The sequence below is a fragment of the Prosthecobacter algae genome (genome assembly GCF_039542385.1).
In the GTDB taxonomy this organism is placed as follows: Bacteria; Verrucomicrobiota; Verrucomicrobiia; order Verrucomicrobiales; family Verrucomicrobiaceae; genus Prosthecobacter; species Prosthecobacter algae.
The window spans coordinates 1-198,259 of record NZ_BAABIA010000011.1; the positions used below are offsets into that span (position 1 = coordinate 1).

Sequence of the window (198,259 nt, forward strand, 5' to 3'; positions counted from 1 at the left end):
TTGGAGTTCCGGCCAGAGCGGCCCGTTTGCAGAGATCGAGGAGGCGTTTTCCATAGAGGACACGGCCGATGCCGAGTTTTTTGGTGGTTCGTGTGATCGAGTAATCCACCTCGCGCACGCCCATGAGTTGAAGCACCTGCATCCAGTCGCGCAGGTCATGGAACATGAAGACGAGGTAGTCGTGGTGCTCGAACGCCTGACACTCCATGCGGGGGATGATTTCCATCTCCTCGGCGGGGTCTTCGGCGTCGAACAATTTGCGGATCTCGTCTTCGGCAAAGCCGGTGAGTTCGAGATCAAAGGATGGATCGCTTTCCTGAATGGATTTGAGCAACCGCTTCAGATCTCCTTCATCGAGTTCCGCCAGTTCTGCGAGGCGGTTGTCGGCGAGCAAATCGGCGAGTTCCTCGGCTTCGCTGGCATAGTCCTGCTCATCCACTGGCACGGATTCACAGCCGATCAGTAGTGCGGCCTCCAGCCGGCCATGTCCGCGCACGATCATGCCGCTGCGTTTGGAGAGGGTGATCGAGTTCCGCCAGCCTTGCTCTTGAATGATGGAGGCCAGCAAGGCGATCTGATGCGCACTGTGCCGGTTCGGATTGGCCGGATTGGGCTTCAGCGTGTTGGGATCAATCAGCCGCGTGTGGGCGCAGTAAATGGGAATACTCACGCACCGCGAGAAGTGTCAACGGCGTTGACGTCAGATGCGGGCTATGCGTGACTTGCGTATGGCTGCCATGAAACTTCCCAAAGGGGTGACTCCCCGCAAATTTGCCCGCGCGCTTCAGGCGTGGCGAGAGAAGAAGGCGTTCAGCCAGCGCGATGCGGCGGAGTTTCTGGGCATCAGCAAGCGCACGCTGGAAAACTGGGAACAGGAGCGCGCCACACCGCGTGGCTATGCCGTGGTGGCACTGATGAAGCTGCTGGAGATGAAGTGACGTTGACTCCGCAGCCAGCGGAGTCATGGAATCATCGCTGCCGCCCGATCTCGCTCGCAAGCTCCTCAACAAGGATCTCGCCAATCTCGTTCAACGTGTTCACAAAGGCGGAAAGCTGACTCGTGCGGAGCGGGCCATGCTCCAAAATGTGGCCAGCAACACTGTGGGCGGTGACAAGGTGGGACCGGCCTTCGCGAGGAACTTCGTGGATCTCGCCGACATTCTCGGTGTCACACGCCAGTCGATCACGACATGGAAAAAGCGGAAGGATGCGCCAACCCCAGCCGCCAATGGTCTGCACGATGTGGCCGCATGGCGCGAGTTCATGAAGCAGCATGATCTCAAGGGAGGCACTCCAACAACGGATCTCGAAACCGCCCTGCGCGCACGCAAACTGCTGGCCGAGGTGGAGGAACGCGAACTCAAGGTGGCGGTGCGCAAGGGTCTCTATGTTGCCATAGATGAGGTGAGGCAGGAATGGACGCGGATTGCTGGACGGGTCACGAGCCTGTTGCGCAACAAGTTTGAAAATGAACTGCCACCCATCCTTTCCGGGCTCGATGCCACCGGCATTCAGGAGGAGAATCGCAAGGCCATCGACGAAGTGCTGACGCTCCTCAACCAAGGCCATGGGTGATACGCTGCGCGAGATCGGCTGCCAGATTTGGCGGCCTCCTGACCGCCGACCCCCATGGGCTTGGGCCGAGGAGCATGTCCACTCGATCCCCTATTCCCCGGTGCCGGGCAGGTTTCGTGCGGACAACTCACCGTGGTTGAAGGAACCGCTGGAAGCACTGGTTGATCCCAAGGCACGCATCGTCTCGATCATCGCCGCGATTCAATCGAGCAAGACCACGATTGGTGAGATCGGCCTCTGCTACATCATCGCCAATTTGCCCGGCCCTGCGCTGTGGCTCGACCAGACGGACGATGATGCCAAGGACCAGGCCGAAAGCAGGCTTGGACGCATCTTCGATGAATGTCCCAGCGTGCAGGCGCTCTACCCGCGTGACCGACACAAACTCAAGACGAGCACCAAGCATTTCTCGAACGGCATGACGCTGTGGGTGCTCGGTGCCCACAACAAGACCAACCTGCAACGCCGCTCCATCCGCTGGCTGATCGGTGATGAGACATGGCGCTGGCCCGTGGGACACATGGCGGAGGCGGAAGCCCGTGTCACCGCCTTCGGCTGGCTGGGCAAGTGCCTCTTCATGTCCCAGGGCGGGGAAGAGAACGATGACACTCACCGCAAGTTTGAAACCACGGACATGCGCGAGTGGACTTTTGAGTGCCCTCACTGCGGACTGCGGCAGCCCTTCAAGTGGGACAACGTCGAGTGGAGCAAGGACGCACGCGATGATGATGGCGAATGGAACTTCGCCCGCGTTCGTGAAACGGCCTCGCTTAACTGCGAAGGCTGCAACCACGCCTTTGAGGACAGCGACCGCACACGACGTCTGCTCAACACCTCGGGGCGCTATGTGGCCACCAACTTGAACGCCTCGACTGAGAACGTGGGGTTCCATTGGAACGCGCTGTGCGCCATGAGCTGGGGCCGTCTCGCTGAGCTCTATCTGCGGGCGAAGGCTGTGGCAAAACGAGGTGATCTGGAACCACTGCGTCAGTTCTACCAGAAGCGCCTTGCTTTGCCATGGCGCGACTACCTGGAGGATTTTAAATTGGAGATCACTCCAAGCGGCTACCGTCTGGGTGAAACCTGGGACGATGAGGCGGCAGTGAACAGGCAGGGCAAGTTCCTCACGCCCCCCTTCGATCCGTCACTGGCTGCGGCACCGCTTCGATTCATGACGGTGGACTGCCAGATGGATCACTTCTTCGTGATCGTGCGCGGCTGGTCGTTGGAGGGTTCTTCGCGTTTGGTGTGGCGTGAACGCGTGCCCACCTGGGACGAAGTACTGAGCTTGCAGGAACGCTTCACCATTCACTCCAACCTGGTGTTTGTCGATGCCGGCCACGCCACCTATGACGTGTATCGCGAATGCGCCAAGCACGGCTGGGTGGCTCTCATGGGCGACCGCCGTGCCACCTATGTTCACCGCACCAAGGAAGGCCGCAGTGTGCATCGGTTCTACTCGCCGCGTCGCAAGGTGGTGCTAGGACGCGGCCAGACTTGCTCGGTGTTCTACTGGTCGAACCTCAACATCAAAGACATGCTCGCGCGACTGCGCCGCAATCAGGACCCGGAGCGTGGTGCCACCTGGGAAATCGCCGAGGATGCCGGCGACGACTACCTCACGCAGATGGAGAGCGAGCAGCGCGTGCGCAAAGGCGGCAAGTGGTTGTGGGAACGCATCGGCAAGCGCCCCAATCATTACTGGGATTGTGAAGCCATGCAGGTGGCCGCAGCGGTGATGCTCAAGCTCGTCGGTCAGGAGTCGGTGAAGGCGGATGCCGAGATCAACGAGGACAACGAAGCCACCGCAGATTGACACGGCTCCAGGGGGCATGAACCCCACTCAAACTCTTCAGGGCAAGCTCACTTACGCGGGCATCGTCATTTCTGCGGTCGGTGCTCTTGGCCGTCTCTTCGGTCTGCATCTCCCCACGGACGAAGCTCAGGGCATGGTGGCCATTGCCGCCGCCAACTGGGACACCATTGCCGAGTTCGGCGGTCTCGCCACCGCCGCCTATGGTCGTCTGCGCATCAACTGGAGGAAGAAATGACCTCCGACGCTCTTGCAACGGCGGTGATGCGACAGGCGAGCCGGTTCATTGGCCTGCGCGAAGTAAAACCCAACGCCGAGTGGGACAACCCCAGCACGACTGGACCTGATCGCGCCCTGGTCGATGAACTGCGCTCGCTCATGCGCTCCGCTCCATGGGAACCTGGCTGGGCCTATTGCGCCGCGTTCTGTGAAGGTATGGTGCTTGCCGCGCTGCGTTCGCTTTCTGCCACACCGGAGCAGATCAAACGCTGGCAGGCAACGATGACGCCCCACTGCGTCACCAGCGCAGCCAACTTCCGCAAGCTGGGTCTGCTGTCACCAACTGCGGCTCCTGGTGCCATCTGGCTCGCTCGTCATGGCAGCACTAACAACGGTCATGCCGGCATCGTCACTGCTGTGCGTGGTCTGAGCATGTCCACCATTGAGGGCAACACATCACTCGATCCAAGCACCGATGCCAAAGAACGCGAAGGCGACTGGATCACCGCACGCATTCGTCCGCTGAAGGGGAGCGGCAGCCTTGTCACCCTTGGGTTCATCACACCAGTCTCCATCCTCAAGCTCATCAACCCATGACCCAGCCACGTTATGATTCCACCATCAGCCTCGGGCATGTCGTTCAGATCCTCTCTCTGGTCATCGCCGGTGCAACGGCCTGGGGTGTTCACACCAGCACGCTTCGCCACCTGGAACTGTTGCGCAACGAGGACCGGCAGCGACTTGAATCCCACGACGTGAAGATCCAACTCCTGGAACGCAGCACGGATGTGGTGAAGACGGACGTGAACTACATCCGGCTAACCGTGGATGAGATCAAACGTGACCTGAAGCAGCCCACGACTCGTTGACAGCTCACGCCCGAGCATGGCGCAAGGTTTGTTCACCGTCGGCTTCACCGTCGCAGAAGTTCTAAGCATCCAGGCGAAGGCCAAGCAGATGCTTTTGGAGGGCAAGACCCTCATGAGTTGGGGCGACAGCGGTTCAAACGCTTCAAAGCAGTTCCCGATGACCGTGAAGGAGACGCTCGATGAATGCGTCCATGCGCTGCGCGTTCTGGCTCCAAACACCTATGAACGTCGCCGCCGGATCACCACTTCCCACATACGCCGTATCGCCCCATGAATCCACTTCTCCAATGGGTGAACGACTGGTTCAAGCCCAAGGCCATCAGCTCGATCTACGAATCCGCCAATCCATCGCCGCGCCGAGGTCAGGTGCCTGGTGCCTCACCGCGTGATGCGAAGCAGGACCTCACGCCTCATGTTCATCGTGAGTTGGTGAAGCGTTCGCGTTACCTCGCCAAGAACTCCGGTTTCGTGCGTGAGATGGTCAGCAACATGGCGATCTATTCCACAGGGGATGGCATTCGCCCGCAGGCACAGTCAGATGACCCGGAATGGAATCGCAAAGCCGAAGCCTATTTCCGAGCATGGTCGGCAAGGTGTGAAATCACCGGCAGGTTCAGCTTCGAGGAAGTGCAATCGCTGGTCTGTCGCGGCATGGATGTGGACGGTGAATACTTCATTCACCTCACCCGCAGCCGACTTGGACTGGCCGCGCTCCAGTTGATCGAGTCCCACCGCATCGGTGATGGCAACACGTCCGCAAAAAGCTACCACGGCATCACCCTGGATGCCTGGGGAGCGCCCGTTTCATATCGCGTGATCGAAGACAAAGGCGGTCGAGAACTGCCTGCGCAAAGCGTGCTGCATGTGTTTGAGCCGGAGAATGCCACGAGCGTTCGCAACGCCCCGACGATCCAGCATTCCATCAATCACATCATCGACGAGATGGAGCTGATCGCTTTGGAAAAGCACGCCGTGAAGGACAACTGCGACGTCACCCGTGTGCTGAAGACGGAAACAGGTGATCTGAAGGATGATTCAGATTTTGCCATCGAAGGTGATCAGGCCGCCGCCAGCGAAGCCAGCAGCCCATCGTCACTTCAGCAGATCACTGGCGGAAAGCTCGTCGCCCTCAAGCCCAACGAATCACTCGATTCCTTCGAGCCGAAACGGCCCAGTCCAACGTTCACCGGGTTCCTGGAGCATCTGCGCCGTGACTCCGCGCTTGGCGTGCTGCCGTATGAATTTGCGGCGGACTCATCCAAGGTTGGCGGGGCGGGTGTTCGATTGGTGGTGGCCAAAGCAGATCGACGGTTCTCCTACCGTCAGATGATCCTCATTCAACGACTGATCAAACCGGTGTGGTTCTATGTGATCGGCGATGCGATTGCTCGTGGCGAACTGCCCGCCGTCCAGGGCTGGTGGAAGATTAGCTGCGTGTGTCCACGCAAGCTCAGTGTCGATGCAGGTCGTGAAGCCCAGCAGAATCGCTCCGACGTGGAGATGGGACTCAAAACCATCAGCGACCATTACGAGGAACTGGGCGCGGACTTCGGTGAGGAACTGGAACGGCGTGCGCGGGACGCGAAGATGATCCTCGAAACCGCCGCCAAATACAGTGTGCCTCTCGACATGCTCTGGAAGCCAAGCGGCGGCTCTGCCGTGCCTGCACCGCCGCCTGCTGCCGTTGACACTCCAAGCGGGGCGTGACCGCGCTCGATTCGCTTTTCTCCCGCCAGCCCTGGCTCATCACCTCCGAGGCCATGCACAGCATGGCAGCTCAAGCCGTGGCGTTCTTCGATGCGCGTCTGACGCTCCCTGAGCCGTCATCGAACCCGCTGCTATCCGTGGAAGAGGGTGTTGGCATCATCCGCATCCACGGCCCGCTCATGCGCGACCCGGATTTGATTTCGTCGCTGCTCTTCGGTGCGACCGACATGAACCAGGTGGCGGAGGCGATTCAAGAAGCGGTCGCTCAAGATGCAGTAAAATCCATCCTGCTGGACATCGACTCACCGGGCGGAACGGTCAATGGAACGCCCGAGCTGGCCCAGGCTGTGGCGGATGCCGCCAAGCTCAAATCCATCCACGCCTTCAGTGCAGGCCAGATGTGCAGCGCGGCCTACTGGATCGCGTCCCAGTGCGATGCTGTCTATGCCACACCCAGCGCTCGCGTAGGCTCCATTGGCGTGATGCTGCCGTTCATCGACAGCGCCGAAAAGTTCCGTAGCCAGGGATTAAAAGTAGAAGTGTTCGCCGCAGGCAAGTTCAAGGGCATGGGCACGCCGGGTGTGTCGCTGAGCGAAGAGCAGCGTGCGTTGATCCAGTCCGACATTGAAGAAGTCGCCGCTGACTTCAAAAGCGCCGTGCTCGCGCGTGGTCGCAAGATCCCGGACGAGGCGATGGAAGGGCAGAGTTTTAGCGCCCGCAAGGCTCAGCGCTTCAACCTGGCCGGCACGGTCAAGAGTCGCGACGAGGTGATCGCCCGTCTGCGCTCCATCGCCGCCCGAGTTGACACGCCTTCCCGGACATCCACCTCGATGAAAACCGCCGAAGAACAACTCACTGATGCGCTTGCTCGCATTCAAACCTTGGAAGCCGATGCCAAAGCTCGCGAGAGCTTGATGTCCGACGCCTCCGCCCAAGTCGAAACTTTTAAAGCCAGCCTCACCGCCAAGGAGCAGTCTCATCAGACGGCCTTGCAGCAGGTCTGCACGGAGCGTGACACACTCAAAGGCCAGCTCATCGCTGTTCAGGGTGATGTCGAGCGTCACAGCAAGCGTGCGGGCGAACTCGAAACGCAGGTGCGTGACCTCAACGCCCGCGAGCAGGATCTCGACAAGCGTGCTGCCGCCAAAGCCGCGCAGATCGCCGCTGAAATGGGCACGCAGGTGCCCGCCAAGATCACACCCGCCGGGGACAAAGCGCCCGCCACCGCCGCCGAGGTCTGGAACCGCCAGTTCGCCAAAGCCTGATCCATCCCAATCACACACCCTCAACTCCTAGACCTCCATGTCTGTCCCAACTCTTCTCGACATCGCCAAGCTGGACGCCGGTATCGGCTACCCGCTCATTGAGGAAGCCGTGAAAATGGCTCCCGAACTCACCGTCGTGCCCGCCGATACCATGACCGGCACCACGATGGAACTGACCGTCCGCACCGGCCTGCCTTCCGTGCGCTTCCGCAACGCCAACGAGGGCGTGCCTCGCAGCAAGTCCAGCTACGAAACACGCACCTTCCAAACGCACATCCTCGATCACCAGATCGCTGTGGATGCGCAGATCGTGGATGGTGCCCGTGATCCAGGTCGCCTGCTCGAAAACCATGCCTCGGGCGTGATCGAAGCGGCGATGCAATACATCGGCTCGCAGTTTTATTATGGCACCGGCAACGACAGCAAAGGCTTCCCCGGTCTGCTTGCGCAGATCAAAGCCGATGCCGCGCATCTGGTGGATGCCGGTGGTGCGGCTTCCAAATCCTCGGTCTGGTTCCTGCGCCTAGGCCGTGAGTGTGTCGAGTTCCTGTTCGGCAACGCACAGTCCATCCGCCTCCAAGACACCTGGGATCTGGAAACGGTCTATGATGCCGAAGGCAATCCCTACAAGGCCTACACCAACTGGATGACAGGTCGTATCGGGATGCGCCTGGCCAACCGCAACTGCGCGGTGCGCATCAAGAACGTGGAAGAGTCCGGCAACGGCAAAAAGAGCCTCAACGACGCGCTGCTCTATTCGGCCTACGAGAAGTTCACCGACTTCGGCTTCGAGCCGACGCACATCCTCATGAACGGGCGCTCCCGCGAACAGTTGCGCAACAGCCGCACGGCCACCACCGCCAACGGCACGCCCGCGCCACTGCCCACCGAATGGGAAGGCATCCCGATCATCCGCACGGCCTCCATCGCCAACGACGAGACGTGATTCGCTTAACTGAACCTCATTCACCAAATCATCATGCACTCACTCAAAGATGCTGAACTCATCCACACGGTGGCCCTGCCTGCCGCTGCTGCCACAGCAACCACTGATCCGTTCAACCTGATCCAGAAACCTCCCCATGAGTGCCACTTCGAGGTGGAACTCGCGCTTCCAGCCCTGCCTTCACTGGCGGACACGAAGAAGGCCACGGTAACACTGGAGGACTCGGAAGACGGCATCACGTTCGCCACCATCGCTGCCCTGGCCTCCATGGAAGTCACAGGCGCGGGCGGAGTCGGTTCTGCCGCTGCCATTCGCAAAGTGCGCCTGCCATCCGATGTGCGGCAATACATTCGGGCCAAGGTCGTGGTGGAAGCTGCTGGTGGTAACAACACCGACAAATCACTCACCATGGCGCTGGTGTTTTAGTAAAAATTCTCGGGGCGTGGGCCTCGGGTTCGGGTGCAGCCCTCTTCGCCTCGTGCGGAGAGGGCTGTTTCGTTTTGACGTGACACGCGTGGCATGTCCATCCACGACGAAATCGCCGCTGACTTTTCTGAAATCCTCCAGGACTTCGGCAAGGTCATTTTCTACCAGGGGCAGCCCACGTTGGCCCTGGTCTCCGAACCCATGCTTTCCGGTGAGCTCATGCTGGGCGGTGAAGTCGATGAAGTGCGCTTCAATGCCAAGGTGCTGCGCACTTCCATCCCTGACATTCCGCACAGCGGTCAGATCGTGCGTTGGAACGACAAGGACTACCGCATCAAAGCTGTGATGAACCGTCCTCCTCACGCCATCGTCACCCTGGAGCTTGGCCCCGTTGACCCCTGACATGCGCGTCACTGGCAAAGTCACGGGTCTTGATCCGTTGAAAAAGCAGATCGCTCTTTTCCCCAAAGAAGTGCAGCGCCCCATGGACAAACTGCTCATCCAGGAAGTACGCACGCTTGCCGTGGAGAGTGCGCGGATCACGCTGCCGTTTGGTCTGACGGACAAACCCTTCAAGAAACTCGCGGCTCGCATCAAAGCGGACATCAACCGTATCTTTAAACGTGCTGACAACCTCGGCACAGCCTTCAAACAACTCGAAGCCGCTGATCCCGCGCTTGCTCGTGAATACTGGCGTGCCGACAAGAACGGCGAACCGGAAAAGGCTCGGCGCATCCTGCGCAAACTGTGCGCCAAGGCGGGCATTCCCATCGGAGCCATCCGCCCGGACCTGCACAAGAACGCACGCACCGCCCGCTATGGCCGCGTGCCTGACAGTGCCAAAACTCTGGCGGTGATTTCCAAGGGTGAGGCTCTTGATCGCTACATCACCAAAGTGCAGAGGCAGATCGGGGCGGTGAAAGCGGGCTGGATCGCGGCGGCCAAATCACTCGGTGGCACCGTGCGCGGCATTCCCAGATGGGCGAACACCGGAGCCCACAAAACTTCGCAGGGCACGGCAGTGGTGAAACGCGGCGACAAAGGAGCCAACATCGAGCTCCAGAACCAGGTGAGCTATGCGCCTGAAGCCTGCAACGATGCCCAGCTTCGCCAGGCGGAACGCCGGGCTCGAACAAGGCTTCAGAATGCCATGGCCGAAAAACTCAAGGCCATGGCTGCCCGTGCGTTTCGACAGGGCAAGTAGAGCGTGAATGATCAACCCTCGCTCGAATACCGTCTCGCCAAACTGCTCGCCGATTACCTCACGCATGTCAGGCAGCAGAACGGACTGCCAGCCACTCTGAACATTGGCATTGGCTTGGAAATGGCGGCACGGCAGAGGCCCTGCGTCGTTTGCCACATCGACACGTTGGAGTTTCCGCACACCAAGTTGATCGAGGCGAATGGCATTCTGGTCCTCCACACTCATGCCGATGAAACCCCGGTGCTGACGGAGGCGATCTGGGTGGCTTCACTGCGATCTGCACTGACCAACCGTGGAGCTTTGTTCGCATGGCTTGCTACGCTACCTGAAGTTGATCGCACGGGTTGGGACATCCGCCGCCTGAGGATTACTCGCAGTGAGAGTGAGTTGAATCGTGAGGATCGAACTCGCAATCACACCACGCGGTTCTCGATCAGCGCGCAGTCCGCTGAATTGACACCCGCCGCCTGAGCACAGCCATGCCAGTGCAAGCCATCATCGAACACGGAACACGTCCTGCCTACGATCTCACCGACGAGACCGGTGTGCTGGTCACCAAGCTCTCCATCAAGCCGACACGCGAGTATGTGGAGCGCAAGAACAGCCAGCGCATGGTGTCCTACGTCCGTGCCGAGAACCCGCGCATCACCTTTGAGTTCTCCGGCATCATCGTGGGCAACAGTGCCACAGGCTTTGCCGATCAGCACCCAGGCACCGCCATCACGGCGCTCGCCAATTTCCAAAGCTCCGTCCACGGGTTCTCGCCCACCGAAGGCAAGATCATCTACAAGGACCCGACACGCGAACTGAGCGACACGGATGAACCCCAGGTCAGCTTCACCGCTGAAATGTTCCCAGGCATCGCGCCATGATCGAAGGCTGGTGGCCCACTCACAGCCTGAGCCTGGCATCCTGTCTGGGAGCCCTGGGGTTTCCGATCCGCACGGATGTGGTGCTTGATGAGCGCAGCAGTGAAGAAGTGACCACCTTTTATGTCGGCCTTCAGTCGCTCTGGAACTCCCTGACCACGGATGGCCTGAACAACGACTGGCATTCAGGCAGCCTGGAACAGGCAGATCCGCTGCATCCATTTCTGTGCGGTCTGCGCGCCTGTCACAATGCCAACATGATCGCATCTTCGTTGCGCAACGAAGATCGAATCCGGCTCACGTTGGTCGGTGATGGTCACGCCACGATCTACACGGACGGCGATGAACTGCCGAGCCTGCGTGAGGCAGATGAACTGATCGAAACCACCGATGCCGGTTTGGTGGCAGCACTGGGTGTGATTGGCATTCCCATGATTGAGCATGAGAACGGACTGTTCCGACTGCCGCGCTTCGGGCATTCGGTGAAGGCTCCGAGCGGTGAATGGATGCGGCATGATGCTCAAGCCCTCATCGAGCAGCTTCGTGAGGGTCGCCTGGAACAGACCCAGCACCCGCTGGTCAGCTCCTACAACGCCCGATCTGTGCATGATCAGATCCGCCGGCATCTCCACGCCACGGGCCGTCGCGTGCTGCTTCGCAAGCCTCGCTCACTGCGCTCCGCTTTTGTTTCCGAGCAGGCGAGCGATGACATGCTTGACCGGGTGCAACGCCATTTCCGAATCGCATGAAAACTCATCCACCCAAACTCCGGCTTGATCCCGAGCCGACGAAGAAACCTGCACGCAAGGTTCACCGCGACGCTGTGCCTGAAGCTGTTCTCAACGCAGCTCAAACGGAGCGAGAAAACGCCTTTGATGCCGAGCACACATGGCATGTTTGGAACGAGCAGAAGCACGACTTCCAACCCGTGATGCTTCATGGCTACAGTTCAGGACGCGAGGCATTGTTCTATAAGCTGCGTGCAGCCGATGGGGCGCTGCCGCTATCCAAGACCTTGGAGCAGCTCACCACGTTCCTGGCGGATGCGATCAAGATCCTTTGGCTGTGCAGCCACGAACCACAGGAATGGCGCATGGTGCGCGGTGATCTTTCTCTGTTCTTGGAAACCATCGAAGCCTGGGGTGACTTGAACGTGCCACGGTCGAAGCATGTGGCGGCAGTGAATCTCGCCCTTCAAATCTTCAATGAGGCCGGCATCAACAAGGCCGTGCCCGAACCCTCTGAGCGAGGCGGCTTGGGAAACTAGCCCTGCCCGTGTCGGAGGCGCAATACGTGGCAGTGATTGCGCGCGGCACGGGCTGGACCGAAGATTACATTCGCTGGCAACTGCCGCTCTCCCGAGGACGTGCTTACGTCCATGCGCTCCGGCTGATGGAAGGAGAGTCGATGCTCTGGCCTGACCGGAGGTTGTCGGAAACTGGACGATGGTGGTCGCGAGTGCGGGGGAGGTTTCATTGACATCCTGTGCTGCCTGCGATGGCAGCACCAAAAGTCGAACTTGGCTGGGATAACACGGACCTGCAGGCCGGGGCTACGAAGGCCCAGGGCATTCTGTCAGGCTTTGCCAGTCGTGCCCGCAGCACTCTGGGCAAGGCGATGAGTGCCGATGTGGTGGGAGGCTTCGGACAGCTTGCTACGGCCGTTGGCTCCCTCGCAGGACTCAAGTCGGTCATCGACGACTTGGACCGGCTCAGTGATCTCTCCGTCCAGCTCGACACCAGCGTCGAAAGTCTCCAGCGCCTGGGTGTCATGGCCAAGCTCTCCGGCAGCGATGTGGAAACACTCGTGGGCGGTGTCTCCAAACTCACCCGTTCACTGGCTGATGCGGAGGGAAGCGAAAAGACCGCCGAATCGCTCAAACAGCTTGGCGTGAGCGCCGCCCAACTTCGTTCCATGTCGCTGGAGGAGCAGATCATGGCGCTTTCCGAGGCGTTCATCAGCGCACGCGGCCGTGGCGAAGGGTTCGCGGAGGTATTTGATCTCATGGGCCGTAATGGTGCGGAGCTCATCCCGCTGCTCATGCAGGGGCGTGAGGAATTGCAGGCACTCGCTGACACTCCGGTGCTCAGCGAAGAGCAGGTGCAACGCCTGGCCGACTTTAACGATCAGCTTGATAGCGGCATTCTGAAGCTGAAGGCCTGGACGGCTGATTCGCTCACAGGACTTGCCGACATCGCTGCGGTGTCCGGTGTCGCCCTTTTCGGCGGGTTGGATGGCAGCTTCGTCGAGCGCATTGAGCAGGCGGCGACTGCCTTGGCCGAATCTAAGCTCGAAGCAGAAGCTGCGGCGGCGGCCCAGGAGAAGCAACGCGAGGCTGCGCGGGAAGCGGCTGAATGGGCCAGGAAGATTGCGGACGCTCAGAGAGAGGCGGCTGCAAGCATCGAGAAAGGGCAGAGGGAACTCGAAGCCCAGGAAAAGCGCATGCAGGGCATTCGTGAGCAGATCAAGCAGGCCAAGTCGGCGAACCTGGAAAAGCAGCTCAGCCCCGACGAAAACCTTGAGCTCGCCAAAGGCAACCTGACGGACATTGACGCCAAGATCAAAGCCGCCCGTGACAAGGCCTACATGGATGGCAAGGGCGGCCAGGACACCGAGGAGATTCTGCAACTGGAGTTGCAACGTGAGAAGCTGGTAGGCGAGATCCTGACGCTCGAGCAGCAGATCAGTGGCGAAAAGGACCGTCAGCAGCAGGCCGAGGCTGAAAAGACGGAACAGCAGAACCAGGCTCGTTCCGGTCTCGCCAGCGATCTTCAAATTTTGGAGTTGCGCGCCAGGGGACGAAACAAGGAGGCGGATGCTTTGGAGCGTCAGGCACGCATTCAGCAGGAAGCTCGGCGCATCGCGGAAGAGACCGGACTATCCCAGCAGGAAGCTCTGCGCATTGCGCAAACCAAGAGTGCCCTGGAGGAACGCGCCGCCAACCGGCAAGGGCAGGAAGGCGGACGTCGGCGTATCCACGGCTATTCCTATGAAGTCCAGGGAACAGCTGAGGACGCCCGTCTGCGCGCCCAGCAGCGTGTTGAGGATGCACGGTCACGAGTGCAGCAGACCTACGACCGCTTCATGCCGGGTTTGAAAGGCGGCTCTCAGGACAACCCACTGGCTCAGCGCGCGGCCCAAAACGCTGCCGCCGACAAGGCGCCCGCTGAGAACGGCACCACCCAGCAGGCCGCGCAGATGGTCGCTCAAATCCTGCCGCAAATTTTGGAGGCGCTGAAATGACCGCAGCTCCTTACATCGAACACGGCCAACGCATCCTGGAGATTGAGCCCGAGGATTTGGTGGTCCGTCCCTATGGCCTTGATAGCACCGTGCAGGTCTGGCAAACCGATCGGGAAGACACATTTCATCATGGCGGCGCACCGCCACGGCGAACGAACATGCGGATCAAAGAGGTGCAGACAAAGCCGGACGGTCCGGTCTTCATCCATCGTCTCCAGTGTGAAGGCCTCGCCCGTGGGGCTGACAAGATGGAAGCCAATCGCATCCGTCTGCCGGAGGAGGGTTGGGATGAGGGGCCGATAGATTTGCTCACCGTCAAACCCGATCAGTTCTCGCAGGGTGACCTGGCTCCGGGCTTTTCGGCCATGTGGATCGTCGGCATCGAGAAGGAGGATTTGAACGGCCATGTCTGGCGGCTCTCACTGGATTGCAAAGGCATCCTGGCCCCCAAGGCGCGCAAACGTCGCATCACGGTCAACAACCAGCCGGTTAATTCGTCGACCACGCTCAGCATCACCGGCACGACATTCACCAACGAGCAGGGCACATTCACGGGTTGGGCAGATCAACGCTACACCAATCTCGACAGCAGTCGTGTGGTGGTCGTGGACACGTTTCTTTCCACCGATCCTCCACCCACGGACAAGCTTCCTGGTCATCTAACGCCCCAAAATGCACCGCTGGTGAAGGACATCTTTGCCCAGCCTTGGTATTCGAGCGCGGGCTTTACCTTTAACTGGCCCTGGGGCTGGTCGCTCAAAGGCATCCAGTCCGAGCAACTGCTCGATAAGCCGCTCTGGCTCACCTCCATCACCACCGAATACGTGCCGCGTGCGGTCGTGCGCTAAGCCTGCCATGAACAACCGCCCAAAACCAAAGCCCTATGAATGGAAGCGCAACAAAGGTGTGCTGCCGGCATGGTTGCTTCGCGATTATGCCACCTGGCTCTTTCCTCAGCTCGGTCTCAAATGGGAGGCGAAGGGCGTCACTGACTTCTCCAAGTCGAACAAACGAACATCCTCTTCAGTAAAACCCTATCAGTTCCCGCGATCAACGGGCGTGATGAGGATGCGCGAGCTGCGCCACATGGCGGCCTATGTGCTGGGCGCTTTCGGGTCGGCGGCTGACAAGAATCCCTACCAGTGGCCGCGCATCACGGGTCTGGCCTTCGTGCCCGACCTCATGAGCCTGGCCGAGTATTTTCAAAGCCTGCTGGACCAACAGCGCAAAGCCGACACATGAAACTCATCTTCGATACCGACATCTCCCAGCTCATCGTCGCTGAGGGATTTGCCTCACCCGTGGCGTTGCTTGAAGCCAAGCGTGGCACGGGGGCGAAAATCCAGCTCACACTCCTGCGTGATGGCCAGGCATGGACGGCTCCGGCTCTTTCTCAGTTCAGGTTCATCGTGAAACCCTGGGGCAAGTATGAGGTCGATCAAACCTGCGCCCTGGCTGAATCCTGGACGCTGGACAGCTCCCGCAAGGTCTATGAGGGGCGGATCAACTACGCCACCGACAAGCTCAACGAACTGCTCAAAGTCGCCGATCCCGCCGGTGAAAACACGGACACGGGCCGCATGAGTCTAATGGCCGAATTCGCCTGGCGTGAAACGGACAGCGTGCCCTGGGGAGATCGCTCCCACACGGTGGAGTTTGTGCTGCACAACAACGTCTGGCGCGGCACGGAAACCATCCCTGGAGCGCCAGCCTCGCAGGAGGGTCCAACGCTTCCTCTGCTCACTCCGGCTACGGTGGCAATCACCAGCCCTGTCATCAACAGTCACGCAACGGCCAACACGCTTCTTGATGTCACAGGGTTGAAGTTTCCGGTGCAGAGCGGCAAGCGCTATTCGTTCAAGTTTCTCATCCCGTACAACGCCGCTGCCACGACGACTGGTAGCCGATGGAGCATCAATGGCCCGGCGCTCAGCCAGCTTCATTACAACTCACGCTACACGCTCACGGCCACTACAGAAACCGTGAACTACCTGAGTGCCTACAACCTGCCAGCCGCAGCCAACCTCAGCAGTCTGACTTCGGGCAACTTGGCGGTGATTGAGGGCACGCTCACTGCTGCGGCTAATGGCGAGGTGATCGCACGCTTCGCTTCCGAAATCGCTAACAGCGCCATCACGGCTCTCGCTGGCGCTCATGTGACCTACATGGTGCTGCCGAGCGTGTGATTGACATGGCGCGTCTGGCATGGATCAGCAGCATCTCTGCATCAATGCAGGCACCGGAGAGGTCACGGCCTCGAACGTGAGTTCGTCCCTGCCGTCGCTCAGCGGTATTCTGGGCACGCTGTTCGTTCTCCGCGTCACGTTCGAGCAGGACAACGTGCCCGTGGCTCTTCCCGCCAACACGACAGGGAAGCTGACTGTAAAACTGCCCGGAGCTGAGAGCGGTTCACCCGTGTTGCTCGACACTTCGTGGACGGTGGCTGGCTCAGATGCGCAGACGAGCTACACCTTCAGCTTGCTGGCAGATTCCGAGCCTTTGCGCACCGCTCTCGCCAATAGCGCTGCCATTGCCCTGACCGCGCAGATCGAGTGGCAGATCACCGGCGAGCTTCCTCATCCGCGCAAGTCGCTGGCTTTCCCGATCACGCTGCGCAATTCGCCCTCACGCCCTGGTGATACCGCCCCTGATCCAGCCGCCGATGCCGCTTGGGCCTGGATTAAGGCGCGGCTGGTGGCTGGATCGAACGTCACGTTCACCCTCAACGAGGAAACCAAGACGATCACCATCAACAGTGCCGGTGGTGCCAGCAATCCCACGGTGACCTGGTCGAACGTGACCGGCAAACCGACGTCGTTTCCGAGCTCCTGGAGCGAGGTGACTGGCAAACCCAGCACGTTTCCGCCCAGCGGACACAATCATGCCTGGTCCCAGATCACCAGTGGCAGTCCCAGTGACAATGCCGCCCTCGTAGCCTTTGTTCAGAGCAATGGAGCCTCGGGACAAATGTTCGATCTGCTCATCCCTTTGCAGCTCACCAGCCAGACGAGCTACAACTCGCTGATCTCGGTGCCAGATCTGATTCTGCCCCGTGATGCGGTGATCACCCACATGGGCCTCGCACTCCGGGACGCCATTCCACGAATGGCCGACTCTTTCTTCCAGTTGAACGTGGTCCTGTTTTGCAGCGACGCGCCTGGCTATGCCTCCATCGGCGGCCTGTATGCCCAGTCGTTCTGGTTTTATGAGTATTTCCCAAACGGCGACAGCCGTGGCCTCGGCATTCCTCTTCTCGTCAACGGGTCGGTCGCGATGCCGGCGGGATCGAAGGTGAATGTCAGCCTCGATACCGGATACGCGGATGCCTACTTCACCGTGCCGACCTTCAACGGTCTGTGGCTGCGAGTGCGCGGGCGCTACACGAACTGACTTATGAAACTCGCCATCATCACCTGTCACTACAACTGGTTCGGCTTTGAGCGGCCTCGGCAAAACCTGCGCCGTTTTCTGGAATCCACCAAGGGCATGCCCGTTTACGGAGTGGAGGCTCAACTGCCAGAGCATCCTATGCAAACAACAGGAATGCCTGGATGGCAGCAGATCATCGCCAACAATGATCAGGTGATGATGCAGAAGGAATGTCTGCTAAACATCGCGGCAGCCATGGTGCCAGGCCATTATGAGGCGCTGGCCTGGGTGGACGCGGACATCCTCTTCAGCAACGAGCATTGGTTCGATCAAACCGCCCGTGCCCTGGACTTTTTCCCCGTCGTCCAGCCGTTCTTCAAGGCTCAATGGCTCGCGCCCGATGACAGCGTGAGCATGGAACGACCAGGCATCGGCAAGGAGCCTGATCTGCTTCATCGCTGTGTCGCGCATCCCGGCTTCGCCATGGCGGCAAGGCGTGCTTTGTGGACTCAACGACGCGGAGGTCTTTACGAGCACTTGGTGGTGGGCAATGGCGATGTGGGTTTCGCCTCCGCTGTCCTTGGCTATGACCAGCCCGGCCACATCGTCATGAACCCGGCTTTGCGCGCCCACTATGATGCCTGGGCCACGCCGGTGAAGGCGTGGATCAAAGGCCGCGCCATGGGGTGTGTTCCTGGCACGGCCAGTCACCTCTGGCACGGTGAACTGAAGGACCGGCGCTATCTGGAGCGCAACGATGTCTTGATCAAGACGCTCGATCCTTCAGTCCACCTGGCGCATGCAGACAACGGCCTGCTGAGCTGGACACCCGCAGCACCCTTCGGCCTTCGCTACGCGATCCGCTCCCACTTCGCCAATCGCCGAGAAGACGGCTAACCACCCATGATGACGATCACCTCCAATTCAGTTTCAATGACGGGCGATACGGCCCGCCAATTCGCCCGCCTCTTACTCGCCATGCGCCAGATGGGCAGGGGCTTGATCATGCAGCCGGGCGGCAGCTATGTCTCGGCGGATGGATCTCCACTGCCGAGCGAGGAGCAGATCAGCGCCGCGCTGGCTGCCGCAGAACAGTCCCGCCTTCGCGCCCGCCTGCCAGGGATCACCGCCCGTCAGCTACGTCTCTGGCTTCATGGCGCGGGACTGCTGGAACAGATCCCGGCCTTGATCGCAGCCCTGCCCGAACCGCAACGCACCACCGCACAGATCGAGTGGGAGTTTTCGAGCGACTATCAGAGGGATCATCCACTCGTGACCCAGCTCGGAGCCGCACTCGGCATGACGAGCGCCGACATGGATCTGGCGTGGAAGCAGGCGGCAGGGCTTTGATCTTCGTTGCGCAACGAACTCGCGGGCGACTACGGCTCGCGAGCTTCCACCCCGAATCGCGCATTCAGGGCGGCACGCACGGCATCCACATCAAAGAGATGCATTCGTGGGCTGGTGGCGAGATAGGGGATGATCCGCTGCGCCACCCAGTTGTCGATGGTTCGCGAACTGACTCCCAGGAGGACAGCCAGGGGCTTCTTTTTCAGCAGGGGAGATGGAGGATTGGGTGTTGGGTTCATACAGAGATTCGCATGTCAAGGTGGGGAGGTGCAGGTTCATGGCATGATGCCGAACCAAAGGTCTGCGGACTCCTTGGTCACCAGTTCCCGGTAATGCTTGAAGATGATTGCCGGCGAATTGCCCGCCTCCAGCGCCACCTGGGCCGCGCTCTGCACCACGGCGATCCGGTAGCTGATGTAGGAGTGACGTAGGGCGTTGTGCGGCCATGGAATGCCCAGGCTCTTGGCGAGACGCCTTGCCTTCAAAAAGACGCCATCGTCAGGAACCACGGGGCCATTCCGCTCGATCTTCGCCAGCCAACCGGCCAGATTGTCGGTGATGGGCACAATGCGGCGCGAGGCTGTCTTGGCCTGTCCGGCACGCAACTCGATGATTTTTCGCCCGAGATCCACGGCGCTCCAGTTCAGCCGGGCAATCTCGGCACCACGCAGTCCCGCGAATCCACCGATGGCCAGAACGGGAATCAAATCCTCCGTCGCTGCCCTCATGAGCTTCTCCATCTGCTCGGGCGTGAAGATGCCGACATCCGTGTCCGCCTGCTTGCCGCGCTTGAGGGCTTCCGCCACGGTGGCTTCACCCTTGGGCAGGTAGCCGCGCCGCTTGGCAAAGGAGAAAAGCTCCTTCACGCGTTTGAGCCAGTTGTTGCGAGTGACCATGGAATGCGCCCCTCGACGCAGCCAGCCGTCAATCATGGCCCCGGTCACCTTGGTGATCTCGCCAGGGAACGATTTGGCGAACTGGCGAAGGTTCCCGTCCAGCAGCTTGAGGTAGTGCTCATTCACACCATCCTGCTTTTTGAGCTGGAGGAGTTCGTCAACCACCCGTGGCACGGTGATACCAGCCTCATAACTGCGCGACCTCGTCACGAAATCCTCCACGGCCATCAGCAGCGGCACCTCTCCCAGCTTGCGCCGGCACTGGAGGTATTCCTCGACGACTGAAACCAAGGGCAGTCCCAGCGGCTTGAGCATGTGCTGGACAGCCCGAAGAGCCTCCCGGTCCTGAGGCCGCAGATCATTATCGCTGCTCACGCCGCGTTGGATATTGAGTGCGGCCTTGCGCGCTTCTTCCTTGGCAGCATCCAGTGAGCCGAAGGTAAGCCGCCGCCGCTGCTGGTTGAGGTAGAAGGCGACAGTGAACCGTGGCATCCCACGGCAGATGCCCCGGTAGATGGGCACGGCAGCCGAGCCCTGTTTGACCACTGCCACAGGTTTGCCCTTGCCCCGAGGGGGGAGGGCTTGGGTTGTCATGCTTTTGTCATGCATGACCATGGGTGGGGTGTCAAAAGGCAGCCCCATGATGCCGTCCAAAGCCCGTGGAATATGGGCTCCAGAGTGATTGATTGCCCTGCTTTGAGTGCTCTTTTTGTAAGCCCGTTGGGATTCGGAGGGGAAATTCGGGCGAAGGCGTTCGTGCTCTGGGGGATGGCGGTTGTGGGGTGGGGGGATGAGGTTATCGGGGGAGGTTTGTTCTAACCCTTCGCTAGGGTGCGAAATCCCGTTGAGATTCGGAGGGGGGGCATTGGGACGGAGGCGTCTGCGCTCCGGGGATGGAGGTTGCGGAGGGGTGGGGGATGGGTTTATCAGGGGAGACTTATGCTTCCTGTGCGCAAAGCTGTCATTCCTGCTGCCGGTTACGGCACTCGTTTCCTGCCCATTTCCAAGGCCATTCCCAAGGAGATGCTGCCGCTGGTGGACAAGCCGGTGATCCAGTATGTGGTGGAGGAGGCGGTGGCCTCGGGCATCACGGATATTTTGATGGTGATCAGCCGGAGCAAGCGGGCGATCGAGGAGCATTTTCATCCGGCGTTTGACCTGGAGGCGGAGCTGGAGGCCAAGGGGCGGGGGGAGGAGCTGGAGGCGCTGCGAAAGCTGCAGTCCATGGCGCGGATCCATTTCATCTGGCAGCCGAAGATGGGCGGGCTGGGGGATGCGATCCTGTATGCGCGGGACCATGTGGGGGAGGAGCCGTTCGCGGTGCTGCTGGGGGATACGGTGGTGACGACGAAGGATGAGTCGTGCCCGGTGACGCGCCAACTGGCGGATGTGGTGGAGCGGCACGGGGGATCTGCCGTGGCGCTGCAGGAGGTGCCGGTGGAGAAGGTGAGCCGGTATGGCATCCTGGGGGGCGAGGAGATCTCGCCGGGGCTGATCCGGGCGCGGCAGTTTGTGGAGAAACCGAAGCCGGAGGAGGCCCCGAGCCGGCTGGCGGTGAGTGCGCGGTATGTGCTGTCGCCCCGAATTTTTGACCACCTGGAAAGGACGCCGAAGGGGAAGGGGGGGGAGCTGCAACTGACGGATGCGATGGCCTCGCTGATGCAGGAGGAGGCGCTGTATGGGCTGCGCTATGAGGGGCAGCGGCACGACATCGGCAACAAGCTGGATTTCATCAAGGCGAACCTGCACTTTGGCCTGCAACGGGCGGACATCGGGGAGGCGCTGCGGGAGTATGTGCGGGGGCTGGTCTAACGGGAAGTGTGGTGTGGGGTGGGCTTTTTTTACAGGATTGACAAGATGGGTGGAGAGGGATGCTGCGCATCCGGTGGGGTTAGATGCGGACAGGAGTGTCCACGCTCCTCTCGAGGTGCTGTGGGTGTACGTTAGGGCGGACGGGATTCGGGGGGGGCTTTTTTTACAGGATTAACAGGATGGCAGGATTAACAAGATGTGTGGAAAGGATGGGGCCACGTGAGGGGTGTAGGTCCTAAGTCTGGGGCGAACGGTGGTGGGTGGGATTTTCGAAATCGGGGGGGCGGGTGAGGGCTGCTACCATCCCTGCCGGGATGGTTCCCTGAACTGGTGGGAGCGGGGCTTACGACCCGGGGTGCGCTGCGCTTACCCCTGGCTACCTGCGTGGATGCCTCCGGCATCCTGGGGGAGCAGGATGGTAGGATTGAAGGGGGCGGTCTGGTGAGGCGAGCGGTTCGGGCGTCGCGCTGCGACGCCTTGTGGAGTGAGGCGGATTAGGCGAGGGGACCCGGCCTTGAAAGGCCGGGCTAAGATACGGTTGCCGCTCTGCGGCAGGGGAGCTGGTGCCAGTCTGGAGAAAGGGTCCAGTCAAACCCGAGGTCGGGGTTTGGGCGAGCTGAAGCTCTGGAGTACTTTGGCTTTGCCGCTCTGCGGCAGGTATGAGCAGGTGCCAGTCTGGAGAATGGATCAGTCGAACCCGAGGTCGGGATTTGGGCGAGCTGAAGCTCTGGACTACTTTGGCATTGCCTGCTTTGCGGGCCTGCCGTGGGACCTGGATTTTGTGAGAAAGCCGTTTTGGACTTGGCTTATGCCCCGGAGTGGGGGGCCTCAGACGACGGTGCCGCGGCTTTTGCCTTTGTTGCCTTTGGGCTTTGAGGGGGCGCCGGGGATGCCTTCTTCCTGGAGGATGGTGTCCTGGGGCAGGGGGGCGGCCTCGGCATCGGTCTTGGGTTCGGCGTCGGTGTAGGGGGTCTGCTTTTGGTAGAGCTTGAGGCGGGTCTGGAATTCGGTTTCCAGGTTTTTGCGTTCTTCCTCGGAGAGTTCTTTGTCGGCTGGGAGGAGGGCGAGGGCTTTTTTCTGCCAGAGGACGGCCTCGAGATATTCGCCATTGCGGGCGAGGCAGGCGGCTTTGGTATCAATCATCTCGTAGCGCTGTTCTTCGCCGGCCTCGTCCATGATGCGGAGGGCGCGGGAGGAGAGCTGGACGGCCTGTTCGCCATTGTGGAGGCTTTCATCGGGGCAGGTGGCCATGAACCAGGCGAGGTTGTTGGCGGCCCAGGGATCATCGCTGCGGGCGGCACGCTGATACCAGGCCCCAGCGCGACGGAAGTCCACGGGAACTCCGGTGCCGGAGTAGTAGAGATTGGCCAGGCGGCTCATGGCCGGGACGAAGTCCTGCTGGGCGGCGCGGAGGTAAAAGAGGGCGGCCTTGGAGGGGCTTTTGGCGGTGCCAACGCCGCGCTCATACTTGGCTGCGAGGGCGGTCTGGGCCTGGGGGTAGTTTTGTTCGGCGGCTTTTTCCAGCCATTCGGTGGCTTTTTCTGGGTCGAGCTTGACGCCGCGACCGAGGTCATAGGCCATGGCGACGGCATGCTGCCCGGCGGCAAAGCCGTTTTCAGCGGACTTGCGGTACCATTCGTAGGCCTTGGCATCGTTTTTCTTCACTCCGACGCCGTCTTCGTAAATGGAGCCCATGACGAACTGGGCGCGCAGGTGCTTTTGGTTGGCGGCCTTTTCCATCCACTGGACGCCTTCGGTCTCGTTCTTTTGCACGCCTTCGCCGGTGAGGAGACGGAGGCCGAGCTCGAACTGGGAGTCGGCATCGCCGTCGTTGGCCCAGGCACGGAGCTCTTTGTCATTGATCATTTCAGGCACCTGCTGCTGGGCGGTGACGGTCATGAAGGCGAGGCAGGAGCAGGCCAGAATACGGATGAAAAGTTTCATGCTGGAAAACACTACGTTTTGAGAATCGTGGCTACAACAGACAAACTTACGGTTTCGTTGCTCGATTGAGGCATGATTTGGGCCTGTTCTCAAAAAAGAGTGGGACAGAATTTGTCCCGTGGGCCGTGAGGCCCCGGCTCAGCAGCGCCGCCGCCGGAAGCCGAGGACACCGAAGGCGAGCAGGAGGAGGACGGCGCGTGAGGGCTCTGGCACGACGACGATGACGCCGTGGGTGAGGAAGAGGCTGGTATCCCACTGGAGGCCAGAGGTGAGGGGGAAGAGCAGGAGGTCCTGGCCGGTTTCGGTGCCGTTTTGATAACGTGCGCCGACATTGAAGCTGTTGTTGGTGAGGCCGACGAGGGTGCTCCAGTCGAGGAAGTTGAAGACATCGCCAAACTGGCCGGTGTAACCATTGAAGGAGGTGATGGTGATGCCGCCGGTGGCATTGAGCGTGAGGCCGCCGGAGATGCTGAGGAGGTCGTGATTGCTGCCTGAGCCGGTGAGGTAAGAGGTGAAATCGGTGGGGATGCTGTTGACCCAGGCTGCCTGATCGCCGCCGTAGAGGGGGAGGGAGGTGGCGGCATTGCGATTGGTGCTGCCGGCCTGAAGCACGGCGCGGTCCACGCGGCTGGCGCTGGCGGCGAGGAGGAGATTTCCGGTGATGTTCAGCACGCCGGTCTGGTCGCCCACGGTGCCTGCACTGGCGGCGCTGTTCAGCAGGCTGGAGCCGCCGGGTTTGAGAACGCCGTGGCTGCTGCCGGGCCCGACATTGCTGCCAATGGTGAAGCTGCCGCCGGTGGCGATGAGGCTACCGGTGCCGGAGATGACTGCATCGGTGGTGTAGGAGGAGGCGGTGCGTGCGCTGACATCCAGGCTGGCACCGGTGCCGAGGTGGAACCAGGCGGCGTCATCCATGCTGCCGTTGTTGACCAAGGCGAGGCTGCCTTCGGCGATGTGGACGTTGCCGGTATTGGTATTGGTGCCTTCCAGGGCGAGGCTGCCTGCGCCGGATTTGGTGAAGGAGCCGGTGCCGGCCAATTCGGCATCGGCTTTGAAAGTCGCGGTTCGACCCGCATCTACGGTGTAGCTGCGCAGGGCGGGATTGGTGGCGGTGCCGCTGCCATTGAGGGTGATGGTGACGTTTTGGTTGGTCTGGTTTGCCCCGGCGAGGTTTTGAAGGGTGCCGCCCTGCCAGTTCCAGGTGGCGGTGCCTTTGCCCTGGCTGAGATCCATGAATCGGAAGATGGCGCTGGCGGACTGGGTGATGGTGCCCCAGGTGCTGGAGTTCATGTTGTCGGTACCGCTGGAGTAGTTGGTATCGGCCATGCGGATGGTGGTGGCCTCGACGAGGCCAGTGCCATAGGTGAGGGAGCCGCGCGCCCAGCCGGTGGTAAGATTGGCCCCACCGATGCGGCCGAGGATGAGGAGATTGATTTTCAGATCCACGCCTGCAGCTCCTGTGAGGTCCAGAGAGGAGAGATTGTTGGTACCGGTGCCGACGGCGTCGTTGTCGCCGATGAAAAGATTGGCCCCGGTGCCGCCGCCCTGCTGGCCGCGAAGGGTGACGGAGCCGCCGCTGCCGATGGTGACGGTGCCGGAGGAACGGGCACCGCCGATGATGAAGGTATCCGTATTGAGGGTGGTGGTGCCGGTGCCGAGGCTGATGGTGGAGGGGGTGGCGGAATTGACCACGGAGGCCGGGCTGTTGCCGAGGATGATCTTGCCTGCGGTGACGTTGTTGAGGGTGTTAGAAAGCTGCAGGGTGCCGCGAGTGAGCATGGAGTTTGGCGTGGGGATCTGGCCGTAGAAGGTGCCCAGCTCCAAGCTGCTTACATTGATGTTCACGGCGCTGGCATTGCGCAGGTCCACCGTGCCGGTGGTAATGCTGGTGGCGACGCCGGCTGTGGTATCGCGGTAGCCGATGAGGATGAAGTCATCGCCTTCGCCGCTGCCGATGTTTACGCTGCCGCCATTGACGGTGAGGGTGCCGGTGACGCCGGTGGTATTGGCCCCGGGATTGCCATAGGCACCGCCGATGACGAGCTGCTGCACATTGAGCCCACTCTGAACGATGGAGCTGACGGTGGTGCCCACGCCGGTTCCTGCGAGGTAAAGGGCCTCCATCGTATTGGGGGCGATGGTTTGGAAATTCAGTGCGCCTTCCTTTACGAGGGTGGTGCCGGTGTAGGTGGGGGCGCTGGAAAGGGTGAGGGTGCCTGTGCCGACTTTCGTCAAACCACCTGCGCCACCGTTGCCGATGGCCCCAGCGAGGGTCACGTTATTGCTGCCGACATCCAGGACACTGCCTGCGGTGAGGACATTTCCCCCAACGCTGGTGATGCCTGCGCTGCCGGGCGTGAGATAGACGGAGGCACCGAGCATTTCCACCACACGACCGCCTGCGGTGATGTCGGTTGTATTGCCAGCGGCCCAGCGCAAGGTGCCGCCTGCCATCCGCAGGCTGCCGCTGCCGAGGGTGCCCACGGTTTGGCCAAAGACCAGCACGCCGTCATTGATGGTGGTGGTGCCGGTGTAGCTGTTGCTGCCGCCGAGTACCAAGGTGCCTGTGCCAGACTTGGTCAGGCTGGTGGCACCGGCATTGTCAGCGATCCCCGCATTAAGCGTCAGCGTGGCTCCAGCGGCTGCGGCATGGGAGGAGGTGACAAAGACGACTAACTCATCCGCCGTGCCTGCACTGGTGCCCGCCTGGATCTGGGTGAAGCCGTCGAGCGTCGCGTCATTGTCTGTGCTGCCTGCGCTGAAAAGCAGAGCTCCGCTGGTGAGCAGGAGATTGCCGGTGCCGGTGAGGGCCAGGGGGGTGGTGCCGCTGCTGTTGACGAGGCGGAGCGCGTTCAGCGTCTTGCCAGTGAGGCCGGTGGCGCTGGTGCCCAGGCTGACATTGGCATCGGCACCGGAGGCTGCGAAGTCTGTGGCGTACTCAGTATCCGCCAGTGGCCGCAGGCCGAGGCCCGTGGCGTAAGTGAGGAAAGAATTGCCGACACCGGTGCTGCTGTTATCTCCTAGGCCATAAGGCAAGATTTTGAGATTGGTGACGCTGGAGGTCTGAACGGCGGAGGTGGTGGTGCCGACGAGTGCGCCTGTGATGGCGGTGGTATTGGTGAAGAGCAGGCGAGTGGCCACGGCGCTGGCGCTGGCGGTACCGGCCAGATTGACACCCCTAACCAAAAGTGTGGATCCGTTGCTGCGGGAGAAGGACGGGTTGCCCGCGCCAAAGGTGAGCGTGGCGAGCGCGGCGTTGTTGGTGCCAGAGGGGACCACGGTGTTCTCCAGCGTGATCGTGTTGGCACCGCCCGCGAGGCTGAGCGTGCCTGCGGTTTCACCGCGTGTGCCATTGATGGCGCTGGAGACCTGCAGGCCATTGCCGCCGGTGCCTTCCAGGATCACTGACGCGCTGTTGTTCAGCTTGTTCGTGGAGGCAGACTGATTTTGCAGTGAAACGAAGCTGCCGCCGCGCAGGCGAAGCTGGCTCAGCGAGATGAAGCCGTCACCACCGCCCGTGACTGAAACCGTGCCGCCCTGCACTGTCAGGGCACCGGTGAAGGAATGCGGATTTGTAGCGAGGGTGAGGGTGCGGTCTCCGCGCTTCAAGATGTCTCCGCTACCCGTGAAGACCCCGTAAAAGGTCGAGTCCGAAGTCTGGTTCAGGGTGATCTGGCCATTGGTGCCGAGCCGTACTTCGCCAGGGCCCACGGTCAGGAAGGTGTTGTCGGCATTGCCGCCACCGGAAAGGTTGCCCACGCCCTCTTTGCCACCATTGAGGTCCAACAATGCGCCGCTGGAGGTCATGTTGCCGCCCGTGGCGAGGACGGTGTTGCGGTAGTCGCTGATGGCGTTGCCACCAGAGACTTTCACATTGCCCTGAACGTAGAGATTGCCGGAGTAGCTGTTGCTGCCTGAAAGTTCGATGACACCGCTGCCGGCCAGCGTGACATGCTGGGTGGAGGAAAGATAGGTGTTATTACCGCCCAGGTTGGCCGAGACATTCAGGGGGCTGCCGGAATGGTTGGTGAGGATGAGTTCGTTGGTGGCGTTGTGGATGCTGTTTTGCGTCAAGATCTGACCGCCGCCGATCTCGGTGCTGGCCGTCACATTTTCACTCACCATGAGTGCGCCGGAGGTGAGGGTGAGAGCCTGGGCGTGATTGTCGATCATGAGGGCTCCGCCTGCGGTGGAATCGAGGATGAGCGAGGCGATGGAGGGCGTGACCAGTGTGCCGGTGGAGGCACCGTTCAGGATGATGTTGTCCGTCGCAGTCCACAGGCTCTTGTCGTTTTGAATCGTTCCGGCCAGGGCGACGATCTCGTTTGAACCGTTGCGGGTGGCCCAGCGCGAACCGTTGTAGGTGGCCCAGCCGCCGAGGAACCCTGAGGCGTTGTTGGTAGCTCCGCCGCCGACCACCAGCCGGGCTTTTGCCGGATCATTGCTGCGGATGTCCACCGCACCTGTGATGACACTGCGGGTGAGGCCTCCTGTGAGAGTGAAGGTGAGGTCCTGGCCGCCATTGCTGATCAGGGAGAGCACGCTGCTGCCATTGGTGATGGCGAGCGCGCTGGTGGTCTCGGCGGTGGCCGCGCCGCTGTTTCCACGCAGTTCCAGAAGGCCCCCGCGCAGGGTGGTCGCGGCACTGTTGCTCAGCTTGTTGTCGCCATTGTTTAGGCTGTAATCGAGGATGAGTTTACCGCGATCAATGAAGGTGCTGCCGGTATAGGTATTAGCTCCCTGCATGACCATGGTTCCAATGGACTGCTTGGTGAGCGAGCGTGCCGTGGCGTCGCCATTCACAATGCCCACGGTGACCAGGAGATCCACTTCGGAAGCCGTTTCGTTGACGATGAAGGAACGGTTCGCATTGAGGGAAAGCGTGACGTCAAAGGTCCCGCCGGTGGAGGTGATCACACCTCCGTCGCTGGTGGCGTGGACGTATAGGGTGGAGACGCGGTAGTTCACCGCCTCCGTCTGATTGTCGAGTGTCAGCGTGCCGAAGCCATTGGAGCCTGCCGCACCGTTGGCCTGGCCGAAAATGATCTGGCTATTGGCCGTGTTCGTTTCCTTGATGATGGCCTCACCATTAAGAATGCGCAGGGTGCCGGTGAAGCTGTTTGCGCCGGAGAGGATCAATGAGCCGGGGCCATCCTTGTGAATGCTGCCGGCACCGGAAATCACGCCAGAAATTTCAGGGCTGAGGCCAGCGGCTGTGGTGAAGGTGAGAGCGTTGGTGGTGCTGATGGCACCGAAGGAAACGCTGCCCGTGTTGCTGATGTTCAGCGTGCGATTGGCCGTGGAGGTGATCGGTCCGGTGACGGCAAAACCTCCGGTGCCGGTGATGTTCAGCGTCTGGCTGGCGGTGGCCCCCAGAGTGACATTGCCTGCGATGGTGAAGACTGCGCTGCCAAGATTGCTCCAGGTCTGGTTGCTATTGATGGTGAGACCGGAATTAACTATATGAGCGCCCGCTCCTGCCTCCACGCTCAGTCCGCCAGTGCCGAGGGTCAGCACATGATCATTGAGGGTGCCCAGCGTGATGGCGGTGCCCGAGTTGCCATTGAAGATAAGCCCTTGCAGAGAAGTCGCCGCCCCCAATGTGGCGATCTGGTTGGGCACAGGCGCATTCGCATTGAAGATCGCGACATCCGCAGCACCAGGGATGGCCGTGGCTGCGGTGCTGTGGCCGAGGTTGGTCCACCAGTTTCCCAAGGTCTGAAAGGATGTGTCCACATCGCCGCCCCAGTATAAATTGATCCCGAAACCGGGAAGGGGCAGTCCGATAAGAATCAGAAAAGTAGCAAAAAAGCGACGCAGCATCATGGGGGGGCAGGACGATGAAAATACGGAATTTGTGCCCTAGACTACATTTTTTCCGCATTCAACCCTAGTATCAGTTTTCCTGGAGATGCCTATCTTACAGAGGGCGACTTCAGATTTTGCCGCCTGATGAAGAAACGGGTTCGGACAACAGGCCGAAGATGCTCAAGGAGCCCCGGTTCATGGCTGAGGGATTTCCGAGGAAACCTCTCAGGTCAATCCTTCAGGATTGAGGCTTTGGGTTGAAAACAACCTCTATCCCTCCAAGATTTCGGGATTCAATTGGCAGCGAGTGTGCTGTGATTTTGAGATGGTACCCCTTCAACTTTCGGGCAGAACACCGCTTTTTTTAATTTATTGGGTCGAAGTTGAATAAAAATCTTGTCTTTTTAGCTGTCAGGGTTGATAATTCAGCGTTGTTGAATTCTTGAGTTTGAGAATTTAGTATTCAGCAAGCCCTATAATTTATGGATTCTATGGAATTAGCTTGCGCTTACCATCCGTCCTGGTTACCTTTTAGACAGATATTCAAAATTTCCTCAGCTAGCGAAGACAACAGCTCCCCATTTTATGTCCAACACACTCCAACCTGAAATCAAGGACCACGCTAAACTGGCCGACTTCATTTTGTTCAGTCAGCGTGAGTTTTTGCTCAATCTGTCCAAGGAGCTGAACCGTGACAATATCTCGTTCGCGCAGTTCTTCCTGCTTAGCTATCTGGCTACCTCCAAGGAGCTGACCATGACGGATATTGCCCGCAAAATGGGTCACTCCACCGCAGCGGCCACGGGCCTGGTGGATCGCCTTGAGAAGCTGGGTTATATGGAGCGCACTCATGCTGTGGATGATCGCCGCAAGGTGATGGTCCGCGTGACTTCCAAAGGACTCGACCTTGTCAGCCGTCTTCGTGATGAGCTTCAGCATCAGATTGCCGATGCGATGACTGAGACCTCCGCCACAGATGCTGCTTCCTTCATGACTTCGTATCGCACGATGGATACGAGCATTGCGAGCAAGTAAGAATGCCGAGAATGTTTGTTTGTTTTTAGGCGCATGGAGCGAGTTGCTTCATGCGCCTTTTGCTTTCTTGTGACATTGACCGCCATGGACGCCCCGCTTTGGATGACCTTTCCCCTCCTCGACAGCCTGCCCGGCTTTCGCCATCGTTTCACGCTGCGGCATCCGGAGATTCCGGTGGATGCGGATCGTGCGGTTGTGGTGGAGCGCCTGTGGGGCTGGCACCGTGAGCAGGCTGCCGAGCTGGGTTTTGATGCGCAGGCCCTGTGCATTGCAGAGCAGGTGCATGGGGCCGAGGTGGCCGTCATTGATGCTGCGCCATCAACCCCTATCCCGGGTGCCGACGGCATCATCACCGCCACGCCCGGGCTGGTCATCGGCATCTATGTGGCCGATTGTGGGGCGCTCTATCTGGCGGATCCTGTCACGGGAGCCTGCGGCATCGTTCACTCAGGGAAAAAGGGTTCTGAACTAGGGATCGCCGCCGTGGCCATTCGACTGATGCAGGAAAAATACGGCAGCGATCCAAGCGACATTCGTGCCCAACTAGGACCCTGCATCCGCCCTCCTGCCTACGAAGTGGATTTTGCGGCGCAGATTCGTGCCAGTTGTATGGAGGCAGGGGTGCTGCCGGAGCACTACGCCGACTGCGGAGTCTGCACTTCGTCCGACTTGCGCCGCTTCTATTCCTATCGGATGGAAAAAGGCCGTACAGGGCGCTTGCTGGCGCTCCTGGGCCGCCTACCCGCCGCCTCCTGAACCTTTTCCAAAACGACTTAACGTGGAGCTTTCCTCACCTGCAAAAATCAATCTCTGGCTGCGTATTCTGGGCCGCAGACCTGATGGTTTTCATGAAGTCGAGACGCGTCTTTGCAAAATTGGCATCGCCGACACGGTGAGTCTTGAGCTTCTCGGCACGGGTAATTCAGTGGCCCTCACCTGCAATGTGCCGGGAATTCCACTGGATGAATCGAATCTCGCTATCAAGGCTTTGCGTGCTTTTGAGCAACGTGCGGGTAAGACGCATTCCTGGCGTATCCATCTGGAAAAACGCATACCGTCTGGAGCTGGGCTGGGCGGCGGTAGCAGCAATGCGGCGGCCATTCTCCGCGCTGCGAATGAACTGGCTGGCCAGCCTCTGGAGTTGGGCACCTTGCTGGAAATCGCCGGGAGTATTGGCGCGGATGTGCCCTGCTTTCTTTTGGACACACCCGCAGCGGATGGAACCGGACGGGGGGAGCAGGTGACCCCAGCCGAGTTTCCCTGGAAGCTGCCCCTGGTGCTCATCAAGCCAGCCTTTCCGATCCCGACGCCCTGGGCCTACAAGCAGTGGAAGGACTCCCAAGAGTTGCCGGGTGTGCTTTATGCGCCCCAAATCTGCCCCTGGGGTGAGATGGTGAACGGCCTGGAACGGCCCGTTTTTGAAAAATACCGTCTCTTGGCCGCCTTGAAAACTTGGTTGCTGGAGCAAAAGGGCGTTCAAGCAGCCCTGATGTCGGGTTCAGGCTCCACGATGTTTGCCATCACGCGAACGGGGGCTGAATCGGCTGCCTTGGCGGAAGCCGCCCAGCAATGGTGCGGTGAAACGGCCTGGGTGAGGGCTACGGAGACTTTGGTTTAAAAAATTGAGGCCGGGCGGCTCCCGATTCCGCCCGGCCTCTTTGTTTGCATCAACCTCAACACTGACCTGTGTTTCCACAGGGGTGATGACAACAACCAATCACTCTCAAGACCAGCTAGGGGGACTCTCTCCCGCCATCACTGTTGATAAGTTAGATTCCCCTCCTGGAGAGTTGTTGAATCATTTTTGAAATTTTTTTCGGGCTGTTTGTTTTTTCTTTTCACCCTCATTTTCAGACTGCCGGGCAGGGGATTCCTTCCCGGAATCCGGGTTGAATCCAGGGCAGGGGACTGCCAGGGTTCTGCCCAGTCGTTTGCAGTTGCCGTGATGCCTTCCCCCATGTCTTACCCCGCCGCCCTCAACGACATCATTGAGCTGTTCGAATTTTTGCCTGAGGCGGAGCGGCGGGAAAACCTCATCAACTATGCGGAGATGGCTGTGGCCTGTGCCCGCCAAGAGGGCGTGCCGTATGACGTGGAAGATGTGCGCAAGGACGTGGAATGCACGGATACGGTGGGCGTTTACGTGCGCGTGGATGATCAGGACCGAGTCCACTTTGCCATTGAGCTGGGGCCGAAGGTGCAGACCCTCACCAAGGCTATGACGGCCATTCTTTGCCGTGGCCTCAACGGCAGCACGGTGGAGGAGGTGATGACCGTGCCGCCGGATTTTGTGCCGCGCATCATCGGCGCGGATCTGGTACGTCTGCGCAGCCAGACCGTCTACTATGTACTGGGTCGGATGAAGGCGGCGGTGAAGACGTTGATGGATTGCCGTCGCGCAGCCACTTCTTAAGCGGGTTTTTAAAAGCTTTGTCCGAAAAGTGGCGGGCAAAGGGGCTTCTTGGGGGCAGCGTTCCGAGGATGTCCTATCTTTCAGCGTAAAGTCGTGGTCAATCCCTGCTGCAATCAGCAAAATAGGCCACATCCCTCTTGCCAATTTTGGCTAGGCTCCATAGTCTCGCGCGCCATGCAAGAAAATAAACCACCGGTGGACTGGGACAGACTCGAAGCGAAGCCCGAATTCCGTGCTCTTCTCAGCCGCAAAGCCAGCTTCATCATCAAAGCGACCATCTTCTTCATGGCCTATTATTTGGCCCTGCCGATCCTGGTGGGTTATGCGCCGGACCTGATGAAAAAGAAAGTCTTTGGGGAGGTGAATATTGCCTACCTGTTTGCTCTCTCGCAGTTCTTTATGGCCTGGACCATGGCCTTTGTTTATGTGCGAGTCGCCTCCCGCTGGGACCGCGAGGCCGCTGCCGTCATTGCCGATGTGAAGTGATTTTTCCCGCCGACTCCCCCTTGTCTGCTGCGGACTTCCGCAGCGCCTCCCAAGCCCTTCTTTCCAGACTTCATCTGCATGTTCATCTCCCTTCTATCTGCGGCGGCCGCCGCTGCAGCCTCCCCGGCAGCTTCCAAGAGTGCTATCCCGCTCATCATGTTCACCGGCTTCGTGGCGCTCACGTTGCTGATCACTTTCTGGGCCGCGAAGCGCAACACTGGGGCTAGTGCTTATTTTGCCGCTGGCCGTAACATCACTGGCTGGCAAAATGGTCTCGCCGTCGCTGGCGACTACATGAGCGCGGCCTCCTTCCTGGGGATTTCTGGGATGATCTGTTTCTCCGGTTACGATGGGTTCATGTACTCGGTAGGCTTCCTGGTCGCTTACATCACGGTGCTGCTCATCGTGGCAGAGCCTCTGAGAAACGCGGGCAAGTACACGATGGCGGATCTCCTGGCGTATCGCCTTTCGCCACGGCCTGTGCGCGCGATGGCCTCCCTCAGCACGCTGACCGTTTCGACCTTTTACATGATCGCCCAGATGGTGGGTGCCGGCGTGATCATTGAGCGGCTCATCGGGCTTTCCTTTGCCCCGGCCGTCATCGGCGTGGGGGTGCTGATGCTGGTGTACGTGGTCTTTGGCGGCATGCTGGCCACCACCTGGGTGCAGATCATCAAGGCGCTGCTGCTGATGGCGGGTGCCATGCTGCTGAGCTACCTCGTTCTTCAATATCATCACTTCAGTCTCTCGGGCTTTTTTGATGCCGTCTCCAAAGCGGACTACGCAGGCACTGCTGAGCCGAAGAACCTCCTGGAGCCCGGCCTCAAGTATGGCGTCGCGGTCGCTGGAAAATGGGGTCCGTTGGACTTGGTCTCCCTGGGCCTGGGTCTTGTTTTGGGCACAGCCGGTCTGCCGCACATTCTGGTGCGCTTTTACACTGTGCCAGATGCCAAGACGGCGCGCTCCAGTGTTGTCTGGGCCATGGCCATTATCGGTGTGTTTTATATCATGACGACCTTCTTCGGCTTTGGTGCTGCTACCATCCTGAAGAAAAGCCTGATCCTGACCGACACTGGTGCCCCCAACCCCAACATGGTCGCCCCCATCCTGGCGCAGGTGCTGGGTGGTGAACTCTTCTTTGCCTTCATCAGTGCCGTCGCCTTTGCCACCATCCTGGCCGTGGTCGCTGGTCTGACCATGAGTGCCTCGGCCTCCTTTGCGCATGACTTTTACTCGAATGTTCTCCACCATGGCAAAGAAAACCGCCCGGGAGCCGAGGTGAAAGTGGCCCGCATCACCGCCTTTGTGGTGGGCGCGGTCAGCATCGGTATCGCCATTTACCTGGGCCCTGCGGTGAATGCCGCTTTCCTGGTCGGGCTGGCCTTTGCCGTCGCTGCCAGTGCGAATCTGCCAGTCATCATCTTCAGCGTGTTCTGGAAGCGGTTTAACACGACAGGTGCTGTGGCCGGGCTTGCCACCGGGCTGGTCTCTGCCATCGCCCTCATCTTGCTCAGCCCGAACGGTGTGTTTGGCAAAGCTGCTCCGTTCCCTCTGGAAAACCCAGGCATCGTCAGCATCCCCCTCGGCTTCCTGGCGGCCTACCTGGGCACCATCCTCACCCCGCGTGATCTGGTGGCCGAGGCCAAGTTCTCTGAGCTCACTGTGCGTGCTCACACCGGCCTGGGTGCTGAGAAAGCGACCCACCATTGATCCCTGTAACCTGAGTCGCCGCCCATTCGGGCGGCTTTCTCCCCGAGGCCATCACGTTTTGCGTGATGGCCTCTTTTTTATCAGATGTCAAAGCTGCTTAATCCAGGCGTGGGGCAGCGCAAACCGGGGAGCTGTGTCCTGGCTTGATTGTGTGACGTTTAACCAATGATGGTATCAAATGCCGTTCAGTTTCAGCAGGTCTGTGAGCAAACCGCGGCTGCGATAAAACTCGGCTTCGGCGAGGCCAGTTTCTACCAGTCCGGCGCGGATGGCCTCTGCATCTTTTTCGCCCAGGACGTGGGACTTGATGAGGGCCGTTTTGCGCGCCTGGAGATCAAGGAAGTTCGCATCCACTTCGGGGGTGGCGGGATACTTGCCTGCGGCCTGGCCTTCTTTGAGCACCTGTTTGAAAGGGGTGCCGAGCTTCTGGGCCTCGGCCTTGGCGGCATTGATGCCCGCGTACCAATCGGCACAGACCAGACGATAATAATCGCGCATGGCCTGCTTGTTGTAATGGATGATGAGGCTGCGGCCTTCCACGGGCACGGTGCTGGTGGCGCGGAAGCTGTCGGCATCGATGGTGTCCACAAACAGCAGATCCTCCTGATCCACTGCGAACTCCCATTTCAGGTCCCAGAGCTGGAGGCCGATCTCGTCCAGGAGATCGCGCACGGCCCAGGCGCCCAGGAGGGCCATCTTGATGGTATCGGTGAAATGCTGGGCGCTGAGGCCGGACATCAGCAGGGCTTCCTGCTTGCTCACGGCGCGATCTTCCGGCTCGTACTTGCTGGTCAGGTCATAGATGGGGCGGTCCAGCATCTGCCAGGCCTGCATGGGGCCGGTGAGGCCGAGCTCCTGCTCAAAGGCGCGTCGTTCTTTGTCGCTCAGGGCCTCGTATTTGCGCAGGATGGAGCTGCCGCTCGTGACGCCAAAGCGCACGATGTATTCCAGTGGGACGACGTAGGTGCTGCTCTGGTGAAACTGCGCGTAGTCGAAGACAAAATTGCCCATCACATTGCGCTGTGGCGGCTTCATGACGGGGAAGCGGCGGACGACATTGTAGCAGCTGGGGGTGGCGGGCATGCCGCTGGTGGCGACCTCGCCGGTTTCGCCATCCAGCATGCCCACGTGATGGGTGTGCGCGCCGGTTTCCAGCATGGTCTGCAGGGGGCCGTCCATGAGCTGATCGCGCCAAGTGGTGCCCAGGTTATCGGTCTTCAGCAGGGCGGCCTGCACCCGGGCCCAGGTCCCGGGCTGGGTGAGCCGGGTGTACATGGCGTGGCGGAAGATGGCGCGGTTGAGGTCATTGCCCGCGATGCTGAAGATGCTGCCGACATCAAAAACCGAGCCCGCCGGGGTCGTTTCGCAGACGATGTAGGCCGGGTGATCCGGCACCGCATAGAGGTGCTGCACGGAGCCGAGGTAAACAGGCTCTCCGAGCTGGGACAGATCAAGACGGGCAGGGGCGGGGGCAGGGTAGGACATGGTCAGGGAACCCCTAGTTTTCATTGCGACCGGACCAGATTGCAAGAGGGGGGTTGCATCGGTTTTGCCGCGTGAAGGTTTCCATTTTTCTGCCCGGCGGTGAGAAAAAGGGGATGTTAAGATTTACCTTTAGCTGCGAGAGAGGTCTTGACCGAAGGGGGTAGGTAAGTTGAAGTGAGACTGTTCATGCGTGCCCTAGCCCCCCTCTTTGTTCTGTTTGGCACTTTTGCGGCCTGCCTGTGCGCAGCGCCGGGTGATTTGGATCCTGGGTACAGGCCCTCGGTGTATGCCAGTTCCTCAATACGTGGCATCTACAGCATCAGCCTCAACGAGGATGGAAATGCGACCGTGGGGGGGGCTCTGTTTGGGCACGAGGTTGGCGATAGTTATGAAATCATTAGAGAAGTTTCTCCAGAAGGAAATCGGTCTCCATCATTTGATGCGGTATCTCTGAATATCGCGGGGAGTTCCATCATCCGGCAATGGGATGATAAAGTCTTGGTGGGAGGTCCAAACTTTTTCGTTCCCATAAATAATTATCGGGGTGTTCAGCGGCTGAACCGTGATGGTAGCTTGGATGAGAGTTTTGCGGCTCACGTCTCAAATGGGACAGTTAATGCCATGGTCATCCAGCCGGACGGCAAGATCATCATCGGAGGCTCTTTTCTGACGGTGAACGGCGTCGCCAAAACGAAGCTGGCCCGACTGAATGCTGATGGGAGTCTTGATGAAGGCTTCAACCCTTCAGTCACGGGCAATGTGAACACGATGGCCATTGTGGCGGATCAAAAGATCATTCTGGGAGGTAACTTCAGCGCCATCAATGGCAGCTTTCGTAACTCCATGGCTCGACTGAATGCGGATGGATCCCTGGATGAAGCGTTTCAGACTTCTATTCAAAGGAGCATCGGCACACTACCAGGATATGTTTACAGTGTGGTTGTCCATGCAAATGGTGAGCTGACGGTGGGGGGAGAATTTAGCCACGTCAACGGATCAACGAGTTCAAACTTGGTGCGCTTACGCGAAGACGGCACGGTGTTGAAAAGGTTGTCAACATCCTCACATATTCGAACCATAGTTCTCCAAGCTGATGGGAAGCTTCTGGTCGGAGGGGCAGGTCCAACTGTGTATACTACTGAGCTTGCCTCGTATCCCTCATTGATGCGTTTGATGGCGGATGGTTCTACGGATGCTACATTCCTACCCCCTAACTTAAAAACCGGGGGGAATAAAAACTTCCGGCTTAACGCTTTGGCACTGCAAAAAGATGGGAAGTTGTTATTTGGGCTCGCCCTAAATACCTTCCAACTATTACCAGCGGCCCCTCTGCTGCTGCATCGACTCGAAAATGATGCTGCCACTGAGAGTCTCACGATGACTGGAGGCAACCGTATCGAGTGGTTGCGTGGAGGTACGGCACCCGAGGTATCGGAGGTTCGCTTCGAAATCAGTGAAAACGGTTCTGACTGGCAGTTTTTGGGGGATGGCACCCGCATTGGAAATGGCTGGGAACTCCGTGAACTCAGTTTGCCTGCCAGTGGATTCTTGAGAGCCCGTGGGCGGACATGTGGAGGCAGTTTCAATGGTTCTTATGGACTGGTTGGCAAGACGATTCCAATTGGCAGCGGCACTGCCCAGATCGTTCTGGAATCTCCGGATGAGGAGGTGCATGCTGGAGATGCTGGTGTTTATGAATTCGGCAGCAACTATGGAGTCAGGATCTTTAAAATTCGCAATTCAGGAACTGCTGTCCTGCGAATTGAGAGTATCTCCTTTGAGAATGCAGTAAGCTGTCTCATCAGTGCTAACAGCGAAGGAATGGACCGCAGTCTGGAGCCCGGCGCAGAGACTTCCTTCGCCGTTTTTATGGATCCTCGGATTAGTTATTCTTCCCCAAATCCGGCGGCGGCGATGAAAATTACCAGCAATGCAGGAGATAATCCTGAGATCCAATTATCGCTATCTGGAGAGTTTGCTCACAGTCCAACTGCAAATATTGATTCTATAAGTTTATACTATAATCAGAACAATGGAGATTATGTAAATCTTCCTTTTACAAGGTATTTTTTTCCCGAGCGAACAGGCTATGCGCTTTTGATTCCATCGTATCTGCGCTCAGCCGATTTACGGGTTTTCTTTAATGATTACATAGACGGTGTTTATCTGGGGATGCGCGCATTAAAGATAAACGGAACAAGTTCAAATTTAGAGGGCATTGTTCGTTTAAACTTCGCCCTGGTTCCAGAGCCCATTGTCATCGAGTCACTGTCGCCGGATGGGCAGAATTGGAAGACTTACACCATTCGTGTTTATCGTAGCCCGCCGAAGCCGGGAGAGTTTGACCCGACCTTTGCTCCTCAGGAGTATTTAGGTAACAGTGCAGATGCCATCTTACCCGACGGGAAAATACTTTTGAGTGGAAGGCGACGGAATTTGGATGGCTCGCTCGATAGTACTTTTCTGAATTTTGAGGAGTCCACCAGACGCAATGGAGTTCATGTGCAATCTGATTTAGGAATATTGTTCGAAGATCAAAACAGCATCAAAAGGTTGGGGCCTAATGGGCAAAGCCAATGGTATTCCTCTTATCTTCACAGTCCCGATACGTTCGTGAAAGTTCGGGATGGTTCTATTCTGACGGGCAGCCGCTCCTTTGTCTCATCCAAACGATCTCTGACTAGGCTTTCATCCCTGGGAGAATTGGATGAAACTTATGAGTCACCTGTTTGGGGGGATATCTTTGCCATGCTGGAACTGCCGGACGGGCGCACACTTGTCAGTGGGGATTTGTCTTCACGATTGGGTTCTACTCAAATGGCTGTAGGGCGGTTGCTCGCCGATGGAAGTTTGGATGCGACGTATCCGGTGGTTTCTAGCAATGGCGATATCGAGGCGATGATCCTGCAGCCGGATGGCAAGATTTTGCTGTATGGCACATTCACTCAGATCTTGGAGCAGTCGAGGAATGGTTGCGCCCGTCTAAACGCAGACGGAACTCTGGATACCAGCTTTGTTCCTGCTCTCGGATCGTCGGCGCGCATCGAAGCAGCCGTGTTGCAGGCGGATGGCAAAATCCTCCTGGCTGGACCTTTCGGAAATATCAATTCATCCACGCTGACTCTGATCCGGCTAAACTCGGATGGCAGCTTTGATCGCAGCTTGGAGGCCTATTCCTCTTCGTGGCATGCATCCAATCTCCTGATGCAGAAAAATGGATCCATTGTGCTTTCTGGCTCCTTTGAAAAGTTGAACCAGGTTCCTGTAAACAGGGTTGCCCGTCTTCATAACGGTCCGGCCACTGAAAGCCTGACGGTGCCTGATGCGACCCGGGTACTCTGGGAGCGAGGCGGGACGGCACCGGAGGCGCTGGATGTGTACTTTGAATGCAGCACAGATGAAGGTGAGACTTGGACCTGGCTGGGGCAGGGAAGTTACATCACCAGTGGATGGGAACTGACCGGGCTGAACCTGCCTGCTGCTGGGAAAGTGCGTGCCCGCGCGGTGCTGCAAAGCGGCCACAAAAGCCGCAGCCGAGGCCTGGTGGAAACTGTCGCCGCATTTGCCTTCACCCCAGCGGCGCTGGTGGTGGAGGATGGTGCGGGCCAACCCTGGGTCTCTGGTGCCTCAGCGGATTTTGGCCAAGCGGGGTTGGGTGGAGTGCAGCGGCAAAATCTTGTCCTGAAGAACACCGGCGAAACCCGGCTGGAGGACATCCGTGTGGAGATTGACGGGGTGAATGCAGCGGATTTCCGCCTTCTAGAGCCTGCTATCGCGACCTTGCCGAAGGCTGGTGAGCAGTCATTGCAACTCCTCTTCATTCCGTCCCAACTGGGAACTCGTACTGCTGTGGCCAGAATTTACAGTTCTGACCTGACGGAACCTATGCAGATCCAGCTCACAGGTGTGGGTATCAAGCCTTTGGTTCCTACCGTGAAAACGCTGCCCGCCACAGAAGTGCATCCTGCCTCGGTCCGGCTCAATGGAACCGTGAATATCCGTGGTTTGGTGAGGGAGGTTTTCTTTGAGTACGGCACTACCCCGAGCCTGGGCAATCTGCGGATGCTTTCAGCCGGAACAGAGGAAGGGTTTGAAGACCAGACGGTGCAGCAGACTCTGAGCGGGCTGTTGCCGAAAACGCGATATTACTTCCGCATTCGTGCCGCCAGCGCAGAGGGGGGAGCGGTGGGAGCTACCCTGAGCTTTGTGACGGGCAATAGCGCACCCGTGGCCCGCGATGATCAGTGGATCTTTGTCCGCACGCCGGGTTCGCTTTCTCTGAATGTCCTGGCCAATGATGAAGATCCTGATGGCGATGCCCTGTCTCTGGCCTCGTTCACGCCACCACTGCCGGAAGGTAGCGGTTCCTTAGTCAAGGTAGGCAATGCCCTGGTCTATACGCCTTCGGAGAGTGGCTACCAGAGTTCCTTTACGTACCGAGTGAAGGACGCAGCCGGGGCATTGTCGGAACCTGCTACCGTGCGTATCACCCTGAATGTTGCCAATTTATCGGCATCCAACTCGGGATTGATCTCCGCCGCAGGCCAGACCTATTCCCTGAACCTCAGGACCTATGCATTATGGAAGGTGCTGAATCCGCTGCCGTGGGTGCGGGTGGATGTGATGGAAGGTTTTGGGGACCGCCGCCTGCAGATCACTGTGCTGCCGAATACGACGGTGAAACCGCGCTCTGGAACGATCAGCATTGGCTATGCCACCCATGCGATCACCCAGGATGGTGTCTTGTTGCCAGTACTTGAGCAACCTGGGCTGCCGCTGCCTCCGGCCTATGTGGGGGCGGCGTTTGAGCTGCCCATTTCCACCCAGAATCTTCCGGTGATTTATACAGTCAAGAACCTGCCTCCTGGCCTAACCATAAGCGGTGCTACGGGAGTGATCTCCGGCGTGCCTACGCGTGCGGGGAACTACGCCATCAGCATCAAGGCCCGGAACGTCGCGGGAGCAGCGGTGGATACGGTGTTGCTGGACCTGGATGTCAACGAACTGCCTCGGGAGTTCCAGGGCAGGCATGAAGGCGTCATTTCAATCAACGAGAGCCAACCTCGAAGTCTGGGCGGTCGCTATGAGCTGACCGTGACTGCGACGGGAGCCTTTACGGGCAAGGTCACTCTGGGCAGTAAAACGGAGGCCATGAAAGGCAGTCTGGCAGTGGACCCAGCCGTGCCCACAAAGGCGATCGGCACCACCACCTTGACCAGTGGGAAGAACGCGCCACTGCGTCAGTTCAAGGTAGAATTGCACTCCGACGGTGACGGCAGCCATGAGGCCGAGTTGCTGACGGGTGGTGTGAAAACGGATGACGGTCACGGATGGTGGATTCCCTGGAACGGGAAGGATCGCCTGGCCACTGCGTATGCAGAAACGTACAGCTTTGTGACCTCGCCCGTGGAGTCGGAAGGTTCCGCGCCGGAAGGTCATGGTTATGGCTCCTTCAGCGTGGTGGAAAAAACGGGCGCGGTGAAGATCTCTGGCCGTCTGGCCGATGGCACCCCTTACATCTCCAGCGCTTTCGTGAGTGGCAGGGGAGACATCGTTGTCTATCAGTCGCTCTATTCTCAAGGCGGGGCGCTGGTGGGTGGTCTTGCTGTGGAGAGCCATGAGAATCGGGCGCTCAATGGTGTCCTTGGGGCATTGGACTGGGTGAAGCATCCGGTGGACATTAAAGTGAAGGATCTGGCCTATCGCGGTGGCTTTGGCGTTCTGGAACTGGGACCTCGTGGGGGCGTGTTGCCTAAGCTGGCTCCTGGAGGTCGCATCCTGGACCTGCCAGAAAGCGAGTCCCCACAGGCAGAGCTGAAGTTCAGTGGTGGTGGGGGGCCCGCGCCCTTTGATGCTGAGGTCATCGTGACCAACCCTTCCGCCAAAGGCCTAACGAACAAAGCGACCGTCAGCACGACTCCGGAGGCGGTGACCCTGCCTGTGCTGGATGTGAAAAAGGGCACTTTTAGCGGCAGCTTCACGCTGGCGGGCAGCGCCCCTTCGCTGAACCGTAAAACGGCTTTTTCGGGCCAGATTGTTCAGATTGAGGGAGTGGTGAAGGGGTATGGCTTTTTCATGCTGCCGGAGCTTCCTGCCGAGGGCGGAAGCCTGAAGACCTCGTCTCGACATTCGGGGGCTGTTTTGTTTCAGGCTGCGCCGTCGCCTTGACACGGGGCGGGGCCGCGCTTTGTGAAGGGGAATGTCCCTCATTGCCAATCTCTACCCGATTCTGAAACCCTGGCTGTTCCGCATGGATGCGGAGCGCGCGCATGAGTGGACGACGCGGATGATGCGCATCTCCCACAGCCTGGGGCTGCTGACGGTGGGGCAGGAGAATGTGCCAGTCACGCCAGTGGAGTGCCTGGGGCTGCGCTTTCCCAATGTTCTGGGGCTGGCGGCCGGGATGGACAAGTCCGCCTCGGCCGTGGAGGCCTGGGCGGCGGTCGGGTTTGGTTTTGTGGAGGTGGGCACGCTGACGCCGCGCCCGCAGCCGGGCAACCCGAAGCCGCGCCTTTTCCGCCTACCGGAGCATGAGGCGCTGATCAACCGCATGGGCTTCAACAACCCTGGCATCCACTCCGCCGTGAAACGCCTGAAAAACCGCCGCACCTCAGCGGTGGTCGGCGTGAACATCGGCAAGAATTTTGACACGCCGAATGAAGGGGCGGTGAACGACTACCTGCTGGGGCTGAAGGCGGCCTACCCGGTGGCCGACTACATCGCGGTCAACATCTCCAGCCCGAACACCAAGGGGCTGCGCGATCTGCAGGCCGAAGACTCGATCCGCGCCCTGCTGGGAGCCCTGAAGAATGAGCAGGCCCGCCTGGCTGCGGAGCATGGAAAAACGAAACCGGTGCTGGTGAAGATCGCCCCGGATCTGGAGGAAGCCCAGATTGAGGCGCTGGCCCGCGTGTTCAATGAACTGGCAGTGGATGGCGTCATCGCCACGAATACGACGATCAACCGCGCTGCCGTGGCGGGCCACGCTTTAGAAAACGAGGCTGGGGGCCTCAGTGGGGCTCCCGTGACCCAGCGCTCCACGGAAGTGATCCGCGCCTTCCGCAGCCTGCTTAATCCAGGCACGCCCATCATCGGGGTGGGTGGCATTCTCAGCGGCCAGCAGGCAGCGGACAAGCTGCAGGCCGGGGCCCAACTGGTGCAGGTTTACAGCGGTCTGGTTTATCGTGGTCCTGGTCTGGTGCAGGATGTGTTGCAAAAGGTGGGGCAGGGGCTGAAGTAACCCTCTAGGAAAGCCCTCCCAGGCACCGCCATGCTGCCTAAAATCTACGATACCCAACCTGCCATCCTCGATCTGGAGGCGGGGGAGTATTTCTGGTGTTCCTGCGGGCTGAGTGGGCACCAGCCCATGTGCGATGGCGAGCATACGGGCACCGGGTTGCGCTCGAAAAAATTCATTCTGACCGAACGCAGCATCGTGCGCCTGTGCAATTGCAAGCAGACCCGCACACCGCCCTTTTGCGATGGCAGCCACGCTGCCCTGAACGGCTAATTTTAGCCCTCCTCACAGTCCGCCCCGCTGCCGGACGGCTTCATAGAGGGTGATGGCTACCGCCGTGGCAAGATTCAGGCTGCGCGTGCCCAGCATGGGGATGCGCAAAACGTTGTCCAGGCTGGTCTGCATCAGCGTTTCTGGCACGCCGCGTGTCTCGGGGCCGAAAACGAGGTAAAGGTCTTCGCTGTGGGTAAAGTCGGCTTCCCAGTGCAGCTTTGTGCCCTGGACCTCCACGTAGAAAAACTCGGCCTCGGTCGAGGTTGCGGCCTGCATTTCCTCCCAGGAATCCCAGACCTGCACATCGACCTCCGCCCAGTAGTCCAGCCCGCTGCGTTTCAGGTACTTGTCTTCCAGGCTGAATCCCAGCGGCTTGATGAGGTGCAGCCGTGCGCCGGTGGCCAGGCACAGGCGGCCCGCAGCCCCGGTGTTGTGGGGGATTTCAGGTTGATAAAGGACGATGTGCAGCATGGACGGGAGCCGGGCACCGGAAGCCAGCCTCCATCGAAAAGCAAGGAGCGACCTTTGTCCGCCTGCTTTTCACATGCCTTCATTGGCCTAACAGAGAGTGTGTTATTGATCTGGGGTGCCACCTATCTGCGGGTGACTAAAAAAGCACGCTTGGCGGCCTCCATGCGCAGGGTTTCCACCCGGTGGATCTGGCTGGTGGCGGTGAGCTGGAGGGAGGGGAGTTCCAGTCCTGTGTCCAGGCATTCCAGGGAGCGCCACAGTCGCAGCTTGCCCTCGATGCCCAAAATTAGCACCTCCAGGGCTTCCAAAAGTCCCAACTCATCATCGCCGGAATTCACTTTGGCCTGAAGCGCCTTTTCTGCCATCCAGGCCCCGGCCTTTTTGAGGGTGCCTTCAGACTGGCCCAGGCGGTCTAACAAATTTTTTAGTTGCTGCTGGTCGGTCTCTACTTCGGCCTTCAGCGTCTGGATTTGTTCAGCTTCCGGGCGGGCACCATAGGTGGTGATGAGGTGATCGAGAAGCTGCAAGGCGGCGACGGAGCCCGCCAGATGGTCTCTGAGGTAAAGAGTCAGGTTTTCAAGATTCACACGCAGGCATCGTTTTTGCGGCCATCGGTGCGCTTGTGAGGTAGCCCTAGGGAGCCTTTTGGACGGTCATTATCACAATAACACAGCCCTTGGACAGGAATGGGAGACTTTTCTGTCTTGGCAAAGGGGCGGTTAGCCGACAAACTCACCTTTCTGTCCGCGTTTGTCTTTCCGCAACCCCTCATCCTGCCCCGATCCTATGCCCCGCAAACTCAGCCACATCGCCCCAGACTGGTGGGACTACACCACGCTCGACCATGACCTGATCAACGACGCGGCCCGCCTCACGGAGCGTGATCTGCGCCAGCTCTCCCGCCCTGGGTTCAAGGTAGTCATGTATGATACCCTGGAGGATTTTTATCTGGCCCAGGCCCTGGAGTATATTCATGCCTGGAAGCAGGCCTCGGCGGACAATCCGGCGGGCATTTGCGGCCCCATCGGTCCTACGGAGCAGCTTCCCCTGGTGGCGCGCCTCGTCAATGACCTGGGCATTTCCATCAAGGACGGCCACTTCTGGGGCATGGACGAGTGGTATGACCCGGAAACCAAAAAGGAGGTCTCCATGGAGCATCCGCTGTCCTTTGAAAAGGCGGACCGGGAGCTGTGCTTTGACCGTATCCAGAAAAAGCTGGTCATGCCCGATGCGCACATGCATTTCCCGAAGGCGGATGTGACCGACTATGTGAAAAGCTGGCACTCCGGTGTGCGCTGCATCGTCATGCAGGGCGGCCAGGGCGACATCAAGCACTGGGCCTTCAACGACCCGCTGAAGCGTACGGGCAAGTGGAAGAACGAGCCGCCACCGCCCGCTGAATACCGCAAGCTGGGCACCCGCATTGTGGATCTCCATCCGGTGACCCTGTCCCAAAACGCCCGCACCTCAGGTGGTGGCAATATCACCATGGTGCCGCAGATGGCTATCACGGTGGGGCCGAAGGAAACCTGGATGGCGGAGAAGGTGAGCATCTGGCAGGCCGGCATGCATGACAATCCGCTGGGGCAACGCCTCACTGCGCTGATGATCTCCAAGCGGCTGGCTGACTCCTCCGTGCCGATGTCACTGCTGGCCGATCACCAGAATGTGCAGTTCAACTATTTCCGCGGCGGCCTCGGCAGTTGCGCGGTCGAGATGCACTGAGTTTGAATCATTTACGGGGCTGGTGCTGGAGGCCGATGGCCTATCGCACCAGCCCTTTTTTGCACCATCAAAGCTTGGCTAACGCTGAGGTTTCGGCAGGGCAGGGGCTTCATTGATGATCTCGATCGCGCGTTCCAGCGCGGCGTCTTCTGATTCTTGCTGAACGGTGTAAAACTGGTGAGCAGAGCAAGCTGCACTTGCCGAGGTGGTTCACTGAGTCACTTCAACAGGAGTGATGACCGTTCGCTTGTCATCCTTGAGATACTTGTCGAACAAGGCGTTGGTCTGCGTCGGGTTATATTCAGCCAGCTTCGTTCGCTTCAAGTGATCGCCCTCGATCGTGTAGGCGTAGATGCGGGCGATGGGATCACCAGCGCGGGGGCTATCAATCTGTTGCGTGACGAGCGCGTGTTGCCCCAACTCATTAATCTGACCAACAAAGCATGCTTTGACGTCGATTTGAGGCACCGCACCGGGACCAAATGCGTCCTCACCTTGATTCTGCACACCAGTTGATTCTGTGAACGTGTTGGCAGCTACGCCAGCAAGAAAAACTTCCCACGCGGGGAGCTGTCCTGCGGCAACATCTTCGTGGTAGTATTCCTTGCGCGTCAGGAAGGTTTCATTTTTACCATCGCCATTGATGTCCGCTTGCCATTTCAGCAAGACGGAAGGCACTGGATACTGAGTGGTTGTTCGATAGAACGCCACCGGGTCAACGATCTGCGCAGAGACGCAATGCGTCGATGCAAACAACAGTGCAGCTAGGGCGAAGGCTTTCATACTATTCGATTTGAGAGTTAACACATTGAGCGTAGTCGTTGATGTTTTGGAGAAAGCGCCTGGCTGGAGTGCTGGTTCTTCGCCCAATGTTCCAGCAGCTTCTGTGAAAGCTGGAGGCGGTGGGTTCCCATGTGTGCGGAGCATCCCTGAGGTTGGTAACGGGCGGAGTCGCGAGCTTTGCGAAGCGCTGGAGTTGGCTCGCCGCACGTTGCAGGCCGATCACTTCCGGTTCTTCACCAGCAACCACAGCAGACCAGTTACCGCCACGATCAAAACGATGATGATGCTCCACGGCGTTGATGAGGTCGGCTCCTCGCTCGGTGTTGTTTCGGGCTTTGCTTCGGGTGCCATCGGCGTTGGCGGTTGCACCACTGGCGGCTTCGGTGCTGGCGTGGTTTCTGTTGTCTGTGGTTCCGCAGTGCCTGGTGTGGTCTTGGGGGATGGATTCAAAGCAGCCAATAGGCTACTCCTATACTTTTCGGACGCCACTATCTGCCTCGAATCCGGCATGCTTGAGAGTGACGGCTCTATTGCGACGGCTACATCTTCCGCAAGCATGAGTATCGCTGATCTTGTTTCACTGTCCCTCGGATCGTCCTCCTTCCACACAGATGATCGTGACAGAACATACTGAACCATTTCCATTCTTAGCGAGGGGTTACCGCTATCACGCATGCGGCCCTGAACTTCAGCCCACCACTTTGCCTTCTCACTTCGCAGAGCATCTAATGCATTAGCATCAAGATGATTCGATGAGACACTTTGTGCGCCCAGCGAGGAGAACGCTCCCAAGATGAGCGTAGCGATGTAAATGCGCATTGGTTTTTTCATCATACAAAACTACTTTGGAGACACGTTTGTTCCTGTGAGGGTAACATTCTGCAAATCAGCGTCCATGGTGAACTGCAGCTTGATATTGAAGTCTAGGAAGTCACTGGCGCGAAACCACTTCCGACCAACATTAAGGCGCACGAACTCCTTAAACTCGGCATAATCAGTCATACCCTCGCCTGCCTTCAGCCCCTTAATGGTCATGAACAGTTTTGGAGCATCGTGTGACAAGACCTCGCCTTGCTTGGTTTGATATGTTCCTGCTGATGTTGGGTTGTAAGGATCATTGATCTCGTCAATCACACCGGTGTCATCGTTGCCGGTGATAGAATCGGTTGGGAAGTTCACTGCAACATCAGCCTGATTGGCCTTTGGCTGGTTGGCGTAAAGTGCTCCGGCTCCATCTGGGAATAGACCCTTCGCGATACCTCCATTGTTGGTAATCGTTTCTTTAAATTGTCGTGACACGTCCCAGTGACGATTTGCGCCGCCGTCAAGAGTCGCTTGGCCGTTGTTCAAGATCGGGTGATTACCAGTGAGGCCGGATGGCTGAACTGTTCCCATCAAATCGGGAACCTCCGCTGTTTTGTCGAACATCGATTTTGGTTCAATTGCGAAAACCATTAGCCATGGTCTGTCCGGCTCTACAGTGACGGCAACGGAAGCATCACCAGCAATATTCGTCCGGCTCGTATTTCCCAAAATGACCGGCTGAGTGGGCTTACGCTCAAATCTACCGGCACCTCCCCACACGACCCATACATTCATCTGCGCAGCGACAGCCCCTCCTTGTTTCGCTTTGATCTTCACCTCGGTTGGGCCGGTGCCTGTAGCATCTCGCTTCACTCGCCGCTTTAGCGGCTCTGGAGGGTCGGTGGGCAACCCGCCATCCCACTGAACGATCTGATTGGCATTACCATCAGTGATCTGCTCTGCGGTGACTCCGACAGCCTTAAGAACTACATAATCCTGATTCAGCTCGGTGGACTTCTTCGGCGTGACGAAATGCTCAACGGTGCTCCCTGCTTTGGCCGATTTCACCACGTCTCCCACGACTCCGGCCATGTTGGCATCAGGCTCTATGTCAACCGGGAGGAGATAAACACTCCGCTTGAAAAAGCCATGAACCGTCAATGGGGGCGGGGGTGGCTCGATGCACAGGGTTTTGCCATCGGCAGCCACTGAGAGTCCATATTGATTCAGTGCTGAATCAACCGTCACGGAGGCTTTCGTTTCTCCTGCTGGCAGAGTGAACTCCACCTTGCCCACGACTTGCAGGGAGTTGGTGACCTCCGTCTCCGTGAAGACCAGATAAGTTCGCGTCTCCGCCGCTCCCACGGCTTTCTGCGCCTCCAAACGCACCCGCCGATAGTTGGAACGGAAGTCGTAGCCCAACCACTCAAAATCCGCCTTCACCGCCACAAAGTGAGGGATGAGTCCCACCCAGCGGACGTCCCCACCGGGAGATTGGGCTGGGTTGTATGAAGTCCAGGGGGTGACCGATGCTCCGGCATAGTCCAGGGCCTTGATGGTGGTCTCGGTCCATAGGGCAGCCTCATTCGCCTTGGGAATGGGCTGGTTATGCGGGGTGTAGGGAAAGTCCCGCTCCTGCTCAGGCCCCGCCAAGCTCCTCACAAAACCTTCATAATTGCCCGGCGTATCGCCTTCGCCTTCACCCTCTGCGGCCCAGCTTTTAAAAATGAACGTGGCCGGGGGCGTGGAGCCTGCGCTCTGGGGTGAGCTGCCCGCCGTCTGCTCCGCCGCATTGCTGAAGCCGTCGCCATCCGCATCGCCGCTGCCGCCGTGGATGCCGGCACTGCTCAGGGGATTCAGCAGGTTCGCCAGTTCCCAGTCGTCGCGCAGGCCGTCCCAATCTGTGTCCGAGTAGCGGGGATGGGTTCCTGCTGCCAGTTCCTGCGCATTGGTCAGCAGGTCGAGGTCAAAGTTGTCGGCATCATCGGTTAGGTTGTCGCCGTCCTGGTCGGCATTGAGGGCGTTCAGCCCCTTGGCCACCTCCCAGCCATCCGGCAGGCTGTCGCTATCGGTATCCGCCAGTAAAGGGTTCGTGTTGGCTGCTTGCTCTCCCAGGTTCGTCAGGTTGTCATTGTCAAAGTCATCGGCCCCGTCGCTGAGGCTGTCGGCATCTTCATCCGCGTCGTTTTTATCCAGGCCCTTCAGGGTTTCCCAGGTGTCGAAAAGACCGTCGCCGTCGGTATCCAGCACATCGTTGTAGCGCGGGTCACGGACATGGACGCCCAAGAGTTCGTCACGGTTTCCGTAGCCATCCCCATCCCAGTCATCGTCATAGTCATGAATGGAAAGCGGGCCGTTATCGCGCACCATCCCGGCAGGCAGCGGCAGCCCAGTCACCGCCTCATAGTCATTCAGCACCGCCCGCGTCTGGGGCAACTGTGTCACCGAATCGGTCACCTGGATTGTCACTGATTGCGAAACCATGCTCAAGGCTGCGTTGGGGTCCGTTCGCGCCTGGTATTCTTCTAGGTTGAAGAGGAAGTCCCCATCCGGGTCATCATAGGCATCCAGCGTATTCACAGGGTTCAGCCCATGGGCGATCTCCCACACATTGCTCATGCCATCGCCGTCCCAGTCCAGGATGAATCCCAGCGCACTGCTGCCCAGCGCCGTCTGAATGGCGACCGCCAAATCCTCCTCCGTGAAAAATTCAATGTAAGGGTAGGCATAGGAATAGTACATCAGCTCATCATGGTCGCTGACGCCGTCAGAGTCGGTATCCACCAGCAGCGGATCGCCAAAGATAGAGTCCAGCCCGTCCTCCAGTCCGTCACCATCCGTGTCCGGATCGTTCGGGTCCGTTTGCAAAAGCACCTCCTCCGCCGCATTCAGGCCATCGCGGTCATAGTCCGTCGGCTCCCAGTGGTTCGGCCTGGCCCAGCTCTCATAGTCATAGGTTTCACCCTCGCCGTTAGGCCAGTCCACATAGGCCCGGTTGTAGTGATAGCGGGTTAAGTTGCCAAAGATGATTTCATCCCGGTCCGAAAGCCCCTCACCATCAAAGTCGGTCAGGTGGGCCGTGATCCACCAAATGTCACCCCCATTCAAAGGCGAATAGCCACCTGGGGGCGTGTTTTGGAGCGGCTCAATGTCCAGCATCCCATTCTTGTCCACATCCCACAGCCGGGGGATCAGCACCACCCACTCCTCATAGTCTGTTAGGCCATCCATGTCACTGTCTGCCAAGAGTGGATTGGTCCCGGTGATGAGGAGCTCATCACTGTCCGTGATGAAGTCTCCGTCCGTGTCCGCCAGACTGGGGTTCGTCCCCAGGGTCAGCTCTTCCGCATCGCTCAGCCGATCGGCATCGGCACTGGCCGCTGCCGCCGGATACAGCCCCAGGGACTGCGCTTGGCCGCTCGCAGGCAGCATCCACACCAGGATCCCGGTCATCAAGACCGCCTGAAGCCATTTAGAGAAAAGACAGGTTTGTCGCACGCCTATCCTTTAGCCATCCTGCATCATCCTGACCAATCTACGATAGTGAACTTTCTGCCACCTGCTGATGTGGGTTTTAATCCGCTAACAAAAAGTGTGGCGGTTTTTGAGGCGAGGCGCTGTCCAGCTTACAGCCCCTGGAGGGCCGTCGAGACATTGTCCACGCTGAGCAGTTCTGGCAGGATCATGGGTTCCTCTTTCCCTGGCGTGTAGAGGACGTTCACCGGCACGGCGGCTTTGCCGAGATCCGACAGAGCTTTGGTGATGCGAGGGTCTTCGTTGGTCCAGTCGGCCTTCAGCAGCACCACCTTTTTGTCGGCGATGAGCTTCTGCAAGGCGGCGTCTTTGTACACCCGTTTGTTCACCTGGCAGGTGAAGCACCACTTGGCAGTGTAATCGATGTACACTGCTTTGTTGGCGGCGCGCAGTTCGGCCACTTTTTCGGGTGACCATGCTTCCCAGGTCAGGCCGCCTTCAACATGGCTGCCTCCGCTTACGGCCCCTTTTTCCACCTGGGGCCAGCCAAAGGCTAGGCCACCTCCGACGCAAAGCAGGGTCAGCAATACAGCGATGATGCGGGTGCGCTGAGGCTTATGCGGCAGGGACCAGCGGCCATAGATCCAGCAGCCCAGGGCCACGATGACGAGGCCAAAGAGGGTGAAGAGCATCGGTTGGCCCTCGACCATGCCGGTGAGCACCCAGGCCAGGAAGGCCACGGTGCCAAAGAGCAGGAAGGACATGCCTTGCTTGAAGCTTTCCATCCACGCACCAGGGCGGGGCAGGGAAGACACCAGCTTGGGGAACAGCGACAGGATGAGGAACGGACTGGCCAGACCGAGGCCGATCATGGTGAACATGAGCAGGGCCTGGACTGCTGGCAGGGTGACTGCATAGCCCAGCGCAGGCCCAAGGAAGGGGGCCGAGCAGGGAGTGGCGACGATGGTGGCCAGCAGGCCGGAAAAAAAGGAGCCGCTCACGCCTTGCTTGGCCTGGAGATCTGCGCCTACGCCCACGGCTGAAGCACCGATTTCGAACAGGCCGGCCATGTTCAGGCCAAAGATCAGGAAGAAGGCGCACAGCCCATAGACGAAGCCGGGGGACTGCAACTGGAAGCCCCAGGCCTTGCCCAGCGAAATCACCAGCCCGCCGAGAGCCCAAAAGCAGATGAGCACACCGAAGGTGTAGGCCAGGCCGTGCATGAGGACCTGCCGTTTGTCCTCACCCGCCTGCTGCACCACGCTCATGATCTTGATGCCCAGTACAGGAAACACGCAGGGCATGACATTCAGAATCAGCCCGCCGACAAAGGCGAAGAGCAGGTAACCGGCAAAGCTGCGCTCCGGAGCCTTGGCCACGGTGGCGGGAGTTTTTGCCTCCGCAATGCCCGAAGCAGGCGCAGACGTCATTTGGCCAAACACTTCCGCCATCGCCGGATCAGCCTCCGCCTTGTCGGCCAGTGCCACGGTTAGCTTGGCTTCGGGTTTGGCCGGCATGCAGTTCTGCGGATCGCAGACCAGGGCATCCACTTTGACGGAGATCTCGCCCACGTTGCCAGACTTGCCGTTAGGCGTGATCTTGGCGGGGAGGTAAACGGTGCCATCGTAACCCTGGCTGGTCTTGCCATCGGTGGAAGGCACCTCATGGGTATCCGGCCAGGGCAGCTCCTCCACAGTCCAGCCTTCGGGCAAGGTCCATTTCAAGGTGGTGGGCTTGCCGATGACATCAGCGGGCAGCACCTTGCCATAAGTATGCCAGTGAGGCTGATGCTCCAGCTTCACGGCGATGCGAAAGGATTCTCCGGGAGCTGCGGCCTTGACTTCCGAGACGAGGCTGGCTGTCACCTTGGCCGTGGCCGCATTAGGCGTCAGGTTGAACTGAGCAGAAGCAGGCCGCTGTGACGTGGCCAGCAGCAGGCAGAAGAACAAAAGACGCGAAACGGTTTGTAGCATAGTGATGATACGAGAAATAGGAGTGCAAACTATTCCTGTCTCTTTGCATTTTGTGATTTGAGTCTCATTCACGCGCCTTCAGCACTCCGACCATGTCGAGCTTGTGCACCATGCGGCCGACGACCCAGAAGCAGGCTCCGGCGGCGGTGAGCACGACCAGCACCGCGATGCTGTAAGTCTTGTAGCTGATGATGAGCGGCATGCGGATGGTCTCCGTGCTGATGGCGGCCATGATGAAGGTGGCCAGCCCACGCCCAAAAAGAAGCCCCACCGGCAGGGCGACGAGCACGAGGATGGTCAATTCCCCCAGCAAGACGCTGCCGACCTCGCGCTGGGTAAAGCCCACGACCCTGAGCGTGGCGAGGTCGCGGCCACGTTCGGACAGGGCAATGCGGGCACTGTTATAGACCACACCAAAGGCCACGATGACGGCCAGGGTGAGGTAAAGCTTGCGGATGATGCCGATGCTTTCCCCGGTGGTGGTGCGGAAGGCGGCGAGCTGCTCCTTCTTCACCAGCGTCACGGCAATGCGGGGTGTTTCTTTGACCTGAGTCATGAAGTCCGTCCAGCCTTCCTGATCCACCGTCAGATAGGCACCACTGACGGAATCGCCTTCCTGCATGAGTCGGTGCAAGGCCAGTTTGTCCATGTAGGCCGCCACGCCAGCGAAGTCTTCACGCAGGCCGGTGATGGGCACATTCAGCACGGGGCGGCGGCCTTCCAAGACAGAGACTTGAATTTCATCGCCAAGCTTGGCCCCGAGAATTTCCGCCAGCTTGACGGACATGACGATGCCCTCATCTGGCAGTTCGATGGGATGGCCTTTGGCATCCAGCACACGGTTCAAATCTGCCCCTTTGGGCATACCGGTGATGGAGAGCTTGCGCGTGTGGTGGCCATAGGTCAAACGCGCCTGCACCACGCGGATGGGTTCCGCCCGGATCACGCCGGGCAGGTGCTCGAGATCATGCAGGGCGCTGGCGCTGCCTGGCTCGATGAGAAAGGCCACCACATCCTGCCGCTGCACATCGTTCCATTGATAGGTCAGGAGGTAGTCGATGCTGTCCTCCATGCTGCCAGGCAGCACCATCAGGCCAGTGGCCAGGGAGAGACCCAGCACGGTGAAAGCGGATTGCCAAGGGCGGCGCTCGATATTGCGCAGGGCCATGCGGAAGGCGGGCCCAGTGCCCCGTGTGAGGCCGATCCGCTCCATCAGGCTCGGTTTAAAATCAGCAGGCGGCTCAGGTCGCATCGCCTCGGCCGGGGGCAGCTTCACCGCCATCCAGACCACGCTGAGTACGCCCAGAAAGGAGGCCCCCGCGCTGACGGCCAAGGCCACACCCAGAGCACCGTAATCGAGCATGAACTTGAGGGATGGGAAGCGGAAGAACAGCTCATACATGCTGAGCAAACCATTGCCCATGAAGCGGCCTGCCACACCGCCGATGATGGAGCCGATGACGACGATGACCATGGCAAAGCCCAGGTAGTGCCGCCCCACCTGCCAGGAAGAATAACCCAGGGCCTTGAGCTGGGCGATCTGCTCCCGCTGCAGCCGCACCAGCCGCGCCAGCACGGCATTCACCATGAAGGCTGCCACACTCAGGAAGACGACTGGATAAGCGAAAGACAGCGCATTGAGCACGCGCAGTTCATCATCCAGGCGTGCGGCGCTGCCGTGGTCCTTTCGAGTATAGGCACCGATGGCCCCGTAGCTCATCAAAAGGCGGTCCATCTCGGCGATCACGGGGCCTGGTTCGGCCCCAGGGGCGATGTCCACGACAAAGTCATTGAAGGCACCATCCATGTTATAGGCCACGGCGACGGCGCGATAGTTCATCCAAAAGACGCCAAATCGTTTGTTATCCGGCAGGGTCTCCCCGGCGCGGGCTTCAAAGACAAACTCCGGCGACAGGCCGATCCCCGTCACGGTGATGCGGTCCCGGCGGCCATTGATGATGGCATGCACACCATCGCCGAGGTCCAGCTTATTGGCCAGGGCGAAGGCCTCGCTGACCACGGCCTCGCCGCGTGCATCCGCCCGTGGGATGCGCCCCCGGCGCAGGAAAATTTGGTTTAAAAGTGGGTCCCGGTCCTCCGGCAGGGAGACGATGTGGGCGGTGCAGGGCTCCAGCACGCCAGGAAGGTCCAGCACCGCATCCAGCACCACGCGGGTTTCGATGGCGGCCACACCGGGGATCTCGGCCATGCGGTCCTTCATGGAAAGGGGGGCACGTTTCAGCGAGCCAAACACATCCGCCATTCGGTAGCGCTGGTAGTACGCATCGCGCGTGCCTTCCAGCGTCAGGATGAGGCTGCGCGTCATGATCATCATCGCCAGACCGCAGGCCATCACCAGGGAGACGGCGATGATCTGCCCCTTCATGCGGTTGACATCGCGGAAGAGCTTGAGATCGAGAGGCGTGAGCATCGGGGGGATGAAACGGGATTGACCGAAAGCGAAGGTAGTTCGAAATCCCTCCTGTTCATCCTGCATTTCGTGTGAATGCTATCGAAAGCGCCTGTTATTCTTTTCCATGACCTCTCCTGATTCCTCTGCCCCCCTTGGTGTGTTCGATTCTGGCGTCGGTGGGCTGACGGTTGTGCGCGCCCTGCGGGAGCTTTTGCCGAATGAGTCCATCATTTACCTCGGCGACACCGCGCGGGTGCCGTATGGCTCGAAATCGCCCGATACCATCCGCCGCTTTTCCGTGGAGGATACCCAGTTCCTCGTCAGCCACGGTGTGAAGGCCGTCGTCGTCGCCTGCAATACCGCCACGGCCCACGCACTGCCAGTTTTGCAGGCCACCTTTCGTGTGCCCGTCATCGGTGTGCTGGAGCCTGGCGTGGAGGCCACACTGGCGGATGATTCCTGCGAGCGCGTGGGCATCATCGGCACGGCAGGCACCATTCGCAGCAGTGCTTACCAGTATGCCCTGGCCATGCGGAAACCGGACCTCCTGATCCATGCTATCGCCACGCCGTTGCTTGTGCCTTTTGTCGAAGAGGGCTGGACGGACCACCCGGCGTTGAAATCGGTGCTCAAGGAATACCTCAAGCCCCTGCTGGACAAGGGCATGGATACCCTGGTGCTCGGCTGTACGCACTACCCGCTGCTGATTCCCGTGCTGAAGCGAATGCTGGGAAATAAGGTGCGGCTGGTGGACAGCGCCAGCACCTGTGCGGCCCACACGCAGCGCATGCTGGAGGAGAAGGGGCTGCTGCGCACGGCCAAGGGCAAGCCGACCCTGGAGATCTACCTGACCGACCTCGCTGAACAGGCTGAGGCATTGGCCAAAAGGTTCCTCGGCACCGAATTCGGCAAGGTGAAAAAAGCGACGTTGTGAGCGGCCTCTCAAGCCGTTCTGCAAGCGCCGCTTATGGCCAATGAAACCCCGCGCATGGAGTCGCGGGGTTTTATCGGCGTCACTTCACGACTTCACCCACCAGGAGGATGGCACCGACATAAACGGAGGTGCCATTGAAGCGTTCCGGCTTGTCCATGACGTTTTTGTTTTTGGCCAGGATGGCCACCTTGTCCGGTTGGTCAGGGTGGATCTCGATCTTCACGGTGTGAACCTTGTCTTCCAGATTGCTGCCGATCATCAACGTGGAGAGACGGTGATATGTGCAGTAGGCATCAAAGCGCGGCACGATCTTACTGGGCTGATCATCTAGGGTGACAATCACCTGGCCGCAATCCGGGCCGACGAGGTCATAGAGCGCACAGCGGGTGCCTTTGAACTTGAAGGTGATGGTTTCGCCCGGCTTGCTGCCTTTGTGCAGGGTGGTCATGCGGTTGGCCCAGCGTTTGCCGAAGTCGTCTGTTTTTGGGTCCAGGAGGCTGAAGCCGGTAGAGAGCTGGGCATCTGTGATGGGGGCCAGTTGGGCCTGCTCGTAATGGGTGGCGATGAAGGCAGCCTTCAGCGCATGAGAAGCCGGAGCTTTGGAGGCTGCTTGGATGGGTGCTAGCGAGCGGACAATGGCGGCCAGATACATCTCGTGGCCGGTCTCTACGTGAGGATGCACGCTGTCTGGAGCGAAGACGAACTTGTCGCCCAATGCCTTCTTTTCTTCATCGGTCTTCGGCAGTTTGGCGCGCCATTCGATCTTGCCTTCCTTGGCCAGTTTCGCGACTTCCAGGCCCATGTGAATGGTGGGGATGCCATAGTGGTCGGCGATGGATTCCATGGCGCTGGCGGAACGTTGGAACTTGCCCTCTTTCAGGGGGCCGACGAGCGCCTCCGTCACGGTGTAAACAAAGCAGATATCGCAGTCTGGCAGCGTCTTCCAGGTCTGGCGCACGATACCCTCCATGCACTGGTGGATCTGCTCCGGTGCGGCCCCGCCATCATTGACGGCGAACTCCACGAAAAGCAGGTCCGGCTTGTGGTCCAGAACGTCCTGCTTCAGGCGGAAGACCCCGAGGTCGGATCCTGTGCCGCCGATGGCCGCATTGATCTCGCTGATCTTGGCCTGCGGATAGGTCTTCTGAAAGTGCGCGAGGGTCTTGGGTCGCCAACCCTGCTGGGCGGTGATGCTGCCGCCGAGGTAGCCGATGCGCACCTCGGCCCCTGGCTGGCTCACCTTGGCCAAAAAGTTGGGCAGGCCGTCGCGAGGCCGACATTCCTGGGCTGAAACGAGCGGGAAGTCCTTGTCGGCAGCGGGAAGGGGGGCAGCCGTGATCAATGTGAGAAGGGCGAGCGGTAGAAGACGCATAAAGGAGCCTCCACCCTGGAAGCGGGCTACATCGCTGGCAAGTGGATGCACGGCTTTTCCCGGGTTCATTTTTCCCTTTCATGGCCACGGCTTCGACCGTAAACCTGTATGCCCCCGCCGTGCTCACCTCCGACTTCGATTACCATCTCCCGCCTGAACTCATCGCCAGCGAGCCGCTGGCCGATCGCGCAGCCTCGCGCATGCTGGTGGTGAACCGGGAAGCAGGCACGCTGGAGCATCGCTCCTTTGCAGATTTGCCTCAGTATGTGAGGCCGGGTGACCTCTGGGTGATGAACAACACCCGGGTGGTCCCGGCGCGCTATTTTTCCAATGATGGCAGCCGCGAAGTGCTGCGGCTGGAACCGCTCACGGCCACCCGCTGGCGCTGCATGGTGAAGCCGGGAAAGAAGTTCCGCCTAGGCCATACGGTGCAGATCGGTGATGCGACGGGCACGGTGGAAGACATCCTGGAAAATGGCGAGCGCATCCTACAGTGGGATCGCGAGGTGGATGAAGCCACGCACGGTCATCTGGCCCTGCCGCACTACATGGGGCGTGATGACCAGCCTGAGGACCGCGAACGCTACCAGACCGTGTTTGCGCAGGCCGCTGGGGCTATCGCCGCACCGACGGCAGGCCTGCATTTCACGCCTGAGATTTTAGCAAAGCTTCCCCATGCTTTTGTGACTCTGCATGTGGGTGTGGGCACCTTTCAACCTGTGAAGGCGGACAAGCTGGAAGAGCATGTGATGCACAGCGAGAATTACGTAGTCAGTGCAGAGACTGCTGCCGCTGTGCAGGCCGCGAAGCGCGTGGTGGCCGTAGGAACGACGGCCATGCGCACGCTGGAGACGGTGGCACGCGACCATGACGGCCAGGTGGTGGCCCAGAGCGGCAGCACGGACATCTTTATTTATCCTGGCTACCCATTCCGTGCCGTCGGGGCCATGCTGACGAACTTTCACCTGCCGAAGTCCACGCTGATCATGCTTGTGAGTGCCTTCGCAGGAAAGGAACTCATCCTCCGCGCCTATGAGGAAGCCATCCGCGAGCGCTATCGTTTCTTCAGCTATGGCGACTGCATGCTGATTCTCTAAAAGCCCACCAGGCACAAAAAAAGCCCCAAAGTGATTGGGGCTTTTCAAGTGTTCTGCCCTGGAGGGGTTAGATCATCCCCAGCTTCATTTTCCCCTCCACGGAGATCATGCCCTGGTTCCAGGCGGGTTCCCAGACGAGTTCCACAGCGGCATCGTCCATGTCTTCGATGGTCATGATGCGGCTCTGGGCATCGGCAGCGATGGTGGGGCCCATGCCACAGCCGGGGGCTGTGAGGGTCATTTTCACCACGGCGCGGTTTTTGCCTTCTTCGTTCTGTTCGACCTGACAGTCATACACCAGGCCCAGATCCACGATGTTCACCGGGATTTCGGGGTCATAGACGTTTTTGAGCTGATTCCAAACCTGGGCTTCCAGATCGCTGGCGTTTTCCGGAATGTTGGAAGAGCTGCTTTCGGAGTCTTTTTTGGCCGCTTCAGGGTCGATGCCCAGAGCGTCAACATCCTTGGCGCTGATGCGAGCCAGGCCAAAATCTGTGGCGACCGTGTAAGTGCCGCCCAGGGATTGGGTGATGATGACCTTCATGCCAAGGGGCAAATTGATGGAATCGCCGCTCGGGATCTGGATGGCTTCGACTTCGCGTTTCAGTTCAAGGGAGGAATGCATGGGGGTAAAAAGGAGAAAGGAACTTCGGCAACTTCAGTGGTTGAGCATGGAGGCGGCTCGTCCAGTGTCAACTTACGAGCGGGGACAGAACCCTGACCCAGACTCATTTTCGAGGGGCTTCTCAATGCCCGACAGTGATGCTTCCATAAACCGAATGGTAATGAGCGGGCAAAGATTTGGCTTAGTTATTGAATTGAAGCTTAATTTATGTAAGATTCAGGATAATTTATGGTGTTTTAGTGGCGTTGGTTAATCTTAGAAAAAATAAAGTGAGAGTCGTTTTTTCTTCCTTTCTTCATAAATTATGAATTTTATCGTATAAAAGGCGCAAATTTGCGATATTAGAAAAACACAGCCTTCACGTTCTCTCACTTTTCCATGCGTCTTCTCCTCACCCTTGATGATATCGAAGCGGCTCTGGCCCATCTTCCTGGTTGGAAGCGTGAAGGTGCGAATTTGGTGAAGAACTATCGATTTGCTTCCTATTTGAAGGGCATTCAATTCGTACAAATGCTGGCTCAGTCGGCCGAAGAAATGAACCACCACCCTGACCTTTTTGTCGGCTGGTGCAAGGTGACGGTAAAACTCACCACTCATAGCGAAGGTGGAATTACCCGCCTGGACATTGACATGGCCAAGCATGCCGAAAGATGGTCCAAAGAGACAGAAGCCACGACTGCCACAACACGGGTGGCGCTGTGATGGCTTGATGCGAAGTGATTAAAGGGATGGTTATCGAATTCCAGGCAGGGACCTGTGAATTGTTTACATCCGCTTTCAGGTGGTAGAGCACTCCGTTGGGAGAGTCCCTAAAATTACAGCTTCTTGATCAGCCCTTCGAGCAGGTCGCCCAAGCCCTCGCCGCGCATCAGGTTTTTGAGAACGCGATCAGTCTTGGGTTTCACTTTGGGATCAGAGAGCGGGCCGGAAGACTCAATGTCGAAGGTCATGCGTCCTTGGTCGTCCGAAAGGGCTTTGGTAAGGCCCCGTGCGAGCGATTCGCCAAGTTTGGCCTGGGAAATACCGCTCATCAGCCGAGTCTGCAAGGCCTGACCGCAGGATAGACGCAGTTCGATCTCATGGCGGTCCTGGGCCGCATTGACCCAGGATTTGGGCTCGATAGCGACCTCATATTCCGGGAAAACAAACAGGGTGGGACTGCGGGTGATGAAGCGGTCATTGGTAAAGTCGCCATTGACCACGGCATCCGCCATCAGCGGACCGCCGATGACCACAGGGGCAAGGTCCACACCGTATTCCTGGAGTTTGCGCAGTTCCTTGCCTGCGGCATCGCCGATGGTCATGTGGCCGGCGAGGGTGGAGCCTTTGGCCAGGGTGAGGGCCAGTTTGGTAAAGGGGTTCCATTTTCCGGTCTGAAGGTTGTAAGGGGTGACTTCGCCCTTGCCTGTGAGCATCAGATTGGCCAGTTCGGCAGGCCGTTTGGCACCCGCGATGCGAGCCATGCCATTCACCACGATCCGGGTGCTGAGGGTGGCCAAGATACGGTTGTGATTGGCCAGATCATTCTTGTCCACATCAATGCCGGTAAGATTGAAATCGAGATCCTGGGCAAGCACCCGTGTGGTGCCGCTGGTGATGTCAAAAAGGCCTTTTTCCAAGGTGATGGCCTGCACAGCATAGGCCAGGGCGGGGCTGGGCTCATCGGAGGCCTGGCTTTCCACATTGGGTGGTGGAGGTGAGGTTGCAGGCGTGGCGGCAACGGCCTCGGATGTTCCAGGTCTCTTGAACAGGGCCTCTAGGGAACTGTTGCCCTGGGCATCCTGGGTCTCCCGAACGCTGGGCTTGATGATGCGCAGATGCTCCACAAAGAGCCGCTTGTTCAGCAGATCATCAAGCTTCACTTCCAGAATGATTTCAGGCACCTCCAGCACGGCCACGCCTTCTGCCAGGGGAGCGCGTTCAGCGTAGCGTTTGGCCACCTCCGTATCACGCGGGGCCAGTTTCACGCCGATGAGTTTGAGGGTGGCGGGCCGGGTGAGCAGGCTGAGTTTGGCATCGCCGAGCTCGGCGCGGCAATTCCAGTTTTTTTCAGCCAGTTCCACCCAAGTTTCTGGGCCCATCTTACGCATGACCCACCAGGAGGCCGCCCCCAGGCCTGCGCCTGCCAGGACAAACAGGATGACGAGAAGAAACAGCAGCTTTTTCATGCCCCCAGGCTAGGCGGCAAATCCAAGGCTGGCAAGATGATCCCTCAATACCGTAGCAAGTCCCGCAACGCTGCGGTGATGCTGGAGGTCGTGGGCCGGTGGCTCTTCCAAAGGTTCGGATGGTAGGGGATCGGCGTGTCCTTGCTGTTCAGCCGCATGGGTGGCGCATCCAGCATGTGAAAGGCCTCGCTGCTGACGCGGGCGATGATTTCCGCAGTCACCCCGCCCCAGGGGAATGCCTCACCCACGGCCAGCAGGCGACCCGTGCGGGAGACGGAGGCGAGGATGGTATCCGTATCCATCGGCTTCACGCTGCGGAGGTCCACCACTTCCACCTGGTAGCCGTCCATTTGCAATTCTTCGGCCGATTTCAGCGCTTCATGCAGCATGGCGCTGTAGGTGACCACGGTGGCATCGCGACCTGGACGGGCGATGCGCGCCTTGCCGATGGGCAGGGATTCGCCAAAGCCTTCAGCCTTCAGGTGATAGTAAAGAAACTTGTGCTCACAGAAAATGACAGGGTCATTCAGCTTCACGCTTTCCAGCAGCATCCAGTAGGCGTCTTCGACGGTCGCCGGAGTGAGGATGACAATCCCGGGGTAATGGGCATAGATGCTCTCCATGCTCTGGCTGTGAAATGGGCCGCTGCCGGGGGTGCCGCCGGAAGGCATGCGGATGGTGATGGGGCAGGGTGTGTTCGTGCGCCAGTATAGCGTAGCCGCTTGGTTGACGATCTGGTTGAACCCCACCGAGGAGAAGTCTGCGAACTGCATCTCGATGATCGGGCGTGCCCCCTCCACCGCTGCGCCTACGGCCATGCCGATCATGGCATCTTCGCTGATGGGCGAATCAAACACGCGGCCAGGAAACTCGCGGCTCAGATTTTTCGTGGCCTTGAAGGCTCCGCCGAAGGTGCTGATGTCCTGCCCGTAAAGGAAGACGTTGGGGTCGGTGCGGAGCGCCTCATACTGCGCCTCGCGAATCGCTTCGAGATAGGTGATGCTCATCCGTGCTGTCCCTCTACAAGCTCACTGGTGGACAGTGCGTGCCAGGTTTCCCGGTAGGGATCGGGTGTGGGTTCTTTGCTGGCAATGGCCTGCGCCGCATCCACATCGCGGCGGGCATCTTCCTCCCAGTTGCGGAAATCCGCCTCCGTGGCCCAACCCAGCTCGACGGCCTGCCTTTTGGCCACTTCGATGCAGTCGCGGGCCTCATGCTTGTGCTTGGCGGAATCGGGAATGTAGGAGGCGTCGTCATGCTCGCCATGGCCACCCAGGCGCAGGAGCTTGCCGACGACTAGCTGCGGGCCGTGGCCGGCACGGGCACGGGCAAAGGCAGTGCGGAAGGTGGCCACGCAGGCCAGGAGATCTGTGCCATCCACACTGTGCCCATCCACGCCGTAACCGATGGCGCGGTCCACCAGGTCTTCACAGGCATACTGGCGGCTGGTGGGGGTGGAGTAGGCGAATTGGTTGTTGGCGATGCTGATCACCATCGGCAACTTTTCCACTGAGGCCATGTTCAGTCCTTCATGAAATGCGCCAGTCGAGGTGCCGCCGTCGCCGATGCTTGTGGCGCCCACACTGTCGCCGAGGGTGCCGCGCAGACGCCGTGCAAACAAAGCACCGGCCACCACGGAAAGAAGGCTGCCCAGGTGCGAAATCATGGCCATGCAACCCTCTTTCGGGCGACCACGGTGGATGTTGCCATCACGACCACGCATGGGGCCGGTGACCACGCCGAGGTAGGTGCGCATGGCATCCAGAATCGGCTCGCCATAGGCCAGTCTTCCGGCTTGGTCACGGATCAGCGGTCCATAGATGTCCTTGCCATAACGAAGGTTGTTTCCCGCGGCAGCGCTGAAGGCTTCCTGGCCGCGGCCAAGATAAACCCCGCCGACGATTCGACCGCCAGCCCGGTAAAGACTGCCGAGTTTCTCTTCCAGAATCCGGGAGAGAATCATGCAGCGCAAAGTCTTTAAAAAGTCATCACGCAGGTCCGCTGGAGCGGCAACATCAGGGCTGGGGAGCGTCGAGGTGGCAGGCACGGTGGAGATGGGTCATTTCGTCCGAATCTGAACGATGCGGATTTCGTACCGATGGTTTCACAGTCGTCCGCGGTTGTCCAGAGAGGAAAGCGGCCCTCTCTGAACAAGGACAATACAGGATCAGGCCCAAAGATTCTCTGGATAGGCACCGGCGGCGACCAGGGCGCGGATGCTAGCGACGACGTCCGCCTTGTCTTCTGGGTAGGTAACCCCGAACCAGGAATCGTTGGATTCCAGCACCGTCACGTCGGCTTTGCCGTCGCGGATCAGTACGTCTACTTCCTTGGGCACATAGCACTCGGACTTGAGGTCGGTGCCGCTGGTTTCGAGGAACTTGGTGAAGGCGGCGCGCAGGTGGCCGAAAATGTCGGGGGTGAAGCCGAAGAAGTTCATGGAGACGACTTCTTCACCTGTCAGCGGAAGTGGGGGCTCGCTCTCGCGGTTCTCCGCACCGGTCGGCGTGCGAAAGATCTTGGTCATTTCCGTGACGGAACTCAGCATGCCATCAGGACCGCGGGTGCAGACGCCGCGTGCCACGCTGCCGTGGTCGGAGAGGGTGTTCTTCAGGTAGAAGCCGACCATGGAGTAGTGGCTCTTGCCATCGGAGGCGCGTTCGGAGGCCAGATCAGCACCGATCTTTGCAAAGGCGTCGCGGCCGTAGAAGTCATCGGCATTGATCATCAGGAAGGGTTCGTTGACCACGCCTTCGGCGGCGAGCACGGCGTGGGCAGTGCCCCAGGGCTTGGTGCGGCCTTCAGGCACTGTGAAACCGGCTGGGAGGTCATTGATGTCCTGGAAGGCATAGTCCACGGCGATGCGGTCGCCAAACTTGCTACCGATCTGCGTGCGGAACTGCTCTTCAAAGTCGCGGCGGATCACAAACACCACTTTGCCAAAACCAGCGCGGATCGCATCAAACACGGAGTAGTCCAGCACCACCTCGCCCGAAGGGCCCATGGCATCGAGCTGTTTCAGACCGCCGTAACGGCTGCCCATGCCGGCAGCGAGGATGAGAAGGGTAGGTTTCATGAAAGAAAAGTGGAGGGTAAAATCGATGGCCTGCACTCATGGGCAGGGCACGCGAGGCGTCAACTGACGTTGCATCGGCAATTTGCGAGAAACCGGCCGGTTCAGCCCAGGGCGGTCTTCAGGATTTGCAGGTCCTGAAGGAGGCGTACCATCTCATGGCTGGGAACTTTGCCAGGGGGCTTCAGGGCGGCGCGGATGCGCTCCGGGGGAATGGGTGAGATGGGGGCCAGCATCTGCACCAGGGCCTCATCATCCAGATTTCCCAAATGGGGATGCAGGCGCAGGGCACGGGCGCGGACGGCATCTGCTGCTGCGCCGAGAAGGATGTCTGGGCGCTGCATCCGATAAAAAAACTGCCCCAAGGCCCCGATGTGCTCGGCAAAGTGTTTGGTGTCATGCAGCACCACCTGGCGCATGGGGCCAAAGCGCGGCATGTAAACCCACAGCCAGATCACCGTGAGCAGGGCGAGGCCTATCAGAGGCATCCAGGCACGCGTCCACAGCAGGTTCCAGAAACTGCTCTGCAAGGTGACAATGAACTGCACGGAGCGCGGCTCGTCCCCGACCAAGGCCAGGAGCCAGCGGGCGTGGTCGTTTTCATCCAGGTAACGATTTCGCAGCGGACGCGCATGGTTCAGAACCGTCACCCGCCCATCGCCATGGACGAGGCTCAGCGCGGTCGCCTGTTCCACGGTGCCCGAGACTTCCTCTTCGGGGGCCAAAGCGCGGTTCAGGCTCAGTTTCAACACATCCACAAAGTCCACTTCATAGGTCACCGGGCCGATCTTCATCTTGCTGCGCAAGGTCGGCACATCGGTGGGCTCATGCAGGGCGCTTTTTTCATCCTCAGTTTCGGCGGGCTTTTCTGTGGGGCTCTCCTTGGGCTTCGGGGCTGTCGCATCCTGAGGGGCTTCTTTTTTCTCAGGCTTGGCCTGCTCTGGTTTGAGTTTCTCCTGCAAGGTTTCGATCAGCGCTTTCAGATTGTCTGTACTTTCCACCTTCACGCCGAGAGCCTCCAGCACGGGATCGGCCCGGTCTTCATTGCCCGTGTAGGCATAAGAGGCCATTCCGCTAAACATTCCCCAGTCACTGTAGGGCGCACAGCCAGCGACGGTGTAAATCAGGTGACCTCCCGCATCGGCCCAGTCCAGCAACTGGCGGGCCCGTGCCTCCGGCATGCCAGATTCGCCAGAGACGACGATCACGCCATCCCAGGCGTCGGGCAGTTCTTTCAGTGTGGGCAGGCGCTCGGCCTCATGGCCATAGACTTCCAGCAGTTGCTGCGCTGCGAGAAAGGGGTTCGTCCGGGCCTCGCCTTTGTAGCCCAGGGGAAGGGTGACTTCTTCCCAGTGACCACCGTCGCAGCCTGTAAGAAACGGAAGCATCAGCAATGCCATGGCCACACTGGCAAACACACGCTGCCGGGGCTTCGTGTGCGTCGTCACCGGAGCAAAGGGCCAGGTGCGGCAAAGGGTTTCAAATTCAGTCTCGCCAGCCTCCTGGCCCGCATAGGCTGCGCGCACCCAGGCCAGCGTCAGTGCGCGAAAGAAATCCGTCAAGGCTGCATCGCCCAAACCGGCCACCTGCAGCAGGCAGTCATCCTCGGTATCACTGTCCCGGATGGGCAGCCTCCGCTGTTCGACCAACCTTGAAAGCGAACCCCGGTACAGGAGGCTGAGGGCTTCCCGCAACTGGCCTTTGGCCCAGGCCGCACGGGCTGCTTTGACGATGTCTTCAGGCAGGCTCTCACTGGTGATGTCCAATCCCATGATTACACGAGGGCCGTTTTCCTGAGTCACCTTCACCCGGCCCGCCCCACCCCGGAAGAGGTGCTTATTCAAGATCAGCCAGCGAATGCCCCAACCCAGGAAGATGGCCACCACCGCAGAGACGATGCCGTAGAAAAGCCACCCGAGCCAGCGGGGATCCCCTTGCATGGAGCCATGAGTCTCTGTCTCCTTGGCCCCATTGGGAATCCACAATTGCTGGGTCCGGCTGTGTTCTTTGAACTCTGGCTTTGCTAAGATCTCCTGAATGGCTGTCTCCACCTCCTCGGTGGTCTGGCCGCGAGGTGGCTGCTGAGCTTGCAAGGCTGCTGGCAGCAGGAACAGAAGGGCCAGAGCTGCCGCAGCGAGGGGGCGCAGCCGAGCTGCCAAACGACGGAAGACTAGCTCGATGTCCCAGCCTTCGATCTTGGTGCGGGAGTTCAGGTAGAGGCCAAAGCCTGCCCCGACGTAAAAGGGCTCCACCACGGTCATGGCGCAGAGATAAATCGTATTAGTGAACCACATCTGAGCCTGGGTGCTTTCCATGTAACCTCCGGGGTTTAAAAACAGCTCACCGAAATCCGGAAGACCGGAGGATGGCCCCAGCGAGCTCAGCAGCGCCGTGATCCCAAGAAAAACGGCGAACTCCAGTTTTAAAAACACGAAGGTCACCGAGGTGCCGCTGCTGCCGCCATCCACCGCCAGGGCTTGTAGGCGCTTTTTCACCGCCTTGCCTCGCTGGCCCTCCAGCATCCACACTGGCAGGGCAAAGCTGCGGATGAAAGACAGCCGTCTGAAGATCAGGGCGGATAACAAAAAGCGTGACCACAGGCGTGGCCACTCGCGCAGTGACTCCTTCAGCGAGGGCTTGGCCCCAAAGGCGGCCCGGCTGAGGTAGTGCAGGGGCAGGCGGTCATACAGCGGCTTCAGCCACCATGCCACCATGCCGAAAACGATCGGCTGATTCCATAGCAGCACCGCCAGCAGCGCCCATACGGGCACAGTGGAGATGAGCCACAGCAGCAGCACCCGCCCATAGTCCCGGCGCACCAGGGCGCAGCCTAGATCTGCCGCCTCCCATGACTGGCGCGGGCGCAGGGTGATGGTGAGATCCTCAAGACGCATGAGGCCGCTCCTTTCCGCTCAAAAACAGGTAGCCCAGCGTCAGCAGCCACATCATGCCGCCCACTGAATAACGGAGCAGGGGAGGGAAGGGATTGGCCGACCAGAAGCCCTCAATCACCGCTGCAAAGGCCGTCATCAGCGCCGCCCCGGTGATGAGTACCAGCGCACGCCGCCCACCCAGCACCAGCGCGGTCCTGCGGTCATACGGGCCCGGTTTCACCAGCGAAAGCCCCAGGCGCATGCCGGCCATGCCGGAAATCACCACGCCCATCAGCTCAGGGGCGGAGTGTCCGGCGACAAAGGAGTAAAATGTTTCCGGATTGCAGGCGTGGTGGACATAGCCGGTCGCCGCGCCTAGATGCGCGCCGTTAAACAGCATGATGATCATGGATCCCACGCCGCCCAAAAGACCGCCGGCAAACGTGCGTAGATCAATGCCCACATTGTTCCAGATATAGAAGGCAAACATGCCGAAGTTCGAGCCAAACTCCTCGCGCATGTAGTCATGCGGGGAGGTATCCTTGCCATACATCATCTCCATCTGGATCATGCCATCCGGCCCGAGGATGGACATGGCCCATTCCGGATCAAACGGCGTCCAGGCGGCGAGAAAAATGAAAGGCCCCCAGAACATGGCCATGCAAAACCAGAACAGACCGCGCTCCGCCCGCACGGCGCGCGGAAATTCGGTGAAGACCATCTGCGCCAGCCGTTCCCAGCCGCCGCTGATGCGCCTTTCCAGCGTGCGATAGCCATTGATCGCGAGGGCATTCAGCCTCCCGACCAGCCGGGGGCCGTACATTCGGTGCTGGGCCACACTGAGGTCATGGCAAGCTTGGCGGAAAAGCTGAGGCAGTTCCTCCACTCCCTCACTTTTCTTTTTGGACTCCACCTCGTCCAGCAGCACCTGTAGCCGCTGCCAGCGGGCTTCATTTTCTTTTTCAAACTGGGCCGGAGTCATGGTTGCAAAGTTGGTTATCCCTGACCGCCCTTTTGCAGCCACACACCCATCGCACAGGCGCGGCTCAGCCCGGCCAGGCCTGTTTTGCCAGTCAGCGGCTCCAGCACATCCGCCAGCTCCGTCTTGCGTGCATCCGACCATTGCGGCGCCCGCTCCAGGAACTGCAGCAGCGCGGCCTGCTCCGCCCGGGAGAGTGCCACCGGCGGGGCCTCAGGCTCCACATTCACACGCTGCGCAGAAACCTTCACATGTTCCGGCTCGGCATAGACCACCACAGTATCCGCCACCAGGTCTCCCAGACGTTGGAAACGCTGGCTGAACAGGCAGCACATCAGCCCAAAGAGATAACAGAAGGGCATGAAATCGATCACTCGCAGCAGATTGCGGATGATGGATTGTGGCAGCAGCACGGGCGCACCGGAAACGCTGGAGACCTTCAGCTTCATCATTCGCTGCCCCGGGGTTGCGGCCTTCCTGGTCATCTCAAAGAAGACATTGTAGAACCAGGAAAGTGCAAACAGGCACAGCAGCAGGATGCCCTGCACCGTCTTGTCACCCAGGCTGGGGCCCATCAACGTCAGACCCAGTGATAGCGCGATGATGATGCCGGCGAAGATCAGCAGATCAATCAGCCAAGCCACGCTGCGCGCAGCAGGCCCGGCCACCCGCAGGTGGATCTCCACCCCATCGGCAAGTTCCACAGGTTGGAGGGTGTCAGCAAGAGTGAGGGCAGCCATCGGAGAATCAACGCCTGAGAATGAAGCGGCAGCCACGTTGTTTGACAACCCTGGAGTGAGACTTATCCCAGATAAGCCTTTTTAATGTAGATGCAAAGCTCCTGATGGGTAACTCAGCATTGCTTTGAGCCTGCCCTCGTGAAGAATGCCCGGGCTGCCCGTGATTCGCAGCCTTATTTCGCCCTCTCATGGAAAATCCCTATACCGCCCCCTCGGCCAATCTATTTGGCAACACCAGCGCACACCCGGAGACCATCCCCCTGGAAGTGGTGACCCCGCTTCAGCGCACCAAGGTTTGGGTGCGGGTGGTGTCCGTAGCGCTGTGGCTTCTGGTGGTGGTGATGATGGTGTTCGGGGCTTCATCCGCCTTTGTGTATTCGATGGCCGGAGCCACCTCCGAAGGTAAAGCCCCTGGAATGCCCGAACTGTGGATCTTTATCTTTGGTGCCATCTTTTATCCGCTTATGGGCGTCCTGTACGTCTTCCCAGCGATCAAGCTGTGGGCCTACGGCAGCCGGATCAATCGACTGGTGATTTCCCACAGCCTGGAGGATCTCGTCTCGGCCATGGACAAACAGCGGTCCTTTTGGAAATTCATGGGTATCGTCACCCTGGTAATCATGGGTATCACCCTCTTCCTTTTGATCACGGCGACTGCCAATGCGGTTCGGGGCAGATAGGCCGCAGCCGGTTTTTGATCGGTGGGTGCTCCAAAGTCTTCGGCGCTCTGGAGCACCTTTGCTCCAAAGAACACCCTCACGACGCTCCCGCAGGAGCGCATGAGATTGTTCAGCTCTGCGGATCAAGCCGCTTGTTCTTGTCGAAGCGCACGTCTTCGGCGCGTTCGATGAAGATGGTGTCTTCGCAGATGTTCTTGGCGTGGTCGCCCACGCGCTCCAGAAACCGGGCCACAAAGATGAGGTGCAGGTACCCTTCGAGCGGGGCCTGGCGGGCCTCCATCACGCGCAGCAGCGCCTGGTCCACGGACTTTTCAGCAGCGTCCAGTTCCTTGTCCAGCAGGCGGCTGGCGGCGGCGGCTTCCGGGTCGGCATTGGTGAAGGCCTGGATGCTGGCCTCCAGATTCCGGGCGCAAAGGTGATACACGGGCTGGATCAACGTCAGCTCCGGGATTTCCGGCAGCAGGTTGATGGCGCGGGCCCGTTTGGCGATGCTGCATGCCTGGTCGGAGATGCGTTCCAGATTGTTGGCCACGCGGATGGTACCCATCACCTGACGCAGATCGTGTGCGGTCGGCTGGAATTTCAGCAGGATCTGCATGCCCAGTTGGTCGATGCTTTTCTCCAGTTCATTCACGTCCTGGTCTGCGGCGATGGCGGCGTTGCAAAGGTCCGTATTGCGCTCCAAAAGGCCGCGCATGGCACTGCCCAGATTGCGGCGGGCAATGCTGGCCATGGTGAGTACCTGCTCGCGCAGGCGGTCGAGGGATTGGTCGAAAGTAGACAAAATATGCTCTTGCATCAGTGGCGTGGGCTAAGGCTGAGGCTACATGGGCAATGTGACGTTTTCGACACCTATTTTACCTTCGTTGGCAACTTCAGCGACCACGGCATCCCCCTTGGGCTCGCGGTTGGTGCGTTCGCAAAACTGGTCATAGGTGATGACTTCGAACTCGCCATTGTCGTGTTCCAAAATGGCGGTGAGGGATTCCACCCAGTCGCCGGAATTCAGGTAGTGGGTCTGGCCCACCACTTTGTTGGCGGGGCTGTGGATGTGGCCGCAGATGATGCCCTTGCAGCCTTTGGCCTTGGCCAGTTCCTGGAGCTGTTCCTCATACTTGCCGACAAAGCTCACGGCTGATTTCACCTTCAGCTTTACCCAGCGGCTGAGCGAGAAGCTTTCCTTGCCACGCACCCGGCGGTACCAGTTGTAGGCGCGGTTCACCCGCAGAAGGAGGTTGTAGCCGATGCCGCCCAGCTTGGCGATCCACGGATGGTTCGTCGTCACATGGTCGAAGCCGTCCCCGTGGACCACCAGATAGTCACCTTCGCGGGTGTGGTGGATGTGCTCATTCGTGATCAGAAAGTTGTCGAGCCGGATGGGAATGAAGCGGTCCAGGATGTCATCATGGTTGCCGCGCAGATAGATGATCTGCGTGTTTTCCTTTTCCATCTTCTTCAGCACGGTGCGGATGAAGTGGGTGTGTGCCTTGTTCCACCCGCCGAGGCGTTTCAGATGCCAGGCGTCAATGATGTCACCATTGAGCACCAGTTTGTCACACTGGGTGTTGCGGATGAAATGGGAGGCCTGTGCCGCCTTGCAGTCTGGCATGCCCAGATGCACGTCCGAGATGAAAACTGTGCGCGCGCGCAGCTTGGTCTTCGTCCTCTCCGGATTGGTCGGAGTATCAGGCAGGTCTTCAGGATCTTGAGGCATGGGGTAGAGTGAACGCGGAGAATGCGGGGCGGGTCAAGCCGGGTCTTTGGCCGGGGCAGGGGGAATAACGGTGATGAGTTCGGACTCGAATTGCTCGATGACGCGCTGCCACCCGAGGTGGCGGGCGGCCGCACGGGCAGCCAGGCGCTGAGCGGAGTCCTGCCAGGAAGTGGCGGCTTTTTCACATTGCAGGAGGAAGTCCGCCTCATCATCAAAGGCGGCCAGCAGGCCATTTTCCCCAGGACGGATCAGCAGACGCGGGGCGGCGTAATCATAGGCCACGGTCAGCAGGCCGCTGGACATGGCCTCCAGTACCACGTTGCCAAAAGTTTCGGTGATGCTGGGAAAGACAAAGACATCAGCACTGGCGTAGTGAGCCCCCAGATCTGACCCGGTACGTGGGCCGGCGTAGTGAAATTCAGGGTGCTCGGTCTGCAGGCTTTTCAGCTTCGGCCCATCCCCCACCACCACACAGCGGGCCTGGGGATGTACCTCGCGGAAGCGGGCAAAGGCGCGCGTCAGCAGTTCCAGATTCTTTTCTGCGGCCACGCGCCCCACATACAGGGCCACCGGAGTGTCATCGGTGGCGCCCCAGCTTTCACGCAGGGCGGTGCTGCGCCGGGCGGGATCAAAAACATCCGTATCCACCCCACGGCCCAGCACGCCGACGTTATGGATGCCCCAGCGTTCCAGCATGGCTGCCGTGTCTGTGCTGGGCGTCAGCGTGCGGGCAGTCTGGTTGTGAATGCTGCGCAGCAGGCCCTGGGCCACACCTTCCAGTCCTGGCAGGGCGTAGTCTTCCAGGTAAGTTTGGAAGTTGGTGTGAAATCCCGACACCATCGGAATGCCCATTTTGTTACCTGCGCGGATGCTGGCGATGCCCAGAGGTGTCTCCGTTGCCACATACAGGGCATCCGGGCGGAAGGTCTCATAAAGCGCCTGCATCTGCCAGGTGGTGGTGAACCCCATGCGCAGTCCTGGGTAGCCGGGCAGGGGCATGGCCATGACGGTGTGGCGTTTGACCGCGTCGGCCGCCTCCTCGGGCCCCGCTTCCAGGGTTGTTACCACTTCCACGTCATGACCGCGCTGTTTCAGGCCTGTGGCCAGGGTTGCAAGAGTTCTCGCCACCCCGTTGATATCGGGTGGGAACGTGTCGGTGATGAGCAAAAACCTCATGTCACATGCTGTGATTCAGCTCCATAGAGAGCAGAATGTCTGCGTTACAAAGTGATCCATTGTGACGAATGCGTCACCCTGATTGTTGAAATAATGTGAAGCAGAATTCCAGATTGTGTCATAGATGTCACCAAGAACAGTTTGGTGACAGACCCTCTACTTATGTAAATGGCCAGACGATATGAGCAAAATCTTGGTAGTAGATGACGAGCCGGATATTTCAGAGCTGATCACCCTGCATCTGATGCGTGAAGGGCATGAGTGCATCTGTATCACCAACGGACTCCAGGTGATGAATGCGGTGATTGAGAACGAACCCGACCTGGTCGTGCTCGATCTCATGCTTCCGGGCCAGGATGGGGTGACCATCTTCAAACGGTTGCGTGCTGACAGCCGCACACGTTCTGTGCCTGTCATCATGCTGACCGCACGGGCCCAGGTCACGGACAAGATCAACGGCCTGGAACTCGGTGCCGATGACTACCTCACGAAACCCTTCTCCCCGCGCGAACTCTCCCTCCGCATTTCGGCCATCCTGCGCCGTACCAAAAAGGTTACCCACGTTTCCGAAGTGAAGACCGGGGCTTTCCTGCTGGATCGTAAGAACATGAAGTTCTTTCACAATGGCACCCCCATTGACCTTACCACCACGGAGTTCAAGCTCCTGGCCGTGCTGTTGGAAAATGTCACGGCTGTCCACACCCGCGCTGAGTTGCTGCGTGAAGTCTGGGGTTATTCTGATGACGTAGCTACACGCACGCTAGATACCCACATCAAGCGCCTGCGTGAAAAGTTGGGCGAGGCAGGCCGGCACATCATCACCGTCCGCGGCACTGGTTACCAGTTCATCCCCGATCCCGTCGCCATCGCGGCTGACAGCCTCGCCTCGTGAGCCGAGATTTATTCACTCCATGCCGGTCAACAGGGCAGGGAAATGCAACGTACTGAGAGTTGCACACCTTTTCCTTGCTTCTTCCCCCGGCCTAACAACATCTGCATCGCCTTTTTCCGGCTTCCCTCCGTTTACATTTCATGACCATCACCTTGCTTAGCCTCGCCCTCTTGCTCCTTGCAGCCTGGGCCTGGCGGCGTGAGCAGCACTGGCGCAGCAGCGTCCAGCAAGTGACCAAGGCCGCAGGGCTCACCATTTTCGAGGCCGACAAGCTCAGCGCTCGCTTTCAGGGCCTGGCCGAGGCCCAGCACGCGCTGAACAAGGAGGAGTACCTGCGCCGTCTCTTCGAGTCCCTGCTCAATGAAATCCGCCAGGGGGTCGTCATTGTGGATGACCACCAGCGCATCAAATTTTGCAACCGAACGATGGGGCACCTTTTCCATCGGCCATCCATCCATCGTGGCCGGACGCTGCTGGAGGAGTTTTCAGACCACCAGGTCAGCGACACCGTACAGGCGGCGTTGCAAAACCAGCGTCGAACGGTGAAGGAGATCGACGTCCACACCACCCTCGGCTCTGGGGCCATCAGCACCCGCCATTACCTCATCGAGGCGGCCCCGCTCCCAGCCAAAGCCGAGGCCGGAGCCTGGCTGATGGTCTATGATATCACGGAGCAGACCCTCGCCGAGCAGGTGCGCAAAGACTTCGTGGCCAATGCCTCCCACGAACTGCGCACGCCGCTGACCCTCATCAACGGCTACATTGAGACGCTGCAAAGCGGCCTTATCAAGGATGAAACTGCCCTGCGTCGCTGCCTCGACGTCATGGAAAAGCATGGCAAGCGCATCATCCGCATCATTGAGGACATGCTCACCATCTCCCGTCTGGAAAACGGCAGTTCCGCCCTCAATCTCGAGGCCTTCACCGCACGCTCCTGTGTGCAGGATGCTCTGGACCACCTGTCCCCGATGCTGGAAGGGCGGGATGCCCGCATCAATCTGGATTTCCCGCCCGATGGCGGCCAGATGGTGGGCGACCGCTTTTACTGGGACCAGGTGTTCACCAACCTGCTGGAAAACGCCATCAAGGAGAACCCCAATCCGGGACTCATCCTCAAGGTGACGGGCCAGTGGTTTGCCGACCACTGCCTGCTGACGATTTCCGACAATGGCATCGGCATTGCCGCCCACGATCTGCCTTTTGTGTTCAAGCGTTTCTTCCGTGGGCACAAGCACCACTCTCCCGAAATTAAGGGTACTGGGCTCGGCCTTAGCATCGTCCGCCGCACGGTGGAGGCGCATGGTGGCACGATTGACCTCACCAGTACCCCTGGGGTGGAGACCACCTTTCGCATCCGGGTGCCGTTGACTCCCAGCATCCCTGGGTGAAGCACAATGCAAGGTTGCTCAGCGGCGCAGGTGGCGTAGCCTGTGGCAGCCATGTCCCGCCCGTCATTCCCCCCTGATGCCGCCTCCTCTGGCAACCTCAGTTCCAAATTGCCCCAGGTGGCTGTTGCCGCGGCTGCGGGGGCTATTTTGAGTTCACGTTCTCGCCTGGGCGGCGCCCTGGTGCTGGGCGGACTCGCCTGGCTGGCCTCACGTCGTCGGCCTTCATCGCCCGTACCCGTGGCTGCTCTCCCGACTTCGTTGGATGACATTTGTGCTCCATCGTCTCCTTTTTTGGAAAGCGTTTCGCCTGAGTCGTCCTCGCCTGCGCCTGATTGGGAAGATCTGCGAAGCAGCCTGCAGCCGCCGCCATCGCTCTTCACCCCGCCGCCGGTGCCCACGCCCCCGGCTCCCACATCTCCGCTGGCAGACTCACCTTTGCTGCATGCCGTCCCGGTCTTTGTCGAGGTCGCGGAAAATGCCCCGCCTCGCCGCTCATCCCAGGCCATTCTGCCAGATACCATTGCCATTCCCACCACACCGGATCCCCCGCCGGACCTCCTGGCGGAGACTGAGCCCCCCGTGGAGGCCCTGCCGACGAGCTTTACCACCATCCAGCCGAAAGCAGGACTTCGGCTGCCGCCCACGGACCTGCCCGCTGAATTACCGCCTCTGGAATTCCCCACTCCGCCCCCTTTGCCGCGACGCAAGACCTTCCTTGAGTGGCTTCGCGAAGCGTGAACTGCTGAAGTGAAACCCGCCTAAATGGGAGGTGAGAGCCTAACAAAAAGGGTGTTATGAGTTTTGGTGTTGGGCCGATTCGACCTCCAGCACCTCGCGGACCCGGGCCGCTGTCCAGCCTTCGTCCCGCAAGGTGCGCAGGGAGCGGGCATTGTCCCGCTTTGCCAAACGGCGGCCGTTTTCATCGGCGATGAGTCGGTGGTGATGCCACTGAGGCACCGGAAGCTTCAGCAGCTCTTGCAGCAGACGGTGCAGGTGGGTGGCTTCAAAGAGATCCTCTCCCCGTGTCACCAGGGTGATGCCTTGCCGGGCATCGTCAACCACTACGGCTAGGTGATAGCTCGCAGGCGTATCCTTGCGGGCCAGCACCACATCCCCAAAGACCGCAGGTTCCGCCCTTTGCAGGCCCCGGTTGCCATCCTCCCAGGTCAGGCCGTGGCCCGCTAGGGCGATAGCTTTGGCCACATCCAGCCGCAGGGCGTAGGGCTGCCCGGCAGCGATGCGTTCGGTCCGTTCAACGACGCTGCGGTTTCGGCAGGTGCCGGGGTAAAGAGCCCCATCTGGACCATGCGGGGCCTGGGCTGCCTGGGCGATCTCCTCCTGAATTTCGCGACGGGTGCAAAAGCAGGGATACAGCAGCTCCAGGGCTGCCAGTTCATCCAGCGCCCGCCGATAGTCCTGCGCATGGTCAGACTGTCGCAGCACAGGCTGTTCCCACGTCAGCCCGAGCCAGCGCAGGTCATCGAAGAGCGCCGTTTCATATTCCGGGCGGGCACGTGTGCCGTCGATGTCCTCCAGCCGCAGGAGGAACCTGCCTGAGTTTTGTCGCGCTTTTTGTTCGGCAAACAGCGCCGCATACGCATGACCCAGGTGCAGCCAACCGGTGGGACTGGGGGCAAAACGGGTGATGATAGGCATGAGTGTGCCCTCATTAAGCACGCGGCCCGCAATGGCTCAAGCCTGCTCTGGCGGCGGCGGGGGCAGCAGTTCTTCGCGCTTCATCAGGTCGCGCACGCGCAGCAGCAGCAGTTCGCCCTTGGGAGTGTTGCAGATTTCGCCCAGGAAGGGGGTCAGACGGTCCGTCTCGGCCACGGTGCTATGCACCAGGGAGGCGAGGATGCGCTGATCGTAACGATGAGGCGGGAAAATGTTGGTGATGCGAAACATCACGGCACCGCTGTCCCAGTCGAGCTCGAAGTTGCCCAGGTTCAGTTCTTTATTCGTGCGCATCAGCAGTTCTGCGACTGGCAGGCGGTGCGTGTGAGGAACCTGGATGGAGGCCGTGGCCACCACCGTGGCGATGTGGGCCTCCCCATAGATTTGCACATGCAGGGCCACCTTGGTGTGATGGGCTTCGAAATCGGCTTCGAGGACTTCCATGCCGACGACTTCGCGATAATGCCAGCCTTGAGCTTTGAAAGTGGTGAGTGTGGCGGCGTAGAGTGCGGACATCCGGTGTGCCAGAAACTTTTAGTTCCATTCCATTCTCTTTGAATGGTCGGGGCGGCCAGATTCGAACTGACGACTTCTTGCTCCCAAAGCAAGCGCTCTACCAGGCTGAGCTACGCCCCGTTTGCTCGCGGTGCCTGAGTGGCTGCGAGCGGGCAGTGACAATGCTGCGCCTTGAGATAAGCGCAACTTAAATTCATGCATCTTTGCATGAATTTCGCGTGATCTTTGGCCCGCCTTCCGTTTGGATGCTCACTCCTTATGAAATGGCTGCCTTCCTTTGCCCTGTTTTTTCTCACGGTCACCGCTTTCACTCCAGCGGCAGAGCCTATCACACTCAAGCTTTGGCCCAAAGGTGCGCCTGAAAAAGAGGGGTTCAAAATTGAGCCTGAGGCCGAAATCAAGCGTGAAAAGGAGGATGGGGTGAAGCGTCTGGGCAATGTCTCGGATCCCACCATCACCATCTATCCTGCTGACAAGCCCAACGGCACCGCCGTGCTGGTCTGCCCCGGCGGCGGCTATGGCATCCTGGCCATTGAGCATGAGGGCACCCAGGTCTGCGATTACCTGCGCACTCTGGGGGTCACCCCTGTGCTGCTGAAGTATCGTGTGCCCCGCCGCGACAATGATGATCCCAGCCGTGTGCCGCTGCAGGATACGCAGCGCGCCATCGGCATCCTCCGCCATCGTGCGGCCGAGTTTGGCATTCAGCCAGACCGTATCGGCATCCTGGGTTTCTCTGCCGGTGGCCATCTTTCCATTGTGACCGCATTGCATGCCAATGAGCGAAGCTATGAGCAGGACCCTGCGCTGGATGTGGCCGATGCCACGCCTAACTTTGCCATTCCTGTCTATCCAGCCTACTTGGTGGGGAAGGAGAATGAGTTTGCCCTCCTGCCCGAAATCAAGGTGACTGCCAAGGCTCCTCCCATGTGCCTGGTCCATGCCCATGACGATCCCCACAGCGCTGCCGGCAGCGCGCTCATCTACCTTGAGTACAAAAAGAACAAGCTGCCCTGCGAGATTCACATCTACAGCACGGGCGGCCATGGTTTCGGCATGAAGAAGAAGGGACTGCCGGTGGACAACTGGCTCGTCCGCGTCGGCGAATGGCTGCCGACGCTTTACCCAGCCAAGTAAAGTTCTGATCCAGGAGTCGGTCCAATCCCGTCTCCTGGATTTTAATCTCTGTCCCCCTCGAGAAAGGGAGAGCAAAGTGTGGAAAATAGCGTTCGAAAGTCTTCGCTCTCAGAAGGCGAAGGCTGAGGAAACGTTGTTAACCGACTTTCTTGGCCGTGGCCTTTTTGACGGCGGGGGCTCCCAGGTTTTCCTGGAGTTCGGCAGAGGTGATGCCGAGGAGCTTCGAGGTCTTGGCGGCATCTTCCTCGTAATGGCGGTATGCCATGCGGGAAAGCTCACGCTCAACCCAAGGCAGTAGCTCAATGTCGGGACTGTTCTGCGCAGTGTTGAGCAGCATAGTCAGGGCATCGCGCATGCGGGTGACGGTGCTGGCGGAATTGCCATGGCGGCTACCGGTGCTGCCGAGCGGGATGTCTGAGGCGAGCAGGACGTCCGAATTGCAGAGGGCGCAGGCGCGCTGGATGGTGTTTTCCAGTTCGCGGACGTTGCCGGGCCAGTCGTAGGCCTCCAGCAGGGCGAGGGCGTCTTCGGTGAAGCGCATGGTCAGGCCACGACGGCGGGCAGACTGGCGGTGCAGGAAAAATTCGGCCAGGAGGCGCACATCTTCGCGACGCTCGCGGAGCGGCGGTATGTGGATGCGGACGACATTGAGACGATAGAAAAGATCTTCGCGGAAGGTGCCTTTGGCGACTTCGGCTTCGAGATCTTTGTTCGTGGCAGCGAGGACGCGCACGTCACATTTCAGGACCTGATTGCTACCGACACGGCAGAATTCGCCTTCCTGAAGCACACGGAGGAGCTTGCTTTGCACGGCAAGCGGCATGTCGCCGATTTCATCAAGGAAAAGGGTGCCGCCGTCGCATTGCTCGAAACGGCCGATGCGCTGGGTGACGGCACCGGTGAAGCTGCCTTTTTCATGGCCAAAGATTTCGCTCTCCATCAGGTTGTCCGGAATGGACGTGATGTTGATGCCGACGAATTCTTTTTGGGTGCGCGGGCTGAATTTGTGAATGGCGCGGGCGACGAGTTCCTTGCCGCAGCCGCTTTCGCCAGTGACCATGACGGGGGCATCACTGCGGGAGACACGACCGATCATCTTAAAGACGTCCTGCATGGGCCCGGAACGGCCGATGATGGTCTCTTGGATGGTTTCGGCGGGAATCTCGGAGGCGTTGGCGCGGGTGACGCGGCGGGATTCATTGGCACGGAGGGCACTTTCGACCACGGTGCGCAGTTCGTAAGGCAGCTTTTCCTTGCCGAGCACATCGTAGGCACCGAGGCGCATGGCCTCGATGACGTTGCTGGTGCTGGCGATGCCACTGAAAAGAATGACCATCGCGTTCGGGTCGGTCTGGCGCAGGCGCTTGAGGAGCTCAATGCCGGAGGTGCCGGGCAGGCGCACTTCGGCCAGGACGAGATCCGCCCGGCTTTTCTGGTAATTGGCCAGTCCCTCTTCGGCCCGTTCAGCAGTGCTGACGGAGACGCCGGGTGCCTTCAGGTGTCCCGATGCCCAGACGAGAAAGTCTGGGTCAGGGTCCACGATGAGAATTCGAGAGTCCGGGATGTCTGCCATGGGTTGCACTAAGTCTGCGTTCCTATCTTGATTCCGAGGTGGCGTCAACACGTGAATCGGGGCATCCAGGGAGCTGATGGAATGGGTTCACGCACTCTTGAGAGTGCGTGGCCGCAAAAGTCCGAGGCAGAAGTCCAAGAATTGATCATCCTGAGACTACGCCGCAACCACCGTATTAGGCACCAGATGCTCTGCGGCCTTGGCAGCTTGCTCACGCAATTCGGGATTGGCGTTCTTTTGCTCGAACTCACGGCACCAGCCTTTGATTTCGAGTTCGTTGAAGATTTTGCCGATCACACGACGCAGAAGACCTTTGAGGTTGGGTAGCTCCACCTCCTGGAGGCTGCGGATGGCGGCCTCCTTGTAGGTTTCTAGCATGAGGGTGGATTTGTCGTAAGCACCGGATTCCTCGGCCCATTTGCGAATGGTGGGCTTGTCAGGCAGGCTGGTGGCCTGGCCGTTCCAGAGGGCCTCCATGATTTCCTTGACCTCGCCTTTGCCGCGCTCGCGAAGGAGGGCGAGGATGATGCTGGGGCGTATGCTGACATTGTTGTCGGCTGCGGAGTCATCGCCAAGATCATCGAGGTCATCGCGGATCTGGTAGGCGATGCCGAGGTTTTCGCTGTAAGTGTGGAGTGCGTCGGCGGTTTCGTCGAGCTGGCCGGCCATGGCAGCCCCGATTTTCAAAGCGACCTCAAAGGCGGGAGCGGTTTTGCTGCGGAAGATTTCCAACACCTGGGTGTTGCTGAGGGCGACGGGGTGGTTGTTCCACAGGAGCTCAGCACCCTGGCCGCGGCAGAGTTCGCGCTGGCCTTCTGCGGCGACTTTGAGGCACGCGCTGCGGATGTGGCTGGCGCATTTCATTTCAGCCAGGAGGCGGTAGCCTTCGCCGATGAGAAGATCTCCCACGTTCAGGGCCACGGGGATGCCGTGCTCGGAATGGAGGGTAGGTTCGCCGTAACGTTCGGCATCGTTGTCCTCTATGTCATCGTGGATAAGCGAGGCTTTGTGGAAGGCTTCGACAGAGATGGCGGCGAGTTTCAGGTCGTCTGAGATGGGGGCCTCGGGATCTTCACGAAGGGCTTGGTAGGCGGCGATGGTGAGGAAGGGGCGCCAGCGTTTGCCAGCGCGGCCCAGCCATTCGCGGGCGATCTGCTCGGTCTGGCAGCTGGGTTTGCCCAGGATGGCCTCCAGGGCCTCGGGGGTGAACCAGGTCTTCACTTCCTCGTGAAGGTCGTTCAGATTCAGACGGCGGGTTTTGTCCTCGCTGGTGAGGTGGATGTAGTCCCAGACCCAGTCCACATCCACCGTGGTGTCAATGCAGTCATCCTGAAGCAGCGGCACGGCCACGGCGGGGATGGCGGCGGCTTCGACGTAAGGGAAAGTGCGCTCCAAAACGGGCAGGCAGGAGATGCCCACGATGGCCTCGATCTTGCCAGTCTGGATGAGGGACATGACGATGGCGCTGCCTTCGGCCACCAGGACGGCGTAACCGAGCTTTTCGGCTTCGTTTTGGAAGTCCTGGATGCTGCAGAGGCCGCACTGCTTGCAGAGGAGACCAAATTCATCAAAGGGAGCGGGGCATTTGCTCTCGATGCGGAGGCACTTGGGCATCAGCAGGAGGCGTTTTTCAAATGGCACGGTGGCCAGGGACTCGCGCCAGGTTTCATTGGCCAGAAGCACACCGGTGTAGTCGCGATAGATCTTTTCGATGCCGTTGAGGGCCATGATCTTGTCCGTGTGGACTTGGAGCTCATCAATGGGCACAGGCGGGACGAGTTTGGTCTGCTCCGCATATTCACGCACGGCCTGCAGGACGAAATCACGGTCCTGCTTGGTCTGCGGGATGTTCTTTTTGGGCTGCCTAAAGCGCCTCACAAGTCCGGGGATGGCTGGGGGCAGGGTGGCAGAACGGACAGCGACGGTGGACATGGGGGAAGGGGACAAATTTCCTGGCAGGAGATGGCAATCAAGGGGATACGTCACCAATGACGGCGGCGTGTGACAAAAGAGCCAGCCATGTAACCGTGCCGCTGCCCGGCAGTCTTGCAAGGATTGCGCGCAGATATGCGGATTTTGTGCGGAAGTGGGGTCTGGAGGACTTTGGAAAGAAACGCTCGGCCAAAAATTACAGCTATTTCAGCTACCTGCCCCACCCCCGAGAACTCGGGGTGGTCGCACAAAGGCCGCATCGGCTACGTATTGCTCCCTATCTCATGATACGTTGCGTTTACAGCCTGCCAGCCCTCCTCGTCGCCAGCCTTGGCCTTGCCGATGTCGTCCGTGCAGCCGAGCCGTTTGACATCTTCTTGGAGAAGCACTGCCTCAGTTGTCATGGTCCCGACAAAGTGAAGGGGGACTTGAGGATCGACCAGCTTTCGCGCGATTTCAAGCTGGGCGCGGATTCCCATCATTGGGCGGAGGTGATCGAGCAGGTGAATTCCGGCGAGATGCCTCCGAAGAAAGAGAAGAAACCGACGCAGGAGGAAATCGAGGCATTCGTCACCAGTCTCGACTCACGAATCAAAGAGGGCAGGGCGGGGCGAATGGCAGCGCGGCCAGCGGTGACTCATTATCGCCTGAGCCGGAAAGAGTATCAAAACACGGTCTATGACCTGCTCGGCGTGCGATACGATCCCGCCAAGCCCGGGGAGCTGAACGAAGACACGCTGTGGCATGGATTCGAGCGCATCGGCTCGGAGCTGTCGCTTTCGCCGTCGCATGTGGATCGTTATTACCGTGCTGCGGGGACAGTGCTCGACCGCGCTTTTCCTCCCGCAGCATCTGGCGAGGCTCGCAAAGTCCGCAAGACTGCAGCGGATCTGCGTTACAACGGAGGCAAGGAACAGCAGGCGGCGCTGGACCGCTTCGGCATCAAGCGTCCACTGCGTTATCTCCTCTTTCCAGGCACCGTTCAGAATGCGCTTTCACCCCAGTGGTTCGGGAAGATGGGGCCGGAGCATAGCGGGCTCTACAAAGTCCGCATCCAGGCCAGCGGCATCCGGCCCCTCGGTGGCCAGCCGGCTCATTTGAGCATCGGCAAGCGCACTGGAGAGGAGACGGTGGACAGTGTCATTGACCTGGACATCACCGCACCGGAGGACAAGCCGCAGGTCTATGAGTTCGAGGTGTTTCTCGAGATGCCCGCGACACTGGACTTCTGCATCGTGGCCACGGATGTGGTGGACAGACGGAGTGGCGCGGCCTTCCGCAATGCCCTCTCCAGCAGAGGCGGCTACATTTTCACGCATAGCAGCGAGACCGTGCTCTTGAACCCTAACGCCCCGCAGATGTTCGATGACAAAGGCAACGGCCTTTTTTCAACAGTGCTGCTCGATTGGATCGAATGGGAAGGGCCGCTGGCGACGGAAGTGGAAAAGTCCCGGCGCAAGGACGTGGTCCCCGCCGATGACGCGACACCCGAAGTCGTCGCGGAACATCTGCAACGCTTTGCCGAACGCGCCTGGCGCAGGTCTGTCAACAAGGAGGAACTGGAGCCATATTTGCAATCTTACCGGATCGAACGCGAGGCCGGTGAAAAACCTGCCGAAGCCTATCGTGTGGCGATGCAAGGCGTGCTGACCTCACGAAATTTCCTCTACCTCGTCGAAGGCGAGCCAACGGCCCGCGAGCAACTCACTGACATGGAACTTGCATCGCGGCTCTCGTATTTTCTCTGGAGTTCGATGCCGGATGAAACTCTTTTCAATGCAGCCAAAGGAGGCGGTCTGAAGGACGAGGGATTGAAAAAGGAGCTGGACCGGATTTTGACGGACAGCAAGATCAACCGCTTCGTGGATGACTTCTCGCGGCAGTGGTTGCAACTGCACCGTGTTGGCATGTTCCCGCCGGACAAAAAGCTCTACCCCGCCTACGACCGCTGGCTCGAAATGAGCATGCGGGCCGAGCCTGTGGAGTTCTTCCGCGAAATGCTCACGAAGAACCTGCCCATGGAGTCCTTTCTTGATTCCGACTGGACCATGGCCAATTCCCGGCTCTGCGATTTCTACGGATTGCCGGAGCCGAAGACAGCCAGCTTCCAGCGTGTCTCCCTCAAGCCCGAGGATCGTCGTGGCGGACTTCTGACGATGGGGGCGACGCTCGGGCTGACCTCGGACGGAACGCGTCACCGCCCGGTGCACCGGGGCGTCTGGCTCAGCGAGGTGATCTTTGCCAAGACGCCCCCGCCACCGCCGGCCAACGTGCCAGCGATCGAACCCAATCCGCCCAAAAGCCCCAAGGCGACCCTTCGGGATAAACTGGAGGCGCACCGCAACGACGCGAATTGCGCCGCCTGCCATGCAAAGATTGATCCGCTCGGCCTCGCCTGGGATAACTACGATGCCATCGGTCAGTGGCGCACGCATGAAAATGTCGCGGCAGGAGTCGGGGCAAACCCTTTGGTGAATCCCAGTGGCGAGATGCCCGACGGTCGTGCCTTCAAAGATGCCAACGATTTCAAACGCTTGCTGATCGAAGATCGCGAGAAGTTCGTGCAAGCCTTCATCGAACACCTCTGCACCTACGGCCTCCGCCGCGTGCTCACCGTGGATGACCAGGAAGACATCACGGCCATCGTCACCGAAGCGAAGAAAAACCAATACGGGGTCAAGGACATCGTCCGGGCCGTGGCTCTCTCGAAGCTGATGAGAAAGCGATGACAACTCTGGGGTCTCCCACAGATTCAGAGAGGCCCACGGATTACTTTTAACGAACAAATATCTACAACACAATCGGCAGGCATCCTTGAATCTGCGGGAGACTCGGGTTGCCAGCAGATTCAGAGAGGCCCCCAGATTACTTTTTAACAATCAAAGATCTACAATCCAATCTGCTGGCATCCTTGAATCTGCGGGAGACTCGGGTTGCCAGCAGATTTAGAGAGGCCCACAGATTACTTTTTGAATGACTCAAGATGCTAAAATTCAATCGGCTGGTCTCCCTCAATCTAAGGGAGACCCAGTTACGCATGCTTTCATTGGGCACGCAATGAAAGTGCACTCAGCCGTTGGGCCTGGGCTTGGTGAGGAGATCTACCATCAAGAGCTTGTCGGTGCCCTCACAAAGGGGGGTATTGTGCACCTTTCAAAACCGAGGCGGGATTTGGTCTATCGCGGGATTGTGGCGGATACCTTCGAGCCTGATTTCGTCATTGAGGAGCATTTCATTCCGGAGTTGAAATGTCTCCGTGGATCATTTGCGCCAGAACACTTGGTTCAGGTGTTCTGCTACTGCAAGTTTTGGCGACTACGTACCTGTCTGCTGGTTGATTTCGGCAAGCAGAGTCTAATGTGGAAGCGATTGTTATATCGTTCGCAATCAGCGGGATTCACAGAAACCAGTCTGCCCGATTTCGTTTCAAATCGAGTCCTGGCGACCACCATCATCCAAGCTATCAGTCAATGCCTGGACGAAGTCGGTCTTGGTTATCGGCAAACGACCTGGAACGGTCTGGTCAGGGCGGCCATGCAAGCCACCGGTTTCCAAGTTCATCTCAATCCAACCGTCACCGTTCTCAGCCACCCTGGCATCACGGTGTGCAGTCTTGTCGTCAATGGTGCCTGCGCAGTCTATGTCACGGCGCTGACCGATGGCATCAACGCCACGGATCGCGCAACCCTTCAAACCCATCTCCGCTGGCTTAATCTTGGTTGGGGCATCATGTTTCATTTTGGCAAATCCACCGCCGACTTAGCCTTCGTCCAACATCCCAAAAGGTAATCTATGAGCTTGTCTGAATCTGCTGGAATCCAAGTCTCCCGCAGATTCAAGAAGGCCAGCCGATTGAATTTAGCATCTTGAGTTATTCAAAAATAATCTATGGGCCTCTGTGAATCTGCTGGAAATCACCAACGAATCTAAAAACAAGTATGAACTACCTCTCCCAATCCTGGCTGATTGATCGCCGGCATGCGCTCAAAGCACTGGGCTCGTTTATCTCCCTGCCTCTGCTGGAATGCATGGTGCCGCTTCGCGCAGCGGCGGCAGAGAAGATTACTGCCACACCACGGCGCAGCGCCTTCATTTATTTGGCGAATGGCGTCCATTCGCTGAACTACCAGATCACCACCTCAGGGAAAGACTACAAGTTCTCCCGGTCGCTCATGCCTCTGGAAAAGCACCGCCAGGTCATCACTCCCATCAGCGGTCTGCATCATCCGGGAAGCCTCAGTCATCACCACAACTGCATCAGCGTCTGGCTAACGGGAGGAAAGCTCGGACCTTCCGATAAGAACACCATCTCGGTGGACCAGAAGATGGCCGAAGTCACCGCGCAGCATACCCGCTACCCGTCGCTGGAGGTTGCCATCACTCAGGAATCTCTCGCCTGGACGGCTGACGGAGTCCGGTTGCCTGCGATGCGCCGTTGCAGTGAGATCTTTTCCTCCATGTTTGAGGAACCGAAAGGCGGCATCGCAGCCCAGCGGCGGGCCTTGCGCCGCAAAGGCAGCGTGCTGGATGACAACCTCGCCGAAGTACGTCGGCTAGAGAAGAAAATGGGAACGCAGGACAAAGGGCGCATGGATCAATACCTCACCTCCGTTCGCGAGGCAGAGATCCGCACGCGCAGGGCCGATGCCTGGCTTGATACGCCGCTGCCCGCTATATCCGAAGCGGACCGCAAACGCACCAACCGTGATATCGCGGACACCAAGGCAGGGGATTATTTCCGCACGGTCTATGACCTCATGGTGCTGGCGTTTCAAACGGACATGACCCGCGTGGCCACCTTCAGTCTAGGCGGTGAAGGCCAGGCCATTGCCATCCCAGAAATCGGCATCACAGAGTCACGTCACCAGCTCAGCCACCACGGCGGAGATCTGGGCTACATGGAAAAGCTAACCAACTATGATACCTTTGCCATCGAGCAGTTCAGCTACTTCCTCACTCGGCTAGCGGAGACCCATGACCTCAATGGCAAGTCGTTGCTCGGCTCCACCATGTCCCTCTTTGGCAGCGGCATGTCCTACGGCCACAGCCATGGCAATGCCAACCTCCCACTGGTGCTCGCTGGCGGCTCGGACCTCGGTCTTAAGCACGGGCAGCACCTGGACTTTAACAAGATGTCTCCAGGATTCCAAGGCTACGCGCTCGATCCCGAAGGAGCACTTACGACCGCGCATTACCAGCTCTGCAGCCGCCCCGCAAACACCGATGCCCACATGAGCAACCTGCTCCTTCTCATGGCCCAACGCATGGGCGTGGAGACTGACCAGTTTGGCGACAGCAACAAGGTGATCACACTATGAAGCGCTTCTTCCTCTCCTTGGGTTCTTTGCTCTTGGTTCTTGGGGCATCCATAACGACCGCAGAGGAGCCTTTCCGCCCAGAGGTGGGCAAGTTTCCCCCTCTCGAAAAGGCGCATTCCTATCGGGGTGAACTCGTGTTTGTGGACCATGCCAACCGCCGTGGCAGCCTCCGGGTGCAGGGTGCAGGCACCTATTTCCGCAATGCCCCGCACCCCTTTGCCATGCTGCCTTATGGCATCGTCCGTTACCACGGTGCACCGGCGGATCTGCGGGACATTCCGCTCGGTACTGTGCTGCATGTCCGGGCCTTCCTTCCGCTAGACCCGAAGATCTCCGCCGTGCCGGTGTTGCCAGTGGATAACAAGGATAAAATCGCGGGATATAGTGGCATTGGCATCGCACCAGCCGAGAACCACGTGCTGCTCCTCGAAGACGAACCCAGCCACTGCCAGCGTGAGGGCTTAGTTTGGAAACTCAAAGAATTGGAGATTAAAAACAACGAAGGCATGATCGTCGCCAGTCGCGAGTCCAAAGCTGGCGCGAAGGGCAAAGCGAGCGAGGAAAACCTGACCTTCGATGCGGCCACCCGCATCTGGCGCGGCCGCGAATACCTCGGCATCGCCGACCTAATCACGGATGGCATCTGGCCTGCCAGTGGCAAGAAATCGCTCGGCGGCCAAGCCGTCCTGTTGGGGATCACGTGGAAGCCCACGCCCGATGGAGTGTTCACCCGCTTCCACATCTCGGACATCTGGCTGGATGAGGCCGCGATGCAACGTGCCGCCCAGAATCAAACCGAGACACACAAGGCCTTCATTCGCAGTCGCTGGATGCCCGCCTGGGTGGATGCCGTGGAGTATGGCAAGTTCGGTCGCGCCACCGTGACCGCGACCTTGTTTGGCGGCATGGATGCCTCTCTGTATGCCGATTTCCAGAAAGACAGCCAGGTGCTGGTAAATGGGGCTGAGAACACCTTAAAGCATGCAGGCGGTAATTACGGCCCTGCCCACATGGCCTCCAAGGGGCCCATCCGCAACGTCACAAAAACCTCTGAAGACGCACCCCTGGGCAGCAGTGGCATCCAGGTCCAGTTTGAGACTGACCTCGTCATCGAAGGCATCCGTTCGGGGCGCATCGTCCGCATCCGTCCAGCGAGCTGGCTCCAGGTGCAGGTGCCTCGGGAGGAGTATCTGGGCGATGGCTCTTTCAGCCACGAAGACCGCTTCCCGACCCCAGCCATCTTCCCCAAGTATTGAGGACTGAGATGAGCTCCAGCAGATTCAGGTAGGCCAGCAGATCATAAAAAATCAATCTGCGGGCCTCCTCGAATCTGCTGGGGATAACCTACCACGAAACAGCCACATGAACCGCCCACTTCTGATCACCCTTCTGGCTGGAAAGTTTCCACCTATGGAAAAAGCACATTCCTATCGGTTCGAGGACTGAGATGAGCCCCAGCAGATTCAGGTAGGCCAGAAGATCATAAAAGAATCAATCTGCGGGCCTCCTCGAATCTGCTGGAAATCACCCACCACAAAAAAGCCATATGAACCGTCCACTTCTGATCACCCTTCTGGGCCTGCTTGTCACCGCTTCCTCTGCCGCAGATGTGCCGTTCCGGCCTGAGGCTGGGAAGTTTCCGCCTTTGGAAAAAGCACATTCCTATCGGGGCGAGCTGGTGTTTGTGGACCACGCGAATCGTCGCGGCAGCCTCCGCGTGCAAGGCACGGGCACGTTCCGCCGCAATGATCCGCACCCTTTCGCCCTGCTCCCTTACGGTCAGGTCCGCTACCACGGAGCACCGGCGGATTTGCGAGACATCCCGTTAGGCACCGTGCTGCATGTCCGCGCTTATCTACCTCCAGATCCGAAGATCTCCGCCGTACCGGTGCTGCCCATCAACAATAAGGAAAAAGACGCGGATCACAATCGCGGTGCAGGCATTGCACCGGCCGAAAATCACGTGCTCCTCCTCGAAGATGAGCCCAGCCACTGCCTGCGCGAGGGCTTGGTCTGGAAGCTCAAAGAACTCGACCTCAAGAATAACGCGGGACTGATCGTTGCCAGCCGCGAACCGAAAGAGGGTGTCGGTGCAGAGGGCAAAGCCAACGAGGAAAACCTGACCTTCGATGCCGCCACCCGTATCTGGCGCGGCCGCGAATGTCTCTCCTTTGCCGACTTGATCACGGAAGGCATCTGGCCTGCCAGTGGCAAGAAAACGCTCGGCGGCCAGGCTGTCCTGCTGGGGATCACCTGGAAGCCCACGCCAGGCGGTGTTTTCACCCGCTTTCACATCTCGGATATTTGGCTGGATGACACCGCCATGCAACGATCCTCCCATCTCCAGGCCGAGGCGCACAAAGCCTTCATTCGCAGCCGTTGGATGCCCGCCTGGGTGGATGCCGTCGAGTATGGCAAATTTGGCCGTGCCACCGTCACCGCAACCTTGTTCGGCGGAGCGGACCCCGCCATCTACGCCGATTTCAAGAAAGGCATCTCCGCTTTCGTGAACGGCGTGGAAAATACTCTGAAGCACACCGAAGGGGGCACTGCCGGGCCCACCCAATTGGCGTCACGTGGCGAGCTGCTAGAAGTCACAGCATCCTCCGATGACATCCCATTAGGCAGCAGCGGCATCCAGATTCGTTTTGAGACAGACCTCATCACCGAAGGCATCCGCCCCACCCGAGTCATTCGCATCCGTCCTGCGGACTGGCCCGATGTTCACATCCCACGGGAGGAATACCTCGACAGCGGGAAATTCAAGCACGAAGACCGCTTCCCGACACCTGTCATCTTTCCTGAATACTAATGTCTCCTCACTTGGGTGGCTAACAAAAAGCGTGACTGCTTGGCTAGGATGTGGTTCACCATTGCTTGATTCACCTTGTGCGGGTGCCATAATCCTCTTCACGTTCTTGCATGTTACTCGTGGCTAGCATATGGCGGAGGTGATCCGATTCTCTCCGTCAGCAGATCGCGAAGATATCCGGTGGCTTCATTCAGCAAGTCCCTGCAACAGCCCTCGTAACCCGTCCACGTTCCAAGTTCGGACGGGGGACGAAGAACCTCCGTCATTCGCTTCAAATGAGTGGCATCCTCACCGGAGAAGATTTCTGGTCCACCACAAATGAGGGCGCGGGCAAAATTGTCCGTTGCCTCATCCGGATTTTCATTCAGGCCGTGATAACTCAAGCCGACCAGCAAGTGAAAAAGCGGATTGCCAACCACGATTCCGGACCCGGCGTAGCATTCGGGTAAAACGGAGAGGGCGCTCAAAGCCTCTTCATAGTCTCCGAGACGGACCGCAGCGTTTGCAATGGAAAGAAGCAGCCAGACTTGCTGTGTTTCATTGAGATCTTTCTGCAATCGCGACCAAGCACTCTGATAGGCAGCAAGCGCATCCCCAAACCTCCCGGCGTTCATGTGTTCGTCAGCATCTTCAAACATCAGCAAATGTGTCAATGGGGATCGGAATTGAGCTAACGCTAAAGGATAGCGACCCGGCTCGTTAGGGCCTGGAATGCAAGATGAGTGCAAGGGAGCACCCCGGAATGCTTGAAATCACTCATTCAAAATACGTATCCTCATGCGCATACGGCGGGGCGCAGCAGCAGAGGAGGCGCAGGGTTTCACGGGCGGTGATCTGGTGCCAGGCACCGGGTGGGATGAGGATGGCATCGCCGGGAGCCACGGCTTTCTCCTCGCCGTTGATCTCCATCGTGCCGCTGCCTTCGAGGATGAAATAAAACTCCTCGCTGAGTTTGTGATAGTGGCGCTCGGTGGGGCGACCTACGGGTACGGTAGCTTCGGCTAGGGACTGGTTTTGCACCGGGGCATTGGTGCGGTCCAGGATGCTGCGGATGGTGCTGCCATCTTTCGTGGTGAAGGGCACTTGCTCAGAAAGGGGGTTGATGGTCATGCGGATGCACGCATGGTCAGCCAGCGCACGCCGCGTGCAAGTCCTTCGCATGAACTTCGATACCCACCACTGTAGCGCCCTCATCACGGGTGCGTCCTCCGGCCTGGGGGCCGAGTTTGCCCGTCAGCTTGCCCCAGGTGCAACGGCCCTGTTTCTCACCGGGCGCAGGATGGATGCGCTGGAGAAGGTGAAGGCCGAGTGCCTAGCCATCAATAGGACCTTGCAGATCCATCTCTGCACGGGCGACATCGCCACAGACGAGGGCAGGGAACTGCTGCTGGAAAGCGTGCGTCAGGCAGGCTTCCAGCCCAATCTGCTGATCAACAACGCCGGCATGGGCGACTATGGCACCGTGGCCAGTGCGGATGCGGCAAAGCTGCGGACGCAGATGGATCTGAACATGACCGCGCTGGTGCTGCTGACTCATGCCTGCCTGCCGCTTCTCCGGCGTCCAGGCGGCATCATCAACATCAGTTCTTTGGCCAGCACGCTGCCCATGCCAGCCATGGCCGTGTATGCCGCCAGCAAGTCCTTCGTCACCAGCTTTTCAGAAGCTTTGGCCGTTGAACTTGCGCCGGAAGGCATCGCCGTCACCTGCGTGTGCCCGGGCCCTACGCCCACCAGCTTTAGCCAAACTGCCCGCCGTCCCGATGGCGAAGACACCGATCGCGATGGGCAGGATTTCCTCCGCATTTTGCCCTCCCAGGTCGTGGCCGAAGGGCTGGTGGCTCTGCGGGCCGGGCAGGCCTGTGTGTATCCGGGCCTCGGCGTGAAGATCGCCGCTCGCCTCTTCCATCATCTTCCGCGATTCCTACTGCGTCCCTTGTTGCGGCGGCGGTTCGCCAAGGGCACTGTTTAAAAGAATCCACTTCACTTTCCCCCCGGCATGATCAAGCGCCCCGATCCCTCCCTGACCCCCATGGACCAGCGCGGTCCCAGTCCCTGGCAGTCCAAGCCACCCCAGGGCAATGCGCTTGGCAAGCTCATCCGCCTGCTCCTGCTCGTCATCATTTCCATCCTTCTGGTGCTGCCTTTCACGCCGTTTGCCGGCAAGATCAAAAACGCGCTGAAGGAAATCGTCGCCGCCGCCCAGAAGGAGCGCGTGATCACCCGCGAAGTGGAAAAGCGCGTGGAAGTGCCGCGCGAGGTCGTCAAAGAAGTGGTGAAGGAGGTCGTCCGCGAGGTGGAGGTGCCCGCCCCGCCGACGCCGCTGCCAGAAAACTTCATTGCCCGCAAGGAGGTGGACGTCTCCAACTTCTACAACGGCATCACCATCAAGACGAACCTCATCACGGAGCAGGGGACTTATGCCAGCCTGGAGCGCAAAGACCCCGAGGCCTACAAGGCCGAATTCCAGCTCTCTGTCCGCGTGCCCAAGGCCAATCAGAGCCTCAGTGAGCTTTCCCGGATCAATCCCAAGCTGCCAGAGCTCCTGCCGGGCCTCGATTCCATGCTGGCCACGGCCAAGGTCTCAGGCTTTTACCACAAGCTCTACGAAAACAAGACCAACGGCATCCAGCGCGACATCACCCGCCTGAACCGCATCCTCGATCGCCACAATTTCTTCGACTGCGAGACCATCCTGGAGCTCACCCACCCGACCACCAGCCGCAAGGCCCTACTCATCCAGTCCGAGATGGATGTGGTGGCCGATGGCTCCGACGGCGACCGCATGCCCACCCTGGACGAGTACATCTTCATGTCGGACTACTACCAGCCCTTCACCAGCTACGCCTGGGCGAAAAAGACCTCCACGCCCAACCCGCTGCTCGCCCGGTGGGAGGAGCGGCTGAAGAAGGCCAAGGAGCAGTTTGCCGTCAAAGGTCTGAGTGCCGACCGCAATCGCGAGCTAAAGGCCACCATCACCCAGCTCGGCCTAGAGATCGCCGAAATGAAGGCCCGCAGCAGCCTCATTGCCGAAAAGGATCCCTTCATTGTCATCTCCCTCCTGTTCCGCCCCTACGCCGCCACTAACAAGCACACCCCAAACATCGGCGACTACGCCGTCGTCGTGCATGAGGGCAAAATGTACCCGGCCATCTGTGGCGACTACGGCCCCAGCCACAAGATGGGCGAAGGCTCCCTCCGCCTGGCCAAGACCGTCAACCCCAACGCCACCCCCTACCGCCGTCCGGAGAGCGACCTGAAAGTCACCTACATCGTTTTCCCAGGCACGGCAGAAAAGCCCAACAGCCCGCCGAACCTCGACCACTGGCACCAGAAGTGCAGCACTTACCTCCAGGAAATCGGTACGCCTAATGCCGCTGAGACACTTCATAAATGGGAGGACCTGTTCAAGAAACCCGAGCCGCCGCCCGTCGTCGCTACTCCCCCGGCCCCAGGCACACCAGGAACTCAAGCCACAGCGCCTGCTGGCAGCACCCCGCCGGCGACGCCTCCTTCTGGCACGACCTCTCCGGCACCTACCGTTCCCGCGACGCCACCTGCCACACCTCCGGCATCTGCTCCCGGCAGCTCGACATCTTCGGCAGCCCCTTCGACGCCGACAAGCCCCGCCCCGACAAATCCTTGAGCGGGGTTTGGGGGGATCGACCCGAACGATTTGCGTTCGGGTGACCGCGTGATTTTGGCTCAAGGTTAGCTCTAGGAGAACAGCTTTAAAAGTGTCTGATACGATTGAGCCACACGGGTTGGTGAAACCAAGCTTCAGGCCTCCTGGGCCTGATACGCATCCCGATACCTCTTTCTCCAGCCGCAGCGCGACGCCCGAACGGCCGCGATTTCACCGATTGATCCATCACGTAAATCGTCTGAGTTCAAAGCAGGGTTCACGCAAAGACGCCAAGGAACTGATATTTTGCGCCTTTGCGTGCCCACCTTCAGGGGGGCAACGAGAGTTTTTATCGCTTCCAAACTGCATTTTTGGGCAGATTCCAATACACGTTCCACACGTTAATGCCGTTCTAATAAGTTGTTTATCAACACATTTTAAATAGAAAGAAACGTAAAGGGATGAAAATAAAGGGCAGGGGACCAGCCGCAGCCCAGCTCCTCAAATTTTCAAAAGCTCCGAAGGGGCGAGGAATCCAGCCCAGGGCGCGAGCCCCTGGTAACTATGTTCTCTTCACTCCTGCCAGCGGCGCGCTCTGAAGGAGCGTTAGAGCAGGTCGTCTTCCCCCACAAGTCCTCGTGCTTCTCCCGCGACCTTTCGGGCCAGAACGATCTTCCTTGAATCAACCAAGCTTCAACCCTCGCTAAATCCACGGGCAATTCAGCCCCCGGTGTTACAGCAACGGCATTGACCGAAGTTGCCCCTGAATGAGAGAAGCCTAGGCTCCGAATTGCCCTGTATTCTGCACTGTTGGATATCCTTTGGCCTCCGAAGGAAGATTTAGAACAGCTATTTTAATTAAAGTAAATATCGTTAAAAAGACGTTAATCCATTATTAATGAACGGCTTAATTATATTAAAAATGAATCAGACAAGCGGGAGTGACATCGATCTGGCCTCCATCGTCAGCTTGTGACTCGCCACCATATTGCCAAGTCCTCCATCCAGGTGATCCCGTGCAAGGACAGCCTCAAATGAGGCATCGAGGGCATCAGGAAAGTCCCTCTGCTTGCGATCCTAGATCTCGGTTGGCTGAGGAGCTTTCCAGGCTGCATTTCCGACCGCTTCTAGGCTTTGGCCGAGTAAGTCGCACTCTTTGGAGGAGCTCGACTTGCTCTGAATCCAGGTGGAATAGGATGTGTTCAAATGAATGGTGTATCGCCCAGCGGGCTTTTGGACGCTTGGGCATTTGGCTGGATCGCAACGAGCCCCAAGCGTTTCGAAAGCTTCAGTTCGGCAATATTCAGCCAGTGCTCCCGCACTTCATCCGCGAATCCTGCTGACCCGGAGAGCGAATTCAATGAGAGTCCTTTTTCTCATGACGCCCGCCAGAAGACCGCACGAAAACGACGTTCGCCTAATCTGTCGCTCCGCAGTCCAGACTGGAACGACCCGATTGAGACCCCATCACGGCCGCCTCATGATCCCTGACCGAACCCGGCCCTCAGGATGTGTTTGGGCGTCTCAATGGAGCCACAAAACACCCACCCAAACCTCCGCCATTTGAAACGGGCTCTCTGAGCACCTTTTCGAACCCGCCAAACCAAGAGGGGCCTCCCAATCCCTTTAAAATCAAGCCTCGGACCACTTTCAATAACTACATACAATGTATGTAATGTGAAATGTCCTACCGGAAAAGTAGGAAATTAGTTCTTGATTGACAAGCGCCAGCTTGTTAATCTGTCCATGCTGATTCTTCGAACCTTTCAGCTCGTCTGTGGGCCTGTGAATCCACAGACATGCGCACCCAAGGTTTATCCCTTGGGTGCGTTTTTTTTATGTTTGTAATTAATCTCCCTGAAGCTGATCCGTGGTACAATTCGGCATTATTTACAGCTGTAATTAGCACCCTCTCAGCAATTGCAGCGCTGCTTCTAAACGAAGGTTTACACAATAAGCGAACCCGAAAAAAGGAGCTCGAGTCATACATATCTCACCTCCAGATTGCTGATGATGAGGTTAACTTCTACCTTAAGAAAATCCAGACTCTCATTGTGGAGTCGGAAGCACTGATGGAGACAATACAAAATGATGGGATCGGATCCCCAAGCTTCGATTTACACCTCGCATTTTTGGAGCAATCGAAAATCGTTATATCCGGTTTCAACAGATCACGCGAAGTGATTTCATCGCTAGGAGAGGTTCATTTTGAACTTGAGCATATCCGGAAAAAACTCAAAAATATTGAGCACATGGTTTTTAACTGTGAGCATCCTGTTCAGCAAAGGTTCAAGAATGCCCTGAATCAAAACTATAAAAACCTGATTAAGTGTATTAATGGTCTTTCCCCTAAAATGACCTTCTTGCTTTCTCAATTAGAGCAAGAAAGAACGAAAACAAAAAATGAGATTATCTCTCTCGATTTGATCCATCCGATTGGATTCATCGATTTTTAAAATTACTGCTTGACCTAATCTCCAGTAGTGAAGATAGCTGTCATCGTCGTTTCACAGCGGCCCGGGTTCACAGCCGGTTCAGTCAGCAAAACAATGAAAGGTTCGGAAGCACAGCGACGCGTGCCCAATGGGATTTCGCGTATTCAACCCCTCTTTTTTGAGCGGGTGTTGAGACCTACCCGGCAAGATCTGGGCAGTGGTCAACCTAAAGAGGACATCCAACTCTTGCTGCCGTTTCCGTGCCCTTCGCAACCGAAGGTTCGACATGAGGAAGCGCAGAAAAACGGCTGAAATTCTCCTCTCCCGCCCGGTTGCCCGCCCAAAGGCTCAGAGCCAGGGCGGTCCCCTTTATCCCCAGATGATGCCAGCGCGTCGAGGTCTGACGCTGGCCCAATACTGGGAAGGAATTGCCGAGAAAGCGAAGAAACGGAAAGCGACCCGTTCGCCTCGGCCCCGGCTTCTGGACCCTGTGACCAAGCAGGCCCAGGAGCCGCAAGAATTTGGTGCATCAGCAAGCGAGAAATTCGCCTTAGCGGCTCGCTATTTAGTTAAGATGTCTTAATTAACTGGTTTCTGATTTCTCACAGAACCCCTCGAAGGACCAGTATCAGCCCGCCTACGCAGCCTATCAGCCCGCACCAAAACAGCTTTTTTGCCTGTGAAGAGGCTGTTTTACGATGTTTGGAAGCCCCGGCTAAAAAGATGGCTCCATAAATCACAGCGAAAATGCCGAGGCTTATTTCCACGGCTCCAGCGTTGAGATTTAGGGCAAGAAGGGTGTGGGGTCTCATCGTCGGTGAGCTTAACCATGCTAGGCTCGCTGCACATCCTCAATAGCATTTCGAGAGCTGATACTAAACGGCATACTCCAGGCGAGATCCAGCCTTGTTGGCTGCACTTTTAGTATCACTCCCCCCGCCCTTCTTAACTCTCACACTTTCGCGCCCTCTACGCCCTTTACGCCCTCAAAGAAAGCCAGAGGCACCTCTCATGGTCCTGGGCGTGCTCACCAACAATGAGTGCGTGCCGTGTTGTAGCCTGTGGCCAAGCAGGGCCAAGAGCTGCAAGAATTTGGCACAGACGAGGCGCTTGGAAAGTCCCTGTGGTTGTGTGTCTGGTGTGAGGAATCAATGTCCTACAATTGAAAAGTCAGTTCGTCTCACGCTTGGGTATGCTCTTTTCTTAGTAGGTGAAAATTTTCAATGAATAGTAACTTTATTTATTGTAAAGTTGCTTGCAGAATGCAGAATTGGAAGCCTACGGCCATGAATGCACGAACAGCATCGACTTCTAGCGGCACCAGGCCTGAAACCTTCGAGCTTCAAGCAATGATTGAGGGGCTTGCCAAGAAGTATCCCCAGTTTACCTCCCAGGCTCTTGGCGAGGCGGTCTTAATCGCCAAATGGGGGGCTAAAGAGGGTGAGTGTGGCCTGGATTTCTTGAGGCGGGTGGAACAGTTTTTGGAGAAGCGATCCACAGCCCAGAGTTGAGTCAGGCGACTTCGTCGCATGGTTTTGAAGATGCGGTCAAGTGCGAAGCCGCGAAGCGAATGACCACGCTCCTCTCAACCCACCTCAGTCCATTGCGCCGAGATTCGGAATCTCTGATCGCTTTTCCATGTTCGTTTTTAGGTTTGGCGGAGGCGATGATCGGCGAAGGGGCCGCTTCCCGGTCTGGCTGGCGTCATGTTGATGGGGGCCTCATAGGTCGCTTGACCTATGAAATGAACTGTTTTATATGGTAATTATAACCATGAACGACAAGGAATCTTTCGCAACTTACCGCGAGTTGGCCGTGCTGCGCAGCTCTCTGAACCGAGTTATTTGGCTGCTGATTGGGGTGGCTCTCTTTCCGTTGGTGCTCCTCATTGCCCTGTTGATCCCGCAGACTGCTGCGCCGATCTGGGGTGCGCTCAAGCAGATCCCGGTGCCTGCAGGCGTCTTTGAAACAAAGCAGGAAATTCATCAGACGGTGCATTTGCATCAGTCGGGCGGCGAGCTAAGGCACCCCAACCAAGAAAAGGGTGGCAACACGCCGGTGGTGTCTTTTGTGCCGGATCCGAGCAACCCGGAGGGTCACATCATCACTGGGGTGAAGTATGTGGAGGTGGAGCATGAAACCATGATTCCGGCGCGCAAGGCATTGCCGGCGGCTCCGAATTCCAGCAGGGCAGATTGAGGCGCTGGTAAGGTGTGGGGTGCACTGAACCCGTGGTCCCCTGCCCTGATTTTGGTGTTTTCCAGGTGTCCGTGAGAGGTGTGAAAAGGGTGTTTAATGGGTTGATTGTTAACCTGTATTAATTATTTGCGAGGCAGGAGATTTGCTGGCTTGGTGGAAAATCGGGCGTCTGCTTCGGCTTCGGGGATTTTCCGAGCTAAAGCTCTGGAGTACTTTGGTGCGCGGGAACGACCACAAACTTTGGGTGGGGCTGTTTGTGGATGTCGGACCGAGGGATGCTTCCACGATCTCAAGATTACTCCAGCTTCCTGACGATGCTATGTTGCTGTGGCCTGCCCCGGAGAAGTGCGTTTCTCTTCCTGCTTTTTGAGCTTTCAGAAAATCATGTTTGCAGCGTGAAAAGCATCCTTGTTGATTGATTATTAACGAATTTTAATCATTTGGGTTGTCGTTCTTTTCGAGTTTGCCCCCGCCTTGAGGCGGAGCCGTGAGAGCCTCCACAAAAAAGCCCCCTGCCCCGTAATGGGAGCAGAGGGCGATGTGGGAAAACCGGGTGGGTTTAGAAGCGGATGGTGGTCTGGAGGCCGAGGACCCAGGCATTTGGGATGGCTTCGGTGGCGAAACCTGCACGGGCACCAGGATGGATGACGTATTGCAGGCTGGCCTGGAGGGTCCACCAAGCGGCGAGCTGCAGCTTGTAGTTCATTTCGAGGACGCCTTCGTAGTCGGCTTCTTTGATCTTTGGAGCCCCCAAGAGAGGCAGGATCTTGTTGGCATCGCGCTGGGCACGGGTGACGTCTTCGCTGATCTTCAGGTAGGAAGCACCGAAGCCGAGGGTGTCGTAGTCGCGGCCGGGGATGAGACCTTTGAAGACGAAGCCGCCATCAATGCCGAATTCGGCGAGGTTGCGATCAGCCGGAGCGCCGGCGACACGGAAGAAACCGATGATGCCCTGCTGGGCGGGATCTTCATGACCGACTTCGCGCCAGAGCATCTGCTCGGCCAGGAAGTAGGCACCGTAGTTGCCCTTGTGAGTTTCAGGAGTGGCGAGGCCGAGTGCGGAGACGCCAGTCGTGTAGATGTCGTAGAATTCGTCGGTGTGGTAATAACCGCCTACCTTGTAGTTGCCGGGCAGGCCGGTGTCGCCTTTGCCCTGGTTCAGGCGGTAGCCGGCCTCGAAGTACATGAGGGCGCCTTCTTCGCTACGGAGGGCAAGGCGGGTGCCGGAGGAGCTGTCGTCCGGATTGCCATCATAAATGGCGGCTTTGATGTAGAAGCTGTCAGTGGGCTGCCATTTCACCAGTGCGCCAAGGGATGCGTAAGGGGTGGAAGGCAGGGAGTGGGAGCCTGGCGGGAAACCTGGGATGTCATACAGGTTGAACGCCATCGTCGGGAAGAAGAAGGTCTGGTTCAGGAAGTTGATGGAAGCCAGCGAGTTGTAGAGCTCGGGCATGATGAAGTCACGGTCCACGGAGAGGAGACCGGCCTTGATGGTGAGCTTTTTGTCGAAGAGCTCCTGCTGGTACCAGGCCTGCCAGAGGCGGGTATCGGCGGGGAAATCCACGAGGTTGGTCTTATTCAGGTCGCCCACGTAGGTGGCGGCGAAGGGATCTCCCTCCAGTGAGACGCCGGAGACGTGGAAATGGCCACCTTTCCAGAAGCCTAGCTTTTCCGTATCCAGATCCAGGGCGGCGAGGAAGCCGTGCTGGTAGGCGGACCCGGCACGGAGGCCGCCACTGAGGTTGGTGGGCATGGAGCCGACGTAGAAGAACTCAAACTCAACGCCATTTTCTGCCAGCCGGGAGCGCAGGCCGCCCCAGTCGCCCAGCATGTAATCCTGCATGAAGTAGCGCTCCAGCTTGGAAGTCTGGGGCTGGATGGCTTCAGCGGGTGGCGGCGGGCTTCCCGCGTGGGACAGGAGGGCGCAACTCGACAAAAGGGAGGCGAGGGCAGCAATCGGGGTATGGGTGCGTGTCTTCATCGGGAATTGAAGTTATACTATTTATAAATATTATATATTTATAAAGTTTGCCAACATTTTATTTGAACAAAAGATCAGGATGCCTTTTGCAATGTCGGTTTTCAAGATTTTTTCCCCGATGAGACTCACTGCCGTGCAGCGGCTTGCTTAGAGCGCCTCGCCTGAATCATCAGGTGTGTGACTGGGGCTGGGCGGTGGCGGCAGAGTGCCCTGGGACGGCAGTTGCCCCGCATTCTCTGACCTGGGTTTCCAGCCGATCCTGAAAACGGGCCAGGGATTCCTGACAGCGCTGAACAAAACTGGTGGTAGTGAGACCGATGGCCCGCAAGCAATGGCGGTGATCCCAGGCGACGACACGGCTGGTGAGGGCATGGATGAGGCGAAACTGGCAGGTCCAGAGCCAGCGGCCGACGGGCGTAAAGGTGGCGAGGCGCTCCGCCAGGAACTGGCGCTGGAACTCGAGGTGCTTCATTTCATCGCGAAGAATCTGGCGGCAGGCGGTGTGGATGGAGGCATCCTTCACGCGGAGGTAGAGGCTGCCGTAGTAAACCTCGGCAATGAGCTCGGCGGTGAGGAGTACCTGGATGGCGAATTCCAGATTCACCAGGAAGCGGAGGCGACGGAAGACGGAATTGGTCCACTGCTTTTCCAGGAGGCTACCGCCGAGGTGGAGGACCATGCGGCTGAGGAGGCGGGAGTGGGCCTGCTCCTCGCAGACGAAGAGATCAATGGCGCGCTGGTAGCCGCGGAAGTTTTCCAGCGGGGCGACCTCCCGGGCATAACGGCGAAGGCGGGAGCCGGTGCCGGATTCCCCAAGCTGGAAGATGGCCAGGGAGTGGGCCAGCGGGATGCGCACGGAATCTGGCAGCGGGGCGGGCTGATCGTCAAAGGTGATCTGGTCATGCACGGAGGCGTTGGTTTGGAAATGATGGATCCAGAAGGCGGTGTTCATAATGAGGGATGTTTAATAGGGTTTTAGGATGTGTAGGGATGCGAGTCTTATTGGGCGGAGGAGAAGGTCTGCAGACGGTCCATGACGGCGCGCACGGTTTCATCGAGAGTGGAGGTGCCGGCGGTGACGCCGACATGGGCGATGTGACGGAACCATTCGGGCTGGAGATCGGCGGGAGTCTCCACCTGCTGGGCCTGCACGCCGAGGGCGCGGGCTTTGTCCGTGAGCTGGCGGGTGTTGTTGCTGTTGCGGCCACCGATGACGACGATGAAGTCGCAGATGCGAGCAAGATCTTCGAGGGCGGTTTGGCGCTGTTTGGTCGGACGGCAGACGGTATCCACAAAACGTACTTCGGACTGCGGGTGCTGTTGTTTCACTGCCTCCACCACCCGCAGCACATGGTCCAGGGGCTGGGTAGTCTGGGAAATGAGGCCGAGCCGGTGGTGGGCTGGAATGCAGCAGGCATCCTCCGGGAAGAGCAAGACGCTGGCCTGGGGGCAATCCCCCAGCATGCCACGCACCTCCACATGCTGGCGCTGGCCGATGATGACGGGGTGATAGCCTTCTTCAACAAGGGAGGTCAGGGCCTGGTGGGCTTTGTTGACCAGCGGGCAGGAGGTATCGGTGATCTGGTGGCCGGCCTGCAGCCAGCGCTGGCGGTGGGCATCCGAGGCACCATGGGCGGTGATAATGACACGGCGGGTGGTGGCGGAGCCGGGCTGGTCCAGCTCGCCCCGCCTAACACCAAGTGTGGCAAGGTGGGCATCCACGACGGGATTGTGAACGAGCTGGCCGAGGGTGGTCACGGGCTCTTGGATGGCGGCTGCATGGGTGCTACGGAGGGCATCGCGGACGCCGAAGCACATGCCGTAATGTTGAGCGAGGTGGATGGTCATGAGGAGATGGTGGTGGGGTGTGTTGGTTTAACTTTGTGGCGCAAAGTGATTATTCAAAAAGGGGGCTTATCCGGGATTGATGGTCTTCACGATGGCCTCGAGGATGTCTACGTAGCTTTTGAAGGCCTTGGTGCCTGCGGGGGTGACGGCGTAGGTGGTGCGGGGGCGGGTGCCGGATTCATCGCGGCTTTCCTGTACGTAACCGGCGGCACCGAGGGTGCGCAGGTGGGTGATGAGATTGCCATCGCTCATGCCCAGCTCGGCCTTCAGATCCTGAAAAGCCCATTCACCGCGGCTGGACAGCAGCGTCATGATGGAAAGACGGCTCTTTTCATGAATCGTCTTGTCGAGCTGATCGAAGTCAATCATCCGCGCGCAGTCACCGCCTCCGGTTTGCGGCTGAAGAAAACGGCGGCCGCATAACCAATATGACAAACGCCAAAGGTGAGACCCATGATGAGGGTGGCAATGGCATCATCCTGAGAAAGCTGGCGGATGTCGCCATTGGCCGCATAGGCCCAAAAAAGGCCCAGTCCCAGGATGATGAAAATCCAGCCTAGGCGCACCAGGGAGCGTGGGGAAAAGCTGGCTGTGGCCAGCAGGGCCAGCCCGTAGCAAACGACCCAGAGGAGAGTGGCCACGACGTGGTTTTGCAGATAGATGATGAGGCACGTGCCGAACACCCCACCGACCAGCAGTGGGGGCAGGATGGCGCGGAGGGCCATGCGCATGCCATCGGAGACCAGCGGCTGCCCACGGCGGGAGGCCTCGCGTGCCAGCAGGGCCACATTGACGGTGCTGGTGATGGCGAGGATGCCGAGCCACTGCCAGAGAAAGAGGTGCCCCATGGCATCTGGGAGGCCGCCTTTCTGCCACATCTGCCAGCCTGTGAAGCCAGCGGAGACAACGGCCATCAGTCCGCCCAGCAGGGCTGCGGGGGCTGAGATGGCGCGGTAGATGTGCGCCTTTTCCATGAGGGAACGGATCACCCGAAGATTTTCGAGGGCGTCTTGCTGTGTGCTCATGAGGTCACTTTGTGAAATAAAGTGAATCGCGCAACTTAAACTTTGCGGGACAAAGTAGATTTATTTCGCCTCGTTTTGCCAGGCCCGCATGCGGCTGTCGAGAAGGAAGGGGCCGAAGGGCACGAGCGAGGCGACAAAGACCAGGGCACAGCGTGCGAGGGACCACTGGGTCTTCAGCATGACTTGAAGCAGGGCATAACAAAAGAGGATAAACAGGGCACCATGCAGCCAGCCAACCCATTTGACCGCCATGGGCATACCTGCGAAGTATTTCAAAGGCATGGCGATGCCGAGGAGGAGCAGAAAGGAACCGCCCTCCAGGAGTGCGATGCGACGAAGAAAGGAAATGGTCTGGGATGCCATGATCTTAGGGGGAAGAATCTTTGTCCAGTGCGCCGGGTCGCGCCATCTGTCAAAGGGCGGATGAGGGAGAAGTGAGGCCGTTCGCTTGACCCCTGCCCTGCCCGCATTCATTCTGGAAGATCATGTCTTCTGCTACCGAAACCGCCCGTCTCATCGAAACCTATTATGCCACCTTCAATGCCGGAGATCGTGAGGCCATGCTGGCCCTGCTGACCGAGGATGTGGTGCATGACATCAACCAAGGAGCCTCCGAAGTAGGTCGTGAAACCTTCCGGGCCTTTTTGCAGCGGATGGACCGCAGCTACCGGGAGGAAGTGACCGAATTGGCTGTGATGACTCACCCAGATGGCAGTCGGGCAGCGGCGGAATTTTACATCCTGGGCACCTACCTCCAGACGGATGAAGGCCTGCCCCCGGCGACAGGCCAGACCTATCGGCTGCGGGTGGGGGCCTTTTTTGACATTCGCGAAGGGCGGGTGGCCCGGGTGACGAACTATTACAATCTGGAGGATTGGCTACGGCAGGTGGGTGCTTAAGATTGCGCAAAGTGCTTTCTTCCGAGTCAAACTGAGGCATCTTATGGGCTCAGCACATGTCTGCCTCCGCCCCACAGCATCCCCATAGCCATGCGGTGCGGCGGAATTTTATCTGCCACTGCCTGGAAGGCGGGTTTTACATGGGGGGGACGGCCTTTCTGGCCCCGGAGAGCGTGCTGCCGAAAATGGTGGAGACCCTGGGCGGACGGGCCTGGATCATCGCGATGATGCCGGTGCTGCTGCCTGCCGCCTTTGCGAGCATGGGCATCTTCATCGCGCCTGTGGTGGAGCGGTTGCCGAGGTTTAAGCCCTGGGTGCTCACTTTTGGCCTGCTGCAAAGGCTGCCGTATCTGATCACCGGCCTGATTTTGCTGTTTGCAGAGAGGATCGAAGGCGTGCTGCTGCCCATTGTGGTGCTGACGCCGGTGGTTTCCGGCCTGATCGGCGGGATGACGGTGGTGGCATGGATGGAGATGGTGACGCGCATGGTGCCTGAAAAAGTACGGGCTGCTGGGTGGGCGGTACGCTACATCATCCAGGCGGTGATAGGGGGGCTGGCCGGGGCGGTGATCCACCATGTGCTGACGCATTACCCGAATCATGAGGCCTATGGGTGGCTGCATCTGGCGGCCTTTTCACTGCTGTTCATCTCCTGGGCCTCGCAGCTTTTCATGCATGAGGATGAGCATGTGCGGCATCGGCATCCGGTGCAGCCCCGAAGCCACTACCTGGCGTATCTGCGCAGCCTGCCCGGGCTGCTGGGGGCGCAGCCGCATCTCATCAAGCTGGTACTGGCCCGTTTCACCGGCATGGGCTACCTAATGGTGGTGTCCTTTTTGACGATTCATGCCCTGAATGTGACTGGGCGACCGGAGGCGGATGAAGGGCGGTTTGTCACCTGCCAGGCGGTGGGTGTGGTGCTGGGCAGCCTGCTGGCTGGGTGGGTGGGCTATCGCTGCGGGGGCAAGATCCTGCTGCAGGCCTCGCGAATCGTCTGCGTGGGGCTGTGCATCTGGGTGGCGGTGACGGGGTCGTTTAATGGCTTCATGCTGTCTTATTTTGTCCTCGGTTTTGGCCTCTTTCTTGACCGCGTGGGGGACCTGACTCTGGCGGCCGAACTGTGCCCGCTGGAGCGTCGCTCCACGCTTCAGGCCATCCTCGGCTTTTGCAATGTCTTTGCCCTGCTGCTGGCCACCTTCATCAGCGGACAGATCTATGCATGGACGCATTCCTTCGAGCTCGTGGCAGCGGTGGCGGCCACCTTTGCTCTGATCTCGATGGCCATTCTGCACAGGCTGCCAGAGCCGCGAATGGCAGCGGTACAGAAAAATAGTTGACTGTTCGTCTAGTATCGACAATATCCCGCTCATGGGAAGAACCAGTGACGCCAAAATTCGACTGATCGAGGCCATGATCGAGCTGATCTGGACTGGCAGTTATGGCAGTACCTCGGTGGACCAAATCTGTGAGCGCGCTGGCGTGAAGAAGGGGAGCTTCTATCATTTCTTTGAATCCAAGACGGACCTCGCTCTCACGGGCATTGAGCATAGCTGGCTGGAGCATCGCCGGGAACTGGACCAGACCTTTTCGCCTGTGGTGCCACCGCTGGAGCGCATTTTGAACTGCTTCCGCAACTTCCGCAAAGAGCAGGAGGAGCTGCTGGCCAAGCATGGGCGTGTCCTGGGCTGCCCGATTCATTCGCTCGGCGCGGAGATCAGCACGGTGGATGACCGGCTGCGCAACAAGCTCCAGGAAATCCTCAGCCAGTTCATTCTCTACTATGAGTGCGCTGTCCGCGATGCCGATGCGCAGGGCATCATCGAGGCACCTGATGCCAGTGCATTGGCACGGATCGTGTTTGCCTACAGCGAAGGATTGTTGTTGCACGCCCGGATGTGGAATGATCTGAGCTACCTGGATGAGTTCGAATCCGGAGCCATGATCATTCTCGGTGTGACGAAGCGCAATCCGACAGGCGTTAAGAAAAAGTAATTTTTCGATTCCGAATTAACCAACTGGTCAACTTCCCTCCCGTTCCTCCCAACACTCCCCCCCCGAAACCACATGAAACCCCAAACCCTCCTCCCGCTCGTCCTGCTTCTCGCCGCCTGTGGAAAGACTCCACAAGCTGGTCCTGGTGGACAGATGCCACCCGCTCCGGTGACGCTTGCGCCCGTTGAGCAAAAAGCACTCGTCGAGTGGGAGGAGTTTACGGGGCGTGTGGAGCCCGTGGAAATGGTGGAGTTGCGTCCGCGAGTGGCAGGCTACATCACGGAGGTGCATTTCCAGGCCGGTGCACTGGTGAAAAAGGGCGACATCCTCTTCACGATTGATCAGCGTCCCTTCCAAACCAAGCTGCGCGTGGCGACAGCCGAAGTGCAGCGTGCCGAAGCCAGTGCCCTGGCCGCCAAACGTGAATACGATCGCGTTTCGGCCCTGCTGGCCGCGAAAGCCATCGCTCCAGAACAGGGGGAAATGCGTGAGTCCATGTTTCGCCAAGGTGAAGCAGCCCTGGAGTCTGCCAAAGCTACCCAGCACAGCGCCGAGATCGAGATGGAGCACACGGAAGTGAAGGCTCCCATTTCAGGTCGCATCAGCCGGGCCATCACCACGACAGGCAACTATGTGACCGCGGGGACGACCCTGCTGACCACGATCGTCACCGTGGACCCGGTGTATGTTTACACGGACATTGATGAAAATAGCCTGCTGCGTCTGCAAGCCCTACAGCGCGACAAAAAGCTTTTCACCAACAGCGAAGGAAAGGTGCCGGTGGAACTGCAGCTTTCCAATGAAAAGGATTTCCCTCACAAGGGGCACATCGAGTCCTTTGACAACCGTCTGGATGCCAGCACGGGCAGCATGATTCTGCGCGCTGTGTTTTCCAACACGGACGGCAGTCTAACTCCAGGTTTGTTTGCCCGTGTGCGTCTGCCGATGACTTCCGAGTACCCGGCCCTGCTGGTGGATGAGAAAAGCATTCTGACGGACCAAGCGCACAAGTATGTGCTGGGTGTGGATGACAAAAACATCAGCGTTTACAAGCCTGTTGTCATCGGCCCCACCATCAATGGCAAGCGCATCATCCGCAGCGGCCTCGTTGCAGGAGACCGCATCATCATCAATGGCCAGGCCCGCCTGCCACAGCCCGGCATGCCCGTGCAGCCTGTGGAAGCCCCTCCCGCCCCGGCGAAAGATACTGCCGCCCGCTAAGTCCGAACTGCGCGTCGTCAGGTCCCCTGCCCCGCCCCTTTTCCGCCTCCGCCCAACTCCCAAACTCCCCGGCCGCCCGCCGCAGGGCACGTCGCCTGATGATCCCGGTATCAACCTCGGTCTCGCTGGTGGCGGATTGAAGCCGCTCCCCGTCCATGAACCTCTCCCGATTCTTCATTACCCGGCCCATCTTTGCCGGCGTGCTCTCGCTGCTTATCTTCATCCTGGGGGCCATCTCGCTCTTCCAGCTCCCCATCACGGAATATCCCGAGGTGGCACCACCCACGGTCATCGTGACCGCCAATTACCCTGGAGCGAACCCGAAGACCATCGCTGAGACGGTGGCCTCTCCGCTGGAGCAGACAATCAACGGCATCGAGAACATGCTCTACATGGCCTCGCAGAGCACCTCGAACGGGGTGATGACGCTGACGGTGACCTTCAAGCTGGGCACGAATATTGACATGGCCCAGGTGCAGGTGCAAAACCGCGTCTCCCAGGTGCTGCCCAAGCTGCCTGAGGAAGTGCGCCGTTTTGGTGTGTCCACGGTGAAGTCTTCGCCGGACATGACCCTCGTTGTTCACCTCCTTTCACCAAAGAACCGGTACGATGAAATCTACCTGCGCAACTACGCGACGCTGAATGTGAAGGACGAGCTAGCCCGTCTGCCCGGTGTGGGCCAGGTGAACATCTTCGGCGGTGGTGACTATGCCATGCGCATCTGGATTGACCCGGACAAGGCTGCCTCCCGTGGCCTCACCTCCGGTGACATCGTCAATGCCATCCGCGAACAGAACATCCAGGTCGCCGCAGGAACCATCGGCCAGCAGCCGATGAAAGGCACGGCCCCTTTTGAACTCACCGTCAATGCCCGTGGCCGTCTGGTCACCGAGGAGGAGTTTGACAACATCATCGTTAAGACGGGTCCGAATGGCGAAAAGATGCGCCTGAAGGACGTAGCCCGCACCGAACTCGGTGCTGGGGACTACTCCATGCGCAGCCTGCTGAACAATCAGAAAGCCGTCGGCATGGGCGTCTTCCAGCTTCCAGGTTCTAATGCGCTGGCCATCTCTGAGAACGTCCGCACGCTCATGGACAATCTCAAGAAACGCTTCCCGGAAGACCTGGATTACGCCATCGCCTATGACCCGACCATCTTCGTGCGCAAGTCCATTGATGCCGTCATCCACACCCTCATCGAGGCTGTGCTGCTGGTGGTGCTGGTGGTGGTGATCTTCCTTCAGACCTGGCGCGCATCCATCATTCCGCTGGTCGCGGTGCCAGTTTCCCTGGTGGGTACCTTCGCCGTCATGCACGCGCTGGGCTTCTCCATCAACAACCTCTCTTTGTTCGGCCTTGTCCTAGCCATCGGGATCGTGGTGGATGACGCCATCGTGGTCGTGGAAAACGTGGAACGAAACATCCATGAAGGTTTGAATCCGCTGGAGGCCACCAAGAAGGCCATGACGGAGGTGACGGGACCCATCATCGCCACCGCCCTGGTGCTCTGTGCGGTTTTCATTCCTACCGCCTTCATCAGCGGCCTCAGCGGCCAGTTCTACAAGCAGTTCGCTGTCACCATCGCCATCTCCACGGTGATCTCAGCGATCAATTCGCTCACTCTCAGCCCGGCGCTTTCCGCCCTGCTGCTGCGCGACCACTCTTCCAAAAAGGATATCCTTACCCGAGTGATGGATGCCCTGCTGGGCTGGTTCTTCCGTCCCTTCAACCGCTTCTTTGAATGGTCGTCCAATGTCTATGTGGGCATTGTGAAGCGCATCATCCGTTTCAGCATCATCGCCCTCGTTTTTTACGGCGGCTTTGTCTGGCTGACGGTGAAGGTATTTGACAAGGTGCCCACTGGCTTTGTTCCCGCGCAGGACAAACAGTATCTCATCGGCTTTGCCCAGCTTCCAGATGCCTCCTCGCTGGACCGCACCGAAGATGTCATGCGCCGCATGACGGACATCGTGCTGAAGCAGCCGGGTGTGAAAGATGCCATCACCTTCCCAGGTCTGTCCATCCACGGCTTCAGTGCCAGCCCGGACAGCGGCATCGTGTTTGTGGCCCTGGATGATTTCGAAAATCGCACGACTCCAGAGCTCTCCGCCGAGTCTATCTCCAATGCCCTTAACGGCCAGTTCATGCAGATTCAGGATGCCATGGTTCTGGTACTGTCCCCGCCGCCCGTGAACGGCATCGGCACCACCGGTGGTTTTAAAATGATGATTCAGGACCGTGGTGACCAGGGATATGATGCCTTGTACAAAGCCACCCAGGGCCTCATCGGCGCTGCCTATGGCACCGGCGGCAAACTGCAGCAGGTTTACTCCGGCTACAGTGTCAACGTTCCCCAGCTCGAAGCCGAAGTGGACCGTGAAAAAGCCAAGGTGCAGGGCGTGCCGCTGGCCAATCTTTTCGAGACACTGCAAGTGAACCTCGGCAGCCTCTATGTGAATGACATGAACCGCTTTGGCCGAACCTATCAGGTCATGGCCCAGGCGGAAGCCAAGTTCCGTGACGACGCCAGCGACATCACCCGGCTGAAGACCCGCAACGCCGCTGGTGAAATGGTGCCCATCGGTTCCCTCGTCACCGTGAAGGAAGGCAATGGCCCGAGCCGCGTGTCTCATTACAACGGCTACCTGGCCGCCGATCTCAACGGCTCGGCAGGCATCAACCCGGAAACCCAAAGCGCGCTCAGCTCCGGTCAGGGCGAAGATGTCATCACCCAGTTGGCCAAGGATCTGCCACCGGGCTTCGAGTTCCAGTGGACGGACCTAGTTTATCAAAAGATCATTGCCGGCAACAGTGCGGTTTACATCTATCCGCTCTGCATCCTGCTGGTGTTCATGGTATTGGCCGCCCAGTATGAAAGCACCCGTCTGCCGCTGGCGATTATCCTCATTGTGCCGGTCTGCCTTTTGTTCGCCCTGGCAGGGGTGGCTTTGCTGGGAGGCAACCACAGCATGCTGGAGCAGATCATGGCGGAAGGGTTCCACTCCGGCCTGAAGATCAATGGTGACAACAACATCTTCACCCAGATCGGCTTCATCGTTCTCATTGGCCTGGCCTGCAAGAACGCTATTCTGATCGTGGAATTTGCCAAGGAGAAAAACGACCATGGGTTGAGCCCGCTGGAAGCCGCGCTGGAGGCCTGCCGCCTACGCCTGCGCCCCATCCTGATGACCTCCATCGCCTTCATCGCCGGGGTGTATCCGCTGGTGGTTTCCACCGGTGCCGGCGCCGAAATGCGCCGCGCCATGGGCACGGCGGTGTTTGCCGGAATGATTGGTGTGACGTTCCTTGGCCTTTTCCTCACTCCGGTGTTTTATGTGCTGGTGATGAAGATTGGCCGCAAAAAGAAGACTGGCGAAACTCCCCTGCCCGCCTCCGCTGCCCAGGCGGGCGCTGAACACTGAGCCTGCAACCTCCATCCATTCTCCCGAATCCCATGCGTTTCCTCGTTCCCCTTCTTCTCAGCACCGGTGCCCTTGTGGCCCAGGTGGGGCCTAACTATGAGCGTCCAGCCACCGAGACCCCGGCCCGGTTCAAAGGTGTGGCGTGGCGTGAAGCCCGCCCTTCCTCCCACCAGCCCAAGGGCGAATGGTGGAAGGTTTTTCGCGACCCCAAGCTGAACGGCCTCATGACACAGGCCACGGAAAACAACCAAAACCTCAAGGCCGGCATCGCCCGCTTTGACCAGGCCCGTGCGACCGCCCGTATGGCCCGTGCCGACTTGTTTCCAGTGGCCAGCATCCCCCTCAGCGCCGACCGCCAGCGTACCTCCGAAAACGCCATCAGCCCCATTCCACTGAATGGTCTTTTTTACGAGGGACCAGCCTACAATGCCGCTACGGACCTGACCTGGGAGCTGGATCTGTTTGGCAAGATCCGCCGAGGGGCCGAAGCGGGCCGTGCGGATGCCGAGGCTGCGGCGGATGCCGTACAGAACCTTTTGTTAGGTATTCAGGCCGATGTGGCCACCAACTACTTCAAGCTGCGCTCGTTGGACCAGGAAATCCGGCTGGTGCGCGAGGCGGTGGGGCTGCGGGGGGAGGCCTTTAAAATTGCCAAGGCCCGTGTGCAGGCCGGGGCGGGCAGCGAGCTGGAGCAGGCACAGTCGGAGACGGAAGTTGCGAGTGCCGAGGCCGAGATCGCCTCCCTCCAGGCTCAGCGCGACCAGTTGGAAAACGCGATTGCCATCCTCCTCGGAGCGAATGCCGCGAGCTTCAGCATTCCTGCCAGCAGCTCTGGTCTGTATTCGCCACCAGCAATTCCTGTGGGCGCTCCTAGCGACCTGCTGGAGCGCCGCCCGGATGTGTCGCAGGCAGAGAGAGCCTTGGCCGCTGCAACGGCCCGCATTGGAGTGGCCAGGGCGCAGTTCTTCCCAAGCATCAAGCTCATTGGCCGGGCCGGTTTCCAGAGCACAGACATTGATCTTCTGATGCAGCCGGAGTCGCTGATCTGGAGCTATGGGCCAAGTATCAACCTACCGCTGTTTTCCGGTGGCAGGAACCGCTTTAACCTGACGAAGTCCAAGGCGGCCCATGATGAAGCCCTGGCTGGTTATCGCCAAGCCTTCCTCACGGCTGTGGCCGATGTGGAAAGCAGTTTGTCCTCCATCCGTAACCTAGCCAATTCCGCTGAGGCCCAGCAGCGTGCCCGCAACAGTGCCGAACGTGCCGCCAGTCTGGCCCGCACCCGCTATGAATCCGGCACGAGCCCCTACCTGGACGTGATTGAAGCGAACCGCACGACCCTGGCAACCCAGCGCGCCACCGTGCAACTGGCGAGCCAGCGACTGATCGCCAGTGTCTCGCTGATCAAAGCCCTGGGCGGTGGCTGGGATGCCGCACAAACGGTGACGCTGCCTGCGGTCACGGCGGATCCCGCCGCACGCAATGTGCCGACCACCAGCGAGGGCGGCTTCATGAGCAAGGTCAAAGGCATCTTCAAGAAGAAGGAACCCGCCCCTGTCATGCCGTAACCGGCCAGGCAGGCTCTAATCTCCTGTCTTCACGCAAAGACAAGTCTCCCCAAAATTCCCCGCCTCCAAAGCGGGGGATTTTTTGCGTCTGCGCCTGCCACAGGCTAACAAACTTTGCTTTAATTCACGCAGGCTCTGCTGGTGTGTAGCCTTTAGGCGATACTGAGAAGGATCGAGGCGAACCAAGGATCGCCTAAAGGCTACACACCAGCAGAGCATTCGAAGCCTTTTCCCCCATCGAGAACATCCTGTGGAAGCTGCGATCTTGTTAATCCTGTCAAAAGTCTCGCCTTACGCCTCGGCCTCGTTCGCATGACAGTCCCGTCCTCTGACATTGTTCCCTCATTACTGGGCATCGGAGGTTAAAAAATTCACCGTTACACACCCCTAACAAAAAACGCGCCAACGCACAGGGCGCTGACGCGTTTAAAATCCGCTGATCGGTTTTACTTCGTGTAACCTGCCGCAGGGCTGCCGTCTTCGGACAGTTTGCCGGTGGTCCAGAGAAGGGCGCGGGTGATCAGGTTGAGGTAACGGGCATCCGCAACGGTGTCGTTGTTATGGCCGATGGTGGTGCTGAAGACGCGGGTCTTCTTCGGGCCGAACTCATTGGTCCACGCGACAACGGCGTTGGCTTCGGTGGCCTTGGCATTCGGATCAGCCTTCTCACCTTTTTTCACGCGGGGCATCTGCATCTGGCGACCGCTGGCCAGGGGCTTGGCACCCAGCATCTGGATGTTGTTGTACAGCTCCTCATTGATCGTGGTCCAGTTTTCCAGACCTTTGGTGATGGGGTGGCCAGCGTCGGTGAAGCTGATGTCAATGGGCGACTGCGGGCCGTGGCCAGTGGACTGGAGGCCGATGAACTCATACCAGCCAGCATTGTCGCCGCCTACTTTCACAGGTTCCTTGAAATTGCCCCAGCGATAGCTGTGCATGGCGCAGTGAAGGTTGATGGCCGGAACGCCTGCCTTGTGAGCATCGAGGATATTGGCCACATAGGCAGGATCTGTGACATCGGCGGAGCATTCATCATGGATGATGACGTCGAAATCCTTGGCCCAGTCTTTGGCTTTATAGATTTCAAAGGTGGCCTTGGTGGTCTTGTCCGGATTGAAGGCCACATCCACCACGGCATTGAGGCGGGATTCGATGCCCTCCTTCAGAATGGACTGCTGCTTTTCGTAATCGTGGCAGCAGCCGCCTGCGACGATGAGGACGCGCAACGGCTTGGCCGCCGTCTCCGCAGCCTGGGCTAAGTAGAGGCCCGTGGCGAGCACAAGCGTGAGGATGGGGGCGATGAGTTTCTTCATGGAAGGTTGGTGTAGCCAGAGTGCAACGTGGAGTCGAGCGCAAACTTGCGGGCGGCTTGTGCAATGGACGTAGAACAACCTGGCCAGGGTGCATCCCGGTTCCTTGTCAAGCATCTGCCCAGGCTGTGCCTGTTTACTTGAACTCGGGGTAAAAAGGATTGTGCTGCTTTTCCTCACCCACACTGGTCATGGGGCCGTGTCCGGGGCAGACGACGGTGTCATCGGCGAGCGTGAAGATCTGGCTGCGGTTGGTCGCTAGGGCGTCTGCATAAGACACCTGGCCACCGCCCATTGAACTGGCAAACAAGGCATCGCCCACGATGGCGACGGGGCTGGCCAGGCCTTCGATCACATAGGTGGTGCCGCCTTTGGAATGCCCACAGGTGGTACGGGAGGAGATGCGTAGGCTGCCGAGCTGCCACTGGCTGCCGGGCGTGAAGGATTGAGCTTCGGGATGGGGTTCCAGCTCGCTGATGAGGATGCTGGGGGCGTGCAGCGTCGCGATATCGGCCACATGATCCGGATGGGTGTGGGTGAGGAACAGATAACGGAGCGTGAGGCCAAGCTCACGGATTTTATCCACCATCGGCTGGGCTGTGGCACCAGTGTCAAAAGCGGCGGCTTCCTTGCTGGCCGGATCCCACACCAGGTAGGCATTGACCGTCATGTCATGGAAGGTGGTGTTGAACTGGGCGAGGCCCTCCACCTCCACGGGTTCCGGATGCCAGGCATGGTCGGACATTTCAGCAAGAGCCGGACCGTGCAGGCCCAGGGCAGCCGCGAGTTTCAGGAGATTGGCAGCATCCGTGGCCCCGGCCTTGGTGGCCTCAATGGCGGCGGCGGTGATGCCGATTTTGTACGCCAGGGCATCGGTGGTGTAGCCAAGCCCTCGCTGGGCCTTGTTGAGCACATCATTAAAAAGGTCTTCGAGAGGAATATTCATGGGAAGAATTTGGCTAAAGGAAGGCATGGCCTTGCGCATGATAATGCCGCTTGTCGGCAGCTTTCAGGACGAAGGTGGCTGAGTTCAGGCTCCGACGGTTTTGCTGGCAGAAGGCTTCTTGCTTTCCATGAAGGCTAGGCCCAATCCATAGGCCAGCAGCAAAAGCTGGCTGCCCCAGAAGGCGTAGATCTTGGGCCAGGTGCCGTCTGTGAAACCGTAGGCATGAAGGCCGACGCCGAGCTGATTCACACCAAACCAAGAAAAGATGACGATGCAGCCGAGGATGAGATTGCAGCAGTGCAGGCCGATCTCGCGGATGTAGCCGCCCAAGCGGGCGTGCAGGATAACAAGACACATGAGAACGATCATGAGAGCACCGTTTTCCTTCGGATCCCAGCCCCAGAAGCGGCCCCAGCTATAGTTGGCCCAGATGCCGCCGAGGACGGTGCCGACAAGCGAGAGCAGCAGGCCGAAGCAAACAAAACCGTAGGCCGTGCGGGTCATGAAACGGGCCTCGTCATCGCCCGTGCTCACCTGACGGAAGATCCGCTGAATGAAGTATTTGCAAGAGATCAGCGTGGCGACCATGCAGGCGGCATAACCAAGATTGATGATGGGCACGTGGGTGGAGAGCCAGAAGTTGGTGATCAGCACGGCCTGGAGCTGCTGGAGGTTGTCGGTAGCATCGGCGGTATCAAACTGGATGGCCAGAAACATGCAGCCGCCGCCAGCGAGACCTGAGATCAGGAGGCCGAGACCACGTTTTGAAATCCATTCGGAGATCAGGCCGAACAACGCGCATGATGCACCAATGAAGAGGATGGTTTCATAGAGGGTGGCGATGGGGGGCCGCTGCATGATGATGCAGCGCAGGATGACACCTGTGACCGTCATGAGGGTGGCAGCGCCGAGGAACAGCCAAGCAAAGCCGCGGGCGACCTTGTCCATTTTGGAACCGGGAGAAACCCAGGTGAACCCCACACCGATCAGGCCCACCAGGAAAAGCCACTGAGCATAGAAAAAATAGTCGGCCTTGATGGAATGAATCTCTAGCTTAACAAACTGACCTTCGCCACGTGCCTGGGCTGCGGCTTGAACCTTGGTCACGAGAGTTTGTGCGGCCGCCTTGAACTTGGCGGCATCAGGCAGGGCCAGATAGAGGTCCTCATAAAGCCCGAGCCATTGAAGCTGCTCTTCGGAAGGATTGACACTGCCATTGACGGTGCCGAAGATCATTTCTCCAGGGCCATGCCAGATTTCGACGGCCTTGTCGCTGTCTGGGAAGATGCGCAACTGGCCTTCAGGATTCCCGCTCATCATGGCTCCCAGGGCGCTCTGGGCAAAGTCGCGGAACCATGGGACCTGCATCGGCGGGCCACCACTGGTGAGTGCCTTGGCTACGGCAGGCAGGCTCTTGGAAAGGCGCAAGGGCTGGGGTATGTCCGCTGGCAATTTGTCCGCATTTTCCCCGACAGGTGAGCGGATGAAATCGAAGTGGCCCATGATCATGTCATAGTCCAAATACTTGGCAGCCAGCTCGACGATGATGCGCTGTTCCGGCGTCTGTTCCTTGGCCGGGATCTGCCGATACTCCGTCATCTTCTGCATCAGCAGTTCACGGGCGGGCTCGATTTCCTGGAAGGTGTATTGCGAGCGTTTGGCCCGGGTATCGAGTCCCAGTTCGGCAATGGCGGAGGAGTTGTCCACTTTGAACAGCGGCACGGTGCGGCCGATGTCTGGGCGGAACCAGCTCATGAGAAACCACTGCACTGAGGTGAGCTTGATGGGCTTGCCACCTTCCTTGACGAGGGGTTTTTGGGTGGCCGGGTCCACAAGCGGCTTGCCATCGGCTTCACCGCTGTCGGTCAGCCAGATAGATTGCAGCGCGCGCATGCTCTGCAGGCGGACGTTGGCCATTTTAAGCAACGGCTTGATGCGCCCCCCTTCTTGAACGGGGAGGGATTCAAAGAGCTTGGTGAGCTCAGGATCCATGAAGAGATCCAGCGACGGGAGTTCTTTGGCCGGGGCCACCGAGGCGATGACGAGCAGCGAGGACGCCATCATCACGCGGAAAGAATGGAAAGTGGACATACAGTTCGAGGGGGGAAGAAATTTAGAGCTTCCAGTAGGCAATGACGAAGCCTGCCGTGACGATGAGAAGCGTGTTGGTCACGGCGATCCAGGGATTCCATTTCATGGCGCGGGAGAGCATCATCATGAAGTGGATGAGGAGGCCGACGGAAACGATGATGCAGGAGATGAGAGGCCAGTGATCGGAGGGGTTTTCCACCACCTGAAAGCCGGAACGTTTGACTCCGCCGCTGCTGCTTCCAGAGCCATCGTCAAAGCTGGACTGGAAGAGGGCATACCCTTCTCCACGCACGGGCTCGTTCATGGTGATCACGCGCTTTTCCTCACGTTGGCCATGCAGCTTGGTGACCTTGCTGGTGAAGCGGCGGGCGCGTTCGGTGCCGGGATGTTTTTCCTGCTCGGTGTGATCCAGACGGATGGCGAAGGGGAGGCGGTAGCTGCGACGGCCAATGTTGATGAGATACTTCTGGTCGCCAAAGGTAGCGGTCCAGGGGGCAGCGGCATATTCCCAGAGGATGCCTTTTTGTTCGGCTCCGGTCTTCTTGTCTTTCGCGATGACGATACAAGCCTGGGAGAGGGCTTCATCTGCCAGCAACTGGCCTGTGCGAGGATCGTTGCGGGAGAGGGCCTGGATGAAGTAACCGTCCACGGCATCGCCACGGGTGACGTCGGTGGCGCGCTTGGGTTCGGCATGCTGCTTCCAGTTGGTGATGACGAGATCGAAAGGCAGGTTTTCGTGAGTGAAGGTGCGGGCCTTGCCATGATCGCTGCTGTTGCCGAGATCCGTGAACAGACGCTGATCAATCACGAGGGCGGTACGCCGTTCCCCGGTGGGTTTGACGGCTTCGATCTCGATGACACGCTCGTGGAAGCTCTGGAATTCGTCGTGAGTCTGGCCTTCGGTAAGATTGAGGATGCCTTCCTTGGCGAAGTGATAAGTCACCGCCCCGGCGGCGATCATGAAGAGGATGGCGAAGTGAGAGATGACGACCCCGATCGTGCGGGGGGATTTGCGGATGCGAATGAGGCCGCCCAGGAACATGTTCACAAACAAGATGGCCATCAGCAGATAACCGCCAGGCAGGATGTTCACGGGCAGGATGATATTGCCGATGTCCCAGTAGTGGTCGAATGCCAGAGCGCGCCAGCAGGCCCCGATGTCAATGCGGTCCACAAACACGGATTCAAAGTAACGCTCCTGGCTGGCCACAAGGCCGTATTCAGCCTGCTCCAGCGTGCCAAGGAAAGTCAGCAGCAGCAGCAGGGCCAGCACGACGGCAGCTAGGCCGAAGGAGCTGAAAAAGGCAATGACACGCGAGGGGATAGAAGCGGAGGCAGACACGGTAATGGGGAGGGGCAAAGAAATGACGTTTCAGCAGTGAAAAGGGGCGCAGATCAGTGCGAGGGAATCTTTTCCGCCTTTTTGCGGAACTGAACGGACTGGCAGAAAGCATCGAACTTGGCCGCATGTTCTTCGACCAAGGCTTTCGGCCCAGTCATCTTGATGAACAGGGTGAGTTCACTGGCCTGATGAATGAGGCCTAGCAGCCGGTAATCCTGTTTGGCCGAGGCTTCATCCCCCATGCCTTTGAAGCTGCCATCCACGCTGACGAAATGGGCCGGGCCGCCGAGGAAGTTTTTGCGCGGCAGCTTGTCGATTTCTTCATCAGTCAAGGCCGGAGCACCGATCTGGCTGCGCCAGCGGTTGATGTTGGCTGCAAGCCCACCCGCCGGGCCGGGCAGGGCGGCGAGGTAGCACTCACCTTCCCCATTTGGGCCAAAGCTGAAGTCAATCAGGCGCATCTGGGAGGAAGGCTTTTCCGTCCAGCCTTCTGGGGTGACCCAGAGAAGAGGGTGCTGCTGCGGCGCATTGGGATCTTCGGCAGGCTCGGCCTGATCGTAAAAGCGGTCGGCGCTGGAAATGTCCACCAGTTGCTTGCGGGCATACTGGGAAAGCTCCCGAGACTCCGTGATAGGCTCAATCTCATCCAGCGGTTTGCAGGATGGGAGAGCGGAGGAGAGACCGATGAGGGCGGCGAATCCCAGCCGGGTGGCGGCTGAACTTGGGGGAAAAGAAATCATGCAGGTTGTCAGTTAAACGAACGAACGCCGTTCGGCTTTGGTTCGCGCTTGAACGGCGTTCAATAAACTTAAGCCAGGGGACCGTAAGGTCCAAAGGCCTAATTAGCTTTGGGAGCGGGGGCAGCAGCAGGCTTGGCCTCTGCTGGTTTGGCAGGAGGTGGCGTGTCTGCTTTGGCCGCAGGGGCTGGCTTGGCGGCTGGAGGTGCAGAGGCCGGGGCTGGTTTGGCCTCCACTTTTTTAGCCTCAGGCTTGGGAGCGTCTTTTTTAGTCTCTTCCTTTTTGGCCGGGGCCGGGGCTGGCGGTGGAGCCGGAGGTGGCGCGGTGAGCTTGGCGATCTCAGCCTCGGTAAGACCCACGTTGACTTTGAGACCAGGAAGCTGGCCTTCAAGGGCCTTTGCGCCGGCTTGGGTAACGCCGGTCTGCCAGACAAAAAGCTTCTTAAGACCTTTGGCGGCAGCCAGTTTGGAGATGCCAGCGTCGGTTGTCTTGGTGCCGTAGAGATTCAGGTACTCCAGTTTCTGGAGGACGGCCAGTTTGGCCAGGCCGACATCGGTGACTTTGGTGTTTTCCAAATGCAGGCGCTCCAGGGAAGACATTTTGGCCAGGGTATCGGCGGCGGCGTCGGTCACCTTGCTGCGGGCGAGATCCACCCAAACGATGTGAGTGGCGATGGGTGCCAGCAGCGCGAGCTCCTGGTCGCCGAATTTATCGGTGGCATTGATGACGCTGAGGCGGAGTTGCTCTGTATCCTGGGCCAGCGGCATGAGGGAAGCATTGAGGGCCTGAATCTTCGCGGTGATCTCAGCGACCTGCTTTTTCTCAGCTTCTGTGAGGGCTTTGGCTTTGGGCTTCTCGGTCTTCACCACCTTGGCTTCGGTGGCCTTGGGCAGGCCTTTGCCGAGGAGCGCAGCGAGGGCGGCTTCGACATCTGGAGTGGGCTTGGCAGCAGCCACGGTGGCGGTATCGGAGGCACCGCTGGCGATCCACCATTTCAGCAGGGCGAGTTCTTCCTTGGTGACCTGGGGCTCGTCGCTTGGCGGCATGTGCTCGTCGTCGTCGTCAGGCAGCTTGATACGGGCCAGCAGAAGGCTGTCGTCTGGCTTGCCAGGAACCACATTCACATCACCCTCGCTGCCGCCTTTCATGATGGCGGCGAATTCGTGCAACTGCAGCTTGCCTTTCTTCTTGTCGGCACCGTGGCAGGCCACGCACTTGGCTTCGAGGATGGGAGCGATGACGTCTTTGTAAACCATGGCCTTGGCAGCCACGGCAGCGTCCAACTTGCCACCAGCGGCTGGTGCGGGCGCAGCGGGGGATTTGGCGGCCTCAGATGGTTTGGCTGCGGCGGGAGCCGGGGCGGCAGGTTTGGTTGCCGCGACTGCTGGGGCTGCGGCGACGGCCACCGCTTTGGCGTCATCTTCAGCAGTCCAGCCAGTATTGATCTGGGTGGTGGGCAGCTTGGCCTTGATCTGGGCGACACCGGCTTTGGTCACGCCTGTCTGCCATAGGTAAAGGGCTTTCAGCTTGGAGAGACTGGTCAGCTTCTGAGCTCCGGCATCGGTCACCTTGGTGTTGTAAAGGTTTAGATATTCGAGGGATGCGAGGCCTTTCAGGTGATCCAGCCCGGCATCGGTGATGGCGGTGTTTTCCAGATGCAGTTCCGTGAGGTTCTTCATCGCGCCAATGGCAGCCAGGCCAGCATCGGTGACCTTCGTACGCGCCAAGTCAACGGAGGTAATTTTGTCAGCGGCGGGGGCCAGGGCGGCAAGAGAGGCATCCGTGAAGTCCTTGGCCACATTCAGGGCGGTGAAACGGTAGGCTTTGCCATCGGCCGCGACGGGCATCAGCGAGGCTCCGGTGGCGTTGACTTTGTCCAGAACAGCCTTGAGGGCTGGGTCTGCGGCAGGCTGTTCGGCCGCGATGGCGGCGGAGGCCAGCGCCAGGAAGCAGAGAAGATGGGTACGGAGTCGCATACGTGAAGGGGGAGGTTGGAAAAAAGCTGAGACGGAGAGAGTTCGCTGGAACTAGGGCTGTCCTTTCAAGACAACGTCCACGGTGGCCTGTGTTTCAGCCGGGAATTTGGCATCGGCGACCTTTTGGGTGGCGGAAGCACCTTGCTGGACCCACCAGCGAAGAATCGTGATCTCTTCCGGCGTGAGCTGATCTTTGCCATCGGGCGGCATGTGCTCGTCATCATCTAGAGGCAGATCAATGCGCTGGATGCTGAGGCTTTCGGCAGGTTTGCCAGGAACGAAATTGGCCCCATTTTCGCCACCTTTCATGGCCATTTCAAAGGAGTCCATGCGGAGGTCGCCTTTGGACTTTTCCTCATTGTGGCACTTGTTGCACTTGGCCTCCAAAATCGGCAGGATGACATGCTGGAAGACCAGTTTGTCCGTGCCTGCCATGACGGGCGGGGCAATCCCGCCCAGCACTGGGGTGGTGGCAGGAGTTGCGGCTGCTGGGGCAGGTGCTAAAGCGGTCGGGGCGGTATTGGCACCCGGTTTGGCCGGATCAGGATTTGGCAGTGGGGCGGGGGCGGGAGCAGGCAATGCAGCAGGGGTGACCGCCTTGGGCTTTTCAACAAAACCGAGCATCCATTTTTCCATGCCGATCATCTGGCTCTTCATCGGCTCCGGCGCATGTTCGGTGAGGAACTTGCTGCCGTGGGACATGTTGCCACCGAAGTGAGCCCCCAAGCCCATGATGCTGAAGGAAAGGAAAAACACTGCCCGATAGGCATGCAGCAGTTCCTGATTGCCCTGCCCCATGGCCATGATGCGGATGACGAGGGCGAGCAGCACCCCAGAGGTGCCGACCAGCGCAAGGGTCTGGTGCAGGGTGAAGTTGCCACCTTCATACCCACCTTCACGGGAGAGCATGATGCCAGCTAGGACAGCCAAGACTGACCCTGCGGAGCCGACCCAAAGTGTCAGCAGGGCGGCGGGACCCAGTTTTTCCTCACCACTGCGGGTGAGGCAGGCCAGTTCCATGATGCAAAGCAGGGCCAAAGCCCCGACGGGCAGGTGCAGAAGAATGGGGTGAAAACGACCGACGAAAAGGACGCCGCTGGAGACCTCTGAAGACGGCTTTTCAAACAGGGGTGGAAAAATCAGCAGGCCGATGACAAAACCGACGATCAACAGCAAAGTGGCCACCCAAGTGCCAACATAGGACTTGGGGCTGCCGAAATCTTTGGGAGAATAAGACATGGGTGGGATGGATGCTCGTGGTAACTTATCTTATCAACGCTGATGTGGCGCAGAATTGTTCATGCGAGTGATGCCTGATCATGCAGTTTCCATGTCCAAATCAAGCCTCGGTCCTACCGAAACGCAATTTTTGGACAGGGTCAGACAATGCCTGCGCATGGATCGCCGATTCTAGAGGTCGCCTCGGATGCCGAAAGGGCTCAAAGTGAGGCCATGGAAACGCCCGCAACACTCTATGACCGGCTGGGTGGAGCCGCCGGGGTAGAATCCCTGATAGAAGCCTTTTACGTCCGCGTGCTCGCCGACTCTGAACTGGCCCCCTTTTTCCGTGATAGCTCCATCGAGCGTCTGCGCAAAATGCAGACGGAGTTTTTCAACCGCGCCCTCGGTGGCCCCATGGGCTATTCAGGCCTTCCACTCGCCCATGTGCATCATGGGCGTGGCATAACCCGCCACCACTTCACCCTTTTCGTGGGCCACCTGCTGGAAACGCTCAAGGACTATGGCTGTGAGGACAAGGAGACCGATGAAGTCATTGAGCACATCAATACTTTCGCCAACGAGATCACAGGCACCTCCTATTGACGCCCCAGCCGCACGTCCATCCACACTGCCGCCAGCAGGACCATGCCACGCACCACCAGCTTGTATTCCGGCGAGACCGACATCAGCGTCATGCCATTGAGTAGGGTCGCCATGATCAGGGCCCCAGCCAGCACGCCAAGCACGGTCCCACGCCCGCCTCGCAGGCTGACTCCGCCGATCACACAGGCGGCAACGGCATCCAGCTCCATCCATTCACCAATGTCGGTTGTGGAGTTGCCCGTGTAGGACGTCAGCATAAACCCTGTGATGGCAACGATGGCCCCCATGATCGCAAAAGCCCCGATGACCACCTTGCCTACTGGCACGCCGGAAACCAAGGCTGCCTCCGGGCTGCCGCCGATAGCATACAGATAACGGCCAAAAGCCGTGTGCTGGGTCAGCAGATACACGCCCAGCGCCACGCTACCAAAGATGACAGCCGGCAGCGGCACACCGCGAAATTGATTGGTCACCACCACAAAAAGCACCAGCGCCTGGGCCGCGATAAAGACACGTAAAAAAGCGCTCTCCCCTCCCTCTGTCTCAAAGCCGCTGGCACGCCGCTGCCGCCGGGCCTGGACGGTGGCGAAGACTAGCACCGCAATGATGACCGCTGCCATGATATAACCCGCCAAAGGAGGCAGATAAAAGGTGCTGATGAGCGAGTATAGATTGCTCTGCCCACCTGCCACCACGGGCACTGTTTGATTTTGGATGACCATCCAAAACAGGCCGCGAAAGACCAGCAACCCGGCCAGGGTCACGATGAACGCGGGGATGCGTTCCTTCACAATCAGCAGGCCCTTGATCCACCAGATGACTACACCTGCGGTTAGGCCAATGGCCAGGGAGAGCGGTGCGGGAAGTCCGGCCTTTGTCGTCAATACCGTGGCAATCCCGCTGAGCAGGGCCAGACCGCTGCCCACAGAAAGGTCAATGTGACCGGGCAGTATCACCAAGAGCATGCCCATCGCCAGTGTGGCCGTGATGGAAAGCTCTGTCATCAACAGAGACAAGTTGCGGGAGTCGAGAAACTTGGGCTCGACCACTGCGAAAAATCCACAAATCCCCAGCAAGGCCAGGGCAATCGAAAAATCGCGAAGAGAAAACGTGCGAGTCATGAGGAGCGTCGAAGAAAACGGATGTTCTACCCGGTTCTTCGACGCGCTCCAAGATAAACCTATTAACCCGCAGAAGCGATCTCAGCTTCCGTGCGCTTGCGCTCACGCTGGCGCTGGGCGGAATCCAGCGTGCGCTTGCGCAGGCGGATGTTCTTCGGCGTTGCTTCCACGAGCTCATCAGGGGCGATGTACTCAATGGCGCGCTCCAGGCCAAACTTCACCGGAGGGGTGAGCTGGATGCCTTTGTCACCACCGGCGGCGCGGAAGTTAGTGAGCTGCTTGCTGCGGCATGGGTTGACCGGAAGGTCGTCCGTGCGTGGGTTTTCACCAATGATCATGCCGTCATAAACCAGGTCACCTGCGGTAACGAAAAGTTTGCCGCGTTCCTGGATGGTATCCAGAGCGTAAGAAGTGGCTTCGCCAGCTTCGGTGCTGACCAGGGTGCCAGTGCTGCGGGTCTGCATGTGACCAGCGTGAGGGGCGTATTCACGGAAAAGGTGGCTGTGAATGCCGTGACCGCTCGTCAAGTTCATCAGTTCGAACTCGAAGCCGATGAGGCCACGGGTCGGGATGTAAGCCTGAAGGGTCGTGCGGCCATTCTGGGCATTCATGTCTTCGATGCGGCCTTTGCGCTCGGAGATCGTCTTCATCACGCCGCCGAGGTAATCATCCGGCACGTCAATGTAGAGGGTTTCAAAGGGTTCGCAGATGACATCGTCAATGCGCTTCGTGATGACCATCGGACGGGAAACCAGCACTTCGAAACCTTCGCGGCGCATCTGCTCCACAAGAACAGCGATCTGCATGGCACCACGGGCGCTGACGTCGAAGATACCTGCCGTGTCGGTGTCATTCACAGACAGGGTCACGTTCATCTTCTGCTCACGCTCCAGGCGGTCCTTGATCTTGCGGGAGGTGACGTGGTCACCTTCACGGCCGGCCAGAGGGCCGTCATTGACCGCGAATTGCATCACAATGGTCGGAGGGTCGATCGCCACGAAAGGCAGCACAGGCGCGTCAGCCGCACCGGTGACGGTCTGGCCGATGTCCACATCTTCAAAACCGGAGATACCGACGATGTCGCCAGCGCCGCCTTCGACGGAGTCACTGGTGGTCAGGGTGGTGTATTGGAAAACTTTGGTGACCTTGATCGGGGTCGGCTTGTCACCAGGCTGCTTGCCCTGGAGGAAAACCTTGTCGCCCATCTTCACGGTGCCACGGGTCACTTTGCCGATGGCCACACGGCCGACGAAGTTGTCCCAGTCAATGTTGGAGACCAGCATTTCAAAGCTGCCTTCCAGTTCAGCCTTAGGTGCCGGGATATGCTCGACGATTTTTTCGAGGAGGAAAGTCATGTCCTTCTGCTCGCCTTCGGGCGTGTCGCTCACCCAGAGGGCGCGGGCGCTGCCGTAAACGAAAGGTGCATTGAACTGCTCTTCGGTGGCTTCGAGCTCCATCAGGAGTTCCAGCACTTTGTCATGCACTTCGCCTGGCTTGATGTGCGGACGGTCCATCTTGTTGATGAACACGATCGGCTTGATGCCCTGCTGCATGGCTTTCTTCAGCACGAAACGGGTCTGGGCCTGGGGGCCTTCATAGGCGTCCACCACAAGCATCACGCCGTCCACCATCTTCATCACGCGCTCCACTTCGCCGCCGAAGTCGGCGTGGCCCGGTGTGTCCACGATGTTGATGATGTTTTCGCCCCAGTGAACGGAGGTGTTTTTGGCCTTGATGGTGATGCCCTTCTCTTTTTCAAGGTCCATGCTGTCCATGGCGCGCTCGGCGATGGCCTGGTTTTCGCGAAAGTTGCCGCTGGCACGTAGCAAGGAGTCCACAAGTGTGGTCTTGCCATGGTCAACGTGTGCGATGATGGCGATGTTCCGGATCTTGGAAGGAGGGGTCATTAGAAGGGCGTATGGGGGAAGGGGCGCGGAGACTAGCAGCTTTCGGGCCTTTGGCAAACGGCGGTTTTGACTCATTCCGTCGGCGGCCCCTCCCTAGGCCCCTTTTTGTGGGGGTAAAATGCTGCTCTCACTGGCATTTTACGCTGTCCGGGCTGATCTCCCTCCCATGATTCGCCCCCTGCAGCAAGATGATGCCCTTCTCCAAGACATGGCCCGTGTGCCTGCACGTGAGGACCGGCTGGATCTCTGGTGGCTGGGGCAGAGCGGCTTTCTGGTAAAGTGGAATGGGCGTTCGTTTTTGTTTGATCCGTACCTTTCAGACTCCCTGACGCACAAATACGCCAGCACTGACAAGCCGCATGTGCGCATGACGGAGCGGTGCATCTCCCCTGCCCTCCTCACAGGCCTGGACTTCGTCACGGCCAGCCATCTGCATACGGATCATCTGGATGCGGAAACCCTGATCCCGCTGGCCCAGGCCAATCCGGGCCTGTCGCTTTTCCTCCCTGGCCCCATCATCCCTGAAGCTCAGGCCCGGCTCGGCGGTGCGCCGCTTTCTTACCTGGAACTCAACGAGGCGGACCATTATAAAAACGAGGCTCAAGGCTGGTCCATGACTGGTGTCGCCTCCGCCCACAATGACCTGAAGACCGATGACCAGGGGCGGCACTTTTACATTGGCTTCATCTTCCGCTGCGGCCCCTTCACCCTCTATCACAGTGGGGACACCCTTTTGCATCCGCGCCTGATTCAGAGCCTGCGTGAATTTCAATACGATCTCATGCTGCTGCCCATCAATGGCAACAAGCCAGAGAGACACGTGGCTGGCAATCTCAATGGCACTGAAGCCGCCACTCTGGCCCGTGCCTGCGCCGCCAGGCTCGTTGTGCCGTGCCACTATGACATGTTCGAATTCAACACCGCCACCACGGATGAATTTCAACAAACCTGCACCCGTCTGCAACAGCCGTATCGCATCCTCCAGTGTGGCGAACGCCTGACTCTGGAGGCGTGAGGCCAGCTCTATAAATGAGCATCCAACAGCCGCTCCTCCGCCCTGACGGTAATTTCGTCTTCACACGGATGTCATTCTCTCTTGCATCCCGGCGTCCAGTGTCCTATCTGCCCTTTCTATGGAAACGACTACCAAGTCCGTCCTGACCGACCTCCAGGCGTTCGACGTGGCAAGCCTTAAAGGCCGCCTGAGCGAACTCCGGAGGTATCTTTGACGTACCTAAACTGACTGAAGAGCTGTCGGCGCTCGAACATAAGATGACCGACTCAGGCTTCTGGGACAGCCAGAATGCCGCCAAAAAAGTGATTGATCGCGCCAACGTGATCAAAAAACAGATCTCGCCCCTCGGTGAGCTGGAATCGCGCGTGGAAGACTTCCCCGTGCTCATCGAACTGGCCAAAGAACAAGGCGATACCCAAAGCTATCGCGAAGTTCAGACTGAGTTCGATGCCATCCAAAAGGCCATCGGCCAATACGAACTGGAGCTCCTTCTCAAAGGGCCCTTTGACCGAGGCGGTGCCTTCCTCACCATCCACTCCGGTGCCGGTGGCACCGAGGCTTGCGACTGGGCGGCCATGCTCATGCGCATGTTTGTCCGCTGGTCTGAACGCCGAGGGTACAAGATCCAGACCATTGACTACCAGGAAGGCGATGATGTGGGGCTGCGTTCCGCCACGCTGGAAATCTTGGGTGAAAACGCCTTCGGCTTCCTCCAGGCCGAACGCGGGGTGCACCGCCTCGTGCGCATCTCCCCCTTTGATGCGGCGAAAAAGCGCCACACCTCCTTTGCCTCCATTGACGTCACCCCTGACAATGAAGAGGAAATTGATATCGAAGTGCGGGATGATGATCTCAAAGTGGACACCTATCGCGCTGGCGGCAAAGGCGGCCAGAACGTGAACAAGGTGGAAACGGCGGTCCGTATCACCCACATCCCCTCCGGCGTCATTGTCGCCTGTCAGGTGGAGCGCTCACAGCCGAAAAACCGGGCCAAAGCCATGGCCATGCTCAAGGCCAAGCTCTACCAGATCGAAGAAGACAAACGCCAGGCCGAGATCGCCCGCCAATACGGCGAGAAGACTGAAATCGGCTGGGGCAGCCAGATCCGCAGCTACGTCTTCCAGCCTTACCAGATGGTCAAAGACCACCGCACTGGCGAGAAGACCGGCAACGTCGCCGACGTCATGGACGGTGACCTGGACGCCTTCATGGAAGCCAAGTTGCGCGGACGGAAAGCCGGTGATGATGATTCCGACGAGGACGTGTAATGGTCCTGCTTTCACTGCCGCCTTCTGACTGAAGGCGGCAGCGTTGCTGATCGCTGAGGCAGCGATTTGGAGGAAGCAGATTCGTGCTAGATTGAACTTTTCGGCATCGTACCCAGCGGAGTCTTTTGCCCTCCTATGCCTCGCAGCGCGACTTTTTAAGGCTGTGCGCCCGCAGAATCCGCATCAGGTCGGTGAGGGGGGCTTGAAGTTTTCCCTGCTGGCAGGCGAAGACGTGGGTGATTTTGGGGGACCCTTTCAAAGGGATGGCATGCACAGACTTCTGCATGAACTGGGCCAGTGCCAAAGGCAGCAGGGCGATGCCTGAACCTGCCGCCACCATCAGGGCCACCGCCTGGGCTCGCGGCGACTCAAGAATGATGCGGGGGCGGAATCCGGCCGTCTTGCAAAGACCCTGCACCTGGGCGGCAAAGGCGGGGGCAGATCCGTGTGAAACGGCCACAAAAGATTCATCCGCCAAAGACGAAAGTGAGATGCTGCGGGAACCGGCCAGCCGGTGACCCAAGGGTAGAAAACAAACCAGGGGTTCCTGATGCCAGCCGACAAACTGGATGCCTGCCGGCCTAACCGGAGGAATGACTCCCACAAAGCCGCCGTCTAGATGCCCGTCGCCGATAGCCTTAAGCTGATCATTAGGCGGTAGGTCCTGCAGCATCACCTGCACCTCCGGGTGCAGCTCACGGTAGCGACGGAAACTTTCCGCCAGTTCATCATTCATCACGGCGCTGACAAAACCCAGCCTCAGCCTCGCGGTCTCGCCACGGGCACAGCGGCGGGCCGCCTCCCCTGCCCTGGCCAGTTGGCGAGGCACATGGCGTGTCTCCTCATAGAACAGGCTGCCAGCGGCCGTCAGGGAGATGCGGCGTGGTTCACGCGAAACGAGTGTGGCACCGATCTTTTCCTCCAGGCTGCGGATGTGCCGGGAAAGCGGTGGCTGGGCCAAATGCAGCCGCCGCGCTGCGCGAGTGAAGGAAAGCTCCTCCGCAACGGCAATGAAGCACTCAATTTCTCGGATGGAATAGTCCATACTGAAAAGGTATCACAAATGAGCAAAATGGGTAATTCTAATATGCTGATTTCAGGGAACTCTGGTGGCCTTCACCACCCTACTGACTCTCATGGCCATCAGCGACACCATCAAGAAGGGGGCCATCCGTGCCCCGCACCGCAGCCTTCTCCGCGCCACTGGCGTGATCCAATCCGAGGAGGATTGGGACAAGCCCTTCATCGCGATTGCGAACTCCTTTGTGCAAATCATTCCCGGCCATGCCCATCTGGACGTGGTGGGAAAAAAAGTCCGCGAAGCCGTTCGCGCGGCGGGCGGGGTGCCCTTCGAGTTCAACTGCATCGGCGTGGATGACGGCATCGCCATGGGGCATGGCGGGATGAAGTATTCCCTGGCCTCACGCGAGCTTATTGCCGACTGCGTGGAGACCATGCTGCGGGCGCACTGCTTTGACGGTGTGGTTTGCATCCCCAACTGCGACAAGATCGTGCCGGGCATGATGATGGGTGCAGCGCGGGTGAACATCCCCTCGATCTTCGTTTCCGGCGGCCCCATGCGTTCGGGCAAGGATCCCACCACCGGGCGGTCTCTGAACCTCGCTTCGGTGTTTGAGGCTGTGGGGCAGCTTTCTACAAACACCATCACGGAGGAACAGCTCAGCACGATTGAAAAGAATGCCTGCCCCACTTGCGGTTCCTGCTCCGGCATGTTCACGGCAAATTCCATGAACTGCCTGTGTGAGGCCCTGGGCTGGGCGCTGCCGGGGAACGGGTCCATCCTGGCGACGGACCCTGCCCGCGATGCTCTTTTTCAGCGTGCAGGGAAAGCCATCGTGCGACTGGTGAGGGACAATGTGCGCCCGTCTGATTTGCTGACCCGTGAGGCATTTGAAAATGCGCTGGCGCTGGACATGGCTATGGGAGGCTCCTCCAACACGATTCTGCACACCATCGCCGTGGCGCATGAGGCGGGCGTGTCGCTGACCATGGACGACTTCAATGCCATCGCCGAGCGGGTTCCTCACATCTGCAAGGTGGCTCCTTCGGGGCATTATTACATGGAAGATGTGGACCGCGCTGGCGGCATTGGGGCCATCCTGAAAACACTGCAGGGCAAGCCGGGCATTCTCCATGCGGATGCCTTCACGGTCAGCGGCCTAACCTTGGGTGAAACCATTTCCACCGCCGAGGTGAAGGATGCAGACGTGATCCGCCCGCTGGATAAAGCCTACTCATCCAGGGGCGGTCTGGCCGTGCTGTTTGGCAACATCGCCCCCGATGGCTGCGTGGTGAAAACCGCAGGTGTGAGCCCGGTCATGATGCAGTTCACGGGAAATGCGGTGATCTTTGAATCCCAGGAAGAGGCCAGTGTGGGCATCTTGGGCGGTCAGGTGAAGGCGGGGGATGTGGTGGTGATCCGCTACGAAGGACCACGCGGCGGGCCTGGCATGCAGGAGATGCTGGCTCCCACGGCCGCCATTGCCGGGCGTGGCCTGGGGGATTCCGTGGCGCTCATCACCGATGGCCGTTTCTCGGGGGCGACGCGAGGCGGAGCGATCGGTCACGTGTCGCCGGAAGCTGCTGCGGGAGGTCCCATTGCCCTGATCGAAGCCGGGGACCGTATCGAAATCAACATCCCTGAGCGCACGTTGAACCTGCTGATTTCTGACGAGGTGCTAGCGCAGCGCAGAGCCCGGTTGAAGGCCCCTGCCCCCAAAGCACGCACCGGCTACCTGGCCCGGTATGCGGCCATGGTGGGCAGCGCGGATACAGGGGCGGTGCTGAGGGTGCCTTCGGCATGATGGTTTCTTGATTTGCGGGACAGAGTTGTCCAGCCCAAGCTGGCAACCTTTCCGTGACTCCTGTTTCGCCCCCTTTTTCATCATCCCTCCCTCTGCCCAATCATCCTTGTATTAAGGTGGTCAGTAGTTTTGAAGAGCTTGTTACCACGCCTTTTGCGGAAGGCGTGAATGCCATGTGCTGGCCGCGTGAGTTGCCGGGGGATTTTGGTGAGATCGTAGCCAAACTATCGCTGGGGGCAGGCATCACGACTCTCGATGAGGCCTGCCTGAACGACCTTGAACTGAGCGATGCAGGAAAGGTGGCCCGCAGCATCCTCATCGAGGATCAAAGGATCCTGCGGGAGCGGGAACTCGCCCCTGTTCTCGACTTCATCAACGGCTACGTGAACGATGCCGAAGAGGAGGACGAGGAAGCTCTGCCTACCCATGTACAATCGTTTCACGTGGACAGCGCCACGGTGCAGGCAGACACATATCTTTGCACCTATCATGGTTCTTCCTCAGAGGGGCTGCGCAATGAGGAGGCCATCCGGCATGTGGATGTTCCGCAGACACGCGCAGAACTCCTGAAGCTTTATGGCGGCGAGGATGATGCGGACTTTCTGGAATATCTGAACGATCACTTTTACGACCTGCATTACGCGCCGCTTCCCGGAGCACAGCCATACTCCTTTGGTGTGGGCCACTTGTGGCGCATCGCCATTCAGTATCCAGATTGTCCGGTGCCGCCGTGCATTCACCGCGCACCTGCCACCATTCCAGGCCGACCACGGTTGTTGCTGATTAGTTGAATGCCATCAAAGCTCAGCGAGCTTCATCCGCTCGAATGGCCAGTCCGCTGGCATTGGAGTCCATGATCGGGAGAGCCGAAAGTTTGCCCTCCGGGGTTATGTCCTTGCCATCGGTGAGCCATTCCAGATTGAAGCGGGCAAGCGTGAGACGGTCACCGGCGAAGTGATGCTTCTCCGCCGCCGCGCCGTGAAAGCAAAGGATGCTGCCCTTTTGTGTCACCGCGATGTCGCTGTAGGCGCTCCAGCCTGGTTCGATGGATTTATTCACGGCCCAGGTTTGGCCTTCATCATAGCTGAGCTTGATGCTGAGGTTTTGACGCAGACGGCTTTTGCCAGGTTCCGGGGCGCCCTTTTCGCGTGCTCCTTCCAGGTTGTGCGGATTGGAAAACAGCAGGCGGTTTTTCTGGTCAGCAGCGTCACTGGAATAACGAACAATGCCGCCCATGCAGATGGGCTCCAGCAGGGCCTCGTCAAAGCGCGGCTTGCTCCAGCCGGTGGCGCCGTCCTTGCTGACGGTGACCAGCCTGCGGTGGGCCTTGGATTCACTGCGCACATTCAGCATGACGCTGCCATCGGACAGTTCCACGGCCACCGTTTCATTGGGATTGATCCACTCTTCGGTGTTGGGGACGGCGATCTCCCCTGCTTTCCAGGTCTGGCCTTGGTCATCGCTGTAAACGGTGGAGGTGACGCTGGGGCGGTGAGCATTGCCACCCGTGCCGGTGGAAAGCCAGACTGGCACGACGAGGCGGCCTGTTTTCCGAAGCTGGATGCTGTGGTTGGGGCCTGTGGCGAGGACCTTCCAGTCATAATCTTTGCGGAAGGATTCAAAGGTTGCGGTGATTTCCACAGGCTTGCTCCAGGTGAGGCCGTCATCGTTGCTGCGCTGGTAAAAAGCCCGCATGTATTCCAGGCAGAAAAGCATGTGCACCGTGCCGTCCTTGTCGGCGATTAGCACCGGATTGTTATACGTGACGGTGTTAGGATCCGTATTTTTGATGAGCAGCGCAAAGAGGTTTTTCTTTTTCGGGCCTTCGACGGCCACGATGTTTTTTGCCTCACTCCAGGTTAGGCCGTCGTCGGTGCTGCGCCGCAGCAGAATGTCTATCTGGTCCCAGTCGCTGCCGTTTTTGCGGGCTTCGCACCAGGCCAGCACGCTGCCTTTGGCGGTCACCACGATACCGGGAATGTGGAAGATTTTATAGCCCATGTCACCGACCTTAAAAAGGTCCTGCTTGGCCATGAAGGGCTCGGCGGCGTGAGACGAGAGGCCCAGGGTGAGGGCGGCAAGGGTCGCTGTGAAGATTTTTGAGAGCATAGGGCGGTTGGTTATGCAGATGATAACGTCATGATCACCGCGTCTTCACTGGTTAAGGAAGCTATCCAGTCTTGGGCAACACCTAACCTTGGTCAGCTCAGATGACCAGGAAGAAAGTCTGGCCTGGAGGCGTGAAGTCATGCTATGACCGCTGCCCTGATGAAATCTGTGCTGTCTGCCCTCCTTCTTATGCTTTCATTCCCTGCTGCCGCCGAAGATGACTGGGCTTCCCTCACCCCACTGCCAGATGCTGAAGGCTTTGCGGGTTCCTTTGCAGGGGTGTCCTCAGGGGCACTGCTGGTGGCGGGCGGCACCCATTTCCCCGACAAGAGGCCCTGGGAAGGCGGAACGAAAGTCTGGTATGACACCATTTACGCCTTGGAAAAACCTGACGGCAAATGGGTGAAGGCGGGAAAGCTGCCCAGGCCAAATGGCTACGGAGTTTCCATCACCACGGAGGATGGGCTCATCTGCATCGGCGGTGGAGATGCCACTGCCAATTTCCGGGATGTCTTCCGCCTGCGTTATGCCGAAGGCAAAATCACCACCCAGGCGCTGCCCATGCTTCCCAAGCCCTGCGCCTTCATGGCGGGGGTGGAGATGAACGGCACGGTCTATGTGGCGGGAGGAATCGAAACTCCTGCTGCAACAGCCGCTCTGGGCACACTCTGGGCGCTGGACCTGAAACAGACGGGTGAAGGCTGGCGTGAACTGGCCCCCTGCCCTGGTTCGGCCCGCATTCTGGCCACGATGGCGGCCTGTGATGGCATGCTGTACTTCATCAGTGGTGCCGCCTTAAAACCCGATGTGGGGGGCAAACCTGCACGCGTGTGGCTGAATGATGCGTGGAGCTTTCGACCTAACCAGGGATGGAAAAAAATAGCGGACATCCCCCGGGTGGCGGTGGCCGCCCCCAGCCCAGCTCCTGTCGTGGACGGGCACATTTTTATCTTGGGAGGCGATGACGGGGCGCTGGTTGACTTTGAGCCGAAAGAAAAGCATCCCGGGTTCCCTCGCGAAATTCTTTCCTATCATCCCGGCAGCAATACCTGGAACGGTGTCGGTGAGCTCCCCTTTTCCCTTGTGACCTCCCCTTCCGTGGAGTGGCTGGGCTGCACCGTCATCGCCGGTGGCGAGGCCCGCCCAGGGAAGAGATCCCCTGCCGTCTGGAGGGGGCGCTTGGTGGCACCTTGATTGGACTTGACCACTTATCGAAGAATCCCCTAATCTAGGAGGCATGAGAAAATCCTGTCTGCTCATCGTCGGAGTCTTCTTTGTTTCCGTTCTCAGTGCGGCACCTTTGTTCAGGGCTGTGCAGGATGCCACAGAGGCTCTTCAGGCCGGGCCCAAGAGCCGACCTTCCGTCTCTTTTTATCTTGAAGAAAACTTCAAGGGTCGGTTGAACCGGCTGAAGGCCCCCGCAGATTTCCCCGGCTCTGCCGAGCTGAAAAAGGTGGGCATTCCCAATGATAGCCTTCTCTCCATGAAAGTCCCAGCCGGGGTAAAGGTCAGTGTTTTTGATGCGGATGACTACGGAGGAGACAGCCTGACCTTCACGGAAGGCGAACACGCCACCTTGGGAAAGCTGGCTCGCCGAATCAGCTCCATGAAGGTGGAGCTGATAAAACCCGAGTGACGGCCTTCTGTCAGGGTGCGAACTCCACCACCACGGCGGTGCAGTTGTCTTTGCCAGATTCAGCCACCGCTCGTTCCACCATTTTAAAAGCCTTGGGCTGCTCTGAAGGAGTTTTCAGATACTCCTCGATACGGGCGTCCCAAAGCCCATCGGTGATGCCATCGCTGCAGAGCAGAAACTTGTCCCCTGGGTGGCAGCTTACCGCGCCGAAATGCGGATTGAGAATCTGATGGCCGGCCCCGAGGGCCTGGTTCAGCACATTGCGACCGGGATGGGTTCTTGCCTGGCGTTCGTTGATGTCCCCTTTGCGCCGTAGCCAGCCGACATAACTGTGGTCATGCGTCACCTGCATCATGCCGCCACCGGCAGGGAGGTAGTAGATGCGGCTGTCGCCAATGTGGCCGAAATGCATCCAGCCGGGGGAAAAGCAGGCCAGGCTGAGCGTGGCCCCCATGCCGGAACATTCCGCGTAGGAGCGCCCCATGCGGTTCAGTTCCGCATGCACGTGGCCGAAGATTTCCTCCAGAGCATCATTGACCCCGCTGGCCAGTCTCTGGGCCGCCAGGCGATAAACACGCGGCATCAGGCGCGTGATCCTTTCCACCGCCGTGCGGCTGGCAAATTCACCGGCATTGGCCCCGCCCATGCCATCGCTCACGGCAAAGACAAAGTCGCTGTGGTCCAGATTGGATTCTCCCACTTTGCCCAGATAGCGGATCTCCTGGGCATCGTAGGCCAGCGCCAGAAAGGCATCTTCGTTGTTCTTGCGCACTCGGCCGACATGGGTCATGCCGGACCATGAAAGAGCGGAAGGTTGGGAGACGGGTTGGGAGTCTGAGTCTGGAATCACGGGCTGGGAGAAAAGATGTCGCAGCCCCCCGCCCTGCGGCAAGACATTTGCAGGGGACGTGTGGACAAATCCGCGTTTTTGTCACCAGCCCCGGGGGCCTTGCTCATGGGGATCCGGCTCTGGAGGCGGTGGCCCCAGGTCCGGCTTATCCAGAATGGTGGCAAACTCGAAATCAATGAGGCAAAACCGGCTCAGATGGGGGTTGTAAGTCACATTGCGGGTGTAGGGATCTTCATGCCGGACTCCATACTGCTCCAGTTCCGCAAACAGCAGGCGCAGACGGTCCTCCGTGATGTGGTCCACACGGCTGCCGCAATTGCTCGTCACCAGGTGCAGTTTCTCAGGATCGGCTTCGAGCACTTTCGGTACAAACGGGCAGCCCTGCTTTTCCAGATAGCGCAGCACCCGAACCTCATGATCAAAGCGTTCCTGCGCCATGTGGCCCCTGAAGGTCTTGTGTACACGCCCATCGTAGCCGAGACGAACGAGGGCACGGGCGGTGTTTTTAGCTTCCATGAGACGCGACTTAACTGCGGCTCACCGCCCCCGGCAAGGACGGCTGACAGGAAGATGACGAGCATCTTTTTTCACTGCTGTTGAAAAAATCATTTCTGTTTTGGCATAACCCATGCTTCATCGCATCGCACGGTAACGATGTAGGTCACTCTCCATCCAGCCCTCATATACATAAGTCGAACACCACAACCATGGCCAAATACAAACTCGAATACATCTGGCTCGACGGCTACACGCCGGTGCCAAACCTGCGCAGCAAGACCCAGATCAAGGAATACGCGAGCTTCCCGACTCTCGAAGAACTCCCTCTTTGGGGCTTTGACGGCAGCTCCACCCAGCAGGCCGAAGGCCGCAGCTCTGACTGCGTGCTCAAGCCAGTGGCCGTCTTCCCAGACACGACCCGCATCAACGGCGTGCTGGTGATGTGCGAAGTCATGATGCCCGATGGCGTCACCCCACATCCAACCAACTCCCGCGCCACCATCTTGGATGATCCAGGTGCCTGGTTTGGTTTCGAGCAGGAATACTTCCTCTACCAGGACGGCCGCCCGCTCGGCTTCCCTGAAAACGGCTATCCAGCCCCCCAGGGCCCTTACTACACGGGCGTGGGCTTCAAAAACGTGGGCGACATCGCCCGCCAGATCGTCGAAGAGCACCTCGACCTCTGCCTTGACGCCGGCATCAACCACGAAGGCATCAACGCCGAAGTGGCCAAAGGCCAGTGGGAATTCCAGATCTTCGGCAAAGGCTCCAAGAAGTGTGCCGACCAGATGTGGGTGGCCCGCTACCTCCTTATCCGTCTTTGCGAGAAGTACAGCATTGACGTTGAGTTCCATTGCAAGCCTCTGGGCGCAACCGACTGGAACGGCTCCGGCATGCACGCCAACTTCTCCACGGACTACCTCCGTGACGTGGGTGGCAAGCCATACTTCGAAGCCCTCATGGCCGCATTTGCCAAGAACCTCAACGAGCACATCGCCGTCTATGGTCCTGACAACCACATGCGCCTCACCGGTCTGCATGAGACCCAGTCCATCGACAAGTTCACCTACGGCATCGCTGACCGCGGTTCTTCCGTCCGTGTTCCTCACAGCTTCGTCAACAACGGCTACAAGGGCTACCTTGAAGACCGCCGTCCAAACTCCCAGGGCGATCCCTACGCCATCGCTTCCCGCATTCTGGCGACCATCGCCGAAGTGCCGAAGCCTTAATTGAGTTTCGACAACACGGATCACTCTCCCAGCGAAGCGTCGCCCCTCACCGGGCGGCGCTTTTTTGGTTACAGGATGGGATGCGGATGACGGGAGAAATTAATGGAGCCACAAAAAAGCTCCGCAGCCAGGGAGGCTGCGGAGCTTTGATTTAGACAGAACTGAAAGCGGCCTTACTTGGCCAGCAGACGCTCCATGATCTTCTCCGTGCGGGCGACGATGCGCTGAGGGTCATCCAGCAGACCAGCGGAAAGCAGGGCGTTGTCCAGCACCTGCTCGGCGATGAGCTGGGCGCTTTCACCGTCAGACTGGCTGAGGCTGGAAAGCTTTTTCACGATTTCGTGGCGAGGATTGATCTCCAGAATCACCTTCGGTGCTTCCACCTCATCGGGCTTCATGGCGCGCATCATCTGGCGCATCTGTGGGGTCATCTCACCATCCGGGGTGATGGCCAGGGCCGGGCTGTTCACCAGGCGTTTACCACTGCGCACTTCTTCCACGCCAGAGGTCAGGCTGTCCTTCAGCCAGCCGCAAAGCGTAGCGGTATCGCTTTCACTGAGGGCTTCCCCTTCCCCGGCGATTTCACCCAGGTCCACTTCATTGGAGTTCACAGCCTGGAGCTGCTTGCCATCAAATTCACGCAGGCTGGTGACCACGTATTCATCGATGGACTCATAGAGGTACAGCACTTCATAGCCCTTCGACTTGAAAGCTTCCACGTAAGGTCCGGTCTCGATGGTTTTGCGTGAAGGTGCCACCTGGTAATAGATGGCCTTTTGGTCTTCCTTCATGCGGGAGACATAGTCGGCCAGGCCGATCACTTCCGCCTCGCCGGTAAGGCTGGATTCAAAACGCAGCAGCTTGGCGATGGCGTCGCGGTTCAGGAAATCGGTTGCCACGCCTTCTTTGAAGAAACGGCTGAATTTCGCGTAGAACTCTTGGAACTTCTTGGAGTCCTCCTGCGCCTCTTTGTCCAGGAACTTGAGCAGGCGCTTCGTCACCACCTCACCCAGCTTGCGCACCAGGGCGCTGTCCTGCATGGATTCGCGGGAGATGTTCAGGGGCAGGTCTTCGCTGTCGATGACACCGCGGACAAACCGCATCCACTCAGGGAGCAGCTTTTTCGGGCGCGGGTCGATGAGGACCTTCTTGCAATAAAGGCCCACGCCGGGCTCCATCTGGCCCATGCCAAAAGATTCCATGTTCTGTTCCGGCAGGAACAGCAGGGCATTGATCACCAGCGGGGCGTCAGCCTGGAAGTGCAGGCGGTAGCTGGGCTCATCAAAAGCGTGGGCGGTGAACTGGTAGAAGGCTTTGTACTGCTCTTCGGTGACCTCATCTTTGCTCTTCAGCCAGATGGCCTCCACCGTGTTCACGCGCTCGCCATTGAGCTGGATCGGGAAGCTGACGAAATTCGAATACTTCGCCAGAATGGCCTTCACGCGGTCTGGGCGGCAGAATTCCAGAGCATCCTCCTTGAGCTTGATGACGATTTTGCAGCCGCGGACCTGGTCTGGAGCATCCTCGATGCTGTAGGTGCCGGCACCGCTGCTGGCCCAGACGAGGTGCTCCCCGTCCTGCCTCCAGGAATGGGTGTAAACTTGGACTTCATCAGCCACCATGAAGGCGCTGTAAAAGCCCACGCCGAACTGGCCGATCAGGCTCGCATCACCTGACTTGCCCGCGTTTTTCAGGGCGGCGGCAAAGGCCTTGGAACCGGAATGGGCGATGGTGCCCAGGTTTTCCACCAGTTCCGCCCGGGTCATGCCGATGCCGTGATCAGCAATCGTCAGCGTGCCAGCGGTTTCATCCGTCGTGATGGTGATCTCCAGCGGCAGTTCAGCCCCGAAAACATCATTCTCGGTGAGCTGGGTCAGGCGCATCTTCTCCAGGGAATCGGAGGCATTGGAGACCAGTTCGCGGATGAAGATCTCGCGGTCGGTGTAGAGGCTGTGGATCACAATGTCCAGGACCTGTTTCACCTCAGCCTGGAACTCATGCGTGCTTGCAGTGGTCGTGTTGCTCATAGGTAGGGGGTGATGAATAAGTGAGGTTTTGTGAGTTAAAAGGGGCGCAGAGAATAGATGGTCTGTCGCCTCTGTCAAAGCTCAGGTGGCCCCAGTCTTCAAGATGGGGCCCCTCCTCACTGCAACAGTGCGGTAGGAGGTGTAAAAAGACCGCTTTTACTCCTCCTGACCGTCGCCGCCCAGATTCAGCATGCCTTGGGATTGGAGCTGAAGCGTCAGGCGCTCCAGTGCGGTGCCGAGGTCATCGTCGTTTTGGAAGGATGTGCTCGTCATTGGCAGATCCAGGACGCCCTTGAAGGCGATGCGTTCAATCACACTCAGGCTGCTATCGGGGCCACCAGGGACCTCCACATGATCACACTGCCCCCCCAGGGTGCGAGGGGCCAGGGTTTGCTCGGCACCTGGCGATAGTTTGACGAGGCTGTTGGCTCCTTGAAACCAGCGCATGGAGCGGTAGGAAAAAGGGCTGTCTCCCTCCTCCACACTGCTGAAAACCGTCTGCGATTGGGCGGCTGCCTGGGTGCTGTCCACCCGCAGTGCGGCCAGAGATTGCACGGTGAAGCTTTTGTAGCTGCCGTTCTGCATGATCAGCACCATGACCCCCACGGGTGTTGGCTGGGCGTTTCGTTCGATCATGAGATAACCGGTCAAAGCCGTTCGTGGCGGGTTGCTGCCGCCCAGGCTCTGCCCGGTGCCCGTCAGCTTGTAGATCAGGACTCCCGGCTCGCGGATGCCCAGCCAGGCGGTCGCGGTGGCTTTCATCTTCGCCCGGGTGGCAGTCACCGTGTAGGCACCTGAATTCGGGGCCAAAGCTTCAGGCACAGTCAGTGTGGAATAGATGGCGCCGGCAATCGGCTTGCCATTGAAGGACCACTGATAGCTGACCCCCATGTCGCTGCCGGACACATCCGCCTCAAAAACGGCACTCTCTCCCGCATTCACGAATTGATTTGCCGGCACGCTTTCGAAGGTCAGCGATTCCCCCACGGTGAGACTGGCAGCTTCAGAGATGCTGCGTCCATACCGTCCGGTAACCACGCAGTCATAGGCTCCTTCGTTTGCCTTTTGGACGTTGGCGATGACCAGCTCGGGCGATACCGCCTTGGCCAGATGGACTTTGTTGCGCCGCCATTGAAACTGGAGATCCACCTCTGGCTCCACAACCACGCTGAAGCGCGCTTCCTGACCCGTGGCGATCGCCACTGAGGCAGGTTGTCCGGAGATGATGGGCGTGCCTCCGATCAGGGATACCGCGACAGCCGTAGAGACGGTTTTTTCACCTGCGTTGCTTACCACCACGTCATAGTTTGCCACAGGTTCCGTGACTGTTTGGCCGGATAGGACAAGCTGCGGTCCGGTAGCACCGGCGATGGGGGATCCGTTCTTGCGCCAGACATAGGTGAATGGCGGAGTGCCGACAGCCAGGACGCTCAAGTGTAGTTCACCCTCGGTGGGCAGGTAACCGCCCACCGGCTGCTGCACGATGCGCAACGGAGCCAGTATGGTGAGGAAGGCCGTCTGGGAGATGGCGGTGCCCAGATCTCCGGTGATGACCACGTCATAGGCACCTTGATGAAAATCTTTCAAAACAGGGAGCAAAAGGGTGGGGCCGGTGGCCTTGGCGATGGCCCGGCCATTCTGTCGCCACTGATACTTCAGTCCGGTGCCACGGGCGACAACGGTGAAGGAGACGGAGTCCCCTGGCCTTTTCGTTTGGGGCTGTGGCTGGGCGGTAATAAAAGGATCTATCACCGTGAGCACGGCCTTTTGGGAAGTGGCTCCTGAATTTTCCACAGCAATGACCACATCGTATTCCCCCTGGAAGCTTTTGCTCATCTCAGGGATCAGGTAGGAAGAGGCCGTCGCGCCGGGGATCGGGTGCCCTTCAAAACGCCACTGGTAGGTGACGGGTCGGGTGCTCCTCACCTTGGCTGTGAGGGTGGCTGGAGCCCCGACAGGAATGGTCTGGGATTGCGGATCGGTGGCGAAGCTGGGGGTGTCAAATCCACGTCCCGTGGCCAGTCGGACAGCGGTATTGCTGTAGTCCGGGTGGGGGAGGAAATCGGTCTCCTGGATTTGGGTTCTCGGCTCCAGGGCATGGGTGGCCGCCATCGTCCTCAAGGTATCGCTGCCAAAATGCAAGGGATGGTCATAGGTTGACCCCTCATACTGGATGCGCAGCAAGGGATTCTCCTCCAACTCCTGCACGGTTCGCAGCTTGAGGTCGGGGTACAAAACCGGATCGGCTCCATAAACGAAGGCCCGGGCACCAGGCTGCCGCTGGGTGTGAAAACGATCCACGGCAGAGACCGCCGAAAAGCCTCCTGTTAGGTTCACTCCATCCCAATTATACAAACGTCCACGCACTGAACGTCCAGTTGATAACTCAAGCTGCCAATTGGATGAACCATATTCATCAAAGCGCCCGAGAACCCCATCTCGATTGAAGGCCCACCAGCGAGGTGCCTGCACGGCTGGATGATCGTACCAAGTGCCTGAAGGTTGAAAATAAGAAACGCTGTACGTCCCCACCGTCACCAGATCTGGCTGGGGGGCCAGCCCCAAAGGCAGGCGCACCTGCACCGTTTGTAGAGGTTGCGCCTCGGTCCAGTTGTAGGTGTCGTAGATGCGAATCGTGATAGGCCCAGACTCGAATTGAAGACGTTCATCCCGGGTCATCGTGAAAAAATCCGACTCCAACTCTAAATTGTTCAATCCCATAGTCAGCGACTGCGAAAAGGCATCGTATCCAGAATCTTGTGGCATTCGGTTTGCACTTGCACTCCTTCGCCCCATCGAGAGTTTGCGAGCGTCAGCAAAACCGCCCACTTCGGTTACTCCCGTTGTTTGGAAGAGGCTTTTCCGGGTCTTGAAAACACGGTCCCTGGCCGACGAAAAAATGGCCCGGTTGTTAACCTTGATGCTGGCCAGATCTGTTCCTGAGATGACAAAGGTGAATTCGAAAGGCTTTTCGGCATCCGTGGTGGGAGGATGATGCAGTTCCAGATGCAGCATGGCCTGTAGGCGTTTTTGATTCACCTGGAGAGGAGTGTCAAAGTCCAGCGTCCAGTTCCAGTTCCTCCAGTCATACCCAGGATGCAGGCGGTAGTAGCGGCCGTAGTTGGGGCTGGTCTCAGGTGCGGCGATGGCGGAGGTAAAATAAAAACCGCTCTGTTCAGCGTTTCGCAGAGGCGGGTAATTGGAATAATAACGCTCCTTGATCGTGTGGGCGGCAGGGGTCGTTCCATCTGGCTGGGTGTTGCCATTTCTCCAGTGGACAGCATCTGCGTTGGTCAGGCGCGCCCCGCCGCCATCGAATCCTTTCGGATAACTATGGGAGATGTTGAAACCAATCAGGTTTTCCTCCCGTACGCGCAGGGCTGTGCGACCGCCGCTGACCACGGCAGAAGGCCCTTGGGACAAGGCTTCCAAGGCTTCTGGTGCAATCTCCGGGATGCGAAAGCTCCCCTGGTAGGCGGTGGGTGATGAGTCTAAAACGGGAATGCGCCAGCTATACATGTCCGGCTGGCCATCGGCGGTGCAGATGAAATGCAGGCCCACCTGACTCACCGACAGCCGGGGACTCTGCGCCATAGCGGAGCCCGTCCACAGGGTGATGAAAAGAAAGCCCAGGCAAAGGCTGCGCAGAAAGCGGGAAAGCATAAACGACTCCTTTTATTACATAAAACACCTTGGGTCGAATCCTTTATGACGGATGTGGTTTCAGCGCTCCCCCTACCTGCAAAGAATGCTGGTAGGACGGTTTTCTCCTGACTGCCTCACGAAAGCCCATCCATGAGCCCAGGCTTGCCAGACGTGCGGGAGCGTCTATTCTCGCAACCCGTTTTGACAGAAGCCGCCGGGGCATGCATGTGACCGTTGCGCCTGCTGCAATCCCTTTCCCTTTAATATCGTGGCCAAGAAATCTACCAAGACCGAAGACTCCTCCCCCATTTTGGCGGACAGCGCTCCTATCGAGATCAAACCGGTGGATGATCTCTACGGGGACTGGTTCCTGGACTATGCCAGCTACGTGATCCTGGAGCGCGCCGTGCCGCACATCAACGATGGTTTCAAGCCGGTGCAGCGGCGCATCCTGCACAGCATGGATGAGCTGGAAGACGGCCGCTACAACAAGGTGGCCAACGTGGTGGGCAACACCATGAAATACCACCCGCATGGCGATGCCAGCATCGGCGATGCCATGGTTCAGATCGGCCAAAAGGACCTCCTGATTGATATGCAGGGGAACTGGGGAAACATCCTCACGGGCGACAATGCGGCGGCCCCGCGATACATCGAAGCCCGGCTTTCCAAATTTGCGCTGGATGTGGTCTTCAGCCCCAAGGTAACGGACTGGGCCGCCAGCTATGACGGCCGTAATAAGGAGCCGGTGACCCTGCCGGTGAAGTTCCCCATGCTGCTCGCCCAGGGCGTGGAAGGCATCGCTGTCGGCCTGAGCTGCCGCATCCTTCCCCACAATTTCATCGAACTCTGCGATGCCAGCGTGGCCGCACTGCGAGGGGAAGAAGTGTATCTGGTGCCTGATTTCATCCAGGGCGGCATCATGGATGCCAGCGACTACAATGGCGGCCTCCGCGGTGGCCGCATCCGCGTGCGCGCCAAGATCGAGGAAGGCCAGAAAAAGAACACACTGCGCATTACGGAGATCCCCTTTGGCACGACCACAGGCGGCGTCATGGACTCGATCGTGGCTGCCAATGACAAGGGCAAGATCAAGATCGCCCGGGTGGATGACAACACGGCGGAGTTTGTAGAGATCATGGTGCAACTGCCCGTGGGCACGGATGTGGAGACGACCATCCAGGCCCTCTATGCCTTCACCGATTGCGAAGTGTCTATCGCACCGAATGCGGTGGTCATTCAGAATGACAAACCGCGCTTTGTGAATGTGAACGACCTGCTCAAGGAGAGTGCCGAGCACACCAAAAAAATCCTGGGTGAGGAACTTCAGATCCAGCTCAATGAACTGGAAGAAAAATGGCACTTCAGCTCCCTGGAAAAGATCTTTATCGAGAACCGCATCTACCGGAAGATCGAAGAAGCTGAAACCTGGGAAGCGGTGATGGCCGCCATCTGGAAGGGCCTGAAACCACATCTGGGCATCCTCAAGCGTGAGGTCACCGATGACGATGTGGCCCGTCTGACGGAGATCAAAATCAAGCGCATCTCCAAGTTCAACAGCTTCGAGGCTGATGAACACATCCGCAATCTGGAGAAGGACATCGACTCGGTGCAGAAAAACCTGAAGCAGCTCACTCGCTTTGCCATCGCTCACTTTGAGCGCCTGAAAAAGACCTATGGCCCAGGCCGTGAACGCCGCACCGAAGTCAGCAGCTTTGACCGCGTGGCTGCTGCCCAGGTCATCATCGCCAACGAAACATTGTATCTGGATCTCAAGGAAGGCTTTGCTGGAACGGGATTGAAAAAAGAAGGCGAGCCGCTGTGCAAATGCTCGCCGCTGGATGACATCATCTGGTTCACCAAGGAGGGCACGATGACGGTTTCGAAGATCGCGCCGAAGATCCACGTGGGCAAGAGCATCGAATACATCAACCTTTTCAAAAAGGACGAGGAGGCAGTTTACACCCTCATCTATCGCGATGGCAAAAACGGCCCGGTGCTGGCCAAGCGCTTCCGCATCGGAGGCATCACCCGTGACAAAACCTACTCTCTAGCCAAAGGCACCGCCGGCACCAAGGTGCTGTTTTTCGCCCGGCATGAGAGCGAGGCGGAAAGCGATGCCCAGAACCTGTTAGTTCACCTGAAGCCGGCCCTTTATCTGCGCACGCTGTCGCTGAAGTTCCCTGTTGCTGCCCTGGCCATCAAGGGGCGCGACTCGCAGGGTAACATCGTGACCAAGCACGCCGTGGACCGCGTGGTGAACGAGCGCAAATCAAGTGCGGGAGAAAGTGCCTGATCGCAGCGTAGTAGAGGGACTCTCCCCCTCATGCGCCAGTTTCAGCTTCTCTTTCTCATCCTCAGTCCGCTCATGTCCGCCCAGGCGGATACGAAGATCGCCATGCGTGTGCTACGGGATGAATGCCTGGGCTGTCACAAGCCAGGCAAAGCCAAAGGCGGCCTGCTGCTGACGACGCGGGAGAAAATGATCCTGGGCGGGGACAACGGCGCTTCGGTGGTTCCAGGCAAAGCGGAAGAGAGCCCGCTGTACCAACTGGTGCTTGCGGAGGCGGACCCGCACATGCCGCCGAAAAAGCAGATTTCTAAAGCTCAAATCGCAGCTTTGGATGCGTGGATCAAGGCCGGAGCTCCGTGGGACGCCTCCGTCTTTGACGAACTGCCGAAGGCTGCACCGGTGACTCTGGCTCCCCTGCCCGCCACCTACCAGCCCGTGCTCGCATTGGCCATCTCCCCCGATGAAAAACGGCTGGCCATCGCGGCTGGTTCGCGGGTGCATTTGCATGATCTTTCGAAGCCGGAGAATCCCCGAATCGGCAGTCTCAGCGGTCATGATGAAGCGGTGCAGTCTGTGGTCTGGACTCTGGACGGCAAGACGCTGATCACGGGCGGCTTCCGCCAGATCCGGCTGTGGGATGCTACCACGCAGCAAAGCACGGGCCAGATCACCACCGCCTTTATCGGCAACCTGACGGCACTCGCCTTGACGGCGGATCAACGCACCCTTTTCGCTGCTGATGGTGAGGCAGGTGGTGCAGGTTTCATCCACCGCATTGATCTGGTGGAGAAAAAGGTGCTGGCCACCTGGAAGGCGCATGATGACAACATCTATGCCCTGAAGCTTTCACCCGATGGCAAGGCCCTGGCCAGCGCTGCGGCGGACAAGCTGGCCCGCCTATGGAATATGGCAGATGGCAAGCTGATCTCCAGCTATGAAGGCCACACGAATCATGTGCTGTCGGTCGCCTTTAACAAAGACGCCACCCAACTGGCCACGGCTGGGGCTGATCGCGAGATCAAGGTCTGGGATGTCAAAAGCCGTGAGCAGGATGTGACGTTGGGCGATAAAAAGACGGCCTTTACCGCGCTGGCCTGGACCCCCGATGGCAAGGCCCTGGTGGCCGTGACCGAAAAAGGCGGCGGCAGCATTTACACCGAATTGAAAAAGCACGATGGTGCCCAGCGCAGTGACACGGCCAAGCAGGCCAAACTCGCTAGCGCCAGCGGTATGCTCTACAGCGTGGCCGTGACGGGCGATGCCAAAAGGGTCTTTGCCGGCAGCGATGATGGCAAGGTCTGGCTGTGGGACGGGTCTGGCAAACAAACGGGCAGCATCGCACCCTGAGCCTGTGCCAGGGGGACATCTGTCGCCGTGAAAGCTTGCATCCAGGGCGTATCCGCGTTCTCTTCGCGGCCATTGGCCTATGAATGAAGATCGCTCCTCACGTCCGGGTGTTTCCTTGATTACCGCCACGGCGGTGGTGGTGGCCAACATGATCGGAACCGGGGTCTTCACCAGCCTGGGTTTTCAGGTGGCGGACATTCCTTCCGGGTTTGCCATTGTCATGCTCTGGACGGTGGGGGGCGTCTGCGCGTTTTGTGGGGCGCTGGCTTATGGGGAACTGGCGGCAGCCCTGCCCAGGTCCGGTGGTGAGTATCATTTTTTGTCGCGTATCTTCCATCCTGCCGTCGGGTTCGTTGCCGGGTGGCTTTCCTCCACCGTAGGGTTTGCGGCACCCATCGCGCTCGCGGCGATGGCCTTTGGCAACTACTTCCAAGGGATATTTCCCCAGACTTCAGCCGTGCAGCTTTCCATCGGCGTGAGTGTGGCGGTGACCATTATCCACCTCTTTGGCATCAATGTGGCCGCGAGATTTCAGAACCTGGCGACTTGGGGGAAAGTGACCCTCATCCTGACCTTCATCGTTGCTGGGGCCCTGTTTGCCAGCGGGCAACCTGTGAGCTTCCTACCCGCCGCAGGGGACGGAACGCTGATGACCAGCAAGCCTTTTGCCGTCAGCCTCGTTTACGTCATGTATTCCTACGCAGGCTGGAATGCGGCCACCTACATCACGGGTGAAATTCGTGATCCTTCACGCAACGTGCCCAAGGCCATCGCATTGGGGACAGGACTGGTGACCTTGCTTTATGTGGCCCTGAATGCGGTGTTTTTATACGCAGCGCCCATGGGCGAACTGGCAGGCAAACAGCAGGTGGGGCATGTGGCGGCCGATTTCATCTTTGGCAAACTCGGTGGCAATCTCATGTCCGGGCTGATCTGCCTGGGACTTGTTTCCAGCATCAGCGCCATGACCTGGGTGGGCCCCCGGGTGACGATGGCCATGGGACAGGACCTGGTGCTGCTGCGTCCGTTTGCCAAAAAAACGGCGGGCGGTGTACCTATTGTCTCCTTGCTGTTTCAGATCGGCATCGTTGTCACCCTGCTGCTGACTTCCAGCTTTGAACCTGTCCTGAAGTACGTGCAATTCAGCATCCAGCTTTGTTCCTTCGCCACCGTCGTCGGCCTCATGGTCCTGCGTTGGACTCAGCCTGATCTGCCACGTCCTGTGCGCTGCTGGGGTTATCCAGTGACGCCGCTTCTATTTCTGGGCATCAGCTTATGGATGCTCGTTTTCTTACTAATCGAGAGTCCCCTCCAATCGCTAGCAGGGCTGGCGACCATTTTGGTTGGGTTATTGCTTTATGCACTGTCCCCGAAGGCTGACAAAGCCAACCAGTCAAAATGCAGCGCGAGTGAAGTGAATCATTGCAACAAATAAACCAATTACCTATTGCGGTTTTTTTTCGAATTCAGTTAATCTCGAAAAATGCAATATTCGTCCATGACACGGCGGGGGTTTCTGACCACAGCAGCGGCTGCCTTTGGCAGCGCAGCCATCGGTGCCGCCCCTCCAGTGACGACACCGCTGGGCGTACCGCTGCGGCAGGAACCGCTGGCCTTCGATTTTGAGGAATTGGAGCCGTTCATGAAAGCCAGCACGTTGCGTCGACACTATTATGGGCATCACGCTGCTTATGTGAAGGAACTCGAAACGGCCCTGCAAGCAGAGGCAATGACCGTGGGCAATGTGGTATCCCTGATGCCAGGCATGGAAAGAATGATCCAGCCGCAGAGGTCGGATTCACGGATGCCTCTGGGCAGGTTGGTCAGCCAGGGGCTGTCCTTTCAGGCCCCCCAGCCTCTGTCCAAAGAAACGACTCAAACCATCCGCCGTGCTGGCGGTGGCCACATCAACCACACCGCTTTCTGGAGGTTTCTTTGTCCGCCAGATTCAGGCCCTTCCGGGCCGCAGGGGCGGGCTGCACGGGCCATTCAGGAAGATTTTGGCAGTGTGAAGGCTTTCCGGCAGGTCTTCAAAGAAGTGGCGATGGCCCAGCAGGGCTCAGGCTGGGCCTGGCTGGTTTATCGGCCGGATGGCTGCCTAGTCTGCTCCACCACGGCCAATGAGGACAATCCGCTGATGAAAGACCACATCCCCTGGCATCAGGCAGGCAAACCGCTGCTCTCGCTGGATCTTTGGGAGCACAGCTACTGTGAGCAGTACCAGGCAGATCGGGAGCAATACATTGATGCTTGGTGGAAGGTTGTGAACTGGGAGTTCGTCAACCGCGCCTACAGCATTGTGACTGGCAAGGCCTGAGGCCGGTCCATTTTCTGGTGCGTTTTCTTGTGGCAAGGTGGGCTGGGCTGATGCTGTATGGGCACTGCCCCCTTTCCCTGCCGCATGAAAAGATTCCTCCTCAGCCTGTTGTGCCTTGCCCTTCAGCTTCACGCTGCGGCCCCGCCTGATCATCAGGCCCGTTTCCTGGCTGGCCTTTCTGTGGATGCCACCGAACTGGAGCCCTTGGCCCGCGAGGAATCCTGGCAAACGCATTCCGCCTCTTTTCATCGTGCCTGGCTGGACCTGGAAGACCGTCAGCTCTCCAAGATCCGGAACTGGATGCCAGCGACGCTGAACTACATATACGAAGATCCCAGCCCGCTGTTCTACACCTTTAGCGGCCCGGACTTTCTGTATGCCAATGCCTTTTTCCCCAATGCCAGCACCTACATTCTCTGCGGGAGAGAGCCTGTGGGAACCCTGCCGGATGTCGCGGCCCTGAGCCCGGAATCCAGGGCAAGTGCGCTGGGGAATCTACGCACGGCCCTGAATGCGATTTTGAGCTTCAGCTTCTTCATCACGGCAGACATGAAGAATGACCTGAACCAGACCCAGCTCAGTGGCACCATTCCCGTTTTATACGTCTTCCTCTCACGTGCGGGCTGCCGCATCATCAGTGCCGAATTGGTCAAACTCAGCGCCGCCGGTGACCTGACCACCGACAAGTCCAAAACCCCCGGTGTGAAGATCCGTTTCATCGGCACCACGGGGAAGGAACAGACACTGTATTACTTCACCACCGACCTTTCAAACTGGGGCATCAAAAGCAATCCTGCTTTCATGGCCTTCTGCCGGAAGCAAGGCCAAGGAAATGGCTTCGTCAAAGCGGCTTCCTATCTCATGCACATGCCTGAATTTAGCGACGTGCGGGACTTTCTTCTCACCAACACTCGACACATCATCGAAGACGACAGTGGCATTCCCCTGAAATACTTTGCCGGAGACCAATGGATGGTCAGCCTTTATGGCAACTATCCTGGCCCTATCGAGCTTTTCAAACAGCACTTTCAAACCGACCTGGATGCAGCTTTCAGAGCTGGAGCCTCAGGCGATCTTCCCTTTGGGGTTGGTTACCAATGGAAGCCTGGAATTTCATCCCTGCTGGTGAGCACAGCCTTCCGTGCTGCGCCCAAGGCCCAGCCCGTGGAGGAATGACGAAGGTGGGCAGCATGGTCCTGCGTGGCTTCTTTCTGGCGGCCTAACAAATATTGATCTATTTTTCGAGCGCTGCCTGCGCAATCGTTTGGCGGTGCTGTTTATGGATGAAAGCCGGTGCTCAAAGGGCTGCCTGCTCAGGGCTTCACGTGGCCTTGGCAAACGTCAGGCCTGATCTTATTCAAGGCCGTATCCGCATTGCATGACGGGAACTCTAAAAGGGGCGCTGGAAGTAACCTTTTAGACAACAAAAAACCCGTTCATTTCTGAACGGGTCTTTTAACAAACTCACTGGCGGAACGGACGGGACTTGAACCCGCAACCTCCAACGTGACAGGCTGGCGCTCTAACCAATTGAGCTACCGCTCCAGAAGCCTCGTGAGTGGACGGAGATACTAAATGATGACGACCCTTTGGCAAGTAGAAAATGATCTTCTTTTGAAGAATATTTCACTTTGTTTCCGGAGCCGCTTCGATCCCCACTTCGATGTCATCAAAGTAGATGGGGGTTTGCGAATACGGGGTGGCCCAGACACTGGCTTTCCCCTGCCCTTTCAGGCCCTTGTCCGTGTGCTTGATCTGGGCTTCCACAGGCTCTGCTGCATCGGCCGCCCAGGTCTTGCCGGTGATGGTCCATTCATCTCCGGTTTTGCGCACTTCCAGCTTCATCCACAGCCACGCATCGGTAGTAAAGGTGAAGGGGATGCTGGCTAGGGTTTCATCGCTCTTCACCAGTTCCAAGGTCTTCTTCGGAGCATTGACAATGAGCCTGTAACCGCTCATGCCATGAACAGCCACGCCGAAGCGCGGATTGCTGCGTCCTTTCTTGCTGGCAAAGACCTTGGCCTTGATAACGGAATCGCCTGCCGCCGAGACAGCAAACTGGGCACTGGCATCCACGAGATTGTCGGGGGAAACCATGACGGCCTTGTTGCCATCCTTGGCTGCGATTTTGATGGTGCCATCCACCACGAAAACTTCCTTGGGAGGATCACCTTCCGTCCATTCATCGGAAGTGAAAGTGAAGGTCTTCAGGTCGGCACCGCAGGCTTGGGAAAGCAACAGCAGAGATGAGGCGAGGAGGGCAGGCGTTTTCATCATGGCAGGGGATGAGCCAAACTCGTTTAGCGGAGGGGTTCTTTCAGAAGTGCCAGGGCTTCCAGTGCCGAGACATCCTCATGAACCACAGCCGAAAGGCTGCGGGCGATGGCTGCCGGATTCTGGTGCTGCCACACATTGCGACCAATGGCGATGCCTGAGGCACCTGCTTCCATGGCGTCTTCCGTCATTTTCAGCAGAGCGGCATCGTCGTTGAGGGATGCGCCACCCAGGATGATGACCGGGATCCACACTTGGTCCACCACCTTGCGGAAATCGCCCGGTTTGCAATCGATCGGATACGGAACCTTGACCACATCGGCGCCCAGTTCGGCGGCCAGACGTGCAGCAAAGGCGACGTTTTCCAGCGTGTACTTGTCGTTCTGGCCCAGGCCGTAAGGCAGGGCTTCAAGGATGACGGGAATGTCCAGGTCCATGCTGCTGCGGATGATGTCGGCACACTCCTGAAAGTTGATCCGCTCACTGATGGAGTTGGGATACAGCATGTTCATCACCGCATTGGCCCCCACGGCCTCGGCTTCTTCCACGCCATAAACATTGATGCTGCCGGCTCCATCGCCCGTGATGCGCGTGTTGTACACGTCGGTGCGCAGGCAGATGCCCTTGCCAGCCATGGAATCTGCGGCACGCATGGCCACACCGAGGTTCATCACATAGCCGTCCACGTAGGGGCTGACGGAATCAATCAAGGCGAAAGGATTCTCCATGCCCGGTACCGGGATGGCCACTGCGTGGTCAATCGGGAGAATGACGGTCTTGCCGTCGCGGAAGAAGATTTCAAGATTTTCTTGGCGGTTCATAACGAGACCTTACGGATGGCGGCGGATGCGTGGGGTGTAAAGTGAGGAAACGATGGCTCGAAGCTGCGACCTTGCCGATCCTGACACAGCGAAAGGGCAGAAAAAGATGATTGGCAATGGCTGCTGCGGACCTCTCATTGCTCAGGAGGTTCGACGGGGGCAACTTCAGGGGGAACTCTTGCTGGGCAAATCTCTGATGATCGATGTTTTCGAACTAATAAAAACGATAATCAAAGGCACCCAGAATCGCACCGACCTGCACTTCATGGCATTCAAGACAACTTTTGTCCGCGTGCACAGGAGCGATGATTCGAACCCTTACCTTTTCAACTGAATCAGTGGGAGCTGGCATCTCAATCCAGGGCAGAGATTGCGAACGTATTTTCTGGATGGCCGCTTTCTCCTCGGAAGACAACTCCCGATGGACCGTGGTCCCCAAAGAGGTTTTCTTGGGCAGATAGGGCTTCTCGAAATATCGTTCGCCCTTCTCTGGCACGAGGCCAATCAATCGGATGGATTCCAGACGATGCTGGTCATCCTTCCACTGGATGGACCAGACATTCCACTGGGTGCTTCGCACAAACCTTGAATGACCAAAATTTCCGCCTTCGACAAAGGTCCTGACGGCCTTCTGATGAGCGTCGGCAAAGGGAACGCCCTGTTTATACTCCGTGTAGTAGCCGGTCAACAAACCGAGAAAAAACCAAAGAAAGGGACTGATCGCCAAGAGGATGCTAAGCCCAATCATAAAACAGGCGACCCTAAACCCTTTTTGATTCTTCATGCATTGAGACTAAGGAGAAATCGAAGCGGAATAAATCCCGATTGTCGAGAAAGATATGGAACTTCTGCACTTGATAAAGGAACCCAGTTTTAGGTACATGTCAGCGATCTCGACGATTTGATTTATTCGCGCCCATGCCTTTTCCCAAGCCCTTTTCAGATTTCATGGCGCGTGCCCTGTATGATCCTGAGCGAGGCTATTATGCACGGCAGATCCAGACCGTCGGGGCACGGGGAGATTTCTCCACTTCGGCCACCCTTTCTCCCGTTTTTGCGCAGGCTGTTACTGGCTGGTTAAAAAAGGAGGCCGGATTGCGGCCCGATGTACGGCATGTCATTGAGGTGGGGGCTGGCAGCGGGGTGCTGATGGCCGGAGTCAAAAAGAACCTGGGCTGGTGGCAGCGGCGTAAGTTTCATTGGCACATCGTGGAGACGTCTCCTGTTCTCCGGCAGCAGCAGCGCACCCTGCTTGGCTCGCGCGTCACTTGGCATGAAGATCTAAAGGACGCCCTCATCAGTTGCGAGGGGGCGGCTTTCATTTATCACAATGAAGTGTTGGATGCCTTTCCTGTGACCCTCCTGCAATGGCACGAAAAAGCCTGGCATGAAGTGTATATCAACTCAGAGCGGCGCGAGGTGCTGCAACCGCTCGAGTGGGGGAAGGATAAGCGCAGGCACTTCAGCGCCTTGGGGGCATGGCCCTCACGCGCTAAAACCCAGAAGGTGGAAGTGCATGATTCCGTGCGCCAGTGGCTGGAGGCGTGGGCCCCGGCCTGGAAAACAGGGGCCATGCTGACGGTGGATTATGGCGATGAGTTCCCTGCCCTCTACTATCGTCGCCCTGCGGGCACGCTGCGGGCCTACTTGCGCCAGCATCGGATCGAAGGATTTGAGATCTACCTGCATCCTGGGCGGCAGGACATCACGGCGGATGTGAACTTCACAGACTACCGAAAATGGGCGAAGAAGCTGGGGTGGAGCGAGGCCAGCTATGGAACACAGGCAGATTTCATTCATGCCCACATAAAGGAAATACCATCCACACCAGACGTATCATTTATCATGGACTCAGGTGGCGCTGGAGAAGCCTTCAAGCATGTAGTGCATCGCGTCGGCCATTGAGCGGCGTTCCTTGTGTGGTGCGGTTCAGGCAATGGGTGTGTAGAGTGCGCGGAATGAATGTAGCGTTCGCCAAAGCAGTCCAATAACCTGTGCTCTAGGCACGTACCATTCGGTGAAGGTCAGCAGGAGCGGCGGCGACGAATCATTTTTAACATCATGCGAATCCATTCACAGTTCCCTGCATGGCTGGCATTGGCCTTTTGCCTTGCAGCCTGTTCTCCCGCTCCCAAGGACGAAGCCTCAGCCGGGGTGAAAAGAACCCCCACGGTACCCGTGGTGGTGGCAACGGTGGAACAGCGCGAAGTGCCGGTGCAACTGCAGGCCATTGGCAACGTCAGGCCCAAATCAACGGTGGCAGTCAAGGCCCGGGTGACGGGGCAGATCGCTGAGGTCTTTTTTCAGGAAGGGCAGGATGTCAAAAAGGGGGATGTTCTGGCAAAGATTGATCCGGCTCCCTTTGAAGTTGTACTGGCCCAGGCCAAAGCGCGGCTGGCGCAGGCAACGACGCAGGCGGAAATCGCCAGAAAACAGGCGGCCCGTTACACCAACCTTTCGCAGAGCGGCGGCGTCTCCCGTGAGGAAGTGGACAACTTTAAAAGCACGGCGGATGCGGCTCTCTCCAACCAGGAAGCTGCGGCGGCCACGGTGAAAGAGGCGGAGCTGCAACTGAGCTACTGCCAGGTGATTTCGCCGATCACGGGCCGAGCGGGCCGCCGTGCTGTGGATGCGGGCAATGTGGTGAAGGCGGATGAAACGGACCTGGTGGTGATCAACCAACTGCGCCCCATCGAAGTCATCTTTGCCGTGCCGGAACAGCATTTTACAGACATTCAGACCTACATGAAACGTGGTGAGCTGAAGGTCACCATCACGCCCAGTGGCAGCGCGGCCCAGAAGATCCAAGGGGTGCTTTCCTTTGTGGACAATGCGATCAAGCCCGCAACCGGCACCCTGGAGGTGAAGGCGACGATGCCCAATGAAGACCTGAGCCTGTGGCCAGGACAGTATGGCGAGGTGGCCCTGACTCTGACCACCCAGCCCAATGCCCTGGTGGTGCCTGCCACGGCAGTGCAGACCGGGCAAAACGGCCAGTATGTTTTTGTCGTCAAGGATGATAGCAGTGTGGATCTACGGACTGTGGACCTGGAGCGTACAGTGGGCAATGAGGCCATCATTCGCGAAGGGCTCAAAGTCGGTGAGGTCGTCGTTATTGACGGTCAGCTCAGGCTGGTTCCCGGAAGCCGGGTGGAGATCAAACCTCCCGTGGGACTGCCTGCCGGGAACGAGCAGGGCAGCGGCAAAATCTCCCTGACGGCCCCCAAAATCCCATGACGCCCGAACGCTGCATTCACCGGCCCGTGATGACCACGCTGATCATGGCGGGTATCCTCGCCTTTGGCCTCCTGGCTTTCCAGAAACTGCCGGTCAATGACCTGCCGAATGTGGACTTCCCCACCATTTCAGTGACGGCGACTCTGCCTGGGGCCAATCCGGAAACCATGGCGGCCTCGGTGGCGACCCCGTTGGAAAAGCAGTTTTCCACGATTGCGGGCATTGATTCCATGAGCAGCAGCAGTGCTCTGGGAAACACGAACATCACCATCCAGTTCAATCTGGACCGGGACATTGATGGTGCGGCGCTGGATGTTCAGTCGGCCATTTCCGCTGCGCAGCGCTATCTGCCGGATGACATGCCCAGCCCGCCGTCTTTCCGCAAGGTGAACCCGGCGGATTTCCCGGTGCTGATTCTCCAGCTCAGCTCTGCCACGCTGCCCATCTCCACGGTGGATGAATATGCGCAGACAGCGCTCGGCCAGCGCATCAGCATGGTGGAAGGAGTGGCCCAGGTGCGGGTCTTCGGATCGCAAAAATATGCGGTTCGGGTGCAGGCGGACCCTCTGAAGCTGACCTCACGCGGCATCAGCCTGGACGAAGTGCGGGATGCCATCGCGGCAGGCAATAGCAACCTGCCTGCAGGTGTGCTGCAGGGGCAGGAGCAGAACTTCACGTTGCAAACGAGCGGTAAGCTTTCCACCGCCGAAGCCTTCCGCCCGCTCATCGTCGCCTACAGAGATGGTGCGCCGGTGCGGCTGGATCAAGTGGCGAATGTGCTCGACAGCGTGGAGGAGGACCAGATCGCCAACTGGTCTGGCGATGGCTCGCGTTCCATCTTGCTCGCCGTGCAGCGGCAACCGGGAACGAACACCGTGGCGGTGGTGGATGCGATCAAAAAACTGCTCCCTTCCGTGAATGCCCAAATGCCGGCGGCCATGGAACTGAGCGTGCTGATCGATCGTTCGCAGGCCATCCGTGAGTCCGTCCATGATGTGCAGCTCACCCTTGTGTTGACCATTGGTCTGGTGGTCGTGGTGATCTTCATGTTTCTGCGCAATCTGCGGGCCACGATCATTCCCAGCATCGCCATTCCGCTGTCTATCGTGGGCACGTTTGCCGTCATGTATCTGCTGGGATTCAGCATGAACAACATCTCCCTCATGGCGCTGACGCTGAGCGTCGGCTTCATTGTGGATGATGCCATCGTGGTGCTGGAAAACATTGTCCGGCACATTGAGAAAGGTGAGACGGTGTGGAATGCGGCGCTGAAAGGTTCACGGGAGATTGCCTTCACGGTCATCTCCATGACGCTCTCACTCGCAGCCGTGTTCTTGCCAGTGCTGTTCATGGGCGGCATCTTGGGGCGGCTGCTCAATGAATTTGCGGTGACCATTGGAGTGGCGATTTTGGTCTCTGGCTTTGTTTCGCTGACGCTGACTCCGATGCTCTGCAGCCGCTTTTTGAAGCCGCATGTTCAGGAAGAAAAACACGGGTGGTTTTATCGGATGACCGAGCGTTTTTTTGACGGGCTGCTGCACTTGTATGATGTGACGCTGAAGTTCACCCTGAGGCATCGATTCAGCATGATGCTGGTGACGCTGGGCACGGTGATCGGGACGGCCTGGCTGTTCATGCACCTGCCGAAAGGCTTCATCCCCACAGAAGACACGGGGCAGATCCAGGTCGTCACTGAAGGTGCTCAGGATGCTTCCTTTGAAACGATGGTGCGCCATCAGCAGGCGGTGGCTGCCGTGCTGGCCAAGAATCCGCACATCGCCGCCTTCAGTTCCAGCGTGGGGGCCAGCGGCCCGAGTTCCACCGCGAATAGCGGGCGCATGTTTGTCAGCCTGAAACCGCGCAGTGAGCGTCCCCATGCCCAGGCGATTGTGGATCAGTTGCGCCCTCAATTGGCGGCCATTCCTGGCATCCGGGCCTTTCCCCAGGTGCCTGCCACCATCCGGATCGGCGGCCGTAGCACCAAGAGCCCCTACCAGTTTACGCTCATTGGGGTGGACATCAAACAGCTCTTCGAGGTGGCCCCCAAAGTGGAGGCGACCATGGCCGCGCTGCCTGAGCTGGCGGATGTGACAAGCGATCTGCTGATCACTAGCCCGCAGGTGTTTGTGGAGGTGAACCGCAACAAGGCCTCCTCCCTGGGGCTGACCGCCACCCAGGTGGAAAATGCGCTCTACAATGCCTACGGGTCACGCCAGGTGTCCTCCATCTACACGCCGACTAACCAATATTATGTCATCCTGGAAGTGGACCCCAAGTACAGGTCGGACATGGAATCCCTGGCGCAGCTTTACCTGCGCAGCAGCACCGGGGAACTGGTTCCCCTGGGAAGCGTGGCCAAGATCACCCGCACTGTAGGCCCGCTGACGGTCACCCACTCGGGGCAGCTCCCCAGCGTGACGGTGAGCTTTGCCACCAAGCCCGGGATCTCCATCGGGCAGGCTGTGGATGCGATTGAGCGTGCCGTGGATCAGCAGCTCCCGGCAGGCATCAGCACTGCCTTCCAAGGGGAAGCCCAGGCTTTCCAGGCCTCTCTGAACGGGCTCGGCCTCCTGCTGGTCACGGCCGTGATCGTCATCTATCTGGTACTGGGCATTCTGTATGAAAGCTTCATTCATCCGCTGACCATTCTCTCGGGTTTGCCATCGGCCGGAGTGGGTGCCCTGCTCACATTGTGGCTCTTTGGTTATGAACTGAACTTGTACGGTTTTGTTGGGGTGCTGATGCTCATCGGCATCGTGAAAAAGAACGCCATCATGATGATCGACTTCGCCCTGGAGGCGGAGCGCCATGATGGCAAGACCCCTGCGGAGGCCATCTATGAGGCCTGCTTGGTACGCTTTCGCCCGATCATGATGACCACCTTTGCGGCCATCATGGGCGCGCTGCCGATTGCCCTGGGCTGGGGCGCGGGCGCTGAAGCACGTCGCCCGTTAGGTCTCGCCGTGGTGGGCGGGCTCCTACTCTCCCAGTTGTTGACGCTTTACATCACGCCGGTCTTTTACATCTACATGGAAAAGCTGAGCCTGATGTTTCGCCGGAAGAAAAAAGAGACCGATGCCGGGGTGCCTGCTCCGTCCGCAGCAATTGCGTAAGACCTGCTACAAGAGCGCCAGTGTCTTGGCCGTCGCACCTTCGTGCCTGGCCAGAGCCGCATGACCATTGTCGCCGAGCACCTGGCATTGCGCCGGATCACGCAGCAGCGCATCCAACTGCTGTTCCAACGTTGCCACGTCGGCCACTTGAACGGCTCCTTTTCTCGCCAGCAGCAGCTCAATGAGCGCGTGGAAGTTTTCCATGTGGGGGCCGAACAGCACTGGCTTGCGGGCCATGACGGCTTCCGCAGGATTCTGCCCTCCTGTCGCCAGGAAACTTTTGCCCACGACCACGACGGTGGCCAATGACTGCCAGGCCCGCAGTTCTCCGGTGGTATCAATGAGCAGGTCTGGCGAGGGTGACTGAACGGCGCTGCGGCGCTGTGGACGGAGCCCCAGGCTGCCGAGTTCTTCGAGCAGGGTCGCTGTGCGCTCGACATGCCGGGGCACAATGAGCAAGGCCAGTGGGGGATGTTTTTGACGCAGACGCTGGGTCATCTCTGCCAGCAGCACTTCCTCACCTGGGTGCGTGCTGGCCAGGAGGAGGATGGGCTGTTGCGACTGAATGCCGGCCTTGTCCAAAACTGCGCGCAGGGCCTGCACCTGGGCAGGATCTGGGGCGGCACCTTGCGGATCAAACTTGATGCTGCCTGTATGGTGGACACGATCGGCTGTGAGGCCTAGGCGAGTCCAGCGTTGCACATCCTCAGGCTCCTGCACCAGCACTTGATGCAGCATGGCAAACACAGGCCGGATGAAGAAACCGAGCTGATGATAGCGGCGTTCCGAACGCGGCGATAAACGTGCATTGACCAAAGAAACCGGAATGTGCCTGCGAATGGCCGAAGCGACCAGATTGGGCCACACCTCGGCCTCCACCAGCACCAGTTGCGAAGGAGCCAGCTCCTCCAAAAAACGGGCTCCCACACCGGGCAGATCCAAAGGGGAGTAGAGCACCACGACTCGGCCTGGGTGCCGAGCGGCAAACTCAGCGGCAAGGGCATGCCCGGTAGGAGTGGTGGTGGTGAGCACGATTCCGGTGTGCGAACGTTCACTTCGCAGCAGGGCGATGAGTTTCGTGGCGATGCCCACTTCGCCGACGCTGACGGCGTGGATCCAAAGCCGATCCTTGCCAGCAGGCAGGGCCGCGAGAGCCTGTCTTTGCTCCTGCGAAAAGAAGCCGAGCCTTTGCACCAGATCCCGCCAGTGCCCACCGCGCTGGCGCATCTTGCGGATGGCCCCAGGAAGCATGGCGAGCACGCCTGCGGGCAGCAGCAAATTGTAAAGGCAGAGGCTGAGAGTCTTGGACATGCAGAAGAGGCGGCCAGGATGGCGCTGACGTGAAAAGGGCGGGCAATTCCATGCCATCGCCCGGCGCAGACGCTACCGCTTTCTCAACCAGAGAATGCGGGTGCTGCCATATTCCCGATCCCGCACCATCTCCCACGGTCCCCATTCAATGGGGGCCGCCTTCGTGACTCGGCATTCCAGAATGAGGCTGCCACCTGGGGCCATGAGGGCCTGGAGTTCTGGCAAAAGGGCCAGCTTCAGGCTGAGATCTTCCTCCCCGGGCTTGTTGGCATAGGGCGGATCTGCAAAGACGAGATCGAAGGTCGTGGTGCCCGCCATTTGGGGCAAAATTTTGAAGACATCCCCCTGGCGTACCGAGGCCCCTTCGAGGCGGGTTTTGGTGATGTTTTTACGGATGACCTCACAGGCGGCACGGTCTTGTTCAATAAGCAGGGCACTGGCGGCCCCACGGCTGAGGCATTCCAGGCCCAGTGCGCCGGAACCGGCAAACACATCCAGCACGCGGGCACCATCCACCAACTCTCCCAGCATGTTAAAAATGGCCTGCTTCACCCGGTCCTGAGTGGGACGAGTGACGTTTTTGGGGACGTCCAGGGGGATGCCCCCGGCACTGCCTGAGATGAGCCGCATCACTGACGCTAGCGAGGATGCGCCGCCTTGTCGAGTCCTGGCCTCGTTTCAGTTCACCGGGGTGGTTTCATGGAGGCCATACTGATGCATCCACCAGGCCAGACGCTGGGCATCCGAAGGTTCGTTTTTGAAACCGCGCTTGCTCCAGGTGCGGAGGTAATCCTGCTTTTTGTCGCGCTGGATTTCTGGCAAAGAAGGCTCGGTAGCCGCGGCAGGCAAGGCTCCGCGGTCGCCTGTTGATCGGATCCAGGAATCCAGTTCCGACTGGAGGACTTTTATCTGGTGGGCTTGCTGGGGATCGGCGGCCACATTGATGAGGCCCGTGGGGTCGGCCTCCAGATTGTAGAGTTCCAAAGGTTCACGCTGAGGCTGGACGTAACGCGCCTGCAACGGGGAGAGGCTGCCCTTTTTGGCCAGTTCCCGAATCAAAGCCATGCCAGGATAGCCGGCCTCTTTGTAGCTGGACCAGTTCAATCGCGGAAGCTCTGGATGGAAGTTTTGGATCAGGAGATGATTCGCGGTGATGACGGCGCGGATGCGATCCTCCGCATCTCCACAGCGGTCACGGGCGGCGAAGATCTGAACGCGATCAGGAAAACTGTCATCCAGCAGTGGACGGCCTTGCATCCACCCTGGGATAGGTTGGCCAGCCTGGGCCAGCATGGTAGGAGCCAGATCAATGAGACTCACTAAACGCTCTTCCACCCCACCAGCAGGAATTTGAGGACCACGGATCAGCAAAGGGACCTGCAAACCTTCGATGCTCAGCCACTGCTTTCCCCAGGGCATGGGGCGGCCATGATCGGCAAAGAACATGATGATGGTGTCTTCCATGACCCCTGCGTTTTCAAGCTGATCCAGGATGGCTCCTACCCGACGGTCCACGACCTCCACACTGCGCAGATAAGCGTACCAGTCCCGGCGTGTCAGCGGATGGTCCGGGTAATTCGGCGGAAGCTGAATCTTGCGCAGAGCCTCCTCATCGTAGCTCTCCGGGATGGGGAATGGGCGATGCGGTTCTGAGATCTGGAACTGGGCAAAAAAGGGCTGCCCAGGCTGACGTTGGGTCCAGTCCGTCCCATCGAACATCTCCGCGGGATCATGGGCAAAGTTGTAGTGTGTCTTGGCCTTTGCCTTCGGCTTGCTGCCACCGGGTGCTACGGCATTGGTGACAAACCAGCCTGCCTGGCGCAAGAGGCCGGGCAGGTGCTGATAGGGTGCGGGCAAGGGTTGGGGATTCTCCACATCATGCGCATGCAGGCCGGTGGTGGTCTGGTAGGTACCGAGGATGAAGGCCGAACGCGAGGAACTGCACACAGGTGCGCTGGCATAGGCGTGGGTGTAGCGGCGGCCTTCCCTGGCCAGCCTGTCTAGGTTAGGTGTCTTAACCCCTGCGGCTCCGTAAGCAGCGATGTCTGGCGACATGTCATCGGCCACGATCCAGACAAAGTTCGGTCCTGCCGCAGGCAGCATGGGCGCAGCCAGTCCAAACAAACCAAAAAGGAGTATCCGCATCATAGATGCGGCTGAAAACGAACCTCAGGCACAGATGTTGCAGGCTCTTCAACATGCGGAAAAAGCCTGCCAATTCATCCCGGATGATGCGTCAGGCGATCAGCGCCTTGACGACTTTCGCAGCTTCGACGCCGGTCAGCTTCTGATCCAGCCCCTGGAACTTGTAGGTGAAGCGATCACTGTTGTAACCGAGCAAGTGCAGCACCGTGGCATGGAAGTCACGGATGTGCAGCGGGTCCTTGACGATGTTATAGCTAAATTCATCGGTCTCGCCATAGATCGCGCCACCTTTGGCGCCACCGCCAGCCATCCACATGGTGAAGCAGCGCGGGTGGTGATCCCGCCCATAGTTCTCCTTGGTCAGGCCGCCCTGACTGTAAATGGTGCGGCCGAATTCCCCGCCCCAGATGATGAGGGTATCCTCAAACATGCCGCGCTGCTTGAGGTCCTCGATGAGGGCGTGGCAGGGCTGGTCAATGTCTTTGCACTGGCTGGGCATGCGCCCGCCCACGTTGCTATGATGGTCCCAGTTGTTCAGGTAAATCTGAGTGAAGCGGACGCCTCGCTCCGCAAGGCGGCGGGCCATGAGCACGCTGTTGGCAAAGGTGCCAGGCTTCTTCGCCTCGTCTCCATACATCTTGAAAATGTGATCGGGTTCCTTGGAAAGGTCAGTCAGCTCAGGCACGCTGGCCTGCATGCGGAAGGCCATTTCGTATTGCTGAATTCGGGTGTGCGTTTCGGGATCGCCCACTTGCTGGTAATTCAGTTCATTGAGCGCATTCAATCCTTCGATGGTGCGTTTGCGCACACTGCTAGGCACACCAGGAGGGTTATTGATGAAGAGGATGGGATCTCCCTTGCTACGGAAGGAAACACCTGCGTGTTCACCAGGAAGATAACCGCTGGACCAAAGGCGGGATGAGATCGCCTGCTCCTGCTCGCGGTTCGTTGGCGTGGCAATAAGGACCACAAAATTGGGCAGATTGGAGTTCACTGAGCCCAGGCCATAAGAAGCCCAGGAACCCAGGCAAGGCCGCCCGGTGATCTGGTTGCCTGTCTGCATGGCGCAGATGGCAGGCTCGTGGTTGATGGCCTCCGTGTGCATGGAACGCATCCAGCAGATGTCATCGGCATTCTTGGAGAGGTGGGGCAGCAGGTCGGAGTTCATCCACATGCCGCACTTGCCGTACTGGGCGAAGTTGAACTTCGAAGGTGCAATCGGGAAACGCGCCTGCCCACTGGTCATCGTGGTGAGACGCTGGCCATTGCGAATGCTCGCTGGCAGGTCCTTGTCATACCAGTCCTTCATGCCCGGCTTGTAATCGAACAGATCCATCTGCGAAGGACCACCGACCATGTGCAGGTAGATGACCCGCTTAGCCTTCGGTGCCCAATGCGGGGCCACACTCCCCTGCCCTGCCTGGACCTGGCCGCTCATGGCCTCGCCTAACAAAGAGGATAGTGCGGCTGCGCCCAGCGCATTTTTCCCTCGTGAGAAAAACTGGCGGCGTGTTTCAAAGGTGTTCCATTCGTTGAGAAGGCTCATAATCGGAAAATTGGGGGATTACTTGTTCAGCACTTCGTCCAGGTTCATGACCTGGCTGGAGACCATGGTCCAGGCGGCGAGTTCAGCCGGGGCGAGTTTTTCGTCGGGTTTGGTTTCACCGACGACGATGAGGGCCTGGGCATCCTCAGGTGTTGCCTGATAGTGGTCGCGAAGGTCTTTCAGGCTGGCCTGTAGGATGGCAGATTCCTGCGGACGGAGAGGACGGCAAAGCAGGCGCTGGGAAATGGTGGCCAGCTTTTGGGCATCATCTCCACCAGTTTTAATCGCCTGCTGGGCGAGGTTGCGGGAGGCCTCGATGAACTGAGGGTCGTTCATGACCACAAGGGCCTGTAGGGGCGTATTGGTGCGGTCGCGACGGACGCAGCTCACTTCGCGGCTTGGAGCATTAAAAACATCCATGTTGGCCGGAGGGGCCATACGTTTCCAGAAGTTGTAAAGCGTGCGGCGATAGAGGTTCTCACCTTTGTCTTGAACGTATTTTTCGGTCCCCATGCCGACCACTTCCCAGACGTTTTCCGGCTGGTAAGGAAGCGTGCCGGGGCCACCCATTTTAGGGGAGAGGGAGCTGCTGGCCGCAAGGGCGTAGTCACGGATCATTTCCGCATCCATACGGAAACGAGGGCCACGGCTGAGAAAGGCATTGTCGCGGTCTTTTTCGATTTTCTCCGGTGTGATGATTGTGGCCTGTCGGTAGGCGGCAGAGGTGACCAGCATCTTGTAAAAGCGCTTCACATCCCAGCCGCTTTCGCGGAACTCCACCGCCAACCAGTCTAGCAATTCTGGGTGAGTGGGGGCGCTGCCCATGATGCCAAAGTCCTCGCTGGTGACGACGATGCCACGGCCGAACAGCTCCTGCCACATGCGGTTCACCGTGACTCGGGCCGTGAGCGTGTTTTCTTCACTGACAAGCCAGCGAGCCAGGCCGAGACGGTTCTTGGGGGCCTCCGGCTTCAGCTTGCCCAGGGCCACTGGCACGGCGGCATCGACGGCCTCACCCACTTGGTCATATTGACCGCGCATGAGGATGTTGGCCATTGGTTGCGTATCCATTTTCTCTTCCTGAATGTGGGTCAGCGGGCTGCGGGCCTTGATGGCGGCGAGTTCGGCCTCCAGTTTGACCGATGTTTGGTTGGCCGACTGATAGCCCGCATGGCGAGTGACGAGGTAGTGCTCAAAAAGGGCCTCTTTCTGCTTCGGTCCACGTTTGGCCGAGGCGAGCATCAGACGCAGGGGACCAACCTTGGAGATGGTCTGGATTTCAGTGGCAGAAAGAAGGCGGTCATAGATACGCACATCCTGCACAGAGCCTTCATGGAAGACCTGCACATGGCTGCGCTGGCCGATGCGTGTGGGCGTGGTTGTCTTGATGCTGCCCTTCAGGTCGTTGTTGTCGATCTTCAGTTCCTGGGCCACGCCATCAATGTACATCTTCACTCCCTGGGCCTTGCCTTTGCCATCATAGGTCACAAACACATGCTGCCAGACGCCAGGGCGGATGCTGGGTTTCTTGGTGCTGACCTTCAGCGCATCGTCCGGCCAAGTATTGACGATGTGGACGGAATAGGTGCGATCATTCTGATAAAGATCCCAACCGCGATAGCCGCCCTTTTCATCCATGCGGGCCAGGATGCCGCCGCTCATGCCGACTTTACCGGCACGCACCCAGGCACCGTAGCTGAAGCCCTGATCCTTTTCAAAATTGCCGACGTCACCGATTTCAAAGGTGCCGTTGGTCTTCATCACAGGCGCAGGGCCGATCTTTCCATCGGGCTTCCAGGAGACTTCACCTGTGGCCTTGAATTTCTTCGTGGCTCCGCAGGTGCCGATCACTTCGCTACCCACGCCTTCGTTTAGCGGCACGTGGGCGACCATGCCTTTGGCAGGCACATCCTTGTCCAGGTCCTCCGGCTTGGCGGAGGTCAGCCACTGGTCAAACTCGCCTGTGGCCAGCTTGCGATTCTCATTCAGCTTGGTCTTGATCGTGGCGATCTCTGCGGGCAGTGCCTGCCAGCGTGGACGGTCTTTTTCTTCGGGCAGCACCAAGATGGGGCCATTGCCATCCTTCACATTGCCGTCCTTGGGCTTCTGCGTGGTATTGCGGAAGAAGGCGGCGAGGGAGTAATAATCGCGCTGAGAGATGGGATCGAACTTATGATCGTGGCACTGAGAACAATTCGTTGTTAGGCCCATGTAAACCCAGCCGAGCGTCTGCACGCGGTCGGAGGCATAGTTGGCGAGGTTTTCTTCATCGATCGTGCCGCCTTCATTGGTGGTGATGTTGCAGCGCTGAAAGCCTGTGGCGATGAGCTGGCTCTCCGTCGGTTTTGGCAGGAGGTCACCAGCGATCTGTTCGACGGTAAACTGATCGAAAGGCTGGTTGCCATTAAAGGCCTTCACCACCCAGTCGCGGTAGGGCCACATTTCCCGGGGCTTGTCGAAATGCAGTCCGTGAGTGTCGCCATAACGGGCGGCATCCAGCCAGTAGCGGGCACGATGCTCGCCATAATGGGGGGATTTTAGAAGCTCATCCACCAGTTCATTGTAGGCGACATCGGACAGACGATTGCCTTCCACCTTTTTCAGGTATCGCTCCACCAGTGCTGGGGCAGGTGGAAGGCCGGTGAGGTCCAGGGTGACGCGACGGATGAGCGCATGGGCCTCCGCTTCGGGCGCAGGCTTGAGTCCCAGGTTCTCCAGCTTGGCGAGGACAAAGCGGTCCACAGGAGTCTTTGCCCAGGCCGTGTTTTTGACTTCCGGCTGCGGAGCACGTTCAGGCTTAATGAGCGACCAATGGGGCTGCCAGGGCGCACCTTCTTCGATCCAGGCCTTAATCTTGGCAATCTGCTCCGGCTTCAACTCCTTGTGAGATTCCGGCGGGGGCATGATCTCGTCCTCATCCTTGGATAGCAGGCGCTGATAGAGCGGGCTGTCTTCGGGTTTACCTTTGAGAACGGTGGGTGATTCGCCTTCCTTGGCGGTGAAAAAACCGGCCTCGGTGTCGAGACGAAGCCCGGCTTTGCGAGTGCCCGGATCAGGACCATGACAATGGAAACAGGCGTCTGCCAGAATGGGGCGAATGTCCTGATTGAACATCACCCGGCCCGTATTGGCGCCAAAGAGGCTGCCATGAAGGGCAATAAAACCTAATGTGACATGGAGACGTACTAAAGTCATGGTTATGGAATTACGGGAAAGCTAACAATATCTTACGCCAAGATGGCTTTTTTTGATCTTGGTCACACGCCAGAATCAAAATGGGCGGGACCTTGCTCAAAATATGCCAAGGAAGGCAACCGACGGTGGGAGAAATGACTCAGGCGACGATCTCGCGGATCACCTTGCCAAAGTCGCGCTCCAGGCGTTTGCGACCGGGGATTTCCAGCCGGTGAGGATTGAGACCTAACAAATGAAGGATGGTCGCGTGGATATCGGTAACGTAATGCGGATGCTCGACAGCGTGGAAGCCCAGCTCGTCCGAGGCCCCGTGAATGGTGCCGCCTTTGATGCCACCTCCGGCCATCCAGACACTGAAGGCAAACGGGTGGTGATCGCGGCCATCGCTGCCCTGTGTGCCGGGGGTGCGCCCAAACTCTGTGGCAAAAACCACCAGGGTATCTTCCAGCAAGCCACGCTGCTTCAAGTCTTTGAGCAGGCCGGAGATGGGTTTGTCCACCTGCTCAGCCAACTTCGAGTGACTGCTTCTAAGCCCTGAATGGGAATCCCAGGCTCCTGCGGCCCCATCACCATGCTGGATCTGGATGAAACGGACGCCGCGCTCCACCAGACGGCGGGCGACGAGGAGCTGGCGGGCGAAGGGCTCTGTCGCTTTTTGATCCAAGCCGTACAAGCGCTGTGTCTCGGCGCTTTCATCCTCCAGATTCAATGTTTCCGGTACAGCGGTCTGCATCCGGTAGGCGAGATCGTAGCTTTTCATGCGAGCCAGCAGCGCGCGGTCCCCCGGATATTGCTGCGCCGTCAGCTGATTCAGCCGATGGATCATGCCGAATTGGGCGGCCTGCTCGGGCCCGGTCATCTCGGCCTCCGGTTTGGCAAAGGAGAGCGGATTCTTGGGGTCCACCTTCAGGTTCACGGCGTCATAGGCTGGCCCCAGGTAGTGACCGTCGCGCGTGTCAAAGTAACGCGGCCCCATGTTGATAAAGGAGGGCAGGTCATCGGTCATGGTGCCGAGGCCATAGTTGACCCAGGCCCCGAGGGTGGGCACGCGCGGCTCCAGCATGTGGCGACCGCTGGCAAACTGCACCTGCGCGCCATGATTGTTGTCGGTGGTCCACATGCTGCGGACAAAGGCGATCTCATCGGCACAGGAACCGATGTGGGGAAACCAGTCGCTGATCTCCACCCCGCATTGGCCATAGCGCTTATAGCCAGTCTGCATCGGATAGATGACATTGCGCTGCTGGCCATTGGCGTCATTGACCACCACCACGCGCACGTTTTTCAGCTTCTCGGGACTGAGCACTTCCTTAAAGGGAGTCTCCTCAATGCTTTTGCCAGCATAACGATTGAGCATGGGCTTAGGGTCAAAGCTCTCCATGTGGCTGACCCCGCCGCGCATGAACAGCCAGATGACACGCTTCGCCTTCGGGGCATGCATGGGCAGGCCATCCGGCGGGGCCCAGGTGCCAGCGCCCACAGCCTCACGCGCTAGCATGGCCTGCAAGGCGACGCCTGTAAGCCCGGAGCCGAGACTGCCAAGGAAATGACGCCGGGACTGTGCCTGGCTAAGGCCGGAGGAAAGGTCCATGTTCATCGCAGGGTGACAAAGTCGTTATGGTTGAAAAGGGCCTGGAGGAAAAGCTCCCGCCGCAGAACGGAAAGGCTTTCGAGGCAGGTGTTCATCTCTACCGCATGCGGAGCACGGCCAAGAACGGCCGAGAAGGACTGGCTAACAAACGATGCGTTACCGAGCTTTTCCAGCTTCCGGTTCAGGGCCAGGGCGCACTCATGGGAAAGTTTGCTGTTCGCCAGGGCCAGCGCCTGCTGGGGCACGATGCTTTCCTCACGGCGATAGCAGTCGAGCACGTTGGCATTGTCAAACATGGCGAGGAAGCGGTGCTCCTCATCGGCGGTCTGATTGAAATAAAGCGAACGGCGTGTGCTGGTCTCCATCTTCACGGGGTCCAGCGTTGGGCCGCCCTGAGTCAGATCCAGCCGACCGGCAATGAAGAGCAGGCTATCGCGCACGACCTGGGACTCCATGCGGCGAGGATTCATGCGCCAGTAGCAGGTGTTGTCGGGATCTGCCTCCAGCGTGGCTGGATGTGCCCCAGCACTGGAGGAGTCGCGGGCATAAAGCTCGCTCAGGACCATTTCGCGGTGCAGCCGCTTGAGGCCCCAACCTTCCTCCATAAAACGGACAGCGAGGGTATCGAGAATGTCCTGATGAAGTGGCGCGGGGCTGCGACGGCCAAAGTCACTAACATCGGTCACCAGGGCGGTGCCGAAGTGACGCAGCCAGACATGGTTCACCAGCACGCGGGCCGTGAGCGGGTGCTGCCGGGCGGCCATCCAGCGGGCGAGGGCTAGGCGGCGACCACTGGTGGTTTCAGGGTAGCTTTGCACCTCGGCATTGTTGGGATCATCCGGGCCTTCCTGGGCTTTGAGACTGGCGCGAATGGAAGCATAGGCGTTGCCGGGGGCGGCAGCCCTCTCCCGGGCTTTCTGGAGCGCAGCCCTTGCTTCCCCAAGCTTTTTGTTAGCAGCGGTTTTCTTTTTGGTATCCGCGCCTGCCAGGGCCGGATCTTTTTCCGCCCGATGACAGGCTTCTTCGGCGAGTGCCAGCCGATAGCCGGCATCTGCCGCAGCGGCCTGGGCGGCGAGCTTTTTGTCCGCCGGGGCTGCATCGGCTGCATGAATGGCACGCAGCATAGCTGGACGCGCCTGTGCGACGGCCAGAGAAAGTTCCGCTAGCGGGCGTGCCTCCGGGCTGGCATTCTTCAATTCCTTTTCAGCGGCTGCCAGGGAAAGTGCCGCAGCAGCCAGGTGATCCTTCAACACAAAAGGCAGGAGTGCTGGGCGGACACTGCCCACGGGCAGCTTCAGGGAGACTGGCTGATAAACATCCCCGCCAAGAATCTTGGGCACACCGGCAGGCTGGGCCTTGGATTTGTCCTCATTCTTCTCGTCTCCCCGCACATGACGGTAGGTAGGGCGGTCGAGGTGCAGATCGTAAACCCGCGGCAGGCCGTTCTTTTCCAGATTCGTCTCCCCTGGCAGCGGGTCCAACCGCACGTGCATGGGCTCGAAGACGGCACGCATACGGTAGTATTCGCCATGCTCCACGGGATCATACTTATGGTCGTGGCATTTGACACACTGCATGGTTAGGCCAAGGAAGGAGCGGCAGGTATGCTCCACCGTTTCATCCAGCCAGGTGGTGCGGTTGAAGAGATAATAGCTGCGCGCCAGGAAACCTGTGGCGCGCAGGTTGCTACGATCCTCCGGGGCCAGCTCATCAGCCGCCAGCATCTGTACGATCATTTCATCGTAGCCCTTGTCCGCATTCAGCGATTCGACGATCCAGTCACGCCAGTGCCAGAGGTGCTTTTGACTGTGACGGAGCTGGTCCCCCAGGCCATACCAGTCGCTGTAACGCCAGATGTCCATGAAGTGGCGGCCCCAGCGTTCGCCGTATTGAGGCGAGGTGAGGAGGCTGTCCACCACCTTGACACGAGCCTGCGGAGCGCGGCCTGCATCCGCATTCTCCTGAAGAAAGGACTGCACCTGCTCCGGCGTGGGCGGAAGACCGATGAGATCCAGATACACACGTCGCAGCCACACCTCCGGAGCTGCGGGAGGCCGAGGCTGAAGGTGGCGTGACTGGAGCCGCTGGGAGAGCAGCGCATCCAGCGAACTGCCCGTAGATTTGGGAAGATGATAGGCCCAGTGCTCCCGGGGGTCGGCCTCGGCCTTCTCATCCGCCGGGCCTGGTGCACCGGCCTGGATCCAGGTTTTTAGCAAAGCCACCTGTTCCGGGGTGAAGGCGGCCCCTTCCCCTTCCGGCGGCATACGTTCATCCAGATCTGTGGTGGTGACACGCTCCAGCAGCAGTGCATGATCCTGCGCAATGGCATTGCCTTCATCACCGCCAGATTTCATGAGGGCGACCGTGTCCACCCGCAGTCCTGCTTTTTGTTTGAGCGCCCCATGACAGGCATAACAGCGCTCCTGCAGCAGAGGTTTGATGTCCTTCAGATAATCCACAGCGGCCACGCCCCCCGAGAATGGCAGAAGACCTGCCAGCAGGATCAGCCTCTTGGTTTGGGACACAGGTGCAGAAAAAGTCACCCTGCACATACGCTGAAGCCGGGAGATGTTTTGCGGTTAGGCATTTCAAAAATGCAGCCGTCACGCCAACTGAACTGATCCTGCCCAACAATTGATACTGTTGTGCTGAGATGTGCGGACTTCGCGTGATTCGGCACGGGCGCTGCTAGTGAAAGGAGTTACCCCCCGAACGTCACTGCCAAAGAACAGCCTCTGGCTGCTTCAGGAAGTCCACGGCCGCGATGCGCGAGGGGAAACCTTGCTGAACATGAAAACAACCGTGATCCTTCTGGGACTCCTCGCCATCGCACCCGCCATGGTTGCCCAGACCTACTTCTTCGATGGTGATCTGGGCGTGGCTGGCATCCAAAATGGCAGCGCCGCCTGGAGCACCAATGCCGCTCTGCCGACCAATCTACGCTGGTTCAAGGACGACACCTACAGCGCCTGGGACAACAGCGGTCTGGCCATTGCCGAATTTGGCAGCACCAGCAGCACTTCCGGCGGCACGCTGACTCTGGATGGTGAGATCAAGGTGGCGGGCATGAACTTCACAGCCCTGGGCGCTCCCATCGGTTCCAACGCTTATGCCTTTACGGGTGGCACACTGAATGTGGGTACGGGAAGCATCATCAACATCGCCAATGCGGCCTCCGGCGGTAGCCTGGGCGGCCAGTGGATCACCTTCACTTCCCTGCTGAAGGGCAACAATTTGACCTTCCAAAAATCCGGCGGCTCCACCATTGCCTTCATCCGGCTGAATTCGGCGAACACAGAACTGACTGGCACACTCACCCTCAAGAGTGCCGTAGGAGCCACCAGCGGGATTTATGCTAGCATCGGCAGCCCGACTTACATCAGCAGCCTCAGCAGCATTGATGTGCAGGCAGGCTCCGTTTACAACCCAACGGGCACTGGCACCTATGCCGTTCCCGTGACCATGAGCGGGGCCGGGGCCTCGAACTATGGTGCCATCCGTGTGGACGGTTCAAACTCGACTTTCAGTGGTGCGCTGACCTTGAGCGGCGACGCCCGTTTCCACACGCATATCAATACGGTCAATACCTCCATCAGCGGCGGCATCGGTGAGACAGGCGGCAGCAGGGCCTTCACCCGCACGGCAGCCACTCCGGTGAATACCATCCTTCCTCTTACGACCACTTACAGCGGCATCAGCAACTACACCGGATCCACCATTCTCGGGCGTCTAACCAACATCATCAGCACCACGGAAACCAGCGGCACGGAGGGCGGTGTGAATGTGCTGGATTTTGCCGCCTTAAATTCACCCACCACCAACATGCTTTACAATGGCACCGCTACCGGGGCCTTGCAGATGATCGGCGGACTGACAGTGCCGACGGTGCTGCGGCTGAATGGCGCGGCCAACAAGGACAATTCGCAGAGCTTTGCCAGCACCAGTGTGCAACAGAGCGCCACGGCCATCCAGGCGGTTTCTGGTTTTAATGGCAGCATGACACTGAACCTGGGCGCCATCACCCGCACTGGCAATGGCGTCCTGGCCATCACGGGTCCTCTCTCAGGCCAGGTCACCGGTAGCGTAGGCGGTGTGTCCGACGGATTAATCGGCACCTGGGCCACGTATGCTGGGGCTGATGGCAAGACCGGCGGCTGGGCGGGCCTAACAGCAGGTGTGGTAGGCATTTTTGAAGGGGACCTGGCTTATGCCGGAGGCAGCACCGTGAGCACGCAGCCAGGGTATACTGCCGAGGCTCATTTGCAGGTTGCAGCCGGATCCGCAGGTGCGGTAACTTTTGAAAGCGGTGTGACCGATCTGGCCACAGTTTCCATGACGGACAGCACCAACGCACGCCAGTTGGATCTCGGTAGTAAGACCCTACGCTTGGGTGCGGCGGGCGGCCTGCAAATGCTGCAAGGAGCCCAGGGCCTAAATGTGGGCGCGGTGGGCGATAGCAGCGTGCTGACAGCCGGAGGCGCGAACAATGTGGCCGGACAGATCCTGCTGACCAATATGTCCACCTCCCAGGCACTGACGGTGCATTCGGCCATCACTAACAATGGCACCGGGGCCGTGAGCCTGAATCTAAATGGCAACGGGCGCACCGTGCTCACAGGAACAAACACCTTCACTGGCATCGTGGCCATTCAGAGCGGTATTTTGGAAGTGCGCAGCAGCCAGGCCCTCGGCGGTACGGGAGCTGCCGCGGTGACCAAGATCATGACTGGAGCCTCGCTGAATCTTTCAGGTGACATCACCCTCGGAGAAACCATCCAGGCCAATGGGCACGGCATCGCGCTGGACGGGGCCATTAGAAATCTCAGCGGCGTAAACACCATCACTCCATCAGTACGCGTGCAGTCCTCCACACGTTTCACTTCCGATGCTGGCCTGCTAATTTTGGCAGGAGGCTTCACCACCCAGAGTAGTGCCACGGGTTACACCTTCTCCGGCAACGGGGACATCGAAGTTCGTGGCCCCATTACAGCCACCTCCGGCCTTTTAACCAAGGAAAGCAGTGGCACTCTGACACTCACAGGAGCGAGTAATGCGACGGGTATCACCACGGTCAACAACGGCAGCCTGCACCTCAACTTTGACGGCATCGGCGCACCCGCGACTAACATTCTTTACAGCGGAGCCACCCTCAGCAGCACAGTCGGCTCGCTGACCTTGGGCGGAGGTTACTTTCGCACCACGGGCAAGACGGACTCCGCTAGCAGTCAGGCCCTGGGCACGCTGACGCTGAACAGCGGATACTCACGCATTGGTGCGGCTTCAACCGGCACCGGCAGCATGGACATCACCTTCGGGGCCATCACCCGTACTCTCGGGGGAACAGCCCGCTTTGACCTGCCAGCACTTGGGGCAATCAAGACCACCGCTGGTGCCAACAATGCCTTGCTGACAAGCACCGGTGGTGGAGCCTACGCTACCGTAGGCCTGGATGACTGGGCGGCCACCACAGCAGCCGTTTCCACGTTGCGAAACATCGTGGGCCTTTCCAGCATCGGTGGTTATACGGCCAGCAGCACAGGGACCCTCAGTGGCAATGCAGACATTGCCCCTGGTGTGGGCACCACCACATTGACTGCCAGCAGCGCCATCAGCAGTCTGCGATTCAATCAGGCCCAGGCCTCCACCATCACTCAGGATGCCAGCGGGCGCATGCTCACCACCGGCGGTATTCTGGTCACCCCGGCTGTGGGTGCAAATACGAGCGCCATCCGCACCACCAGCCTACGCGGCGCGGTGGGATCGGCGGACTTGGTCGTTTTCCAAAACAACACTGCTGCACCACTCGTCATCAGCAGCCGCATCCTGAACAATGCGGCCAGCGGCACTGGCAGCGCGGCTGGCCTGACCAAAGCGGGGCCCGGCACCCTGATCTTGGAATACGACTCCGCGTATGCAGCGGGGGATTACACTGGAGCTACCAGAATCCAGAATGGTACGCTTCAGCTTGTAAAAAACACAGCCACCGCCATCAGCTACTACCTGTATGCCAGCACACCGTTCATTTTCGGCAGCGGCAGCACCAGCGGCAAAATGATCTTGGGCAGCACCACCACAGGACATGCCGTGACGCAGTATGGCGGCCTGCGAACGGAGGGCAGCGGAACGGCCAATGCGCTGGTGGGCGGCACTGCCAACCTTTCCACTTTTCTTCACTATGTCAGCGGTACCTTCGATTTCCGTAGCGCCTTCATCGGGGGCACGGGCACCAACGAAAACAACCTGAACCTCACCATTTCCCTAGGCACACTGCAACTGGGACCCGCGAACACTTATCGCGGAAAGACCACCCTGCTGCAAAATACCATCGAGGTCACCAAGTTAGCAGACCGTGGGCTCCCCAGTTCGCTCGGCACTGGCGACTTCAACAGTACCACGCACATCATTGACATGGCGACAGCGACCACCAATTCGCAAAACTTCAGTGCTGTGGCCACTTTGCGCTACACGGGTTCCACTGATTCTGTGACCAACCGGCCGCTGAATGTCAGCAATGCCGACATTCCAGGGGATGTCGTTTCCGTGGTAGCTATCCTGGAAAATACAGGCACTGGCACGGTCAAGTTCACCGCCCCCTTCACCGCTGCGGGCAGCAATACCGTGCAGCGTGTGCTGCGCCTTTCAGGAACCAATGCCGGGGCCAATGAGATCGTCAGTTTCGCCAATGTCAGCAGCAGCATCACCAGCAAGATTGAAAAGACAGGTACGGGCTCCTGGATCATCACGGGCGGAAGCACATACAGTGGGGGAACCTCGGTTGAAAACGGCACGCTCTTGGTCACCAATGCCACAGGTTCAGGCACTGGAACAGGCCCCGTCAATGTCAGCGCGGGTGCCGTGCTAGGAGGTACCGGGCGCATCGCGCCTGCCATGAACGAGATCATCACCCTCGCAGGCGGGACTTTGCAGGTCGGCACGGAACTTCCAGGCCTGCCCGCTGCGGGTGCTGGTAAGCTCACGATTCATCTATCAGGAGACGGTCTCATGGTCATGATGGGGGGATCCACCTTTGCCTTTGATCTCTTTTCCGGTGCTGGCCTGGGCGACAACACCAGTCTCTCCACTTCGGCAGACCTGGCTGTGATCCTGGGGATTCTGAGCATGGATTCCGATACCATCGTGAAAGTATCCAATCCCACAGGGATGACCGCTTGGGCAGCCGATGATCAGTGGCGGTTGTTTGACTGGTCGGGCCTGACGGAGCCTGTTGCGGGGGATGTTACCCAGTTCGATCTGCCCACCTTGCCCTCAGGTCTGGTGTGGAACACGGAGGACTTGTTCACCACCGGCATCCTCAGCATCAGCCTCGTTCCAGAGCCCTCTCGGGCTCTACTGCTGCTGGTTTCCGTCGCTGCCCTCGCGCTTCGCCGTCGGCGCAGCGGGCTGTGTCAGAACTGAAGGCTATCAAGATGCTTTGTTGGCCAGGGCCATGCGGCCTAAAGCCATGGAACCTAGCAGGCCAGAACGCCCGCCCAGGCCGGGCCTAACCAAAAACTGCTCAATGTCATGACTCAGTTGCGGTACCGAAAGATAGCCGTTCATGTGCTGCATCAGCTTGCCCTGAATGAGCGGGATGAGGTGAGGCTGCTCCATGACGCCGCCCCCTAGAATGATGCGCTTCGGCGCCAGGGTGAGCGTGAGGTTCATCAGCGCATAACCCATGACGTCGGCCACTTCCTCCCAGGCAGGATGGTCCGGCGGCAGCGCATCCGCCTTCACGCCCCAGCGTTTGGCGATGGATGGACCGCAAACATAACCTTCGACACAGCTCCGGTGGAAAGGGCACTGCCCCTCCCTTTGGATGGCCTGGCTGTTATGCGGTGGCGGCACGATGAGGTGACCGATCTCGGGATGTAGCAGGCCATGCAAAAGCTGGCCGTTCACCAGCACCCCGCCGCCGACGCCAGTGCCGACGGTGATGTAGATCAGAGGGTCCATCCCCTGCCCTGCACCCCAGAGGTATTCGGCGAGCACGGCCGCATTCACATCCGTGTCAAAACCGACGGGCACCTTGAAGCGGTGTTTGAAAAAGCTCACCACATCCGTCTGCTGCCAGTGCGGTTTGGGCGTGGTGGTGATGTAGCCGTAGGTCTCACTGTCGCGGTTCAGATCCACCGGCCCGAAAGTGCCGATGCCGATGGCCGCGATGGGACCATGGGCCACCTTCATTTTGGAGATCCAGTGGCTGACGTTTTCCAGGGTCTCATGGGGCGTGGTGGTGTCAATCCGCGCCGTGTCCAGAATGTTGTGCGGATCTGTGCCTATTCCGCAGACAAACTTGGTGCCGCCCCCCTCGATGGCGACGATCAATGGTGGGGTTTCGCTCATACGGGGCGTACGGCGGCTGAATCACGGATGCCCAGGCTGGCGTAGATCTCACGCGTGGCCTGGGATTTGTTCAGGGTGTAAAAGTGGATGCCATCCACCCCATTTTCGAGAAGGTCACGACATTGCTCGGTGGCGTAGTGCACCCCCACGCGCTGAACGGCCTCCTCGTCTCCGCCGCAGCGCTGGATTGCGCGCAGAAGCTTAGCCGGGTAACGGGCACCAGCGGCGAGTTCCGCCATCCGGCGCATGCCACTGGCGCTTGTGATGGGCATGATGCCCGCGATGATCGGGATGTGGATCCCGGAAAGGCGGCAACGGTCGCGGAAATCGAGGAAGTCGTGGTTGTCGAAGAAAAGTTGGGTGCAGATGTAGTCCGCCCCGGCATCTACCTTAGCCTTCAGATGTTCCATTTCCAACACTCGGTTAGGCGTGGTGGGATGGCCCTCTGGGAAAGCGGCCACACCGATACCAAAACCGCGCTTGTCAGGGTGTGCCCCGCTGTCGTTGAATTTTTTGATGAAGCGCACCAGATCCGCCGCCTGCTGAAAGGCATCCTTCTTGCGGTCATAACCGTCCAGATTTTTTGGCGGATCACCGCCAAGGGCCAGGATGTTGCTGACACCGGCTTCCGCATAGCGCTCCAGGATGGCGGCGATATCGGCCTCGCTGTGGCAGACGCAGGTGAGATGTGGCACGGGATCCAGCGTGGTGGTCTTTTTGATGCGCACCACCAGGTCATGCGTCAGTTCCCGGGTCGAGCCACCCGCACCGTAGGTCACGCTGACAAAGGAGGGCTTGTAGGCCTCCAGTTCACCGATGGTCTGGTAAAGGGCCTCCGAAGCCTCCGCTGTCTTGGGAGGGAAAAACTCAAAGGAAAGCGTGGGGCGCTGGGCAGCAAGAATGTCGGCGATGTGCATCGGGTCGGGAAAGGAGTCGGAGAATCGGCCCATTCAACGCGGGACTCGCGCCGGGGCAAGTCATAGAAACGTCCTGGAGCGTATCTTTGTCACAGCAGTCCTTGGCTACAGCCTCAAAAGCAGCCCCACACCGATATCGGCATTCAGCCATACCAAGGCCGTCATCCCACCTGCAACGGCAAGGCCCAGGGTTGTGACTAGCGCCACCTCCATGAGTTTGGTGAGCACCAGGGCACGGCGGGAGATGCCCAAATCATCCAGGGTGGTAAATTCGCGTCTCCGCAGACGAAAGGTCAGGGCAAAGACCAGGGCCGCGACACTGAGCGCCGCCGCCGCCAGCAGCGCCAGGATCACCAGCGCCAGGGTCTCGATCTGAAAGAGGGTACTCATGAGAGCCTCGAATTCGTCCAGCGGGCGGATGATCTGGGCTGGGTTGTCACTCTTCAGGTAGCGCCCCGCCAGCAAGGCCTCGGCTTTCGCATCGGCAGGTTTCATGAGGATGGCGCTGAGCGGGTAGGCACCAAGGTCCCCATGAAAATGGAAGCTGCTCAGATTTTTTTCCGTGACTTGGTTGAACATGCGCACGCTCGCATTGCCGACGACGTTGCCTTCTTCCTTCGTCAAAATGGCATCCTCGGTGACGAGGTCGTCGTGGCCGTGGGCCAGCCCTTCGATGAGCCAAGTGGTCTTGAGATCGGCAAAGATGGCCTCATCATCCGAAGTGCCGTTGGGGGCCAAAATGCCCGTGATGCGCATTTTCAGCGGGTAAATGCCGGCCAAGTCAAAGACCTGCTCCTGCGAGGAAAAGACATGGCCGCCCACCCCTAGCCCCTGTTTTTTGGCCAAACCCGCGCCGAGGATGCAGTCGCCCAGACGGGCAAACATCCGGCCCTGACTGAGCGTGAGTTTCCGGAAAGTGAAATACTCCAGTTGGGTGCCCACGATGGGGGCATCTTGCGCATGAAAGCGGGTGTAGAGAGGGATGGCGGTGCCGAGTTTCGCCGCGCGTACGTCCTCCAGCACCTTCACCGAGATCATCGGCAAAGGCTGCCGTTTAAAATAAAGCGCCGTCAGTAAAAGATCCAGCGCACTGCCACGGGCCCCAATCACCTGAGGAGTTGAGGCAGCCCGCGCCCGCATGGCAGACTCGGCAGCACTGACAATGACCCGAATGGAAAGCGGCAAGGCCAGCACCAGCCCCAAAGCCGCAGCCAGCAGAAACGTCTGCAACCGATGACGCGCCACGTAGCGCCACGCGAGATGGAGGCAGGCCGAAATCATACCGTGAGATCCTCCACACGCAGTTGCTGGGGGAATAGCGGCATCAGTTCCGTATCATGGGTGACCATGACGAGGCAGGCTTGAGTCTCGCGGGTGTAGTCCAGCAGGAGATTCATGACCAGGCCGCGACGCCCTGCATCCAGGGAGGCAGTCGGTTCATCGGCAAAGACAAACTTGGGCCGATGGGCCAGGGCACGGGCAATGGCCACGCGCTGCCTTTCCCCTTGGGATAAAAGGCTCGTGCGTCGCTGCCAGTGCGCGGAGATTTCGAGGCGCTCGGACAGTTCGCGAGCAGCCTGCGCCCCTGTTTTTTCTCCTTCATTTGCGCCTGGATGAAAGCGCATCGGCAGCAGGATATTTTCCTCCACGGTCAGGTAATCCAGCAGGGCAAAGTCCTGAAAAATGAGACCTATGTTTTGCAGGCGGAACTGGCGGCGGGCCTCGGCTGAAAGGGATGACAGGCGGGTGCTGCCGCAGGTCACCGTGCCGGAGTCCGGGGCCAGCAGGCCGGTCATCAGCCGCAGCAGGGTGGTTTTGCCCCCACCGCTGGGGCCCAGGATGGCCAAAGGCTCCCCGGCCCTGACCGTCAGCGTTTTCACCGCCAGGCCAAAGGCGCTGCCGGGATAGTGAAAACGGAGGTCGGTGACGGCCAGATCCATGCTTGGACAAACCAAACGCCAGTGGCGCGAGCGCAGCAAGTGCCAAGGCATCTTTTTCGGTCTGCGGCGAAGTCAGGCGCGGGGATGCGCAGCATCATACACTTCCTTCATCCGTTGCGTGGAGACATGGGTGTAGATCTGGGTGGTGCTGAGGCTCGCATGGCCCAGCAGTTCCTGCACACTGCGAAGATCGGCCCCATTGTTCAGCAGATGGGTGGCAAAGCTGTGGCGCAGCTTGTGCGGTGTGACATGCACGGGCAGGCCGGATTTTTTCCAATACTTCTCCACCACATCGCCGATGGCTTGGTTGGTGATGCGTTTGCGCAGCTTGCTGAGGAAAAGCGGGCCGCTATGCACCCCGGCTTTCAGCCGGTAACGCTGGATGGCCTCCATGGCCGGAGTACCGATGGGCAGCAGGCGTTCTTTACTACCCTTGCCAAAGACACGCACCGTATCGCTGTAAGAGTCCACATCCTCCACATTCAGTCCGGCGAGCTCGCTCAGGCGCATGCCAGTGCTGTAAAAGAGTTCCAGAATGGCCGCGTCACGCTCCTGCGCCCAGGCCGGGGCGGCACGCTCCTTTTCCAGCTTCATGGGCAGATCCAGCATGTCAGTGATCTGCGTCAGGGTCAGCACGACGGGCAGCTTTTTCTCCTGTTTGGGCAGTTGAATATCCAGCAGCGGATTCGTCTTCCAGCCCTGGCGGCGGGTCAGCCATTTGAAAAAGGAACGCAGGGCGGAAAAGTGGAGGCGGATGGTGGCCCGGCTCATCTCGCGCTTCATTTGGTCGAAGAGATAACGGCGAAAATCATCTGACGTCAGGGCTTCCCAGGAAGTGAAGTTTTTCTGGCCTTCGCGGAAGCTTTTGAGCGCATGCGCATAGTTTTCCAGTGTGCGTGGGGAGGACCGCCGCTCCACTTCCATGAACTGGAAGAAGGCCTCGCTGAGGGCATCGGGCGGGAGCGGGGTGGACATGGGGCTGCTGGGCGATCTGATCGAGGGCTTTAAGGCGTCCAAGGCTAATGGCAAAACGTCCTCCTGAAAAGCCCCCTTGCGCATTTGTAGGGTGCTGCCTCGGGCCTGCCAGCCCTTGACTCTCCCCCTGCTGCCCTTAATCTCATCTTCCCCATGCTCACCAAGCGCATCATTCCCTGTCTCGACGTCAAAGAAGGCCGTGTGGTTAAAGGCACGCAGTTCCTGCAACTGCGGGATGCGGGCGATCCGGTGGAATGCGCAAAGATCTACAATGCCCAAGGCGCGGATGAGCTGGTGTTTTTGGACATCACCGCCAGCCATGAAAAACGAAAGACGATGGTGGATGTAGTCGCCCGCACGGCGGAATCCTGCTTCATGCCCCTAACCGTCGGTGGCGGCATCCGCACCGTGGGGGACATGCGCGAAATGCTTCTGGCTGGCGCGGACAAGGTCGGCATCAACACCTCCGCCGTGACCACTCCTGATGTCATTGACGCGGCTGCGGAAGCCTTTGGCTGCCAGTGCCTGGTGGTGGCGATTGATGCCAAACGAAACGAGCGCGGCTCATGGACGGTTTACACCCACGGGGGACGGACACCGACCGAGCTCGATGCAGTGGAATGGGCCGCCGAAGTCTGCCGCCGTGGAGCGGGGGAAATCCTGCTCACCAGCATGGATTCCGATGGCACCAAGGCAGGCTACGACATCGCCCTGACTCGCGCAGTGAGCGAGGCCGTAACGATTCCAGTCATCGCCAGCGGCGGTGCGGGCAACATGCAGCACATGGCCGATGTCCTCAGCGGTGGCAAGGCAGATGCCGTGCTGGCCGCCAGCATCTTCCACTTTGGCGAATACACCGTGGGCGATGTGAAGCAGTTCCTGAGCAGCCAGGGTGTGCCCATGCGTCTGGTGTGACCGGCGACCGTCCGGTTACAACACCGAACGGATCTGCGTCACCGAATCCAGGGCTTCATCCAGCGTCTCGCCGAGGACGGTGTAGTGACCCATCTTGCGCTTGGCGCGCGCGCTGGCCTTTCCATACAGATGCAGCTTGGCCCGGGGATGGTTCAGCACCGGAGACCAGTCGGGATGCACCAGCTCAGAGGGCCAGACATCACCGAGAAGATTCACCATCACGGCAGGCGTATGCTGGGAAGGATCACCCAATGAAAGGCCGCAGATGGCGCGGAGCTGCTGCTGGAACTGATTGGTCACACAAGCATCAATCGTATAATGGCCGCTGTTGTGCGGACGTGGGGCGATTTCATTGACCATCACGCGGCCCTCGGCGGTCACAAAAAGTTCCACCGCCATGGTGCCCACGTAGTACAGCCCCTCGGCCACGGCTTCCCAAAGTTCCAGGGCTTGTTCGACAATGGCGGGCTCCACCCGTGCCGGGGCCAGGGTGACGTCCAAAATGTGATGCGCGTGCTGGTTTTCCACCACCCCGTGGGTCGCCATGCGGCCATCCACACTGCGAGCACCGACAACGGAGACTTCACAGACAAACGGCACCCACTGTTCCACCACGGCATGATGTCCTTCAAAAGGCTTCCAGGCCTCGGCGAGATCGGTATCCGCATTCACCTTGGCCTGGCCTTTGCCATCATAGCCAAAAGCAGCCGTCTTGATGACGCAGGGGCAGCCCAATTCGGCCACGGCTGTTTCCAACTGGGGAAGGTTTTCGACGATCCGGAATTCGGCACAGGCAATGCCCTTTTCGCGCAGGAACAGCTTTTCGCGCTCCCTGTGCTGCGTGGTGTAGATGGCTTTGCGGCCAGGTCGCAGGGGTTTCACGGCCTCAACGGCCTGGAGGCAGCTATCCGGGATGTTTTCAAACTCAGCCGTGACCACATCCACCTCAGCCAGGAAGCGGTCCAGCGCGGCCTTGTCATCATACGCCGCATTGATTTCCAGGTCGGCCACCTGCCCCGCCGGGCAGCCGGTCGGTTCATCGGTAAAAATCGCCACGCGGTAGCCACTGCGGCGCGCCTCCATGGCGAGCATGCGGCCTAGCTGACCACCACCCAGGATGCCGATGGTGGAAGGAGGAAGGAGGGGCGTGGAGAGCATCGGGGGCAATGAAACAGGGAACAAACGAGGGAGGATCAGCAAAGACAAGAAGGGCGAGCGGTGTGGGGCTTATTCCTTTTCGATTTCAGCCTGGCTTTCCAGGACTTTGGCGGTCTGCTTGTCGCGAAAGGCCTTCAGCTTTTCGGCCAACTCCGGCTGCTCATTGGCGAGCATGGAGACCGCGAACAGTCCAGCATTCAGAGCCCCTGCATTTCCTATAGCAAAGGTAGCCACAGGAATGCCGCCGGGCATCTGCACAATCGAATACAGGCTGTCCACGCCGCTGAGGGCTTTGCTCTGCACCGGCACGCCGAGCACTGGCACTGTGGTCATGCTGGCAGTCATGCCAGGAAGGTGGGCGGCCCCGCCTGCACCTGCGATGATGCATTTGAGCCCGCGAGACTCGGCCGTGGTGGCATAATCATAAAGGAGCTGCGGGGTGCGGTGCGCACTGACCACCTTCTTTTCAAAGGGCACGCCAAAATCCTGCAGCACGCGGGCTGCGTTTTCCAGGGTGGGCCAGTCAGAACTGGAGCCCATGATGATGCCGACGAGGGGTGAACTCATGACGCAACTAGCGCGAAGAAATCACGGCTGCAACCATTTGCCAAAATCACTTACCCTTTCCATGATAGAGTGACATGACCTTCAGAGAGAAACTGGAAAAACGGATTGCGACGACAGGCTCCAACCTTTGCGTAGGGCTGGACGTGCGGATGGATCAGGCCGATGAGACCACCAAGCGGTTCATTATCAAGGTGATTGAGGAAACCGCCCCCCATGCAGCCGCCTTTAAACCCAACTCAGCTTACTACGAGGCAATGGGCTGGAAAGGCATGCGTATTTTATCGCAGGTCCTCAAAGAGATTCCCAAGGACATCCCCATCATTTTCGACGTGAAGCGTGGGGATATTGGTGAAACCCAGGGCTACTATGCCAAATCAGCCTATGACTCTTACGGTGTGGATGCCGTGACCCTGAATGCCTACATGGGCAAAGACACGCTGGAACCCTTTCTGAAGTACCCAGACAAAGGCATCTATCTCTTGGGTGTGACCTCCAACCCAGGGGCAGTGGATGTGGAACTGCAGCCCACCGGAAACCGCAAGGTCTTCGAACTGGTGGCAGACATGACCCAGGCCAGTAAGCAGGTGGGGCTGGTGATCGGCCTGACCAATGCTGCGGAAGATGTGCTTCATCGTACGCCGGATGTTCCCCTCCTCATTCCTGGTCTCGGTGCCCAGGGCGGCGACCTTTCGTCGCTCAAAGGCAGCGGCCGCAAGGCCCCTGTGCTGGTGAACGTGTCGCGCGGCATCATGTACCATCAGGAAGAGCGCAGCGGCTTTGCCACCGTGGCGGCAGACTGGAAACTGCGGATCCAGGAGGCCCTGGCCTAAAGCGACTTTCGTGACAAGAAAGGCACGCTTTGTCAGCTTGCGGGTTTAAAATAGCCCGCAAGCTTGCTGTCAAACTCCTGCATGATCCTCGACCTCCGCAACTACCTGCGCACGCCCCTTCAGCGCGGTGCTTATCAGATTCTCGGGCCCATGCTCGACCGGAGCCTGGGGCTGCGAGGTCTGGACGAGATCTACAACGGGGCCTGCGACCTGCAAAAGAATCACCCGGACGGGCAGACCTGTCGCACGTGGTTCGACTCCGTCCTGAAGACGATGAAGGCCACCTATGCGGTGGAGGCCGGGGCAGATTTTGAATTTCCCAAAAGCGGCCCGCTCATCATCATCGCCAATCACCCGTACGGTATTCTGGATCCCGTGATCCTGTCCCACTACGCCGCTGGGCAGCGGGAGAATGTCAAGGTGATGACGAACTCCATGCTTGCGGCTTTCCCGGCCCTGCGCCCGCACATCATCGCCGTCAATCCCTTTGGAGGCGAAGCCGCCGCACGCAGCAATGTGGGGGCCATGAAAGAGGCGCTGAAGCACCTGAAAGCAGGCGGCACTCTCGTCATTTTCCCGGCAGGTGAGGTTTCCGGTTACAAACCCGGTGCAGGCATTGAGGAACCTGTCTGGAGTTCCCATGTCGGCTCCCTGGTGCGTCGCACCCAGGCTACGGTGCTACCAGTCTTTTTCCCAGGCAGCAACAGCCCTCTTTTCCATGCCGCCGGGCTCATTCATCCACGGCTGCGCACGGGCCTGCTGCTGCGCGAATTTTGCAACAAACGCGATAGCGAGGTAGAGATGCGGGTGGGCACGCCGATTGCCTTTTCCAAGCTGCGCAAATTTGAAGATGACGAGGCGCTCACGAAATACCTTCGCATCCACACCTTTGTACTGGCCAACCGCCGCAAGGCCCTGCCGCCGACGGAGCCGACCTCACCCCTGCTCCCGCCCTCCCGTGAGGTCGCACTGGCCGCCGAACATCGGATGCGCATCCTTCATGAAGTGCAGGCCCTGGCGGAGCGAGGTGGCAGGCTGACCGGACAGGGCAACCTGAGCGTTTACGCCGCCCATTCTCACGAGATTCCGGACACGCTCCAGGAGATCGGTCGCCTGCGCGAAGTCACCTTCCGCAGCGTCGGGGAAGGCACGGGCAATGAAATCGACCTGGACCGTTACGACCGCTACTATCAGCACCTCTTCATCTGGGATGAGGAAAAGCAGCAGATCGCCGGGGCCTACCGCCTGGGGCGTGCGGACATCATCCTGCGCGAATACGGTCCCAAAGGCCTCTACACGAGCACCCTGTTCAAGTTTGAAAAACCGTTCCTCGCGCACCTGGAAAGCGCAGTGGAGATGGGTCGCAGCTTCATCACCAAGGAGTATCAGCGGAACCTCTCTTCCCTGCCCCTGCTTTGGAAAGGCATCGCCCACTGGATGGTGCGCAACCCTGGCTACAAGAAGCTTTTCGGCCCCGTCAGCATCAGCAAGGACTACGACAGCCTCAGCCGAAAAATGATGGTCGAATTCCTCCAGGGCAACTGCCTGCATGAGGACCTCGCCAGCTTTGTCAAACCGCGCAATCCCTTCCGCTACCTACGCAGCCGCCGCCTGATGCGCGAGTTCATCAGCGCCAATCTCCAGGACGTGGACGATTGTTCCGCTCTCATCTCCAGCGTCGAGACCGACGGTAAAGGCATCCCCATCCTGCTGAAGCATTACCTGCGGCTTAGCGGCACCATCCTCAGCTTCAATGTGGACAAGGATTTCTCCTCCGTCATCGACGGCCTCATCCTCGTGGACCTCACCGAGACTGATCCAAAGCTGCTAGCCAAATACATGGGCGAAGAAAACTGCCAAGCGTACCTAGCACGGCATATTGATGCACCGTAGCCGGCACAAGTGATGCGGGCACTCCTGCCTGCTACCGTTTATAGAATGCAGGTGGTTACATCACTTTAGGGTGTTCTTGAATAAGACAGTTTGACATCAAGCTAACTCATGAAGTTCATCCTCATTGTTATCGTAGCTTTGTTCAGCAGTTGCTCGAAGCCAGCGATTGAGGAACAACGCTCGCCCACAACTCATCCGGAGGAATTCACCCCCTTACTCAGGGCTGGATGGCCACCAGAGGGACGGGCCCGCGTTGTGGGCTATCGCTACGACATACCAAGCGGAAGCTACAGCGCAGACCTGCTCTATCACAAATCCGGGAGCGATCAATATCGGCTGCATCACACAAAGCTGGTTGAATTGGCCCGTGCTTCGAAGGACCTCACAGTGCAGCAGACAAACCGACTGCTGAAGGCGACGTTCAACTCAGAGGGGCATACGGGATTCGGTGCTTGCTATCAGCCCCACCATCTTTTTGTCTTCTACGCACCTGACGGCTCCGTTTCCCAGGCAATCGAAATTTGTTTTGAATGCCGAATGATTACGGTCGCTCCTGTTCCTTCAGGGGGACACCAGCCTAGGGCGAACCTCAAGGAGCTTGCCGTCCTTTGCAGTGAACTGGGATTATGGTCGGCCAGCGAATCGGCGGCGGATTACGCATCAAAGCTATAATATCGGATCTGCCAAAGCTCCGATTCCTTGCTGGGATCGCTTCGTCCACATCAACACTCCACTTGCGCACGTCCCGGCCCACTCGTTTATCATAGAGCATGGCGCAGGACTTTATCCGGGTGCGGGGTGCCCGGCAGCACAATCTGAAAAACGTGGATGTGGACATTCCACGGCACAAGCTTGTCGTGCTCACGGGCGTCAGCGGCAGCGGCAAGTCGTCCCTGGCCTTTGACACCCTGTATGCCGAGGGCCAGCGGCGCTATGTGCAGAGCCTTTCGGCCTATGCCCGGCAGTTTTTGGACCAGCTGGAAAAACCGGACGTGGATTTCATCGAGGGGCTGTCTCCGGCGGTGGCCATTGAGCAGGTGCACAGCGCGCCGAATCCGCGCAGCACTATCGCCACGGTGACGGAGATCTACGATTACCTGCGCGTTCTCTATGCCGTGACCGGGCAGCCGCATGATCCGGAAACCGGGGAACGGTTGATCAAAAACACCCCGGCGGAGATTGGCGAGCGCTTGCTGCAATTGGGCGAAGGCACCCGTGTGGTGGTCCTGTCGCCGCAGGCTCCTTCGGATGGGGCCACTCTGCGGGCCTTGTTTGAAAAGCTGCGCCGTCAGGGGTTCGTTCGCGTGCGCCTGGATGGCGAGATCGTGGAGCTGGAGGAAGAGCTGAAACCGAGTCTGCGCGAGGAACATCGGGTCGAAATTGTGGTGGACCGCTTGGTCATCCGAGAAGGTGTTAAGGCACGGCTCATGGAGAGCATCGAGGCCGCCCTGCGCTGGAATGAAAATGAGGTGCAGTTTCTGGTGAGCGGAGGGGAGCGCGCCAGTGCTTCTCCCGAAGAAATTCTCAGCTTCACCACGGCCTATGCAAATCCGCGCACGGGTTATGTCATCGAAAAGCTGACGCCGCAGCACTTCTCCTTCAATACCCACATCGGGGCCTGCCCGACCTGCGAGGGAGTGGGTACGCTGATGGCCCCTGATCCGGGACTGATTGTACCAGAGCCGGAGCTTTCCATCAAAGACGGCGCGGTAAAAACCTGGTGGTCGCGAAACCCCAAGCTGAAGGCCCTTCACCAGCGCGGGGTCGAGGCGCTGGCCAAGCACATGGGCGTCTCCGTGGAGGCTCCTTTCAAAGGGTTGCCACAGGCCTTCAAAGAGGCTCTTTTTCATGGCACGGGAGATCAGGCCATTGCCACGGGCTGGGCAACCGGGGCCAACAAACGCAGCCTGGCCAAACCCTATGAAGGCCTGCTGAAGGAGGCCGAACGGCTGCATGCCAATGCTGAGAGCGACGCGCTGCGCACCCAGCTCGCCCGCTACATGAATCCCCTGCCCTGCCCGGCCTGTGCGGGCAAACGGCTGCGGCGGGAAAGCCTGGCCGTGGTGCTGGGTTCCGGGTTCGCCGCAGGGAGCGACCTAACCAAAGATGCTCAAACGGAGGGCAGTTCGCTCAACATCCATGAACTGTGCTCGCTCCCCATCCGGGATGCGCTTGGCTGGGTCCAGGCCTTGACGCTGACCGAGCACCAGCGCAGTTACGTGGAGGAGTTGCAGAAGGAGATTCTCAAGCGGCTCGACTTTCTGGAACAAGTGGGTTTGGGCTATCTGGCGCTGAACCGCGAAAGCGGCACGCTGTCTGGCGGGGAGATGCAGCGAATCCGGCTGGCCACGCAGATCGGCGCAGGTTTAGCAGGAGTCCTCTACGTGCTGGATGAGCCCAGCATCGGCCTGCATCCCGCCGATACGGAGCGCCTCATCCGCACGCTGCTGCGCCTGCGGGATCTGGGCAATACCGTGCTAGTCGTGGAGCATGACGAGGCCATGATGCGTGCGGCGGACCATGTCATCGAGATGGGCCCCGCAGCCGGGGTTCACGGGGGGCAGCTCATCGCCCAGGGCACGCCCGCCGAAGTCATGGCCACCAAGGCCAGCCTCACCGGGGCCTATCTCAGTGAGCAGCTTCGCATCACCCCGCCCTCCGGCAGAGTGTCCCCGAAAGGTCCGCTGGGCAGCACCCGGGCAGCGCCCAGGGCGGAGGCATCCATCTTCAGTTCCCAGGCCAAAAAGAAGGCGCGTGCCGAGGCCTTTGCCCTGAGTACCGGCCCCATGGTGGCCGACTGGCTCACCATCCATGATGCCACCGAGCATAACCTCAAGCATGTCACAGCCTCCTTTCCAGTCGGTTGCCTGACGGCGGTGACGGGCCCTTCCGGCAGCGGCAAGTCCACCTTGATCAATCGCATCCTCATGCGCGCCCTGCAGCGGCATTTTTACCATGCCAAGGATGAGCCCGGCAGGCATGAGGGCATCACCGGGATCGAGGCTTTTGACAAGGTGGTGGTCATTGACCAGTCCCCCATTGGACGCAGCCCGCGCAGCAACCCGGCCACCTACACGGGGGCCTTTGGTCCTATCCGTGAGCTGTTTTCCAATCTGCCTCTGGCTCGCGTGCGCGGTTATGAGGCGGGCCGTTTCAGTTTCAATGTGGCCGGGGGCCGCTGTGAAAAATGCCAGGGCGACGGCCAGATCAAAATAGACATGCACTTCCTGGCGGATGTGTACGTGACCTGCGATCACTGCCACGGCAAACGCTACAATGCCGAGACGCTGGAGATCACCTTTAAGGGGCGCAACATCGCCGAGGTGCTGGAGATGACCGTCAGCGAGGCCTCGCGCTTTTTTGGCAAGGCCAGCGCCATCGCGGAAAAACTGCGCACGCTGGAGGAGTGCGGCCTCGGTTACGTCCGCCTTGGGCAGGCTGGCAATACCCTTTCGGGAGGGGAGGCGCAGCGCATCAAGCTTTCGGCTGAACTGGCCCGCCGGGCCACCGGCAACACGCTCTATGTCTTGGATGAGCCGACCACCGGCCTGCATTTTGCGGATATTCAGACGCTGCTCCAGGTGCTGTTCCGCCTGCGGGATGCGGGCAATACGGTCATCGTGATCGAGCATCATCTGGATGTGATCCGCTGTGCGGACTGGATCGTGGACCTGGGGCCCGGCGGGGGCAACCAGGGCGGCAGCATTGTCGCCGTCGGCACCCCGGAACAGGTGGCCGAGGCCACCGACAGCGCCACGGGGCGGTTTCTCAAAGAGGAAATTTAACCGTGACGAGGCGGGCAGCGTTCGTTATCTTGGTACTCTCCCCCAACCGCCCCCTCCTTTTCCGCAGTGCTCACCAACCAGACGATTGATCCGAATCAAAACGGACAGCCGAAGCCTTTCATCCTCTTCCGTCCCTTCGTGGCCGTCTGGCACTGGATGGTGCCACCCACCCAGGCACACCGGGACCGCCAGTCCAAGACCGCCCGCTGGGCAGCCAGGATCGGTGTGGGGACCTTCTGCCTGACTCTGATGGGTCTGGGCATCTACTATGCCAAGCCGATCCAGGACGGCTACCAGGACTGGCAGGCAGAAAAAATGGTGAACGAATCCCGCCAACTGGCCGAAGACGGACAGATCGTGAATGCGGTGTTCAAAGCCCAGGAAGCCTACAAAGTGGCGCCGGACAACGTCAATGCCATCCGCCTGAATACCGAGTACCTCACCGCCATGAAACGGCCTGAGGCCCTGTTTTTCCTCGACCGATTGGAATCCAAAGGAGCCACCGAGCTGAAAGACAAGCAGACTCGCGTGAAGGCCCTACTGAATCTGAATCGCGGGAAAGAGGCCGCCACGCTGCTGGAGGAGGTGCTGGCCCTTGCGCCCACGGATTCCATGTCGATGAAACTTGCCGAGCAGGTCTGGAGCAGCAGCCAGCAAAGTTCTGTCCTGCTCAAGACCCTGAAGACGTATGCGGAGAAGCATCCTGAAGACACCGGGCACAGCCTGCGTGTGGCCAGGCTGCAGACGGAATCGGCCAATCCTGGCGAACGTGCCGAGGGCATGCGCCGGGCCTGGACTGTGGCAGAGCGGGAGGATGCCGATGGTCTGGCCGCGCTGGAGTTTCTCGACAGCTTCGAAGTCCTGCCTCCAGAGGAGGCCGCCCGTCTGATCGAAAAACTGCGCAGCCACCCCAAGACCACGGGCCGGCACCAAGTGGCAGCCCTAAAACGCAAACTGCAAATGAACCCTGCCCAAAAGGTGCAGTTGGTCCAAGAGGCCATTGACCTCGCCCGTGGCAAAACCCGCGAAGACCTTGTGCCCATGGTGCGCTGGCTGGTGGAGCAGAAGGAATTTCTGCAAGTGCTGGCCCTGGTCAACGAAGAGGATGCCAAGGCTTTCCAGCCCCTGCTGGAAAACTACCTCACCGCCCTGACCATGCTGCAACGTTTCAATGACTTGGAACGTCTGGTGAAGGATCCCAAGGTGGAGGCCATCCTGAACCAAAGCGTGAGCGCTTTTTACCGCGCTCACCTCGCCTTTGTGATGCGGAAGCCCACCGATGAAGTCCGCCGAGCCCTTACCGCCGCGAGGAATGCGGCCGACTTTGAACGGCGTGGTGATCTTTCCATGAAAATCGCCGAGTATGCCGAGGCCCGAGGCTACTCAGACATCGCCGAAAGCGCCTATAAAAGCGCGGCCTTGAATCCCCGGACTGACCGCCTGGGTTACCAGGGACTGCTGCGCGCCTCTGAGGCCAATGGCAATACCGAAGGCCTGCTGGAAGCCGCGACTGAGGCTGCGCGTCGCTGGCCCGATGATCCTGTTTATGTCGAGCGCTTCCTCTATGTAAACCTCCTCACCGGACGGCAGCTTGAACTCACCCTCAATGAAACCCAAAAGCTGCTGCAGCAACGTCCCGAGGACCACCTGCGCCGTCTTCTGGTGGCGCTGGCCCACTGGCGGATGAAGGATGTGGAATCGGCCACCGCCCTGCTGCGCGATCTGGATGTGGGCAGCCTCTCCCCCGGCCAGAAAGCCATCCTCGCCGCCATGGCCCGTGGCAGCAACGCCAAGAACGCCGCCGATGCGGCCAAGAGCGTGGTGCAGACCATCGAGGCCCAGGCAAAAATGCTGCCTGAGGAGCGTGCCTTTTTAGAAAAGGCTACGTTTTGAGGTAGCCACCCAATGTTCGTCTAAACGAGGTGCCGTCCCAGGGTCACCTCGAGATTCCGCTCCACCACCGCGCCCATGCTTGTGCAGGTGTCGAAGGCCTCCGTATTGTGGTATTCGCCCAGTTCCTTGGCGAGCTGGGCCACCTTGTCCGCTGGCTCGCGCGGATTGTTTTTCATGATCTGCAGCAGTGCCGTGATGCGCTGATGCTCACTGATGTAACGGCGGGCGATCAGGCTGCGCTCCTCGTCCTGGTACTGGTTCATCGTGGGCAGGTTCAGCAGCTTGCCGCACAGCCACACGACGGGGTTGTTCTCTTTGAAAAACTGCGGCAGGTAGATGCTGCGCCGCCCCTCATAACTCTGCTGGTCAAAGTCAATCGCCCGCACGCGATACTGCACGTCCTCAAAGTCCGGCGTGATGTCGATGACATAGTTGTAGCTGCGCATGTCTCCCAGCAGACGGAGGAAGCAGCGCTCGCTGAACTTCACAAACTCCTTGGCAATGCGCACCTTGTTCACGTCAGGACGGTCCAGATGATCGCGAATGAAAACATCCCCCGGAACGCCGGCGATGTGCTCTTCCACCAGGGTGTTGCGCTGCGCCAGGTAGTTGATGCGGTTGGGTGAAAGCAGATGCTCCAGCTCCAGGCCATAGACGCGGGAGGCATCGGCCGTTTTCACATAAAAATGGTCATAGTTGTCGTTATACTGGTTGACCACCCGGATGCGGAAAGGTCGTGAATTGCCAAACTCACAGTAGTCCACCCGCTCCACAAAAAGGTGTGGCACAGCGTGGAGATCCCCCGTTCGCAGCAGGGAGTAAATGCTAGTTAGGCGGGGATACAGTTCATCCTGCATCTGTCGCGGGTACAAGACGCTGGACCAGTGGGTGGGGTTGCCGTTTTTGTCATCCAGCGGATAGCTTTCGGTAAAGCCCAGCAGGTCCTTGTAGGAGGCTGGCAGCGAGTAGTGGCGGCCGAACTCATCCAGATAGGTTTCCAGCTCATCCGTCAGCGGGAGGAACTCTTTGCGCTTGGTGATGAGGACGTCGGAAGACATGGCCGTTTACCATGGCGTGATGCATTCCTCAGTCCAGCAGGAGCATGAAAATGCACGCGAGGCCAAGATTCAGCGCGCCAGGGACGCTTTGGGGGCTCCCCGGAAGCAGCCGTAGGCGATGAACGCTGCTCCGATGGCAATCATGAAGACCGAGAAGAACTGACCGCGTGTGAGCCCCATGATCATTTCAGAACCAGAATCGGGCTGGCGGACGAACTCCAGACTGATGCGGGCGATGGCGTAGAGGATGAAAAACAGACCCGTGAGAATGCCATGGGGGAGGCGGGGATAACGCAGCCGCACGGCCAGCAGAATGGCGGAGAGGAAAAGTCCCTCGCCCAGGGCTTCATAAAGCTGCGACGGATGGCGCGGGTGCAGCATGGCCTCCAGCCCGGCCACACCCTCCGGCTGCGTTTTGAAAAACGCGATGATCTCCGGGCTGTGCTGCATTCCTGGAGGCAGTGACATCACCTCCTTGCCGCCCTGGACCACGAAGTCTTCATGGAGCAGCTCCGTGGGGAATTTCATGGCCCAGGGGACCGTGGTCACCCGGCCAAACAGCTCGCCATTGATGAAGTTCGCGATGCGTCCGCAAAAGATGCCCAGAGGGGCACCGCAGACGAGGGTGTCGCCCAGCCCAGTCCAGGAAATCTTATGCCGCCGCGCATACCAAAGGAGAAACAGGGCCACCCCGGCAATGCCGCCATGGCTGGCCATGCCGCCCTGGTTCAGCAGGAAAAGGCTCCAGGGTGCTGCGATAAAGCGATCCCAGTCATAGAGCAGCATGTAACCCAGACGACCACCCAGCACGACCCCGAACAGGGCCACCATGGTGATGAAATCGGCCACCTGATCCGGCTTGATCTCAGAAAGCCCCCGCCGGGCCAGAAACAGCATCACCCGATAGGCCAGATAAAACCCAAGCACGTAGGCCAGCCCATACCAATGCACGGCAAAACTGTCGGTGAAACGGATGACGTAGGGGCTGAGATCGTGCAGGTAATAGGCGAGGAGATCGGTCATGCGGGCAGGCTTAAGGCTTTCGGGTCAAATGAGCGACCTGGCAAGCGACGGATGTGTCGAAGGGACTCTTCAGTGTCCGCCGCTTTCCCCCGCTTCATCCGGGTCGGTATCTTCGATTTTCGCCTCGCTTTTGAGCTGGGCGATGAACTCATTGAACCGGGTGTCTTTGTGGGATTCCAGCAAACGCTGGCGCACGGCCTCCTTGACGGCGGCAAAAGGGATGGCCTCCGGGGATTTGCGCCCCAGCACCGTGCAGAGATGAAAACCGAGCTGGGTGGTGAAGACGGGGCTGATTTCCCTATCGTTCATGGAAAAGGCGATGACCTCGAACTCCTCCATGAATTCCCCGCGCTTGAACCAGCCCAGGTCGATCTGCTGCTGTTCATCGGCCCGGTGCTCCTCCGCCAGCGTCATAAAGTCCGCCCCAGCCAGCAATTGGGTGCGCAGTTCCCGCATGGTCTTGAAGACTTCGTTACGGCTCTGGGCACCCTGCAGGTTTTTGGTGATGTGGGCTACGCGGATGATTTCCTCCGTCATGTAGAGGGGCAGATTGCTCTCGTAGGCGGCGGTCAGCTCTTCTTCCGAATAGTCTGGATCCGCGCCATAGATGTCCCCCAGCATCTTGTCCAGCCGCACGCCGCCTTTCACATTCTCCCGCACCACGGCCTCATCCTTGTACGGCATGCCGATGTTCATGTAGAACTGGGTTTCGCCACCTGCCTCCTCAATGAGCTTTTGCAGGCGTGCGCTGACATCCTCATCCGAGACTTCCGGGAAGCGTTTGACGGACTCCTGGTTCAGCAGCACGCGGGAGACGAGATTGTCTTTGGCATATCCGCGAAACTCCTGGTCACGCTCACAGCAGGCCACCTGGAGCATGCGCTCATAGTGCCCCTTCACATTGCGGAATTCTCCTTCGATGACTTCGTCGTCAATTTCTTCGCCGTTAATGATCAGTGCCATGCCGCACACGGAGCGCGGAGGCAGGGGCGAGGCAAGGTGAAAGTGGCATCATCCAGGCGGATGCCCGGCCTCCCAGGCCGGGGTAACTCAGGCCAGAGGCGGCTGCGGAGAGTTTTCCTCTTCTTCATCCTTCTTCTCAGGCACCGGTTTCGGCTTGGGAAGGATGCGATGAACCAGGGAAGATGCGGATTTGAAAGGAATGAACAGCACCATGAACAAGTTGCCGATGATGAGATCGTAAAGCCTCACTGGCAGCATCAACACCTGCAAGATCGGCTTCAGGATGGTCTTCACCATAGGCTTCTTGGAGTACAGCAGTGACAGGCCAATGATGGACACGATGCCCACGAATTTCATGAGCGTGGTGATGTCCACATGGAAGGTGAGCTCCGTCACCAAAATCAGGCCGACATAGCCAATGAGCAAAAAGGCGGTGTGTTCCAGGATGGGGAACTTTTCGATCAACCCGATGCAGTAACCCGCCACGAAGCGCAGGGCCAGGATGCCAATAAAAACGCCGGTAAACACCACCCACAGCTCATCGCTGAGAGCTACGGCGGCGACGACGTTGTCCACCCCCAGGCTGAGATCCATCAGCTCAATGGAGGCGACCGTTCCCCAGAAGCCGCGTTTGATGGTATCCGTCCCATTCTGCTCTGCGTGGGCGTTTTTGTGCGCCGTGGCCAGGTGATGGGCCATGAGGTGAATGAGGTAGGCCGCACCCGCCATTTTCAGCCACGGATTTTGAATGATGTAGGTGGCGAAAAGCAGGGCCAAGCCACGGAACACGTACGCCCCGATGATGCCGACCCGCAGTGCCCAGAACTTTTGATGATGCGGAAGGTGGGCCGCCATGGCGGCAATCGCCAAGGCATTGTCCACAGACAGGAGGCCTTCGATGATGATGAGTGAGATGATAACCGGGAGGGCCTCGGTCAGGATCTGCCAGACAGCAGGAGAGAAGATTTCCGCAAGCATCAGTGAATATGTGACATGAATACGCGCTTTATTGTTGAAATGCGTGCCCCATGGTCACGATTTTTAGCCCACATTGGACTGGCAGTCAAGGTTGACACCCGGCAGCCTGCCCTCCTAGATGAAGAAGAGTTCTGCGACGGCACCAAACTTGCGTCGCCATCCCTGTCCCCCCTTCGTTTTTTTGAGTATGTTTTCTTTTTCCACCCATTTCCTGCGGCTGGCAGCCCCGGTGATCCTGGTTTCCCTGCTTTCGGCCTGTTCGAACCCTCAAAACCCCGTGCGCTCGGCCGGTGACTTCAGCGGTAACGGAGGGTATTCACAGACGGCTTACCCGATCGCCCAGCCCGCAGCTTATCACCCCGGCTGGGATGTGGAAGGTGAACCGATGTTTGTGGCGGCCTCCAACACGCCATCCATCCGTGCCTCCTCCTACCTGCTGATCGATGCGCACACGGGCAAGCATCTGGCCTCAAAAAATGCGGAAACCGCCCGCGCCGTGGCCAGCACCCAGAAACTGGTGACCGCCCTCGTGGTGCTGGATGCGGGCAATCTTGACAAGCCCGTGAAAGTCATGGCCTCGGATGTGAAGGTGGAGCCCACCTGCCTGGGATTGCGCCCCGGTGAGGTCTATACCCGCAGGCACCTGCTGTATGCCTTTCTCATCAAAAGCTGCAACGACGTGGCCAATGTGCTGGCCCGAGACAATGCAGGCAGCATCAGCGCCTTTGCCGCCAAGATGAACGCCAAGGCTAGATCCCTCGGCTGCTCGAAGTCGAATTTCAAAAATCCCCACGGCCTCACCGCTCCGGGCCAGTACTCCACCGCCCGCGACATGGCGCGGATCGCCATGGCAGCCTATCGCAATCCCATCGTCCGGGACGCCGTGCGCCGCCAATACTACACCTTCCGCAAAAACAACGGTAGCACAGTGACTCTGAAGTCCACGAACAATCTCCTGGGCAACATGCCAGAGTGCAACGGCATGAAAACGGGCTACACCGTGGCCAGTGGTCGCTGCCTGATCTCGACCGCCAGTTCCCGTGGCCGGGACGTGATTCTCGTTCAGTTAGGCACCAAGACCAAATACATCTGGGATGACGGTCGCCTGCTCATGTCCTGGGGCCTGCAACGCGCCAAAGGCGGCGGTTTGACTGCCTCCAATTGATCGCCTTAAGACCAAAAAAGGACGATGGATGACCTTTGGGACGTTGCCCCAGTGTCATAAGCGATGGAACCAATCATCAGAGAATGCCTGCATTGTCCTTGAATGGACTTCAGGAAAGAGCACTTCCATCTGTTCCGCTTTGTTGCTGAGGTCAGATCCAGGTCGAATATCCGAGCGCCTTCAGCAAGGTGCGCAGGCTCATGAGGACCACCAAAACACCAACCACGACCATCATGGGCCGTTGAGGCAGCCGTTTGGTCATGAAAGCGCCGAACGGAGCTGCAACCACGCCCCCGAGGGCCAGACCCGCAATGACCTGCCAGTGGCCTAAGCCAATGCTGAGGAAAAAGGTCAATGAGGCCGACAGGGTGACAAAAAACTCCACCGCATTCACACTGCCCACGGCATGGCGCAGCGAATTACCCCGCACAATGAGATTGGTGGCCACAATCGGTCCCCAGCCGCCACCGCCAACAGCATCCAGAAAGGAGCCGATCAAGGCCAGCGGTGTCAGTTTGGTCGTCACTTCACGTGGAGGAAACGCCATGAACGCCTTGATAATGATGACCAGGCCCATGATCAGCAGGTAGCCCGAAATGTAAGGCTTGATCATGTCACCATCGATCATGCTGAGTGTGTAGGCACCCACGGCTGCTCCGATGATACCAGGGATCAAAAGTCGGCGAAAAAGGTCTTTGCTGATGTTTCCGAAGGCATGGTGGGAAATGGCCGAAGCCCCGGTGGTGAAGCACTCCGCCGCATGAACGGTGCTGCTGACCACGGCAGGCGGCACCCCCCAGCCCATCAGCAGGCTGGAAGCCGTGATGCCATAGGCCATTCCCAGAGCCCCATCAATAAGCTGGGCCACGAAACCGGCGATGACATAGATGTAAAAATCTTCGGACATAGAATCCTGCGCGAACAGGGAGCGCGCGCTGTCGGTCTTTCAGGGGTGAGTTTCAAGTGAAACCTTTGGGGCAGGAACGCCCTGAGAATCCTCAAGCCGCCTAGGGCACCCTCAAGCACACCGATCAGGCCAGAGATACCAGCCCGCACACATCAAGAGGGCTGTTGTGACGCAGGCAAAACTATTCCGCCTGGGCGCAAAGACTGCAAAATGAATGATCCCCAAACTTGGCACGGCCAATGCTTTGCATCCGGGGAGTGGCGGAAATCAGGGATAACCCCCAGGTAGCCACCTCTCCCAAACAACACCGATCCAACCCATAAACATGATGCGAATCCTGCCCCACTGGCGCACGTTCACGTGCGGACTCCTGGCATCCGCCGTTCTCCTGAGCGGCGATATCCTTGCCCAAGACGCAGCTCCAGCGCCCGCCCCGGCGCCAGCGGCTGCCCCTGCTCCGACTCCAGCGCCCGCACCGGTCGCCGTCCCGGCTCCCGAGCCTGCTGCGGCCCCTGCTGCTGAAGCCCCCGCCGGACCCACCGTTGAACAGCGCATCTTTGACTTGGAGAAGTACGTGCAGAACGTGCAGCCAGGCAAAGACGGTGACACCACTTGGACTTCCAACATCGCCGGCCCTGGCCCGGGCCACAATGCCTGGCAGATGACCAGCACCGCCCTCGTGATCTTCATGACCCTCCCCGGTCTGGCTCTCTTCTACGGCGGTCTCGTCCGCAAGAAGAACGTCCTCTCCGTCATCGCCCAGTGCATGGGTATTGCTGGTCTGGTCACCCTCCTCTGGTGGGCCTGCGGTTACAGCCTCTCTTTCGGCGCAGGTGAAGGCAAAACAATGCCCTTCATCGGTGACATGACCTACAAGTTCCTGGAAGGCGTGTCCCCATACGCCTCCGGTGCTGGCTA

The 198,259-nt window shown here is 58.9% G+C and carries 156 protein-coding genes, 2 tRNA genes and 1 pseudogene; 83 read left to right on the forward strand and 76 right to left on the reverse strand.

What is annotated here, in order from left to right; genetic code table 11:
• Positions 1-670: ParB/Srx family N-terminal domain-containing protein (locus ABEB25_RS21655; RefSeq protein ID WP_345738535.1), on the reverse strand; the 670-nt coding region annotated here is incomplete at its 3' end.
• 67 nt (positions 671-737) lie between these two features.
• Here ABEB25_RS21655 and ABEB25_RS21660 point away from each other — a divergent pair.
• The 24 genes from ABEB25_RS21660 to ABEB25_RS21775 all read left to right on the forward strand — a co-directional run bounded on the left by ABEB25_RS21660 (position 738) and on the right by ABEB25_RS21775 (position 18,855).
• Positions 738-938, forward strand: a complete 201-nt coding sequence (locus ABEB25_RS21660) for a helix-turn-helix domain-containing protein (protein WP_345738536.1) — start codon at positions 738-740, stop codon at positions 936-938.
• A gap of 25 nt (positions 939-963) precedes the next feature.
• Positions 964-1,575, forward strand: a complete 612-nt coding sequence (locus tag ABEB25_RS21665) for a hypothetical protein (protein WP_345738537.1) — start codon at positions 964-966, stop codon at positions 1,573-1,575.
• Complete coding sequence (locus ABEB25_RS21670) at positions 1,568-3,391, forward strand: terminase gpA endonuclease subunit (protein ID WP_345738538.1); 1,824 nt, start codon at positions 1,568-1,570, stop codon at positions 3,389-3,391. Before ABEB25_RS21665 ends, ABEB25_RS21670 begins: the two co-directional genes overlap by 8 nt.
• 16 nt (positions 3,392-3,407) lie before the next feature.
• Complete coding sequence (locus ABEB25_RS21675) at positions 3,408-3,626, forward strand: hypothetical protein (protein WP_345738539.1); 219 nt, start codon at positions 3,408-3,410, stop codon at positions 3,624-3,626.
• A complete protein-coding gene (locus ABEB25_RS21680; protein ID WP_345738540.1) occupies positions 3,623-4,204 on the forward strand; it encodes a CHAP domain-containing protein in 582 nt (193 codons plus the stop codon). The genes ABEB25_RS21675 and ABEB25_RS21680 overlap by 4 nt, the downstream gene beginning before the upstream one ends.
• Complete coding sequence (locus ABEB25_RS21685; protein WP_345738541.1) at positions 4,201-4,476, forward strand: hypothetical protein; 276 nt, start codon at positions 4,201-4,203, stop codon at positions 4,474-4,476. Before ABEB25_RS21680 ends, ABEB25_RS21685 begins: the two co-directional genes overlap by 4 nt.
• 16 nt (positions 4,477-4,492) lie before the next feature.
• Complete coding sequence (locus ABEB25_RS21690) at positions 4,493-4,750, forward strand: hypothetical protein (protein WP_345738542.1); 258 nt, start codon at positions 4,493-4,495, stop codon at positions 4,748-4,750.
• On the forward strand, positions 4,747-6,183 hold the full coding sequence (locus tag ABEB25_RS21695) for a phage portal protein (protein ID WP_345738543.1): 1,437 nt from the start codon (positions 4,747-4,749) through the stop codon (positions 6,181-6,183). Before ABEB25_RS21690 ends, ABEB25_RS21695 begins: the two co-directional genes overlap by 4 nt.
• The gene (locus ABEB25_RS21700; RefSeq protein ID WP_345738544.1) at positions 6,180-7,448 is read left to right on the forward strand and encodes a S49 family peptidase; all 1,269 of its coding nucleotides are present in this window, start codon (positions 6,180-6,182) and stop codon (positions 7,446-7,448) included. Before ABEB25_RS21695 ends, ABEB25_RS21700 begins: the two co-directional genes overlap by 4 nt.
• Positions 7,449-7,485: 37 nt before the next feature.
• Positions 7,486-8,394: a major capsid protein gene (locus tag ABEB25_RS21705; RefSeq protein WP_345738545.1), complete on the forward strand. Its 909-nt coding sequence runs from the start codon at positions 7,486-7,488 to the stop codon at positions 8,392-8,394.
• A 33-nt stretch (positions 8,395-8,427) separates the two neighbouring features.
• Positions 8,428-8,820, forward strand: a complete 393-nt coding sequence (locus ABEB25_RS21710; RefSeq protein ID WP_345738546.1) for a hypothetical protein — start codon at positions 8,428-8,430, stop codon at positions 8,818-8,820.
• 93 nt (positions 8,821-8,913) lie between these two features.
• Positions 8,914-9,222 (forward strand): hypothetical protein, encoded by a 309-nt coding sequence (locus tag ABEB25_RS21715; RefSeq protein ID WP_345738547.1) that lies wholly within the window; start codon positions 8,914-8,916, stop codon positions 9,220-9,222.
• A 1-nt stretch (position 9,223) separates the two neighbouring features.
• Complete coding sequence (locus ABEB25_RS21720) at positions 9,224-10,024, forward strand: hypothetical protein (RefSeq protein ID WP_345738548.1); 801 nt, start codon at positions 9,224-9,226, stop codon at positions 10,022-10,024.
• A 3-nt stretch (positions 10,025-10,027) separates the two neighbouring features.
• Positions 10,028-10,495, forward strand: coding sequence for a hypothetical protein (locus ABEB25_RS21725; protein WP_345738549.1), 468 nt, complete (start codon positions 10,028-10,030; stop codon positions 10,493-10,495).
• 8 nt (positions 10,496-10,503) lie between these two features.
• On the forward strand, positions 10,504-10,896 hold the full coding sequence (locus ABEB25_RS21730) for a hypothetical protein (RefSeq protein ID WP_345738550.1): 393 nt from the start codon (positions 10,504-10,506) through the stop codon (positions 10,894-10,896).
• A complete protein-coding gene (locus ABEB25_RS21735; RefSeq protein WP_345738551.1) occupies positions 10,893-11,642 on the forward strand; it encodes a hypothetical protein in 750 nt (249 codons plus the stop codon). Before ABEB25_RS21730 ends, ABEB25_RS21735 begins: the two co-directional genes overlap by 4 nt.
• Positions 11,639-12,160 carry a hypothetical protein gene (locus ABEB25_RS21740; RefSeq protein ID WP_345738552.1) on the forward strand — a complete coding sequence of 174 codons (522 nt, stop codon included), beginning with the start codon at positions 11,639-11,641 and terminating at the stop codon, positions 12,158-12,160. The genes ABEB25_RS21735 and ABEB25_RS21740 overlap by 4 nt, the downstream gene beginning before the upstream one ends.
• 230 nt (positions 12,161-12,390) lie before the next feature.
• On the forward strand, positions 12,391-14,136 hold the full coding sequence (locus tag ABEB25_RS21745) for a coiled-coil domain-containing protein (protein WP_345738553.1): 1,746 nt from the start codon (positions 12,391-12,393) through the stop codon (positions 14,134-14,136).
• Positions 14,133-14,984: a hypothetical protein gene (locus tag ABEB25_RS21750; protein WP_345738554.1), complete on the forward strand. Its 852-nt coding sequence runs from the start codon at positions 14,133-14,135 to the stop codon at positions 14,982-14,984. Before ABEB25_RS21745 ends, ABEB25_RS21750 begins: the two co-directional genes overlap by 4 nt.
• 7 nt (positions 14,985-14,991) lie before the next feature.
• The gene (locus ABEB25_RS21755; protein WP_345738555.1) at positions 14,992-15,378 is read left to right on the forward strand and encodes a hypothetical protein; all 387 of its coding nucleotides are present in this window, start codon (positions 14,992-14,994) and stop codon (positions 15,376-15,378) included.
• Positions 15,375-16,322: a hypothetical protein gene (locus ABEB25_RS21760; RefSeq protein WP_345738556.1), complete on the forward strand. Its 948-nt coding sequence runs from the start codon at positions 15,375-15,377 to the stop codon at positions 16,320-16,322. Before ABEB25_RS21755 ends, ABEB25_RS21760 begins: the two co-directional genes overlap by 4 nt.
• A 19-nt stretch (positions 16,323-16,341) precedes the next feature.
• The gene (locus tag ABEB25_RS21765; protein ID WP_345738557.1) at positions 16,342-17,526 is read left to right on the forward strand and encodes a hypothetical protein; all 1,185 of its coding nucleotides are present in this window, start codon (positions 16,342-16,344) and stop codon (positions 17,524-17,526) included.
• Positions 17,527-17,529: 3 nt separating this feature from the next.
• Entirely contained in the window at positions 17,530-18,402 is an 873-nt protein-coding gene (locus ABEB25_RS21770) for a hypothetical protein (RefSeq protein ID WP_345738558.1), read from the forward strand.
• A 6-nt stretch (positions 18,403-18,408) separates the two neighbouring features.
• Entirely contained in the window at positions 18,409-18,855 is a 447-nt protein-coding gene (locus ABEB25_RS21775; RefSeq protein ID WP_345738559.1) for a hypothetical protein, read from the forward strand.
• Positions 18,856-18,884: 29 nt separating this feature from the next.
• Here the strand turns inward: ABEB25_RS21775 and ABEB25_RS21780 are convergent, their stop codons facing one another.
• Positions 18,885-19,094, reverse strand: a complete 210-nt coding sequence (locus ABEB25_RS21780; protein ID WP_345738560.1) for a hypothetical protein — start codon at positions 19,092-19,094, stop codon at positions 18,885-18,887.
• Between the two features lie 36 nt (positions 19,095-19,130).
• Complete coding sequence (locus tag ABEB25_RS21785) at positions 19,131-20,345, reverse strand: tyrosine-type recombinase/integrase (protein ID WP_345738561.1); 1,215 nt, start codon at positions 20,343-20,345, stop codon at positions 19,131-19,133.
• Between the two features lie 345 nt (positions 20,346-20,690).
• On the opposite strand from ABEB25_RS21785, the gene galU reads away from it, so the two are divergent.
• On the forward strand, positions 20,691-21,563 hold the full coding sequence (gene galU / locus ABEB25_RS21790) for a UTP--glucose-1-phosphate uridylyltransferase GalU (RefSeq protein WP_345738562.1): 873 nt from the start codon (positions 20,691-20,693) through the stop codon (positions 21,561-21,563).
• Between the two features lie 828 nt (positions 21,564-22,391).
• Here the strand turns inward: galU and ABEB25_RS21795 are convergent.
• Together ABEB25_RS21795 and ABEB25_RS21800 are read right to left on the reverse strand one after the other, a co-directional pair.
• Positions 22,392-23,507 carry a tetratricopeptide repeat protein gene (locus ABEB25_RS21795; protein WP_345738563.1) on the reverse strand — a complete coding sequence of 372 codons (1,116 nt, stop codon included), beginning with the start codon at positions 23,505-23,507 and terminating at the stop codon, positions 22,392-22,394.
• Positions 23,508-23,645: 138 nt separating this feature from the next.
• Positions 23,646-29,243: an autotransporter-associated beta strand repeat-containing protein gene (locus ABEB25_RS21800; protein ID WP_345738564.1), complete on the reverse strand. Its 5,598-nt coding sequence runs from the start codon at positions 29,241-29,243 to the stop codon at positions 23,646-23,648.
• Positions 29,244-29,900: 657 nt separating this feature from the next.
• On the opposite strand from ABEB25_RS21800, the gene ABEB25_RS21805 reads away from it, so the two are divergent.
• The 6 genes from ABEB25_RS21805 (at position 29,901) to ABEB25_RS21830 (ending at position 34,959) form a co-directional block, all read left to right on the forward strand.
• Positions 29,901-30,350: a MarR family winged helix-turn-helix transcriptional regulator gene (locus ABEB25_RS21805; protein WP_345738565.1), complete on the forward strand. Its 450-nt coding sequence runs from the start codon at positions 29,901-29,903 to the stop codon at positions 30,348-30,350.
• Between the two features lie 84 nt (positions 30,351-30,434).
• On the forward strand, positions 30,435-31,106 hold the full coding sequence (locus tag ABEB25_RS21810; protein WP_345738566.1) for a purine nucleoside phosphorylase YfiH/LACC1 family protein: 672 nt from the start codon (positions 30,435-30,437) through the stop codon (positions 31,104-31,106).
• A 22-nt stretch (positions 31,107-31,128) separates the two neighbouring features.
• Positions 31,129-31,968 (forward strand): 4-(cytidine 5'-diphospho)-2-C-methyl-D-erythritol kinase, encoded by an 840-nt coding sequence (ispE, locus tag ABEB25_RS21815; RefSeq protein WP_345738567.1) that lies wholly within the window; start codon positions 31,129-31,131, stop codon positions 31,966-31,968.
• A gap of 339 nt (positions 31,969-32,307) precedes the next feature.
• The gene (locus tag ABEB25_RS21820; protein ID WP_345738568.1) at positions 32,308-32,763 is read left to right on the forward strand and encodes a SufE family protein; all 456 of its coding nucleotides are present in this window, start codon (positions 32,308-32,310) and stop codon (positions 32,761-32,763) included.
• 174 nt (positions 32,764-32,937) lie between these two features.
• Positions 32,938-33,249, forward strand: coding sequence for a DUF485 domain-containing protein (locus tag ABEB25_RS21825; protein ID WP_345738569.1), 312 nt, complete (start codon positions 32,938-32,940; stop codon positions 33,247-33,249).
• Positions 33,250-33,327: 78 nt separating this feature from the next.
• Positions 33,328-34,959, forward strand: coding sequence for a solute symporter family protein (locus ABEB25_RS21830; RefSeq protein ID WP_345738570.1), 1,632 nt, complete (start codon positions 33,328-33,330; stop codon positions 34,957-34,959).
• Between the two features lie 174 nt (positions 34,960-35,133).
• Here the strand turns inward: ABEB25_RS21830 and ABEB25_RS21835 are convergent, their stop codons facing one another.
• Positions 35,134-36,444 carry a phosphoribosylaminoimidazolesuccinocarboxamide synthase gene (locus ABEB25_RS21835; RefSeq protein ID WP_345738571.1) on the reverse strand — a complete coding sequence of 437 codons (1,311 nt, stop codon included), beginning with the start codon at positions 36,442-36,444 and terminating at the stop codon, positions 35,134-35,136.
• Positions 36,445-36,630: 186 nt separating this feature from the next.
• Between ABEB25_RS21835 and ABEB25_RS21840 the strand changes: the two genes are divergently transcribed.
• From ABEB25_RS21840 to ABEB25_RS21850, 3 genes are read left to right on the forward strand one after another with little or no spacing between them, the layout of a single operon-like run.
• Entirely contained in the window at positions 36,631-42,612 is a 5,982-nt protein-coding gene (locus ABEB25_RS21840) for an Ig-like domain-containing protein (protein WP_345738572.1), read from the forward strand.
• Between the two features lie 31 nt (positions 42,613-42,643).
• Complete coding sequence (locus tag ABEB25_RS21845) at positions 42,644-43,684, forward strand: quinone-dependent dihydroorotate dehydrogenase (RefSeq protein WP_345738573.1); 1,041 nt, start codon at positions 42,644-42,646, stop codon at positions 43,682-43,684.
• 30 nt (positions 43,685-43,714) lie between these two features.
• Positions 43,715-43,954, forward strand: a complete 240-nt coding sequence (locus ABEB25_RS21850) for a CDGSH iron-sulfur domain-containing protein (protein WP_345738574.1) — start codon at positions 43,715-43,717, stop codon at positions 43,952-43,954.
• 12 nt (positions 43,955-43,966) lie between these two features.
• On the opposite strand, the gene ABEB25_RS21855 is transcribed toward ABEB25_RS21850, so the two are convergent.
• Together ABEB25_RS21855 and ABEB25_RS21860 are read right to left on the reverse strand one after the other, a co-directional pair.
• Complete coding sequence (locus ABEB25_RS21855) at positions 43,967-44,425, reverse strand: tRNA (cytidine(34)-2'-O)-methyltransferase (protein WP_345738575.1); 459 nt, start codon at positions 44,423-44,425, stop codon at positions 43,967-43,969.
• Positions 44,426-44,547: 122 nt separating this feature from the next.
• Complete coding sequence (locus tag ABEB25_RS21860; protein ID WP_345738576.1) at positions 44,548-45,012, reverse strand: hypothetical protein; 465 nt, start codon at positions 45,010-45,012, stop codon at positions 44,548-44,550.
• Positions 45,013-45,211: 199 nt separating this feature from the next.
• On the opposite strand from ABEB25_RS21860, the gene ABEB25_RS21865 reads away from it, so the two are divergent.
• Positions 45,212-46,150, forward strand: a complete 939-nt coding sequence (locus tag ABEB25_RS21865; RefSeq protein WP_345738577.1) for a sugar phosphate isomerase family — start codon at positions 45,212-45,214, stop codon at positions 46,148-46,150.
• 210 nt (positions 46,151-46,360) lie between these two features.
• On the opposite strand, the gene ABEB25_RS21870 is transcribed toward ABEB25_RS21865, so the two are convergent.
• The 5 genes from ABEB25_RS21870 to ABEB25_RS21890 all read right to left on the reverse strand — a co-directional run bounded on the left by ABEB25_RS21870 (position 46,361) and on the right by ABEB25_RS21890 (position 55,615).
• Positions 46,361-46,933, reverse strand: a complete 573-nt coding sequence (locus ABEB25_RS21870) for a hypothetical protein (RefSeq protein WP_345738578.1) — start codon at positions 46,931-46,933, stop codon at positions 46,361-46,363.
• Between the two features lie 219 nt (positions 46,934-47,152).
• On the reverse strand, positions 47,153-47,767 hold the full coding sequence (locus ABEB25_RS21875; RefSeq protein ID WP_345738579.1) for a hypothetical protein: 615 nt from the start codon (positions 47,765-47,767) through the stop codon (positions 47,153-47,155).
• A gap of 6 nt (positions 47,768-47,773) precedes the next feature.
• On the reverse strand, positions 47,774-51,190 hold the full coding sequence (locus tag ABEB25_RS21880) for a hypothetical protein (protein WP_345738580.1): 3,417 nt from the start codon (positions 51,188-51,190) through the stop codon (positions 47,774-47,776).
• 173 nt (positions 51,191-51,363) lie between these two features.
• On the reverse strand, positions 51,364-53,184 hold the full coding sequence (locus tag ABEB25_RS21885) for a protein-disulfide reductase DsbD family protein (protein ID WP_345738581.1): 1,821 nt from the start codon (positions 53,182-53,184) through the stop codon (positions 51,364-51,366).
• A gap of 64 nt (positions 53,185-53,248) precedes the next feature.
• Complete coding sequence (locus tag ABEB25_RS21890) at positions 53,249-55,615, reverse strand: ABC transporter permease (RefSeq protein ID WP_345738582.1); 2,367 nt, start codon at positions 55,613-55,615, stop codon at positions 53,249-53,251.
• Between the two features lie 106 nt (positions 55,616-55,721).
• On the opposite strand from ABEB25_RS21890, the gene murI reads away from it, so the two are divergent.
• Entirely contained in the window at positions 55,722-56,531 is an 810-nt protein-coding gene (gene murI / locus ABEB25_RS21895) for a glutamate racemase (RefSeq protein ID WP_345738583.1), read from the forward strand.
• Between the two features lie 79 nt (positions 56,532-56,610).
• On the opposite strand, the gene ABEB25_RS21900 is transcribed toward murI, so the two are convergent.
• Positions 56,611-57,903, reverse strand: a complete 1,293-nt coding sequence (locus ABEB25_RS21900; protein WP_345738584.1) for an SGNH/GDSL hydrolase family protein — start codon at positions 57,901-57,903, stop codon at positions 56,611-56,613.
• An 80-nt stretch (positions 57,904-57,983) separates the two neighbouring features.
• On the opposite strand from ABEB25_RS21900, the gene queA reads away from it, so the two are divergent.
• Positions 57,984-59,000 (forward strand): tRNA preQ1(34) S-adenosylmethionine ribosyltransferase-isomerase QueA, encoded by a 1,017-nt coding sequence (gene queA / locus ABEB25_RS21905; RefSeq protein WP_345738585.1) that lies wholly within the window; start codon positions 57,984-57,986, stop codon positions 58,998-59,000.
• A 67-nt stretch (positions 59,001-59,067) separates the two neighbouring features.
• Here queA and sufT read toward each other — a convergent pair whose 3' ends face one another.
• Positions 59,068-59,625, reverse strand: coding sequence for a putative Fe-S cluster assembly protein SufT (sufT, locus tag ABEB25_RS21910; protein ID WP_345738586.1), 558 nt, complete (start codon positions 59,623-59,625; stop codon positions 59,068-59,070).
• A gap of 378 nt (positions 59,626-60,003) precedes the next feature.
• Here sufT and ABEB25_RS21915 point away from each other — a divergent pair, with 378 nt between their 5' ends.
• A complete protein-coding gene (locus ABEB25_RS21915) occupies positions 60,004-60,327 on the forward strand; it encodes a 4a-hydroxytetrahydrobiopterin dehydratase (RefSeq protein WP_345738587.1) in 324 nt (107 codons plus the stop codon).
• A gap of 113 nt (positions 60,328-60,440) precedes the next feature.
• Here the strand turns inward: ABEB25_RS21915 and ABEB25_RS21920 are convergent, their stop codons facing one another.
• The 7 genes from ABEB25_RS21920 to ABEB25_RS21950 all read right to left on the reverse strand — a co-directional run bounded on the left by ABEB25_RS21920 (position 60,441) and on the right by ABEB25_RS21950 (position 69,458).
• Positions 60,441-61,793 carry an AsmA family protein gene (locus ABEB25_RS21920; protein ID WP_345738588.1) on the reverse strand — a complete coding sequence of 451 codons (1,353 nt, stop codon included), beginning with the start codon at positions 61,791-61,793 and terminating at the stop codon, positions 60,441-60,443.
• Between the two features lie 44 nt (positions 61,794-61,837).
• The gene (locus ABEB25_RS21925) at positions 61,838-62,800 is read right to left on the reverse strand and encodes an alpha-ketoacid dehydrogenase subunit beta (protein WP_345738589.1); all 963 of its coding nucleotides are present in this window, start codon (positions 62,798-62,800) and stop codon (positions 61,838-61,840) included.
• On the reverse strand, positions 62,797-63,756 hold the full coding sequence (locus ABEB25_RS21930; protein ID WP_345738590.1) for a thiamine pyrophosphate-dependent dehydrogenase E1 component subunit alpha: 960 nt from the start codon (positions 63,754-63,756) through the stop codon (positions 62,797-62,799). The genes ABEB25_RS21925 and ABEB25_RS21930 overlap by 4 nt, the downstream gene beginning before the upstream one ends.
• Before the next feature lie 204 nt (positions 63,757-63,960).
• Positions 63,961-64,869 carry a nucleotidyltransferase family protein gene (locus ABEB25_RS21935; RefSeq protein ID WP_345738591.1) on the reverse strand — a complete coding sequence of 303 codons (909 nt, stop codon included), beginning with the start codon at positions 64,867-64,869 and terminating at the stop codon, positions 63,961-63,963.
• 101 nt (positions 64,870-64,970) lie between these two features.
• On the reverse strand, positions 64,971-67,760 hold the full coding sequence (locus ABEB25_RS21940) for a DUF4350 domain-containing protein (RefSeq protein WP_345738592.1): 2,790 nt from the start codon (positions 67,758-67,760) through the stop codon (positions 64,971-64,973).
• Positions 67,750-68,721, reverse strand: a complete 972-nt coding sequence (locus ABEB25_RS21945) for a stage II sporulation protein M (protein WP_345738593.1) — start codon at positions 68,719-68,721, stop codon at positions 67,750-67,752. Before ABEB25_RS21945 ends, ABEB25_RS21940 begins: the two co-directional genes overlap by 11 nt.
• A 14-nt stretch (positions 68,722-68,735) precedes the next feature.
• Complete coding sequence (locus ABEB25_RS21950) at positions 68,736-69,458, reverse strand: RDD family protein (protein WP_345738594.1); 723 nt, start codon at positions 69,456-69,458, stop codon at positions 68,736-68,738.
• A gap of 188 nt (positions 69,459-69,646) precedes the next feature.
• Between ABEB25_RS21950 and ABEB25_RS21955 the strand changes: the two genes are divergently transcribed.
• Positions 69,647-70,138, forward strand: coding sequence for a DUF5362 family protein (locus ABEB25_RS21955; protein WP_345738595.1), 492 nt, complete (start codon positions 69,647-69,649; stop codon positions 70,136-70,138).
• 109 nt (positions 70,139-70,247) lie between these two features.
• Here the strand turns inward: ABEB25_RS21955 and phoU are convergent, their stop codons facing one another.
• Genes phoU through ABEB25_RS21970 form a run of 3 tightly spaced genes read right to left on the reverse strand, consistent with a single transcriptional unit; the run spans position 70,248 to position 73,028 of the window.
• Positions 70,248-70,922 (reverse strand): phosphate signaling complex protein PhoU, encoded by a 675-nt coding sequence (gene phoU / locus ABEB25_RS21960; protein WP_345738596.1) that lies wholly within the window; start codon positions 70,920-70,922, stop codon positions 70,248-70,250.
• Positions 70,923-70,961: 39 nt separating this feature from the next.
• The gene (locus tag ABEB25_RS21965; RefSeq protein WP_345738597.1) at positions 70,962-71,852 is read right to left on the reverse strand and encodes a UDP-2,3-diacylglucosamine diphosphatase; all 891 of its coding nucleotides are present in this window, start codon (positions 71,850-71,852) and stop codon (positions 70,962-70,964) included.
• A 33-nt stretch (positions 71,853-71,885) separates the two neighbouring features.
• The gene (locus ABEB25_RS21970) at positions 71,886-73,028 is read right to left on the reverse strand and encodes a glycosyltransferase family 4 protein (protein ID WP_345738598.1); all 1,143 of its coding nucleotides are present in this window, start codon (positions 73,026-73,028) and stop codon (positions 71,886-71,888) included.
• 181 nt (positions 73,029-73,209) lie between these two features.
• Here ABEB25_RS21970 and ABEB25_RS21975 point away from each other — a divergent pair, with 181 nt between their 5' ends.
• From ABEB25_RS21975 to ABEB25_RS21985, 3 genes are all read left to right on the forward strand, one after another.
• A complete protein-coding gene (locus tag ABEB25_RS21975) occupies positions 73,210-73,920 on the forward strand; it encodes a response regulator (protein ID WP_345738599.1) in 711 nt (236 codons plus the stop codon).
• A gap of 140 nt (positions 73,921-74,060) precedes the next feature.
• Positions 74,061-75,308 (forward strand): sensor histidine kinase, encoded by a 1,248-nt coding sequence (locus tag ABEB25_RS21980; RefSeq protein ID WP_345738600.1) that lies wholly within the window; start codon positions 74,061-74,063, stop codon positions 75,306-75,308.
• A gap of 51 nt (positions 75,309-75,359) precedes the next feature.
• Positions 75,360-76,046, forward strand: a complete 687-nt coding sequence (locus ABEB25_RS21985; protein ID WP_345738601.1) for a hypothetical protein — start codon at positions 75,360-75,362, stop codon at positions 76,044-76,046.
• A 54-nt stretch (positions 76,047-76,100) separates the two neighbouring features.
• On the opposite strand, the gene gluQRS is transcribed toward ABEB25_RS21985, so the two are convergent.
• The 3 genes from gluQRS to ABEB25_RS22000 all read right to left on the reverse strand — a co-directional run bounded on the left by gluQRS (position 76,101) and on the right by ABEB25_RS22000 (position 77,618).
• Positions 76,101-76,964: a tRNA glutamyl-Q(34) synthetase GluQRS gene (gene gluQRS / locus ABEB25_RS21990; protein WP_345738602.1), complete on the reverse strand. Its 864-nt coding sequence runs from the start codon at positions 76,962-76,964 to the stop codon at positions 76,101-76,103.
• A 36-nt stretch (positions 76,965-77,000) separates the two neighbouring features.
• Positions 77,001-77,498 (reverse strand): type III secretion system chaperone family protein, encoded by a 498-nt coding sequence (locus tag ABEB25_RS21995; RefSeq protein ID WP_345738603.1) that lies wholly within the window; start codon positions 77,496-77,498, stop codon positions 77,001-77,003.
• Between the two features lie 43 nt (positions 77,499-77,541).
• Positions 77,542-77,618: transfer RNA gene (locus tag ABEB25_RS22000), tRNA-Pro, on the reverse strand.
• A 138-nt stretch (positions 77,619-77,756) separates the two neighbouring features.
• On the opposite strand from ABEB25_RS22000, the gene ABEB25_RS22005 reads away from it, so the two are divergent.
• Positions 77,757-78,635, forward strand: coding sequence for an alpha/beta hydrolase (locus ABEB25_RS22005; protein ID WP_345738604.1), 879 nt, complete (start codon positions 77,757-77,759; stop codon positions 78,633-78,635).
• Positions 78,636-78,771: 136 nt separating this feature from the next.
• On the opposite strand, the gene ABEB25_RS22010 is transcribed toward ABEB25_RS22005, so the two are convergent.
• Together ABEB25_RS22010 and ABEB25_RS22015 are read right to left on the reverse strand one after the other, a co-directional pair.
• The gene (locus tag ABEB25_RS22010) at positions 78,772-80,208 is read right to left on the reverse strand and encodes a sigma-54-dependent transcriptional regulator (RefSeq protein ID WP_345738605.1); all 1,437 of its coding nucleotides are present in this window, start codon (positions 80,206-80,208) and stop codon (positions 78,772-78,774) included.
• A 156-nt stretch (positions 80,209-80,364) separates the two neighbouring features.
• Entirely contained in the window at positions 80,365-82,140 is a 1,776-nt protein-coding gene (locus tag ABEB25_RS22015; protein WP_345738606.1) for a polyprenyl synthetase family protein, read from the reverse strand.
• A 284-nt stretch (positions 82,141-82,424) separates the two neighbouring features.
• Between ABEB25_RS22015 and ABEB25_RS22020 the strand changes: the two genes are divergently transcribed.
• The 5 genes from ABEB25_RS22020 (at position 82,425) to ABEB25_RS22040 (ending at position 90,270) form a co-directional block, all read left to right on the forward strand.
• Positions 82,425-84,869, forward strand: coding sequence for a DUF1592 domain-containing protein (locus ABEB25_RS22020; protein WP_345738607.1), 2,445 nt, complete (start codon positions 82,425-82,427; stop codon positions 84,867-84,869).
• Positions 84,870-85,113: 244 nt separating this feature from the next.
• Positions 85,114-85,929 carry a GxxExxY protein gene (locus ABEB25_RS22025; RefSeq protein WP_345738608.1) on the forward strand — a complete coding sequence of 272 codons (816 nt, stop codon included), beginning with the start codon at positions 85,114-85,116 and terminating at the stop codon, positions 85,927-85,929.
• A gap of 149 nt (positions 85,930-86,078) precedes the next feature.
• Positions 86,079-87,458, forward strand: coding sequence for a DUF1552 domain-containing protein (locus ABEB25_RS22030; protein WP_345738609.1), 1,380 nt, complete (start codon positions 86,079-86,081; stop codon positions 87,456-87,458).
• The gene (locus ABEB25_RS22035) at positions 87,455-88,714 is read left to right on the forward strand and encodes a hypothetical protein (RefSeq protein WP_345738610.1); all 1,260 of its coding nucleotides are present in this window, start codon (positions 87,455-87,457) and stop codon (positions 88,712-88,714) included. Before ABEB25_RS22030 ends, ABEB25_RS22035 begins: the two co-directional genes overlap by 4 nt.
• A gap of 290 nt (positions 88,715-89,004) precedes the next feature.
• Positions 89,005-90,270, forward strand: coding sequence for a hypothetical protein (locus tag ABEB25_RS22040; protein WP_345738611.1), 1,266 nt, complete (start codon positions 89,005-89,007; stop codon positions 90,268-90,270).
• 113 nt (positions 90,271-90,383) lie between these two features.
• Here the strand turns inward: ABEB25_RS22040 and ABEB25_RS22045 are convergent, their stop codons facing one another.
• The gene (locus ABEB25_RS22045) at positions 90,384-90,908 is read right to left on the reverse strand and encodes a tetratricopeptide repeat protein (RefSeq protein ID WP_345738612.1); all 525 of its coding nucleotides are present in this window, start codon (positions 90,906-90,908) and stop codon (positions 90,384-90,386) included.
• A 118-nt stretch (positions 90,909-91,026) separates the two neighbouring features.
• Entirely contained in the window at positions 91,027-91,380 is a 354-nt protein-coding gene (locus ABEB25_RS22050; RefSeq protein ID WP_345738613.1) for a cupin domain-containing protein, read from the reverse strand.
• A 49-nt stretch (positions 91,381-91,429) separates the two neighbouring features.
• Between ABEB25_RS22050 and ABEB25_RS22055 the strand changes: the two genes are divergently transcribed.
• The 4 genes from ABEB25_RS22055 (at position 91,430) to ABEB25_RS22070 (ending at position 98,526) form a co-directional block, all read left to right on the forward strand.
• Positions 91,430-92,239 (forward strand): SDR family NAD(P)-dependent oxidoreductase, encoded by an 810-nt coding sequence (locus ABEB25_RS22055; RefSeq protein ID WP_345738614.1) that lies wholly within the window; start codon positions 91,430-91,432, stop codon positions 92,237-92,239.
• Positions 92,240-92,266: 27 nt separating this feature from the next.
• Complete coding sequence (locus ABEB25_RS22060; RefSeq protein ID WP_345738615.1) at positions 92,267-93,913, forward strand: glycoside hydrolase family 75 protein; 1,647 nt, start codon at positions 92,267-92,269, stop codon at positions 93,911-93,913.
• Between the two features lie 1,778 nt (positions 93,914-95,691).
• Complete coding sequence (locus ABEB25_RS22065) at positions 95,692-96,348, forward strand: hypothetical protein (RefSeq protein ID WP_345738616.1); 657 nt, start codon at positions 95,692-95,694, stop codon at positions 96,346-96,348.
• A 1,752-nt stretch (positions 96,349-98,100) separates the two neighbouring features.
• Complete coding sequence (locus ABEB25_RS22070; RefSeq protein WP_345738617.1) at positions 98,101-98,526, forward strand: hypothetical protein; 426 nt, start codon at positions 98,101-98,103, stop codon at positions 98,524-98,526.
• A gap of 559 nt (positions 98,527-99,085) precedes the next feature.
• Here the strand turns inward: ABEB25_RS22070 and ABEB25_RS22075 are convergent.
• The 6 genes from ABEB25_RS22075 to ABEB25_RS22100 all read right to left on the reverse strand — a co-directional run bounded on the left by ABEB25_RS22075 (position 99,086) and on the right by ABEB25_RS22100 (position 103,743).
• A complete protein-coding gene (locus ABEB25_RS22075) occupies positions 99,086-100,507 on the reverse strand; it encodes a carbohydrate porin (RefSeq protein ID WP_345738618.1) in 1,422 nt (473 codons plus the stop codon).
• 169 nt (positions 100,508-100,676) lie between these two features.
• Entirely contained in the window at positions 100,677-101,459 is a 783-nt protein-coding gene (locus tag ABEB25_RS22080; RefSeq protein ID WP_345738619.1) for a hypothetical protein, read from the reverse strand.
• A 47-nt stretch (positions 101,460-101,506) separates the two neighbouring features.
• On the reverse strand, positions 101,507-102,355 hold the full coding sequence (ispH, locus tag ABEB25_RS22085; RefSeq protein WP_345738620.1) for a 4-hydroxy-3-methylbut-2-enyl diphosphate reductase: 849 nt from the start codon (positions 102,353-102,355) through the stop codon (positions 101,507-101,509).
• Positions 102,356-102,421: 66 nt separating this feature from the next.
• Positions 102,422-102,724 (reverse strand): transcriptional regulator, encoded by a 303-nt coding sequence (locus tag ABEB25_RS22090; protein WP_345738621.1) that lies wholly within the window; start codon positions 102,722-102,724, stop codon positions 102,422-102,424.
• The gene (locus tag ABEB25_RS22095) at positions 102,721-103,380 is read right to left on the reverse strand and encodes a hypothetical protein (RefSeq protein ID WP_345738622.1); all 660 of its coding nucleotides are present in this window, start codon (positions 103,378-103,380) and stop codon (positions 102,721-102,723) included. The genes ABEB25_RS22090 and ABEB25_RS22095 overlap by 4 nt, the downstream gene beginning before the upstream one ends.
• 60 nt (positions 103,381-103,440) lie before the next feature.
• Complete coding sequence (locus ABEB25_RS22100) at positions 103,441-103,743, reverse strand: DUF3817 domain-containing protein (protein WP_345738623.1); 303 nt, start codon at positions 103,741-103,743, stop codon at positions 103,441-103,443.
• 122 nt (positions 103,744-103,865) lie between these two features.
• On the opposite strand from ABEB25_RS22100, the gene ABEB25_RS22105 reads away from it, so the two are divergent.
• The 6 genes from ABEB25_RS22105 (at position 103,866) to ABEB25_RS22130 (ending at position 112,482) form a co-directional block, all read left to right on the forward strand.
• A complete protein-coding gene (locus ABEB25_RS22105) occupies positions 103,866-104,279 on the forward strand; it encodes a ketosteroid isomerase-related protein (protein WP_345738624.1) in 414 nt (137 codons plus the stop codon).
• Between the two features lie 56 nt (positions 104,280-104,335).
• The gene (locus tag ABEB25_RS22110) at positions 104,336-105,616 is read left to right on the forward strand and encodes an MFS transporter (protein ID WP_345738625.1); all 1,281 of its coding nucleotides are present in this window, start codon (positions 104,336-104,338) and stop codon (positions 105,614-105,616) included.
• Positions 105,617-105,689: 73 nt separating this feature from the next.
• Positions 105,690-106,271, forward strand: a complete 582-nt coding sequence (locus ABEB25_RS22115) for a TetR/AcrR family transcriptional regulator (RefSeq protein ID WP_345738626.1) — start codon at positions 105,690-105,692, stop codon at positions 106,269-106,271.
• A gap of 72 nt (positions 106,272-106,343) precedes the next feature.
• A complete protein-coding gene (locus tag ABEB25_RS22120) occupies positions 106,344-107,492 on the forward strand; it encodes an efflux RND transporter periplasmic adaptor subunit (RefSeq protein WP_345738627.1) in 1,149 nt (382 codons plus the stop codon).
• Positions 107,493-107,647: 155 nt separating this feature from the next.
• Entirely contained in the window at positions 107,648-110,914 is a 3,267-nt protein-coding gene (locus tag ABEB25_RS22125) for an efflux RND transporter permease subunit (protein WP_345738628.1), read from the forward strand.
• 32 nt (positions 110,915-110,946) lie between these two features.
• Entirely contained in the window at positions 110,947-112,482 is a 1,536-nt protein-coding gene (locus ABEB25_RS22130) for an efflux transporter outer membrane subunit (protein WP_345738629.1), read from the forward strand.
• Positions 112,483-112,928: 446 nt separating this feature from the next.
• Here ABEB25_RS22130 and ABEB25_RS22135 read toward each other — a convergent pair whose 3' ends face one another.
• From ABEB25_RS22135 to ABEB25_RS22165, 7 genes are all read right to left on the reverse strand, one after another.
• A complete protein-coding gene (locus ABEB25_RS22135; protein WP_345738630.1) occupies positions 112,929-113,795 on the reverse strand; it encodes a ThuA domain-containing protein in 867 nt (288 codons plus the stop codon).
• Positions 113,796-113,928: 133 nt separating this feature from the next.
• Positions 113,929-114,738 (reverse strand): MBL fold metallo-hydrolase, encoded by an 810-nt coding sequence (locus tag ABEB25_RS22140; RefSeq protein ID WP_345738631.1) that lies wholly within the window; start codon positions 114,736-114,738, stop codon positions 113,929-113,931.
• 84 nt (positions 114,739-114,822) lie between these two features.
• On the reverse strand, positions 114,823-116,829 hold the full coding sequence (locus ABEB25_RS22145; protein ID WP_345738632.1) for a cytochrome c biogenesis protein: 2,007 nt from the start codon (positions 116,827-116,829) through the stop codon (positions 114,823-114,825).
• 22 nt (positions 116,830-116,851) lie between these two features.
• Positions 116,852-118,171, reverse strand: coding sequence for a cytochrome c biogenesis ResB family protein (locus ABEB25_RS22150; RefSeq protein ID WP_345738633.1), 1,320 nt, complete (start codon positions 118,169-118,171; stop codon positions 116,852-116,854).
• 53 nt (positions 118,172-118,224) lie between these two features.
• A complete protein-coding gene (locus tag ABEB25_RS22155) occupies positions 118,225-118,911 on the reverse strand; it encodes a hypothetical protein (RefSeq protein ID WP_345738634.1) in 687 nt (228 codons plus the stop codon).
• A 98-nt stretch (positions 118,912-119,009) separates the two neighbouring features.
• Positions 119,010-120,884, reverse strand: coding sequence for a c-type cytochrome domain-containing protein (locus ABEB25_RS22160; protein ID WP_345738635.1), 1,875 nt, complete (start codon positions 120,882-120,884; stop codon positions 119,010-119,012).
• 51 nt (positions 120,885-120,935) lie between these two features.
• Positions 120,936-122,123 carry a c-type cytochrome domain-containing protein gene (locus ABEB25_RS22165; protein ID WP_345738636.1) on the reverse strand — a complete coding sequence of 396 codons (1,188 nt, stop codon included), beginning with the start codon at positions 122,121-122,123 and terminating at the stop codon, positions 120,936-120,938.
• 213 nt (positions 122,124-122,336) lie between these two features.
• On the opposite strand from ABEB25_RS22165, the gene ABEB25_RS22170 reads away from it, so the two are divergent.
• Complete coding sequence (locus tag ABEB25_RS22170; RefSeq protein WP_345738637.1) at positions 122,337-122,708, forward strand: group I truncated hemoglobin; 372 nt, start codon at positions 122,337-122,339, stop codon at positions 122,706-122,708.
• Here the strand turns inward: ABEB25_RS22170 and ABEB25_RS22175 are convergent.
• Both ABEB25_RS22175 and typA read right to left on the reverse strand, forming a co-directional pair.
• Positions 122,702-123,829 carry a sugar ABC transporter permease gene (locus tag ABEB25_RS22175; RefSeq protein ID WP_345738638.1) on the reverse strand — a complete coding sequence of 376 codons (1,128 nt, stop codon included), beginning with the start codon at positions 123,827-123,829 and terminating at the stop codon, positions 122,702-122,704. The two genes, ABEB25_RS22170 and ABEB25_RS22175, sit on opposite strands and share 7 nt — an antisense overlap.
• A gap of 62 nt (positions 123,830-123,891) precedes the next feature.
• Positions 123,892-125,736, reverse strand: coding sequence for a translational GTPase TypA (typA, locus tag ABEB25_RS22180; RefSeq protein ID WP_345738639.1), 1,845 nt, complete (start codon positions 125,734-125,736; stop codon positions 123,892-123,894).
• 166 nt (positions 125,737-125,902) lie between these two features.
• On the opposite strand from typA, the gene ABEB25_RS22185 reads away from it, so the two are divergent.
• Positions 125,903-126,751 carry an MBL fold metallo-hydrolase gene (locus tag ABEB25_RS22185; RefSeq protein ID WP_345738640.1) on the forward strand — a complete coding sequence of 283 codons (849 nt, stop codon included), beginning with the start codon at positions 125,903-125,905 and terminating at the stop codon, positions 126,749-126,751.
• Positions 126,752-126,893: 142 nt separating this feature from the next.
• Positions 126,894-128,019, forward strand: a protein-coding gene (gene prfB, locus ABEB25_RS22190) for a peptide chain release factor 2 (RefSeq protein ID WP_345738689.1) whose coding sequence is annotated in 2 segments (ribosomal slippage) — positions 126,894-126,956 and positions 126,958-128,019 — 1,125 coding nt in all. Because the reading frame shifts where the segments join, the coding sequence is not laid out codon by codon here.
• A 133-nt stretch (positions 128,020-128,152) separates the two neighbouring features.
• Here prfB and ABEB25_RS22195 read toward each other — a convergent pair.
• On the reverse strand, positions 128,153-129,064 hold the full coding sequence (locus tag ABEB25_RS22195) for a LysR substrate-binding domain-containing protein (protein ID WP_345738641.1): 912 nt from the start codon (positions 129,062-129,064) through the stop codon (positions 128,153-128,155).
• A gap of 91 nt (positions 129,065-129,155) precedes the next feature.
• Here ABEB25_RS22195 and ilvD point away from each other — a divergent pair, with 91 nt between their 5' ends.
• Together ilvD and ABEB25_RS22205 are read left to right on the forward strand one after the other, a co-directional pair.
• The gene (ilvD, locus tag ABEB25_RS22200; RefSeq protein WP_345738690.1) at positions 129,156-130,844 is read left to right on the forward strand and encodes a dihydroxy-acid dehydratase; all 1,689 of its coding nucleotides are present in this window, start codon (positions 129,156-129,158) and stop codon (positions 130,842-130,844) included.
• A gap of 173 nt (positions 130,845-131,017) precedes the next feature.
• Positions 131,018-131,635 (forward strand): hypothetical protein, encoded by a 618-nt coding sequence (locus ABEB25_RS22205; RefSeq protein ID WP_345738642.1) that lies wholly within the window; start codon positions 131,018-131,020, stop codon positions 131,633-131,635.
• Between the two features lie 13 nt (positions 131,636-131,648).
• Here the strand turns inward: ABEB25_RS22205 and ABEB25_RS22210 are convergent, their stop codons facing one another.
• Positions 131,649-132,953, reverse strand: a complete 1,305-nt coding sequence (locus ABEB25_RS22210) for a sialidase family protein (RefSeq protein WP_345738643.1) — start codon at positions 132,951-132,953, stop codon at positions 131,649-131,651.
• Positions 132,954-133,142: 189 nt separating this feature from the next.
• Here ABEB25_RS22210 and ABEB25_RS22215 point away from each other — a divergent pair, with 189 nt between their 5' ends.
• Positions 133,143-134,147 (forward strand): galactose oxidase, encoded by a 1,005-nt coding sequence (locus ABEB25_RS22215; protein ID WP_345738644.1) that lies wholly within the window; start codon positions 133,143-133,145, stop codon positions 134,145-134,147.
• Positions 134,148-134,190: 43 nt separating this feature from the next.
• The gene (locus ABEB25_RS22220; protein ID WP_345738645.1) at positions 134,191-134,589 is read left to right on the forward strand and encodes a hypothetical protein; all 399 of its coding nucleotides are present in this window, start codon (positions 134,191-134,193) and stop codon (positions 134,587-134,589) included.
• Positions 134,590-134,599: 10 nt separating this feature from the next.
• On the opposite strand, the gene ABEB25_RS22225 is transcribed toward ABEB25_RS22220, so the two are convergent.
• The gene (locus tag ABEB25_RS22225; protein ID WP_345738646.1) at positions 134,600-135,379 is read right to left on the reverse strand and encodes a PP2C family protein-serine/threonine phosphatase; all 780 of its coding nucleotides are present in this window, start codon (positions 135,377-135,379) and stop codon (positions 134,600-134,602) included.
• Positions 135,380-135,520: 141 nt separating this feature from the next.
• Positions 135,521-135,955: a BUD32 family EKC/KEOPS complex subunit gene (locus ABEB25_RS22230; protein WP_345738647.1), complete on the reverse strand. Its 435-nt coding sequence runs from the start codon at positions 135,953-135,955 to the stop codon at positions 135,521-135,523.
• A 191-nt stretch (positions 135,956-136,146) separates the two neighbouring features.
• Between ABEB25_RS22230 and ABEB25_RS22235 the strand changes: the two genes are divergently transcribed.
• Entirely contained in the window at positions 136,147-137,166 is a 1,020-nt protein-coding gene (locus ABEB25_RS22235; protein ID WP_345738648.1) for a glutamine synthetase beta-grasp domain-containing protein, read from the forward strand.
• A gap of 173 nt (positions 137,167-137,339) precedes the next feature.
• Here ABEB25_RS22235 and htpG read toward each other — a convergent pair whose 3' ends face one another.
• Together htpG and ABEB25_RS22245 are read right to left on the reverse strand one after the other, a co-directional pair.
• On the reverse strand, positions 137,340-139,193 hold the full coding sequence (gene htpG / locus ABEB25_RS22240; RefSeq protein ID WP_345738649.1) for a molecular chaperone HtpG: 1,854 nt from the start codon (positions 139,191-139,193) through the stop codon (positions 137,340-137,342).
• A gap of 156 nt (positions 139,194-139,349) precedes the next feature.
• Positions 139,350-142,856, reverse strand: a complete 3,507-nt coding sequence (locus tag ABEB25_RS22245; RefSeq protein WP_345738650.1) for an immunoglobulin domain-containing protein — start codon at positions 142,854-142,856, stop codon at positions 139,350-139,352.
• A 250-nt stretch (positions 142,857-143,106) separates the two neighbouring features.
• Here ABEB25_RS22245 and ABEB25_RS22250 point away from each other — a divergent pair, with 250 nt between their 5' ends.
• The 5 genes from ABEB25_RS22250 to ABEB25_RS22270 all read left to right on the forward strand — a co-directional run bounded on the left by ABEB25_RS22250 (position 143,107) and on the right by ABEB25_RS22270 (position 149,971).
• Entirely contained in the window at positions 143,107-145,134 is a 2,028-nt protein-coding gene (locus ABEB25_RS22250) for a DNA gyrase/topoisomerase IV subunit A (RefSeq protein ID WP_345738651.1), read from the forward strand.
• A 30-nt stretch (positions 145,135-145,164) separates the two neighbouring features.
• The gene (locus tag ABEB25_RS22255; RefSeq protein WP_345738652.1) at positions 145,165-146,478 is read left to right on the forward strand and encodes a c-type cytochrome domain-containing protein; all 1,314 of its coding nucleotides are present in this window, start codon (positions 145,165-145,167) and stop codon (positions 146,476-146,478) included.
• A gap of 79 nt (positions 146,479-146,557) precedes the next feature.
• Positions 146,558-147,913 carry an APC family permease gene (locus tag ABEB25_RS22260; RefSeq protein WP_345738653.1) on the forward strand — a complete coding sequence of 452 codons (1,356 nt, stop codon included), beginning with the start codon at positions 146,558-146,560 and terminating at the stop codon, positions 147,911-147,913.
• Positions 147,914-147,961: 48 nt separating this feature from the next.
• Positions 147,962-148,795, forward strand: coding sequence for a superoxide dismutase (locus ABEB25_RS22265; RefSeq protein ID WP_345738654.1), 834 nt, complete (start codon positions 147,962-147,964; stop codon positions 148,793-148,795).
• A gap of 84 nt (positions 148,796-148,879) precedes the next feature.
• Entirely contained in the window at positions 148,880-149,971 is a 1,092-nt protein-coding gene (locus ABEB25_RS22270; RefSeq protein WP_345738655.1) for a hypothetical protein, read from the forward strand.
• Positions 149,972-150,263: 292 nt separating this feature from the next.
• Here the strand turns inward: ABEB25_RS22270 and ABEB25_RS22275 are convergent.
• The 4 genes from ABEB25_RS22275 to ABEB25_RS22290 form a co-directional block, all read right to left on the reverse strand.
• A tRNA-Asp gene (locus tag ABEB25_RS22275) sits at positions 150,264-150,340 on the reverse strand.
• Between the two features lie 81 nt (positions 150,341-150,421).
• On the reverse strand, positions 150,422-151,072 hold the full coding sequence (locus tag ABEB25_RS22280; protein ID WP_345738656.1) for a hypothetical protein: 651 nt from the start codon (positions 151,070-151,072) through the stop codon (positions 150,422-150,424).
• A 23-nt stretch (positions 151,073-151,095) separates the two neighbouring features.
• Positions 151,096-151,890 (reverse strand): class I fructose-bisphosphate aldolase, encoded by a 795-nt coding sequence (locus ABEB25_RS22285; protein WP_345738657.1) that lies wholly within the window; start codon positions 151,888-151,890, stop codon positions 151,096-151,098.
• Positions 151,891-152,104: 214 nt separating this feature from the next.
• Positions 152,105-152,674: a hypothetical protein gene (locus tag ABEB25_RS22290; RefSeq protein WP_345738658.1), complete on the reverse strand. Its 570-nt coding sequence runs from the start codon at positions 152,672-152,674 to the stop codon at positions 152,105-152,107.
• A 134-nt stretch (positions 152,675-152,808) separates the two neighbouring features.
• On the opposite strand from ABEB25_RS22290, the gene ABEB25_RS22295 reads away from it, so the two are divergent.
• The 3 genes from ABEB25_RS22295 (at position 152,809) to ABEB25_RS22305 (ending at position 158,240) form a co-directional block, all read left to right on the forward strand.
• A complete protein-coding gene (locus ABEB25_RS22295) occupies positions 152,809-153,795 on the forward strand; it encodes an SAM-dependent methyltransferase (protein WP_345738659.1) in 987 nt (328 codons plus the stop codon).
• Positions 153,796-154,044: 249 nt separating this feature from the next.
• Positions 154,045-155,127, forward strand: coding sequence for an efflux RND transporter periplasmic adaptor subunit (locus ABEB25_RS22300; protein ID WP_345738660.1), 1,083 nt, complete (start codon positions 154,045-154,047; stop codon positions 155,125-155,127).
• Positions 155,124-158,240, forward strand: a complete 3,117-nt coding sequence (locus tag ABEB25_RS22305) for an efflux RND transporter permease subunit (RefSeq protein ID WP_345738661.1) — start codon at positions 155,124-155,126, stop codon at positions 158,238-158,240. The genes ABEB25_RS22300 and ABEB25_RS22305 overlap by 4 nt, the downstream gene beginning before the upstream one ends.
• 6 nt (positions 158,241-158,246) lie before the next feature.
• On the opposite strand, the gene ABEB25_RS22310 is transcribed toward ABEB25_RS22305, so the two are convergent.
• The 7 genes from ABEB25_RS22310 to ABEB25_RS22340 all read right to left on the reverse strand — a co-directional run bounded on the left by ABEB25_RS22310 (position 158,247) and on the right by ABEB25_RS22340 (position 170,553).
• Positions 158,247-159,551 carry a 3-deoxy-D-manno-octulosonic acid transferase gene (locus ABEB25_RS22310; RefSeq protein ID WP_345738662.1) on the reverse strand — a complete coding sequence of 435 codons (1,305 nt, stop codon included), beginning with the start codon at positions 159,549-159,551 and terminating at the stop codon, positions 158,247-158,249.
• 72 nt (positions 159,552-159,623) lie between these two features.
• Positions 159,624-160,181: a 16S rRNA (guanine(966)-N(2))-methyltransferase RsmD gene (gene rsmD / locus ABEB25_RS22315; RefSeq protein ID WP_345738663.1), complete on the reverse strand. Its 558-nt coding sequence runs from the start codon at positions 160,179-160,181 to the stop codon at positions 159,624-159,626.
• A gap of 48 nt (positions 160,182-160,229) precedes the next feature.
• A complete protein-coding gene (locus ABEB25_RS22320; RefSeq protein ID WP_345738664.1) occupies positions 160,230-161,699 on the reverse strand; it encodes a sulfatase family protein in 1,470 nt (489 codons plus the stop codon).
• A gap of 88 nt (positions 161,700-161,787) precedes the next feature.
• Positions 161,788-163,242 carry a DUF1501 domain-containing protein gene (locus ABEB25_RS22325; RefSeq protein WP_345738665.1) on the reverse strand — a complete coding sequence of 485 codons (1,455 nt, stop codon included), beginning with the start codon at positions 163,240-163,242 and terminating at the stop codon, positions 161,788-161,790.
• A gap of 18 nt (positions 163,243-163,260) precedes the next feature.
• The gene (locus ABEB25_RS22330) at positions 163,261-166,437 is read right to left on the reverse strand and encodes a DUF1553 domain-containing protein (RefSeq protein ID WP_345738666.1); all 3,177 of its coding nucleotides are present in this window, start codon (positions 166,435-166,437) and stop codon (positions 163,261-163,263) included.
• A 139-nt stretch (positions 166,438-166,576) separates the two neighbouring features.
• A complete protein-coding gene (locus ABEB25_RS22335; protein WP_345738667.1) occupies positions 166,577-168,034 on the reverse strand; it encodes a DUF1501 domain-containing protein in 1,458 nt (485 codons plus the stop codon).
• Positions 168,031-170,553: a PSD1 and planctomycete cytochrome C domain-containing protein gene (locus ABEB25_RS22340; RefSeq protein WP_345738668.1), complete on the reverse strand. Its 2,523-nt coding sequence runs from the start codon at positions 170,551-170,553 to the stop codon at positions 168,031-168,033. Before ABEB25_RS22340 ends, ABEB25_RS22335 begins: the two co-directional genes overlap by 4 nt.
• 265 nt (positions 170,554-170,818) lie before the next feature.
• On the opposite strand from ABEB25_RS22340, the gene ABEB25_RS22345 reads away from it, so the two are divergent.
• Complete coding sequence (locus ABEB25_RS22345; RefSeq protein WP_345738669.1) at positions 170,819-175,444, forward strand: beta strand repeat-containing protein; 4,626 nt, start codon at positions 170,819-170,821, stop codon at positions 175,442-175,444.
• A 6-nt stretch (positions 175,445-175,450) separates the two neighbouring features.
• On the opposite strand, the gene ABEB25_RS22350 is transcribed toward ABEB25_RS22345, so the two are convergent.
• The 5 genes from ABEB25_RS22350 to xerA form a co-directional block, all read right to left on the reverse strand.
• Positions 175,451-176,374, reverse strand: a complete 924-nt coding sequence (locus ABEB25_RS22350; RefSeq protein WP_345738670.1) for an ROK family protein — start codon at positions 176,372-176,374, stop codon at positions 175,451-175,453.
• Positions 176,371-177,291 carry a methylenetetrahydrofolate reductase [NAD(P)H] gene (gene metF, locus ABEB25_RS22355; protein ID WP_345738691.1) on the reverse strand — a complete coding sequence of 307 codons (921 nt, stop codon included), beginning with the start codon at positions 177,289-177,291 and terminating at the stop codon, positions 176,371-176,373. Before metF ends, ABEB25_RS22350 begins: the two co-directional genes overlap by 4 nt.
• Before the next feature lie 105 nt (positions 177,292-177,396).
• Complete coding sequence (locus ABEB25_RS22360) at positions 177,397-178,572, reverse strand: ABC transporter permease (protein WP_345738671.1); 1,176 nt, start codon at positions 178,570-178,572, stop codon at positions 177,397-177,399.
• Positions 178,569-179,231 (reverse strand): ABC transporter ATP-binding protein, encoded by a 663-nt coding sequence (locus ABEB25_RS22365; RefSeq protein WP_345738672.1) that lies wholly within the window; start codon positions 179,229-179,231, stop codon positions 178,569-178,571. Before ABEB25_RS22365 ends, ABEB25_RS22360 begins: the two co-directional genes overlap by 4 nt.
• Positions 179,232-179,303: 72 nt before the next feature.
• Positions 179,304-180,206, reverse strand: a complete 903-nt coding sequence (xerA, locus tag ABEB25_RS22370; protein WP_345738673.1) for a site-specific tyrosine recombinase/integron integrase — start codon at positions 180,204-180,206, stop codon at positions 179,304-179,306.
• Positions 180,207-180,359: 153 nt separating this feature from the next.
• Here xerA and hisF point away from each other — a divergent pair, with 153 nt between their 5' ends.
• Entirely contained in the window at positions 180,360-181,121 is a 762-nt protein-coding gene (gene hisF / locus ABEB25_RS22375; protein ID WP_345738674.1) for an imidazole glycerol phosphate synthase subunit HisF, read from the forward strand.
• A 15-nt stretch (positions 181,122-181,136) separates the two neighbouring features.
• Here hisF and ABEB25_RS22380 read toward each other — a convergent pair whose 3' ends face one another.
• Positions 181,137-182,279 carry a 5-(carboxyamino)imidazole ribonucleotide synthase gene (locus ABEB25_RS22380; protein ID WP_345738675.1) on the reverse strand — a complete coding sequence of 381 codons (1,143 nt, stop codon included), beginning with the start codon at positions 182,277-182,279 and terminating at the stop codon, positions 181,137-181,139.
• Between the two features lie 69 nt (positions 182,280-182,348).
• Positions 182,349-182,846, reverse strand: coding sequence for a 5-(carboxyamino)imidazole ribonucleotide mutase (gene purE, locus ABEB25_RS22385; protein ID WP_345738676.1), 498 nt, complete (start codon positions 182,844-182,846; stop codon positions 182,349-182,351).
• Positions 182,847-182,920: 74 nt separating this feature from the next.
• Here purE and pyrF point away from each other — a divergent pair, with 74 nt between their 5' ends.
• From pyrF to ABEB25_RS22410, 5 genes are all read left to right on the forward strand, one after another.
• Positions 182,921-183,676 carry an orotidine-5'-phosphate decarboxylase gene (gene pyrF / locus ABEB25_RS22390; RefSeq protein WP_345738677.1) on the forward strand — a complete coding sequence of 252 codons (756 nt, stop codon included), beginning with the start codon at positions 182,921-182,923 and terminating at the stop codon, positions 183,674-183,676.
• Positions 183,677-183,757: 81 nt separating this feature from the next.
• A complete protein-coding gene (locus tag ABEB25_RS22395) occupies positions 183,758-185,569 on the forward strand; it encodes a bifunctional lysophospholipid acyltransferase family protein/GNAT family N-acetyltransferase (RefSeq protein ID WP_345738678.1) in 1,812 nt (603 codons plus the stop codon).
• Positions 185,570-185,677: 108 nt separating this feature from the next.
• On the forward strand, positions 185,678-186,241 hold the full coding sequence (locus tag ABEB25_RS22400) for a hypothetical protein (protein WP_345738679.1): 564 nt from the start codon (positions 185,678-185,680) through the stop codon (positions 186,239-186,241).
• 98 nt (positions 186,242-186,339) lie between these two features.
• Positions 186,340-189,354 (forward strand): excinuclease ABC subunit UvrA, encoded by a 3,015-nt coding sequence (locus tag ABEB25_RS22405; protein WP_345738681.1) that lies wholly within the window; start codon positions 186,340-186,342, stop codon positions 189,352-189,354.
• A gap of 66 nt (positions 189,355-189,420) precedes the next feature.
• Complete coding sequence (locus ABEB25_RS22410) at positions 189,421-191,247, forward strand: hypothetical protein (RefSeq protein WP_345738682.1); 1,827 nt, start codon at positions 189,421-189,423, stop codon at positions 191,245-191,247.
• A gap of 20 nt (positions 191,248-191,267) precedes the next feature.
• Here the strand turns inward: ABEB25_RS22410 and ABEB25_RS22415 are convergent, their stop codons facing one another.
• The 4 genes from ABEB25_RS22415 to ABEB25_RS22430 all read right to left on the reverse strand — a co-directional run bounded on the left by ABEB25_RS22415 (position 191,268) and on the right by ABEB25_RS22430 (position 195,269).
• Positions 191,268-192,305 (reverse strand): hypothetical protein, encoded by a 1,038-nt coding sequence (locus ABEB25_RS22415; protein WP_345738683.1) that lies wholly within the window; start codon positions 192,303-192,305, stop codon positions 191,268-191,270.
• 69 nt (positions 192,306-192,374) lie between these two features.
• Positions 192,375-193,328: a prolipoprotein diacylglyceryl transferase gene (lgt, locus tag ABEB25_RS22420; protein WP_345738684.1), complete on the reverse strand. Its 954-nt coding sequence runs from the start codon at positions 193,326-193,328 to the stop codon at positions 192,375-192,377.
• A gap of 69 nt (positions 193,329-193,397) precedes the next feature.
• Positions 193,398-194,291 (reverse strand): peptidylprolyl isomerase, encoded by an 894-nt coding sequence (locus ABEB25_RS22425; RefSeq protein WP_345738685.1) that lies wholly within the window; start codon positions 194,289-194,291, stop codon positions 193,398-193,400.
• Positions 194,292-194,378: 87 nt separating this feature from the next.
• Entirely contained in the window at positions 194,379-195,269 is an 891-nt protein-coding gene (locus ABEB25_RS22430) for a TerC family protein (protein ID WP_345738686.1), read from the reverse strand.
• 187 nt (positions 195,270-195,456) lie between these two features.
• Between ABEB25_RS22430 and ABEB25_RS22435 the strand changes: the two genes are divergently transcribed.
• Positions 195,457-196,434, forward strand: a complete 978-nt coding sequence (locus tag ABEB25_RS22435; protein ID WP_345738687.1) for a D-alanyl-D-alanine carboxypeptidase family protein — start codon at positions 195,457-195,459, stop codon at positions 196,432-196,434.
• Positions 196,435-196,585: 151 nt separating this feature from the next.
• Here ABEB25_RS22435 and ABEB25_RS22440 read toward each other — a convergent pair whose 3' ends face one another.
• A complete protein-coding gene (locus ABEB25_RS22440) occupies positions 196,586-197,341 on the reverse strand; it encodes a sulfite exporter TauE/SafE family protein (protein WP_345738688.1) in 756 nt (251 codons plus the stop codon).
• 325 nt (positions 197,342-197,666) lie between these two features.
• Here ABEB25_RS22440 and ABEB25_RS22445 point away from each other — a divergent pair.
• Positions 197,667-198,259: pseudogene (locus ABEB25_RS22445) on the forward strand (ammonia channel protein); the annotation flags it as partial.

Bases quoted from the DNA above. Each gene is read 5' to 3' on its own strand.
- ABEB25_RS21660 (WP_345738536.1), top strand. From the start codon at position 738: ATGAAACTTCCCAAAGGGGTGACTCCCCGCAAATTTGCCCGCGCGCTT.
- ABEB25_RS21665 (WP_345738537.1), top strand. From the start codon at position 964: ATGGAATCATCGCTGCCGCCCGATCTCGCTCGCAAGCTCCTCAACAAG.
- ABEB25_RS21670 (WP_345738538.1), top strand. From the start codon at position 1,568: ATGGGTGATACGCTGCGCGAGATCGGCTGCCAGATTTGGCGGCCTCCT.
- ABEB25_RS21675 (WP_345738539.1), top strand. From the start codon at position 3,408: ATGAACCCCACTCAAACTCTTCAGGGCAAGCTCACTTACGCGGGCATC.
- ABEB25_RS21680 (WP_345738540.1), top strand. From the start codon at position 3,623: ATGACCTCCGACGCTCTTGCAACGGCGGTGATGCGACAGGCGAGCCGG.
- ABEB25_RS21685 (WP_345738541.1), top strand. From the start codon at position 4,201: ATGACCCAGCCACGTTATGATTCCACCATCAGCCTCGGGCATGTCGTT.
- ABEB25_RS21690 (WP_345738542.1), top strand. From the start codon at position 4,493: ATGGCGCAAGGTTTGTTCACCGTCGGCTTCACCGTCGCAGAAGTTCTA.
- ABEB25_RS21695 (WP_345738543.1), top strand. From the start codon at position 4,747: ATGAATCCACTTCTCCAATGGGTGAACGACTGGTTCAAGCCCAAGGCC.
- ABEB25_RS21705 (WP_345738545.1), top strand. From the start codon at position 7,486: ATGTCTGTCCCAACTCTTCTCGACATCGCCAAGCTGGACGCCGGTATC.
- ABEB25_RS21710 (WP_345738546.1), top strand. From the start codon at position 8,428: ATGCACTCACTCAAAGATGCTGAACTCATCCACACGGTGGCCCTGCCT.
- ABEB25_RS21715 (WP_345738547.1), top strand. From the start codon at position 8,914: ATGTCCATCCACGACGAAATCGCCGCTGACTTTTCTGAAATCCTCCAG.
- ABEB25_RS21720 (WP_345738548.1), top strand. From the start codon at position 9,224: ATGCGCGTCACTGGCAAAGTCACGGGTCTTGATCCGTTGAAAAAGCAG.
- ABEB25_RS21730 (WP_345738550.1), top strand. From the start codon at position 10,504: ATGCCAGTGCAAGCCATCATCGAACACGGAACACGTCCTGCCTACGAT.
- ABEB25_RS21735 (WP_345738551.1), top strand. From the start codon at position 10,893: ATGATCGAAGGCTGGTGGCCCACTCACAGCCTGAGCCTGGCATCCTGT.
- ABEB25_RS21740 (WP_345738552.1), top strand. From the start codon at position 11,639: ATGAAAACTCATCCACCCAAACTCCGGCTTGATCCCGAGCCGACGAAG.
- ABEB25_RS21745 (WP_345738553.1), top strand. From the start codon at position 12,391: ATGGCAGCACCAAAAGTCGAACTTGGCTGGGATAACACGGACCTGCAG.
- ABEB25_RS21750 (WP_345738554.1), top strand. From the start codon at position 14,133: ATGACCGCAGCTCCTTACATCGAACACGGCCAACGCATCCTGGAGATT.
- ABEB25_RS21755 (WP_345738555.1), top strand. From the start codon at position 14,992: ATGAACAACCGCCCAAAACCAAAGCCCTATGAATGGAAGCGCAACAAA.
- ABEB25_RS21760 (WP_345738556.1), top strand. From the start codon at position 15,375: ATGAAACTCATCTTCGATACCGACATCTCCCAGCTCATCGTCGCTGAG.
- ABEB25_RS21765 (WP_345738557.1), top strand. From the start codon at position 16,342: ATGGATCAGCAGCATCTCTGCATCAATGCAGGCACCGGAGAGGTCACG.
- ABEB25_RS21770 (WP_345738558.1), top strand. From the start codon at position 17,530: ATGAAACTCGCCATCATCACCTGTCACTACAACTGGTTCGGCTTTGAG.
- ABEB25_RS21775 (WP_345738559.1), top strand. From the start codon at position 18,409: ATGATGACGATCACCTCCAATTCAGTTTCAATGACGGGCGATACGGCC.
- ABEB25_RS21780 (WP_345738560.1), bottom strand. From the start codon at position 19,094: ATGAACCCAACACCCAATCCTCCATCTCCCCTGCTGAAAAAGAAGCCC.
- ABEB25_RS21785 (WP_345738561.1), bottom strand. From the start codon at position 20,345: ATGACAACCCAAGCCCTCCCCCCTCGGGGCAAGGGCAAACCTGTGGCA.
- galU (WP_345738562.1), top strand. From the start codon at position 20,691: ATGCTTCCTGTGCGCAAAGCTGTCATTCCTGCTGCCGGTTACGGCACT.
- ABEB25_RS21795 (WP_345738563.1), bottom strand. From the start codon at position 23,507: ATGAAACTTTTCATCCGTATTCTGGCCTGCTCCTGCCTCGCCTTCATG.
- ABEB25_RS21805 (WP_345738565.1), top strand. From the start codon at position 29,901: ATGTCCAACACACTCCAACCTGAAATCAAGGACCACGCTAAACTGGCC.
- ABEB25_RS21810 (WP_345738566.1), top strand. From the start codon at position 30,435: ATGGACGCCCCGCTTTGGATGACCTTTCCCCTCCTCGACAGCCTGCCC.
- ABEB25_RS21820 (WP_345738568.1), top strand. From the start codon at position 32,308: ATGTCTTACCCCGCCGCCCTCAACGACATCATTGAGCTGTTCGAATTT.
- ABEB25_RS21825 (WP_345738569.1), top strand. From the start codon at position 32,938: ATGCAAGAAAATAAACCACCGGTGGACTGGGACAGACTCGAAGCGAAG.
- ABEB25_RS21830 (WP_345738570.1), top strand. From the start codon at position 33,328: ATGTTCATCTCCCTTCTATCTGCGGCGGCCGCCGCTGCAGCCTCCCCG.
- ABEB25_RS21835 (WP_345738571.1), bottom strand. From the start codon at position 36,444: ATGTCCTACCCTGCCCCCGCCCCTGCCCGTCTTGATCTGTCCCAGCTC.
- ABEB25_RS21840 (WP_345738572.1), top strand. From the start codon at position 36,631: ATGCGTGCCCTAGCCCCCCTCTTTGTTCTGTTTGGCACTTTTGCGGCC.
- ABEB25_RS21845 (WP_345738573.1), top strand. From the start codon at position 42,644: ATGTCCCTCATTGCCAATCTCTACCCGATTCTGAAACCCTGGCTGTTC.
- ABEB25_RS21850 (WP_345738574.1), top strand. From the start codon at position 43,715: ATGCTGCCTAAAATCTACGATACCCAACCTGCCATCCTCGATCTGGAG.
- ABEB25_RS21855 (WP_345738575.1), bottom strand. From the start codon at position 44,425: ATGCTGCACATCGTCCTTTATCAACCTGAAATCCCCCACAACACCGGG.
- ABEB25_RS21865 (WP_345738577.1), top strand. From the start codon at position 45,212: ATGCCCCGCAAACTCAGCCACATCGCCCCAGACTGGTGGGACTACACC.
- ABEB25_RS21870 (WP_345738578.1), bottom strand. From the start codon at position 46,933: ATGAAAGCCTTCGCCCTAGCTGCACTGTTGTTTGCATCGACGCATTGC.
- ABEB25_RS21875 (WP_345738579.1), bottom strand. From the start codon at position 47,767: ATGATGAAAAAACCAATGCGCATTTACATCGCTACGCTCATCTTGGGA.
- ABEB25_RS21880 (WP_345738580.1), bottom strand. From the start codon at position 51,190: ATGACCGGGATCCTGGTGTGGATGCTGCCTGCGAGCGGCCAAGCGCAG.
- ABEB25_RS21885 (WP_345738581.1), bottom strand. From the start codon at position 53,184: ATGCTACAAACCGTTTCGCGTCTTTTGTTCTTCTGCCTGCTGCTGGCC.
- ABEB25_RS21890 (WP_345738582.1), bottom strand. From the start codon at position 55,615: ATGCTCACGCCTCTCGATCTCAAGCTCTTCCGCGATGTCAACCGCATG.
- murI (WP_345738583.1), top strand. From the start codon at position 55,722: ATGACCTCTCCTGATTCCTCTGCCCCCCTTGGTGTGTTCGATTCTGGC.
- ABEB25_RS21900 (WP_345738584.1), bottom strand. From the start codon at position 57,903: ATGCGTCTTCTACCGCTCGCCCTTCTCACATTGATCACGGCTGCCCCC.
- queA (WP_345738585.1), top strand. From the start codon at position 57,984: ATGGCCACGGCTTCGACCGTAAACCTGTATGCCCCCGCCGTGCTCACC.
- sufT (WP_345738586.1), bottom strand. From the start codon at position 59,625: ATGCATTCCTCCCTTGAACTGAAACGCGAAGTCGAAGCCATCCAGATC.
- ABEB25_RS21915 (WP_345738587.1), top strand. From the start codon at position 60,004: ATGCGTCTTCTCCTCACCCTTGATGATATCGAAGCGGCTCTGGCCCAT.
- ABEB25_RS21920 (WP_345738588.1), bottom strand. From the start codon at position 61,793: ATGAAAAAGCTGCTGTTTCTTCTCGTCATCCTGTTTGTCCTGGCAGGC.
- ABEB25_RS21925 (WP_345738589.1), bottom strand. From the start codon at position 62,800: ATGAGCATCACCTATCTCGAAGCGATTCGCGAGGCGCAGTATGAGGCG.
- ABEB25_RS21930 (WP_345738590.1), bottom strand. From the start codon at position 63,756: ATGATTCTCTCCCGGATTCTGGAAGAGAAACTCGGCAGTCTTTACCGG.
- ABEB25_RS21935 (WP_345738591.1), bottom strand. From the start codon at position 64,869: ATGAAACCTACCCTTCTCATCCTCGCTGCCGGCATGGGCAGCCGTTAC.
- ABEB25_RS21940 (WP_345738592.1), bottom strand. From the start codon at position 67,760: ATGCGTCTTGAGGATCTCACCATCACCCTGCGCCCGCGCCAGTCATGG.
- ABEB25_RS21945 (WP_345738593.1), bottom strand. From the start codon at position 68,721: ATGACTCCGGCCCAGTTTGAAAAAGAAAATGAAGCCCGCTGGCAGCGG.
- ABEB25_RS21950 (WP_345738594.1), bottom strand. From the start codon at position 69,458: ATGGCTGCCCTCACTCTTGCTGACACCCTCCAACCTGTGGAACTTGCC.
- ABEB25_RS21955 (WP_345738595.1), top strand. From the start codon at position 69,647: ATGGAAAATCCCTATACCGCCCCCTCGGCCAATCTATTTGGCAACACC.
- ABEB25_RS21965 (WP_345738597.1), bottom strand. From the start codon at position 71,852: ATGCCTCAAGATCCTGAAGACCTGCCTGATACTCCGACCAATCCGGAG.
- ABEB25_RS21970 (WP_345738598.1), bottom strand. From the start codon at position 73,028: ATGAGGTTTTTGCTCATCACCGACACGTTCCCACCCGATATCAACGGG.
- ABEB25_RS21975 (WP_345738599.1), top strand. From the start codon at position 73,210: ATGAGCAAAATCTTGGTAGTAGATGACGAGCCGGATATTTCAGAGCTG.
- ABEB25_RS21980 (WP_345738600.1), top strand. From the start codon at position 74,061: ATGACCATCACCTTGCTTAGCCTCGCCCTCTTGCTCCTTGCAGCCTGG.
- ABEB25_RS21985 (WP_345738601.1), top strand. From the start codon at position 75,360: ATGTCCCGCCCGTCATTCCCCCCTGATGCCGCCTCCTCTGGCAACCTC.
- gluQRS (WP_345738602.1), bottom strand. From the start codon at position 76,964: ATGCCTATCATCACCCGTTTTGCCCCCAGTCCCACCGGTTGGCTGCAC.
- ABEB25_RS21995 (WP_345738603.1), bottom strand. From the start codon at position 77,498: ATGTCCGCACTCTACGCCGCCACACTCACCACTTTCAAAGCTCAAGGC.
- ABEB25_RS22005 (WP_345738604.1), top strand. From the start codon at position 77,757: ATGAAATGGCTGCCTTCCTTTGCCCTGTTTTTTCTCACGGTCACCGCT.
- ABEB25_RS22010 (WP_345738605.1), bottom strand. From the start codon at position 80,208: ATGGCAGACATCCCGGACTCTCGAATTCTCATCGTGGACCCTGACCCA.
- ABEB25_RS22015 (WP_345738606.1), bottom strand. From the start codon at position 82,140: ATGTCCACCGTCGCTGTCCGTTCTGCCACCCTGCCCCCAGCCATCCCC.
- ABEB25_RS22020 (WP_345738607.1), top strand. From the start codon at position 82,425: ATGATACGTTGCGTTTACAGCCTGCCAGCCCTCCTCGTCGCCAGCCTT.
- ABEB25_RS22025 (WP_345738608.1), top strand. From the start codon at position 85,114: ATGACTCAAGATGCTAAAATTCAATCGGCTGGTCTCCCTCAATCTAAG.
- ABEB25_RS22030 (WP_345738609.1), top strand. From the start codon at position 86,079: ATGAACTACCTCTCCCAATCCTGGCTGATTGATCGCCGGCATGCGCTC.
- ABEB25_RS22035 (WP_345738610.1), top strand. From the start codon at position 87,455: ATGAAGCGCTTCTTCCTCTCCTTGGGTTCTTTGCTCTTGGTTCTTGGG.
- ABEB25_RS22040 (WP_345738611.1), top strand. From the start codon at position 89,005: ATGAACCGTCCACTTCTGATCACCCTTCTGGGCCTGCTTGTCACCGCT.
- ABEB25_RS22045 (WP_345738612.1), bottom strand. From the start codon at position 90,908: ATGTTTGAAGATGCTGACGAACACATGAACGCCGGGAGGTTTGGGGAT.
- ABEB25_RS22050 (WP_345738613.1), bottom strand. From the start codon at position 91,380: ATGACCATCAACCCCCTTTCTGAGCAAGTGCCCTTCACCACGAAAGAT.
- ABEB25_RS22055 (WP_345738614.1), top strand. From the start codon at position 91,430: ATGAACTTCGATACCCACCACTGTAGCGCCCTCATCACGGGTGCGTCC.
- ABEB25_RS22060 (WP_345738615.1), top strand. From the start codon at position 92,267: ATGATCAAGCGCCCCGATCCCTCCCTGACCCCCATGGACCAGCGCGGT.
- ABEB25_RS22065 (WP_345738616.1), top strand. From the start codon at position 95,692: ATGCGCACCCAAGGTTTATCCCTTGGGTGCGTTTTTTTTATGTTTGTA.
- ABEB25_RS22070 (WP_345738617.1), top strand. From the start codon at position 98,101: ATGAACGACAAGGAATCTTTCGCAACTTACCGCGAGTTGGCCGTGCTG.
- ABEB25_RS22075 (WP_345738618.1), bottom strand. From the start codon at position 100,507: ATGAAGACACGCACCCATACCCCGATTGCTGCCCTCGCCTCCCTTTTG.
- ABEB25_RS22080 (WP_345738619.1), bottom strand. From the start codon at position 101,459: ATGAACACCGCCTTCTGGATCCATCATTTCCAAACCAACGCCTCCGTG.
- ispH (WP_345738620.1), bottom strand. From the start codon at position 102,355: ATGACCATCCACCTCGCTCAACATTACGGCATGTGCTTCGGCGTCCGC.
- ABEB25_RS22090 (WP_345738621.1), bottom strand. From the start codon at position 102,724: ATGATTGACTTCGATCAGCTCGACAAGACGATTCATGAAAAGAGCCGT.
- ABEB25_RS22095 (WP_345738622.1), bottom strand. From the start codon at position 103,380: ATGAGCACACAGCAAGACGCCCTCGAAAATCTTCGGGTGATCCGTTCC.
- ABEB25_RS22100 (WP_345738623.1), bottom strand. From the start codon at position 103,743: ATGGCATCCCAGACCATTTCCTTTCTTCGTCGCATCGCACTCCTGGAG.
- ABEB25_RS22105 (WP_345738624.1), top strand. From the start codon at position 103,866: ATGTCTTCTGCTACCGAAACCGCCCGTCTCATCGAAACCTATTATGCC.
- ABEB25_RS22110 (WP_345738625.1), top strand. From the start codon at position 104,336: ATGTCTGCCTCCGCCCCACAGCATCCCCATAGCCATGCGGTGCGGCGG.
- ABEB25_RS22115 (WP_345738626.1), top strand. From the start codon at position 105,690: ATGATCGAGCTGATCTGGACTGGCAGTTATGGCAGTACCTCGGTGGAC.
- ABEB25_RS22120 (WP_345738627.1), top strand. From the start codon at position 106,344: ATGAAACCCCAAACCCTCCTCCCGCTCGTCCTGCTTCTCGCCGCCTGT.
- ABEB25_RS22125 (WP_345738628.1), top strand. From the start codon at position 107,648: ATGAACCTCTCCCGATTCTTCATTACCCGGCCCATCTTTGCCGGCGTG.
- ABEB25_RS22130 (WP_345738629.1), top strand. From the start codon at position 110,947: ATGCGTTTCCTCGTTCCCCTTCTTCTCAGCACCGGTGCCCTTGTGGCC.
- ABEB25_RS22135 (WP_345738630.1), bottom strand. From the start codon at position 113,795: ATGAAGAAACTCATCGCCCCCATCCTCACGCTTGTGCTCGCCACGGGC.
- ABEB25_RS22140 (WP_345738631.1), bottom strand. From the start codon at position 114,738: ATGAATATTCCTCTCGAAGACCTTTTTAATGATGTGCTCAACAAGGCC.
- ABEB25_RS22145 (WP_345738632.1), bottom strand. From the start codon at position 116,829: ATGTCCACTTTCCATTCTTTCCGCGTGATGATGGCGTCCTCGCTGCTC.
- ABEB25_RS22155 (WP_345738634.1), bottom strand. From the start codon at position 118,911: ATGATTTCTTTTCCCCCAAGTTCAGCCGCCACCCGGCTGGGATTCGCC.
- ABEB25_RS22160 (WP_345738635.1), bottom strand. From the start codon at position 120,884: ATGCGACTCCGTACCCATCTTCTCTGCTTCCTGGCGCTGGCCTCCGCC.
- ABEB25_RS22165 (WP_345738636.1), bottom strand. From the start codon at position 122,123: ATGTCTTATTCTCCCAAAGATTTCGGCAGCCCCAAGTCCTATGTTGGC.
- ABEB25_RS22170 (WP_345738637.1), top strand. From the start codon at position 122,337: ATGGAAACGCCCGCAACACTCTATGACCGGCTGGGTGGAGCCGCCGGG.
- ABEB25_RS22175 (WP_345738638.1), bottom strand. From the start codon at position 123,829: ATGACTCGCACGTTTTCTCTTCGCGATTTTTCGATTGCCCTGGCCTTG.
- typA (WP_345738639.1), bottom strand. From the start codon at position 125,736: ATGACCCCTCCTTCCAAGATCCGGAACATCGCCATCATCGCACACGTT.
- ABEB25_RS22185 (WP_345738640.1), top strand. From the start codon at position 125,903: ATGATTCGCCCCCTGCAGCAAGATGATGCCCTTCTCCAAGACATGGCC.
- ABEB25_RS22195 (WP_345738641.1), bottom strand. From the start codon at position 129,064: ATGGACTATTCCATCCGAGAAATTGAGTGCTTCATTGCCGTTGCGGAG.
- ilvD (WP_345738690.1), top strand. From the start codon at position 129,156: ATGGCCATCAGCGACACCATCAAGAAGGGGGCCATCCGTGCCCCGCAC.
- ABEB25_RS22205 (WP_345738642.1), top strand. From the start codon at position 131,018: ATGTGCTGGCCGCGTGAGTTGCCGGGGGATTTTGGTGAGATCGTAGCC.
- ABEB25_RS22210 (WP_345738643.1), bottom strand. From the start codon at position 132,953: ATGCTCTCAAAAATCTTCACAGCGACCCTTGCCGCCCTCACCCTGGGC.
- ABEB25_RS22215 (WP_345738644.1), top strand. From the start codon at position 133,143: ATGCTTTCATTCCCTGCTGCCGCCGAAGATGACTGGGCTTCCCTCACC.
- ABEB25_RS22220 (WP_345738645.1), top strand. From the start codon at position 134,191: ATGAGAAAATCCTGTCTGCTCATCGTCGGAGTCTTCTTTGTTTCCGTT.
- ABEB25_RS22225 (WP_345738646.1), bottom strand. From the start codon at position 135,379: ATGACCCATGTCGGCCGAGTGCGCAAGAACAACGAAGATGCCTTTCTG.
- ABEB25_RS22230 (WP_345738647.1), bottom strand. From the start codon at position 135,955: ATGGAAGCTAAAAACACCGCCCGTGCCCTCGTTCGTCTCGGCTACGAT.
- ABEB25_RS22235 (WP_345738648.1), top strand. From the start codon at position 136,147: ATGGCCAAATACAAACTCGAATACATCTGGCTCGACGGCTACACGCCG.
- htpG (WP_345738649.1), bottom strand. From the start codon at position 139,193: ATGAGCAACACGACCACTGCAAGCACGCATGAGTTCCAGGCTGAGGTG.
- ABEB25_RS22245 (WP_345738650.1), bottom strand. From the start codon at position 142,856: ATGCTTTCCCGCTTTCTGCGCAGCCTTTGCCTGGGCTTTCTTTTCATC.
- ABEB25_RS22255 (WP_345738652.1), top strand. From the start codon at position 145,165: ATGCGCCAGTTTCAGCTTCTCTTTCTCATCCTCAGTCCGCTCATGTCC.
- ABEB25_RS22260 (WP_345738653.1), top strand. From the start codon at position 146,558: ATGAATGAAGATCGCTCCTCACGTCCGGGTGTTTCCTTGATTACCGCC.
- ABEB25_RS22265 (WP_345738654.1), top strand. From the start codon at position 147,962: ATGCAATATTCGTCCATGACACGGCGGGGGTTTCTGACCACAGCAGCG.
- ABEB25_RS22270 (WP_345738655.1), top strand. From the start codon at position 148,880: ATGAAAAGATTCCTCCTCAGCCTGTTGTGCCTTGCCCTTCAGCTTCAC.
- ABEB25_RS22280 (WP_345738656.1), bottom strand. From the start codon at position 151,072: ATGATGAAAACGCCTGCCCTCCTCGCCTCATCTCTGCTGTTGCTTTCC.
- ABEB25_RS22285 (WP_345738657.1), bottom strand. From the start codon at position 151,890: ATGAACCGCCAAGAAAATCTTGAAATCTTCTTCCGCGACGGCAAGACC.
- ABEB25_RS22290 (WP_345738658.1), bottom strand. From the start codon at position 152,674: ATGAAGAATCAAAAAGGGTTTAGGGTCGCCTGTTTTATGATTGGGCTT.
- ABEB25_RS22295 (WP_345738659.1), top strand. From the start codon at position 152,809: ATGCCTTTTCCCAAGCCCTTTTCAGATTTCATGGCGCGTGCCCTGTAT.
- ABEB25_RS22305 (WP_345738661.1), top strand. From the start codon at position 155,124: ATGACGCCCGAACGCTGCATTCACCGGCCCGTGATGACCACGCTGATC.
- ABEB25_RS22310 (WP_345738662.1), bottom strand. From the start codon at position 159,551: ATGTCCAAGACTCTCAGCCTCTGCCTTTACAATTTGCTGCTGCCCGCA.
- rsmD (WP_345738663.1), bottom strand. From the start codon at position 160,181: ATGCGGCTCATCTCAGGCAGTGCCGGGGGCATCCCCCTGGACGTCCCC.
- ABEB25_RS22320 (WP_345738664.1), bottom strand. From the start codon at position 161,699: ATGATGCGGATACTCCTTTTTGGTTTGTTTGGACTGGCTGCGCCCATG.
- ABEB25_RS22325 (WP_345738665.1), bottom strand. From the start codon at position 163,242: ATGAGCCTTCTCAACGAATGGAACACCTTTGAAACACGCCGCCAGTTT.
- ABEB25_RS22330 (WP_345738666.1), bottom strand. From the start codon at position 166,437: ATGACTTTAGTACGTCTCCATGTCACATTAGGTTTTATTGCCCTTCAT.
- ABEB25_RS22335 (WP_345738667.1), bottom strand. From the start codon at position 168,034: ATGAACATGGACCTTTCCTCCGGCCTTAGCCAGGCACAGTCCCGGCGT.
- ABEB25_RS22345 (WP_345738669.1), top strand. From the start codon at position 170,819: ATGAAAACAACCGTGATCCTTCTGGGACTCCTCGCCATCGCACCCGCC.
- ABEB25_RS22350 (WP_345738670.1), bottom strand. From the start codon at position 176,374: ATGAGCGAAACCCCACCATTGATCGTCGCCATCGAGGGGGGCGGCACC.
- metF (WP_345738691.1), bottom strand. From the start codon at position 177,291: ATGCACATCGCCGACATTCTTGCTGCCCAGCGCCCCACGCTTTCCTTT.
- ABEB25_RS22360 (WP_345738671.1), bottom strand. From the start codon at position 178,572: ATGATTTCGGCCTGCCTCCATCTCGCGTGGCGCTACGTGGCGCGTCAT.
- ABEB25_RS22365 (WP_345738672.1), bottom strand. From the start codon at position 179,231: ATGGATCTGGCCGTCACCGACCTCCGTTTTCACTATCCCGGCAGCGCC.
- xerA (WP_345738673.1), bottom strand. From the start codon at position 180,206: ATGTCCACCCCGCTCCCGCCCGATGCCCTCAGCGAGGCCTTCTTCCAG.
- hisF (WP_345738674.1), top strand. From the start codon at position 180,360: ATGCTCACCAAGCGCATCATTCCCTGTCTCGACGTCAAAGAAGGCCGT.
- ABEB25_RS22380 (WP_345738675.1), bottom strand. From the start codon at position 182,279: ATGCTCTCCACGCCCCTCCTTCCTCCTTCCACCATCGGCATCCTGGGT.
- purE (WP_345738676.1), bottom strand. From the start codon at position 182,846: ATGAGTTCACCCCTCGTCGGCATCATCATGGGCTCCAGTTCTGACTGG.
- pyrF (WP_345738677.1), top strand. From the start codon at position 182,921: ATGACCTTCAGAGAGAAACTGGAAAAACGGATTGCGACGACAGGCTCC.
- ABEB25_RS22395 (WP_345738678.1), top strand. From the start codon at position 183,758: ATGATCCTCGACCTCCGCAACTACCTGCGCACGCCCCTTCAGCGCGGT.
- ABEB25_RS22400 (WP_345738679.1), top strand. From the start codon at position 185,678: ATGAAGTTCATCCTCATTGTTATCGTAGCTTTGTTCAGCAGTTGCTCG.
- ABEB25_RS22405 (WP_345738681.1), top strand. From the start codon at position 186,340: ATGGCGCAGGACTTTATCCGGGTGCGGGGTGCCCGGCAGCACAATCTG.
- ABEB25_RS22415 (WP_345738683.1), bottom strand. From the start codon at position 192,305: ATGTCTTCCGACGTCCTCATCACCAAGCGCAAAGAGTTCCTCCCGCTG.
- lgt (WP_345738684.1), bottom strand. From the start codon at position 193,328: ATGACCGATCTCCTCGCCTATTACCTGCACGATCTCAGCCCCTACGTC.
- ABEB25_RS22425 (WP_345738685.1), bottom strand. From the start codon at position 194,291: ATGGCACTGATCATTAACGGCGAAGAAATTGACGACGAAGTCATCGAA.
- ABEB25_RS22430 (WP_345738686.1), bottom strand. From the start codon at position 195,269: ATGCTTGCGGAAATCTTCTCTCCTGCTGTCTGGCAGATCCTGACCGAG.
- ABEB25_RS22435 (WP_345738687.1), top strand. From the start codon at position 195,457: ATGTTTTCTTTTTCCACCCATTTCCTGCGGCTGGCAGCCCCGGTGATC.
- ABEB25_RS22440 (WP_345738688.1), bottom strand. From the start codon at position 197,341: ATGTCCGAAGATTTTTACATCTATGTCATCGCCGGTTTCGTGGCCCAG.